Origin of the sequence: Sphingobium vermicomposti, assembly GCF_011762025.1 — a bacterium.
GTDB classification, from domain to species: domain Bacteria; phylum Pseudomonadota; class Alphaproteobacteria; order Sphingomonadales; family Sphingomonadaceae; genus Sphingobium; species Sphingobium vermicomposti.
Map to the genome: position 1 here is coordinate 508246 of NZ_JAASQR010000001.1, position 227780 is coordinate 736025.

Below are 227780 nucleotides of genomic sequence, written 5' to 3' on the forward strand. Positions count from 1 at the left end.
CCTGCTGTTCGCCGTTCGACCGTCGCTACGGAGGATAGTAGGCGAGAGATACCCGCCTTTCCGCGATGCGGAACAGACACTGCGGCGGGCGGCGTGCCGTTCCATATCGCGGAACGGCGTCGGCGGCATCATTGCCCATCCAAACGCGCCGGTGCAGATTGAACGTCCCAATCTAGAAATTCGGGAGTATGAGGAGGATGGACTTGAAAGCGAACGGCGGGATCACGCGCCGCGACCTCGTGCGCGCCCTGCCAGCAACGGCTATGATCGGCGCAATTCCCAGCCCGGCCTGGTCCGCCACCCTCAACAGCGGCGGCTTTGACCGGCGCGAATGGTGGAAGCATGAATATCGCATCCTCCAAACCAACCTGCGCGAAATCGACGCGCAGGAAGATCCCCGGACGATCGCACGCGAAACGCGCGCTTTTGGGGCGAATGTCATCGTGTCGAATATTGGCGGGATCGTCGCCTTCTACCCCACCCAATTGTCACTCCACTATCGCAACCCTTTCCTGAAGAATGATTTCGCGGGCGAGATGGTCGCCGCCGCCCATGCCGAGGGCCTGGCCTACATCGGCCGCTTTGATCTCTCCAAGGCGATGAGGCCCGCCTATGACGCACATCCCGAATGGTTCATGCGCAATCGCGACGGCAGTCCGCGCGAATATGCCGGGACCTACCAGGCCTGCCCCAATGGCGGCTGGGCGCAGGATTACAGCCTTCAGATACTGAAGGAAGGCGTCGAGCGCCACGACATTGACGGCTTGTTCTTCAACATGACCGGCTTCGTCCGCACCGACTATTCCGACGTCGATCATGGCATCTGCGTCTGCGACAATTGCAGGCGGCGTTTCTGGGAACTCTACAAGCTGGACCTGCCCAAGACCGAAGACGGCACCGACCCCAATTGGGATGCTTATCAACAATTCCAGACGCGCATCATGACCGAGCTTTCGGCAAAAGCGCGCAACGTCATTGAGGCAGCTCGCCCGCATGTGCCGTTGATGGATTTTTTCGGCGGTGTCGTTGCCCGCGGAGAGGTGCAGCGCCGGGTCTCACGCAAGGCGCCCGAATGGCCCCATGCCATGGGCGAGCAGACACGGGCGCTGATGGCGCTTGCCCCAGGCAAAGCGTTTTCCGCAACCTCCGCTGCGCATATCGACTATCCTTGGCGGCAAGTGACGGAAAGCACCGAAAATCATATGCTGCGCTTTGCCCAGGCGCTTGGCACCGGCGCAAAGCTCGACCTCTATCTCATGGGGACGCTTGCAGATCAGGACGATCCGCGCTTCCTGCCGCCCATCTCGCGCCTCTACCATTGGCATGCCGCCAATGAGCAGCATTATGCCGGGCTGACACCAGCGGCCCGCGTCGCAATTTACAACACCGGATCGATTTTCCAGTCGCCCGGCGCGGGACTGGCGAGATATAGCGGCAATGCACAGCGGGGTGCCTATCAGGCGTTGGTCGATGCGCGCCTTCCCTTCTGGATGACAAACGGCATGCAAGTCCGTCAGGCAACGCGCGACAGGGTTTACGACGTCATCATAATGCCCCACATCATGACTCTGGATGATGGCGATGCGGAGGCGCTTGACGCCTTTGTCGAGGCCGGAGGCCTGCTCATCGCAACCGGCTATACCGGCGCACAGGGGCAAGGCGGCAAGCCCCGATCCGGCCCGGCGATGAAGTCCAGCCCGGTGGCCAACTTCGGTCAGCCGCGCGATGGTCATGGCTGGTCGCTCGACATGAGCAAGGCCGCCATTCCCATGGGACCCGGCCGCATGCCGATCGACGCGGACTTCTTCCCAGTCACGCCTCGCAGCGGTGCGGCGAGCCTGATCCCTTTCGCGCCCGACCAGCGTTTCGGCCCCCCCGAATTTTCCTATGCGCGGCCGGGTGAAGCGGCGCGCGCCGACGCTGGCGCGCTGGTGATAGCCTATGGCAAGGGGCACCATGTGCACATCCCCTGGCTGCCCGACTATCTCTATTATCGCGACGGTCTGAATGCGCATCGGGTGCTTTTCGAAAGCCTCATCGCCCGTTATGCGCCGCCACCGCCATTGGTGCTGGAAGGGCCGGGACCGATGGAGATGATGGCGATGCGGCAGGCCGATACAGGCAAGATACTGGTGCACGTCATCAACTATTCGGGCCAGCGCAACACCCATTATGGCGACCCGGTCATCGCCCACGGCCTGAAGTTGGGCGTGCGCGGATCAGTGGGCAGCACAGCGCAGATGCTGGTGGCGGGCAAGCCGGTCAGCGGAAAACGGCGGAATGGCGATGGCGACCATCTGTGGTTCGACCTGCCGCCAGTCGACACGTTTGAAGCGGTGCAGCTAACACTCGGCTGATCGCCGCACCGGAGGATGAGGTCTGCACTCCTCCTCCCCCGGCTGCAGAAGCTGCGACTGGCGTCCGCCCGAGCAACCGAAGACGACTATCCTAACCCGGAACAGACGCTGGAGCACATTCGAGCGCCGCCACGTGAAGTCCGCTGGCAGGTTGCAGCCAACGCTAGGGACGAGCCACGGCTTCGCTCAGAGCGAACGGGTTTTAACTATTCACAATTGAAACGCATGACGCTCTAACCGTCTATAAGGATCGCGCGGAAGTCATTGACATTGGTCCGCGTCGGCCCGGTAAATACCAAGTCACCGAGCGCATTGAAGAAGCTAAAGCTGTTATTTTCCCGCAACATTCCACTTGCCGACATGCCCGCGGCGCGGGCGCGCGCGAGCGTGCTTTCATCGACGATCGCTCCTGCATGGCCGCCCACACCGTCGATCCCATCTGTGTCGCACGCAAGTGCCGATATGCCCGGTGCCGCATCAAGCGACATGGCAAGGCTCAACATATATTCGCTGTTTCGACCGCCACTGCCGGACGGATTACCGACCAGCACCGTGGTTTCGCCGCCTGACAAAAGCGCCCAGCGTCCACCTTTGCCCTGATGATGCAGGGCGAGCGCTGCATGGACGATGCCGAGTTCCGTCGCATCACCCTCCAAATCATCGCCTAGATAGACCGGCTTGTATCCCGCAGCCGCCGCTGCTTCTCCAGCGGCTTCCAGCGCCATGCGGTTGCGGGCGACGATGCGCGTATCTGCCCGCGCAAGTTCGGGGGCCCCCGGGCGCGGCGTTGCGTGCCGGTCATCGTTCAGCACCGCCAACACATTGTCAGGAACGGTGATGCGATAGCGTTCGATCACCCGGCGGGCGTCGGCCAAAGTCGTACGATCAGCAACAGTAGGGCCCGAAGCAATCAGTGCCGGGTCGTCCCCTGGCACATCGGAAAAGGCCAATGTGACGACCTCCGCAGGATGCGCCAGCGCGGCGAGGCGTCCGCCCTTGACCTGCGACAAGTGCGTCCGCACGCAATTGATTTGCGAAATGGTCGCGCCGCAAAACAATAGCTCGCGCGTCAAACGGCGCTTGTCGTCCAACGACACACCCTCGACCGGCAGCGCCAGCAGAGCAGATCCCCCGCCGGAAATCAAAGCCAGCAGTTGATCCCTGTCGCCAAGGTCACACACCGCTTCCCGGATCGTCTGCGCAGCGCTCAGGCCGTGTTGATCGGGCAAGGGGTGCCCCGCCTCGATCAACAACGCGTCGGCGGAAAAAGTCCCGTGCGGCAGGCCATGGCCATAGGGAGTAAGGATGATCGCCTGCGTGCCCGGCGGCGAATGGCGCAACGCGACCTCCGCCATCGCCGCGCCCGCTTTGCCCACTGCCAGAACCAGCCGACGTCCTTCTGGCGGCGGCGGTAGATGCGAGGGTAAGCACCGCGCTGCCGATACCGCTGACAGGGCAACATCGAACATCTCTCGCGCCAGCGCGATCCGCGCCTCTTTCAGCCCCTCGCTGTCTTTCAACGCATGCTCCTTGCCCACCACTCACATGGGCTTACAAAGCGGCAATGGAAGCTGCAATTTCCAACTTACGGAACATCGACAATTCCGCCTGTCGGAACACGATAGATGGCAAAACCCTATTTGCCGGGCTTGCCCCAGTTGCCGACGAATAGGCCTCCACCCTGTCACCGTTGGCATAGCCCTTCGCCATGCTCCAACTGCTCGCCACCGTCGCGGCGGGCATGACCGAAGCGGTGACGTCAGTGAACCGGTCTCGATGGCTAGCGCGTCTTCGTCTCGTCGCGGAACTTGCCGCGTCCTCGTTGATCAGCAGCCGTGCTGCGGGTTTTTATCCCGCTTTTTGTTGTATTGGTGAGGTTCAGGAATAGGGTGCTTCCAGCGGAATGAGGAACGGGCGCATAACTTCCTTCCTGTGCCTACTTCTTTTCCGCTTTTACATAGATCGGCGTCAGCGCCATCTGTATGTCTACTGTTTCAATAATGCCTGCCGCTTTCTGAGAGGTCCCGGGATCAACAAATTCGATCTTTAGTCGGGTGCTATGCCCTGCAACTGTTGTTGGCCCCACCTCGACCCCATACATTGTCATCGTCGAAGTCTGGACGAAGTCATTATTGCTGACGATCCTGAAGGCGGTCTTACCTTGGGATGCAGCAAGATCAGCGGCTCTCAAGAGTGCCATTTCGCCAATCGCGAAAGGATGGGATTTGTTACCGAAAAATCCAACATCCGCAGTCTTTCCGTCTTTGGCGACTTTGACTGAAAACCCGTTTGCACGAAGAAATTTAACAGCGGTCTGGTAGGGGTTGGCGAGCATTACATCTTCATGGTCAGGCACCTCATCCAAGAGCTTGGCCGGGTCGAACTGCGAAACATATTGCTCATTGCTGTCGAGTTGGAACTGCTCTTCCACCTGCGCCAAGAGCGATTTCAGATTGGGATGGCTTTCAGGGGGCAGCTTACTGATAACAGTCCAAAAGAGCGCCAGGGTTGTTTGGCTGAATGGCATCCTGGTCATCGTTTCCAGCTTTTGCGCTGCGCCTTCGGCGTCGCCTTTGCCGACGAACGCGGCCGCCTCAATCAGGCCTGTCCACTTATCAAGTTCGGCAATCTGTTCGCTCGGCTGCGTCGCGATATTGAAGTCCCGCTCGAACCGCGTGGCTTCGTGAGGCGTGTTGATGCCTTCCCGCGCCTTCGTCAGCCACATTTCAGCAAGGTCTGGCCGTCCCGCGACCTGCGCGGCTATTACCGCTTGCGCGGTCCGAGCGATATTTACACCCTTAATCGGAATGCCCGGAGCACCGGTCACCCGAACATTCGGAACATTGACAAAGGTTTGGCCGATCTCTCCCGGAGCGGGGGTCGCGTTCTGCCAATCAACCAACGCCTCCTGCCAATCCCCAGCACGAGCAAGGCTGACTGCACGCTTCTCAACGTAAGTGGGGTCCAGCCTCACCAGATTGTTCCAGCGTGACCCTTCGCCTGATGCAATTTTTGTTCGCAGAGAGGATAAGCCGAACGCGAATTCGGCCACTCGGAGGCTCCAGGGCCGAGCCTGCATGGCCAAAAATGCCTCGCTGGCGGCCTCATCTCGTCGCCCGGCCTCCAGACGTCCAATCGCTCGAAGCATATTCAAGGAAACACCAAAGCTGCGAGAATATGGCAGGTCGGGCCGCTCGATGGCGGCAATCGCCTCAAGGTCGGCCAGAGCTTCTTTATGCTGCTTGGCGGTCAGGTAAAATTTTGCCCTTGATCGCAACAGGGCAGCGCTCCGCTCCCATCCTGCTTCCGGCCCCAGAGCGTCAAGTGCCGCCGTGCACCGCTCTACACCCTCCGCGGGCTTGGCCTTGGAAGTAAGATATCGGGCGGCAGTCGGCCCCACCATGAACTTCGTGGTGCCGGAAACCGGATTATCGCCGCAACCAGTCCAGACGCTTAGTTGTGCTTCTGGCTCCTTCGCTTGTGACGTCACCGACAGCATTAAAATAGCCGCCGCTACGGCGGCGCTGCCCCGATATTGGATCATCAATATTTTCCCCCATTCTATTGCTCATAGATTTGAGGGTTCGATGGGTGTCAAGCCAGAACATGAACAATGTGAGGGGGATACGCTCCCCGGAAGCCTGGTCTATTATTGTGAATGCTAATCGCAGCGCCGTTTTCGCAATTTGTCAAAGAATGCGTGAAGAGTTCGTTGACGAAAGATTGAGCAATGACGAAGCCCGGCGCAACCTGCTTCTGGTTTGAATAGCGCAAGAAAGACCGCTCGATGCGGTCGAAGCGAAATCAATCAAGAAATGCTGGTGCGCTTGCATACATGCGCTAGGCATCCACGCAAACCTTCCAGCACGGCGGGGTGGATGCCGCGCTTCGACAATACGTAAGTCGGTAATCTTCCTGCCGGGCCTTGAAGCTGTCGAGGGGGTGCTCAAATGTCCTTGGCTCGCCGGTAGGCGGCTGTCCGTTTTGGGATATGGCATTTGGTGATAACTGCCGTTCGCGCGCGTCGCCTATTCGACCAATATCGGCCATTCGATAGTTGCCGCGCCCAGACAATGCACACGTAACTAGCTGCATGCACAAGGATGCGGTAGTCAGCGTTCGGCAACGGAGTAATGTTGATGAGGGATACTGAGCATTCAGGCGGGAAGCGATCAGCGCGGTGGCGTGCTGATGAAAACGAGGATTTTCGCTGCAACAACCTGACTGCCGTCATCGAGGAGGCGAAGGTCGCGGTAGATGGCGGCATGATGACTGGGCAATATCATGAGGGCTATTCCGGCGCTTCGGGGGTGTCCGCATGACTGGGTCGCTCGCTGGCAAGCGCGCCCTCGTCACCGGCTCCAGTTCTGGCATCGGCGCGGAAAGCGCGCGGTGGTTGGCGAGGGCTGGCGCATCGATCATCGTCCACGGCCGCGACCCCGCCAAGATCGCGGGCATTGAGGCGGAATTGCGTTCAGCCGGAATCGACGTGGCAAGCGTATGCGGCGCGCTCGACCGGCCGGACGATGCGCGCGCCGTCGCGGCGGCGGCGATGGAGATCGGTCCTATCGACATATTGGTCAACAATGCGGGCGGCGCGGCGTCCGGCAACGGATCGGCACAATGGTTCGAGGCGACGCCGGAAGAGTGGGAGAGCGGTTATCGCGCCAATGTCGTGTCCATGGTGACGATGACGCAGGCGATCACGCCGGGCATGATCGAGCGCGGCTGGGGTCGGGTGATCCAGACAGCGAGCGCCATAGCGGACAACAACATCTCGACCATCCCCGACTATAAGGCGGCGAAATCGGCTGTCGTGTCCTTCACCGTCAGCCTCGCCATTGCCTTACGCGGAACGGGGGTAACGTCCAATGCGGTCAGCCCGGGATTCACGGTGACGGAGGGGCTGCGGCAATGGATCGAGGGCGAGGCGGCGAAGAACGGCTGGGGCACGGATTGGCCGGAGATCGAGCGAAATGCGGCCGCCGCGATCTGGCCGGCGCTCGTCCCGCGCCTAGGCCGCACGGAGGATATTGCCCGCGCCGTGCTGTTCCTGGCCGAGCCGGGCGCTGATTTCGTGACCGGCCAGCATCTGCGGGTGGATGGAGGACTGGCGCTCGCCTGAGGATGCGGCGGAAGGGGGCCGGGCATGGCGACGATGCAATCCGCAGGGCTCTTCTCCGGGCGAACGCTGGCTTTATCCGAACCTTCATAGCGGCGGAATGGTCTTCGGCGTGGCGCGCGTTCTGCCGGGTCGGAGCAGTCCGGGAGGCGGCACTGCACGGTTTGGAAGCGCTCGCAATCGACTGTCGGATGCCGCCCGATCTCCCGTATCCGGTCGCCTGCTAGTGCTTGGCACCTACATATTTGATTGCCAGTTGCGGAAGGGCCGCGTTTCGATCTTGGGCACCCGGGATTGGCCGATAGGGGAATGTCCGCTTCAGTGTCAGGATGCCGCAACCTAGTTCGGCATCTGGTGCCACAAAGGCAGTCCCCTCTTTGCCGGAGGTGAGCCACAGAGCCGCGAGGCGGCCACGTTTGCGGCGGATGCCTACCATGGGCGCTCGCGCCCTAGCGCCGTACCCCTTCCTTATCCGGCCCCTCTAATGGCGGTGGCATACGGCTTGCCGGAAATATGCCCGCCGTCAGCCGTTTAGCAGAAAATCTCTTGAGGTTTCGAAACCCCATCATTTAAGGTCGAGACGGTCTTGTCTCGACCTCGGTCCAGCGGCCCCGACGATCTAGGCATCATTGCACTTTCATCGCTGCCATCCCCGCAGCGAGAAATGCCGCTCAGCCAGCGCGGCAAGGTGAAGCGTGTAAGTTCAACGCTAAACCTGAAAGCCAGCCCCCCCCCTGTCGCCTTCCCGGAATACGAACTTTGGTGTGACCGTTGTGACCTCAGCAGCCCCAATTTCTCTCCCAAACCGGCTCAACCATTCGTGACCCAGGAATGAATGTTCAATCTTCCGTGTGCTGACGAACGTGTCGTGTGCCCAACGTCAGAAAACAAAAGACACAAAAAGTAACTTGACGATATAACATATCAAAATCAATTGCCCCCCTTCAATCGCGGGGTAATGACATGAGGATCAATCAATTTGGGAAAGCGGTGATGCTACTTGCCGCAGCATCAGTCACAACCGAGGTTTGGGCAGACGAGCGATCGGCCGAGGCGAAAGGTGAGCAGCGCGACCGGCGACAAGGTGACATCGTCGTTACGGGCCGTTCGCTCGCCACCGACGAAATTGCATCGCCTCTTCCGGTGAGGGTACTGGCCGGTGATCAGCTGGCCCATCGCCGGCAAGGCGGGTTAGGGGAGACGTTGGCTGGGCTTCCAGGCGTCCATCTCGACAATTTCGGCGGCGGGGCGTCGCGTCCTGTAATCCGTGGCCAAACGCTGCCGCGCATCGAGGTTCTGACCGACGGTGCTAACCTGTTCGACGTATCATCGATTTCACCCGATCACGCTATCACCACTGATCCGCTGCTGCTCGATGCAATCGAGATCCAGCGAGGCCCTGCTGCGATCCGTAATGGCGGGAATGCCACAAACGGTGCGATCAACCTGATCGACAGCAAAGTGCCAAAGGCAGTGCCCGCCAACGGTGTCACCGGCGCTACCGAAGTGCGGTTCGGCACCGGCGACGAAGAAAAGACGGTGGTGGGCCGGGTGACTGCTGGCGTTGGCCAGTTCGCCGTCCATGCCGAGGCTGCACGCCGCGCAGCAGAGGACTATGACATTCCGGGCAGCTATGGCTCGGACAAGCTGCGTGACTCCTTTGCCCGAAGCACGAGCTATTCGGTTGGCGCGTCCTGGATCACATCCAAGGGATATATCGGCGCTGCCTACTCGCGGGTGGAAAGCAAATATGGCCTGCCCGGTCACAGCCATATCAACGGCGTCTGCCACGCGCATGGCCTGGACTTGCATTGCGCGACCCAGGGTGGCTTCGATGATCCATTTGGCGGACCTGACAGTCATACGGCTTATATCAAGCTGAAGAGCGACCGGACTGATGTCCGAGCCGACTATGACGATCTGCTGCCAGGTTTCAGCCATGTTCGGCTTCGCGGGTCCTATACCGATTATGCGCATGACGAGGTTGATGGAGAGCTGCTGTTTTCCCGCTTCACCAACGAAGTTTGGGATGGGCGCCTGGAACTGACGCATAAGCCTGTCCTGGGTTTTAGCGGGACGCTGGGCCTGCAATACACCAACGGCGCATTCGGCGGTATCAACGTCAACAACCGGCATAAGCCCTTTCCTAACGGGGCCTATGGTTTTGATGGAAGTCCTGATTATCGGACCGATAATATCGGTGTGTTCCTTACCGAGCGGCGTTCGTTCGGTGCCGTCGATATAGAGGCGGCTGTACGCAAGGACTGGCGCCGGATTGATGTGGGCGCTCCGCCGTGGCGCTCCACCGTTGGCCCCGAACTGGAAGGCCTTCTCGGCGAGTGGTACGGTGCAGATTGGAAACAGGTTCTCGAAAGCCAGGACGTGGCTCGTTTCCGTACCCGCAATCCTACCGTGCGCCACAATCCGTTCTCTGCGTCTATCGGCGGCACCTGGAATGTCGGGCAAGGCTATGCGCTGGCGCTGTCCTACGGACACACTGAGCGGGGCCCAGGGGTTCGGGAACTCTACGCGCGCGGAAACAACCTCGCGACCAACAGCTACGAACTGGGGTTAGCCGTTGGCAATCCAATCCTCAACGAAGCGGGCCGAGCCGCTGAAGACGTGATGGAAACGACCGACGCGGTCAATCTGACGCTGCGCCGGGTCGGCGGACCGCTCGAGTTCGAGGTCGGGCTCTTCTACCAGAATGTTGACGACTATCTGTTTGCTCGCCTGATCGAGACGGAGACCGAGACCGGCATCCCGCATAACTTCCTGATTTATACAGCGGCTGAAGCCCGCTTCATGGGGATTGACGGACAAGTCAGCTACCGGTTCACGCCACAATCGCAGGTGACAGTGTTCGGCGATTATGTCGACGCCAAGCTCAAAAAGGAACACGATAATCTGCCCCGCATCCCGCCGGGTCGGCTTGGCGCCCGCTATGAGCACAGTGCTGGTCCGCTTACCGGCGATCTGGAATATTTTCATACCTTTGGACAAAGCAAGGTCGCGTCATACGAAACACGCACTGGTGGTTATGACATGCTCAATGCCACACTCAGCTACCGACTCAACGTCGGTCAGGACAGGGCTGTCGAGTTCTATGTTCGCGGCACGAACCTGCTCAACGAACTGGCTTTTGCGCATACCTCGTTTGTGAAAGATCAGTCGCCCCTGCGTGGCCGCAGCGTTGCATTCGGCATGCGGCACGTCTTCTAACCCAGCGGGCATAGCTTCATGGCGGCGGGCAGAACGCCCATTCCACTTCCCGCCATGAGTGCCTGCAAGGCGATGCGAACCCTATCACGCACTGTACGACAAACAGGAATAGCCATTATCGCGGAATTCACCTGTCTTGCTCCTGGCGTCGCCGAAAACCGGCCATTGCCGCTCATGCTCGCGAACGGCAGAATTGTCCCAAACCCAGTCCTGACCTGAATGTCCGCTGCAGGGCGCAGCAATATCGCTGTCAAACGCATTTGATGGCGCATTCGTCGATGCCGACCGCAGCCGCGCCGAGGTTCATGCGCCCTTCGTTGAGCCCTTCTGGCGCAAACCGGTCAGCCCACTCAGTGCCGCAGATGAATATCCGCCCAACAGCTTTCCATCGTCTGATGGTGTCAGGAATGTCTGGCGTGATCGATCGGTATTCCAACGCCCGCAACGCCGAAATGAAGCTGAAGAAACCCGCGCCGACGATCCACCGAAGCTACAAGGAAATCATCGACAAGCTGGCGCGGGCGAAGGCCGACGGATGGACCACTATGGGCATTTTCATCCTCAGTTCCGCAAGCTCCGAGGAGCAGCCAAAGGTCGAGCGCGGACTGAAAAGGCTCAGGCAATCGGTCACGCAAGAACGCGCAACCCGGCCATGAATGCTTCATGAAAATCGTGCCGCCGCTCAATCGCAAAGCGACGGTCGGATTTTACGAAACAGCGTTGCATGTACAGAGGAGAAAGCGGACCGACGGACCTGGGAACCAAAGATTCAGGTCTGAACGGTCGGGATGGGTCGATTCTGGATCCGTGGTAAATTCTTGATCATTACGCGTCCCCGGCCGCACACACCAGGCTGCCTACACAAGGACAAGCCGACGCATCATGGCTGCTCGGGAATGCCTGTAATGCGGATCCCTGCGCCTTCCGCTACCTTATAGCGTTTGTTGATGGCGATAAGGACCGAGGTCAGCGCCTCCGCTGCCGCTGAATTTGCGAGCGGTCCGGCGTGCCAAGCGGTGATGCCGATCGCCTTTGCCAGTTGACACACGGTCTCGCGCGCTTCGATATCGTCCCCCGTGACCAGCACATCGCAGTTGACGGGGCTGTCGAGCGCGGAGAGCTGATGTGCCGCTACGTTCTGAAAAGCGGAAACGACGCGCACTCCCTCGCCCAGCTCTTGCTGAAGCGCTTCGACTGCCGATCCGCCTCCGGGCAGCTGCACACGTGCAACCTTCGGCGGGATCAGGGGCACGGTGACGTCGATCAGGATCTTGCCTTCAAGTTCAGCGCGGACCTCGCGCGCGAGGGTGCGTTGAGCCGCATAGGGCACCGCGAGCACGACGATCTCCCCCATAGCCGCCGCCTCCACATTGCCGGCACCGACCACCTCGCCGCCCGCTGCGCGCGAAAGCTCGTTCGCGGCGTCGACTGCGCGGGCCACGTCGCGCGAACCGATCGCGACCTTGTATCCCGCGCGCGCCCACCGCGCTGCGAGACCCGCGCCTTCATGCCCGGTGCCGCCCAGAACCGCGATGCTTGGCCTTATTTGCGTCATGCTTGTCCGATTACCTCCAAAGCTGGTCGGGGCCGCCGGCGCGGCACCGTTTGTTCTGCGACTGCGACCGGCGCCGCGCCGCGTGCTGCTTCCGTGCGTTCGGCCGGGGCTGGCCGGTACAGCGTGTCGCGCTGAAGCGGTATGCGCCCGGCGGCGGCAATCACACGCTCCATCATCTGCGGCGACCATTCCTGGCCATGCGCAGCACCCGCAGCGCGCGAAATGCTCTCATTCATCAGCGTCCCGCCCAGATCGTTGACCCCTGCGTCAAGGACGGCGCGCACACCTGCTTCGCCCATCTTCACCCAGGACACCTGGATGTTGGGGATGAGAGGATGGAGCACCAGCCGCGCCACGGCGTGCATCAGGACAGCTTCCCGGAAGGTCGGACCGGGACGCGCGCGTCCTTTGAGGTAAATCGGCGCTTCCATCGCGACGAAGGGCAGCGGCACGAACTCGGTGAAACCGCCGGTGCGCGCTTGTAGGGCGCGGATCGCCAGCAGGTGGCGGGCTTGATGCTCCACATGTTCGATATGGCCATACATGATCGTCGCCGTCGAACGCAGGCCTGCTTCATGCGCCGCCTCGATCGTCTCCAACCACTCCCCGGTCGATAGCTTTTCGGGGCACAATGTGTCGCGCACATCGTCACACAAAATCTCAGCGGCGGTGCCTGGCAGACTGCCTAGACCCGCCTCGCGCAGCAACGATAGGAAGTCGGGCACATCGATCCCCAGGGAGGCCGCGCCATGACGCACTTCGAGCGGAGAGAAGGCATGGACATGGATGTCAGGCGCGCCCGCCTTCGCTGCCGCGAGCAGGTCAAGATAGGTCTGCCCGGTATAGCGCGGATGGATGCCCCCTTGCATGCAGACCTCCGTCGCGCCGCGCGCCCAGGCCTCAGCAGTGCGGCGCGTTACCTCGGCAAGGTCCAGATCATAGGCGGGACCGCGCAGTTCAGCCGCTGTCTTCCCCTTGGAAAAAGCGCAGAAGGCGCATTTGTGAAAGCAGATGTTGGTATAGTTGATGTTGCGATTGACGGCGAAACTGACGATCTCGCCCACCGTTTGCGCGCGCAATGCATTGGCGGCGGCGCAGACGGCGCCCACATCCTCACCCCGCGCGCCCAGCAGCGCGGTCACCATGGGTTCCTGCGGCGGCTCACCACGGCTGAGTGCCGTCAACGCTTCGCCGACGCTTGGATCGCGAGCGGGACCGGCATGACCCAGATGCAAGGCTGGAGTTGGCATCGCAGCGCCCACGCGCCACTCGTCCGTTCGCGGCAGGCCGTGCGTGTCGATCGCCCGACGCAGGCGGCCATGGAGGCCCGGCGCCTGCCATCGATCGCAGTCGAGCACATAGGGCGGATGCGCCGCGAGCCGTTCGGCAAGAATGCCGCCATGCGCCTGCGTCTCGTCATGCAGGCGGGCGAGCGCCGGCCAGGGAGCCTCGGGATTGACATGATCGGGCGTCACCGGTGACACGCCGCCCCAATCATTGATCCCTGCCTCGATCAGCGCGCCGAACCCACTGCCCGCGAGGTTGGGCGGCGCCTGGATTGCCATCTCTGCACCAAATACAATCCTTGCCATCGCGATCGTCCAGAGCAGCTCTTCGCGATCCGGCTCCTGAACAAAGGCCATGCGCGTGTCCGCCTTCGCACGAAAATTCTGGACGATGATTTCCTGGATGTGCCCGAACTGCTGGTGCAGGTCGCGCAGCGCCAGCAGAGCGTCGATCCGCTCGGCGCGGGTTTCCCCCAAGCCAATCAATATGCCACTGGTGAAGGGCACGCGTGCCTCGCCCGCCAGCCGGATCGTCTCCAGCCGCACCGCTGGGGCCTTGTCGGGAGAACCGAAATGCGGTCCCCCTTTGGCGCTGAGGCTCTCTGACGTGCCTTCCAGCATCAAACCTTGCGAAATGGTGACTTCCCGCAGCGCGGCTATGTCGGCCGCACCCATCACACCGGGGTTCGCGTGGGGAAAAAGCGCCGTTTCCTCCAGCACGAGCCGGCACATCGCCACAAGATAGTCCAGAGTGCTGCCATAGCCCAGGCGCGCCAGTTCGTCGCGCGCGGCCCGGTAGCGAAGCTCCGGCTTGTCACCAAGGGTGAAAAGCGCCTCTTTGCACCCCGCCGCCTCACCCGCGCGGGCGATCGCGATGACCTCGTCCGGGGTCAGGTAGCAATTTTCCCCCTGACGAGGCGGATGCGCGAACGTGCAGTAGGAGCAGACATCGCGGCACAGGCGCGTGAGGGGGATGAACACTTTGCGAGAATAGGTGACGAGCGCGCCGAACCCTTCGTCGCGCAGCGCAGCCGCTCGCGCCATCAGCGCGTCGAGCGGCTCACTGGCGGCCATCTGTCGCAGTTCCGCTTCGCTGGGACCAAGCTGGCTCTTCATCCTACAGCCCGTGCCCACAAGGTCGCTTAACGCCATGCGAAACATGCGGCTGAACGTCGGGTTCGCATGGACGCAGCACCTGCCACCCTATTGGACGCGCACAGGTCAAAGATCGGCACCGTTTCCATCGCAGCCTGATATCCTAGATCTTGGCAATGACGTCGTCAGCGAAGCGCTTGAGATCGTCCATCTTGTCCGCCAATGGTTGCCTGTCCTCTTCTACGGCATAGAGGTTCCTGAATGCGATCGGCATATCGGTGACGCCCAAATCCTCATGTCGCTTGACCGCATCGACGTCGATCTCGCCCATGGCCGTCGCGAACAGGCGGAATGGCTTGTTTTGCGTTCCCGCTTCAGCACGATAACCGTCGATCTTATCGATCATGGCTGAAAGCTGGTCGGTCCCGCCATTGCCGCCAGCATACATGAAGCCGTCATTATGAGCCGCGCGCTTGAGCGCTGCGTCGGAAAAACCCCCGATCAGAATAGGCAGCGGCTTGCCCGGAACCGGGTTGAGCTTGACGGACGGCAGATCGTAAAACTCGCCGTGAAACTCGAAATAACCGCCTGCGCAAAGACCCCTGACGATCGCAATGCACTCATCGAAACGCTTGCCGCGCTTCGCAAAGGGCACCCCCATGGCGGCATAGTCTTCGGGCCATACCGACAAGCCCACGCCGAGGTTGAAGCGATCGCCGGTAAGCGCTGCGATCGACGAGGCAAGCTTGGCCGAATATAGCGGCGGCCGGACCGGCAACTTCACGACATTGGTGGTCAACTCCAGCGTCTTCGTGGCCACGCCGATCGCGGTCGCCAGGATGAAGCTTTCGATAAACGGCTTATTCTCCAGAAACTCGCGCCCGCCATCTTCGGTATAGCTATATTCGGTATCGGATCCCTGCGGATAGATGAGGCTGTCGGGGATCGTGAAACCGGCATAGCCATTGGCCTCGGCTGCCTGTGCCAATGGAATGTAGTTGGATATGGGGGTCATGCTCTCGGCATAGTGAAACCGCATTCCGCTCTCCCGTTATCTATCGCTTTATGAAACCACCGCCTGGCAGCAGCTTCGTGCTGTTGGAGGCACACTCTATCCGCATTTCCACGGTCACACCAGCCGTTTCAGGCATATTTGCGTAGAAAGAGGGGAAGTTCTTCGCCAAATGGAGTGCATTCGTTAGCCGACGAGGAAGTCTGCTGTCAGATCCTCTACCTCATCGATGTCGAACTGGAGACCTGGACGAACGACCTCGACAAAGGGCAGCCTGTGACGGGCTGCTTCATCCCGATGTGCCGCAAGGCTGCCTTCGCCATAATGGAAGCGGAACGCTGCTGCCGCCGGGAGCGGTAGGGATAAAGCATTCGTACCCCGACCGGCCCGATCGGGCGCAGCAGCCAGCGCATCTGATTGGACATTGATCAGCGCCGCAACATCATCCGCCGTTATCAGTGGCAGATCCGCCGACAAGGGGATCAGCCGGTCGACCCCAGCCCTCGCCGCTGCACATTTTGCACTGGCAAGCGCAGCATTAAGGCCATGCCCTGCGTCGGGGAGCAGAGGAACATTTTCCGGGAGCCCATGGCGCGACGGGCCAAGGATCAGCACCTTGCCTCCAACCGCGCTCGCCGCTGTGAAAGTGCGCTGCAGCATGCTCGCTACCAGCGCGCGTCGTCCGGCTTCATCGAGCGCAGAAGCCAGCCTTGTCTTGCAATCCGCGGGCGCCTTGATCGGGATGACGATCCAGCAGCTCATCGTCCGGCAGCGATCCGGTCCGCCAAAGCGAGCGCCGCACGCGCCACCCGAGCCCGATCGTCAAGCGACACCATAAGCGTGTCCGTCAACTCATGCGGGATGTCGATCCCCTCGCCCCCATCTCGCCCATCCACAATCAGACCATCGATGATGCCAGCATAGTGAGCGGCTATCGTGCGATTATTTATCTGGAGGCCAAGCTCATTCATCAATTTCGCCGTGGGTCCCTTGACCGCCTTACCGCCTACGATTGGGGAGACGGCCACGACTGGCGCGCTCGCGGCGGCCAGCGCTTCCCTGACGCCTGGCACAGCCAAAATAGGATCGACGCTCAACCAGGGATTGGATGGCGCTATCACGATAGCCCGGGCGCTGGGACTGGCGATCGCCTCGATCACGCCCGGAGCCGGTTTCGCCTGCTCCGCGCCATCGAACCGGATCGCCCGCACCGCAGGGGCACAACGCTGCTCAACGAAGTAGCTTTGGAAGGCGAGTTCACCGCTGTCGGTAATCACATGCGTTCCAACCGGATCGTCACTCATCGGCAGGACGGAAAGACCCAGTCCCCATGCGGCAGCGAAACGGCCGGTGACGGCACTTAAGGTCTCTCCCCTCGCCAGCAGGTGGGTGCGCAGGACATGAAGCGCCATGTCGCCATCGCCGAGCAGGAACCAATCCTCTCCTCCCAACGACTTCAGCGCATCCATGAAGCTCCAGCTTTCGCCTTCGCGCCCCCAACCCTGCGCGGCGTTCGCCTTACCCGACAAGGTGTAGAGCAGCGTGTCGATGTCCGGGGAGATGGCAAGGCCCAGATGGCGAAAATCATCGCCCGTATTGACGATCGCACTGATATCATCAGGCGCGGCCACTTGCATCAGGCCCAGCACAAGCTTGGCCCCGCCAACCCCGCCAGTCAGGACCGTAATACCCTCGCTCACCGGAAGAGGTCCTCTTCCAGTGGACGGACGAGGGCTGAAGCGCCGACGTCGCCGAGCGGTAAGGACAGGCCTCGGATGAGGACGGCGGGGACCCCTTCGGCTCCTTCGCCCATGGCCAGCGTGGCTGCAGTGGCGATTTGGTCGGCGAGCGCGATCTGGGTGACTTCCAGGCGGCGACCGTCCCGATCTAGCTCCCCCCTGCGATCTACGAGCGAAGGCAGGCCCGATGCGCCAAGAGCTACACCCACGACCCCATGGCGCCAGGGCCGTCCAAAGCTGTCGGAGATCACCACCGCGAGCGCGCCGCCCAACGCGGAGCGGAGCGCTTGCGCCGAAGCGTCGGAATCTTCAGGGAGCAGCAGCACATGCTCCTCGCCTGAACCGGTATTCGACCGATCGATGCCGCTGTTCGCCATGACATGGCCAAGGCGATGGCGCGTGATCAGCACATTGGGCGCGGCACGGACCACGCTGGCGCTCTCGCGGAGGACCAACTCTACAAGGCGGGCATCCTTACGCACATCTTGTGAAAGCCGTATCGCTTCGGGACTTGCTTCCACCGTTTCAAGGTCCACCAAGCGGCCTTCTGCCTTCGACACAATCTTCTGAGTGACGACCAGGACATCCCCGCTCGCGGGGGGCCAAAGTCCGGCGCGCTCCAAAGCGTCGTGGAGAAGGACGGAAAGTTCGTCCCCCGGGCCTATCTCCGGCAGATCAGACAAGGGATAAATTGCGATCATGCCTGCTCTGTAGCTGGAGTGAGTTCCAGAGGATATACCCCTGCGGATGCTTCTAAAGCGCAGGAATAGCCGCCGACTTGATGAGGATGGCCGGCGCCGCACAACGACGCCAACTCAACCCCTTCGCGAGATTGTGAACGCGCTCAAATTCCCAGGGCTTCGCGCGCCCGTGCAATCTCATTGGGGTCCGCCGTGGTCGGAAGAAGCATAAGATCATCGACACCTGCGGCGCGGGCACCGGCTACGGCTGCGCGTAGATTATCGACGCCATGGCTTGTCGATGTTTCGAGGAACGCCGAGTCAACTCCGTAGGGCTTGAGAAAGTCAGCGAGAAATTCGGTGAGCTGCGACTGTGGATCATCGCCCAGCGCGAAGAAAACGCTGGATGAAAAATGCGGCGTGTCCGTTCTGCCGGCGTCCTTCCATCCCTGGACGACCCGCTGCCGCTGCTCGCCGACGCGTTCAGGATCGAAATGCATCGCATGGCTGCCCTCCATCACTCCCGTCGCCCATTTAGCGGCGCGGGCGATCGCCTTCGGCCCTTCGACACCGGCAATGATCGGTATGCCACCGGTTTGCACCGGCGCTGGGCCGATAGGGTAATGCCCTTCGACAGGTGGCACTTGCGCCCATATCTTCTGCATCGTTTCGACCTGTGCGTCCATGCGCTGGCGCCGTTGTTCAAGCACTCCTCCCGTGGCTGTATATTCCACGTCGTGAGCGCCGATGCCCACGCCAAGCGTGAGCCGACCACCACTTAGGACATCGATCGTCGCCACCTCTTTGGCGAAAAGCGCGGCATTCCGGACGGGAAGAATGGCGATGCCCGACCACAGCCGGACACGCTCAGTCATGGCCGCTGCCGCTGCAAGTTGCACGGTGAGCGCCCAGCTCGATGGATAGACTGCGCGATCGAAGGTTGCCAGGCCATCCCATGGACCTTCATCAATGTTGCGGTACCAGGCAATCTCCACATCGCGGCTGCGTGGCGAGCAAGTGGGCAGCGACATGGTTATATGCATTGACATTACCTCCAGACAGTACGCGACTTCCAAGAGGCCGCCGGCTCAGCTTGGCGAGTTTTATTGAAGATGTAAAAGTGGAAATCTACAACAATTTGTCAGGACCTTGATCGCTGTCAGATACAGAGTTGAGCAGTTCTACAGGTGAAGGTCTCCTTGTAATTGGGCGCGGCAAAATCCAGTAAGGGCGCGCCGTCATTAACCGGAGTGACGAAGTAAGATAGGGCGCTCCAAGCGGTCTGGCATGCCCCAGTTCAAAAATCACGTTCGCTGGGCATTTGTTTATAATATTGCAACTCATTCGCAATTCATTGTATGCCCCGATCGCCTGTCGGGTTTGAGGCAGGAAATGGGGGTATAATGATCGGTTCTTTTCATCCGGCCTTCCGGCTGGCTCTGCTGGCGGCTAGTTTTCTTTCTGCTCCAGCGATCGCCCAGGATGCTGAAGAAAATGCATCAGGCAATGAGACCATCGTTGTGTATGGTAGTGGTATCGGCAGCAATGCGGCTGCCACCGGACTCGACCTGACTCCGCGCGAAACACCACAATCACTCACTATAATAACCCGCGAGCAGATTGATGACCAGGCCGCATCGACCATCGCTGACGTGCTGGAGTACACGACCGGCCTGTCCGTAAAGCGCGTGGATCGTGGCCGGAATCTTCTGTCGGCACGCGGTTTCGATATCACCAATTTCCAGATCGACGGTTTGCCATTCGCTACCGGCAATGTCGGTCTGGAAGAAAGCAGCACGGTCATTTACGACCGCGTTGAGGTCGTCCGTGGGTCGGTCGGTTTGTTGCAGGGCGCGGGCGAACCCTCAGCATCCATCAACATGGTGCGTCGACAGGCAGATGCGCGCGAATTCACCGGCACGGTGACGCTGGAAGCGGCATCGTGGGACCATGTCTCGGCCACCGTAGACGTCAGCACGCCTCTGACCAGCGACGGGTCGGTGCGCGCCCGTTTCGCGGCGGAAGTCTATCGACAGGATGCCTTCGTCGATCTGGAAAGCAGCAAGGGTTTTACCCTGTACGGCACGATCAGCGCGGACGTAGGACCCAGCACGCGGCTGCGCGTAGGTGGCAGTTATCAGAAGGATGAGCGTAACGGCGTGATGTGGGCGCAGTTGCCCTATTGGTATGCTGACGGCACCGTTGCAGACTGGTCCCGATCCAAAACCACGGGTGCCGACTGGAACGCCTGGGATACGGCCGAAACATCAGCGTTTCTGACCATCGAACAGGATGTTGCCTTAGGCTGGATGCTGAAGGGCGATGTCTCCTATTTCCAGCAGACTGAAGATTCCAAGCTCATCTGGCTGTGGGGTAGCCCGGACAAGGCAAGCGGGATTGGCATGGACGTCTGGCCCTATTGGTATCTGGCCAAGCCCAAACAGTGGAACCTGAACCTCCAGTTGAAGGGCAACTATCAGCTGTTCGGCCGGAGCCACGAACTGGTTGTGGGCGCGATGTACAATCATCTGAAGACGGGCTGGACCAACCGTGACCCCGATGCCGCTACGGTCGCGCCGGTCGGTGACTTCAACGCATGGGACGGCAGCTATCCAGAGCCCACATGGGGACTACGCTACCGCATGAGTGGCTTCGGCACGACGAAGCAGACCGCTTTTTACGGCGTGACCCGGTTCCGGTTGCTTGATCCGGTGAAGCTGATCCTTGGCGGCAGGCTCAGCAGTTGGGTGCGGGATGAGGAAGAGGCGCTGTATACGGCGGAACCGTATCGCCTGAAGAAGAACGTCTTCACGCCCTATGCGGGACTGGTGGTCGATCTGAACAAGTTTCTGTCCGCCTATGCAAGCTATACCAGCATCTTCAACCCTCAGACGGTCCGCGATCGCGAGGGGCGCTATCTCGACCCGTTGGAGGGCGCCAATTATGAGGCAGGCCTGAAAGCGGATCTTTTGGACGGCCGTTTGCGCCTGTCGGGCGCGGTCTTCCGCATCGAACAGGATAATTTTGCCGTCCCCGACATTGGCTATTTCGTGCCCGGCACCACAGACGTGGCGTCAAAGCCTGCTATGGGAACGGTGTCTAAAGGGTATGAATTCGAGATGCAGGGCGAAGTGTTGCCCGGGTGGGATATCAGCGCGGGCTGGAGCCACTTCAAGGCGACGGATGCTGATGGCATCGACGTGCAGGCGCATCAGCCACGCAAGGTCTTCCGCATGGCCACGAAATATGAATTTGGCGGAACGCTGGACGGATTCAGCTTCGGCGGTTCTGCGCGTTGGGAAAGCCGTCCGCCCCAGACGGCGGCGAATCCCGCTACCGGCGAGACGGAAAAAGTAGGGCAGAAGGCCTATTGGCTGGCCAATTTGATGGGGGCTTACGACATTGATGATCGGCTGTCGCTTCAGATCAATGTCAACAACGTCTTCGACAAGCGCTACTATAACACCAACAGCTGGTTCGGCGGCTACATCTATGGTGAACCGCGCAATGTCCGCGCGACTTTAAGTTACGGCTTCTAAAAGCCAGACATACGATCCGGGCAGGATCAACCTGCCCGGGTCATTCCATTCTATCAGGTTCGACCTGGAAGCGGACGATTATGAAGAACCGGGCAGTCTAAAGTTGGGGCCGCATGATTGACGCTAAGCATCTGCGTAGGGTCGATTTCACATTTCTTACGACCCACCACGCATCCTAAACGTTTGGCATCTCTTCCCTTTTTTCCCTCATTGACCAAACGCCGGACGCAACACATGCCGCCCCTTCTTCTCGATCGGCCGCAGGGCCAGCGGTACCTCCATCGGCTGGATTTCAGAAATGGGCCGCTTCCCCAGCACAGGAAAGACGAGCTGATAAACCAGCGTCTCTTCTTGAACCGTCCTTGGGCATCAAGTCCGTCAATCCGAAATTTCAATCTCCATAGCCGGCTGCCATTGGGCTGGAACGGACAGGCGTGGACGGCGACAAACGCACCTAGCAGAAAGAGTGAATTTTTAGGAGATTTCCGCCGTTTTTTCAACCTGAAGTGGATGCTGGCGGAGGGGGTAATGGTGCCGCTTACAGGACTCGAACCTGTGACCCCCGCATTACGAATGCGATGCTCTACCAACTGAGCTAAAGCGGCGTTGGTCGGGCAGATAACAGCGGATGATGCGTAGGACAAGCGGGCAATGCATTCGCCTGGACCATCTTTCCGCCCGACCGACTGGCCGCTGATAGGGGCGGCGCGCCGTCTTCACGGCATGTTTACCATCCCATGGCAGTGTCGAGTCTCAGGAAAAGCTTATTCTGGGCTAAGGATCGACCCAATGGACACTCTGCGAGGGCATGACATCGTCAGCGAGGCGGACGATTTCGATCATGTCGGCGACGCAGCCATCGAAACCCCTGCGGCCATCGGATCGGATGAGCGGCGGATGCAGGTGCGTGCCTATAATTATTGGGCATCGCTGCTGGGGGACAGGGCACTGCCCTCGATCGAGGATTTGTCGCCCGCCGACCTGGAGGATTTCGGTCCGAACAGCGTGTTGCTGGATTTCAGCGCAGGGATTGAAAATCCCGCCATCGTATATCTGGGTACGGCGTTGCGTCGGGAATGCGCGATTACGGGGTCAATTCAGTACATCAAGGACGTGCCGCCCCGTTCTCTCGTCTCCCGCCTGACCGACCATTATCTCCAGATCATCGCGAACGCCGCGCCGATCGGATTTGAAGCCGGATTCGTCAACCAGCGCGGAGCGGACATATTATATCGGGGCATATTGATGCCCTTTTCATCGGACGACGAAACGATCGATTTCGTCTTCGGCGTGATCAGTTGGAAGGAATTGGCCAGCGACGAAGTCGCCGACGAGATCGGACGTGAAGTGGACGCTGCCCTGCGCTGTTCCGCTGCTCCCGGCACGGTGACGCCGATCTGGGCGGATGGACCAGCCGCCGATGAGGATGACATTAGCACGCTGGACCTTACGGGCATGGAAAGCCCCGCCATCGACGCGCCTCTGGCCGACTGGCTGGCGCTGGCTCGCGACGGCGTGGAGCAGGCCCGTACCAGTGAAACTCGCAGTCACACCGCGCTCTATCGCGCCATCGGGTTCGCCTATGATTTCGCGCTGGCGGCTGAGGCAGCGCCGGACGATTATGCCGAAATGTTGAGTGACGCCGGGATCAAGGTCCAGGCGCGCACGCCACTGACGGCGGTGGTAAAGCTCGTCTTTGGCGCGACCTATGACAAGACCCGGCTTACGGAATATGCGGCTGCGCTGGACCATGCGAAAGCTGCGGGACTGGCTGTCGGCACCTTCGCCGACTATCTGGCAAGCTATGATGGCGGCCTGAAAGCCCTCATCCGCGACGAACGCAACCAGCGCCGCAGCAATGCTCCCGCTCGCCCCGACCGCAAAACAACGGCTCGTGCCGCGATGAAGGCCGCGGCGGCGATTGACCCAGTCGCCATCGCCACGGACGATGATGGGCTGGCAGTCGTCGTCACTCGCCGCGAGGCGGACGGCACGCTCGCCATCGTGGCAGTTCTGCCAGACGGTTCCGACCTTGGCCAGCGGGTGATCATGGCGGCGGCGGCCTGAACAGGCCGGGCAAGCTCGCATCTTTATTCTAGCCGTAAGTAATTTTATTACCATGCTGGGTTGAGACTCCGGCTTGGGTGACGCATATTGCCCTCCGCCGGAGGAGGGAGTGCGGCCAAACCGCAACCTTCCCCGTGCCAGCGCAAGCGGGCCAGTCTCGTTGGGAAGAGGTTGCGAATGACGGCATTGAACGAATCCAGGTCCGGGCAGGTTAACCGGTCGATCCTTGAGGCGCTGGAGATTGCTCTGGCGAAGGGGACAATCCCCGGCGAGGGAGAGGATTTCAGCCCCCAGGTCGCAGCAGCCGCAGCGGATTTCCTGGCGCGCGCGGCACAGCTTCGCAAGCCCGGTCAGCTGGGCTTGGCGGTCGAAACCCTGGGAGAAGGCGCGACCGGGCGCTATATGCGCATCGCCATCATCAACGATGATATGCCGTTCCTGGTGGATTCCATCGCCAACGCACTCGCGGCGCTGGACGTCACCATTTACCGGCTGCTGCACCCCGTCCTGTCGGTCGACCGGGACGACAAGGGCCAGCTGAACGCCGTCCTTGACGATGATGAGCCGGGCGCGCGCCGGGAGTCGATGATCTATATCGAAGCCGACCGCGTCGATGCGAAAGGCCGCCGCAAGCTGGAAAAGCAGTTGCGTGAGACTTTGACCGATGTCCGCGCAGCGGTTACCGACTGGCCACGGATGCGTGAGGCGATGGCGCATGACGCCGACACCGTCGCCGATAGCGAAGGCGCGGCCCTGCTGCGCTGGTTCCTTGCGCGTCACTTCACTCAAATCGGGCATGAGCTGCGGCTGCGCGACGGCACCGCCCAGGCGCCTTTGGGCATATGCGCGCGGCAGGACATGCCTTTGTTGGCGGCGGCTTCGCGCGACGCCGCCTTCACCTGGTTCGAAGAGGGCAAGCGCAGCCCGCTCGTCATAAAGTCCAACCATGTGTCGCGGGTTCACCGACCCGTCCTGCTGGACCTGGTCATCGTCCCTGTGCGGGAAGGCAAGCAGGTGGTGGCGCTATCCATCCACGCGGGCATGTGGACCAGCGCCGCACTGGCCGCGACGCCCGACAAGGTGCCGCTGTTGCGATCCGCCCTGTCGGAACTGATGGACAAATTCGGTTTCGATCCTGCGGGACATGCGGGCAAGGTGCTGGCCCATGCGCTGACCGCCCTGCCCCACGATATATTGATCGGCTTTGACCATGACACGCTGGAGCGGCTGGCGCTGACCTTCATGTCGCTGACCGACCGCCCGCGCCCCAAGCTGGCGCTGGGGACGAGTGCGTTGGCCCGGCATCTCTACGCCTTCGCCTGGCTCCCGCGCGAAGAATTGACGACGGCGCGGCGGCTGGCGGTGCAGGACATGCTGTCGCAGGCTGCAAAAGGGCCGGTGCTCAGCTGGTCGATCGCGCTGGAAGAAAGCGGCCTCGCGCTGTTGCGCATCACACTTGACCTGCGCAACGGCGGGGTGGTGCCGGACGAACAGCCGCTGGACCGGCAGCTAAAACAAATGGTGCGCGGCTGGCTGCCCGCTGTGGAAGAGGCGCTCGCCGAGATCGAGGACCCCGGCCGCGCCGCCGCCCTGGCGCAGCGTTTCGCGCCGGGATTCCCGCTGGCCTATCGCAACGGCGCAGGCCCCGCCGAAGCAGCGATCGACATCCGCCTGCTGCACGGCCTGTCAGGTCCGGGCGACAAATCGATCCGCATCTATCGCAATGGTGAGGATGAAGCGGAAAGGCTCCGCCTCAAACTCTACAGCCATGATGTCATTGCCCTGTCCGAAGTCGTACCCGCCTTTGAAAATTTCGGGTTCCGCGTGATCGACGAGATGACGACCGCCGTGGATGGCGGGGCACTGGGCCATGTCCAGCGTTTCGTCCTGGAACTGCCTGCGGGCAGCGATGCGGAACTGGTGATCGCGCGCGCATCGGTCGTCACCGAAGCCATCGCCCAGGTACTGGAAGGGCGGGCGGAAAACGACCGGTTCAACGAGCTGATCGTAACCGCCGGGCTGGCACCGCGCGCGGTCGTGCTGTTCCGCGCGCTATTTCGGTATCTGCGCCAAACCGGCATGGCCTACAGCATGGCGACCTTCGCCGAAACATTGCGTCGGGAACAAGCGGTTGCGCATGATCTGGTGACGTTGTTCGATGCGCTACACGACCCTGCCGTCAAGGACGGAGCCGACCGGGCAGTCAAGGCGCAGGCCGCGATCGACGCGGGCCTGGAGAAGGTGAAGGCCATTGACGAGGATCGCGTGCTCCGCCTGCTCCGCGCGGCCATCACGGCGACGTTGCGCACCAATTTCTTCAGCGACGCCGCCCAGGAAGCATTGGCGTTCAAGCTGGACAGCGCACAGGTGCCGGGACTGCCCGCTCCGCTGCCCTGGCGCGAAATCTGGGTCTATTCTCCGCGTGTCGAAGGCATCCACCTGCGCGCTGGCCCGGTTGCGCGCGGGGGGCTGCGCTGGTCCGACCGACGCGACGATTTCCGCACCGAAATATTGGGCCTCATGAAGGCGCAGCGGGTCAAAAATGCCGTCATCGTGCCAACGGGGGCTAAGGGCGGATTTTATCCCAAGCAACTACCCGATCCACAGCGCGACCGCGAAGGATGGATGGCGGAAGGCACGGAAAGCTACCGCATCTTCATCCGCGCATTGCTGTCGGTAACCGACAATATCGTCGCTCAAAAAGTCACCCCCCCACCCCATGTCCGCATCCACGATGGCAATGATCCCTATTTCGTCGTCGCAGCCGACAAGGGGACGGCGACGTTCAGCGATGTCGCGAACAGTATCGCGCTGGAACGCAATTTCTGGCTGGGCGACGCCTTCGCCAGCGGCGGTTCCCATGGCTATGACCATAAGGCGATGGGCATCACGGCGCGCGGTGCGTGGATCAGCGTCCGGCGGCATTTCGCCGAACTGGGCGTGGACGTGCAGAGCGAGCCGGTGACCGTTGTCGGATGCGGCGACATGTCGGGCGACGTGTTTGGCAACGGCATGTTGCTGTCAAAGGCGATCAAGCTAGTCGCCGCCTTCGACCACCGTCACATCTTCCTGGACCCCGATCCTGACCCGGCACAGTCGTGGGAAGAGCGCGCACGTCTGTTCAAATTGCCCCGGTCAAGCTGGGACGACTATGACAAATCGCTCATCTCCAAAGGCGGTGGCGTTTATCCCCGTACGCTCAAGCGCATAGCTCTGAGCGCGCAGGCGCAAGCGATGCTGGGCGTGACAGAGGCGGAGATGGAGCCGACGGCACTGATCGCCGCCATCCTGAAAAGTCCCAATGACCTGCTGTGGTTCGGCGGCATCGGCACCTATGTAAAATCGGCCTCGCAAAGCCATGTCGATGTGGGCGATCCGGCCAATGACCGGCTGCGCATCGATGCGGAGGAACTACGGATCAAGGTGATCGGCGAAGGCGCAAACCTGGGCATCACCCAGGCAGCCCGCATCGCCTTTTCGCTGCGTGGCGGTCGGATCAACACCGACTTCATCGACAATAGCGCAGGCGTCGATTGTTCGGATAATGAGGTCAATATCAAGATCGCACTGAACAAGGAAATGGCCGAGGGCCGCCTTTCCTTCGACGCCCGCAACAAGTTGCTGGAAAGCATGACCGATGCCGTGGCGGACATCGTTCTGGAAGATAACCGCCTGCAGGCGCTGGGCCTGTCCATCGCCGAGGTGGGCGGCGCTGCCGAACTGGCAAGCTATGTGCGCCTGATCGAAACGTTCGAGGAAGACGGGCGGCTCGACCGACGGGTGGAGGGGCTGGCCGCCAACGACCAGTTGTTACGGCGCGGACAGGACGGGCTGGGGATGACCAGGCCCGAACTCGCGGTGCTGCTGTCCACGGCCAAGCTGACCCTGCAGGACGCGATTGAACAGGGCGGGCTGGCCGCTGACCCCGGCATGGCAGGTGAACTGGCGGCTGCCTTTCCGACCGCGATGCAAAAGAAGGAAGCCGATGCGATCGCCGTCCATGCCTTGCGCAAGGAAATCATCGCGACAAAGGTCGCCAATCGCGTCATCAACCGGCTGGGCCTGATCCACCCGTTCGAACTGGCGGAGGAAGAAGGCTGTTCGCTGGCGGACCTGGGTAACGCATTTCTGATCGCTGAGCGGCTGTACGACATCGGCAGCCTGTGGGCGGACATAGACGCGGCAGACATGGCCGAAGGCGCGCGCCTTGGGCTGTTCGGCGACGTCGCCAACGGCATGCGCGCACAGATTGCCGACATATTGCGCAGCCTGCCGTCAGGCACCCTGCCCAGCGAAGGTCACGCGGTCCTGGCCGATGGCGTGGGCAAGCTGGCCAGCAAGGTCGATGAACTGCTGACCAGCGAAGCCGTGCGCCGCGCCAGCGCGGTGGCCGATCATCTGCTGAGCCGTGGCGCGCCCGATGCGCTGGTGCGGCGGACCGTCGGCCTCTTCAAACTGGATGGCGCAGTCGGCATTGCAGCATTGGCGCGCCGCATGGAAGTCGATGAAGTCGACCTTACCCGCGCCTTCACCCATCTGGGCGAAGCGCTCGGCATCGACTGGGTGCAATCGACCGCGGCCCGGATGGCGCCTTCCGACCCATGGGAACGGCTGCTGATTTCGGGCGTCGCGCGCGATATGCAGCAGGTGCGGCTGGATTTCCTGGCACAGGCAAGCACGAAGGACATTGCAGCCCATGTGGAACGCTGGCTGACCAAAAAGGCGGCGCGCGTTGCACAGTTTCGCGGGCTTGTTCAGCGCGCCCGGTCCGCTCCGCTCGCCAATGTCGCGATGCTGGCGGAAGTTGCCGGTCAGGCACGCGGTCTGTTAGGGCGCTGACGCGGGGCGCCCCTTCCGGCCCTACGGCCTACATTTTGATACAAATTTCGGCGTTGGTGTGTTTGCAATTGCGAGTCGTTCGCGTTATTAGGCCGCACTTCTCATCAGGACCGCATCCATCTCCATGCACGCTCCCGTCCGCGCCCAGCCAAAGAAAAAGAAGAGCCACAAGACCTTTTGGCTCAAACAATTGCACAGTTGGCACTGGATCAGTTCGGCGGTCAGCCTGATCGGGCTGCTGCTCTTTGCCTTCACCGGCATTACGCTCAACCACGCCGCCGATGTCGAAGGCTCTCCCCAGACGGTCGAAAGGACGGCAACCCTGCCGCCCGCATTGTTGAACCGAATCGCCGCAGACGATGCGCCGGACAGCAAGAAGCCGCTGCCGGCAGAGGTCGCCGCATGGGTCGAAAAGGAGATCGGGCTGAGCGGTCAGGGCGACGCGGAATGGTCGGGCGATGAAATCTACCTGCCGCTTCCCCGCCCCGGCGGTGACGGCTGGGTATCCATCGACCGGCACAGCGGCGCGGTATCCAGCGAGGCGACAAGCCGGGGATGGATCAGTTACCTCAACGACCTTCACAAGGGGCGCAACACCGGCACGGCGTGGAAATGGTTCATCGACATTTTCGCCGTCGCCTGCTTCCTGTTCGCACTAACCGGACTGTTGCTGCTCCAACTCCATGCGGCCAAGCGGCGCAGCACCTGGCCTTTGGTGGCTGCGGGGCTGGCTATTCCGGCGGTGCTCGCCATCATCTTCATCCATTAAGGGAACGACGTCATGCAGAGGGGCTATAAACTCATCCTGGGGAGCAGCGTCGTGATTGGCGCAGCGACGGGCGCGGGCGCGGCGCAGGCCGAAACGATGAACGTCACCGTCACCATCCCCCGCCTGTCGGTCGCCGAATATCATCGGCCCTATGTCGCCATCTGGCTGGAAAAGGAAGGCGCGGCCCCGCGCACCCTGTCCGTCTGGTATGATGTGGACAAGGCAAAGGGCGAAGGCACGAAGTGGCTGCGCGACATGCGCCAGTGGTGGCGCGTGTCGGGCCGGACGATGAGCTTTCCGGCGGATGGCGTAACGGGTGCGACCCGCGCACCGGGCGAACAGAAGATCGGCTTTACCAACGGCAAGGGTCCTCTGGGACGGCTTGGCGCGGGCAACTACACGCTGGTCGTGGAAGCAGCCCGTGAAGTGGGCGGGCGCGAATTGCTGCGCCTGCCGTTCAACTGGCCGCCCAAGCCGGGCGCGACGGTGCGAGTCAAAGGCAAAAGCGAATTGGGCGCGGTCAGCGTCTCCTTCGGCAAATAAGGGGAAATGTCATGAAGGCCAGACATGTTATCGCAGGCGCGGTCGGCGCGCTCCTTCTTTCCGGCGCGGCGCAGGCGCATCGCCAGTGGATGCTGCCGTCGTCCACCACCCTGTCGGGCAATGAAAGCTGGGTGACGGTGGATGCGGCTGTTTCCAACGACCTGTTCTATTTCGAACATAATCCGATGCGCACTGACAATATCAGGGTGACGCAGCCCGACGGGTCAGAAGGCAAGATCGAAAACAGCGCCACCGGCAAGTACCGGTCGACCTTTGACGTCCACCTGACGCAGCCCGGCACCTACCGGATCGCCAGCGTTTCGACCGGCATCATGGGCAGCTACATGGTGAATGGCGAACAGAAGCGCCTGCCGCGCGGCACCACGAAGGACAATCTGGCCGGGGCCATCCCCGCAGGCGCGACCAATGTGCAGACGACGGAAGCCTCCAACCGGAACGAAATCTTCGTGACGCTGGGCGCGCCGACGGCCACCATCTTCAAGCCCACGGGCGCAGGCATCGAATTGGTGCCCGTGACCCATCCCAATGACCTGGTGTCGGGCGAGGCCGCCACTTTCCAGTTCCTGCTGGACGGCAAGCCTGCCGCTGGTTTGAAGGTCACGGCGATTCCGGGCGGGATCCGTTATCGTGACTCGCTGGGTCAGATGGACCTCATCACCGACAAGGACGGCAAGCTGACAATCACCTGGCCACAGCCGGGCATGTATTGGCTCAATGCCAGCACCGGAGGCGGCCGTGAAGGCGGTGAAGCCATGGGCGCGCCTGGTTCGACGGCCCAGAAGCCCCAGCGCCCTGCCGGTCCGCCGCAGCGCCGGGCGTCCTATGTCACGACGCTGGAAGTCCTTGCGCCCTGACCGGCGTCCGCGTCGCCATACCCACCGATCTGTCGCCCGATGACTTTACCGGGCGGCAGCGGCAGGCAGCTGTCACCGACCTGTCCGGGCCGACCATGGGCACAAGCTGGTCGGCCCGCATCGCCGATGCACCTGCGGGTTGCGAAGCCGCGATTGTGGACGTGCTTGCCCGCATCATCGCCCAGATGAGCAATTGGGAAGCCGGGTCCGACATCTGCCGGTTCAACCTGTCCCCCATCGGCCAGTGGACCCCTCTGCCCGCAGACATGATGACAGTCCTTCGTGCAGGCCTCGACATGGCGAGGCTGTCCGGCGGCGCGTTCGATCCCGCTGTGGGCAGGCTGGTCGATAGTTGGGGCTTTGGGCCGTCAGGTGCCCATGCTCCTGCGGCACGGCCCAAACCTGCATCGCCCTGGACGGCCATAGAGGTTGGAGAGCAGCAGGCGCGCCGCACGGCGGACGTTACGCTGGACTTTTCCGGCATCGCGAAAGGTTTCTCTGTAGATGCCGTTGCGCAGCGCCTGCGCGATCTGGGCGCGCGCCATTTCCTTGTCGAGATAGGCGGCGAACTGCGCGGGGACGGCGTCCGGCCCGATGGCCAACCCTGGTGGGTCGATGTGGAATCGCCGACCGGCCTTGGCCTGCCTACGCTCAGGATCGCGCTTTGCGGCCTGTCTGTCGCCACGTCGGGCGATTATCGACGGTTCCGGGTCGAAGATGGCAGGCTGCTGTCCCACAGCATCGATCCCGCCACCGGCAGGCCGATCGCGAACCAGGTCGCATCCGTGTCGGTCCTGCACGAAAGCGCGATGATGGCCGACGCCTGGGCGACCGCTATCACGGTGCTGGGCCATGAAAACGGCATGGCACTCGCGACCCGGAATGGCATTGCCGCGCGACTGATCCGCAGGGAAAATGACGGAGGTCGGGAATATATGACGCCTGCCTTGGCGGCTATGCTGGACTGAATAGGCGTAGGAGACGGCAAGCGCCCTACCCGGTTTACGCAGATGCGGATTGAAGAACGAACGGGATCTCGACGACACCCTTCACCTTGACGGCCCGACCCTGCTGGATCATCGGACGCCAGCGCCATTTGCGAACAGCGTCTCGCGCAGCATCATCCAGACGGGGAAAGCCGCTGCTGCGCGCAATCGATACCGCCTCTACCGCGCCGTCGGTTCCCAGCGTCAGCGCCAGGACCACGGTTCCCTGTTCATGCTTGCGGCGGCTTTCAATGGGGTATCGGGGTGGCTTACCGGAAACCATCTGGGTGCTGAGATCGCCGCCCTGCACCGTGCTGGGGGGCGACGGGGCAGCGAGCGCAACCGTTGGCGCTGGCGCCATCACCGACGGCGCGCTGATAGCGACCGGCTGAGGAAGGGGCGTGGTGGCGATTTGCGGCGACGGCGCGACGAGTCGAACGACCGGGGCGGGCGCCACGACCTGTGGCTTTGAAGGCGGCGGCGGAGGCGCTTCCTGAGGCGGCGGCGGCGCAGGCGGCGTCAGGTTGACGACCGACAAGCGCAGCTCTTCACGCCTCTGGACCTGATGGCGCACATGCATGATCGCCGTGATCAGGACTGCGTGAACGGCTAGAATCAGGGCAATAACGACCCAGTTGGGGGATTTCGACTGTCCATAGCGCGATGGCGGGGGGGCGCTTGCCGTCTGGATCGACGTCGGTCGGGACATGGGCGACACGGGTGCAGAAAGGAGGACATCCTCTTCTTCCTGTTCCACCAGCCTGTCCGCTACACGTAACATGTACCGATCCCCTTTCTGGCCACAGCCATCGCCGGACTCATGGCGCAAGTCATAATGCGATACAATTGCATTTTTGATCCAGCCACGTTCCAGCCAGAAAAAGGTTGGGCGAGCGGCAGCCCGAGGAGGAGGGAAACTGCCGCTCGCCCGTCACCCCGGCATGGGACGAATGCCGGGGATCAGGTCTTTTTAGAAGATGTAGTTCAGGCTCAGCACCGCCGAACGGGTCGGTGCGGGCTGCGCCCAGCTGTTGTTCACATTGTTGCGCACCGTCGTCACATATTTTTCATTGGTGAAATTCTGGACGTTGAGCTGTGCCTTCAGATTCTCGGTAATGGGGTAGTTCGCCATGAACCGATGGATCGTATAGCTGGGCACATTATAGCCCTCATAGGTTCCAGCTTCGAGTTGGGCCGCATTGGGCTGGTTCAGCAGGAACTTGCCCTGGTAAGTGATGCCATATCCCAGTTCCAACCCAAAGCCGAAGCGATAGGTGGTGAACAGGCTGCCCGAATGTTTGGGCGTGTTGGTGAGCGCATAACCACGCGTCGGGTCAGGGAAGGCGGTGCTGTTGGCGCAATCGCCCGCTGCCGGGTCGGTCGATCCAGGATTTTCAAGGCAATAATCCGACACGCCCTGTTTGATCTTGCTCTTCAGGTACATGTAGTTGGCCGAAATCGTCCAGTTGCTGGTGATATTGCCCGACGCACCGAGCGATATGCCTTCGACACGCTGGCGGCCATCGGCAGCCCGATCAGGAAGCGAGGGATCGCCGGACAAAACCTTGATCTGGTTACGATCATTGCGGAACATCGCCGCAGTAAGCAGCAGTTTCGCGTCGAACAGATCAGCCTTGACGCCGATTTCATAGTTCTTCGTCGTTTCGGGCTTCACATTGCAGGTGCCGCTGCCACCAAATTCGTTATTTGGTGTGCAGGAACCATCGACTGATGCCTTGGAAGGCAGCTTGGAGTTGCCATAGGCAACATACAGGCTGGTGTTGGGCGTGGGCTTCACAACCAGTCCGACCCGGTATGAGAAGAGGTTGTCGTCTATCCTGGTCGGCGTGCTGACCTCCGTGGGATCGCCCAGAGTGGCGGACCCGGCAGTCGTGTCATAGCTGACAGTCTTGTTGTTGCCCTTCACCTTTTCGTAGCGGATGCCACCGTTCAGCTCCAGCCAATCGGTGAACTTCATCGCGTCGAACAGATAGGCAGCATAGCTCGTCTGCTCGCCCAGGTTCCGCGCTGACCGGATGAAGTTGATGGGGCCGACATAATTGTTGCTGCCATAAACAAAGCCAGCCGGACCCTGCACGACTTCACCAGGATTGGAGATGCTGACCAGCGGATAGGTGGTTTCAAACGGGTTGGTGCCATCGGCTTCGCGCAAGCTGTTGCCACCAAGCTGATTATATTTTTCCCACAGGGCCGACGCACCCAGAACCAGCGTATGTTCGATGCCACCGGTCGCGAAATCGGCGCTCAGATCGATCTGGTTGTAAGCAGTTTCATTCTTGATGAAGCGCGTATTGCCCCGTCCATTGCCACGGTTGGGCATGAAGAAGCCGGGCGGAACAGTGGCTGCGCATGCGGTGCCGTCAGGCTGCACCCCGGATGACAGACAGAAGTCGCCCGACGGCTGGCTGGTGATCGTGTTCTGACGGATATTTTCATAGCGCGTCAGGTTACGGATCTTCAGACTGTCGCTGAAGGCATGGCTGAAAATCGCCTGCAATGACTTGGTCTTGCTGTCCTGCTTGTCGACATTAGCAAAGCCATAATAGCCTGAACGGTCGAATTCATCGAGGATACCGCCCTGCGCCGGGTAGTAACGCATGCCATATTGCGGCATCGCGTCATCATCCAGATATTCGCCCTGCAGGGTCAGGCTGGTCGGGCCGTCAATGCCGATGGTGACGGCGGGCGCGATGCCCCAGCGCTTGAAATTTTCCACGTCGCGACCCGGCACGTCATTTTCATGATAGACGGCGTTGATGCGCACGGCGACCAGGTCGTTGATCCGCTTGTTCGCGTCCACGGTCGCGCGATAATAATTGTCGGTGCCGATGCCAGCGTTCAATATGGTCTGATCATCCGCCAGCGGACGCTTGGTCACCAGGTTGATCGTGCCAGCGACAGAGCCGCCGCCGTTCATTACGGAGTTGGCCCCGTTGGTGACTTCCACCTGTTCGATATTGTAAACTTCGTTGCGGTTCAGGAACGCGCCGGAACGCACGCCATCGACCGTGACGTCATTCTTCGCGTCCTGGCCGCGCAGGATGATGCGGTCGCCATAGCCAAAGCCGCCCTCGCCCGCGCCAAAGGTGATGCCCGGAACCGTGGATAGCACGTCACGCAGCGTCAGCAGATTCTGCTGCTGGATCGTTTCCTTGTTGATCACCGTGATGGTCTGCGGCGTGTCGAGCAGCGGGCGAACATATTTCGGCGATTCGGCCCGTTCCACCTTTACCGCCGATTCGTCGATCGCCGTATCCGTCACCGTCATGCCGCCCAGCTTGGGGCTTTGTGCCGCTTCCTGGCCATGGGCGGTCGAAGCAAAGGCCAGAGCGCCGACGCAACTGAGCGCCAGAAATGATGGCGCGGACTTGGAAATGGACATGAAACAGAAACCCCTTTCTGATGTGGCTTGAGGGGCCTGCTATTGATAGTGGATCGCAGAGTCAACGCTATTGCGAACTATTCTTATCTTCTTTTAAATCGAACAGCCAGCAACGCACCGCGCTTGCCAGGTTGGGTGGGTCGACTGCCGCAAGCCGAGCGACGTCGATCCGGGCGATCAACGCGTTGATAGGCAAGCCCTCCAGCGCCGCGCGGGCGCGGAGGGCGTCCCAGAAAACAGGCTCCAGACTGATGGCGGTCTGATGCCCCGCAATGGTGATGCTGCGCTTGACCGGCGCCGCGAAGGGTGACGCAGGCGGCACAGCCCCATCTGAGTCTCCATTCGCGGTCATGGGGTCAATACATATGCTGGCCGCCATTGATTGACATGGTGCTACCCGTCACGAACCCTGCCTCCTCGCTGCACAGGAATGCGACGCCCCTCGCAATCTCTCCCGCATGGCCCAGGCGACCCACTGGAATCTTGGCGACGATCTTTTCCAGAACCTGCGCCGGGACAGCGGCCACCATGTCGGTGTCGACATAACCGGGCGCGATGGCGTTGACGGTGATCCCGTATTTCGCGCCTTCCTGCGCCAACGCCTTGGTAAAGCCATGGATGCCGGACTTGGCCGCAGCATAGTTCACCTGACCATATTGGCCCGCCTGGCCATTGACCGACCCGATATTGACGAAGCGGCCCCAGCCGCGCTGCCGCATGCCATCGAATGTCGCCTTGGCCATGTTGAAACAGCCGCCAAGGTTGATGCGCATCACCTCGTTCCAGTCGTCAAAGCTCATCTTCGCGAGCACGCCGTCGCGGGTGATGCCCGCATTATTCACCACTATATCCACCGACCCCAGCCGGTCGGCCACCGCCGCGCAGCCGTCCAGGCAGGCTTGATGATCGCCAACATCCCATCGAAATGAGTCGATGCCCGTCCGTTCGCTGAACGCGCGCGCTTTTTCATCATTGCCGGCATAGTTGGCGGCCACGACATAGCCCATCTTTTTCAAGGCCAAACTGATCGCTTCACCAATGCCGCGTGTTCCGCCTGTGACTATGGCAACTTTGGTCATAACAGCCTCTCCTTGATAAACACGGACGGAATCTACCTCTCCAACCAGCCGGCGAGTTCGCGATCGATGAGATGGCGATACAGGACCATGGCTTCGGGCGAAGCGTTCAAACAACTTAGATGGGCGAATTGGCTACCGCCCGATGACAGGAAATCCTCTTTCCCCCGCATCGCGATTTCTTCGAGCGTTTCCAGGCAATCGGCGGAAAATCCGGGCGTCAGCACCGCCACGTTCCGCACGCCTTCGCCCGGCAGGCTGCGCAGGACGTCATCGGTCGCCGGGCCGAGCCATTTGGCAGGGCCGAAACGGGACTGGAAAGTGACCCGCACCTCGCGTCCCATGGCCTGAGCGAGCAGACCAGCCGTCGCCAGGCATTGACCATGATAGGGGTCGCCTAGCTGCCGGGTCCGCATCGGCATGCCGTGAAAGCTGGCGAGCAGGAGGTCGGGCACAAAATCCAGTTGCGCCAGTTGCCGTTCGGCAGAAGCGCGCAGCGCCTCGATATAAGAAGGATCGGCATAATAAGGCGGCAATGTGCGGATCGCGGGCTGCGATCGCAGCCCCGCCAACGTGGCGTAGGCGGCGTCGAGAGCCGTCGCGGTCGTCGCGGCGCAATATTGGGGATAGAGCGGCGCGAGCAAGATACGACCGCAGCCCGCGTCAATCATCGCTTTCAGCCGCGTCGCGACCGAAGGATTGCCATAGCGCATCGCCCAATCGACCGTCACATCCGCGCCCATCAGCTCTTGCAATTGGCGGGCGGTATCACGGGTATGAACGGCAAGCGGAGCCCCTCCCTCCATCCATACTTCCTGATAGGCGCGCGCTGATTTGCGCGGTCGGGTCAACAGGACGGGACCGCGCAATATCGGCTGCCACAACAGCTTGGGAATCTCCACGACGCGCCGGTCGGACAGGAATTCGCCCAGATAGCGCCGCACCGATGCAGCGTCGGGCGCGTCGGGCGTGCCAAGATTGATGAGGAGAAGGCCGATTTTATCCACGAACGACGTCAAGTCCTTGGCAAGAGCGGGAGCTTGCGAAAACGCTGCCCGGTGACTGTGAAGAGGGCGTTGGCGACCGCAGGCGCGATCAGCGGCGCGCCGATATCGGTAAGTTCAGCCGGCGGCGCGCTGCTGCGGACCAGTTCCACGGAAACCTCGCCGATGTCGGCAAGGCGTGGCAAGTCCATTCGGCCCATGATCGCGCGCCGGGGCATGCCCCTCGCGTAAGGAACCGATGCGCCCATGGCGATAGCCAGCCCATAAATCAGTCCACTTTCAACCTGCTGGCGAGCGATGTCGGGATTGACCTGATCCCCACCATCTACCGCTGCGATGATCCGCCCGACGCTAAGCTTGCCCCCATTGATCGCCGCTTCCACCATCACGGCAGCATAAACACCGTCCATCTGGTGCGCGGCGAGTCCCTGCCCGCTCCCTTCGATTCCACCTTGCCACCCGCCCATCGCGCCAACGGTGGTCAGGCAGTGCGCAAGGCGGGGGTTACCGCCCAGCATCTGAATGCGGAAGGATATCGGCTCAATCCCCGCCTGATGGGCCAGTTCATCGACAAAGCTTTCAGTGAAGAAAGCGCCATGCAGACGGGCGTTGCCCGGCGCAAAGCCGACGGGAAGGCCGGGGTCGGCGGGGAAATGATCGACCGCCCAGTTGGGCAGTGCATAGGGCAATTCCATGCCCGAAACGGCCAGACGGGTGGATATGCCAGCAGCGTCACGCGCAGCCTCGAAAGGCAGTTTGCGATGCGCCACCCTGTCCCAGGTCTGGGTCATGGCGCACGGGGCGGCAACCTTGGCCAGCCAGCCTTCGATCACGCCGTTGCGGCCCAGCTTCGCAGCCATACGGGCATGGGCTGGAGCGCTTGGGCGATCCTGAATGACATCTTCGAGCCGGGACCAGAGCAGTTGCACCGGTCGGCCGATATCCTTCGCAATGAGCGCCGCCTGGACGCCCACGTCCACATCCATCCGCCGTCCGAATGAGCCGCCCGCATGCAGGGAATAGAGCGTCACGGACCCGTCCGCGATGCCGAGTGCGTCGGCAACCGCCGCGCGGGCCAGGCCGGGCGCTTGCGTCGCCGTCCACACCTCCGCCGCGTCATCAGTCACACGCGCCGTCGCACACATCGGCTCCAGCGCGAGATGCAGGCCAGGATCGACGCTGAACTCACTGGCCATGATGGTGGCATTGTCGAACAAGGGTGCCAGATCGCCGCGCGAATAAAGACGCTGCCCCGACGAACCGGCGAACGCCTGCTCCAGCGCCGCCTCGATGCCTTCGCTGCTGACCGGATTGCCCATAAGTTCGAACACGGGGTCGGCAAGGTCCAGCGCCTTGTTCGCCGCCCACCAGTTGGTCGCGACCGCCGCCACCCAACGATCCGTGCGGACCAGCTTCAGAAATCCAGTGACACTGCGCGCCGCATCCTCATTGACGCTTTTCAGCAGCGCATCGCCGATCGGTCCTTGCCGGATCGAAGCGAAAACCATGTCGGGCAAGCGGATGTCCGCTGCGAAATTGTGGCTGCCGTCAATCTTGGACGGCGTGTCCAGGCGCGGCAGGTCCTGCCCGGCCAGCCGATCCGTCTGTCTCTGTCGGAAGGGCAGGATTTCCGGCACGTCCAATGCGGCGGCATCCTCCACCACATCGCCGATCTTCAGCCGCTTCTGCCCGCCATCGGAAATGATGCCATTCTGGATGTCGCAGCTTTCCCAGGGAACATCCCAGCGCGCCGCCGCCGCCTGGCACAGCAGCACGCGGGCAGCAGCGCCCGCCTCACGATAGCTTTGGTGAAACATCGGCACCGACGTGCCAGCGCCGGTCAGCATCAATGCCCGGCGCGTCGCATATTGATCGATCGCCCATTCGCCCGCTTCGCCCGCCAGCCGCGTCCAGTCGCTGGCCAGCCATTGCCGCGCCAGCAAATCGTTGGCGTACAGCGGACTGACGGGCGCGCTTTGCACCCCGACCGTTCGCCAGTCAGCGCCCAGTTCATCGGCCAATATCTGCGGCAGCAATGTCGTGATGCCCTGCCCCATTTCCGTCTGGGGAACGATGACGACGATCTGCCCTGCCCGGTCGATCTTCAGGAAAGCGTTGAATATCGTTTCGCCCGCTGCGGCATTCAGGTTCGGGCGGTAGTTGCGGGGCCATATCGCCCATGCCAGCACCAGCCCCGCCGATGCACCCGCACCTGCCAGCAGCGCGCGTCGATTGATGCCCCTGGCCTGATCTTTACGCTGTGCATGCTTCAGCGGTGCGCGCCCCATGACTATGGTGATAGACAGGGTTCGAACGGCTGAAAAGCATTAATCTGTGCTAATCGGAGCGATATTCAGACGGGCAATCTCGATTGCCGGGCAATGGTCCATCACGACCTTCAAACCGGCGGCTTCCGCGCGGGCGGCGGCGGCTTCATTGATCACGCCCAATTGCATCCACACCGCTTTCGCACCCGCTGCGATGGCTTCATCCACCGCGTCTCCAGCGGCCTCGCTACGCCGGAAGATATCGACCATGTCGATGGGCACGCCGATATCGGCCAGCCGCGCCCAGACAAATTCGCCATGCACATGCTCGCCTGCAATCTGCGGATTGACCGGCAGCACGCGATAGCCATGGTCCTGAAGCACCTTCATCACGCCATAGCTGGGGCGATCGGGCCGGTCCGACAGGCCGACCATCGCAATGGTGCGCGTTTCATTCAGAAGGTCGATGATCTGCTGAGGCTCGTTCAGCGGCATGCATTCTTTCCTTTTAACCGTTGCCGGAAAGACGCGGCACGGTGCCGATCTGTTCCCTCAACCCTCCGCCCGTCAGCTACGCAGCCAGCGCGCAACCTGATCCGCGACGGCGTGAAAAGCCTGACCCGACGCATCTTCGCCTGCGGCAGGTGGGTCGCCCGCGTCGGATTTCAGCCGAATGTCGATCGCCAGGGGAATACGGCCCAGAAAGGCCATCCCCAACTGCGCGGCGGCGGCTTCCGCGCCTCCCGTGCCGAACGGGTCGGATATTTCGCCGCAATGCGGGCAACTATAACCCGCCATATTTTCCACAAGGCCGATGATCGGCACCTGCGTCTGTTCAAACAGGCTGATGGCGCGGCGGGCGTCGATCAACGCCAGGTCCTGCGGCGTCGATACGATGACAGCCCCCGCAGGCTTGTGCTTTTGCACCATCGACAATTGAACGTCGCCGGTGCCGGGCGGCATGTCGACAATCAATATTTCCGTCTCACCCCAGTCGGCGTCGATCAATTGCGACAGGGCATTGCCCGCCATCGGCCCGCGCCACGCGAGCGCCTTCCCCGGCTCCACCAGATGCGCCATGGACAGCATGGGAATGCCAGCCGGGCTGTCCACCGGGATAAGGCGCTTGTCCTGCGCCTGCGGCTTCTTGTCCTCGCTGTTCATCAGCCTGGCCTGCGAGGGGCCGTATATATCCGCATCCACGATGCCGACGGAAAAACCCAGCCGCTTCAGGGCGACGGCAAGGTTCGCCGATAAAGTTGACTTGCCCACGCCCCCCTTGCCCGATGCGACGGCGATGATCCTGATGCTCTTGCGTTCGGTCGTCATCGCTATGCGCACATCCTGCACGCCTGGAACCAGCAGCGCGCCTTCGCGGATCGCGTCGGCCACGGCATCCCGGCGCGCGGCGGACAGGCCGCCCACGTCGAGCGCCAGGCTCATGACCCCATCCTTGACGCGCGGGGTGCTGGCGCGCCCCTCGGTCAGCGTCTTCAGGCGGGCGGCGAAACTCTCAAGATCGGTCATGACAGCGGCCTCTAGGCAATTATCGTTGCGAATGGCACTGTTTTTCAAGCGCCAGCCTTCCTATAGAGACGGTATGAAGAGAATTTTCGGGTGGATGCCCGGCATCAAAAGCGCCATGGTCCAAGGCCCCTGGGGCAATAAGGGCGACGGTCCCGACGGGGGCGACGGCCCAGGCAAGGGAAATGACGGCCCTCGCAATCCCTGGACGCAGCCGGGTCGACCTTCGGGATCGAAGGGGCCTTCCGCGATCGACGAACTGCTGCGCCGGGGTCGTGAAAGCTTTGGCCAGGGCGGCGGCGGATTTGGCAATCTTCCCCCACGCCCCAACGGCAAGGCTCTTTGGCCCGCAGCAGTCGGCATCTTCGTCCTGCTGTGGCTGGTGTTGACCTGCGTCCATCGCGTTGGCCCGCAGGAACGCGGCGTAGTGACGCTGCTGGGCAAATATAGCCGGACGATTTCGCCGGGCATCAGCCTGACGCTGCCGTCGCCGCTGGAAAATGTGACCACCGTCGATGTCGAGGAAATTCGCGCCATCGATATCGGATCGGCCAGCGCCGAGAGCGAGAATCTGGTGCTGACCGGTGATCAGAACATCATCGATCTTGCCTATTCGGTGCGCTGGAATATCCGCAGCCCGGAACTTTATCTGTTCCAGCTGTCCGACCCCGATGACACTGTCCGCGAAGTGGCGGAAAGCGCCATGCGCTCCGTCGTCGCCAGCGTCAGCCTGGACGATGCTCTGGGCGCGGGCCGGACCGAGATCGAACAACAGGTCGAACAACGTATGCAGGATATACTCGACGGCTACCGGTCGGGCATTCGCGTGCAGGGCGTCGCCATCAAGCAGGCCGACCCGCCGACCGCCGTCAACGACGCGTTCAAGGCCGTGTCCGCTGCTCAGCAGACCGCCCAGACCTATCTGAACGAAGCGCGCGCCGCCGCGCAGCAGGTGACGGCAAAGGCGCAGGGCGAAGCCGCTGCCTTTGACAAGGTCTACGAACAATATCGGTTGTCGCCGGACGTCACGCGCCGCCGCATGTATTACGAAACCATGGAGGGCGTCCTGTCCAACGTCGACAAGACGATCGTCGAAAGCGGCAATGTCACGCCGTTCCTGCCGCTGCCCGAACTCAAGCGCCGGGCGCAGGCTGCGGCGTCAGCCCCTGCTGCTCCTGCCGAGGGGAACCGGTGATGCCGAACTTGCTGCGCCATCCCGTCGCGCTCGCGCTGTCGGTTATCGCCCTGCTGCTGCTGATCGGCAGCACGATTGCCATCGTTCCTGAAACGAAACAGGGCGTGGTCGTCCGCTTCGGCGATCCCAAGAAGATCATCAACCGCTACCGCCCGAACGAGGATTTCGGCAAAACGGGTGCCGGGATCATCCTGCGCTGGCCGTTCATCGACCAGATCGTCTGGATCGACAAGCGTGTGCTGTCGGTGGAAATGGAACGGCAGCAGGTGCTGTCGACCGACCAGTTGCGATTGCAGGTCGACGCCTTCGCCCGTTATCGCATCGTCGATCCGCTGCGCATGTATATCGCGGCGGGCAACGAAGAACGCGTATCCGAAGCATTGCGCCCGATCCTTGGGTCGGCGCTGCGTAACGAATTGGGCAAGCGCCCCTTCGCCGCGCTGCTGTCGCCTGAGCGCGGGCAGGTGATGGACAATATAGAGGCGGGTCTGAACCGCGTCGCACGGCAATATGGCGCGCAGATCGTCGACGTGCGGATCAAGCGGGCCGACCTGCCCGATGGTGCGCCGCTGGAAAGCGCCTTTACCCGGATGCGCACGGCGCGTGAGCAGGAAGCGCTGACCATCCGTGCGCAAGGGGCCAAGCAGGCGCAGATCATCCGGGCGGAAGCGGACGCCAACGCGGCCCGCATCTATTCCGACAGCTTTGGCAAGGACCCGCAATTCTACGATTTCTATCGGGCCATGCAGGCCTATCGCTACACGTTCGCGACGGATCGGTCGGGATCGACCAATATGGTCCTGTCGCGCGACAATGAGTTCCTGAAACAGTTTCAGGGCCGTTAGGATCATTACGGAACCAGCGTCATTCAATGAGGGTTAAGGCAGGGCGGCGCATTCCCACTCTCGCGGAGTCCCGCCTTCCTTTCCGCAAGTTCATGAGAGGACTGTCACGAGTGCGTTACGCTTATGCCATCACCGGTGCCCTGCTGCTTGGCGGCACCGCCGTCGCCGTAACCTCCAGCCCCAATGTCGGCGCCCAGACTGCCCAGAATGAAGGCATGCAGGCCGCGGCCCCTGCGGGTGCGCCCGCCAGCCTGGCCGACATGGTGGAAAAACTGCAACCTGCCGTCGTCAACATTTCGACCAAGCAGCGTGTGCAGGTGCAAAATCCGTTCGCAGGCACGCCCTTTGGCGAATTGTTTGGCGCGCCCGGCGGACAGCCGCAGACCCGTCAGGCGCAATCGCTGGGGTCGGGCTTCCTCATTTCCGCCGACGGCTACATCGTGACCAACAATCACGTCGTTTCTGCTGGAGCAGAAAGCGCTTCGGTCGATTCCATCACGGTGACGCTCACCAATCGTGAGGAATATAGCGCCCGCCTGGTCGGCCGCGACCCCGCGACCGACATCGCCGTGCTGAAGATCGACGCAAAGAAGCCCATGCCCTTCGTCAAATTCGGCGACAGCACCAAGGCGCGCGTGGGTGACTGGGTCATTGCCATCGGCAATCCCTTTGCCCTGTCTGGCACGGTGACAGCCGGGATCATTTCCGCTGTCCATCGCGGCACGGGCGGCACCTACGACAAGTTCATCCAGACCGACGCATCGATCAACCAGGGCAATAGCGGCGGCCCGATGTTCGACATGCGCGGCAATGTGATCGGCATCAACAGCCAGATCCTGTCGCCATCGGGCGGCAATGTCGGCATCGGATTCGCCATTCCTGCCGAACAGGCGGCTCCCATCGTGGCGACCCTGCGCAAGGGACAGAGCGTCAAGCGCGGCTATCTGGGCATCCAGATCAGCCCCTTGGGTGAAGACATGGCCGATTCGCTCGGCCTTGCGAAGAACCGTGGCGAATTCGTCCAGGGCGTGGAGCCCGGCAAGGGCGCGGACCGTGCCGGGATCAAGCCGGGCGACGTGATCGTCAGCGTATCGGGCCAGGAAGTGACGCCGGACCAGAATCTGTCGTCCATCGTCGCCAACCAGCCGATTGGGACACGGGTGCCGATCGTGCTGATCCGCAATGGTCAGCGCCAGACGGTCACCGCCATCGTCGGTGAACGACCATCGGAAGATGAACTGAACAGCTTCGCCCAGCAGCAGGGCGATGATTTCAGCCAGCAGCAACCGCCTTCGTCCGGCCCGCAGGCAAGCCAGCAGTCGCTCGGCATTTCGGCGATCCCGCTGACGCCCAGCATCACGCGCCAGCTTGGCATCGCCGCCGAAACGCGCGGCATCGTGATCACGGCGGTGGACAGTTCAACCGATGCGGGTGCCAAGGGCCTGCGCCGGGGTGACGTGGTCATCACCGCCAACAACCGCCCGGTCGCCAGCCAGGCCGATCTGGATGCCCAGGTGAAGCAGGTCGCGGCGCAGGGCCGTACCGCCATCCTGCTGCAGGTGTTGCGGCGCGGCCAGCCCGCCGTGTTCCTGCCGGTGCGCCTGCGCGACAAATAAAGCGGCTCAACACAAAGCGGATCGTTACGAGCCGCGCTTGCCCGGATGATTGGCTTCCCTATAGTGTGGAAGCCGTCACCGGCAGGCGCGGCTCGAACCGTTTGAGGGAGCAAGGGGCACATGAGCGACGGCATTTTCATCGGCCTTGGCGCACCAGAAAAGGATGGCGGCATCCCGCAGATACTGAACCTGCGGCGCGCTAATCGGCACGGGTTGATCACCGGCGCGACGGGCACGGGAAAAACCGTAACCTTGCAGGGCATCGCAGAAAGCTTTTCAGCCCGCGGCGTTCCCGTATTCCTGGCCGATGTGAAGGGCGACCTGTCCGGCATCGCCATGGCAGGATCGCCGACCGCGAAAAACGCTGACAAGCTGGTGGCCCGCGCACAGGAAATCGGCGTCGATAATTACAGCTATGCCGACAATCCCGCCATATTCTGGGATTTATATGGGGAGCAGGGTCATCCGATCCGCACCACTGTCAGTGAAATGGGGCCGCTGCTGCTGTCTCGGTTGATGGGCCTTAACGAAACTCAGGAAGGCGTGTTGTCGATCGCCTTCAAATATGCCGACGATCAGGGTCTGCTCCTGCTCGACCTGGGCGATCTTCAGGCAATGCTCGTCCATTGCGCGGAAAATGCCGACACGCTGTCGGCCCGCTATGGCAATGTGACAAAGGCGAGCGTCGGTGCCATCCAACGCCAACTGCTGCAGCTGGACAGTCAGGGCGGCGACCATTTCTTTGGCGAACCGGCACTCGACATCCATGATTTCCTGAAGGTGGACGATCAGGGCCGGGGCTATGTCAATGTACTTGCCGCCGACAAGCTGATGCAGAGCCCCCGGCTCTACGCCACATTCCTGCTCTGGCTGCTGTCGGAATTGTTCGAAACGTTGCCTGAAGTCGGCGACCCGGACAAGCCGGTGCTCGTCTTCTTTTTCGATGAAGCGCATCTGCTGTTCGACGACGCGCCCAAGGCACTGACCGACAAGATCGAGCAGGTCGTGCGCCTGATCCGGTCGAAGGGTGTCGGTGTCTATTTCGTGACGCAGAACCCGATCGATATTCCCGAAGAAGTGGCCGGACAGCTGGGCAACCGCGTTCAACACGCCCTGCGCGCCTTCACCCCGCGCGACCAGAGGGCGATCAAGGCGGCAGCGGAAACATTCCGAATCAATCCCGATCTCGACGTCGAAACGGCCATCACGGAACTCCGGGTCGGCGAAGCGCTGGTTTCGTTGCTTCAGGATGATGGTTCGCCCAGCATCGTGCAGCGCACGCTGATCGCTCCGCCACGATCACGCCTGGGGCCGGTGGACGCCAAGGAACGCGCCATCATCCAATCCATCTCCCCCTGCGCCGACAAATATGACACGGCGGTCGACCGCGAATCGGCCGAGGAGATATTGGCGGCGCGCGGCGAAGCGGCAGCCGCCGCCGTCCAAGCCGCCAAGGCGCAGGCGGAAAGCGAAAAGGCCGCCGCTGCTCAGGCCAAAATGGAGGCGAAGCAGCGCGAGGCGGAACTGAAAGAACAGGCGCGGCGCGACGCCACCGCCGCGCGCGAAGCGGCCCGGCCCTCATCGATGGACCGTGCCGTTCAGTCCGCCACCCGCTCCGCCGCCTCTGCGGTGGGACGGCAGGTGGCCAATGAACTGGGGCGTGCCGTGTTCGGCGGGTCCACCCGGCGATCATCGGGCGGCCTGGCTGGCAAGCTGGTGCGCGGAATATTGGGCGGCCTGTTCAAATAGGGATATTGTCAGTCACAACGGGAGAAGATCGATGCGCATGGCAATGGTGGCCGGCTCTATAGTGGTGCTGGGCCTAGCAATTCCTGCGGCGGCCCAGTCGAACCGCGAACTGCGCCGCGCCGCGAACGCCGCGATCGTCAGCGATATCGCGAAGGACCGTCAGGCGGAACGCGACGCGAAGCGACAGCCCTATAGCTCTCCGGGCTATGGCAATATCAGCTCGGCAAGGGCAGCGAGCGCGGCCTGTGCAGCCAAGGCGCGCGAGGAAGCCGGGCCGGGCGCAGCCATCATTGGCAGGTCCAGAACCAGTTCCATGTCGACCGGGTGGGAAGTCGAGGGCGATGTCGGTCCCTATGGCGACCTTCAGTCCGTGCCATTCGTCTGTTCGGTGCGCAACGGGTCGGTCAGCGGTGTCCTGATCGACCCGGAAAGATAAGCGGAACTTGGCCGCAAGCAGGGCCTGTCCCTTGAAAAGAAAGCCTGTTCGCTTTCCCTACCGCCGTCATTGCTTATCGCGCTGAGCAAGGGGTAGAGCGATCTGCGTGAAATATGAATCACGCAGCTTGCTCTATGCCTTTGTTGCCGCATCGCTTTTTGCGGAAAACCGGTTCCCACTTTTCCGCGCGATGCTCTAAGGAAAACGGATGACGGCCCTCGCCCATTCGCGCCATCCGCTTCGCTTCGGCAATTTCCGGGCCTATCTGTGGAGCCGGTTCGCGGCCGTCCTCGCGCAATATGCCATGATGACGATATTGGGGTGGCAGGCCTACAACATCGCTCGTGGCACGATGAGCACGTCGGGGGCCGCCGCGCAGCTGGGCCTTATCGGCCTTATCCAATTCCTTCCTCTCTTCTTCCTGACCCCCCTGACCGGATGGGTCGCGGATCATTTCGACCGGCGCTACATTTCGCGCATCACCCTGTTCATTCTGATCGCCGCTTCGGGTGTATTGGCGCTGGCGACATATGAAGGGTGGATCAGCCTGCCGTTGATCTTTGGCATCGCCGCAGTGGTCGGTGTCACGCGGGCTTTCAACGGACCGGCCTATTCGGCTCTCGCGCCCAATCTGATCCCGCGCGACGTGCTGCCCAACGCCATCGCAATTTCCAGCGTGGCATGGCAGACGGGCATGATCGCAGGTCCGGCGCTGGGTGGCTATGCCTATGCGATTGAGCCATGGGGCGCTTATGCCGTTGCGTCGGGCCTTTTTGCCCTGGCTTGGGTCGGCATGATGATGATCAGCCCTGTCCCCCAACCGCCCCGTGACACGACCCGCCACCCCATTCGGCAGATGGTGGACGGCTTCACCTATGTGCGGTCCAACCGGCTGGTGCTTGCCAGCATGACGCTTGACCTGTTCGCGGTCCTGCTGGCGGGGGCGACGGCGCTGCTGCCGGTCTATGCGCGCGACATATTGCATGTGGGGTCCAGGGGGTTGGGTCATCTTGCCGCGTCGCCCGCAATCGGCGCAGGCTTGGTCGCGCTCTTCTTTTCCATCCGCCCGATGCAAAGGGATGTGGGCGTGAAGATGCTGGCGGCGGTCATCATATTCGGCCTGGCGACCATATTGTTCGGCTGCACCGCTTTCCTGCCGACGTCCATCGCGATGGAAGTGGGGATCGGCGCGCTGGTGACGCTGGGCGCGGCCGACATGGTGTCTGTCTATGTGCGCCAGTCGCTGATCCAGCTTCACACGCCCGACGCGATGCGGGGCCGCGTGTCCAGCCTGTCGCAACTCACCATATCCGCATCGAATGAATTGGGGGAAGCCGAATCAGGCTTCCTCGCCGCGCTGGTCGGTCCCGTCGTGGCCGTCATCGGCGGCGGGATCGGTGCAATCATAATCACGCTTTTCTGGGCGCGCCTCTTCCCTGAGCTGCGCCTTGCACGTACCTTCGACCCACCCGACATAAGGGAGGCCGATATCAGCCAGGAGAAGGCCACATGAAAGCTGCCAATATTCTCGAAACCATCGGCAACACGCCGCATATCCGCGTGAACCGCCTGTTCGGCGATGCGCCGGAAGGCACGGAAGTCTGGATCAAATCGGAACGATCCAATCCGGGCGGGTCGATCAAGGATCGCATCGCGCTATCGATGATCGAAGCAGCCGAAGAATCGGGCGACCTGACGCCCGGCGGCACCATCATCGAACCGACGTCCGGCAACACCGGAGTCGGGCTGGCCATGGTTGCTGCGGTCAAAGGCTACAAGCTGATCCTTGTGATGCCTGAAAGCATGTCGGTGGAACGCCGCCGACTGATGCTGGCCTATGGCGCGACCTTCGACCTGACGCCGCGGGAAAAGGGGATGAAGGGCGCTATCGAACGCGCGCTGGAACTGGTCGAACAGACGCCCGGCTCATGGATGCCGCAACAGTTTGAAAATGCGGCCAACATCGATGTGCATGTCCGCACGACCGCGCAAGAAATCGCGGCCGACTTTGCCGACAGCCCAATCGACGTGCTGATTACCGGCGTCGGCACGGGTGGCCACATCACCGGCGTCGCGGAAGTGCTGAAGAAGCTGTGGCCAGACCTCAAAGTCTATGCGGTGGAGCCGACGCTTTCGCCGGTGATCAGCGGTGGGCAGCCTGGGCCGCACCCCATTCAGGGAATCGGCGCGGGCTTCATCCCCGCCAATCTGCATACCCAGCTTCTGGACGGCGTTATCCAGGTCGATCCGGCGGATGCCAAGGAATATGCGCGCCGCGCCGCGCGGGAGGAAGGCGTGCTGGTCGGCATATCGTCGGGCGGAACACTCGCCGCGATCGCCCAGAAGCTGAAGGAACTGCCCGCCGGTAGCCGCGTTCTGGGCTTCAACTATGATACCGGCGAACGCTATTTGTCGGTGCCCGACTTCCTGCCCGAATAGCACCGCGCCAAAGCGGGCATGATCGACGCTGCACCCATGGCCCGGCCGCATCCCCTGATGTGGCTGTTCTGGTTCATGCTGTTCGTCGGCGTGCCCGCCACGGTCGCTCATTGGGAAGCAACCGGCCCCACCATCCGCGCCTTTCACACGACGCTGGTCCAGACTGCCCGCGCCCCACGGGCGGCGACGCCCCCGCCTGCGGTGCAACCCGTGGAGCTTTATGAACTGGACCGCGATCAGGCGCGGGCCTTCAATTCCGCCATCCCCTTTTCGCGCCTGCCCAGTCCAGCGGCGCGGCCCTTCGTCTTTTCGGGCACGCCGATTGATCAGGCGCGCGCGATCGACTGTCTGGCGGCAGCGCAACTATACGAAGCGGGCGACGATGCGGTGGGAGAGCGCGCGGTCGCCCAAGTCGTGTTGAACCGGGTGCGTCACCCCGCTTTCCCCAAGACCGTCTGCGGCGTGGTGTTCCAGGGGCAGGAAAGATCGACCGGATGCCAGTTCACCTTCACCTGCGACGGCGCACTGGCCCGGTCACCGACGCAGGCCGCATGGAACCGGGCGCGGGACATTGCGCGGGCAGCGCTCGCTGGCCAGGTGTTCAAGCCGGTCGGCTATGCCACCCATTATCATACCGACTGGGTGGTGCCCTATTGGAGCAGCAGCCTGGACAAGGTCGCGGCGGTCGACACGCATCTCTTCTTCCGGTGGCGGGGATGGTGGGGCACGCCCCCCGCCTTCCGCTTGAGCCGAGCGTCGACAGAGCCAGTCATCCCCCGCATCGCGCATCTGTCGGCAGCGCATCAGGGCGACGGCATCCTGATCGCTGGCCTGCCGCCGGTGCTGTTGCCGGGCGGCGGCGTGGCGACACTGGCGGCCCAGCCTCAACAAGCCATCGGCGCGGAGTCTGTCGGACGGACGATGGCAGGCGCGCGATTGATCACGATTGCGCCGGGCGCGAAAAGTTTCCTGGTGGAACTAAGCCGCGACAGCCAGCCTGACATGTGGCCAGCGATGGCGCAGACATTCTGCGCCGGGCGGCCCGAATGCCGAATCATGGCATGGCGGACGGGCAACGCTCCGTCGGGGCTGCCCCTGACCGGGGATCAGATGGAAAGCATGACTTTCGCCTATATCCACAATGCCGCTACGGGCCTGCAGCGATCCCTCTGGAACTGCACCCAATCGCCACGCGCCAATGCGGGGGAATGCATGCGTCAACGCAATCCCGCCCCCGCGCAGACCCGTGAGCCGGCGACAAAGGTCGTCGTGCCGACGCTCGGCGGCGTGCGGCGTAAGGATCGGTTCGAAACGGTGAAGATCATACCGCCCGCCCCTGTCGTGGCGCAGAAGGACATGCCAACTCAATAGGCAGCCTTGACACCCCACACGGTCACGCGCGCCACCCTGGAGCCATGCAATAAAAAAGGGGCCGCCGGGCAGGCGACCCCTTCTATCCTCTCCGCGAAAGCGGGCAGGCGCGTTTTAGTCGTTCTTCGGCTGAAGATTGACGGCCGCGTGCTTACCGCGACGATCGACTTCCAGTTCGAAGTCCAGACGGTCGCCTTCATTGAGGGCAGACATGCCTGCACGCTCTACGGCGCTGATGTGGACGAATGCGTCAGGCTGACCGTCGTCGCGCTGGATGAAGCCAAAGCCCTTCATTGCATTGAAGAACTTGACCGTGCCGCTGGCGCGCTCACCCGTCAGCTGGCGCTGCGGGCCACCGCGATCGCCGCCGCCGAAGCCGCCACGGTCACCACCGAAGCCGCCTGCGCGGGGTTCACGGGGTTCACGCGGACGATCGACGACCGGAAGGGGCTCACCCTCGATCTTGAGGTCGGTCGCAGAAATCTTGCCGCCGCGATCCACCAGGGTGAAGCCGAGCGGCTGACCTTCGGCAAGGCCGGTCAGGCCAGCCTGCTCCACAGCGCTGATGTGAACGAACACGTCTTCCGCGCCATCATCACGAACGACGAAGCCGAAGCCTTTTTGTCCGTTGAAGAATTTGACTACGCCGGTGCCTTCGCCGACGACCTGGGCAGGCATACCGCCACCGCCGCCACGACCGCCGCCGAAGCCGCCACCACCGCCGCCGCCAAAACCGCCGCCGCCGCTGCGGAAACCGCCGCCACCGCCGCCGAAGCGGTCACCGCCGCCACCGCCGAAGCGATCGCCGCCGCCAAAGCCGCCGCGATCACCGCCGAAGCCGCCACGATCACCGCCGCCGTAGAAATTGTCGTCGCCGAACCCGTCGCGCTTATCCTTGCCGCGCCCGCCGCGGCGACCTCTATCAAAACTCATGCCCTGTTGGTCACTTTCGCTTCGCCCAAGACTAAATCGGACAAACATGCCGGGCGAAATGACATGCAGAATCCACCGCAAGGATGCGGCTTTAGGGAATCACTATATCAATTTTTCAGGGCAGCGCGAATGATTTTAGCCCGATTGCTCCCGCATTGACGCCAAGGCCTGCTGGCCAGCCTTTCTAGGCACCCCGCAAAAGCGCCGATTGAGTTGCGACGGCTTTCGCCATAGAGGGGTCGGATGAGCGTATATTTTCATGAAGAGGACCTGCCCGCAGGCGTCCTCGCCCCCGGCCCCGTTGCCGTCGACACCGAAACCATGGGCCTCATCACGCCGCGCGACCGCCTGTGCGTCGTGCAGATCAGCGACGGCCAGGGTGACGAACATCTGGTACGATTCATGCCCGGCAGCGACTATGCCGCGCCCAACCTGCGCGCGGTTCTTGCCGACCCGGCACGGCTGAAACTCTATCATTTCGGGCGCTTCGACCTTGCGGCGATCAAACATTATCTGGGCGTGGTGGCAGCGCCCGTCTATTGCACCAAGATCGCGTCCCGCCTGATCCGCACCTATACCGACCGCCATGGTTTGAAAGAACTGGTGCGCGAAATGCTGGGACAAGAGATCAGCAAGCAGCAGCAGTCGAGCGACTGGGGTGCACCCACCCTGTCCGACGCGCAGAAGGAATATGCAGCGTCAGACGTGCGCTATCTGCACGCCTTGAAGCTGGAAATGGACAAGCGGTTGATACGCGAAGGCCGGATGGAACTGGCGCAGGCCTGTTTCGATTTCCTCCCCCACCGGGCCGACCTGGACCTGGCAGGCTGGCCGGAGATCGACATCTTCGCCCATATGTAAAGGGCGGGAGGCAGGCGCTCCATGTCAATCCAGGCGGAACAGCAACGCAGCGCACGACGGCAATGGGCACGGCCGAGGGGAAGTCATGACCGGGTGGTCGGGATGCTCCGAAACTGGCTTCCAGTTGCGGCGGGCGTGTTGGCCGCACTGTTGGCGACCGCCCCCTTTGTGGGCGGTGACAAGGTGAGCTTCGTGCTCGACAAGAACAAGGTGGAAGTGGCGCAGGAACGTATGCGCGTCACCGAAGCGCTCTATCGCGGTGAAGACAGCAAGGGGCAGCCCTTTTCGCTGCGCGCGGGGTCGGCGGTGCAGAAAAGCTCGCGCGAACCTGTGGTCGACCTTAATGACATGTCCGCGCGCGTCCTGCTGTCCGAAGGCCCTGCTTTGCTGAACGCCCGCAAGGGTCGGTACGACATGGACAGCGAACGGGTGGCGGTGGACGGCCCCGTGCAGTTCCAGGCCGCAGGCGGATACCGGCTGACGACGCGGGACGTGGGCATCGACCTCAAGACGCGAACGATGCGCAGCAACGGGCGCGTGGATGGCCGCATCCCCATCGGGACATTCAGCGGCGATCATCTGGAAGCCGACCTCAATGCCCGCACCGTGACGCTGCAGGGCAGGGCAAGCTTGCGCATCGAACAAAATGGCCTCAAAGGGCGGTAGTGATGAAGATATCGCTGATCCTGCTGTCGGCTGGCGCACTCGGCGCGGCTGCATTCCATCCCAGCGTCCAGGCGCAGGTGCTGAAAAATCATGACAGCAACGCGCCCGTCAACTTCAACGCCGACCGCATCGAAGTGCAGGATCGCGCCGATCGCGTCGTGGTATCCGGCAATGTAGAGGTGACCCAGGCGGGCATGCGGCTCAACGCGGCGCGCATGACGGTCGCCTACCGCAATGGCGGATCGAACGGCGGCGGGGTGGAAGTCGACCGGATCGACGCGACCGGCAACGTCGTCGTCACCAAGGGCAGCGAAACCGCACGCGGCAATGTAGCCATCTACGACCTCAACAAACGGCTGATCACCATGATCGGCAATGTCAGCCTGACCCAGGGCGCAAGCCGACTGACGGGCGGGCGACTGGTTATCGACCTGACCAGTGGCCGGTCGACCGTGGACGGGCGCTCATCCGGCGGCGCTCCGGGCGTATCGGGTGGATCAGGTGGACGCGTGTCGGGGACGTTTTCGGTTCCGCAGCGGAATAACTGACCCTTTTCCAGCACTGCCTCGCCGGCAGCACAGCGACGAAATCGCTGCGCCCGAAATGTCACTGTCAAGTTAATAATAATGGCATTTTTTGGGCAAAATGCTATCATGAAAATCTGCGGGGTCACCTTCGATTCTGCGAGGTCCACCATGTCACGCTTGCGAATAGCGGCTAGTGCCGCCTGTTGCTTTTTTGCGCTTTTTTCTGGCCAGGCCATGGCCGCAGAAGAAGCCAGTTGTTGGCAACCCTATGAAGTAGAGGCCGCCAAAGTCCGCGATCTGCACGTCATGCTGATGCTTGGTTCCCTAAAGTGCAAGTCACTCAATGTGGGGCTGGCCGACAAATATAGCGCCTTCACCGACCGTCACATCGGGCTGCTTTCCAGCTATAATAATGTACTCAAGGCCCGCTTCATGCGCACAAGCGGTATCAGCGATGGCCTGCGCGCCTATGAAGAGTTCAATACGAAATTGGGCAATACGCATTCCGGCAATCCCCAGACGGCCAGCTACTGCCAGATGATGGACACGCTGCTGACCGTGGCAACAGACGCACGGGATACGGAATTGCCCAAGCTGGCGCAGAATTTTTCCGAAAGCCGGATGGGCATAGAAACGGTCTGCGCGGCAGTGGCGGCCCCGGTCACAATTGCAGCAACAGCGGCGTCTGCGCCTGCCCCGGCACCGACGGCAACACCGCCCGCCTCGCCTGTCCCCGCGTCGGTGGCCATAGCTGACCCACCAGCCTCATCCACGTCGGCCGTGGCCGCGCTGGAAGCGGCGGCGGTGGCGCTCCAGACCGCTGCGGCCAGCCTGAAGGCGCAACCGGCGGCTCCGACGGCCACGCCTTCAGCGGATGTTCCAACAGCACTTCCGACGGCCCAACCCGCTTCGGCGACAATCATCACACCTGCGGGATGATGATCGCCGCGCTATCGGGAACGAGAGGTGCAGCGACGGGGGGATATCTCGTCCCTCCGCATGACCAAAGCCCGTGCCTTCTGGCAGGGATGCGCTAGGGGCGCTCGTCCCAGCGGATCAGTCGCACCTCGCCATCGCTCTCCACGGCGAGTTCGCCCAATGCGCCGGTGCGCAGCTTGAGCGACGTGGAGGGCAGCCCTGATGCGAGCAGCGCGAATCGGGCCGCGCCATTGCTGGTCACCAGCAGCTCCGCCCCCTCCCCCTCAACTTCTCTCGCGAACCATTTTCTCCAGGCGGCAAGGCGTGCCGGGGCGTCCACGATCCAGCCGTCGGGCGCGATGCCTTGTTCGTCCCAGTCCGCCAATGCCCGCGCTCCGATCCGGTCCAACACTTCGGTTTCGGGACGACCTTCGTCGGGGCCATGATCGATTTCACTGAGCCAGGGCAACGGGCCGGTGAACGCATGACCGGTCGCGGCGGCGATCCGCATCGCCGTCTCCCTCGCGCGCTGTAGCGGGCTGCTGTGAATGCAACGGATTGGCAAGCTGCGCTCGGCGAACCAGCTGCCCAGACGATCGGCCTGGACGCGACCGCTTTCGACCAGCGGAATGTCGGTCGCCGCGCCGATGCGACGGGCGTCGGCACTGCTGTCGAACGTGTTACCATGACGAATGATGAAGATGCGCCGGGTCATGGCAGAGCGGGCGTCGGGTCACCATGGATGGCGATGAGAGCCTCCACCCGATCGATGTCGGCGAGCGTATCGATGCCGGAACTGTCGAACAGCGGCGGTTCGACGGGCACGGTCATGACGGGGATGCCCAGCTCCAACAGGCGTAACTGCTCCAGCCCCTCGATCGTCTCCAACGCCGTTGGCGGGGCATTTTCAAAGCGCGTGAGTGCTTCAAGCGTGTAGCCATAAAGCCCGACATGCCGCCAAACCGGCGATGTCGGCTCACTCGCGCGCAGAGCCTCCTCTCCCCGAATAGCTGGAATGATAGTCTTGGAGAACCAGAGCGCTCGGCCATCGGCAGCGCGGGCGCACGTGGTCCCGCTAAAGGGTGATCGGATCTTATGGTCGCGCAACGCATCCAGCGCCGCCCAATCCAGCGCTATCACCGGAGTGACGACTTGCGCGCCGGATTGCAGCGCCCCGATGACGGATCGCAGCGCGCCTTTCGGCTGAAAGGGAGAATCGCCCTGAAGATTGACGACGAAACGCGGCGGCACGGGCCTCTGCAGCGCCGCGACCAGCGCTCGGCCCGATCCGGTGGCAATGCCGCTGTCGGTCATCGCCGCATCGCATCCTGCGGCCAATGCGTGGTCGGCAATCTCGCGGTCGTCGGTCGCAACGACCAGTTCCGCGTCGGCCAGGTCACCAATCGCGGCGCGGGCCATGGCGATTGTACGATGCAGCAACGTCCGCCCCGCGATCAGGTGCAGGGGCTTGCGCGGCAGGCGGGACGATCCCGCGCGTGCCGGGATGACGACGATGATGCTCAGGCGACCCCGGCGTTCAGCAGGTCATGCATGTGGACCGCGCCAACCAGCTGACCACCGTCGCACACAAACAGCAGGGTGACATTATGCAGATGCATCAGCCGCAATGCTTCGGACGCAAGGTCATCCGATCCCACCGTCAGCGGCGTCGGCGTCATATACCGGCCGACCGGCTCTGTCAGATGCTGTGTGTCGGTGACAGTGCGGCGCAAATCGCCATCTGTAAAGGCACCCACCAGTTCCCCGTCCTGATTGAGCACAGCGGTGCCGCCAAGCCGCCCCCGCGTCATTTCCATGGTCGCGTCCAGCAATGATGCATCTTCGCGCACGCGGGGGACGCCGTCGCCCTTCGCCATCAGTTCGCGAATCTTGAGCAGCTGCGCGCCAAGGCTGCCATTGGGATGAAATTTGTGGAAATCGTCAGCCGAAAAGCCCCTCATTTCCATAAGCGCGATGGCTAATGCGTCGCCAAAGGCCATCTGCACCGTGGTCGATGTGGTCGGCGCCAGCTCATTGGGGCAGGCTTCGCGCACGGCGGGAAGCAACACGCAGACATCGGAAGCCGCCGCCACCGTGCTTTCGGAGCGAGCCGTCAGGCCCAGCAAGGGTATGCCGAACCGCTTGCAATAATGAATGATCGGACCAAGTTCGTTCGATTCGCCCGAATAGGACAGCATCAACACGACGTCGTCAGGCGTCACCATGCCCAGGTCACCATGACCGGCATCGGCAGGGTGCATGAAAATGGCGGGCGTGCCAGTCGACGTCAGGGTGGCCGTCAACTTGCGGGCGACGATGCCGCTCTTGCCCATGCCCGTCACGATCAGGCGGCCTCGGACATCCATGATCACGCCGACCAGACGAAGGAATATCGCCGCAAAGTCGCGATCGGAAAACTGCACCTCCAGCGCGTCGATCCCCTGTGACGCGGTCGATAGGGTCCGGCGGGCGGTTTCAACGATCCGACTGCCGGAGCCGAAAGGCACGATCTTTGATACTGTAGACACGTAAAGGCCCTTTTCCCCCGGCTTCGCCGCCGGTTATCCCCTGGCTGGCGAGCGTGGCGGCGGTCGCATGGAAGCGCACCGCCATCATCTGATTTGCCGCAACCGTCCCGGCATTAAGCCGGCACCCGATGCGGGAATAGGACCGTTCGGACAGGGATGGCAATTCAATTTGTTAACGGCGTGCGAAAATTGCGCGACTCCACTGTCACACTAAGGATAAATCAGCAGCGCAAGGAAAGTCGCCGGAACTTTTCCGCCACAAGCGCGTCATGGGCGATTTTTATCGGCTATTCGCCATGATAGGATCGATACCAGGACACGAACTGCGGCACCCCGACCTCAATCGCCGTCTGTGGCGAGAAGCCGATATCACGGACAATGGCGCTGATGTCGGCAAAGGTAGCAGGCACGTCGCCCGGCTGCATCGGCTGGAAATCGACCTTCGCCTTGCGGCCACAGGCAACCTCCAGCACCGAAATGAGGTGCATCAACTCTTCGGGACGATTGTTGCCGATATTATAGAGTCGATGGGGTGAACGGCTGCCGCCCGCCTTGGCCGCGCCGTCATCGGCCGGCGCATGGTCAAGGCAGCCGATCACGCCGCTGACAATGTCGTCGATATAGGTGAAGTCGCGCTGCATCCGGCCATGGTTGAACACCGGAATGGGCTGACCCGCGAGAATCTTTTTCGTGAAGATCCACATCGCCATGTCCGGGCGTCCCCATGGTCCATAGACGGTAAAGAAGCGCAGGCCGGTCATGGGAATGCGGAAAAGATGAGCATAGGTCTCGCTCATCAGTTCATCGGCCCGCTTGGTCGCTGCATAGAGCGACACCGGATGGTCGGCACGATCCTCCACCCGGAAAGGCAGGCTGTCATTGCCACCATAAACCGACGAAGATGAGGCGTAGACCAGATGGCGCACCCGCCGTTCCCGCGCCAATTCCAGCATGTTGACATGGCCCGCCAGGTTGGAACGGACATAGGCATGGGGATTGATCAACGAATAGCGCACGCCCGCCTGCGCGCCCAGGTGGATGATGGCCTCCACCGTATGCCCGGCAAGCACCGCGTGCAGCGCGTCCATGTCGGCAAAATCGACCTCGGCGAAGGTGAACAGCTTGCCATGGCGATCCTGCAACGCGGTGATCCGGTCGCGTTTGAGCGAAACCGGATAATAATCATTCATATTGTCGATGCCGATCACCGCCCGCCCCGACGCAAGCAGCCGATCTGCGACGGCCATGCCGATGAACCCGGCAGCCCCGGTAACAAGGATGGTCATGCGGCAGGCAACATGCGGGCCAGATCGGAACTCTTCACCGTCAAAATCCCCTTTTTCATCAGGTGTTATGGCCGTTCACAGACAATCCCGCGCCCGATGTAAAGGGCTTTCCCCAAAAGCGCCGTCCAACTGACCGATTTAGACTATTTAGTCTTTCCCTAAGCATTGTTGCCTAAGGACAGGAGCCATGGATATGGCTTCGCACCCGGCCTCAATCAACAGCCGCGCCCATGGACCGGCGCAACGCGCGCGCTGGGCGGCGCTGGCGCAGGACGCGGTGGAGGCAAACGCCTTCTACGCGCCCGACATGCTGTGCGCGGCGCTGGACCATCTGACTGGCCAGCCGGACATACGCCTGATCGAATCCTTTGATAGCGGCGAACTGATCGGCCTGCTCCCGGTGGTGGTGACGCCCCGGCATGGTCGCCTGCCAATCCCCTGCGTTGGCAACTGGATGCACGAACATTGTTTTTTCGGCGCGCCGCTGATCCGTAAAGGTCAGGAAATATCAGCCTGGCGGGGCTTTCTGGCTCAGCTGGATGCCGCGCACTGGGCACCGGGCTTCCTGCATTTGCAAGGGCTGGACGCCGCCGGGGCCAATGCCGCTGCCTTGGAAGCGCTGTGCGTCGAGCAACGGCGCGGTCGGCGCGAAGTGCATCGCTACGAACGCGCCATGCTGCGATCGGGGCTGGACGCCGACCAATATTGGGAAACCCACGTCCGCGCAAAAAAGCGCAAGGAAATCCGCCGCCTGCAAAAGCGGTTGGCGGAAATGGGCATGGTGGAACAGCGCCTGCTGACCAGCCGTGCCGACCTGCCCCATTGGTGCGCCGATTTCCTGGCGCTGGAAGCATCGGGGTGGAAGGGGCGCGAAGGAACCGCACTCGTTTGCCGGGTCGGCGACGCCGCCTTCTTCCGGTCGGCCTGCGCCGCCGCCTTCGACGGAGGGCGACTCCATATGCTGCGCATCGACCTGGACGGGCGCGCCATCGCCATGCTCGCCAATTTCCGCCATGCCAGCGGTGCCTTTTCCTTCAAGATCGCCTTTGATGAGGCGATGGGGCGCTTCTCGCCGGGGGTCCTCATAGAACTGGCCAATCTGCACGCGGTGCAGAAGGACCCGGCTATCGGCTGGATGGACAGCTGCGCCGCCGCCGACCATCCGATGATCGACAGCCTGTGGGCCGAACGGCGGACGATCGTTCAATATCGCATAGCGCTGCATGGACGCGGCCTTGCGCGCGTCGGTCGCACCGTCGCCTTCGCGCTGGCCAATAGCGCCGAAGCCCTGGCTGCGCGCCTGAAGGGACAATCATGACCGCCTACAAACCCGTCACCGCCGCCCAGATATTCCCCGACCCTGCGCGAGACGCTTTTGCCCGTGCCTACCCGAACCAGCCGGTAAAGCTTCGCCACGAACTGACCGGACACGAGTTGCTGACGATAGACGCGCTCGCTCATCTGGCGGAACGGATGCCCGCTTCCAGCGTCGAATATAATCTGGGCAAGCTGCCGCTGGGCGTTCGTCCCGAAGACACGCCCGCCAATGGCCTGACGCTGGGCGAAACGATCCGCTCGATTGAAACCAACGGCAGCTGGGCCGTGCTGAAAAATGTCGAGCGCGACCCGGCCTATGGCGCGCTGCTGGACGGAGCGCTGGCGGAGCTGGCCCCACTGGTCGCGCGGGAAACCGGGCCGATGTTGAACCGGGAGGCTTTCCTCTTCCTGTCGTCGCCGGGCAGCATCACTCCATTTCACATGGACCCGGAGCATAATATCCTGCTTCAGATCATGGGTGAAAAGGTCATGACCGTTTTCCCCGCCGGGGACCAGGAACTGGTGCCCGCGATGAAAAGCGAATCCTTCCACGACGGCGGACATCGCAATCTGGACTGGCGCGACCATTTCCGGGACCGGGGAACACCGTTCCGCCTGCTGCCGGGCGACGCCATTCATGTTCCGGTGAAAGCGCCGCACTTTGTCGAAAATGGCCCGGCGGTCTCCATCAGCCTGTCCGTGACCTGGCGTTCCGAACGGAGCGTGGCGGAGGGTGAGCTGCATGGCCTTAACGCGCTGCTGCGGCGGCGGGGTCTGCCCACAACGCGGGTCGGCGCGCGGCCAGAGAAACAGAGAGCCGGGCGGATCGCCTACCGGCTCATGAGGAAGCTGGGCGCCTGAGCAGGCGGCGTAACACCGCTTCCGCTTCCAGCCGGGGCGAAAAACGTTCGACCACCCACCATTCCAGAGCCTCTTCGCGCGTGGCGAGGCTTTGTTTGTAACGATCCTTGCCCGCCAACAGGGAATAGAGCGACAGGCCGCGCCCGGCATAAAGCGCGACCGCCGCAGCGTGACACAGCAGGCCCGGCTTGTCCTTGGACGATCGCGGCGCGGCGAAGGCGGATTGGTAGTTCATCGCCTGTCCGCGATAGACGAAATTGACCAGCAGCCCGACTACCCCATTCCCATCGGCGAAACGCAGCAATTCAACCTCGCCGCTGTCCCGGCCCCGGTCCGCGAGCAATGCAACGAATCGGCGAAAGCCTGGGTCGGCCCAGGCATTGTCTGCATGTCGCCCTTCATTAAGGGCACGCATCTCCTCAATCCAGGCAGCGGCTTCGTCAGCGGTCGATGCGATCATAACCGACGGCAACGAACCGCCATGATCCTTGATCGCGCGGCGGATCTGGCTGCGCGTATTGGCGCTCAACAGCGACAGATAGTCGCCCGACGCATCGCGCACCGCCTCCAGATCGACCTGATAGACCGGCGAACGATCCAGCCGGACAGAGCGGCGCGCTTTGACATCGATCAGAGGCGAAGCAGGGGCGACGCCACTGAGCCGCAACGCCCGCCAGTCGGTCCGCCTGGCAATCGCCGCATGGAAAGCCTTTGCCGCCGCCTCCTCGCACCCAGCAGCGGCCAGCAAGCCATTATATTCCACAAAGGGCCGGTCCGCGACAGCATCGCCCGACTGGTTGAGCGACAGCGTCGCGCATCGGCCCAGCAGGCGGGGCAGCATGGCATGGCCCACCAGCCCAAGGGCGACGTCCTGGCCCTGCGGGTCCGTCACCGTCAGCAGCTCCGGGCGGATGCCATAGCTTTCCAGCCAACTGCCGGTCCATGTCCAGCCCAGGAAGAAGGATGCGCCCGACGACGCCGCCAGCGCGCGCCAGCGGTTCGCGAGGTCGGGCATGTCCGGCAAGGATGAAAATCGGGCAGTCAGGGCCATCGCGCTCTTGTGGGCAGAGCCGCGCAGGCGGTCAAGCCGATGATCGGTATGGAATTACTGCGGAACGCCCGAAAGCTCGCAGCCCCGATCTACAACCGCCGCCGCTTGGCAGGGTCGACCGACCCGTCGGGGCGCACGCCCGCGCTGGCAAGTTCCCGCCCCATGCGACAGGTGACGAACCGATACCACATGCGGAAATCCGCGCGCAGCGACCAGATCGGATGACGGAAGGTCGCGGGCCGGTTACGCTCGATCAGGCTGTGACTCAACCAGGCGAAGCCATATCCCGCCAACGGCACGGCGGGGATCATCCACCAGCGACCGGCCAGCGGAAGCGCGCCCGCCAGACCGACGGCGATGCTGGTCCCCACATAATGCAGCGCCCTGGTGCCGGGCTGGGCATGTTCCTGCAGATAATAGGGCCAGAAGTCGCTGAAATCCTCCGCGTGCATCTTTCCTCACCTCCGGTGCGAAGGTCAGGTTAGTGGCAATCCCGCAGGCGTATAGGCCAGATGCGTCAGGCCGTGCGGCTTTCGGGAGCGAAAAGGAAATAGTCATAGGCCGCGCGCGCCACCTCCGCCATGATCCGGTCGCGCAACACATGCCCCCGCCGATCTTTCATCACGAAAACCGAAATGGCGAATATCCGCCCGTCGGGCAGGGATATGATGCCCGTATCATTGCCCAGACCGTTAAGCGTGCCCGTCTTGTGCGCGATCATCGTGCCGGGGGGCAGCATCCCGGCCAGCCGCGCCTTGCCCGTCTTGCACCGGGCCATGATGGCGATCAGCGCCGCGCTGCTGCTGGCCTTGAGCGCCCTGCCATGGTGGATCGCGGACAGCAGGTCATTCATCGCGCGCGGCGTGGAAGTGTCGCGCGGGTCCGCGGCAAAGGCCAGGTTGGGCAGGTCGCGAGCGTCGCGCTGACGGGCGGAAAGCGCCGCTTCCATGGCAGCTTCATCGCCCCCATTCGCCGCAACGACCTTGGCCCGTGCCAGCAATTGGGCGGTATTGCTATCGACCCGCTGGCCACGAATGCCGATAGACTGCAGCCAGCTGTTCACCGCCTGCGGCCCGCCCGCCCGCGCCACCAGCACGTCGGTCGCTTCATTGTCGCTACGGGTGAGCATGAGTTCCAGCAGCGTCGTCACCGACAGCGGAGTGCCCAGGCGCGGCAGCCGCTCGTCAAGGCTGAGTGCGCCCGCGTCGGCGAGCGCAAAAATCTTGCCCGCCACCGCAACCTTGTAGGTGCTGGCCATGGGGAAAAGCGTGTCGTTGTTGATGCCGATCGACTGGCCGCTGTGCAGATCGCGCACCGCAATGCCGACCGTACCGTCGGTCAATGTCGCGAAACGCGCAAATTCCGCCAACAGGCGCGATTCGGCCGTGCGCTGGACGACATTGGACGTCGGCCCAAAGGCGTCGGCAGTCGGCAAGGGCGCAAGAAACAGGCCCAAGCCTGCCAGCAGGGCAGTGAAGGAAGAAAGGCGTCGCATGGAAATATCCTTCTCCGATTCGCGGAGCCGGGGCAAGGCCCAACCGCTGTTGACAGGGCTTTGCCGCGCGGTTCATCAGCACCGCCATGACCACCTTGAACATGCTCGACGAAAGCTGGCGCGCGCCGCTGAGCCAGGAGTTTCAGCAACCCTATATGGCGGCGCTCCAGCGCTTTCTTGAAGGCGAAAAGGCGCAGGGCAAGCGCATCTTTCCCGATGATGCCGCCTATTTCCGGGCGCTCGATCTGACGCCGCTCGACGCGGTAAAGGTCGTCATTCTGGGGCAGGACCCCTATCATGGCGAAGGTCAGGCGCATGGGCTTTGCTTCAGCGTGCAGCCGGGCGTGCGGACGCCGCCTTCGCTGGGCAACATCTACAAGGAATTGAAGAGCGACCTGGGGATCGCGCCTTCGCGCCACGGCTTTCTGGAACATTGGGCGCGACAGGGAGTGCTGCTGCTCAACAGCGTGCTGACGGTAGAGATGGGCCGCGCCGCGTCACACCAGAAACAGGGGTGGGAGCAATTTACCGACGCCATCGTGCGGCTGGTCAACCAGAAGGAAGAGCCGGTCGTGTTCCTGCTCTGGGGCGCACATGCCCAGCGCAAGGCGGCGTTTGTCGATCCGTCTCGGCATCTGGTGCTAAAGGCCGCGCACCCGTCCCCGCTCTCCGCGCATAACGGCTTTCTGGGCTGCCGTCATTTTTCCCAGGCCAATGCGTTTCTGGAGGCCAAGGGGCGCGGCGCGGTCGATTGGGCGCTGCCCGAAAGCCCGGCCTAACGCTTCGTCGCGAACCAGATGACGTGGCGCGGTCCCTTGCCATTGTCGCGCGCCTTGACCGCGACCTCTTCGACCAGGAAGCCCGCATCGCGCAAGCGGCGGGTAAAGGCGACGTCCGGCGCGGCTGACCATATCGCCAGGATTCCGCCCGATTTCAGCGCAGCCTTGGCGGCGGCCAGCCCCGCCGCAGAATAAAGCCGGTCGTTGCTGGGCGTGGTAAGCCCGTCGGGGCCGTTGTCGACATCCAGCAGGATCGCGTCATAGCTGCCGGACGCCGACGCAATGGCTGCGGCGACATCGCCTTCCACCAGTCGCACGCGGGGATCGTCCAGGCATCCCGCCGCCAGATCCACCATCGGGCCGCGCGCCCAGGCGATGATCTGCGGCACCAGTTCGGCCAGCGTAACCCGCCCGCCCGGCCCCATCTGCGCGAGCGCCGCGCGCAGGGTGAAGCCCATGCCATAACCACCAATCAGCAGATGGGGATCGCTGACCTGTTTCAGTCTGTCCAGCGTGAAAACCGCCAGCGCCTTTTCCGAACCGCTCATGCGGCTGCTCATCAACTCATTGCGGTCCAGCACGATCATATAGTCGCCACCGCGCCGGTAGAGCTTCAATTCCTGGCCGCCGGGGATGGGCGCCGTGTCGATCAATTCGCGAGGCTGCATGAATTTCCTTCCTGTCAGGGCGCGCATGACAGCTTGGCCCGCGCGGTGCAAATTTTCGCGGCACTGGCGCTCGCGGCAATCGCCCCCTATCTGCCGGACCACACCCGCCATCCTACTCCCTGCAGGCAGATTGTCCCGATGCGTTATTTCCTCGACACCGAATTCAACGGATTTGCGGGCGCGCTGATCAGCGTCGCGCTCGTCCCGGAATTTGGCGACGATGAATTCTACGTTTCGCTCCCGCTGCAGGAACAGGCCCATGGCTGGGTCGAACGCAACGTCATTCCTTATCTGCGCCATGTCCCGCCCGGCATCGACATGGAACTGGACCGAGTAGAGGCGGCGCATCATCTGGCCGACTATCTGGCGGGCGACGCCGAACCGGTGATCGTCGCCGACTGGCCGGAAGATCTGGCGCATTTCTGCGCCCTGTTGGTGACCGGGCCGGGGCAGATGGTCGACCTGAACGGATTGAAGTTGCAACTCGTCAACGCGGCAGGTTTCAGCGCGGCAGCCAACAGCCGGATACCGCACAACGCCCTGCATGACGCGCGGGCGCTGCGGGATTTCTGCCTGAACAATTAAGGCGTGGTAACCGCGCGAGGGCGAGCAGCACGACGCTCTAGTGGATTGATTTTGACATTTGCATCCCGCTGGCCGGATAGGAAGGTCGCAAATGCCAAAATCGTAAAATCCACTAGATTCATATAATTGCTAGTGGTCCGAAAAGATTCTGACATTTGCGCACCACCTAGCCGATAGGGATGCAAATGTCAGAATCGGACCACTAGCCGAAAGTCTCATTCGGTCCGAGGGTTCGCGCTTGCCGGACATGGCCGAACTCGCCTTCGCCCGACCAGGCCCGTCCATCAGGATAGCGCAGTTCCATGCCCGCAAGGTCGGCTTCATCCGCCAGCCACATGTTGACGCCCATCAGGCTGTTGCCAAACCTCGATATGGCGCTGGCGGTCAAGCTGAAGTGGGTGGTCGAACCGCAACTGGGACAAAAGTGAATTTCCGCGCCCGGATCATCCTTGTCCTGCCGACAATATCCAGTCGTCGCGCCATCAATGCCTACGTCCGAGGGATGGAAATAAGACCAGCGAGCGCCAGTCTTGCTGCAAAGCGTGCAGTTGCACTCATTGATATGGTCCGGCTGCCTGAAGATTCGCACTTCAACTTGGCCGCAATGGCAGGTCATTTTCATCATGCCCGCCCCCTTAGTGCATTTTCGAAAAAGAGGGCACCATCAGCTGGCGCGCAAAATGCGTCAATAAAGGCCAAACGGGACGGCCAGGTCCAACTTCGGTCGGACCACGCCTGCCCTCAACAGCCCCTAAAAAGGTCGAGGCCCGGTCCTGCTTGCGCAGGCCGGGCCTCTTTCCCTCTCCAAACCGTCAGGCGATCAGCCGTCGTAGTCGCCACCGATATTCTGGTTACGCGGCGGCGCAGCGGCGGTCAGGCGCAATGCCTCCGCCGACTGGGCGATCGATCCGATTTCGTCCGGTGTATCATCGTCATCAATCTGCACCTTTTGCAGCGACGCGACGAGCGAATCATTCAGATCCACCGGCAGGATGGTTTCTTCAGCAATCTCTCGCAGGGCGACGACCGGATTCTTGTCGCGGTCGCGGTCCAGTGTCAGCTCGGCACCGCCAGAAATCTCCCGCGCGCGCTGGGCGGCGAGTAGGACGAGATCAAAGCGGTTGGTAACCTTATCGACGCAATCTTCGACGGTAACGCGGGCCAAAAGTGCCCTCCTGAAACATGGAAATTGTGAAAACTGCGCCTAACAGGGGCGATCCCCTGAGTCAACGAAAAGGCCATAAAGCTTTGGCATGCCGCGCCGAATGAGGGCATGAATAGGGCATGTCGACGAACAGACGGATCGAAAACGGGCGTGGGGAAGCCGCCATCAGCCTGTCGGTCCACGGCAATCGGCTGACCATCATCGAAACCGGCCCCGCCCTTCGCCAGGCGTTGATCGACCTGATCGACGGGGCCGCGCACAACCTGAAACTTTACTATTATATCTTCGCCAGTGACGAAAGCGGGCGGATGGTGCTTGATCGGCTGGTCGCGGCACGGCAGCGCGGGGTCGCCGTGACGCTGATGATCGACGCCTTCGGATCAGCCGACACGCCCCTGTCCTTCTTCGACCCCCTGCTCGCGGCGGGTGGCCATTTCGGTCGCTTCGGCGCGCGCCGCTCCACCCGCTACCTGATCCGCAACCATCAGAAGATGGCGATTGCCGACGACCGGCGGCTGATGCTGGGCGGCTTCAATGTCGAGGACGCATATTTCGGCCTACCCGCCGATGATGCCTGGGCCGACCTTGGCCTCCTGATCGACGGGCCGCAGGTTGAAGCGATGGTGCGCTGGTACGGACAGCTGTGGCGCTGGGTATCGACCAAAAGGCAGCGATTCCGCACCCTGCGGCGGATGGTCCGGCACTGGCACCCATCGCCACATCATGATCCGGGCGACCCGATCCGCTGGCTGGTGGGCGGACCCACGCGACGGCTCAGCCCTTGGGCGCAAGTGGTGAAGCATGACCTTGAACATGCCCGGCGGCTGGACATGGTGGAGGCCTATTTCTCGCCGGGCCGGGGCATGTTGAAACGCATCGCCAGGGCGGCACGGCGCGAAGGTGCCAGGCTCATCCTCCCCTCCCGATCCGACAATGGCGCGACGGTCGCGGCCTCCCGACTGCTATATGGCCCCCTGCTAAGGCGCGGGGTCGATATTTGGGAATATCAATCGTGCAAGCTGCATATGAAGCTGATCGTCATCGACGACGCCGTCTATATTGGGTCAGCCAATTTCGACATGCGCAGCCTGTTCCTGAATCTGGAGATCATGCTGCGGATCGAAGACAAGGCGTTTGCAACGGCGATGCGGGCCTTCATCGACTGCCGCGCTGCGGAAAGTCGGCAGGTCACGCTGGAAAGCCACAAGGCCCAACGCGGCCCGCTTACCCTGATCAAGCAGTGGATCAGCTATTTTCTGGTCGGCGTCCTCGACTATACCGTAACGCGCCGCCTGAATTTTCGCGATCCCGACGCGGATTGACGGTCAGCGGGCTGGCCGCCTCACGCGATCGACTCTTCCGCCGGCGTGTAGGCCAGACCCAGCGCTTCGGCCACGGCGCGATAGGTGATCTGCCCGTTCCACACATTCAGCCCGTTGAGCAGATGCGGGTCCAAACGCAGCGCCTCCTTCCATCCAAGGTCAGCGATGCGCAAAGCATGGGGCAAGGTCACGTTATTGAGCGCGTAGGTGCTGGTGCGTGCCACCGCGCCGGGCATGTTGGCGACGCAATAATGGACGATGCCATCCACGACATAAGTGGGATCGGCGTGGGTTGTAGGATGGCTGGTTTCGAAACAGCCGCCCTGATCAATCGCCACATCGACCAATACCGCCCCCTTCTTCATCGTCTTTAGCATTTCGGCGGTAACCAGCTGGGGCGCGGCGGCTCCGGGGATCAGTACCGCGCCGATAACCAGATCCGCGTCGGCAACGCATTCCGCCAGGTTCGCACGATTGGAAAAGCGGGTCTTGGCCCGTGCCTCGAAATAAATGCCCAGCCGTTCCAGCACTTCCGGGCTGCGATCCAATATGGTGACGTCCGCCCCCAGCCCCGCCGCCATCTGAGCCGCATTGAAACCAACCACGCCGCCACCAATCACACACACTTTCGCCGGCAATACGCCCGGCACGCCGCCCAACAGAACGCCGCGACCGCCATTCGCCTTTTCCAGCGCGGTTGCGCCCGCCTGGATCGCCATGCGCCCCGCGACCTGGCTCATCGGCTTCAACAGCGGCAGGCCGCCATTGCCGTCGGTCACCGTTTCATAGGCAATGCAGACCGCGCCTGATGCAATCAGGTCGCGTGTCTGGTCCGGGTCGGGTGCCAGATGCAAATAGGTATAGAGGATTTGCCCAGGCCGCAGCATCGCGCGCTCCTCGGCCTGGGGTTCCTTCACCTTGACGATCATCTCCGCTGTAGCGAACACGTCCCGCGCCGTCGGAACGATCTCACCCCCGGCGTCGGCATAAAGGGCGTCACGCGCGTCAATCCCTTCGCCAGCACCGCTTTCCACCAACACGCGATGGCCGTGGGCCGTCAGCTCAAAAACGCTCTCAGGCGTCAGGCCCACGCGATATTCGTGATTTTTGATCTCTTTGACGGTCCCTACGATCATGGCGATCCTCTCCATATTTGCAGGCAAGATCGCCTCGCCCGCCCCCCGTCGTCAACCAGCGATGATGACCCGTCGGCTTTCGTGACAAAACCGCAATCAAAGAAACACAAGCATCCCCTTGCCTACCGTCCCGGCACAGGATAGGGAGCCGCCTTCCAGCGAATGCGGAGCGGTGGCCGAGTGGTCGAAGGCGCTCGCCTGGAAAGTGAGTATACGTCAAAAGCGTATCGAGGGTTCGAATCCCTCCCGCTCCGCCACCTTTTCCATCTCATTTATTCGTATTTGGCCTGAAACCCAAGGATTTCGGCCATTTCTGCGCGCGCCATTTGTTCGCAATTGTCCCCGTTTGTTCTCATGCAGCCGGTCTGGCATATGGCAAGATCTATGGTATCCGATTCGGGGAATATGGTATGGGCGCGCTGACCGACGCGAAGCTGCGGGCCGCCAAGGCGAGCGAGAAAGCCTACAAGCTGTCCGATGGCGAACAGCTATATCTGCATGTCTCGAAAGCCGGTGGCCGCGTATGGCGCATGAACTACCAGTTCGGGCGCAATGACAAGGGCAAGCCGATCCAGAAAACGCTGACGATCGGCACCTATCCGGCGATCTCGTTGAAGGATGCGCGCGACGCACGCGACGCGGCGAAGGCCCTCCTGGCTAAAGGTGTCGAGCCCAAGCCGGTGGATCTGTTCGAGCGTGCCCCCGTCCCCATCGACACGCGGCCCACCTTCAAGACGGTCGGACTAGCTTGGCACGCGCTGCAGCAGCGTCGCTGGTCGAAGATCCACGCCAAGGACGTCATGGAAAATTTGGAAAGCGACGTCTTCCCGCTGCTGGGGCATTTGCCGATAGACGACATTCAAGCCCCGGCGGTGTTCACGCTGTTGCAGGGCATCGTGGATCGCGGGGCTGTAGAGACCGCGCACCGGACGCGCCAGCGCATCAGTGCCATATTCGTCTATGGTATCGCCACGGAACAGGCGACGCGGGATCCTGCCGCCAGCCTCGCCATCGCACTGCCGAAGAAGCCGAAGGCGAAGCCGCAGGCGGCGGTGACGACGATCGGCGAACTCAGGCAGCTGATTATCGATTGCGAGGCCGAGCGGTGCCGTGCGCCCACTAAATTGGCGCTGCGGCTGCTCGCGCTGACGGCGGTGCGCCCGAACGAATTGCACGGCGCGCGCTGGGCTGAGTTCGAAGATCTGGATGGGCCGGATCCGCTGTGGCGTATCCCGGCGCACCGGATGAAGGGCGATGCGGACCGCAAGAGCGAGATCGAGGGCTGTCATCTTGTGCCGCTGGCACCGCAAGCGGTGGCGATCTTGAAAGTGATGCATTCATTGACAGGGGATCTGGCTATCATCTTTCCCAGCGATCGGCATGTGCATCGGCAGATGAGCGAAAACACGTTGCGCGCGCTGCTGATCAGAGCCGGATATTATCAGCGGCACGTGCCGCATGGGTTCCGATCGGCTTTCTCAACCATCATGAATGAGCGATGCGAAAGATCGTGGCGAGCAACTGGGCACACCGGGGCATCGCCGGATCGGGCGATCATAGATCTGATGTTGGCCCATGTCCCCAAGGATAAGGTCGAGGGCGCATATAACAGGGCGGCCTATATGGAGCGTCGCCGCGAACTCGCCGTCGAATGGGCAGATCTGCTGATCGCGGATATGTGGCCGCCGGAAATGCACATCGGCGCGCCGATCAGATGGGCCGCGACCGGGCCGGGAAAGCCCGGTCGCTGACCGTCAGGCAGCAAGTTTGCCGACCCATGCGTCAATTTCACTTTCGACCCATCGGGAACACTTGTATCCCATCTTCCGCTGGGCCGGGAATTCGCCGCGCTTGATGAGGGCATATAGGTGCGTCCGCGATAGGGACGTGCGGCGCATGACCTCATCGATCCTCAATAGACGTTCGGGTTGATGCGGGATCATGCCGCCAGTTTCCTTTCCGCTGTGCCCGTGATCTTCTCGCGGGGTGGTATCCAGAAGGTCGGAGCGAATGGCCGACCTTGGAAGTCAGTCATGGGGGCGTGGCGCTTGTCCCATACCACCCACATATAGTCGATCTTGCCGTGATCGTACGCGTCATCCCCCAGCTGCTGGATGATGTTGCCGGGGGGCATGGATGGCCGTTCGCACAGGATCCATACGCCGATCGGCGTCTCGTCCGTGAAGAGTCGGTAACGTCCAGCACTGGCGAGCCATTTAAGGGGCAAGAGGGCGCAGACCTTGTGCGTCGCGATCGACAAGGCGCGGCGGATGCACTTTTCCGCCAGCCCGCGCACCAGGCGGCCATTCTGGAAAGAGAATGGCGGGTTGAAGATGATCGACAGACCGCCCGATGCCTCCAGCAGATGGCGCTGGTCGCCGAGCAGGTCATGTTCGCCCATGAATAGCCGATGCTCGATAGTGCGGTCGAACAGATCCGTGCCATAGGCATTGAAGCCCCGTTCCGTCAGCGCCTCCGGGATATGCAGCTGGCCGCAGCAGGGATCCAGATAGGTAACGTCCGATTCCAGGGCGACCATGTCGATCAGGCGGTGCGTCACCCACCTTTCCTCGACATACCAATCCCAAGGATGGCGGGTGCTGCCCTTCGGGCGCGAAGTCAGTTCGCCGCTCATGCTGCCAGCCTTTCGTGCTGAAATGCTTCTACGCCGGAAATTCGTCGTCCGATCCAATGCATCATGGGCACGGGCATGCTGTTCCCAAGCATTTTGTATCGGGGACCATCGGCCAGCATCCTGCCCCGGAAGGGCACTAGGGTGAAGTCGTCAGCGAAGCCTTGGAGCCGTTCGCATTCGTTCACCGTCAGCCGTCGAACGCGTGTCCGGCTTGCCACGAACAATCCTGCGCCGCCGTCGATATGCTGGTTGTCCTGTCCGTAAAGACGCCCGAAACTGGCGTCCAAGCATGGCGCGACATCAGCGACGAATTCCATCTCGTTGGGATCAAGCCTGTCCGTCGCTGTGCTGCAGGCCGTGAGGGCACGGCTAAAATCGCTGACATGGACTATACGGCTGTCTCTCGCTAGATCCCCGTGCGAGCGACGCGGATCAGCGCCACATGCAGCGCGCGCGGCAACCGGCGGCGGCGTTTCCGGGCGCGGCGGAGGATGCCCTTGCAAGCTCTGGCGCTCAAATAAAACCGCTGCGGCAGGTCGCCAGTCTCCAAGATAGCCGACAACAATGACACGGTGGCGCTGCTGGGGAACGCCGAAGTATTTAGCGTCAAGAACTCGGTAGGCGGTCCCATACCCGAGTTCTGCCATGCCCCCGAGGATGGCACCAAAATCCCGTCCTTCATTTGATGACAGAACGCCGGTGACGTTCTCCCATACCAACCATCGGGACCGTGATCGATCAGCAAGGCGAAGATATTCGAGGGCCAGGTTGCCACGATCGTCTGCCAGTCCCCCTCTAAGCCCGGCGATGCTGAACGATTGGCAGGGGGTTCCTCCGACAAGAAGGTCAACTGGTCCATATTCGGTCCCTTTGATTTGCGTGAAGTCCCCAACCAGCGGGACGTTCGGATAATGGTGAGCCAGCACGGCGCGCGGTGCCGCTTCGATCTCGGCATAACAAAGCGCCTGCCACCCCAGCGGCTTCCATGCCGCTGTCGGGGCACTAATCCCGGAACAAATGTCGATGTATCTCATGCGGCATTCCTTTGCTCGGTGACTGTGGCGCGGAGATCAAGGCCGGGGAGCGCCCACACATGGACATAAAGGTGCGCCCAGCGCCAAACGGTGTAGAGGTTGCGGTAGAGAGGCAGGTGATCGCGATCGGCGGCCTTATCGAGCGCACGGCGCGCGGTGGCGACGATTGCGAGCCAGCCCTCCCGGTCGGTGGGGAACGGCGGTCGGCCGACGCCGGTCAGATCCTCACGGATCAGCGTCGGGATATCCAGCTTGTGGGCGATAAGCACGGCCATGATGTGCCACTGCGCCATGTCGGCGTTGCGCGCCTCTGTCAGCCGCCAGCGCTTGTCGCCATTGCCTGCCTTGCGGATCTCTTCTGTCCAGGCAGCGTCGCGCTGTTCGCACACCGCAACGATCGCCGACCAGTGGTCATCGGTGGTGATGGCCCATGGTGCGGCGGTCATGGCTGCACCGCCATTCGGCCCAGATCCGTGATTTGCCACCAACAGACGCGGCTCTTGCCTGGAGCAGAAACGCCGCACGCAAATCCGCGCTTCTCAAGGCGCTTCATCATGTCGCGCGCGGTGGCGGTATGGTGTTGGCGGCACAGCCCGGCAATGTGATGGGTGGCCACCGGCCCGCCTTCGGACAGGAAGGCCAGCGTGGTGTGTTCAGCTAGTGACAGGGCGGGGCTAGGCATCGGCGCGCCGATGCGGCGCAGGGCGGTGGCGATGGGCACGAACGCGACGGCTTCGGCAGCGCGAGGCCCGCGAAGCGAGTTCGCGCGCCAGCGGCGCACCTCGTCGGGCGACCGGGTGGTCAGGACGATCGCTTTCCGCTGCGGGAAGGGTTGATGGCTGCACACGCCATCATCAACGATGGTGTCGATGCCGAAGAACTCGGCGAAAGCCCGCGCGTTGATCGTTTTGCCGGTTCCCGGCGGTCCATGGATGACGATGATGCTCAACGGTTTTCTCCCTTGGCGCTGGCCAGTGCGTGGGCGATGATGAAGGGGATGGTGAACAGGGCCGCGATCAGGAAAAGCGCGCGGATTGCGCCCTTGATCGCCAGTCCGGTGCGGCGGTTGCTGGGTCCACCTGCGGCGCAGGAATCGCATCTGCAGCCTATGGGATGGATGGATGGGTGAGACCGACGGCGCATGGTCATTCCATCCCCAGCGCGGTCAGGTAGGTGTCGAGGATCGCCTGTTCTTCCTGAAGCGCGTTCGGGTCTTTTTTCCGGCGGGCGATGATGTCGCGCATCGCCTTCTTGCTGTAGCCGGTGGCCTTCGCCTCCTGATAAACGTCGTTCCGGTCATCCAGCAGGCCAAGGATCTCGCCGTCGATGCCCTCGATCCGCTCGATCAGCAGGCGCAGCTGCTGGGCGGCAGCGTCGGGATTGGCCTTGATTGGATCGGGGACGATCCGCTTCCTCTTGCCCTTGCGGACCGGCTCGACGGTCGCCGGAACAAGTTTGTGGACGGTGCCGCCCTTGCCATCTGGCACGGCGGCCATACGCATCGGACGCGCGGGATCTGTTACAGATTGAGCCTGCATGGTTGCCTTCCTGTTCATGCGGTGGGGGGAGTGCCGGGGCGTTGGAAAACCCAGCAGTTGACGGTCTTGTCGAGCTTCGAATTGACCGGCTTGTGAGCGACGAACTTCCGGGCCTTGCTGTTTTTGAGCAGGCGTTTGAGTTCGTTCATCGGTGGGAGCGATAGGCGTAGGTCGCCGCATTTCTGCTCGAACTGGACAAGGTTGACCGCGATCAGATCGCTGCCGCGTGCATGGTTGATCGGCTTGTCGGTAAATTCCGGCTCGTTGGCCTCGATCCAGTCGAACCGCTCCCAGAATAGCTCAACATGGGGGTGATCATGTTCGACCAGGCGCTGCCTGTCGGTCAGCATGTCCCGGATGAAATCATGCGTGGCATCAGCCGCGGCTTTGGGGATCTTGTTGACGACGATCTGCATGGCGTCGAACATCGCGGCCAGCTGGGCATGGTTGAGCGCCAAACGGTTGTTGCGGATCCCGCGCTGTTTCAACATCGCGTCGCGGTGCTGAGCGAAGCGTTCCCGATAGCATTTCAGGATTTCCGCCTCTTTGCAGACGATGTGCACGATGAAGCCCGACACGTCGTCGCGGTCGATGCGGGCAACCTTTTCCGCCGCCTCGCGGGTATGTTCGCCCCAGCCTGCCTTATCGATGGTCAGGCCCATGATGCGCTCGCGCATCGCCGGGGAAGCCTCGACCGGGTCGTTCTGCACGATGGCGATAGCGCCCCGGAACGGCGGTTCGAATGTCTCCATGCCGCCGTTGGCGATGGCGCGGGTGCGGACGGCGCGCCCGTTATAGGCGGTTTTAAGTTCGTCCCACTCAAAGCGGCGGCTGTGTGGCGTGTCCTGATTGCGGTCACCCTCGATCAGCACCACCGGCAGGTTGCCGACCTGTCCCAAGGTGCGGGAGATACCGGCATTGGTGGCCTTGGTCGGGTCAAAGCCTTCATAGTTGCCGACGCGGCCCATCAGCTTCCACAGGAACGCGATCAGCGTGGACTTGCCGGTGCCGGGAGGGCCGGTCACTTCCAGAAAGCCAAGGGAATCCTGCGCCGCGCGGACCTGTTCGGCAAAGAGCGACAGCACCCAGAAGGTCAGGACGACATAGCCCTTCGGACCCCAGGCCTCATAGACCGGCTGCAACCAGTCGAGATCCAGGCGGTCCGCGTCATAGTTGATCTTGAGCAGGCGGTCTGCCGTGCGCAGCTTCACCGCTTTGCGCGAGAAGACGAAATAGTCGTCCTTGTTGACCTTCTCGACCTTGCCCTGACTAACGCCGACGTCGCCGAGCAGATAGGCTTCATGGTCGATCGAATAGCCGGTGAACTGGATCGCCTCGACCATGCGGATGCTGGCCCACTGGCGCTGCATCAGCTTGTCCAGATGGCCGGTGGTGCCGGTCCACTGCGCGCCGGGGGCGACCGATGACAGCCGTTTCTTGAACTCTGCACCGGCGGACAGGTTAGCGCCGGAAAAGGTCGCCTTCACGGCATCGCGGCGCGGTTGTCCCTTGATCCGGGGGAAGTCCACGCGGAGGAAATATGCGCCCTCCTCAATGTGGGCATCCTTCTGGAAATAGAGGGTGCGGAAGGTGCAGTTCGCCAGTTCGGTGATGTCGGCGGCCTGTCGCGCCGCCTGTTCCCACTGATCCTGATAGGGCAGCGCCGCGATGGTCGGATCGGTTTCGCGCAGCCCTTCAAGGATGCTTTCGATCCGCTCCAGCGAGAAGGACGCCCACAGCTGGCGCTGGTTGAAGACCAGGGGGAAAGACGCGGTCTTGAACCGCTTGTAGATCAGGAACGCCTTTTCATCCGCGCTGCCCGCGATCGTGACGTCGCCCGCCCACAGATATTGCTCGATATTCTGCGGCTGCAGGCGATCGGCCTGGTGCAGATCGTTCCAGTCCCGCTTTTCGCCCTCGCCGTCCATCTGGACCTGCGCCGCGCCCGCGCTCCAGCCTGCCTTGCGAGCCTCGGCGACATGCGAGATCGTATAATCGACACCGGCGGCACCCTGGTCATAGGCGAAGATCAGGCGCGGACCGGCCCCGGCTTCGGGATCATCGCCGATGGCCTTGCGCAGATCGGCCAGGAACTGCTTGGGGTAATTGTTGCAGGACATGGCCGACACGGCGACGATGTCGTTCTGGCGGAGGGCGATGGCGTCGAATACGCCCTCTGCGATCCAGATTTCCTTCGCGCGGGCCAGCGTCTCGATCGTATCGCCGGGGTAGGTCCAGACCTTCCCGCGATAGCCGCCGCCATAGGAAAAGGTGGCCTTCTTGTCGCCGAAGCGGTGGGCCTGATCTATCAGCCGCTGCCAATAGCCGCCGCCGGGCATCGGGAATCGCACGGTCGCGGACCCGATGTTCAATTCGGGATCCTGATACCATTCTTGGGTGTAAGCGCCCTTGAGCGGCGCGATGTCGAGGCCGCGCGCAGCGATCAGATAGGCGTCGGCGGCGGCGTTCGGGTTCTGCTTGGTGGCCTTGTAGCGCTTCGACCAGTCGTCGAAGATTTCCGGGTAGAGCGACTTGGTTTCGCCTTCCCATCCGCATTTTTCGACGCGGCCACAGCGCAACACCCATGGATGGCCGGCGGGCGTCCACAGTGCCTTTTTGTCATTGCATTGGGGGCATTTCCCCTCGCGCAGGAAGCCGCCACGCTCGCGCAGATTATAGTCTTTTGTCAGGCGGGCTGTGACTTCACGCAGGATATCTTCACGCATGGGGCAAGCTTCTCAGGCAATAAGGGGCCTATCCCGGCGGCGGGGTGCGCCGGGCTGGTCTTTGTTCGTCGGGAGGATCTCGGCTGAGCCGAGCGGCTAGGTCTGGGTCGCTAAGGCATCGGCAGGCTCGCTGGGCGGACCGTTGTCGTTGTCGGCGCGGTCATTGGCGGCGGCGTGCCATGTGGTCATGGGCAGGACGTGCAGCGGGCTGGGAAAGCGGCTCGCCTTCGTGCTGCGCACAGCTGCCATCTCGACAACAAATTCGTGCCCGCAGGTGTCTGGATTCCGGCAGCGATAATATAGCTCGCGATACAGCGTACTATTCTTGCCAACAGCCCGAGAATGGGCACGGCCCCCGCAGGCCGGACAAGTGACATGTGGCAGACCCGACATTCAGCTTTCCCCCGTTTTTCCAGCCCCAGCACCATTGCCGGGCAGAAAGGATTTGAGACGGGTCAGCAGGCGGCTGTAAGCACCGCTGGCTTCCTCTGTCTCTTTGATGGCGTGATAGATCTCTGTCGGGGACGAACCGTGCTGCATCGCATGAATGCTGCTGCTGATCGCGCCCGCTGATTCCAGCGATGCCTGGGCGATGTCGTCGGCCAGCGCGGCCCGACATGCCATTGTGTTCGATAGTTGAACGTCCAGCTGGCGGGCATAGCTTTCGAGGATCGGCGGATAGCCCCCGCCTGCCTCCATGAACGCACGGTCAAGGGCCATGGCCTGACCCAGCGTCGGCATGCTGGCTTTATCGCTCTCGCTCCAGTAGCGGACAGCGCGCTTGGACCGGCGCGTGATCTTGGCAGCAGCATCCCAGCCAATGAGGCCGACCGCCGTCGTGATGGCGAGGGAGAAGGTGAGAGGGGCGCGGACCTTCGTCACTCCATTGCCCCCTGTAGGCTGGAGATCACGCTTTCGACGTCGAAGGATTCCAGATCATCATAGGCGCTGGTTAATGCGTCGGCAGCGGCTTCCGCTTTGTAATAGCGGTCGCTGCTCTGCATGTTTTCGGGAATACCGTCCCGATATTCTTCCTCGTCGCTCTTGATCATGTCGATCCGCTCGCTGACCGCCGAAATTTGCATCGCCAGATCCTGAAGCTGGGCGATCACGCGCTGAATTTCTTTGCGGCGATCCCGGTTCATGCTCCCGGCCTCCCAATGGCGCACAGGGCAAAGATCGAAGCGCTGCTGATGATGACGAAGGTGACGAGACTGTACCATCGCGGCAGCTGCGGCATGGGGGCCGGTTCGTCGCGGAAGGTCAGTTCCTCCGGCACCGCGAAAGTGTGCCGCGCGGCAAAGCGGCCCCGCAATCTATAGGTCACCGCGACCCTGCCGGGGAATATGGATGATGATCCTTTTGCCGAATGTTCGGCGCAGGCTGCGTCGGCTATCGCATTTTCGGGGCGGTCTGCGTGATCAGACGGCGATGGCGCATTGCGCTCGATCGCCTGTGTCTCGAAGGAAAGCATTCCGTTTGGTCCTTTCAAGCGGATCGGTTGGGCGGGGGGTGCGATCCCCGCCCAACCAATTTCAGGTCAGGCGGCGACTGCCGCCGGATGCGCGGCCCGGCCTGCCGCTATGGCGGCGCGGGCTGCTGCGGTGAGTTGAAGAGGCTGGCCCTTCCGCACATTGCCAAGCACTGCCTGGGCGCGGACTGCGGACCAAAGATCGCGGCGCGTGACGCGCAGCTGTGTTTCCAGTTCGGTGACGCTCATCGGGTGAGCCGCGTCGAAGAGGGCGTTCAGCAGGCGGGCCTGCACATCGTTGGCGAAGGACATCAGGCGACGTCCTTCCGTTGCGTTTTGGCCATCCGATCGCAAGCGACACCCTTCTTTATTCCCGATAGAATAGGCCCACATTCCTCGCCGGGCTCTGGGGCACCGGCACCATCGTGGACAGGGTAGAGGTCGGGGCGAAGAAGATGGCGAGACACATGGGTGGCGGCCTCGACTGCGAGAACATAGTCGGCAGGGAGCCTTTTACCTGATTGAAGCCACTTAGAGACGGCAGGTTGCCGAACTCCGCAAATCAGCGCGAACTTGGTCTGTGACCCGGCGTTTTCGAGCGCCATTTGCAGCGCTTCGTAAGGGGTTAGTGCGTTTGCCATGCCCCTGCCTATTCCAAATGGAATAACATCGTCAATAGCAAATCGAAGGTATCGGAATATTCCTGATGGAATATCTAAGCGGCATGCGCACAGGTGAACGTATCGCGGCAAGGCGGGCGGAATTGGGGCTATCTCAATCCGAACTCGCGCGGCAGGCGGGAATATCGCAAGCAACGATCGGTAAGCTGGAATCCGGGATTAGCTCGGGATCCTCACAGATGCACAAGATCGCCCGCGCGCTTCAGACCACGTCGGACTTTCTGACCGGAGAGACCGACGATCCTTCCCTCGGCGCAGCGCCGGTGCCAACGCCGCAAATGATTGCCGAGCAGCTGGGGATGACGCTGATCCCTGAGGTTGATCTGCACTTCGCACTTGGGGGCGGAAACTATGTCGATGGGCCTGTATCGACGACATTGGTTCCTTATCGCACTGACTGGCTGAAGCGCATAACCAGAGGGGCCCAGGCGGATGTGATCCTGACACGGGGCGACGGTGATTCCATGGTGCCGACCATCTTGGACGATGACGATGTGATCGTGAACCGGTCCGATCGCATCATCACCAAGCAGGATCGGATCTGGGCGCTAGGCTATGGAGATTTGGTGGCCATCAAGCGCGTTCGCCGCCTCGCTAATGGAATGTTTCATTTGCTGAGCGACAATCCAAATGTGACGCCGATCGAAGCCTATGAAGACGAACTGCGCGTCATCGGGCGTGTGATTTGGATTGGCAGGAGAATGTAGGCGTGGCGCTACCGTCCATGTCGCTAGCTGTCGTCGGCGTCGCGCATAAGAATTCCGATGGAACCGACCGGCGCTTAGAAATTGATGAGTGCATGCCGGGCGAGCCGGTGGATTTGGTGCCGGAGCCTGAGAACGAATTCGACGTTCACGCGGTCGCGGTCTATTCCTGCCGCAAGGTGCAGATCGGGTATGTGAAGGCAGACAGATCCCCAAGAATCCGCGCGCTTCTATCAAGCACAGAGGTTCGCGCCGTTTTCCAACGACCCGCGCAGTTCGGTGCCTGGGTACGGGTGGCATTCGATGGCGAGGATCCGGTGCTGACCGACGCAATGCTTGAAGATCATGACGAAAATGTCGATCGCGGTAGTCCGTCAGAACCGGATTTCTATCCTGATGAGATCTGGCTTGATGATTGAGAACAAGGCATCGGAACCTTATGTCCACATCCGGTCACAGACGGATTGGACCATTACACGATCGTCGTGGAGCTAAGAACCTTCTTCGAAGGGGTGCTGATCGGATGAGCACTTGATTTTTTTGCTAAATCAGCAATCAGCTTGACCTCATTTGGATTCTGCGGGTCGAACGCCCTGGCCTTTTCTAGCGCAAGCGCGCGCAGCGAGGCGTGACGTTCCGCGATTCCCAACCAATAATGTAGGAGCGTGGAACGCACTTTACGGAAGTCGCGGCGGATAGAGGCAAGATCGCCTTCGCCTGTCAGCATGTCGATCAACGCCTTGGGCATAAGCTGCGCTTCACGGAGACGAATTCCGACATGGTGTCGGCCAAAGGGAAGAATGAGCTTGTTGATTGGAAGTCGCTTCTCCAGTTCGGCTGCGTGATTGCGGTCTACGGGCAGTCGGGGGTCGTAAACCGCGATGTACGTAGCGCCCTTCTTGACGTTCCGTTCGAAGTCATCGCGAACAAAGTCAATTTTGGCAGCAGTATTGCCCCAGCCCGGGTTGTAGTTAACCTTCTTTGGATCAACAGTGAACTGCGGAGCGAGGGCAACCACCCTATCCGCGTTCAGGGCAGCAGATGTGTGAACGGCAGCGTATCCACCCATCGACGCGCCAGTAGATACTACATTGTCATAGCCAGACAGAATGGAGCGGGCCTTTTCAGCCGCACCATCGATCTCGGCATATTGATACCATTGATTCCCGCGCGGGAGGAAGTGGACTGCGTCGAGACCATTCATGCTCAAACTGGCTTGCGCAGTCGGAAAACGAGGAGCGCTTTCGTCCAGCAGCGCGCAGAAGGTGCAGACCACCGTTCCTTCACGCGAAGCCACTTTCTTGGCTGCACGTGTAAAAACCACCGACAGATTGTCCGTCTCAAAAATCAACTCGTCGGTGTCTAGAATCTTCTTTGATGGGAACGCCATTCCTACCCCCAAAGCACACACAAGCGGGTAGTGCCGATTGATTGCTTTTCCTCCAGCAGGCGATTATCAATGTTGTGTAGCATCCGCAACGTTAGATTGAATATGCGAAGCTGCTGGGACCGGCGGCAAGGTCCGCGTCATCAGCCTGCCCCGCACCCATGAAAGGAGATAAAGCGCCACGTCTGACGAACGCCCTGTCATTTTCGATGATGACAATCCCGAATGGACCGATGCCGATTTCGCCCGTGCCAAGCGGGGCGACGACATTCCGGCCCATATCCGCGCCGCCTTTCCCAAATTAAAGGGAGGGCGTCCGCGCGGGTCGAACAAAGAGAAGGTGTCGCTGCGCCTGGACAAGGATGTGCTGGAGCGGTTCCGCGCTGCCGGGCCGGGGTGGCAATCGCGCATCAATTAGGTGCTGCGCAAGGCGGAGGCATGAAATCCACGTCGTTTCGACACCAATCATTGAGACCAGGCGTGAAAATGGCCGCCCTCAGTTAGAGGGCGGCCACGCTGCACTGTGAAGACTGTGAAACTTCAGTGCAGATCAGTTGCTCAGAAGCGGTAAGAAATGCCGAGCGACAGCTTGTTGTTATCGACGCGGATGCCGTTCAGGCCCAGATCACGGTTCAAACCGGCGCTGCCGAAATCTTCGATCAGATATTCGACGCGGATAGACGTCTGCGCGCCAACGCGGGTTTCGAGGCCAGCACCGTAAACCAGCGCATCCTGCGTGGTCTTGGTGGTGAAGGTATCGACGCCGTCGGACAGGCTCGACTTGAACTTGGTCGACTGCCAGCCACCGCGAGCATAAACGCCGGTATTGTCCGCCAGCATATAACCCAGGCGAGCGCTCAGGCCGAACGATTCACGCGCGCGAATCTTGGCGTCTGCAAGGCCGCCGAGGTCAGCCGACAGGCTGGCGCTGGACAGATTGGCGTTCGCTTCCACACCGAAGAACACAGCGTTCGACAGCGCGTAATCATAACCGACATAGAGCCCGCCACCGACGCCATTTGCGCTAAGGCCATCGAAGGAAAGGGTTGCGCCGCCGCCCAGATCGACGTCTTCGGCCTTGATTTCATATGCGTCGCGGCTGATCTGCGCGCCGACATATGGGCCAGAAAAGACGTCAGCGAAAGCAGGCGTCGAAACCGCAGTGGCAGCCATGATAGCTGCAACGAAAATCTTCTTCATTTTGTCAATTCCTCATTGAACATCGCAAATATTAGATGCGACCGCGCTATCTGTTCTTGTGCGCGGGGCGCGGTTACCCAATTGCGAACTTGGTACGCAACTATCTAATCGTCCGTGTCGAGAAATATCGTTTCGGTGTCACAATTATATCACAGGCGCATCAAGGCGCAGTCTCCATCTTCACATCGGTTGTGAAGCCGCCCGCCTTGTCGAGCCGGTGCGTCACTTCAGAAATCAGCCATGTGGCCGCGTCGATCTCATCCTTATAGCCGCTGACCTTCACGCGGGCTTCGGGGATGGCGTCGGCGCGGCCCAGCGCCAGCTTCATGTCAAAGGTCGCCGGTGCCCGCTTGAGCCGGTCCCGCTCCGCAATGGCCGCGCGCTTCGCCGACGCCTCATCGGGATAGACCTTGCGCAGCTTCTTCGCCCCATCCGCCTTGCCCACGGTAAACGTCTCGCGCTTCGCCCCCTTTTTATCGTGCCAGCTGGCCGTGACTCCTTCCTGACCGTCTCGCTTCTGCCGCTGCCATGAGTGGCTTCCTCCGTCGCTGCGGCGGATGGTGAGCGTCGGCAGCGCCTTGCCGCTGGTGGTGGTGCCTGCGCCCTTCTTGGCGAAGATCAGATGCTTGTCCTTGATGGTCGCGACAGCGTCATGCTCCCGACCGAGACGTTTCAGGAAGGCGATGTCGCTTTCCCGGCTCTGGCTGATCGAATTGAGCGCGATCGAGGACAGGGCAGGGGCGATCTTCAGCGCCAGGCCATTGCGGCCCGCCACGTCCTTCAGCACTGCGCCCAGCGTCGTATTCTTCCAGCTCTGTTCGCGCCGGTTGCGGATCTTGCTGGTGAAGTCGGCAGCGCGGGCTTTGATCGTGATCTGGTCGGGTGGGCCGATGTGCGACACATCGTCCACCTTGAAGCTGCCTTTGTCGACCAGGCCGACTGTAACGTCGCGCCCCTGTTTCCAGCCCAGATGCACCTTCAACACCGCGCCTTCCTTAGGGATAGCCAGCATCCCGTCCGTATCGCTGAGAACGATATCCAACTGGTCGGCTTCGTCGCCGCGCTTTTCCGACAGGCTGAGCGAGACCAGGCGCGGGCGCAGCCGGTCGGACAGATCCTTGCCGTCGAGCGTCACACGCCAGTCTGCGATATTGTTGACCTTGTCCGTCACTGTGTCGCGCCTGCATTGCTCGCTGGTGCCGGATCATCCACGCGCAGCAGGTCAATTCCGAAGTCGATGCGGCGCGGGCGGCCATCCGCCATGAGGAAAGCACGGCGCTCATCGATCGCGGTGACGACGAAGGTGCCGTAGACCGTGCCGCGTCCATCGACCAGCGGCAAGGCCTCGCCCTGGTCCGCCATCGAGCGCAGGTCATCGATCGACACCTGCCCGTCCGTGATTTCCGCATAGACGGATCCCGAAAGGCTGATCCTTTCATCGCCCACGCCGGTGAACTGCGTGGCATCGCGCGCGCCGACGCGCTGAGATCGGGCATGCTGAAAGCTGGCCGGTCCAGCCACCGCCAAGCGCCGTCGACACATAGGCCCCCAGGCCGCCACGCTTATAGGTGGGATCGCCTTGCAACGTCGCTTCCACGCCCAGCCGTGTATCGCTCTGTCGACGGACAGCGTGGGTGAACCGAAGTTGCGCCATGTAGCTTTCATTGCGCACCCCCCAGCTTCCGAACCAGCCCAGGCGCCACCGGTCGCCTAAAACGCCGTCTGTCTGGACGCCGACATCCCATCGGGAACCCTGAAGCTTGTTGCCCGGATCGTTCGGGTCCAGATCTGTCTTCGTGAAGCGCGGCCCCGCGCCAATATTCGCCCAGCCCCAGGACCCTGATGTCTGATAGACCAGCGCGGCTTCCGCGCCGATATAGGTGGCGTCGATCCGCTCCGTGGTGCGGTAGCGATATGTGCCGCCATTTACCCCTGCGCGCAGCGCAAGGCCATGGCCCAGAGAGTTGCCGGGGAGCGAGATCAAACCACCACCATACCCTCCCGCTCCGTCGCCGACTGAACCGCCAGCGTAGATCACGCCCCGATCCTGCGCCAACGCCCCCTGTCCCGAAAACGCTAAAACGGCGAGTAGAGCCAGAAAGCGAAGCGAAATCATTGGATTGTTTCCCGATGACGGATTGTTGCAGCTGCATAACGTGCGATGGGGTGGCAGGGACAGACAAAAAATAATGCTAAGGCACGGTTTACCGCATTTCTGGAAAATCTTTCGCATTCAATGCCTTCCGGTCGGGCAACTTGGCCGCTAGATATTGAGGGCAAGCCAGGCTTGTTTTGGAGAGACAAGGGAATCTCATGACGGCGGAGCCGCTCCCTATCACCAGCCTCAACATACTCATCGTCGATGACGATGACCTGTTTCTTGAGATGCTGGCGCTGGAAATGGAGGCGCTCGGCTGTTCGGTTCAAGTCGCGGTCGACGGCGCGGCCGCTCTTGAGCAAGTGCAATTGGCGCCGGTCGATGTCCTCATCACCGATTGGCAGATGCCGGGCATGGACGGCCTTGAACTGGTGCGGCAGGTGAGGGCTGCGGCATTACAGAACCGCTTCCTGCATATCGTCATGATGACTGCGCGTGGCGACAATGACACGATCAGGGCGGCCACCTCTGCGGGCATCGACGACTTCCTGTTCAAACCGCTCGACCCGCTGCAGCTGGAACTGACGGTTGCATCGGCCCGTCGCAATGTAAGGCTGCATCGCAGCCTGGAACGGCGGAACCGTCACCTGGCGAAGGCGCATGATCGTATCCGCGCGGCATATCGCCATGTGCGCGCCGACCTGGACGCGGCGGCGGCTCTGCATCACAAGCTGCTGCCCAATGACAAGGAAATGAATGGCGTGCGCATCGCCTGGGCCCACCGGCCAGCGATGAACATGAGCGGCGACACGCTGGGCGTGTCCCAGCAGGAGGATAAGATTCTTTTCTTCCTCGCGGATGTTCAGGGGCATGGCGTTCCTGCGGCGCTCGCCTCGTTCCACCTGCATCACCGGCTGGTGCAACTGGCACCGGGTGACCCCGCCGCTTTGGCATCCGCGATCGAACAGCTCAATCATGAGATAGAATCGCAGCCCAATGAAAATTATGCGACCCTGATTTGCGGCCTGCTGTCGCCCACGGAAAGGCGTGCCTGGATCATCCGCGCGGGTCATCCAGATCCGCTGATCGTTGCAGCGGCAGGGGTATCCAGCTTGCATCTGCACGGCAGCTTTCCTCTCGGCTGGTTCGGCGACGCTGAATTCATGCCGGAGGAGGTCATCCTGGAGGCCGGGACGCGGCTGGTGCTCTTTTCGGATGGCGTCACCGAATGCGCCGATCGCGAAGGCGCGCAGTTGGAGGTCACAGGTCTCAGCGAGTTGCTGCGCAAGGGGGCTGACGAGCCGCTGGAACTTATGGTCGAACGGGTCAAGGCAGCCGTTGCGATGCGCCGGGGCACGCGCGGCTTCGATGATGATATCTCGCTTCTCGCGATCGAAATGGCATAGTGAAACAAGGGTGCAGACATGACGGCGATCATCAGTATGGACGGGGATGTTGCCCTGGTGGAAGTGCAGGCGACCCGGTTCGACGCCGCCGAAGCACCAGCATTCAAGGCGGATCTCGCCAAAGGTATTGCAGGCGGCCCGCGCAAGGTCGTGCTGGACCTGACACGCGTCGCCTTCATGGACAGCACCGCGCTCGGGGCGTTGGTGTCGCTCCTCAAGATGCTGGGCAAGGACGGCTCGCTCGCGATCGCAGGCGCGCAGCCTGCGGTTCGCCGCTTGTTCGAACTGACGCGCCTCGACGCGGTTTTCCGGCTGGCGGAGACGGTGCCCGATGCAAGAGCACTGGTGCGTGGCTGACATCGTGCCAATCCACCTGTACCCCGCCCGGCTGGAAGAAGTGAGCCGATTGAGTGCGCATGTCCGCGCGCTCTGCGAAGCAGCCGCAGTTCCACCCGAAGCGATGATGGATATCGAACTGGCGCTGGCGGAGGCCGCCAACAATATCATCATCCATGGCTATCACGGTCGGACCGACGGCATGATCGCCGTGGGCGTGCGGATTGCGGCTGACTCTGTATCGCTGGAACTTCAGGACGAAGGCAAAGCGGTTCCCGAAGGCCTGTTTTCCAAATGCCGTGCCATCTCCGCTGATGCAGAGAGCGGTCGTGGCATCGGCATCATCCAGTCTTGCATCGACCGGATCGATTATAGGAGCGAGGGTGGCAGGAACCGGCTGCTTCTCACAAAGCGCCTGAACCACTGATGGGGGCGGGTTGGGCTGGCGCTGCTTGCGGGCAATCACCTCAACCTGGCAGGCAATTTCTCTCCCACGGACTGAGGCGACACTTTCCCCGTCTCCCGCTGAAGCGCATCATCCTCCATCCCCACAATGATGCTCCCGGCGATGACGAGAATGGCGACCATCAGCAAATGGCTCCGGCCTTTCCTCAGCCCCTCTTTCCAGTTCATCCCGACGCTCCTTCAGTGGGTCGCCATAAGGCCGCACGAACCATGATCGACATCCCCACTATGTTGTTGAGACCCCACAGGCCGTTGGCGATCAAGCCACCCACTGTATAGCTTCCCACCCCCAGCCACAGCGCCACCGACGCCCAGCAGAAGGCGGCCAACGTTCCGATCATCAACGCCAGCTGCGGCCAGACGAGGTGCAGATAATGGCCATCCTGCCGATCCTTGGGCGTGACGGGGAATTTGATCTTCTGCTTTCGGACCACCGCCCAGAGCGCCTGGAGCGATATGGGGAAGGACGCCATATAGCTGACCTTGCCCTTATAGCCTGAAATCCCCCAGGTGCCGAACATGATGGCCAGCTCGGTAACAATCAGGAAAGGCAGCGCCCGGGCGAAAAAATCGCCGGTGTAGGCGGAAACCGGCGCGATGGAGGTCATCAGGTAGACGATCGGCGCCAACAGGAAGACAAGGTTCCAGAGCGCGCCCATATAGGACCAGAAGGTCGCGAGGTACATGAGGCGCTGGCCGACCGACAAGCCCTTGGCTGTCACCGGATTGTCGTGGAAGAAGATGTCGAGGCTTCCTCCCGCATATTTGAACCGCTGGATGCTCCAGCTCAGCAGATCCTGCGGCGATAGCATCTTCGATTCCACATGCGGGTGGAGCACCGATTTCCACCGCCGCTCACGGTCCTGATGCAGCACGATCGTGGTATAGATGTCTTCGGAGACATGGAATTTGTAAGGCGTCAGTTCCTCCGCCTGCGCGGCTTGCCATCGGGCAAGCGCTTGCGCCGCTGGATCGGGGCGGCGGCGGACCAGGTTGGCGATGCGCGATTTCGCGTCACCCGACGCATGGGCAATGGCATCGGCATAGGCGCGCAGCGCGACGAACATCACGGCTTCACGCCGGTGGATCGACCCCGCCCCACAGCAAAAGGCCGCGTTATAAACGTTGCGGCGGCGCTGGATGACGTCGAAGAAAAGCTGCGGGTCGTTGACGAACGGGTCCTCGCCAACGCGTATCTCACCAAATATCCGTTCCACCGCACCGCCGATCGCGCCGCCCAGCCAGCCAAATCTGCGCACCATCCAATCGCTCAGCCGCTCCCCTTCCGGCACGTCATAAAACCAGTGCGGCGTCTGGACGAAAGCCACGTCCGGGTCGCGAAAATAGCCAAGCGTGCGTTCCAGCATCGTGGGGAAGGGGCGCGTGTCAGCGTCGCAGATCACGATGAAGTCGCCGCTCGTCTGCTCCATGGCGTTGCGCAGATTGCCCGCCTTGAAACCGGCATTATTGTCGCGGCTGATGTAGTTGACGCCTTCCTCGTCCGCTACCTTGCGCATCGTGTCGCGGCGGCCATCGTCGAGTATGTGCACCTTCAAGTCGATGGGATGAGGATAGCGCACGGCCTTGGCGTCGCGGATGCTCAGCCGTACCAATTCCTCATCCTCATTATAGGTCGCGATGAAGATATCCACCGAAATGGCCCGATCATCATCGCTGGCCGCCAAACCTATGCATTCGCGCATCCGTGCGGGCGGCGCGCGCAGCGGATAATCCTTCACCTTCCACAAATTCAAGGTGAACAGAATAAGCCCGAAAAATGCGCACGTCTCCGCAATCAACAGGGGAATGGCGAACCACAGAGCGTCCCAGTTCAGCGAGGATGTCCAGCGCCAGGACAGATAGCGCGCGCCCAGCAACAGCATCAACAGCGCCAGTGCCTGCCAAATCAGCTCGATCAAGCGCGAATGAGGCAGTGGCCCTGGCGGTCGTCGATCCTCAAAGCGGTTGAAATAGAATTCCACGGGCTTCCTTATGGCTTCTCGGGTCAACTCCAACGCGTCCGGCGATGTGACAGCAGAACAAAGGCTAGGTGTTCAGGCGGGGGCATGCAACATAAGACATTGTAAAGCCCAATTGTTTTGGCGGGCATCCGTCCGATCGACCTCAGCGTCGTTCATCACCACCTGCCGTTCACGGTCGAGCTTGCGCGCGGAAAATGGGCGGATCACGCACGGGGCATTCAATCGTGCGTGGGACCATAGATGCGGTCGTAAAGCGCCCTACCGCGCTCATCGCGTGGAAAAATGGTTCCTGACCGCCGCATAGGCTGCCCGCGCCTTGATCAGGGCGTCGAAGCGGAAACGGTGCCATGGGGAACCGATCGCGACGGCCCCGTCGATGATCCTTCGGCTGCTTCGCCACAACCGATGACTGCTATTCGCGTCTCGCGGGACGCAGGTGTCGAAAGACATATCGGGCCTGCGTCCGATCCTCTCGCTGATGTCGTGCATCAACAGCTGGCCGGGCGCATAGGCGCGATAGTCTTCGTCAAAGGCCATTTTGAAGCCATGGCCCCAACTTGTGGATTCAAACCAGCTCGACATGGCGATCGCACGGCCACCGACGGACAAGGTGGCCAGCCGCGCGCTGCCATTCGCGTGGCCGCGCTCAATGACGGTGCGAAACAGGGTCTCGGTGGCCGACTGGCTGCCCAGCGCGCTGCCGATGCGGCCCTTCCAGCCGGACGCCTCCATCTTTAAAAAGGCGTCGATCCAGGGCGCGCAGGGCTGATCTGGATCGAGCAGTGTGACCACGACAGAGCCATGATCGCGCTCCAGCCGCCTCGACAGGCTGCGCAATCGCCCCCGCATTTTGGAATCGCAGCGGCCCGCGGCATCGTCGCCCGCGCGATATGCCGGGCGGTCAAGGCACTGGATGATGTGCAACCCACGCCCTTCCTGCCCGCAGCGGTCGAACAAGGCTGTGCTGACCGGATCATCTGCATCAAATCCCTGGAAATGCAGCAATATCTCGGTGCCTGCGCGCCTATCGAGGAAAGCGAGCAAAGCGTCCCAGAAAATATCGGCGGTTTGCGCCGCCACCAATGGCGTGCCCAGAAACTGGTTGGTCGCCGACCAATTGCGCCAGATGCGCGCGGGCCAGCGTCCAAAACGCAATTCGGCAACCAACGGCATCACGCCCAACCACGGCCCATGCCCAAGGCTGACGACAGCCAACAGCGTGTCGCGGCCATCGGTGGCATGGCTAAGCGCGGCGTCCATGAACCAGTCTTGCGCAAAGACGTTGGCGGCCCCGGCCTGGGCCGACAACCCCGCCCAACATGCCCGGTCGTCGGCTGTCAAATCGGCGTGGCGCAGCATGCGCACAATGGGCCGTTCGGCATCGACCATGGGCCATTCATGGCTGGGCTGGAATGCGCTGGCGGCGGGCAACATGCTCATAACAGACCCACCTTGCGAGCGACCCGGCAACCGAGCGCCCGCCATTTCGGGGACTTGGGCCATGTCGGCAGGTCGCCAGCGGGCAATCGGCATCGGCGCAGCACCGGGTTGATCTGCATCGCCGCGCCCACCGACTGGCTCCATTCACTCTGCCAGGTGATCGACAGCGAAATGGACGGCTGCGCGCCTGCTTTTACCCAGTGCGGCGACGCATAGGGGATGAAGAGCGCATCGCCGGGGCGCATCTGGTGAACATTCGCCTCCGCCTCATAACTGTCGTTCCAGGGCAGCATATTGTCGCCCGCGCCATAATAGGCTTCGTGCCGGTCCAACGGCAGCCAGGGCGCTGTGGGTTGATAGGTCGCGAAATGCTTGTCGCCCGCGATCTGGAACAGGATGTTATATTCGCAGTCGAAATGAAACGGCGTCAATGTGCCGGGTGAGGAAATGAAGATGAACCCCCTGACCGTCAGGCCCGGCCCGGTCGATGGAGTGATGGCCGGTCCGATCTCATCCATCACCCTGTCCAGCAGGTCGCGATAGGCGGGCAGTTGCTCGACAAAGCGGAGCATGACCCAGTTGCCGCTGCTATTGATGGCGCGAATGACGCTTGCTGGATCGGCATCGTCCGACCGATCCATCGCGAATTCGCCGCCGTTGACAGCGTTGGATATCCGACGCTCCACATATTCCGGCGGCAGTTCGAGGGCGGCTTTCGCCAGCGCCTCGAACGACAATAATGGCTGGTCCATCAGGCTGTGCCGCAGCATGGTCGGCGACAAGGGATAGGCGCTGGCGAAGGAGCCGAGACTGGACGGAGAGAGGAAGGACATGGAAAAGCTTCTTCAGCACGGCGGGACGATTACGCCAGCATTGCCGTCGAAGGTTGAAAAACCAGTTAAATGTCCAGAGCGGCGTGTGGATTTGGAATCGCCCGTTCGGGCTGAGCCTGTCGACCCGAAGAGCGCTGGGCGAACGGGAGACAGTGATTTCGGTGTAACGCTCGTCGCTCTAGCCTTTGCCCCGACGCCAGCCTCCACCTTCGATCAGATCGTCCCAGCGCAGCGGCTCGCTCAATCTGCCTCTTGCGCTCGACGGTTGAACCATATTGCCAATGACCAGCCCATGACACCGCAGCCGCCCAGCCAGATGAGGAAGGCTGCCGCGTCCCCGGTCAGCGCGCATATCAGGCCGGGAAGGCCGGTGGCGAAGGCCAGCAGCTGCCGCTTTCGCCTTGTCTGGCCCCCTGCCCGGCTCCCGGTCGCGCGGTTGCGCTTGGGATCGCCGATGCACAGGGCGCACAGGGCCAATGTTGATAGGCCAGTCGCGATCAAGGCCAGCAATATTGTCATGCGGCTGCAACCGGGCGAGCCGCAAGCGGCAGCCGCCCTTTCCTCAAATCCGCCGCCCGCCAGATCATCCATACCCCTGCCAACAGGAACGCCAGGTCCAGGGCGGCGATGACCGGCTGCCCTGCGTCAATGGCGCTGCTCCAGCCAGGGCCTCCCGTCATCAAGCGAAGCGGGGGCAAGCCAGCCATGACCAAGCCCGTGGCAATTTGCAGGCCCCGTCCCAGCGTGTCCACAGAGCGCGCGAACCCGCCACCCAAAATGGCCACGGCGGACGCGATCAGGAAAGCGGCAGGGGTCCAATATACCGCCGACCCCATCGGCATGGCGATGAGAAAGGTCGCGGCAGCAACCACCAGGGCGAAGGGCAGGCCAAAACCCACCACCATGACGGTGCGATCCAGCCATTCAAGCGACCGCATATCCTCCCGCCGCCGCGCGAGCCAGAGCCGCAGCCCCGTGAACGTGACATAGCACATGGCAAAGCCCAGCGCGAACCAGACCGCCTTGGACAGGATGCCCGCGAAATTACCGAAATGCATCGGTGCCATGATGGCGGCCAGCGTGCCGCCCGCCGACGGCTGCGTGCCGATCGACGGCTTGGTGCGCAGGAACGTCGCCTGCGCCCCGTCGTACAACAGCGTGACAGGCTCGATGTCACCAGCTGCTGGGGGGTGGAAGCTCGTCACCTTCGCATCGGCCCGACCGAAATTTTCGATGGCGATAAAGGTTGGGACCTCGCCCGTCCGGCCAATGGCATCGGCAGCGATCCGGTCGATATTGCCCATGGCGGCAGGACGGGGATCGGGCCGGCCCGGATTCCCAAAGACGGCGTCGTTAAGCGCCTGCACATCGCCGCCAAAGGCCGCCATTGCCACGATCGGCACGCCAATCGTCCCGAAAAAGGAGAAGAAGCTGCCCGTAAACGCCAGGATGAAGGCGAAAGGCAGGCTCCATGTGCCCGCGACGCTGTGCCGGTCCCGATCGACCAGCACCGGATTGGCGCGTCGCCGCAGGGTGAAGATGTCCTTGAACAAATGCCTGTGGATCAGCAGGCCGGAAATGGCCGCGACCAGCATCGCCAGCCCCACTATGCCGGTCAGCAACAGGCCCCACGGATTGGGCACGTGCAGCCGGACATGGGTGTCGACCAGAAAGCTGCTCAATGCATCATCGTTACGCGGCCCGAACACTTCCTCGCCGGTCCCGTGCTGCGCCTTGGCAACATTGCCCTTCTTATCCAGCTGATAATAGATGCCGCGACTGACCAAAGTCCCGTCGGGATCGATTTCGTGCCGGTGAAAAAAGGCGCCCAGATTGTGGTCGCCAATCTCGAAAATATCGACGCCTTCATGATATTTGGCCGGCGTTTGCGCGGCCAGGCGGCGGACGCTGCTGTCCATCGGTCGCTCGAAAGCCGACCTGGTTTCCACATGCCCGGCCGACCATATCCCGATTTCCTCGGCGAAAACCGCCGCCATGCCGGTAAAGATCACCGCATATAGCAGCAGCCCCAGCGCGATCCCCGACCAGCCATGGACGGCGACCATCAGCTTCGTCTCATCCTTTTTGAGGTGGATCATGAGCGGTGCTCCCCGGCGGCTGGGCTTTGGGCCAGGAATTTGTACGAGACCAGGCCTGCATGCAGAATGAAAAGCGCGCCAGCGATGGCGGCTACTCGCGAAAGCCTGCGATCAAGGCAGGCATGGAAGAACAGCGCAGCCCATATCAGCGGCGCGAGAACCAGCGGCAAAACCAGATTGTCGACGCCCGCCGCCCCTCCCGGCAGCCACAGCGGCATTCCCGCCATGACCACCAGCGCAACCAGCACCGCCCCCGGCCCGGCCAACAATATGCGGGTCCACTTTCGCCAGATTTGCGGCACTGAATTCTCCGACGGCCTGTTCAACACGCCCTCCAATAGGGGGCCATGGATCGTTAGCAACCACTCATGGCGCAGGCAAGAAGAATGCTATTGAGAGTCTCTTTCAATATGTCTAAGGGCCGCCTCATCAGGAAAAGGGATGAGATGATGAGAAAATTTGCCATCGCCGGTGTCGCCGGTCTGCTGTCGATCCAATCGGCCTTGGCGAATGAAGAGGCTATGTCCGCGGACAAGGCGGGCGACTTTGGCGAGCAGATCATCGTCACCGCCAATGCAGGCGCAAAGACGGAAACGCCGCTGGTCGAATTGCCCCAGCCGGTCACCCTCATCACGTCGGAACAATATCTCTCGCAGGGCGCGATCAGCATCAGCGACACGGTCAAATATGCCGCTGGCGTGCTTGCCAGCCCTTATGGCCGCGATACCCGCGTCGACGGTTTCAGCGTGCGCGGCATCGACGCGCTCCAGTTCCGCGACGGCATGCGGGACATCTTCAGCTATTATGCCAGCATCACGGCCGACCCCTACAACTTCTCCCGCGTGGAAATCGTGCGCGGCCCGGCATCGGTGCTGTTCGGCCAGGGTTCGATCGGCGGCCTCGTCAACCTCGTCTCCAAAACGCCGGCGTTCAAGACGGGTGGCGAACTGAACATCGTCTATGGCAGCTATGACCGCAAGGAAGTGATGGGCGACGTCAACCTTGCGCTGGCCGACAATCTGGCGATCCGCGCCGTGGGCCGGGTGCGCGATGCGAACACCTATGTCGACCATGTTCCCGACGACCGCGTCATGTTCGCTCCTTCGATCCGCTGGCAGCCCACGCCCGATACCGATATCGTGCTGACCGGCCTTTATCAGGAGGATGATACCGGTTCGACGGCTCAGTTCCTGCCGATCGTCGGCAATTTCCGACCGAACCCGGCCAATCCCGCCGGCCGGCTGGATCCCTACACCTTCGTCGGCAAGCCGGGGTGGGACCGTTATGCGGGCCGTTCGCTCCAGGGCGGCGGCTCTGTCACCCATAAATTCTCGGACAATATCCGCCTCAGCCTGAAGGCCCGCTACATCGACAGCGACCTTGAATATAAAACCCACTATCCTGACAGCTACACCTATCCGAGCGATCCGTTCCTGCCCTATGCGCCCTACGGCACCTACGGGCGCACCATCGGCCTCTATGCAGAAGCCAGCGACGCGCGAATGAATGTCTTCTCGACCGACAACAACCTCCAGTTCAATTTCAACACCGGCGCGAATATCGAACATAAGCTGCTGGTGGGTCTGGATTACAGCTGGAACAAGGTCGGCAAGCGCTACGCCGCCATATCCAGTACGCTGGACGACATAGAAAAGATCGACCTCTACGACATCGACTATGACGCGTTGCTGACCTACGAGCCGACCGGCCCCTTCGCCTATGACTCGCAAAAGCAGCTGGGCGTCTATGTCCAGGACCAGATCCGCTTCTTCGACCGTGTCTCCGTCGTTCTGGGCGCCCGCCGCGACCATGTCACCAACTCGTCCGGGCAGAAGGACAACGCCACGACCTTCCGCGCGGGCATCATTGGGGAAATCGGCGCGGGCTTCTCGCCCTTCTTCAGCTATACCGAAAGCTTCCTGCCGATTGCCGGAGTCCTGACTGGCCCCGGCGGCATTCCCGGCGACCCGTACAAGCCCCAGACCGGCACGCAATATGAAGCAGGCGTGAAGTGGCAACCGACGCCCGCGACGCTCGTCACGGTCACGGCCTTCCACATCAAGGAAAAGAACCGGGTCCTTTATCTGCCGAACAGTGTCACGGCCCAGTCCGGCGAACTGACAACCAAGGGCATTGAGGTCGAAGCGAGCCACCGCCTGCCCGGCGACTTCGAACTGCTGGTCAATTACGGCTATAACAAGCTCAAGTCAGAGGTGAACAGCAGCCTCGAATATATGCCGCGCCACATCGCGTCGATCTGGTCGACCAAGAGCTTCGGCGTCACGGACGGCGCGCAGTTGCGCCTTGGCGCTGGCGTCGTCTACAGCGGCAAGAGCAAGTCGACCGGCGCCATCGATCCCTATGGCCTCAATCCTGCCATTCCGGCGGGCACCCTCTATACGGTCGTCACCCCGTCGCGGACCACTGTCGACGCCCTGGCAGAGATCAACTGGCAGAACTGGCGCTTTGCGCTCAACGCGACGAACCTGCTCAACAACAAATTCTTCGCGTCCTGCCTTGCGCGTGGTGACTGCTTCATGGGTGCCCCGCGCAATGTCATGGGCACGGTCAGCTATCGGTTCTGATCAGCCCATAAGCTGGGAACGCGCCCGGCTCGACATTTGGCACACACTGTCTCGCCGCCACGCCTGATTTTGACATTTGCTTCCCGCTGGCCGGACAGGAAGGTCGCAAATGTCAGAATCGGACCACTAGTGAGTTTCTGCGCGCAGTCGGGCCACCAACTGCTCGATCTCGAAAGGTTCAAGAATCCAGGTGCGCGTCTTCCGGCCTGCCCGATGTATCGGCTGGGTCAGGAGGACGCGTGCCTGATCACGCGCATGCGGCTTGAAGATCGCGAAGTGCCGGGCGCAATCGCCTATCGTGCCGATCAGCGGCGCCCTTCCCTCAAGGTCGATCAAAGTGGCGGGCTGATCCCAGGGAATGGCGGATGTGGGATGATAGGTCATAGAACAACTCCAGGCTGAACAACGCCGCCTATCAGGGCCGAACAGAATAGAAAGGCCAGACTTCAACCCGCCGGGACAGGCCGGACCCTCAAATCCTCATTGAAGATAGGTTGAACGCAGCGACCTTATGTCCTCGTCGCTCAGGCCCAACCCGTGGCGCACATAGGCGTCAAAACTGCCATAGCGCTTCTCCACCTCGTCAAACGCCGCCTCCAGATAGCTTGCCCGAACCGTCAGGACATCCTCCAGATAGGACGGGTTCATCGGACTATTCGATTTCGCCAGCATCTCCTGCACCAACGCATTCTTGGCCCGCAGGAAAGCATTGCTCGCCATATAATCCGCCATCACCGTGTCGCGCGGCACGCCCAGCAGCGTCAGGATCACCGCGCTCGCCCATCCCGTCCGGTCCTTGCCCGCGGTGCAGTGATAAAGGATAGGCGACCCATTCATTTGATCCAGCAGCGTGGCATAGGCCCGCCGCGCGCTTCCCAGCGATACGAAATCCCGGTTCGCCGCCGTCAACAACTCCACGCCCTTGCCCGCCTCGATGGCCGCCGTCGCCTTGCGCATGTCCCCGCCCAGCGACCCGTCGCTGTCTGCCGCGACATCCAGGATCAGGGGCTGGCTTCCGCTGGGCAGCCGATCCGGCTCCAGCGCCCTTTCACTCTCCGTCCGCAAATCGGCCACCAGCCGCAGCCTCAGCTGCTCCATCGCCTTCAGGTCGGCATCGCTCACCCGGTCGAGTTGATCCGAGCGAAACAGCAGGCCCATCTTCACCCATCGGCCATCGACGGTACGATAGCCGCCAATGTCGCGCAGATTGGCGATGCTGGGCAAATGCAGCGCCCGGTCGGCAATGACCAGCGGCGCGCCACGGTCGGGAACCAGCGTGAAATAGGGACGACTGCCGGGCGCGGGGTTGCGAATTGTGACGCTGCCCGTCCCGCCGCCCTTGGCCATCGGCGTGCCGCTCAGGACCGGGGACGGCGATCCTCCAACATGGACGGCGACATGCTCCGCCCCCATGGCCTGCCATGCGACTTGATAGTCGTCGACGCCCCCGACCTTCGTGACGCTCGCCGCCAGGAACGGACTGGCCGCGCCTCCACCTCTTGCAACAGGCGTGGTGCAACCGGCCAGACCTGAAAGGGAGGCGACCAGAGCAGCCGCGACGAATGCGCGGCGATCGAACAGAATGGCAGTCATATGTCGGCCTACCCTCGTTGAGACGAGATATTGCCGCCATCGACGACAATCTCGGACGCGGTGATATAGCTTGCCTCGTCCGACAAAAGGAAGCGCACAACCCGCCCCACTTCGTCCGGGTCGCCCAGGCGATTGAGCAGGATACGCTTTTCGAAATAGCCTTGCGGCAGCGCCTCTACCGTCGGACGCAACAGGGGGGTCATGATCTGGCCGGGCGACACCGAATTGATGCGAATGCCGTCCATCGCCAGCCGGTCGGCCAGTGACCGGACCAGCGACAATATCCCGCCCTTGGCGGCGCTGTAGATCGGATTGACGGCATTGCCGAGCGTGGCGTTGATCGATGCAATCGCCACGATCGCGGAACCGGGCCGGGCGGCCAGATCGGCCCGGATCGCCTGAACGATGAAGGCAAGCGATCGCAGGTGGATCGCAATGCCGCTGTCCCAGCTTTCCGGCGTCATGCCGTCCAGCGATCCGGTATCGACGATCCCTGCCGCATGAACCAGGCCGCCGGGCGCGCCAATGGCTTCCCGCGTCGTCGCCAGCGCGGCTTCGATGCCGCCAATTTCGCGCAGGTCGATGGCGACGCTCGTCACCGCCGCGCCATGCGCCTCCGCAATGGCGCGGGATGCTGCGGCGGCCTTTTCCCCATCAATGTCCCACAGGGCGACCGGACGTCCAATGGCGGCCAGCGCGTGCGCGGACGCAAGGCCGATGCCCGACGCGCCTCCCGTAATGATGACGGGCGACGAAGGGGAGGCAAGAGCGGGGGCGAGCGACATGCGGAAATATTCCTTCACCTGGCCAACGGGCCTTGCTTATCGAAAAAACCATCAAGGCGGATCGGCTTCACCGTTTCGCCCTTCAAAATTCGACGTTCAGGTCGATGCCATAGGTGCGCGGCTCACCGAACAAAGCGCCGGGCCGACCGACATTGAACTGCATGATATAATAATTCTTGTCGGTCAGGTTGCGGCCCCACAGGCTCGCGCGCACGCCCTTGACGCCGGGAATGTCGGCCAGTGTCAGCCGGGCGTTCACCAGGCCATAATCGCCGATGATATATTTGCCGCTGCTGATCGTGCTGTTGGTGAACTTGTCGCTCTGCGCCGTATAATTGACGTTGGCGCTCAGCTGGCCGACCGGCAGTCGCGGCAGGTCATAGGTCAGGTCCACCGCAATCGCATGTTTCGGCGCGTTGGTAAAACGGTAGTTGGCGGCGATATTGGTGCCGGTTACGCCGATAATTTCGTCATAGCGCGCGACCAGATAGCCATAGTTGACCGACATGCGCAGGTTGCGCACGGGTGCCATCGTCAGGTCGACCTCGACCCCCTTCACCGTGGCCTTCCCCGCATTCAGCACATCGGTCAGGCGGATGTTGGTCGGGTCGGATTGGACATTGACCTGAATGTCCGAATATTTTGAGATAAAGCCCGCCGCGTTGAAGCGCAGCCGGTTGTCGAGCCACTGGCTCTTGATGCCCGCTTCATAGGACCATAGCGTTTCCGGCCCGAAACCTTGGTTGAACCGTCCGATAGAACTGGCGCGGATATTGAACCCGCCGCTCTTATAGCCCTTCACCGCCTTGGCATAGATGTTGACGTCCTGCGACGCGTCAAAGGCGACGACGACGCTCGGGCTGAAATCCTTGAACGTCTGGTTGCCATCGCCAAAACCCGGCACGGTGGTGATCGGGCCGCCATTGACCTGCATCTGCCGCGCCAGCGTCGCCTCTCGCTTGTCCCAGCTTTGCCGGACGCCGACCGTCAGGTGCAACCGCCGGTCCAGCCATTGCGGCGTATAGGTCGCCTGGCCGAACAGCGCATAGGACCGATTGTCGATGGTCGCCGTGGTGAAGCTGCGCGTCAACGTTGGCGGGCTATAGCTGTTGCTGAAATTGCTGCCGCTTTCGGAGAAATAATAGAAGCCCGCGACATATTGCAGCCCGCCGTCCAGCGCGTCGCCGATCAGCTGCACTTCCTGGCTCCACTGGTCCTGCTTCGCGCGGCTGCTATTCTTCTGGAGCGGGTCGGGGCCGAGCGCGCCGGTCAGATAATCCTGGTTCTGGAAATTATCCAATTTGCGATAGCCGGTGATCGACCGCACCGTCAGCGCGTCGCTCGCCTCCCACTCGGCGGTCAGGCTATGCCCCTCCGCCGTGATGTCGTTGGGCACGACATCGCGCACCAGCGGGCTGCCCGCTTCTGGCCGGTCCAGCACCAACGGGTGCAACGGCGAAACCGCGACATAGGTGGGCGTGTCGCCGATTTCCGTGCGGTCATAGCTGTAACGCAGGCTGAACCGGTCGGAAGGCTGCCAAAGCACGTCGGCGCGCATCGCTTCCCGGTCCTTGTCGCCCCAGCGGTCGATGCCGGTGCCGGGGTTGCGGATAAAGCCGTCCTGCCGCTGCTTCACATAAGACAGCCGGGCCGCAATCGTCTGGCCCAGCGGCAGGTTGACCGCCGCCTTGAAGCGCCGGTTATCATAATTGCCGATCGTCACCTGCCCCTTGAAGCCGAATTCGCCAAGGTCGGGCTTGCGGGTGATGAAGTTGATCGCGCCGCCGGTCGCGTTGCGGCCATATAGCGTGCCCTGCGGGCCGCGCAGCACTTCGATCCGCTCCAGGTCGGCGACTTCCATCGCCAGACCCTGGCTGCGCGCGACATAGACGCCGTCCATATAGACCGCGACGCCGCCATCCTGCGTGATCTGGTCGTCGGCCAGCCCCACGCCGCGCATGAATATCTGCGTCGTCGCGGCATTATTGGGAAAGGGGGTGAGCTGAAGGTTGGGCACCTGCGCGCGCAGGTCGGTAAGCCCGCTTATCCCCTTATTCTCCAGGTCGCGGGCGTTGAACGCCGCAATCGAAATCGGCGTATCCTGCAGCGATTCCTCACGCTTCTGCGCGGTGACGACAATCTCCTCGATCGCGCCTCCCGCTTGGTCCTGCGCCACCACAGGCGCAGCGGTCGAACTCATCAGCACCATGACCAGCGAACGAGAAATCAGGCGATTCGGCATATATCCTCCCCGGAAAAACAGGTGCTTGGGGGCCGGTTTCACCCGCTCCTCTCCAAGCAATTGCAAATCTACCTACTAGTCTGTAGATATTGGTGCAACCCTTTTTCTATCCACTGGATCATTCATGCAATCCGTTGCCACACCCCAATCACAACGCATAAGAACATGATCATGATCGCAACCAGACCAACCGTCCGCCAGCCCCGCGGCGACGCCACCCGCAGCCAGATACTCGACGTTGCCGAACGCATCTTCGCCGACATCGGCTATGCCGCAGCACGGCTCGATCATGTTGCAGAGACGGTGGGCATTCGCCGCCCATCGATCCTCTATTATTTTCCGGGAAAGCAGCAGCTTTATGATGAGGTCGAAGCAGATATTTTCGCCTCGATGCACAGCTTCGTCCTCAACCGGACGGACGGCGTCACCGATCCGATGGCACGGTTGCTGGCTCTGCTCGACGCCTGGCTGGATTTCCTCGTCAGCCGCCCAACCGCCGCACGGATCATCCAACGCCTCATCGCGGACTCAGCCGCCTACGGCAACAATCCAGTGCGCTTCTCCGAATCCGCGCTTCAGGACCTGGAGGATGTCGTGACAACCGGTGTCGCCAGCGGTCAGTTCCAGCCGGTCTCCGCAATGGTTCTGCTCAACACCGTGGCAGGCGGCGCGCTACATTATGTCTGCAACGCGCATCAGCTTGGCCCAACGCGCTCCTATGATCCGGCAGCTCCCGCCCAACTTACCGAATTCCGCGCGATGATGCACCGACTGGCAAAAGCAGCGGTTGCCCCACAAGGCTGACGCTCCTGCCCTGCCAAAGCTACGCCTTGTGGCAATTCGCCCCTAGCTGGCAGGACCGAGGTCAGGCACCCATCCCGCGCCGTTGATATGCGCGCCCCCATCGGCGAACAGCGTATTGCCCGTCAGGTAACGCGCATCCTCGCTGGCCAGGAACAGGGCAACGCCGCCAATATCGGCCTCCGGATCGCCCATGCGGCCCATCGGATTGGCTGCGGTGGTGGCGGCGGCAACCTCCGGCTCCGTTTTCTCAAACTCGCGGTAGCCAGCGGACACGGCCGCAGGGCAGATAATGTTGGCGCAGATGCCGTAGCCTGCCCATTCCCGCGCGGCGCTGCGGGTGTAGGCGCGCAGTGCTTCCTTGCCGACATTATATTCGGCCGTCCCCATATGCGCATTGACGCCGTTGAGCGAACCGATGTTGATGATGCGGCCCCAATGTCGGCTGCGCATGTGCGGAAACGCTGCTTCCATCGACCATTTCGCGGCATAGAGGCACATGTTCATGCAGGAGTCGAATTGCGCATCGGACAATGTTTCGATGCGCTGCACGCCGCCGCCGCTAAAAGCATTGTTGACCAGGACATCAATGGAGCCGAAGCGATCCACGCAGGCCTGAACGGCACCGACCACATCGTCACGCACCGTGACATCACATTTGCGGAAATCAGCCTCCACGCCAAGGCCGCGCAATTCCTCCACAACCTCCACGCCCTTGTCCGCGTTGAAGTCCGCGACCAGGATAGACCCGCCTTCCTCGGCAAATCGCAATGCGATGCCGCGGCCAATGCCATCCGCCGCCCCAGTGATCAGCGCCGCACGCCCAGCAAGTCTTTTCTCCACGCTCATACGTCCTACTCCTGCACCTCTGGTGTCGTTTCGAGCGAAAGGTTAAGGGAACGATGACGGTTGTCAACAATTTAGGGATGTGTTTGTATTGCCTATCCCGTGACAGTCACAAACGAGTGACGAACATGGCTGGAAGAGGCGGAAGGATCGTTACCCGATGATAAGTGAGAGTGAAGTTCAACGGCCAGTGGCGCTGGTCACGGGGGCGACGCGCGGCATCGGTCGGACAATAGCTGTCGCCCTGGCCCGCGCGGGCTTCGCCGTCGCCGTGACCGGACGCACCATGACGGAAGGCGCAGGCCGCATGGACAGTATGGGCGGAGCCCCTGTTCCGGGCAGCGTCGCATCGACCGTCGCAGAGATAGAGGCGGCAGGGGGTCAGGCGATGGGCGCGCGGATCGACCTGCTCGACCGTGCATCCATCGATGCGGGCGTCGCAGCAGTTCTCGACCGCTGGGGTCGGATCGACGTGCTGGTCAACAACGGCATTTATCAGGGGCCGGTCATCCTGCAACCGGTGATGGACGTCGCGCTGGAGGATGCCGAGCGCGCGATCACTGGCAATTTCATCAACCAGTTTCACTTGAGCCGCATTGTGCTGAAGACGATGGTGGCGCAGGGATCGGGGCGAATGATCTTCATGACCACCTTGTCATCGGCGGAGCCCGCAGCCAACGCCGCTGGGGTAGGGTTATTCTACCTTGCACCCAAAGCGGCGTTTAATCGCATTCCAGACCACATCAACCTGGAGCATGGCAAGGACGGGATCAGTGCTTTTTTGATCGAACCACGCTTTACCATGACGGACACGTTGCGCGCGGCGATGGGCGATGCTGCAGAATCGATCGGACAGGGCGAAGCTGCGCGCGACCCAGAGGAAACCGCACGGACCGTCGTCTGGCTGGCGAGCCATGTGGACGCTCCGAACCATGCCGCGCCGGAAATGATCAATGCGCCGGACTTCTTTTCAGAACGGGGAATTGCGCCGCCGAACTAATTCGGGGCGCGAATTCGCGCGTTTGTGACTGAAGCAAAGGCAGGTTGGAGCGGCGCGGTCTTATAAGACCGCACCGCTGCTCACTTATGCGCCTCCAGCCGGGCCGGTCCCACCCAACCGGCGGGGACAGGAGTCAGCTTCTTGTACACCATGTCGCTGGGATTGATCATCCCATTTTGCAGCACATTGGCGATCACCACGGTCAGGGCATTGGCACCGGGCTTGAGGGCTTGGGTCAGATCGACCCGGAAGGGCGCGGCTATCACCGGTTGCAGAGTGCGTCCGTTGACCGTCACCGTCGCCATGTCGTGCACTTGCCCCAGGTCAAGCGTGACCTTGGTCCCCGCCGCCAGCCAGGCCGGGTCGATGGCGAAGGAGCGGCTATAGCTCGCCTCACCTGCAAAGCGGGCCAGTTCCGGCACCTCGCGCCAATCCTTCAGCGATACCGACCCGAAGTCGCGGGCAAAGGGTTTGCGCATGACATGCCCCTTCACCGATAGCGACCATCCCGACGTCGGTAGGTCCACCGAACCCACGACAACGGGCGCGGCAACCGTTTGAGGCTGTGTCTTGGGATCAAGGATAAGGAGCGCGCTTTCTCCCGCTGTCAGCGTCAGCGGCACCCGCGTCTCACCCCCGACAGCGTCGGCGGATTGAGCCGAAATGCTGCCGTCCATCGCATTCCAGCGAGTGACACCGCCGACACCCGGCAGCGAGATGCTGACGTTCCGGGCTGCGTCTGCGCGGTTATGGAGGAATGTGGCGGTACGTCCGCCTACCAGACGCTGCACGAAGACAAGGTCGCTCGCGTCGCCTTCAAAGGCGATGTTCGCGGGGACAGACGCCGCGCGGATCGCTTTCGGCACATCGATGGCTGGCACGACCTTTGCCCCCGCCTTGATGGCTGCGGCAACGGCCTTGCGGACGCGGGCATCCCGGGCCTTCGCGCCTGCAAGTCCTTCATCCCGGCTGGGCGCGCGGTCGGTGAAGATGACGGGCAGGCCGGATTTTGCAAAGACGGCAATCGCCTCCGCCGTATTCGCGCGAATGCCGTCTATGGGTGGCAAGACAAGGACGCTGTAGCGCTGGCCGCCCTTGGACACGAGTTGTCGTCCCTCCACCTTGGCCTGCGCGATGGAGTCGGGATTGATGCGGTCGAAGTCATAGCCGTTGGCAAGGAACGCCTTTTCGGCTGCCTGCTTGCCCGCACCGTCATCTTCGATGCCGACATAATAGCCGTAGCGGCCGTAGAAATAGGCAACAGGCACCACCGCCTCGCCCGCCTGCAACACCGACTGGAGACGTCCGATATAGCCAGCCAGCGTCTTCATCCCGGGCCAGACGGGATTGGTCTCATTAATCGGCCCGCTGAAACCCAGCGCGAATGGGCTAGGCTGAAAAGCATGCCAGCCGGGCCAGTCGTCGGCATGAAAACGATAATTCATACCGTGCATGATGATGCTGTTGACGCCGCCCGACAGGATGGTGTCGGCGCGGCGGCGCATTTCCTCGGGCGTCACATCATAGGGACGGTCTTTCCAGGCAAAGCTCTCCGCCGATATAATGGGCCGACCATAAAGATGAGCGGCAGAACGGGCGAAGCGCATGAACAGGGGATCGCCGCCATGAGGCAAATCCTCCGTTTCTGGAATGTCTGCCAGGCCATAGCCGCGGATGATGTCGAACGCGCCGCCATGCGCCTGGAACTTCGCCTTCAATCCGTGCGCGTGATTCCACGCCACGAATGGTTCGATGAACCCCGCGAACATCATGTCGGACACGGTGCGGCGGTAATCGGCCCGCACCCGCTCCGCCAGATCGCTGCCGGATGTATCGAAATAGGGTGGCGAATAATGTTCGTCCCACGCCTGCATCCAGCCGGGCTGTACGACGAAGGGGAGGTAGGGCGTAAGGTCATATCCCCGGCGCTTGCGAAATTCTTCCAGAAGTTGCGGACCCCATTGAATGTCCTGCATCAGTTCCAGGCTGTCGACGAAGGTCGAGCGCAGGCCTGTCGGCTTCTTGCCCAGCGGGTTGCCGACGCGCGCGGCGTGCGCGGCGAAGGCGGTCGGATCCATATGGTCCAGGATCAGCTGCGGCCCACGCCCCGCCCCGCCCAGCACGCCGACATCAGACGCATATTGGCGGAAAACGAAGACCTGCCAGTCGCCCGTCGGCGGAGTCCAGTCGAGCGTGCCGTCTTCCCGCAGCCGATCGGTCAGGACAATGCGGCTGGCCGGATCGAGCGTTCCGGACGTCACTACGTCGCTCCACGGAGAAATGGTGAGGCCCATGGTCCCGGCCCGCTTTACAAGGTCGGGCGCGCTGCCCTTCATCGCGACGACCGCGACTGTCCGCGCACGGGCGTCAAGCCGCTTGCGCCAGTCGGCGACCTTTGGGTCCTTGACGCGGGAATCGAGGAAGTTGAGCGCACCCAGCCGCCTCGTACGCTTGGGCACCGTCACCTTGACAGGACCGGGTTGCCCGCCCTTTACCTCGGTGCGCGCCATGCTGAGTTCGGTGAAGGCCTTTTCGGGGGGAATGGCAAAGCCGCCGCCCGATGGCCAAGAAGACCCCAGCGTATAGTCGAGGGTAAGCCCGGCTGCCTTTGCTGCCTCGCCCGCCGTCCGCAAATGGGCGAAGAAGGTTGGTTCGCCATAATTATTCACGGCGACCCTTTCCTCCGGGGTCAGGGTCAGGAAATTGGGGGTGAAAGAGGCCACCTCTGCGCCGCCAAAGCCATGGTCCGCCATCAACCGGACCTCACGCGTCAGTTCCTCATCCGTAACCGCGTCGCCCGGCCACCACCAGCGCAGGCGAGGTCGCGCCTCGACGGCCGGAGCCTTGAATCCGTCTTCAAGATTCTGTGCCCAGCCTGTCGTCACCGCGGTAGCCAACATCGCCGTGGCGGCGAGCAAACCGCCGATTACCCTGCTGTTCAAGATTTCGCCTCCAAATTTCGCTTAGCTTTCAATAGAGCATAAGGTGCAGGCGAGCGCCAGAGCAGGCCTGCGCGATGCACGGAACGAGCCTGCGCGGGATTGACCAGCGAAAAGGATCGCGAGCATCTGAAGCGTGTCCACTATCGGTCCTGGCCTAGCGGCATGGATGCGGCAGGTCCTGTCCCCTGTTGAATAGACGACCCACTTACACCGTGACGCGCCGCGTCAGCGCACCAGCAGCACCGGAACATGAAGGGTGCGGATCAGGGCCGTGGTCGTGCTGCCCACGATCAGCGTGCGAAGGGGCGAATGACCATAGGCACCCATCACGAGGAGGGAACGGGGCGCTCGTTCGACCACGGCAGCGATTGCCTCCTCCGCTTTACCCTGCGTGATCGTCAGTTCGACGGCCCTATCCCCAACCAGGGCGTCGCGTGCGGTTTCCAACAGCTTGCGATGCCGCTCGTCATCAGGGCCAACCGTGACGACATGGACCGGCAAAGCAGCGAACAGCGGCGAGCTGGCCACGCGCTCCAGGGCACGATCAGACGCTTTGCTGCCATCATAAGCCAGCACGACCGACTCCGGCTCTTCAACCGCATGGGGTGCGATCAGCACCGGTTTGGCACTCGCCCGCACGACCCGTTCAATCTTCGATCCGATATGATCCGACGCGAATTCATGGCTAGCGCCGCGCTTGCCGATTACCACCACCCGCGCGTCCGCTTCGCGTTCGATGATGGTTTCGACGATTCCACCATGGCGATGCAGTGGCGCGACCGCTTTCGCGCCGCCTGCCTGAAGCCTTTCACCCATCGTCGCCAGGAGGATACGGCCCCGTTCAACCTGCAGCCGAGCGTCCGCTTCTTCCAGCCGGGTGAGTTCTTCCAGAAGGTCGGTCTTGGCCCCCAGGCCGATGGCACCGCTCAAATCGTGGCGCTGGGCCACGGCATCCTTGCGCTGGACCACATGGAGCATTTCCACCGGCAGATTGAGGCGCTTCGACGCCCAGGCAGCGAGGTCACAGACGCTGGCCGCATAGGCAGAGGCGTCGACACAGGCGAGTATCTTGGTCATGCTGTCTCTCCTCAATGTGCGCCCAGTTGCGCTTCCGCGCCCGGCTTGTCGTGAGTGGCGAAGCGTTCGACCATAGACGCGCTGGCGTCATTCAGCCCCACGACGTCGACCGCCGTGCCCTCTCGCCGGAATTTCAGGATGGCCTTGTCGAGCGTGCCCACTGCTGAAATATCCCAGAAATGCGCGGCGCTGACGTCGAGGATGACGCGATCGAGCACTTCCTTGTAATCGAAGGACGACGTGAAGCTATCCGCCGAGGCAAAGAATACCTGACCGGCGATGCGGTAAGTCCGCACCTTGCCATCGGCGGACATTTCCGAACTGACCGTGAAAAGCCGCTTCACCTTACTGGCGAAGAACAGGCCCGACAGGATGACACCCGCAAGGACGCCCTGGGCAAGGTCGTGGGTCCATACGACGATCACGACCGTCGCGATCATCACCACCGAAGACTGCCAGGGGTGATGGCGAATGTCGCGGACCGAACGCCAGCTGAACGTGCCGATGGACACCATGACCATGACAGCGACGAGAGCGGGCATGGGAATCTGGGCAACCAGCTGGCCGAGAACTACGATCAGGAAGAGCAGAAACGCACCGGCGACAAAAGTTGACAGGCGGGTCGATCCGCCCGACTTCACGTTGATGACCGACTGGCCAATCATCGCGCAACCGCCCATGCCCCCCAGGAAGCCGGTCACGAAATTGGCAATGCCCTGCCCTTTCATTTCCCGCCGCTTGTTCGACCCGGTGTCGGTCAGGTCGTCAACGATCTGCGCCGTCAGCATGGATTCCAGCAGGCCCACAGCCGCCATTGTCAGCGAAAAGGGAAGGACGATCTGCAACGTTTCCAGAGTGAGGGGTACGTTGGGGATGAGGAAGACCGGCAGGGATGAGGGCAGTTCGCCCATGTCGCCGACCGTGTTGACGTTAAGCCCGCCATAGATGGAGATGATCGTCAGGACGACGATTGCCACCAGTGGCGAAGGCACCGCCTTGGTCAGCCGGGGAAACAAGTAGATGATGGCAAGGCCACCGGCGACCATCACATAGGTGACCCAGGTCACGCCTGTCAGCTGGGGAAGCTGGGCGACAAAGATCAGGATCGCGAGCGCGTTGACGAACCCGGTAATGACCGACCGCGACACATATTGCATCAACAGGTCAAGCCGCAGGAAACCGGCTGCTACCTGGATCACCCCCATCAGGACCGTCGCGGCGAACAGATATTCAAGGCCATGGTCGCGGACAAGCGGCACGACAAGGACGGCGACGGCAGCTGTAGCGGCTGAGATCATCCCGGGGCGACCACCGACGAGGGCCGTGATGACCGCGATGGAGAAAGAAGCGTAAAGGCCGACGCGCGGATCGACCCCGGCGATGATCGAAAAGCCGATGGCTTCGGGAATCAGCGCCAGGGCGACGACGATCCCGGCAAGGATGTCCGCGCGCGGATTTACGAACCATTCGCGTTTCAGCGAAGCGATGGATGTCATTCAAGAACCTACAGATTGGCTAGCGGGGCATCGCGCTGATGGCGCGGGAACGCTCAAAACTCGGAGAAGCGAAGCCCTATTTCGCTAATGGTTATCCCGGGGATAGGCGCCGGGCCGAGCCACCCGACGGTGTCGGGTCCAATGGATGGCGGTCCCTACCCCGCCGGCGCATTGCTAACAAGTGCGAAAATGCGCATGCGCATCCACATCGCTGCATAAATTCGATGTTTCGCAATTTGTCGAAATATCATTGACGGTCATCGCCTCCACCCATATTTCGACATTCATCGAAATCAAAGGCGGACGATGGATCAGGACAAAGCTGTAGCGGCCCTCGCCGCACTCGCCCAGGACACGCGGCTGTCGGTATTCCGACTGCTGGTCAAGGCTGGTCCCGATGGCATGATCGCAGGATCGGTGGCAGAGGCGATGGACGTTCCTCCATCGACCATGTCGCACCATCTGGCAAAGCTGGAGCAGGCGGGACTTGTCACGTCATGGCGGACCAGTCGGCTCATCCATTATGCGGCGGACTATGCCGGAATGCAGGCCCTGCTCACCTTTCTGATGGCCGATTGCTGTCAGGGCGATCCCCGCGCCTGTTCGGATCTTTTGTCGGCCATCGCCTGCGCACCCATTGCCGAAGGAGCCTGATCATGACCCCGGACATCATCATCTACCACAACCCCGAATGCGGCACGTCGCGCAACGCGCTGGCCATGATCCGCAATGCGGGTATCGAGCCGCATGTCGTCGAATATCTCAAAACCCCGCCGTCGCGCGCCATGCTGGAAAGCCTGATCGCCCGCGCCGGGATAAGCCCTCGCGCCCTGCTGCGCGAAAAGGGCACCCCTTATGCCGAACTGGGCTTGAACGATGAAAGCCTTTCGGAAGACGCGCTGATCGACGCAATGATGGCCCACCCTATCCTCATCAACCGCCCGCTGGTTGTGTCGCCCCTGGGCGTGAAGCTGTGCCGCCCATCGGAAGAAGTGCTGGACCTGATCCCCGCAGCCCAGCGCGGCGCATTTGCGAAAGAGGATGGGGAATTGGTGATCGACGACGCCGGCCAACGCCTGGGCGACGGTAACACCGCCCCGCCGTTGAAGAACCGCTAATGACCGACATCAGCCGTCCGCGACTGTCCTTCCTGGACAGATTTCTCACCTTGTGGATTTTCCTCGCCATGGCGCTTGGCGTCGTGCTGGGCACGATGATCGACGGGCTGCCCGACGCCATCAACGGCTTGTCATGGGGCACCACCAATATCCCGATCGCCATCGGCCTGATCCTGATGATGTACCCACCGCTGGCCAGGGTGCGTTACGAGGAATTACCGCGCGTGTTCGAGGATAAGCGTGTGCTGGCCATATCGCTGATCCAGAACTGGATCATCGGTCCGGTGTTGATGTTCGCCCTAGCCATTATCTTCCTTCGCGACGAGCCGGAGTATATGACCGGCCTCATCCTCATCGGCCTGGCCCGCTGCATCGCCATGGTCATCGTCTGGAACCAACTGGCCAAGGGCGACAATCAATATGTGGCGGCGTTGGTCGCGTTCAACTCCATCTTTCAAATCCTGTTTTTCAGCGTTTACGCCTGGTTTTTCCTGTCCGTCCTTCCCCCGCTTTTCGGCCTGGAAGGCAGCGTCATCGACGTGAGCTTCTGGACCATCGCCGAAGCGGTTGGCATCTATTTGGGCATTCCGTTTCTCGCCGGCTATCTGACCCGCAAATGGCTCGCCGCCGCCAAGGGACGCGAATGGTATGAAGGCGTGTTCCTGCCCAGGATCGGCCCAGTTACGCTCATCGCCCTGCTGTTCACCATCGTCGCCATGTTCAGCCTCAAGGGCAACGAAATCGTGACGTTGCCGGGCGACGCCATTCGCATCGCCATCCCCCTCAGTATCTATTTCGTGGTCCAGTTCACGATCAGTTTTGCCATGGGCAAGTTGATTGCCAGCGACTATCCGCGAACCGCGGCGGTCGCGTTCACTGCGGCAGGCAATAATTTCGAACTGGCCATCGCCGTGGCCATCGCCGCGTTCGGGCTGGCATCGCCGGTCGCCTTCGCCGCTGTCATCGGCCCGCTGGTCGAGGTGCCAGTGCTGATCCTGCTGGTAAACGTCGCCTTCTGGTTCGGGCGGCGCTGGTTCCCGGATACGACCCCGGCGGGGAAACAGATATGAACTTGATAGCCGCGATCCGCCTGACGGAGTTCTCCTGGACATGACCGAGTTCCGCTATCTGCGCACCTTGTCCGCAGCCGACCATTTGCCCGCCCTGACGCGGGAATATGCGCAGCTCCGACCGACGCTGGGGCTAGGCGCACTCGATCCTCCGCCACGCATATTGCTGCTCTACGGTTCCTTGAGGGAGCGTTCCTATTCCCGGCTCGTCGTAGAGGAAGCCGCGCGCCTGTTGCAGTTTTTCGGATGCGAGACGCGCATTTTCGATCCTTCGCAATTGCCCCTGCCCGACCAGATCGAAGGCGACGACCATCCCGCCGTGCATGAGTTGCGCGCGCATTCGCTTTGGTCGGAAGGACAAATCTGGTGCAGCCCGGAACGCCATGGTCAGATCACCGGCATCATGAAGGCTCAGGTCGATCATCTGCCGCTTGCCTATAAGGGGCTTCGACCGACGCAAGGGCGGACGCTGGCGGTGATGCAGGTATCCGCCGGATCGCAATCCTTCAACAGCGTCAATACGCTGCGCATCCTGGGGCGCTGGATGCGCATGTTCACCATCCCCAACCAGTCCTCGGTGGCGAAGGCCTATGAGGAATTTGACGAAGCGGGGCGCATGAAACCGTCCAGCTATTATGATCGTATTGTCGATGTCGTGGAGGAACTGGTCCGTTTCACCGTCCTGCTGCGTCCCCACGCCGGGACGTTGGTCGATCGCTATTCGGAGCGGAAGGCCAGGAACGAGTCAGTGGCGACGGATGTTGAAAAGGCAAAACTCGTGAGGACATAGAACTTCGCATGACGGGTGCAATTTCATCGATCAAGAAGCCGTTATGCAAGATGCGCCACTCACGTGTATGAAAGCAAATCCTTCCGATCCTTTGGTGCCACAATGCCTGAAACCGTTACTCCAACCCACGAAGATCGCTCTGGAGACGATCTGGACTTTTTGAGCGGCGGTGGAGAGATGGGCGCTCGCATCCGGGCGTATGACTGGGCGAACACGCCGCTCGGTCCGCCGGAAACATGGCCGCAATCGCTCCGCTCCGCCCTGTCCATCTGCCTCCATTCCAGCTTTCCGACGGCCATTTACTGGGGGTCGGATCTGCATATTCTCTATAATGACGCCTGGGCGCCCATTCCTGCGGAGCGCCATCCGGCTGCTCTGGGTCGACCTGCCAGGGACGTGTGGTCCGACATATGGGACGTTATCGGCCATCAGTTCGATCAAGTGCGCCGGACGGGCGAGGGCTACGCCACATATGACCAGATGTTGCCGATGGTGCGGGCAGGCACGGCACAGGAAACATACTGGAATTACAGCTTCACGCCGATCCGCGGCGAGGATGGCACCGTCGCCGGTGTACTCAACCAGGGGCATGAGACCACCGCGCGCATCATGAGCGAGCGGCAAGTGCTTGCTGAGCGCGAGCGGCTGCGGCAGATGTTCGACCAGGCTCCCGGTTTCATGGCCATGCTGCAAGGCGACCAGCATGTGTTCGAGCTCGCAAACGCCGCCTACATCAAGTTGATCGGACGCTCCGACATACTGGGCAAGACGGTGTGCGAAGCACTACCCGAGGTGGAGGGGCAAGGCTATTTCGAACTGCTGGACAAAGTATATAAAACCGGGGAGCCTTATGTGGGCATCGCGGTCCCGGTCGAGCTACAGCGCCAGGGCAGCGCTCCCCCGGAACGCCGTTTTGTCGACATGGTCTACCAACCGGTCATCGACGCGCAAGGGCAAGTTACTGGCCTTTTCGTCGAAGGATCTGACGTTACCGAACGGGTCCAAGCAGAAGAAGGCCTTCGCAGAAGCGAAAGCAGGCTGCGCGACCTTAATGAAACACTGGAACAACGCATCGCAGCGGTGCTTGCCGAACGCAAGGTCTTCGCCGACCTGTTCGAGACCACCAGCGCCCTCGTCCAGATACTGGATCGCGACTATAATTTCCTGGCCATCAACGCCGCCTCCGCCGACGAATATCAACGGATCTTCGGTTTCAGGCCTGCCGCTGGCGACAAGCTGCTGAGGCTGCTTAAAAACACGCCTTATCACGGCGGAATCAAGGCACTCTGGTCACGGGTATTGGCTGGGGAGGCTTTTAGCCAAGTGTCGGAGTTCACCGATCAGCAAGGCGAGCGGCACTGGTACGACATGAAGTTCGCGCCCGTGCGGTCACCGGATGGGGAGATTATTGGCGCAAGTCTGTTCGGGTATGACGTCACCACGCGGATCCATGAACAGCAGCAACTGGCCAACGCCGAAACCGCCCGCCGGGAAGCAGACGCCCTGTACCGCGCCTATTTTGAAAATACGGCCGAAGCTCTGTTTGTGATTGGCGTAGGAGAAGATGGCAGCTTCTCGATCGAAGAGCTCAATCCCGCGCATGAGGCGCTGACAGGTCTTTGCACAGCGGATCTGCGCGGCAAGCCGCTTGACCAACAGCTTCCTCCCGATGTCGCTGCGCAGGTCGCGGTGAATTATCGGCGGGCAGCCTCTTCGGCGGAGTCCATCAGCTATCGCGAGATCGTGGACTTGCCCGGAGGCAGGCGACATTGGGACACGGTATTGATGCCAGTCACAGGCGCGAATGGTCGGGTCGGCAGGATCATCGGCAGTTCCCGCGATGTGACGGCGCGCGTCCAGGCGGAAGAACAGTTGCGGCAGAGCCAGAAGCTGGAGGCGATGGGCAGTCTGACAGGTGGGGTGAGCCATGATTTCAACAATCTGCTCGCCCCGATCATCGGCGCGCTCGACCTGCTTCAGCGCCGGGGCGTGGGTGGCGAACGAGAACAGCGCCTGATCGACGGCGCGCTGCAATCGGCCGAACGCGCCCGCCTGCTTGTGCAGCGCCTGCTCGCTTTCGCCAGACGACAGCCGCTGCAGACTATATCCGTTGATGTAAGAGAACTTGTGCACGGGATGGCAGACCTGATCGCATCAACCGCCGGGCCACAGATCAAGGTGGTGGTCGATGTCGCAAAGGAGCTTCCCGGCGCGGTCGCCGATCCCAATCAGCTGGAAATGGCGCTGCTCAATCTTGCAGTGAATGCGCGCGACGCGATGCCGGAAGGCGGAACGCTACGCATTTCTGCGATCCACGCGGAGGTCGAACCAGGCCACGCCGCGAACCTGTCGCCGGGGTCCTATGTGCGGCTATCAGTGGCCGACACGGGGATTGGCATGGACGCGGAAACGCTCAAACGCGCGATTGAACCATTTTATTCAACGAAGGGTGTAGGCAAGGGGACCGGGCTGGGATTGAGCATGGCCCACGGGCTGGCTGCCCAACTTGGCGGAGGGCTGACGATCGCGAGCGAGCCTGGGATCGGCACCAATATAGAATTGTGGCTGCCCGCTGGCGGCACGCCTGATACTATTCAGCAGGATAATGGAGGATCGGCGCCAGGCCAGCGGCGCAAAGGCACCGTCCTCCTGGTCGAGGACGAAGCCCTAGTCCGGGCGAGCACGGCCGACATGCTTACCGAACTGGGGTTTGGCGTGGTGGAGGCGAGTTCGGCGGAGGATGCGCTCGATCGCCTTTCGGCGGGACTGTCTCCCGACCTGATCGTGACGGATCATCTGATGCCGGGCCGGTCGGGTAGCGACCTGGCCATGGAGGTTCGGGGCCGGTGGCCGCATGTGCCGGTGCTCCTTGTATCGGGCTATGCTGAAAGCGATGGCGTCGCTCCCGATCTGGCACGGTTGGTCAAGCCGTTCCGTCAGGTCGATCTGGCGGCGCATGTCGCTGCACTGACGGGAGGTGATTGACGGCGTGTCTCCGGGCCCGGAAGGTTCCACTTCTTGCAATCGAACGGCATCGGTCGAATATTGACCTTGTAAGATGGCCAGCGTACAGCGGAGAAATATCGCCGGCATGCGGGCTGGGGTCATGAGAGGAAGATCGTTTGATGAAAAGGCTTCGCAGCATCCTGTTGACGGCGGTCATCGGCACCGCGGTTACCCCCGCAGTCACTTTGGCACGCGAGCCTGCTTCCAAGGCGGAACGCCGCGCCGCCGAAACGCTTTCAAAAATGACACTGGAGGAAAAAATCCAGCTGCTCCACGGGCCGATGCCGGGCCTCCTTCCCGCTGCCAAGCGACCGGCGGGCATGGCTGTGGGCGCGGGCTATATTGAAGGCGTGCCGCGCCTTGGCATTCCCCGGCTGGTCGAGACGGACGCGAGCCTGGGCGTTTCGAACCTGATGGACTTGCGAAAAGGCGATGTCGCGACGGCTTTGCCGTCCGGCCTGTCGCTCGCGTCGAGTTGGGATCCCGACATCGCACGCGCAGGTGGCACAATGATCGGATCGGAAGCGCGCGCCAAGGGCTTCAACGTGATGCTGGTGGGCGGCGTCAACCTGGCCCGCGATCCGCGCGGCGGTCGCAATTTTGAATATCTGGGCGAAGACCCGCTACTGGGCGGTGAGTTGGTGGGTGCACAGATTGCGGGCGTGCAGTCGAACAACATCATCGGCACGATCAAGCATTTCGCTTTAAATCCGCTGGAAACCGGGCGCAACATCCATTCCGTCAACATGGACGAGGGTGCGATGCGCGAAAGCGACCTGCTCGCATTCCAAATCGGCATTGAAAAGGGCGCTCCAGGGTCGATCATGTGCGGCTACAACCGCGTCGAGGGGGAGTATGCGTGCGAAAACGCCTTCCTGCTCACTGACGTGCTGCGCCGCGACTGGGGCTATAAGGGCTATGTCATGTCCGACTGGGGCGCGGTCCATTCGACCGAAGCCTTGATCAAGGGTCTCGACCAGCAGTCTGGCGAACAACTGGACAAGAAGCGCTATTTTTCGACGGAGCTGACCAAGGCGCTAGACGAAAAGCGCATCCCGGTATCGGCAGTAGATACTGCCGTGCGCCGCATTCTCTATTCCGTCTATGCCTATGGCGTTGCCGACAACCCGCTGCAACCGGGTCAGCCAATTGACTATGACGCCAATGCCGACGTCGCGCAAAGGGCCGCTGAAGCCGGGATCGTGCTGCTGCGTAACGAAGGCGGCATCCTGCCACTCGGGTCCAGCGTGCGCACCATAGTGGTGGTGGGCGGCAATGCCGACGCAGGTGTCCCCAGTGGCGGCGGATCGAGCCAGGTCACGCCGGTGGGCGGGCTGAAACGCACAAGCCCCGGCGCACCGCGTGGTCCGGCAGCCGGCTTTGCCCGTCGCGGCTATGGCGGCACCGCTCCCCTGGACGCGCTGCGTGCCGAGTTCCCCAACGCCCAGATCAGCTTCATCGACGGCAAGGACCCTGTCGCGGCAGCCGCTGCAGCGAAGGCAGCGGACATGGCCATAGTCTTCACCGAGAAATATTCGACCGAAGCCGTCGACCATGCCGACCTGTCGCTGGGCGAAGGGCAAGACGCGTTGATCGATGCCGTGGCCGACGCCAATGCGAAAACCGTCGTGGTCCTTCAGACCGGTAATGCGGTGCTGATGCCCTGGCAGGCAAAGGTGCCCGCCATCCTGTCGGCATGGTATGGCGGGCAGCGGGGCGGCAACGCAATCGCGCGCGTCCTTTCGGGCAAGGTCAATCCGTCAGGCCATTTGCCCGTGACATTCCCGGCTTCGGTAGACCAGCTACCCAATCCGAAGCTACCGGGGTCGGACATTCCCCCCGCTGACAAGGAAACGCGCGCGGTTTACGGTCTGATGGCGGGGTTGCAGCCCTATGACGTGTCGTTCCCGGAAGGGTCGGACGTGGGCTATCGCTGGTTCGATAAAAAGGGCCTGAAGCCGCTCTACCCATTCGGTCATGGGATTAGCTACACCGCTTTCCGCTATGATGGGCTGAAGGTCACGGGCGGCAAGACGCTGACTGTGCGTTTCACTGTGACCAACACGGGCGACCGACAGGGGGCCGATGTCCCGCAGGTCTATGTCACCCGCCCCGGCAAGGCCAAGCGGCTGATCGGTTGGGGCAAGCCCGACCTCAAGCCCGGCGAAAGCCGCGAAGTGACCGTTACGGCTGACCCGCGCGTGCTGGCCGATTTCGATGCCAAGGCACAACGCTGGGTCGTGCCTGCAGGCACGGTGAAGGTCGAGGTCGGAACCTCCGCCAAAGATCCGGTGCTGACGGGCACGGCGCGCCTGTCGCGGACCACGCGGAAGCCCTGAACCTGACCGGCGCGCCTCACGCCTTCATGGAGCGTGGGGCGCGCCACTCAGCGTGGCGGTTCAACCCGCGACCTGTCCGCCGTCCACCGACAAAGTGATGCCCGTCACGTTGCAGGCGTCGGTCGATGCGAGATAGGCGACAGCGCCCGCAATCTCCTCCGGGGCGGAAACCTTGCCCGTCTTGGGGGCAAGGCGCGCAATCTTGTTGAAATCCAGCCATTCAGGCATCGGTGTGACGGATGTAGTGAGCGGCGTGTCCACGCCCCCGGGGCAGATAGCGTTTACCCGCAATCCCTGGTCGGCATATTCGACCGCCATGGAACGGGTCAGCCCATTCACTCCGGCTTTGGCAGCGCAATAGGCAGCCGCAAATGGCACACCCGCCAAGGAGGAAGCCGAAGACATATTGACGATATTACCCTTGGTCGTCAGCAGATGGGGTATTGCATATTTGCTGACGAAGAAGACCGCGTTGAGGTTGATTTTAATGACGCGTTCCCATCGATCGACAGGATATTCATCCGCGCGTGACCATTCCATCACGCCCGCGTTGTTAACCAATATATCAAGCTTGCCGAGCTTTTCGACGGCCTGGGCGACGAGGCTTTCGCAATCCGTCGGATCGGCGGCATCGAACCGAACCGGATAAGCCCGCACCCCGTGCGCTGCGGCGATCGCCTTCGAGACGGCGGTAGCCCCGTCCAGGTTGATGTCCGCCACCACAATGTCCGCGCCTTCAGACGCCAGCCGTTCAGCCGTTGCCTTGCCAATGCCGGAAGCAGCCCCAGTCACCAGTGCGCTTTTGCCCTCAAAACGTTTCATTCCTGCTTACCTCTCCCATTACTGTCCGATGGCCGCTGTCGCCGCACCGACCATGCGTAGCATTTCACTGAGCCGATTGCGCATATCCGCGACCCCGCGTCAGTCAGACATCATAATATGCCAGACACCACCCTGGATAGATGCGCTTAGTTAGCTGAGTGAAACAATGTCCACCTCTGGCAGCAAGCATTTCATCCGGCACGTGTCGGCGCAAACCGCCCAACGGCCAGCTGTAGGGCATTAACCCTTTCACAGTGGGCCAAAAATCCCTACAACAGCGGCCAAGATATAATGAGGTCGAAATGGCGGATAAGTCCCATGAGCGGAAGTTCTTCGCAACGTTTACATGATCGTCAGCGGCGGCTGCTCAAGGCGAAGATGCGTCATCCCCGCCTGGGCATGGTCGAAATCCTGGTGCGCGATGTGTCTGAACAAGGGATTGGAGGGAAATGCACCTCTGATATCGGGACAGGCGACCAGGTTGTGATCTATCTGGCCGACTGCCCCCCTGCAGTCGGCACAATAGTCTGGCGGAACGGGCAAGCTTTTGGCGTTCAGCTGGATGGCGCAATCGACCCAGCCATTGTCAAGAGTCCTCCCCAGCAGGACGCACCCGTCGTCGCGCATGAGGTTCCCAAGCCCTTTCGCCCCACGGTCAGCACAAAAAGACCCGGCTTTGATCGGCGGCGCACCGGCCCCAAAACAGGTTCCGATTGGATCTGACGCGACCAACTGCCGCGCAGATGGATCACGTTATTTATCAGCTAACGGCCTGATCGCTTTTTTCGATCAATATGACCTAATCTAACCGTTTCCGACATGGGATGGCAGGGTCTAGCCTCTTGCTCATCATGCAAGAGGAGAACCGTGCCATGGACGCAAAATCAGGCGGAAGCCCGCTTTCCTGCCCGATGAAGGAGCCGGGGGCGCTGCGCTCGCTGCTGGGGCGTACGAGTCGCGATTGGTGGCCCAATCAACTGTCGCTGGAAATACTTCATCAGAACGGAGCGCACGCCAACCCGATGGGCGAGTCATTCGACTATGCTGCGGAGTTTCAGTCGCTCGACTATGAGGCGGTGAAGCGCGACCTGCGCGCGCTGATGACGGACAGCCAACCCTGGTGGCCCGCTGACTACGGGCATTATGGTCCATTCTTCATTCGCATGGCGTGGCACAGCGCCGGCACTTACCGCACGGGCGATGGCCGTGGCGGATCATCTTCGGGTGGGCAGCGTTTCGCCCCGCTCAATAGCTGGCCCGACAATGCCAATCTGGACAAGGCCCGCCGCCTCCTGTGGCCGATCAAGCAGAAATATGGCCGCAAGCTATCCTGGGCGGACCTGATGATCCTGACCGGAAACGTCGCCATCGAATCCATGGGCGGGCCGATTTTCGGCTTCGGCGGCGGACGCGAGGATGTCTGGGAACCGGAAAAGGACATTTACTGGGGCACGGAAGAACAATGGGTCGGCCATCCCGAAAATCAAACCCGCATCCAGCCGGACAAGGACATGGCGCTGGAAGATCCGCTGGCCGCGATCCAGATGGGCCTTATCTACGTCAACCCGGAAGGCCCCGGCGGCAATCCTGATCCGTTGCAGTCGGCCCGCGACATCCGCGAAACCTTCGCCCGCATGGGCATGAACGACGAAGAGACGCTGGCACTGACCGCTGGCGGCCATACATTCGGCAAAGCGCATGGCGCGGGCGACGCTTCCAAAATTGGTGCCGAGCCTGAGGGCGCTGACATCGCGCAGCAGGGCCTTGGCTGGCAGAGCGGTCATGAAAGCGGCATAGGCGACCACACCATCACCAGCGGCATCGAAGGCGCGTGGACCCCCACCCCGATCCAATGGGACATGAGCTTCTTCCACATGCTGCTCGACTATGAATATGAGCTGGTGAAAAGCCCGGCGGGCGCGAAGCAATGGCAGCCGGTCAACCAGAAGCCGGAAGACATGGCACCCGGTGCGCGCAGTCCCGAAAAGCGGCTGCCCACGATGATGACCACCGCCGACATGGCTTTCAAGGCCGACCCGGAATATCGCAAGATCGCCGAGCGGTTCCGCGCCGACCCTGACGCCTTCGCCGATGCGTTCGCCCGGGCCTGGTTCAAGCTGACCCATCGCGACATGGGGCCCAAGGTCCGTTACCTCGGCCCGGACGTCCCTGCCGAAGACCTGATCTGGCAGGACCCGATCCCGGCGGCCAATCATCCGCTGATCGAGGAAAGCGACATCCAGTCGTTGAAGCAAAAGATTCTGGCGTCGGGCCTCACCGTTGCTGAATTGGTGCAGACCGCCTGGGCTTCGGCTTCGACCTTCCGGGGATCGGACAAGCGCGGCGGGGCCAATGGCGCGCGCATTCGCCTGGCCCCGCAAAAGGATTGGGACGTGAACCAGCCGGACCAGCTCGCCCGTGTTCTAAGCGTACTGGAAGGCATCAAGGCGGATTTCGATCGTAGCGCTGCCAATGGCAAGAAGATCAGCATCGCCGACCTAATCGTACTGGGCGGGTCGGCCGCGGTTGAGAAAGCGGCGCAGGATGCGGGGCATGACGTGGTCGTGCCCTTCACGCCGGGCCGTACCGATGCCTCGCAGGAACAGACCGACGCCGAAGGGTTTGCCGTGCTGGAGCCGAAGGTCGATGGGTTTCGGAACTACCTACCGGTCAGCTTTCGCGTGCCGGTCGAGGAACTGCTGATCGACCGCGCCAGCCTGCTGCGCCTGAGCGCGCCGCAGATGACGGTGCTGGTGGGCGGCTTACGCGTTCTGGGAGCCAACCATGGCGGGTCGCCGCATGGTGTCTTCACGGACCGCCCTGGACAGCTGACCAACGACTTCTTCGTCAACCTGCTCGACATGGGGACGGCGTGGAAGGCGCAGAGCGAGAAGGGCGACCTGTTCATCGGCACCTGCCGCAAGACTGACGAGCAGAAATGGACAGCCACCCGCGTCGACCTGGTGTTCGGATCGAACTCCCAGCTGCGCGCCCTGTCGGAAGTCTATGCCGCGACCGACGCCAAGCGGAAATTCGTGGATGATTTCATCCACGCATGGGTGAAGGTGATGGACGCCGACCGTTTTGATCTGCGCCGTTCCGGCCTGACCACCACGGCGTAAAGGCAAGACACCGCCACGAAGTCCAGCCGGGCTTCGTGGCGGTGATTGTCAGGCCGGTGCGGCCTTAGTGCAGGTCGCGCCTGCGATACTCCGCCTCGCTGACATGGCCGGGGCGAGGCATGTGCGCCGCGCCGTTGGCGTCGCCAGTTTCGTGGACCAGTTCTTCGAACAAGGCGCGATAATGGATCATCGCCTGCCGCAAATCCTCCGTGTCCGCCTCTCCCGCGCATGGCGGATGCTGATGTCGTGGGCTGAACGGTAATTCTGAACCACCTGGGGATGATCGACCGACAGGTCCGCAGACCGGCGTTCAAAGTCGGCGATGGGATAACCCCTTACTTCCATGACTTCGGTCAGCAGCACATCGGCGCGGGAAACCGCGCCCTGTGGGTCATCTACGAACTGCGTCTGTACCCGCATCCATCCGTCGGTGAACATGTCCACCTGCTGCGGAGAAAGCGGGCGGATGGAAAAGCTGGCCACCCGCTTTTCCCGCTCCTGCAATTCCGCTTCCGCACGGCGGGGGCTGCCGACGGCTTCCACGGTCCGTGAATATTCCGGCCCGAATTTGGAGCGAAGGTTGGCGCGGTGGCGGCCCTGCACCACCAGCATGACGATGCCGGCCAATAAGACGAGGACCAGCAGTCCAAGACCGATTTCAAGCGGACTAAGCGTCACGATGACATTCTCCCGAGGACCAACAATGGCCCCTGATGCGCCCGCCGCGGCTATGATGTTCAACCGGGACTGTGCCGCTTTGTTCCGACCGTCGGCCTGTGCTTCACGCCTCGACTGCCCGCAATGATGTCATTGCTTGATCGTGGTTAGGAAGTTTTTCGGGAACGTCCGGGGGTCGCTCTGAATTGAACGACAGTATATTTAGGAGACCAAGTTCGTGGCTACCCGCTTTATCGCTCAATCGGGCGAATCCCAATTTCTACGCCAGGATTTTCAGCAAAAGCTGAGTCATTGGAACAGGCAAAAGCTGGCACCCGGCTTTCCCGACGACTGGGACATGCAGTTCCGGGATGATCAGGCAATGGCACGCCTGGAACATGCTTTCATGGAAGAACTTCGCGCTCAGGTGCGTGACCGCGCCGCGCAAGCGCCGACGGACCCGGATGACTTTATCGCATGGTTCGAAGCATTGAAGGAAAACGGTCCGGGCCAGAACGACGCGCTTTTCCCATGGCTCGCCGAACAGGCATCGCGGGATGAGGTTCGATGGTTCCTGACGCAAGAAGCGGCAGGGGAAGCCGGGTTTGATGACCTCGTCGCCCTGACGCAGGTCAAATTGCCGACATCCGCCAAGCTGGAACTGGCTCGCAACTATTGGGACGAAATGGGTCGCGGCAACGAACGCGGCATGCACGGGCCGATGCTATCCCAGTTGGTGGAAATATTGGATCTGTCACCGACGATCGAAACGACCGTCTGGGAAAGCCTGTCGCTGGCGAATGCGATGACGGCCATGGCCACGCAGCGCGTTTACGCCTGGCACAGCGTTGGCGCGCTGGGGGTCATCGAACTCACCGCGCCATGGCGGTCCGCCCATACGGCCGCTGCCCTGAAACGCATTGGCCTTAGCCAGTCGGAACGACGCTATTTCGACCTGCACGCCGTTCTGGACGTCAAGCATAGCCGCGACTGGAACGAACTGGCGATCAAGCCGGTCGTAGCGGAAGACCCGCGACGGGCGACCGCGATTGCGGAGGGCGCGCTTATCCGCCTGAGCTGCGGGGAAAGGTGTTTCAACCGTTACCGCGCGCATTTGGGACTGGAGGCTTAGGCATGGTCAGCCATCATCCGCGCATCCTGCTGGTTGAAGATGATCCGGCCACGGCCCGCCTGGTAGTAGAAATGCTGCACGCCGCGGATTATGAAGTTGATGGCCCCTACGCCGATGCGAGCGACGGCATAGCCGCCCTCGCGGCCCGCTTTCCCGATGGTGCAGTGCTCGATCTTCACCGCGCAGCCGATGATGCCAGCCTGCTGAAGGACGATTTGAAGGCCTATGACATTCCCTTTTTCGATTGTGCCGGAACATCGCAGACCGGCGCGCGTCGGCCCACACAGGGCCGATTGCAATTGGAAAAGCGGCTACTTCCCTGGTTAAGGCATATGCGACATTGACCCGCCGCGCCCTTGCTCCGCGCGTGAGGGACGCTATGTCCCTTCTTCAGGATCAACGCGGGAGATGGGATGAGCCGCATCATCGGGACAATCATAAAGGGCGCGGCTGTCACGTTGCTTTTTCTGGTCATCGCCCTGTGTCTGGCGATTACCATCGTCCCACCCTTCCTTGACCGTATCTATTATGAAGGACCGGTGACCCGTCATTTCGACGGCGCGCACTTCTTCAATCCTGACGGAGAGATTGAATTTTCGCCGCCGCCGGGCAGTAACCGCCGTGGCTTTTTCGCCCGCTGGTTGCTGGGGGCGGACGATCGCCCTGACTGGCCGGATGCGGTAGCCGTCAAGCCTTCCCGCCCCGCAGCCTTCGCCGCGCCAAGGGGCATGATGGCAACCTGGGTCGGCCATGCGACGGTGCTGGTGCAAGCGGCGGGCATCAACATCCTGACCGATCCGATCTGGTCGGATTATGCCAGCCCCTTGCCCCCGCTTGGTCCCCAGCGCGTCGCGCAGCCCGGTGTGCGTTTCGAGGACCTGCCCAAGATCGACTTGGTGGTCATCAGCCACAATCATTACGATCATATGGACATCCCCACGCTGAAAAAGCTGTGGGCGCGTGACCGGCCAAAGATCATCACCAGCCTTGGCAACGACACCATTCTCAAAAGTCACGGCATCCCGTCCGTCGCGCTGGACTGGGGGCAGTCAGTCAGCGGCGCGGCGCTGAACGGCCTGGGTTCGGACACCGTCATCCAGTGCGAAAATTACGAACATTGCCCCGATTATCGCGTCCATGTGCTGCGCAACCATCATTGGGGCAGCCGATGGGGCACGGATCGCAACCGGGCGCTCTGGTCCAGCTTTGTAATAGCAACCCGCGCCGGCAATATCTTTTTCGCGGGCGATACCGGCGCTGGCGACATGGCCTGGCCGGAAGAAGCCGCACGGCTCGGCCCGATCCGGCTGGCGATGATTCCGATCGGCGCGTTCCGTTTCTGGCCCGGCCAGATGGAATCGGATAGCCATATCGGACCCCGGCGCGCCGTCAGCGTGTTCGAAAAGCTCCAAGCCTCCACCGCCATCCCCATCCATTGGGGCACGTTCCGCCTGTCCTATGAAGAATGGAGCACACCGCCGCGCATGTTGGAACTTTACCTGCGCTGCGCAGGGATAGAGCGGAAGCGTTTCGGACCGCTGCGAGTCGGCCAGTCTATCCAGGTGCCGCGCTATTCCCCGGTAGCGCGGGGCAAGGGGCGTTGCAATCATCGCGCAATCGCCGCGCTGCGATAGGGGCTGGCTGGTTCCCGACATGCCGAAAATCCACGCCGCATGACGGACCACAGGCCCTCGCGCGGCGGACGGCTTTCTGATCATGTCATGGGGCAATCCCCTGTCCGCTTGCCGGTTACGTCATGGGTGGTGCGCAATATGGGGCTGCCGCCGACCGTCTTTGTCATGGTGCTACCCAGCGTCAGCGAGTCCTCAGTGAAATTGCCTTCCAGAACGATTTCCGACGTGCCTTCGCCCGCTTTGCAGGACAGGGTCGCGATCAGACGGCCTTTGCGGACCAGCTTGTCCTTGTAGATGCAATCCTGGCCTTCCGTGCCCGCCAGCACGTCGGCGTCAGGCACGCCGGCGGCATCAACGGTCAGGCACGACTTGTCATCCCGCGTCTGCTTCAGCGCAGCCTGATATTCGGCGGGCGTGACGGTTGGCGTATTATAACCCGTGGTCTTGCGAGTCAGGACCCAGTTGCCCGGCTTCATCATGACAGGCGCTTCCTCCGCCTCCGGCGCGGGTACTTCCTTTTCGCCGCAAGCCCCCAGGGCGAGCGCCAGCATGAGCGGCAATGCCGCCAATTCGATCCTGTTCATGTCCCTCTCCCCTGTTCTCTTGACGGAACCGGCGAAGGCTCGCCCGCCCTTGAGCAAAGCGCAAGGGGAAATCCGGCCCGCACCGGCATTTCAGCCAAGGACGCATGGAAAATCAGGCGCTTCGGCTGGCTACCCTTTAAGTGGCGGCGCAGTCAGCTGCGACCCATTTGCCCGTCGTCTTCGCCTTCATATGCATGTCCGCACCATTGGCGGCTCCACTGGTCTTCATGTCCATGTGCATTTCATAACTTTCTGGCGCGTATTTGCCCGACATGACTGCGGTCATCGCGCCGCCTTGGGACTTGCACGATATTTCGCCCTTCACCGATCCGCCGCCGACATTGAAACCTTTATAAACGCAGTCCTTATTCTCCTGGCCCGAAAACATCTTGCCGCCGGGATTGGTCGCTTCCTCAGGCGTGACGCAGTATCGGATGGCGGAGCGCGTCATCATTTTCTTCATCTGCTCTTCCATCTGCGCGCCGCCGCCGGGCATGTTGGGCATGTCGATGTCTTCCAGCGTAAAGCTGCTTTCCCACTGGCCGGGCTTGAGCTGAACCTTCTCCACTTCCGCCTTGACCTCGTCCTTGCTCATCGGCGTGCCTGTCGGCTTGTCACCGCATCCCGCCAGCAGCGCCGTCGCGCCCGCCATCGCCAGAACCGTTTTGCGCATCGCACATCCTCCCTGTTGCACCCCTTGATCGGGCGGACCATATCAAGCGGCGATGACAATTCAAATCCGCACCACTTTGGACGAGCCGGAGACCGGCGAAGGCTTCGTCCCGCATCGTCCCGCGCGCCCTGAAAAGAGCGAGGGCGGCAAGCCGTTCACGCTGGTTTCCGAATATGAGCCATCGGGCGACCAGCCCACCGCGATTGCCGAACTGGTGGACCAGGCGCTGGCGGGCGAAAAGGATCAGGTGCTGCTGGGTGTCACCGGCTCCGGCAAGACCTTCACCATGGCCAAGGTGATCGAGGCGCTGCAGCGCCCTGCCCTGGTACTCGCGCCGAACAAGATCCTTGCGGCGCAGCTTTACGGTGAATTCAAAAGCTTCTTTCCCGAAAATGCCGTCGAATATTTCGTCAGCTATTACGACTATTACCAACCCGAAGCCTATGTGGCGCGATCCGACACCTATATTGAAAAGGAAAGTTCGGTAAACGAGAGCATCGACCGGATGCGCCATTCGGCCACCCGCGCGCTGCTGGAACGGGACGACGTCATCATCGTCGCGTCCGTGTCCTGCCTTTATGGCATCGGGTCGGTCGAAACCTATTCGGCCATGACCTTTTCCATGAAGAAGGGCCAGGTCGAGGATCAGCGCGAAATCATCCGCAAGCTCGTGGCGCTCCAGTATAAGCGCAACGACGCCGGCTTTGCCCGCGGCAATTTCCGGGTGAAGGGCGACAATCTGGAGATATTCCCGTCCCATTATGAGGACACGGCCTGGCGCGTCAGCTTCTTTGGCAATGAGATTGAGGAAATTGTCGAATTCGATCCGCTGACCGGCAAGAAGATCGCCAGTCTCGACTATGTGAAGGTGTTTCCCAACAGCCACCATGTCACGCCCGGCCCGACGCTGAAGCAGGCGATGGAGGCGATCCGCTTTGAACTGACGGAACGACTCAAGGAACTGGTCGCCGAGGGCAAGCTGCTGGAAGCGCAGCGGCTGGAGCAGCGGACGAATTTCGACCTGGAGATGATCGCCGCCACCGGGTCCTGCGCGGGCATCGAAAATTACAGCCGTTTCCTGACGGGCCGCCTGCCGGGTGAGCCGCCGCCAACGCTGTTCGAATATCTGCCCGAAAACGCCCTGCTGTTCGTGGACGAAAGCCATCAGACCGTCCCGCAGATCGGCGCGATGGCGCGTGGCGACCATCGGCGCAAGATCACGCTGGCCGAATATGGCTTTCGCCTGCCCAGCTGTATCGACAACCGGCCCTTGCGCTTCAACGAATGGGACGCGATGCGGCCGCAGACGGTCAGCGTATCGGCGACGCCCGGACCATGGGAAATGGATCAGACCGGCGGCGCCTTTTCCGAACAGGTCATTCGCCCCACTGGGCTGATCGACCCGCCTGTCGAAATCAAGCCGGTCGAGGATCAGGTGGACGACCTGATCAACGAATGCCGCAAGGTCGCCGCGCAGGGCTATCGCACATTAGTGACGACGCTCACCAAACGCATGGCGGAGGATCTGACCGAATTCATGCATGAGGCGGGAATCAAGGTCCGCTACATGCATAGCGACGTCGAGACTCTGGAGCGGATCGAGCTGATCCGCGACCTGCGGCTGGGCGTCTATGACGTGCTGATCGGCATCAACCTGCTGCGCGAAGGCTTGGATATTCCCGAATGCGGGCTGGTCGCGATATTGGATGCGGACAAGGAAGGTTTTCTGCGATCGGAAACGTCACTGATCCAGACCATCGGGCGCGCAGCGCGCAATGTGGATGGGCGGGTGATCCTCTATGCCGACCGTATCACCGGCAGCATGGAACGGGCGCTGAATGAAACCGGCCGCCGCCGTGAAAAACAGCAGGCCTATAATCTGGAACATGGCATCACGCCTACAACGATCAAGCGCAATATCGGCGACATTATCGCCCATGTGGCGAGCAAGGATCAGGTCACAGTCGACACCGGCATCGATGATCGCCCGCATCTGGTCGGCCACAATCTGCGCGCCTATATCGAAGATCTGGAAAAGAAGATGCGCGCCGCCGCGGCAGACCTGGAGTTCGAGGAAGCCGGGCGCATCCGCGACGAAATCCGCAAGCTGGAAGCAGAAGAGCTTGGCCTGCCTGCCGACCAGCAGGTCGCCGCGCCGAGGGGCCGGGCAACGGAAGGCAAGCCCGGAACCCGCAAGCTGCGATATGGTAAAACCCAGCGCAAGTTCGGGCGCTAGGCTGGCTTAGGCGGTTCCCTCCTATCGATCGGGCGCGGGCGCATTACATTTTGCGACAAAACTGTCTTGGACTTGCCAGATTTTTGCGACAACTCGCCCCTAACGGTCAATCCATCAAGGTTGATTGGTCAAAGGGGTAATTTGTGAGCCGTCCCACGTCGATTCTGCTGCTATCGTTGATGATAAGCTGTGCCCCCACGGCGCTGCTCGCGCAGACCGAGGATGGCAAGGGTCCACCCGTGGAGATGGACGAGAGCGAAGAGATAATCGTCACCGGGCAACCGCAGCGTGGCGCGGTGATCGGCAATATCAAACCCGAACAACAGCTTTCATCCGCAGATGTGCGCGCGCTGGGCGTGACATCCATCGCGGAGATGATCACCGAATTATCGCCACAGACCAACGGCGATCCGGTGGTCCTGCTGAACGGCAAACGCATATCCAGCTTTTCTGAAATTCAGGACATACCGTCGGAAGCCGTGGCGCGGGTCGATATCCTACCCGAACAGGTGGCCCTGTCCTACGGCTATGCGCCGACCCAGAAAGTGGTGAACATCGTTCTGCGTCAGCGTTTTCGCGCGGAGACCGCCGACCTGCGCGCCGGAACCACGACGGATGGCGGGCGTGAAAACGGGATTGTCGAAGGCGGGCTACTGCGTATCAGCGGCGACAACCGGCTCACGCTCAATGTGAAATACAACACTGCCGCTTCACTGCTGGAAAGTCAGCGCGGGATCGATCCTGTCCCGGTCAGCCCAGCTTTTGTCGACCCCACCCGCTTTCGGACGCTCAGCCCGGCGACGGAAAGTGTTTCGGCCAACGCAACGCTGGCCCGCGCGCTGGGCGGGGTGTCGATGACGGTGAACGGGCGGGTAGAATTGTCGGAGAGCGACTCCCTTCAAGGCATTTCCTCCACCGCGCTGGCGCAACTTGCGGGCATGCCGATGTGGCCCTTTGTCGACGATGGCCTGTACCGCGACGTCATAGAGGCGGGCAGGCTGGACCAGCAGATACGTGGTACGACCGGCCATCTGGGCCTGACCCTGAACGGGTTGCTGGGCGGCGGATGGCAATGGTCGCTGACCGGCAATGGCGACATTTCCGATACGCGGACGCGGACGGAGCGGTCGTCAAGCACCGACCGGGCCAGCGCGAAGTCGCAGGCGGTGACGGGCGACCTGCTGCTGTCAGGCCCGCTGGCGGAACTGCCCGCAGGCACCGTGACCAGCACGGTTCGGCTGGGCGCGTCAGCCAACGGCTTTGACGGATGGTCGATCCGCAACGGCACCGAACGGCAAACCAGCTATGACCGACAGATCGGCAGTGGGCAGATCAGCCTGGACGTACCGCTGACCAGCAAGGCGCGCGCTGTGCTGGGCGCGGCGGGCGACATCGGCGTCAATCTGAATGCGGGCGTTCAGCAGCTTTCCGACTTCGGCACGCTTTCCACCCTGGGATATGGCATGCGCTGGCGGCCCATCGCGGCGGTGCAGTTGCTAGTATCGGCCAATCAGGACCGCGCCGCACCGACCGGGAACCAGATCAACGATCCCGAAGTCTCGACCCCCAATATCTCAATCTTTGACTATCAAACGGGCGAAACCGTGTTCGTGACCCGGATCACGGGGGGCAATGCCGCGCTGAAGGAAAGCGTGCGCGACCAGTTCCGCCTGAGCGCCACCATCAAGCCGTTCGAAAAGCCCGACCTGACGCTGACCGCGACCTATCTCAACAGCCGGACGGCCAACCCGATTGCCGCCTTCCCCGAACCCACGCCTGCGATCGAGGATGCCTTCCCGGATCGCTTCATGCGCGATGCAGACGACCGGCTGACCCAGATCAACGCCCGCCCCATCAATTTCCTGCGGTCGCAGAGCGAGCAACTGCGCTGGGGTTTCAACCTGTCGATCCCCTTGAAGTCGCGCATCCAGAAACTGGCTGAAGCCTGGCGAGCGGCAGGTGCAAAGCCGGAGGACCGACCCAAGGAGCTTCAGGACATGCGCGCGCTGTTCGGCAACCGCGGACAGGGCGGCGGACGGGGTGAGCAGGCCAGTAGATCGGAGGGCGGCCCGCCTCCCGGACAGGAGGGTGGCGAGCGGCCCCATGGTGAAGGCGGCTTTGATAGTTCGCGCGGACCTGGCGGCGGGGGCAGGCCCGGCGGCGGCAGACGTTTTAGCGGCGGCGGCGGTCGTGGCGGCGGTGGGCGCCTCAGCTTCAACCTCTATCATACCTGGCATTTTACCGAGAGCGTCCTGATCGCGCCCGGCGTGCCGGAACTCGACCTGTTGAACGGCGACGCGACCGGATCATCGGGTGGCCAGCCCCGGCATGAGATCGAGGCGCGCGTGGGCTACACCAATAATGGCCTTGGCGCGCGGCTGGGTATCGACTGGGAAAGCGGCACGCATGTCGACGGCGCGCTGGGGGGCGCTTCGCGGTTGGACTTCGGCAGTCTGGCGACCGCAAACCTGCGCCTGTTCGCCAATCTGGGGCAGATGCCCAGCCTGGTGCGCAAGCATCCCTTCCTGCGCGGCGCGCGGGTTTCGATCGGCATCGACAATATATTCAACACGCGCCGTGAAGTGACAAACGCCACCGGCGGCACACCTCTGCGCTATCAGCCAGGCTATCTCGATCCGCTGGGACGGAGCGTCAGCATATCCTTCCGCAAACTGTTCTTTTGAACAGGTTGGTGTTCCTGCTGTCCATTTAGGGGGTTGAGCCGGTCCCCGGTGCGGGGTCAGCTCAGGATGCGAGCGCACGCGGTTGTGCGCGCAGCGCTGACAGGTCGAGCGTGCCGGTGAATTCCACACCCGTTCGATCATCCTGCGCCCATTGCGCGATGGCGTTCACGGTCAATGTGTCGCTGAATTCAATCGCAAACAGGGTGCCTTCAGGCACATTCCACAGCCCTTCCAACAACGCCCCCGTCGCAGAAATGTTGCGGATTCGGCCCGTATAGACATGACCGTCATGATGCACATTCACGGTGCGCAACATCGTTTTGCGTTCCGGGCGGCTGGACTGAAATCCTTCAGTCAGCGCCACTGTGCCATGAATGCGTTGTCGTTCCAGCACTTCCTGCATCTCAAGCGGGCGGCCATAGACATAGCCCTGGATATGACTGCAACCCAAATTCCGAATCAGCGCCAGTTCATCCTGCGTTTCCGCGCCTTCTGCCGTAGTATCCATGCCCAATGCTTCGGCCAGGTTGACGATTGCTTTAATGATCGCGCCGTTGCGGCTGCTTTCGACCACCGCGCCGCGCACAAAGCTCTGGTCGATCTTGATCTTGTCGAATGGCGACTTCTTCAGATAACCGAGCGAGGAATAGCCAGTGCCGAAGTCGTCGAGCGCCAGCCGCACGCCCAGTGACTTCAGCCGGGCAAAGGTGGCATCCGTCCCGTCATCGTCGTTCAGGAACACGCTTTCGGTGATTTCCAGTTCCAGCCGTTCGGGCGCGAGCTGCGACGCGGCCAGCGCGCTCATGACCAGTGACGGCAGACCGGGGCTGGCGAACTGAATCGGCGAAACATTCACCGCCACCCGAATATCTTCGATCCACTGCGCGGCGTCGCGGCAGGCGGTACGCAGCACCCATTCGCCCAACGGCCCGATCAGGCCGCTTTCTTCCGCGATGGGTATGAACACTGCCGGGGAAATCGCGCCGCGAACCGGATGATTCCAGCGCAGCAGCGCCTCATATCCGGTGATCCTTTCGGTCGTGGACGACACGACCGGCTGATAGACGAGGTACAAGGCATCCGATGCGAGTGCGTGGCGCAAATCTTCTTCCAGCTGGCGTCGGTCTTCCGCGTTGGCATGCATTTCGCTGGAATAGAAACGATGGATGCCGCGCCCGTCCCCTTTTGCCGCGTACAGCGCCAGGTCGGCGTTGCGGATAAGCGCGTCGGCGGTCACGCCATCTTGCGGGCAGGCCGAAATGCCGATCGACGCGCCGATCACGACCACGGTGCCTTCGATGGAATAGGGTCGCGACAGTGACACAATGATGGTCCGCGCCATCTGTTCGATTGCCTGTCGGTCGTGATGGCCGGGCAACAATATCTTGAACTCGTCGCCACCCTGTCGCCCGACAAGTCCGCGACTACCCACCACATCCAGCAGCCGCTGGCTGACCTGTCGCAGCAATGCATCGCCAGCAGGATGGCCCAAAGTGTCATTGACCGATTTGAACCGGTCAAGGTCCAGCATCATCAACGTGCATTCACTAGCGCGTTCACCCCGTGATCCAGCAGCCGCCTCCTCCAGCGATCGCAGCATCTGCACGCGATTGGCAAGGCCGGTCAGCGAGTCAAACTGGGCGAGCTGTTGCACCTCTGCCTGGCTGCGACGCATCGCGGTAAGGTCGGCACCGCTGCCGCGAAAGCCATGAAACTGACCAAATTCGTTGAACACGGGCTGGCCCGAAATGGACCACCAGCGATCATCCTGCGTCATCGCCGCCCGGACCGTGATTTCTGAAAAGCCGGTCCTTGCCGACAGGTGAAATCCTACCGTTCGTTCACCCGTATCATGTTGGTGATCGCCGTTGCCGATCAGGTCAGTCAACCGCCGTCCGATCATCCCGCCCTGCGGCACGCCATCCAACGTCCTCACCAGCGTTTCGGAGATATAGCTGAGGCAACCCTGCCGGTCCGTTTCCCAGAACCAACCCTGGCCGGATTGTTCATATTCCTGAAGCAGCCGATCCGAACGCTGCGCCCGCAGGTCCTGCTGATGCAGGGCGATAGCACGGTCGCGGTCCGCTTTCGCCTGGCGAAGCGCCGCGATCAGCATGATCGCGATGCAACTGATCAGCAAGCCGACCTGGGCAAAGGGGGCCTGTTGGATCAACGATACGACCAGCGTTCCGACGAAATAGCTGACACTCAGCAGGCGGCGGTCGCCGAACATGCATACGGCCAGAAGGGCAATGGCTATTTCCCCCGCCAGACTGGTTGACAGCGCACCCGTGAACATGGGGGGACCCAGGAGAAGGCTGAATGTCAGGCTGGACAGAAATACCAGCGCCAGCATCATCCATTTCTGCACGTGCGGACGCTGCTGCTGGAACCGAGCGCCTCTGGGTGCGACCATCGTCACGCCGTCGATCAGCAGCATGGCCGCCAGGATCGCGGCGTGGGCTACATCGTCCGACCGGTAGAAGGGGATATGAAGCAGGCCGAACGTACAAAGCTTGGCCAGCAGGATGAGCGGCCATAGACGCGCAATATGGCTGAAGGCACCCGACACCCAGAAGGGCGAAACTTCGGTCCCGCCTTCCGCGAGTCCGAGCGCGGCCGCAAGGTCGATCGGCCACGATTGAACATCTGCCAGCTTTGTGCGCGAAGGAGCCATGTCTTCCGCGTAACGCGCACAAGTTGAAAGAGAATTACCGTCTGGCGATCATCTATATGATCGAGATCAAACCCGCATCGGCATCAGGACATAGAGCGCCGGGCTGCGGTCATTTTCGCGGATCAGCGTGGGCGCGGCAGCATCGGCAAGATGCAGTTCGACAAGATCGCTGTCAATCTGGCCAAGAATGTCCAGAAGATAGCGGGCATTGAACCCGATTTCGAACCCTTCACCCTGGAAAGCGCCCGGCACTTCTTCGGCTGCCGTGCCATTTTCCGGGCTGGTGACCGACAGGGTGATCTTGTCGCGATCCAGCGTCATCTTGACGGCACGAGTCTTTTCAGTGGCGATGGTCGCGACACGATCCACGCCTTCCTCGAAGCTGCGTGGATCGATCTTGAGCAGCTTGTCATTCCCGGTCGGGATGACGCGGCTGTAATCGGGGAAAGTGCCGTCGATCAGCTTGCTGGTCAGGATAGCGCTGCCCAGACCGAAGCGGATCTTGCTGGCGGAAAGCGAAATTGCCACCGACCCGTCAACCTCATCCAGCAGCTTGCGCAGTTCGGCGATGCACTTGCGGGGTATGATGATGCCGGGCATGCCGTCCGCGCCGTCGGGACGAGGCACGGTAACGCGCGCCAAGCGGTGGCCGTCGGTCGCCGCAGCCTTCAACACAGGCTGGCCGTCATCGGAAACATGGAAATAGATGCCGTTCAGATAATAGCGCGTCTCTTCAGTCGAAATCGCGAAGCGCGTCTTGTCGATGATCTGCTTGAGCGTTTCGGCTGGCAGTTCAAAGCAGGTCGGCAGGTCGCCTTCCGCGATCACCGGAAAATCGTCGCGCGGCAGGGTCGACAGGTTGAAACGCGCGCGGCCCGCCTGGATCAGCATCTTGCCCTCGGCCGCATGGAGCGACACCTGCGATCCTTCAGGCAGCTTGCGGGCGATATCGAACAGCGTGTGCGCCGATATGGTCGTCGCGCCGGGCTGTTCCACCTGCGCGGACACGCTTTCCACGATCTGGAGGTCGAGGTCGGTCGCCATCAGCTTGATCGCGCCGTCCGCCAACGCCTCTATCAGCACGTTGGACAGGATCGGAATCGTATTGCGCCGCTCGACCACCGACTGGACGTGGCTGAGGCTCTTGAGCAGCGTTGCGCGTTCGATAGTGGCCTTCATGTCCCTGTTTGTCCGTTTCTTTTTCTGCGCAAAGCCCGGAGACGGTCGAATCCGGGCGACAATGATGGATGGTCCTTCATAGCTGCTATGACGGCGGCGGCAAGCGCTCGCTGGTCATTTCGGGTGAGGAAGGGTTGCAAAAGGGCACAGCATCGGCTTTGCCAGGCTGATGGTGCGCATTTCCCTCCTCTTCCCGGCCATGTTGGCCATCGCCGCACCGGCCTTTGCCAAGGACTCACTTGGCATATTCGAATATTGGGGCGCCTTTCGCGATCCGGCTGCGCCTCGCTGCTACGCCATTGCTTTGCCGGTGGGGCGGCGGGGGGAAGCATTCGCTGCAGTGGGCACTTGGCCGCGGCAGCGAATGCGCGGGCAGGTGCATTTTCGCCTGAGCCGCACCCGCGCAGAGGGGGCGCCCGTGACCCTCAACGTGGGCGAGCGTCGCTTCACATTGGTGGCGGGCCAGGGCGACGCCTGGGCACAAGACCCGCGTGCCGATGCGGCCATCATCGCCGCGATGCGATCGGCCAGCAGTATGAGCGTCCAGACGCGCGGTGCGAACGGGCGGGGCTTTGCCGACACCTACAGGTTGCGCGGGGCCGCCACAGCCATCGATGCCGCAGCATTGGGCTGCGCGCGACTGCGATAACGCCAAAGGTCGCTGTTTGCGCGGGGGCACGGCTTCGCTTTAAAAGATGGCCAAAATCGGCTATGGGGCCGACCCATGCAAACAGCCGCCACTCCATTGATGCCGATTCCCGGCGCTATCGACCCTGTGCCCGTGCCGCGCGCGGTGACGCCTCGCGAGGATGGGCGCGTCGATCTGATGGGGCTTTCGCGGCCGCAGATAAAGGCTGTGCTGGAGGAAGCGGGCCTCGACACGAAGCAGGCGAAGCTGCGGTCGAAGCAGCTGTTCCACTGGCTTTATCATCGCGGCGAAACCGACTTTGACGCCATGACCGACCTCGCCAAACCGATGCGGGGATGGATGGCGGAGCGGTTGATCGTGGGCCGTCCGCAGGTGGTGGAAGCGCAGGTGTCTAGCGACGGCACCCGCAAATGGCTGCTGCGGTCGGACGACGGCCAGGACTATGAAATGGTCTTCATCCCCGATGCCGATCGGGGAACGCTGTGCGTATCCAGCCAAGTCGGCTGCACCCTGAACTGCCGTTTCTGCCACACCGGCACTATGCGGCTGGTGCGCAACCTGACACCGGGCGAGATTGTGGGGCAGGTCATGCTGGCGCGCGACGCGTTGGGGGAATGGCCCAGGGGCAGCATGGCATCGGCCAATGACGACGAAGCCGATGACACGCCCCAATATACCACCGACGGGCGCATGCTGACGAACATCGTCATGATGGGCATGGGCGAGCCGCTCTATAATTTCGATCATGTTCGCGATGCGTTGAAAATCGTGATGGACGGCGACGGCCTCGCTCTGTCCAGACGGCGCATCACCCTGTCGACTTCCGGCGTCGTGCCGATGATGGCGCGCGCGGGCGAAGAGATCGGCGTCAACCTGGCCGTGTCACTTCACGCGGTAACCAAGGATGTGCGCGACGAATTGGTGCCGCTCAACAAAAAATATGGGATCGAAGAGCTGTTGCAGGCGTGCGCCGATTATCCCGGCGCCACCAATGCGCGGCGCATCACCTTTGAATATGTGATGATCAAGGACAAGAATGACAGCGACGATGATGCGCGTGAGCTGGTCCGCCTAATCCGCCAGTTCAAACTGTCGGCGAAGGTCAATTTGATCCCATTCAATCCCTGGCCCGGCACGGATTATGAATGTTCTGCACCTGACAGGATCAGGCGCTTTTCCGAGATTGTGTTCCAGGGCGGCATCTCCGCCCCCGTGCGCACGCCGCGAGGCCGCGATATCATGGCGGCCTGTGGGCAGCTGAAGTCCGCGTCGGAAAAGAAGAGCCGGGCAGAGCTTGATCGGCTGGCGGCGGAAAAGCAGGCCGCGCTGGGCTGACGCTACTCGGCTTGCGCCCGCTTTCTCGTCTGAACGAAGCTACTCATGCAAAAAAGGCGGCCCCGAATGGGACCGCCCTTCCTGTCAGTTTCGATCGACAGAGATCAGAAACGGAAGCCAACGCCGACGACGCCAGCGTCACGGCCACCGGCATTGTTCTCATATTCGGTGCGCTGATATTCAGCCGAGATGTAGGTGTTACCGGTCACGGCGAATTCCAGGCCGCCACCGAAGCGGACGCCTTCCAGATTGTTAGAACCGCCCAGCACGGTGTCTTCGAAGCGCGTGGTCGCGTATCCGACCTTGGCAAACGCGAGGAACTGCGGGTTTACGATGTAGCCCAGACGAACCGAAGCGGCCAGATCGCGGCTGGCGTCAATGCCGGCACCGTCGGTGGTCGCATCGCCGAACGACACTTCCGGGCCGAACGTGATGTTGGGGGTAACCGCCAGGTCGTAACCAGCGGTGACGCCGTAGCTCACGCCTTCTTCATCGCCCAGGCTGTCATAGCCAGCGGTCACGCCAGCGCGGGGGCCGGTGAAGGGAGCAGCGTCCTGCGCGAAGGCGGGAGCCGAGACGGCAGCGGCAGCAACAACGGCTGCGAAAATCACAGTCTTCATAATAACCTCTTTTAATAAAAGTGTGATCGTCAAGGAAAAGACGTACACCTTGTCATATATCCGGGGTCTTCTCTTGAAGGTATAAGATCACTTCAAGAATGCCGCATATAACGGCCTTCCCCCTTCCATCCTGCTTGCCGCGATTATCATCGTCGGCGCAGCGCATATGCTAATTTTCCTACGACGTTGCAATATCGACATGAATATAAACAAAGGTTGATGCTTTTTAGCAACAGTCATTACACAACCCTCGAAAAACCAAGGCGACCCGGCCAGCTAGGCCGATCACGATGGACGGGAGATGAACGGCTTAGGGGTGGTCCAAGCAAGCGACGTTTTTGACCCCGCCGGTGCAAAAGGGTAACAGTGCGCCATGGAGAGCGCGGTGCCCCCCGGACAAACGCCTACGGTTCCATCCGTGGTCATCCGCCACACATGGCCAGTCCGTGCCTGGCACTGGTTCAACGCCGTGCTGCTCTACATTCTGCTCACTAGCGGGCTGGGCATATTCAACGCTCATCCCCGGCTTTACTGGGGCCAATATGGGGCCAATTTCGACAGCGCATGGTTGGAACTCGAACGCTTTGGACCGTTGCTGACCCTGCCCGCTCGGTATGACCTTGCGATGTCGCGCCATTGGCATCTGACCGCCGCACCGCTGTTCGCTTTCGGCCTGCTCGCCTACATGCTGTGGAGCTTAGTCAGCGGCCATATCAGCCGGGATCTCGCCTTCCGGCGCGGAGAGCTTGAGGCACGTCATGTCTGGCAGGACATTCGCAACCATGCGCGGCTGCGCTTCCCGACCGGAACGGCGGCGCTGCGCTACAATGTTCTGCAGAAGGCCAGCTACATCGCGATCATCTTCATCGTCCTGCCGGTCATCATCCTCACCGGATTGACGATGTCCCCCGGCATGAACGCGGCATGGCCCTGGCTGCTGGACCTGTTCGGCGGACGCCAGTCAGCGCGCTCCATTCATTTCATCGCCGCCTTCGCCTTGGTCGCCTTCTTCCTTATCCACATACTGATGGTCGTGCTGGCAGGGCCGATAAACGAACTGCGGTCAATGATCACCGGGCGCTACCGGGTGCCGGAGGATAGGCCATGAGCCTGATCTTCACCCGGCGCGCGATCATGCTGGGCGCTGGAGCCATGCTGACCGGCTGCGACCGGATCGCGCGCAATGACATGGTCCGCGATGCGCTGTTCAACGCCGAGAATTTTCACAAATGGGCGCAACGCACCCTGATGGCGCGGGATGCCCTGGCGCGGGAGTTTAGTCCCGACCATATTTCGCCGATCTTCCGTTCCAACGGTACGAACAATCCGAACACAGCGGAATATAAGGCGCTGTGGCGATCGGGCTTTGTCGATTGGCGGCTGGAAGTGACCGGGCTGGTCGACCGCCCGCTGTCGCTTTCGCTGGCTCAACTGCGCGGCCTGCCGCATCGCGAACAGATCACCCGTCACGATTGCGTGGAGGGATGGAGCGCGATCGGCAAATGGCGTGGAGTGCCGCTCAAACTGCTGCTGGATGCCGCTCGCATGAAGGACCGGGCCCGCTACATCGTCTTTCATTGTGCCGACACCATGGGCGACGGGCACCCCTATTATGAAAGCATCGACTTGGTGGATGCCTTTCACCCGCAGTCGATCCTGGCCTTCGCGCTGAACGATCAGCCGTTGCGCGTCGCCAATGGCGCACCCCTGCGGCTGCGCGTCGAACGGCAGTTGGGCTATAAACATGCCAAATATCTGATGAAGATCGAGGCGGTGGACAATCTCGCAGGCATAGGCAGCGGCAAGGGCGGCTATTGGGAAGACCGCGCCGGATATGATTGGTATGCAGGCATTTGACGCGACCGGAATGACCTGACAGTCTGGCCCGCATGAAAATATTTGATCGCGTCATCAATCGGTTGGTCACACGCGGCCAGTTGACCATCATCTATCATAACGGTCGCAAGGTGACGGTCGGCACGCCAGACCCGGCCTTTCCTTCGCTTGCGTTGAAGTTCCGGGACGCGCGGGTGCCCTTCGACATTGTGCGCGATCCACGCCTAGGCATGGCGGAGGCCTATATTGACGGACGGGTCGCCATAGAGGGCGGCGGCATCATGGAACTCATCTCCCTCATTCGCGCCAACAATGCCTGGGAAAGCGGTCGGTCGATCAGTGACAAAGGTCCAATGAAGCGCGCCTTCCGGGCGGTGCGCCAATCGCTTTGGCGCGCCAATCATCGGGCGCGCTCGAAAAGCAATGTCGCGCATCATTACGACCTGTCCGGCGCGCTCTATGCCTTGTTTCTGGATCGCGACCGCCAATATAGTTGCGCCTACTGGCCCGACGCCGACAATGATGCAGGCATCAGCCTGGAACAGGCGCAGGAGGACAAGAAGGCGCATATCGCCGCCAAGCTGCTGCTGAAGCCAGGCATGAAGGTGCTGGACATAGGATGCGGCTGGGGCGGCATGGCGCTGTATCTTCACCGCACCTGCGGCGTGGATGTCACCGGCATCACCCTGTCTGAAGAACAGCTGAAGGTCGCCCGCCAGCGCGCCGAGGAAGCTGGGGTGGCGGACCATGTGCGTTTCGAGCTGATCGACTATCGCGACATGACTGGCCCGTTCGACCGCATCGTGTCGGTCGGCATGTTCGAACATGTCGGCACGGCGCATTACCGTGCCTTCTTCAACAAGTGCCGACAGCTTTTGACCCCGGATGGCGTGATGCTGATCCATACGATCGGTCGGGTCGATGGTCCCGGCATCACCGACGCCTTCACCCAGAAATATATATTCCCTGGCGGCTATATCCCCGCTTTGTCGGAGATGATCCGGGGTAGCGAGGGCACGCGGTTGATGGTCACCGATGTCGAGGTGCTACGCCTGCACTATGGCCTCACCATCCGTGAATGGTATCAGCGCACCATGGCGCACCGGGATGACATTATCGCCCTCTATGATGAACGCTTCTTCCGCCTCTGGACCTTCTATCTGGCCGGGGCGGCGACGGTATTTGAGCATGGCAGCATGGTGAATTATCAGGTTCAATATGTCCGCGACCGCCGCACCTTGCCGATCACCCGCGACTATATGAACGACGCGGAAAGCACGCTTCGGGCGACCTGATTTCCCTGAACAGCCGCTGACAGGATCGTTCCCGGACGGTTCAGTCGGGCGGATGCATCTTCAATCCCGTGGCCCCGCTCGCGAGCGGCGGATAGATGCGAGGAGAGAAATGATGAAACTGTTCTGGAAAGGCGCGGTGGCGGTAGGGCTGGCGATCACGACCCTGGGCGCTACGGCGGCCCCCGTGCAGGCGCAACATTACCGCGGTGGCTATGATCACCGGGATTACCGGGACTGGCGCGGTGACCGCTATGGCGACCGTCGGTGGGACAATCGCCGCGACTGGCGGGATAATCGGCGCCACTGGCGTGACGACCGGCGCGGCTATTACCGGCATTATCGCCAGCGTTGCTGGACGGAATGGCGTTACAATCCCTATCGCGACCGCAACGTGCGCGTGCGGATCTGCCGGTAATTGGCATTCCTTTTGAGGACCCGTTGGAGCGCGCATCGTGGCAAGTCTCACGATGCGCGCCTCCCTCATCAGTGCCCATTTGGGACGAGACGATCCCGCGGTGATTGAACCTGATGGCGGGTTGCGGCATTTTGCCTTGCATGACAGATCCGATGCCCGTTGTTCAAAGCCTGCTCTCCGGGCTCCCCATCTTCCTGCTGCACCTGGCATCCGCCACCGTCGCATGGCTCGCCGCCCTGGCACTCTATATGTGGATTACGCCGCACGATGAGTTCGCCCTGATCCGCGCGGGCAACCAGGCAGCCGCGATCTCTCTTGGAGGGGCGGCAATCGGCCTGGCTCTTCCGCTCGCTCTGTGCCTGGCGGGGTCGATCAACGTCTGGGACATATTGATCTGGGGCAGCGTGACGCTCATTCTTCAACTGATCTCCTTTCGCTTCGTCGATTTCCTGTTGGGGTCGCTGTCCGCCCGGATCGAAGCCGATGAACGGTCCGCCGCCATCTTTCTGGCGATGATGAAGATCGCCATCGCCTGCCTGACCGCTGCGGCGGTTGCGGGCTGAATCGTGGCGGGGCGTGGCATTGGCTGCCTACCGCTCATTCTGGGGGGCATTTTGGCGCTCGCCTGGATAGGCGAAGTCACGCATGCCCCGCCGCTTCAGGTGGAAACATTCGATCCCCGGTCGCCCCGACGCCCAATGCCGCAATGGAGCGACGAGGCGTTCGTCATCGAAGATTCGCCCGACGCGCCGGGCGACAGCATGGGCACGGCGTTCGCAATCGACCGGGACGGCACCTGGCTGACCGCCGAACATGTCACCCGCGATTGTTCGCGCATCGGCCTGCAGGAAGGCGAGGTCGCCCGCCCCGTGTCCCGTATTGTCCAAAGCCGGGAGGCCGACGCCGCTCTGGTGCGGGACGGTCTTCCCAGCGACGATGCGCTGCCTTTGTCGGATCGGGTGCCCGCCGCTGGATCAGCCGGCTTCCACATGGGCTTTCCTGCCGGACGACCGACGCTGGTCGTATCGGAACTGATAGGCGCGGCCTCCGCGCGGCGCGGGCGGAGTGAAGAGACGGAGCCGGTATTGGCATGGGCAGAAGTGGGGCGCTTTCCGGCGGGCGATCATATGCTGTCAGGCATCAGCGGCGGACCAGTATTTGCGGAGGACGGTCATGTCGTGGGCGTCAACAGCGCGGCCACCGGCCGACGCGGTCGGATATTGACGACGGCCCCCGACGCGATGATCAGGCTGGTCGTGGCTAGCCAAGCTGTCGACGATCGACCGGTCGCTTATCCCTTCGCTGGCCTCGCCGATGCGGAGGCGCGCTTTGCCGCCTGGCTGGAACAGGGCGTGATCCGTCGCATCTTCTGCGATGTCGATGAAGGGGCTCGACGGTTGACGACAGCCGTGCCGAACGGCTAGGCCGCGCGAAACACAGGATTGACACGATCATGAGCGACACGCCTCCCGACCGCCTCTCCACCAACCCGCGCAGCCCCCATTTCGACATGGAACAGCTGCAGCGCGGCGTTGGCATCCGTTTCAAAGACCGGGTGCGCACCGATGTGGAGGAATATTGCATTTCCGAAGGCTGGGTCCGTGTCGCCGCCGGAAAAACCCGTGACCGCCATGGCCAACCGCTGACGATCAAGCTGTCGGGACCTGTTGAAGCCTGGTTCGAACAGCCTGCAGATGACGGCGAGGACAAGCCCGCGGAATAAGCGGCGGCGCTGCCTGTGGAAAAAGGGCATGCTCCCGTCCAGGAGCATGCCGGGCCGGATCTGCGTCAGCGCAGCCGGGCGTCCCGCTTCACGTCAGCAATAATATCCGCCAGCGACCTGGCCGAAGGCGTAGCTTCGGCAAAACGCATTGCGCGCATATCTAGGTTTAGCCGGGGCGCGGGCCTGGCGGCCCTTTGCAATGTCGCGACTTGCTGCGTCGCTGCGTCGGTCGTCTTTTCCATCATGTCGGCATCAGCGGTGGCCAGGCGCACACTGGTTCCCAGCGCCGGGTCCGGCTCAAAGGGCCGCAGCCGGGATGTTGCCGAGTAGATGAAGCCGAAGGTCGGGTTCGTACGCGCGCCCATCGTCTGCGTCGGACTGTGCCAGACCCGCACCTGGCTCCAGTCGCCTTCTTCCGACACATCGATCACGGGAACATCTTCCTCGATCGCGCCGGGGACAGACCAGTTGGCATGACGGATGAGCAGGCGGCGATCGTCCAGCACCTTGCTGACTACCGCGACATGACCCAGCGTCATCGGTCCCATCGGACGGAATGTCAGCACCGCCCCGCGTCGCGGCGCATGACCGCGCTGGTAACGACTGGCTGCCTGATCCCACCAGGTCAGGGCATCGCCGCGAATATTCACCCCCGACACGATACGGGCGTAAGGCACGCATTGCAGAGCAGATGCACCAAGCGCAGGCGTGGTGATCCAGCCAGCCAGCAGCATGGCTGCCCCGCGAGCAATTCGAAACATAAATGCGACCTCGATAAATCGAAGAATCGCCCCACCGCGAATGAAACTATCCGGCGGTCCTTAGAAAATGATTAATGGGTCAGAAAGCACGCCCAGCGGCGGCCCCGTCAGAGGCGGAGGCCATGGCAATCTGCACCTTGTCCGATGCAGGGGCCTGATGCGGGTAGATGAAACCCTTGGCCGGATTGGAGCGTGTGCCCAGGCCACCGATGGGACCATACCAGACGCGCACGTCGGTCCAGTCATTGTTCGGCGAAACGTCGACGGCGCGAACATCGCGTTCAATACCGCCGCGATAGGACCAATTGGCGTGGGTCAGCAGCACTTCGCGGTCGCTGACCACCTGGCTGACCATGGCAACATGACCGACCGGCATGGCCCGGCTTGCTGAAAAGGCCAGCACGGCACCGACACGGGGCTCATTGCCGCGATCATAGCGCCCTGCGGCCTGGCCCCACCAGGTCTGCGCATTGCCGTAAAGTTCGATGCCGGAAATCTGACGGGCATACGGCACGCACTGCAGCACACCGGCGGCAGCGGGGGTGGCGATCAGCGCGCCCAGAACAAGCGTCCACGCTGCAACGAGCGCCCGAAAACCGCTGACCATGGAAGAAATGCCCCCGAATTCTTGATCTTATCGACCCCGGCTTCTTTGTGCAGATGAACGGCGAGTTGAGAAGTGCCGCGCGACGAACGGTTACGAGCGCGGGTTAACCTGCGGAACCCCGACGCGACCTGCACATACGCTGAACCGCGTCGCAGAAGACAAGTCACTGAAAAGGCTGTCTTCTGTTCCAGTCATCCAGACCTGCCCTCCGGTCATCGCCAGCCGGTCGAACAATGCAGTTCGTCTCATCGGGTCGAGATGGGCCGCCACTTCGTCGAGCAACAGCACTGGCGGCTGTCCCCGCCGCGCAGCAACCAGGGCAGCATGGGCAAGCAGGATCGACAGGAGCAGAGCCTTCTGCTCGCCAGTCGAACATAGAGCCGCCGCCTGCCCCTTTGCCGCGTGAACCACGGCCAGGTCGTTCCGGTGCGGGCCTGACAATGTTCGCCCGGCAGCGGCGTCGCGCCGCCGCTCCCGCGCTAGTCGGGATGCGAGCGGCTCTTCTGCGCGATCCTCTTGCGCGATCTCCAGCACCGGGCGGGCAAAGGGTTGATCCGGTTGGGCCGCCAGTTCGGCGCTTAGCCGATCGACCAGGTCCGCCCGCGCGCCGCCCAGCGCCGCGCCATGTTCGTCCATCTGCGCTTCCAACGCCGCCAGCCAGGCGGGGTCCGCCGCCGGGAGATTGGTCAGCAACCGATTGCGCGCGCGCATCGCGGCTTCATACCGGGCGCTGTGGACGGCATGGCCCGGATGCAACGCTAGCGTCAGCCGGTCCAGAAAGCGCCGTCGCCCGCCCGGACTATCCATGAACAGCCGGTCCATCGCCGGGGTCAGCCATACTATGGCAAGGTGATCGGCCAAGGCGTTGGCGGATGATGCCACCCCCCCGATCCGCACCTGTCGCCGGTCCGGCGCGCCGGGCGCAACGCCGGTTCCCAACATCACGCCGTCGACTTCAGCGGCGATGCCGAAGCTGCCGGGGCCACCCTGCCGCGTCATGTCCCGCAACGCCGCGCCGCGCAGGCCACGTCCGGGGGCCAGCATGGAAACGGCTTCCAATATATTGGTCTTGCCCGCGCCATTTTCGCCGGTGAGGACGATGAAGGCGTGATCGGGCACGATCAGCGCATCCGCATGGTTGCGGAAATCGCTCAAGGTCAAACGGCCGATCATCGGCCCGCTCTAGCCGTCGCGGGACGAAACGGAAAGCGGTTCAGCAACGCTTGCGCGTCACCGCTGCTCCATCATTGATGACAGTGAGCTCGCGACCGCTGGCGGAGGGCCGCAGTTCGACCCTTTTGGTCCAACTGTCGCCTTCGCCCGTGAAGGCGGCATCGACCCGGATGCGACCGCCCGGCCCGGTTGTCACCCCCGTGACCGCGCCGACACTTTCGTGAAAGATCAGGCTCTTGGGCGTCACCGTCAGCTCCATATCGGACGATCGGTCGCCGCAGACATCATTAAGCCCCGTCCAACGCCCCTGCAAAGCCACCGGGATCGTGCCCGCGACCGAAGCGCCATTTGGCGGGCCCGTCTGCGCACTGGCGCTTGCATTGCGTGCCGGGTCGGCGGCATCGTCCGGCTCCAGGCTTTCATCATCGACAGGCGACAGGTTGCGGACATCATAGGTCGATTGCTCTTCCACGATATTGGTCGACATGCGGGGCTTGCCGTCGTCCTCTTGATCGCAGGCAGCGAGCAGCAGCAGCGGCAGGGCAATGAACAGGCGCATCCGTAATGAACCTGCGATGGGGCGGACGGTTCCGGCGGCGGGGCGGACCCTATGCGCCCCTCGCCCGTTGGGCGCTTGCATGGGATGCCGCTTGCGGTCATCAACGGTGCGATAAGATGGTTCCACGGCCTGTGGCATAGCTGGAGAAAGCCGATGAGCAAATGGATGATGATGGCCCTGGGGCTGGCCGTAGCGACAATCGGGTCGAGTGGAGCCATGGCAGCGCTCGCCGTGGGGGCCAAGGCACCCGATTTCACCACGCGCGGCGCGCTGGCGGGCAAACCCTTTACGCTGACACTGTCGCATCAGCTGAAGCGTGGGCCGGTCGTGCTCTATTTCTTTCCCAAGGCATTCACCCCCGGATGTTCGGCCGAAGCGCGGGAATTCGCCCAGCATATCGACGATTTCAAAAAGGCTGGCGCAACGGTGATCGGCATGTCAACCGACACGGTTGATGACCTTGTCGCCTTTTCTACCAAGGAATGCGCGGGCAAGTTCGCAGTCGCATCCGCCGGACCAGCCATCGTGTCGGGCTATGACGTGGCGCTGAAGATGCGGCCCAGCATCACCGACCGCACCTCCTACGTCATTGCGCCCACCGGTCGCATCGCCTTCGTTCACAGCGAAATGAACTATAGCGGCCATGTAAAAGCCATGCTGGCTGCCGTGCAGGCGATGCAGGCAAAATAGGCTGGCCGTGTGGGCCGCGGGTCAGCGGCCTCAGGCCGGTTGGCCACGCTTCACATAACGCCCAAACCAGTCGAGGGTCGCGCTCCACGCAGCTTTGGCCGCCGCCTCATTATAACTGGGCCGGTAATCCGCCATGAAGCCATGATCGGCTTGCGGGTAAAGGGTGATTTCATCTGGCGGCGATTTGCCGGCAGCCTGAAGCGCCGCCCTCATCGCTTCGACATCGGCCACCGGAATACCCTTGTCGAGTGCGCCATATTGGCCAAGCACCGGCGCTTTGAGCGCAGCCGCCTGGTCGATCACGCGCAGCGGCTGCAGCGCCGTCTGATCACTGACCAGCCGCCCGTAAAAGGCGACCCCCGCGTCCAGTGCGACGCTATGCGCCGCATAGAGCCACACGATCCGCCCGCCCCAGCAGAAGCCCGTAATGCCCCGGCGGCTCGCGTCGCCGCCATGCAATCCCGCCCAATCATAGGTGGCGTCGATGTCGGACAGCACCTGTTCGTCGGGTGCCTTGGCAACGATCATGTCGATCAACTGCTTGAAATCAGCAATCTTCGTCGCGTCGCCGTGACGGGCGAACAAGTCCGGGGCGACCGCATGATAGCCCTGCGTCGCAAAGCGGCGGCATATGTCGCGAATCCATTCGTGCACGCCGAAAATTTCATGCACGACGCAGATCACCGGCGCGTTTTTCGCCGCTGCGGGGCGCGCGCAGAAGGCGGGCATCGCAAAGCCGTCACGGGTCGGGATCGACACCTGCTCTTCCTTCAGCCCTTCGCCCGATGTCTGCACCGCGCTGCTCGACACGGGACGGCAGGCGGCGGCGAAACCTGCTGCAAAAGCACCGGAGGCGAGCAGCTTGCGGCGATCAAGGCCGGTGGACCCGATCCAGTTGCGGTCGTCGGGTAGGCGTTCGGGAATGGGCTGATCCTTGGTCTCGATCGTCATCGCGCTGCCTCCAAAGACATGCCCCTGCCCGCAGCCTACCCATTCAAATCGCAAGCGCAAGCCGCGTCAGCGCAGGAAATCGCCGCTCTCGATCAACTCCAGCCCGCTGACATCCCAGCTATAGACATAAATCCACGCATCGACAGGGCCGCTTTCGGAGAGCACTGTCAGCCGTTCACGGCAATATTCGTGGGGCGCGGGAAAATGGGCCGCGCATTCTTCATGCTCGTCCAGCCGGTCCAGAACAGCCGGGTCGTCGGGCAACAGAAACAGGTCACCCACGACAAGCCCCGACGGGCAGTGCACGAATCCGGGGTAATCCTCAACATGGTAGAGCCTGCCCTGGGCCGTCGCGGGGCCCACATGGGACGCCACAGATGCCAGCCATTTCGCCATCGGACCGTCAAAGCCCGCACGCAAGGTTCCGTAGACGAAAAGCAGTTGATGGGACATGGATTTTCCCATTGATCAAGATCAGCAGGCAATAAAAAAGCCGCCCTGGCATGATCCCGGGCGGCCTTTTTTAGCTCCCTTATGACAAGGGAGAGAGATTGAGCGATAATCGCTTAGGCAAAGAGAACCGAGTAGAAGGTCAGCATCTGCGCGCCGACTGCAACCATCAGCGCAACGCCCTGAACAGTATGTCGCATGTGTTTGTTTCCTGCATTCCATTTTGTTTTTTTGCCTCTCGGCGAGCGGGCCTATGCGCCAGACGTCGATTCGTAACAATCGCAAAGACCGCGTTCGCAGTTGCAGCAAATGCAACAGCCCCTGTTACCTCAATGCAACGATCAGCGCCTCGGCAGCGGCGGGCGCGCGCACCTTCGCGCCGCTAATGAAGAAGGCGAACACATCTCCCTTGGCCGACTGTTCGCGCGCCATGCTGGCCCAGGCCGCGATCTCTTCGGCTGTATAGCCGGTCGGCTCGTCGTCGCGCGTGCGCATCAACCGATGGTAGCTAAACCCGACATCATGCCCCTTGATCGCCGGATAATCATCATGATCGGCAAACACGACCGCCGCGCCTACATTCTGCGCTAGCGCTAGGAAAGCCGGATCGTCGAAGCTTTCATGCCGCACTTCCAGCGCATGTCGCAGCGCTACGCCCCCCACATGCGTGGGAAGCAGCTTCAGAAATGCGGCAAAATCGTCCACGTCGAATTGCTTCGTGGGCATGAATTGCCAGAGGATCGGACCCAATCGATCACCCAATTCAACAATGCCCTGGTTGACGAATTTGGCGATCGATTCGCCCGCCTCACCCAGCACCCGGCGATTGGTGCAGAACCGCGACGCCTTGATCGCGAACTGAAATCCGTCCGGCACCGCCTTTGCCCAATTGGCGAAAGTGGCGGGCTTTTGCGTGCCGTAATAGGTCGCATTGACTTCTGTCGCTGTCAGATGCTGGCCAACATAGGCAAGTTCATCCTTCTGTCGCAGCCCATCGGGATAAAAGACGCCGCGCCATGGTTCGAACGTCCATCCGCCGATGCCGACTCTTATCCGTCCCGCCATATCCGCGCCTTCCTGTCATTCATTCCTGGCTGGCAACGATGATCGGCGTCAGAGAAAAGCGTCCATCGCCATGATGCCGCTGTCACGCCCCGCCCTATGATGAGAGCGCCTTGATCTCTTCGGGCGTGATGGTTTTGGCCAGGTTGACCAGTTGCTTGATTGCCATGGCCTTGACCTGCGGCATCATACCGGCCCAGGGCCTGCCATATCCCGCTATCACTGTTGATCCCTCAATTGTCGCGCTGATGTAGACGGAGACCATCTCCACGTCGGTAGGCGACAGGGCTGGATTGATTTCCGCGACATAGGAAGCGATCAGACGGTGTGTAAAATGGTACACCATCTCGACCCGCTCCGCGACAAATTCATTGTGATTGGCCATGGCCCACAATTCTGTGAACAGATGGGTCATTTTCTTTGTCTGGATTTCATCAAGGCTGCCCCCGATGACAATCGCGAGCGATTCATCGGCCGCCATCCCCGTGTCGCGGAGATAATTTCTGACCTCTCCCTCACTTGGGCTCAGTAGTTCATCCAGAAGAACCTGGACCAGCATTTCCTTACGTGGGAAATGACGGCTGACATTACCGACCTTCAATCCACATTCCGAAGCGATCCGGCGAAGGGTGAAGGCCGATGCGCCTTCTTCTATAAGAACGTGCAACGCAGCCCGCAGGATGGCATCGACCGTGTCGGAGCCGCGAGAATATATGCCGGGTCGGGACGGAGCGGCGAGCTTCGCCTTATGCGCCTGTTGATTGATCATAATTCTCCGTAGCGGTGATTTGAACCGTTGAATAGTTCTGCACGCCGTCCGCGTCGGCATCAGACATGATCATTCACGGTTCAAATTTCCAAACTGCCGATGAAGTAATTGCAGGCAACAGCGTGATGGTTGCAGGAACAGAGTTTTTCGGGACTGTTCCGCGACCACGACCGCCATAGACCGGACAGGCGCTGACCTGACCCCGGTCGACCATGGCCAGGCCCCGACGACTATGACGTCGTCGGGGCCATGACGCCGTTAAAACTCGCGCAGGATTTCGCGGAATGTGGTGCCGGTATATTCTGTCCGAACCGCGCCGGCCTTTTGCAAAGCGGGAATAACGCCGTTGACCAGCTCGGGCAGCTGGCGATTATAGCCCGATCCTTCAATCAGGAAGCCGTCGCCGCCGACTTCATCCATGACCGCCATCATCTTTTCAGCGACCTGCTCGACCGTGCCGCTGAAGTCCATTCCGCTGGCGCCCTGGCCCATGGAAAACAGGTCACGGATGGATTTGCCTTCTTCCCGACCCGCCTTTTTCATGTGATCGAGAGCGCTGGTATGACCCCCTGCGACGATGTCCTGCGGCACCGGGGCGTCGAGATCATAGAGCGAAAAGTCCACGTCCAGCGAAGATGAAGCCATGACGATATTATGTTCGAAAGACGCCTGCTTTTCAGCTTCGGTCATTTCCTGCTTCTCAACTCCTTCGGGAAGGATGTTGACCGGCGTCAGAAAGAAGACCTTGATATCGTCTGGGTTGCGGCCCTGCGCTTCGGCGCGCCGCCGGATATCCTCGCGATAGGCTTTCATCCCGGGTACGCCGCCGGTCATCATGCCCAGAACGACTTCCGCATTTTTGGACGAGAATTCGCGACCGCGTTCGGACGCACCAGCCTGACACAGAACAGGGTAGCCCTGCGGCGACCGCACGGTGTTCAACGGGCCGCGCGAGCGGAAATGCTTACCTTCAAAATTGATGGTGTGAACCTTGGTATGGTCGACATACACACCAGTTTCAGGGTTAGCGACCAGCGCGCCTTCTTCCCATGAATCCCACAGCCTCTTGGCCAGTTCGACATATTCATCCGCTATGTCATAGCGGACCGTGGGAGGCAGCAGCTTGTCCATGCCGAAATTCAGAGCCGCGTTCTTCTCACTGGACGTGACCATGTTCCAGCCAACGCGCCCGCCGGTCAGGGAATCGACCGTAGAAAGCAAACGGGCCAGCAGATAGGGCGGGTAGAATGTGGTGGAGGCGGTGGCGACCAATCCGATGTGCGACGTCTCCTGCGCCATGACTGGCAGCAACGGAATGGGGTCCAGCTTGGGGGCCAGCGTCGCGTTCTTCAGATCGAGCTCCATGGAGCCGGCATATCTGTCACCGACGATCAACGTGTCTTCGAAAAAGACGAAATCGAACTTTGCCGCTTCCAGCATCTTGGCAAGTTCCTTGTGGTAGGAACCGTCGATCCAGTCCGACCCGAATTCCTTGCCGTCACCCGGCCATGACGTGGCCCCGAACTTCGTGAAATAGCCGAGGTGGAATTTCGTGCGCGCCATGTCATGAACCTCTCTTACTGAAATAGTCAATTTTCGTCGTTGGAACCAAATCGCTGCCTGAATGGCGAGGAAACAGCCTGATCCCTACACCTCGCCAACATGCCCCCGGCGGCTCTTCCCGCCCCACACCAATACTTGACAATCATCAAAAATTGTCAAGTGCGGGATGGCAGGCCAGACCCAAAATCATCCGTCGCACACGGTCGATGCCTCAGGCGGACCTTGCCGATGACAAAAGGGCGTCGGACATCTCCAGATCGGGCTCTCCCTTTCGCGCCAGATGCCAACTGATGCCGAAAAACGTTACGGCGGCGATCAGACAGGCTGATACGAGTCCAGCAAATACGGGTTCAAAGCTACCAAAGGCATCATGAAGCCATCCTGCAGCAGGGGACATGGAAAATGAAAACGGCAATGTCATGACCCCCAACAGGCCCAGGACCTTGGGCAGTGCATCTACGCCATATACCTGGACGACCAACGCGCTGATCGGCGGAAAAACGGACGCGCCGCAAAGCCCGATGAGGAAGGCTGAAACCGTCAAGGCGGGTAACCATCCTGTAAACGCCATGATTATCCAGGCAGCCGCGAATCCCACGCCCGCAAGTCCAAGCGTCTTCGCTGAGCCCACGCGGTCGCAGGCATAGCCCGCCAGCAAAGAACCCAATATGCTGGACACGCCTGAAACGGAAAGCAGCACCGCGCCTGTCTCCAACGAAACGCCATATCCTTCTACCACAGGCAGCATATGGGCCGAACCGGTAATAGCCGTTCCGTTTAGAATGCCGTCGCCCAGGACAATCAGCCAGAAAAGCGCTCCGCCCATGATGACGATGTGCGGGCCGCCCAAGGCCACGCCATCGACCGGGCCTTGCTCATCCACGGCTTCCGGGGGGGGCTCCATCACACCCAGCATCAGCGGTAGCAACAGGAGATGCAGGGCAGCGAGCAGCAGGAAAAAGACCGTCAAACCATAATTCTGGATAACGCTTACCCCCACCAGCGGGATAACGGTGACCAATATGGGAAGATAGGCGATCCCCATCACCCGCCCGCGCGCGTGGGGATACCAGGCACCTGCCAGAACCGCGGGCGGCAAGGCTGCGAACAAGGCGGCGCCCGGCCCGATCAAAAGGCCGCATACCGCCAGCGCGATGGGCATGTTAGGCGCAAAGGCCAGCGCGGCATATCCAATCAGGGAGGTCAGGACGCCGGTGGACATCACGCGCCGAAGTCCCCACCGCGCAATCAGGCCGGCGATCAACGGGCCAAGCGCCGTCATGGTCAAGACGATAAGGGACAATGCCATCGCGGCCGATCCCAAAGACGCATCATAACGATCCTGCAGAGCCAGGACACTGACACCCAACCCGCCGAACGCACATCCCGTCCCGACATTCTGCGCTAGCGTCGCCCGAAGAAGCATGCCACCACCGCGGCCTCCCAAACCAATGCCACGTGTTTCCATGCTCACATCTTCTGTCATGCACTCACCGTCTTTTCGACCGGCGGAGTATATACCCCACCCCGTCCAATTGCGTCCAGGAAAACGGAAAGCGCGTTACCTTTGTGAGCACGCCGCTTCCCCCGAAGTCGACGACAACTGTTGACAGCAGACAACCTTTAGTCAAGCCCCTCATCTCAGCGGGGCCAAAGCAGCCCCTATCGTCAATTTTTTTCATGGAAGGACCGATCAGTGACGACCAACAGGCAGACCGACACCGCTCTCAATCCCCTTTTTCTCCATCGTTGGTCGCCGCGCGCATTTGATGGGTCCGTCATGTCGGCTGAGGATCTGCGCACCATATTCGACGCAGCACGTTGGGCGCCATCATCCTTCAATTATCAGCCGTGGCGCTTTTTGTACGCGACCCGCGACGATGCTGCGAACTGGTCCCGCTTCGTCGACCTTCTGATGCCTTTCAACGCCCTTTGGGCCAAGGAAGCATCCGTCCTTGTCTTTATCGTGAGCGAAACGACAATGGGCGCGCCGGACAAGCCGAGCCACTCGCACAGTTTCGACACAGGAGCCGCCTGGGCAGGCATGGCGCTTCAGGCGCACCTGCTCGGCTATCACACTCACGGTATGGCTGGGATTGAGATGGACAAGACCCGGACCGAACTTGGCGTTCCCGACGGGTTCCGCATCGAAGCGGCGATCGCGATCGGCCGCATGGGCGACCCCGCCGCCTTGCCTGAAAAGTTGCAGGAACGCGAAGTGCCAAGCGGACGCAAATCTTTGGACGAGATCGCCTATCCCGGTAATTTCCGGGGCTGATCCCCAATCCGTGACACGATAAACGATGAGGGGCGGCGCTCTCCGCGCCGCCCTCATTCCCCCTGGCATCGCGCAACGTCGGCGGCTTAGACGTCGCGGACAAGCGCTTTTTCTAGAACGTCTGCCTCACTTAAACCGATTAGCATCTGGTACACCGGCGCGGTTCAGCGAATCAGCAGTCACATTTGCTTTGCGGGTATCTGCTGCTTGCACTCGGCGTTGGTCTCGCCGGACCCGTTCCTCGAAAAAAAAGGGGACCCAGCCATGGCTGAGCCCCCTGTTCGATCAAGCTATGTTCGAACCATATCCGCCTTTAGAAGGTGTAGCGGGCGCGAACGCCGTACATCCTCGGCTCACCATAGATGGTCGAATGATAGAGATAGGTGTTGTACAAGTTCGGATTGCCGATCCGGTAAAGATTATTGGTCAGGTTTGTCGCGTAAAGACCCAGATCCAGGTTGCTGTTCGCGACCTTGCGCCAATCAATCGACAGGCTAAGCGTGCCGAAAGCTTCCAGCTTCTCGCCCGGCTCTGTTCCAGGTAGCGCCGTCGCCGCCGTATGCTGCGAAGATGTGTGGGAATAGCTCACGAACATCGCGAGCGTCCCCAGATCATTGGCGAGCGGCTGTTCAGCCGATACATGGAAGCTGTATGTGTAGGGTGCGACGCCGGTGAAGGGCACGCAACCCAGATCGACCGTCCCACCCGGCGCAACGAGGCCGCCACTGCAATCCGCCGCCGGCAGATTGGTCGTATATTCATAGCTCTTATATTTGGCGTCGGTGTAGCTGAAGTTGCCGCCAATCTCGACGCCGCGGAACGGTCGTATCGACGCCTCGACCTCGACACCCTGAACGCGCGCCACGGCTCCCAGAATTTGAGCGCCCAGCAACGCACCGTTTACGTCGGGTGCGGCGCGCTGGATGTTCTTATAGTCGAGATAATAGTAGCTGACGTTCAGGAGGCTGCCCATTCCGGCAAGGTTGAAGTCGGACTTGAAGCCACCTTCATAAGAAGTGACCTTTTCCGGCTGGAACGTCCGCGTGTTTTCAAAGACTGCGTTGGTATTGATGCCACCTGCCTTATAGCCACGGCTGATCTTGCCGTAGAGCAGAAGGTCGGGAGACACCCGGTAATCGATACCCGCGGTCCAGGTCGGCGCGCCGGTCTTGAGTCGGGCGTTGAACTGACACTGGGTGGCGTCGGTCACCACCGTGCCATCCGAACAGGCGAAACTGCCGGGCGTTGCGGTGAGAGGTGTAAAGTAGGCGGCGTTTCCGCTGATAGTGTCCCACGTATAGCGATATCCGCCGGTGATCTTCAGGCCATCGAGGCTGGGTGCGAACGCGCCGAAATCCAATGTGGCCTGACCATAGAGCGCCTTCGACTTGGTCGTGATCGCATAGGTCAAACGCTGCGAGTCACAAAAGCCGGTGAACGCGGCGGGGCAGAAGCCATAGACCGATGCCCCCTGCGAACCGGTGGGTCGCTGATCAAACAGGAAACCGCCAACCGTAAAGTTCAGCTTGTCGTCAAGCAGTTTGCCCTGAAGCTGCAGTTCCTCGGTTATCGTGCGGAAACGATCGCGCGGGATCGTCGGCGCGGGCGGGAGATATTCGACCGGCGTTCCGTCGCCCGGCAGCGTCACCTGTCCCGAAGCCGGGAACCGGCGCGCGTCATACTCGTCCTGCTGGAAGATCGACGCATCATTGTCCACCGCGAAGCGCGTCTGGAAACGCTGATAGCTGATGATGTTGCGCAGCGTCAGGCTGTCGTTCAGATCCAGCGCGGACGTGTTGGTGATGCCCCACGTCTTCGTCTTCTGGTAGGTGTCGGTGCTGTAGGCCGTCTTGCGGGGGCCGCGTGCGTCCGCCTCTGCTGCGGCGGCACGGTAGACGTCGCAGGACACGATCGCGCCCGGAATGGTCGGCCCTTCTTGGCAGAAAGGAAATGGGTTCCCACTGGCATCTACGACCGCCTTCAACCCCTCGATATTGAAACCGCGATTGACCTGACCAGTGCCGTTGTTGCTGGAATAGGCGCCATAGGCCATCGTATAGTTTTCGAACGTCTCGGTGGGCCGAAGCGTCAAGCCGACACGCCCGGAATACCAGTGAAGGTCATCCCGGTCCTTGTTCCAGACGACATCGTGGGTAAAGCCGTCCCGATCCTGATACGCACCGGTGACGCGCAGCAGAACTTTATCATCTACGATGGGCACGTTCACCGCCCCCTCGAACTCGCGATTGTCATAGGCACCGATCTTGGCCTGGACATAGCCGCCAAAATCCGCCGTCGGCTTTTGCGGTACGAGCAGCACCGCACCGCCCGTGGTGTTACGACCAAACAGCGTTCCCTGCGGGCCGTTCAGAATCTGCATGCTCTGAAGATCGACGAAATTGCCGGGGCCGCCCTGCTGGTTCACCGAGATCGGAGACGGAAGCGGAACTTCGTTCAGATAGACCACGACACCCGGCGACGCCTGCAAGGTAGCGCCCTGGCCGCGGATCGTGAAGGACTGCGCCTCGCGCGAACCCTGGCCGCTCGTCCCGACGGTGAGCGAGGGCACGGCACCTTGGAGATCCTGGGACTGTGTAATCCCCTGCTGCTGCAGACGGTCGGAGGAAAAGGCGGTGATCGAAATCGGAACGTCCTGGGCGCGCTCCTCCCGGCGCTGCGCGGTGACCACGATGTCGGAGGAACTATTGGCAGCCGCTGCGGGTGGCACGCTGGGTTCTGCTGACGTTTGCGCAATCGCCCCGCTTGCCAACATCAAAGCTGACGATGCTGTTGCACAGAAAAGCCCTGTTCGAACGGCCGTAGCCTGCAAATGCACCATAGTTTTCCCCTCTAGGTTACAGGAATGCGTGTCCTTCTACGGACACCCTGATCTTGATCATGTTGCGACCGACTTCTTGGCAATTATACGGATGTGCAGCAGCATTATCGCACCACATTACATTAGCGCAGCGAGGATTATCGCAAACCGATCGGCCCTCGCCGTTCCCGTATTAGAGCTTCTGACCCTAATAGTTGACGTTCTTCAATCATTGTCAAGGCCTTTCCAGTTGGCAATGAATGATCCAGGTTCGTCATCCTGCCCGACGCGCACATCCCAGCCCCGTCGATTGCTGCCCGCCCTTCCATAAACGCGGCTCCAAAAGCCAGGGACATGGCGCGCTTCCGACCCACAAAAAAGGGGGCGCGCCCGCTGGCCCGCCCCCTTTTAAGTTTGATCTGCTCTACGGCTTAGAACTCCCGAAGCACCTCGCGGAACGTGGTGCCTTCATAATCGGTACGCACCGCACCTGCACGCTGGAGCGCAGGAACCAAACCATCGACGAGATCGGGCAACTGGTGGTTGAAGCCGACACCCTCCAGCAGGAAGCCGTCACCGCCAATCTCATCCATCATTTCCATCAGCTTGTCGGCAACCTCTTCGGCAGTGCCGCTGATGTCCATGCCGCTGCTGCCCTTACCAGCGGAGAACATTTGCCGCAGCGTCGTTCCATGCTCGCGGCCCGCTTTCTTCATATGCTCGAGCGCGCTGGTATGCCCGCCGGCGGTGATATCCTGCGGCACCGGCGAATCGAGATCGTAAAGCGAGAAATCGACGTCGAGCGATGACGATGCCATCACGATGTTATGCTCAAATGCCGCCTGCTTCTGCGCTTCCGTCATCTCCGGCTTCTTGCCGCCTTCGGGCAGGATGGTCACAGGCGTGAGGAACATGACCTTCACATCATCGGGATTGCGGCCAAAGCCTTCTGCGCGGCGGCGAATATCTTCGCGATACGCCTTCATCCCGGCGACGCCGCCCGTCATCAGCCCCAACACCACTTCGGCGTTCTTCGCCGAGAAGTCACGCCCGCGCTCGGACGCACCCGCCTGACACATGACCGGACGCCCCTGCGGCGAACGCAGGCTGTTCAGCGGCCCACGCGAGCGGAAATGTTCGCCAACGAAGTCGATCTTGTGAACCTTCGTATGATCGACATAGACCCCAGTCTCGGTATTGGCGACGAGTGCGCCCTCCTCCCACGAGTCCCAAAGCTGGTTGGTCAATTCGACATATTCTTCGGCCACATCATAACGCTCCGCAGGCGACAGCAATTTCTCCAGGCCGAAATTGGCGGCGGCATTCTGTTCACTCGAAGTCACCATGTTCCACCCGGCCCGGCCGCGAGTCAGCGAGTCCACCGTCGAGAACAAGCGCGCGAGGAGATAGGGTGGGTAGAAAGTGGTCGAGGCGGTGGCGATCAGCCCGATATGCGACGTCCCATGCGCCATCAGCGGCAGTAGTGGAATCGGATCGTTCTTGGGAGCCAGCGTGGCATTTTTGAGGTCCAGTTCCATCGAGCCGCCATAGCGATCCCCAACGATCAGCGTGTCCTCGAACAGGACGAAGTCGAACTTCGCCCGCTCCAGCATCTTCGCCAACTCGATATGATAGGTGCCGTCAGCCCATTCCGAACCGAATTCCTTGCCATCACCGGGCCATGCTGTTGCGCCGAACTTGGTAAAATAGCCGAGATGAAACTTGACGTGCGCCATAAATCTACCCTTCCTGTTACCGAAGCACTCGATCCTCGCGCCCCAGCGCGCCCGTTGATCGATGCCATTCCGCTTTGCCCTGATTGAACCCGGCCAATCGTTTGAGATTAAGCCAGCTCAGGAGCGCCCTCCGTATCGGCGAGCATCTCCCGATAGACTCGTGGCATGCGTTTCAGGCCCGCCATTTCCGGCCAGACGACGTCTACTGCTCACTTGGCCATTCTGGATCACTGCAGAAGCGCAATGTTGACATTCCTCAACCTTTGTCAAGCCCGGTTTGATGGCGATCCGGATAATATGGGATTCATGCTTACATGGCTGAACACTCAGCATATCGCCCGTCGGAAAAGGGTTCGCAGCTCCCTCCCTCGAGATTACACTTGACAATAGTTGAAAATAATCAACTATCGGGAAGTGCCGATCCTACGGCAATCAGAGAGCCCCGCCGCAGGGAAGATTTGGTCGGCGGAAGGCTCAATATCGCAGCGCCGGCATCGGCAGACACGAAACGGAGATATTGATATGGCAGTTGGCGACTCCCTGTCTATGGACGAATATAAACTGACTCTGGCGTCTCCGGCGAAGGTCGTGCCGCTTGATCCGAATCTGGTCCTGCCGAAGCCCACGCCCGACATTGAAACCGCTAAGGCCGACCTGAAGAGAGCTGGTTACGCGATCCTTACCGATGTGTTCCCGGAGGAACTGGTGCGCACGGCGCGTCAGGTTCTCGCCGACGAGATCAAGCGCGAAGAGGCGATCGACGAAAGCCGCGTAGCCAAGTTCTTCGTCGATCCTGACGCCAAGAACCGCCGGCTGAATCGCTTGCCCGATCGCCACGAAGTCTTCCGGCAGGTCCTGGAACATCCCGTAGTTCTGGAACTGACGAAGCATATCCTGGGCCCGACGGTCCTTGACGAAAGCTATCTGGTGCACAGCGTCGATGCCAACGTCACGCGGCCGGGAAGCGGCGCGCAATTCATCCATCTCGACGCCAGCAATGGCGTGGGTCATGCAACCCCGAACCAGTCGCGGTTCATCTGGTGCCTGGACGAGTTCGCAGAAGAAAATGGCGCAACGCGCGTCGTGCCAGGCAGCCACCTGTGGAACCCCGAAATCGACCCCACGGGCGCCACGACTTACGAGTCTGTTCCGGCCGAAGCACCCGCTGGCTCCCTCATCATCTACACGGACATGCTGTTGCATGGCACGGGCGCGAACATCTCCGAAAACCGCGAGCGCGCGTCGATCAACTTCGGCATCACCACGCCCTGGTGCCGTCCTTCGATCAACTTCCCGCTCGTCCTCGATCCGGAAGTGATGAAGAACACTTCGCAAACGCTGCGCCAGTTGCTTGGGTACAGTTCGGTGATGAACGGTGGCGACTATCCTTGGGAAAGTGCGCCGGAATCGATCCGCTCGCTCTGCGTGCCGGCGAAGATGGCCTATTGAACCAGGTAAGAATCAACTGTGTATGAACCCCCGACGCGGCGATGAGCCGCGTCGGGGGCCTATATTACAGTAGCGATTTTATTCTAATATGGTCTCGCCATGCAGCGGCTTGACGCGTGCACCGCGAACATGACCCAGCGATGGGCTTGATACGTCGCTGAGCAGGTTCATTGCGACGCGCCTGACGTCCTGAATGGATCAACGGGTCAGCCCTGGGTGAAAGTTAGCCGCGGCCTTTTGGATGGCGTCAGTTAGCTTGCAAGTCGGGCCGCATCTCGTTGCACATCCACGTCACCCTCAGCGGCAAGCCATAGGCAAGCCTTGATCGATTGAACCTATGGGGTTTAAGGCAGTGCCATGATTAAATCCCGTGACAGCGACCTTTCGATGGACCTGGGCATTGTGCGCCCGGGAAAGTCATCTCATGGCTCAAAGACCGTTGACAGAATACTCCAAGCTGCCGTCAATGTTCTGATTGAAGAAGGATCCGCTGCCTTTACCCTGAAAAGGGTCGCAGCGGAATGCAACATGCAGATCGGCAACGTTAGTCGTCATTTTCCTCGGAAAGAGATGCTCGTCCAACTGCTTTTACATGAGATTCTAACCTCAGCCGATGATCTGCTGAAAAAGCATGTGTACCAGTCTGCAATGTCAGCAGAAGAGGCGCTGACTCTTATCATTACAGGAACCATGGAAGGTGCCAAAACAAAGGGCACGACCCATTTAATGACTGAACTTTGGGCGATGAGTAATCATAATGAATTCGTGGCAGAGCGCATAGAATCATTATACCGCCATGTTCATACCTTGATTGGCTCATTCGTAAAGCAGCTGAATCCTTCCCTTAACGCAGATGAAGTGGAAGCTGTGGCGCTGTTCATCAATACCACCATGGAAGGTGCTACGGTGCTTGCGGGATATCATAAGCCCTGGGAACCGAAGATGCCTCTCATGAAAGCTATCGCCGCACATTCGCTGATCACAATGGTGAAAACCATCACCTCCGACGATATACAGCGGCTTATTAAGCCCTCTTTGCACCCTGCAGAATCCGACATTGGTTCCGATGCCCAACTCATGCCGGAGTAATTAAGTTAGAGCATAATCCGATCATACCGAACCGGACATGCTCTATGCAGCGTCGTTGCCGTCGGGCGACCGCTCCCAGCCACAGCTCACGCTAGCATTAAGCCATGTTGCCTGTCCTTCGGGACTCAGCCTTGCACAGGCTTGACATAAAGTTGATCTTGTTCAACATCTCACATTCGTTGAGTCGTTTTGACATTGCAGGCAATCAGGAAGCGCTGGCTCATTCTTGTCTGAGCAGCCGTCCAAGGCAACCAAGGGACCAAGAGTGTGAAAACTCAGCGCACGCCGACCCCAGGCACGAGGTTGTCGATATCAGCTTTTCGTCAAGCGCCAAAAACCATTCACCGCGCGTGAAGCGAACATGTGGTCTTTTCGGTCAGCATCAACTGGCCATGAAAGCGCGCCAACATCGCTGCGGTGCCATCCACTTTGCGACCGGCGCAGATGATTTCTTCAATTTCAGAATGCAAAAATGACATGAACCGAGGAGAATTTGTGATGAAGCTACAACATTTACCTAATACAGCCACGGTTGAAGAAGCTGCGGCGGTAATCCGCGAGCATGGTCATGTCATTATAGATGAACTGGTTCCGGGCTCCGTTATAGATCAAGTCCTGGCGGACATGCAGCCCTATATGGAATCCACCCCATATAGCGAGAATGAATGGTTTGGTAACGGCTCCCAGCGTATCGGAAATTTGATCGCTCGGTCGGAGACTGGCCGCGATCTCGTCATGAATCCGCTGGTAGTCGGGGCGGTGAAAGAAATTCTTAGCCATGCGCCCCTCGTCCAGCTCGGCGCAACTGAAATGATCTCATTGAAGCCGGGTTGCCCAGCTCAATATATTCACCAGGATGAATTGACTTTCGACAGCTTCCCCTTCCCGGATGACTACGTCGTTTCCTGCAATACCTTGTGGGCATTGACGGAATTCACGGAAGAAAATGGTGCCACGCGCGTCGTTCCGGGTAGCCACGCTCGCCCCCGTGCCGAATATACGATGGAAGACACATTGCCGGCAGAAATGGCTCGTGGATCCGTGATGATTTTCACGAGCAAGCTTTTTCACGCCGGGGGCAGCAATCAATCGGACAAGGTTCGGCGCGCCCAGGCGATCAACTATTGCGTGGGTTGGGTCCGGCAGGAGGAAAATCAGTTCCTCGCCTGTCCCCAGGATATTGCACGAACCCTTCCAGACGATCTTCTGAAGCTGATGGGGTATCAGATTGGCTTTGGCTATGGACACGCCGGTGCGCAAGCGGACCCGCTTGAGGCGCTTCGACAGGGCTAAATTACCCAGGTTCTGACATTGTCGGCTTTTCAGCTGTCGTTGTGAGAGTCGATATAAGCATGCGTTTCTTGGAAGCCGCAGCCCAGCTGACGATCACCTCTGAGTAGCTTTGCAAACTAGTGGTTCAACCGGAACGGAAGAGTTCGGCTTCAGCCGGGTCTTCGTTCCGCCAGGTTGAACCGTGGCAAGGATATGGCTGGTGGATCGGCTCGACATTCCGGGATCGGAAATGCCGAAGTCGATCCACTAGTAGTCCAATTTTGAAATATGCGGCCGCCCTATCCGGTCAGCAGGATGCAAATGCGTTTCCGATGTGAAGCGGAATGGAATGAACTGGCGGCCCTGTCGCTCCACTCCAGCAGGGAATGCCTTGATCATAGCGGCGATCGCCTCTTTAGCGGAAAAGCTATCGAAATCGCTTGACAGAAAGTTGATAGAATTCAACATATGTAAATGTTGATAGGAATCAACTATAGAGAGCTAAAGCTGGATGGACAGCGCCGATCGAGCAAGCCATCTGAGGGGATGATAATGAGCTGCCAGACTAAGAACTCAGTGCGCTCCAAGCTCGTCTGTGCAACCCCCATTTTGGCGTCGGCAAGCAGCACCACCACGAATTCAATCGACATGCGACTTGGCTAGAGCATTTTCGAAGCAGACGGATTCATATGATAACGCGGAAGATGCTGAAAAAATAAAAGAAGAATTTGGCATGATCCGATTACACTCTAGTAGAATAGGCTTTGAAGATGAAAATCGGGATTAGTGGAGCCGGTGGGCATTTAGGTACGGCCGTTTTGAAGCGGTTGCGCGAATTGTCCGGCGAACATGAGGTGGTCGGAATTTCTCGCTCGCCGCAAAGCGTGCAATATGCGGATGAAGCGCGATTTGGCGACTATGACGCTCAGGGCAGTCTGCGGGAAGCCTATCTCGGCTTGGACAGGTTGCTGATCATACCGACGCTGGATCTTAGATATGGCGCTCGGGCCCGGCAACTGGTTCATGCTGTAGACGCGGCGCTGAGCGCTGGCGTGGGGCATATCATTCTCATTTCCGACATCGGCACGCGTGAAGAGCCTGAACCCCATATCGGGGCGGCCAGTTGGGTAGGTGAGCAGCGTCTCATCAAATCTGCGCCTCGATGGACGATACTTCGCGCCAATTATTTCATGGAATCATTTGCTCGGGAGGTCGCGCTGTCGACCGTAACGGGGCGGATGGCCGAACTTGGTGACGGGCGCGTCGCATTTGTAAGCAGAGATGACGTGGCGGCAGCAGCGGCAGCTATCCTCGTCGGAACCGGGCACTCTGGAGCGATCTACAATGCCACGGGGACCGAAGCGCTGTCCATCGCCGACCGGGCGCACCTTATAGAACAGGTCGCAGGCAAGCCCATTAATGTCATCCAGACGTCTATGGAGGAACTTCGGCAGGAACTGGAGCTTGCGCAAATTCCTGAGGAATATCTTGCCCTTGCTTTGGAGATCAAACGAAAGACGTCCGAAGGTGTTTATGACCTCGTGACGGGTGATGTCGAGAGACTGTCGGGTCGTCGTCCGATTTCCCTCGGTGATGTTCTTAAAAACTATCTTGTCGAAAGCGCCTTATGAGGTCGCTTATCGCAACATTCTATGTTCCGCGCACGTTCGAAGGCGCGTCGCGCACCCTGCGCCAACTGCTTGGATATGGGTCTGTAGTGAATGGATTTGACTCGCCTGGGAACTCGGCACCGGGAGTGCTTCGTTCCCTGACGACGACACCCACCATAGAATATTGAAAGCTAAGCAATGCCGGTAAGAGGGCACTATTGAAATAATCGTCTGGCGAAGTCCCGTTAGGGGGAGTGACATGAGCGATAGAGCCCGGTTCCGCGCAAATGAGGAAGGCAGCATATGCATACCGCTTTTTCATTAAAGGGCTCGATGTTCCAGATCGAGTTGAATGGCCAGCCGGCGAACAGTGAGGGACTGCTCGACTGGCGACCCGACGATCGGCTGGGTGTTGTTCTTCGCTCGCCCCTGAGCGCCTTGGGCGCCAGCATGCTGATGCAGTTGGTAACTACCGCTTATTATGACGTACGCCCCAGCCGGAGGAAGGCACCGCATTACGCAGAGATATATCTATTCCACGCTGGTGAAAGCTATGGCGACTTCTCAAGCTTCGATGTGACGCCTCACCGCGAACTCTTTCTCCCTGCAGACCCGGCAGCGCTGATCGAAGCCATCAATGATCGCGCGATCACCCATTTGGCCGTCCCAGACGGTGCACCCACCAATTCGACTTTCCCCTGGAGTGAACCGGAAACAGCGCGCGATCGCATTCGGCACTGCTTCGCCTACGCCGCCGATGGGCGCGTCCGCGATGCCGATGTCGCTATCATGTCGTCAGAACCCTCCGTGCGTCACGATGTCGACCTTGCACTCAACCCGATGGCGCTTGTCGACAATATCGAGCGCTACATCGACCAAGGCGACGAAGACATTCAGCTCTTCTCAAGAAAACTGGCCCAGCGCGTGCGCAGTCGGATAAACGAAATCAGCGAAGACGACAAAGCGACCGCAAAAGCACATCATGAGGACAGCTGGCAGGATGGCGTAATACGCCAGACCTTCCGAAAGATCAGCGTCGATGATGCGCTGTCCCTGCTTTAACCACGGCGGTCTTGTGATCAGTCAAGATCAGAAAAGGCACATGGTGCTGAAACACTGAACCACAATGCCGGGACCATCGGCGATCGTATATTTTATCCCTATCCCTTCAAAGTGAAATTATCGGAACAATCAGGAGATTAATTATGGGGCACGTAAAGTTTCACCTTGGATATTTCACGAAGTTCGGTGCGACGTCATGGCCGGGCGACGGCAAGGAATTCGGCTCGAACTGGATCGACGGTTCCTACCACAAGGAACTGGCCAAGATGCTGGAGGCAGCCAAGTTCGACTTCGTCTTTTTTGAAGATACATTGATCGTTGGTGACAGATATGGCGGCTCCATGGAGCTCGATCTGAAGAACGCGACGCTGGCCCCTAAGCTTGATCCGATCCCGCTGCTGCCGGTGATGGCACAGGATACGTCGCATATCGGCCTGATCGCGACCGCTTCGACGACTTTCTATCCGCCCTATCTGCTGGCCCGGCTGCTCTCGACCGTGGACTCCCTGACGGGGGGACGTGCGGGTTGGAACATGGTCACGTCCAGCGAGAAGAATGCCGCACTGAATTTCGGCATGGACAAGCTGCTGCCGCCGACCGTCCGTTATGACATCGCGGACGAATATGTCGATCTGGTCAAGCAGCTATGGGATTCCTGGGAAGAGGGCGCGCTGGTCGCCGACCCTGAGACTGGCGTGTATGTCGACCACACCAAGGTCCACACTGTCGACTTCGTGGGTGAGCATTTCCGCTCGCGGGGGCCGCTCAACACCGTCCGCTCGCCGCAGGGCTATCCCGTGCTTGCACAGGCGGGCGCATCGGAACGGGGCCGTGAATTCTCGTCCAAAAATGCGGAAGTCGTTCTGGGCATGATGACCGGCGGCGTTCCGGGAATGAAGGCCTATCGCCAGGATATCCGCGACCGCGCCGAGGCGCAGGGCCGTAATCCCGACGATATCAAGGTCATATTCCTGACACCAGTCAACATCCTTCCCGAAGGCGTAGAAAAGCCGGAGATGACCGAGGCCGAAAAGCAGGTTTCGTTCGAACATAATATCGTGATGGCGTCGTCGTCGCTGGACGTGGATTTCTCGCAGTACGACCTCGACGTGCCGGTTCCGCAGGACATCGTGGCGGGCGGACATACCAGCGCGCTCGATTACATGAAGAAGGCCGGGCGAGAGGAAGGCAAATCCATCAGGGACCTGTTTTCCGTCGGCAAGGGCGCGAGCGGTATGGACTTCAGCGGCACCGCGCAGCAAGTCGCCGACAAGATGATGGCAGTCATGGACGAGGTGGGCGGCGATGGCTTCCTGATCGAAGGGTCGGGCTATAATCGTCAGCTTCCCCAACTGGTCGATGAACTAGTACCGGCACTGCAACAGGCTGGAGCCGTCCGCACCGAGTATACCGGCAAGACGCTGCGCGAAATTTTGCGCGAATTCTAGGACGTCGCGACAGGCAGAGACCGGCTGCCCGTGTGCCGCCCAGAGCATGGTTCGACCTGATTGAGTCGGATCATGCTCTAGCCACAGCGCAACCACGGTCCTTGCGCTGCCGCTAATTCGCGCACCTGCACCTCAATCGCAAAGCAGCCACTATCGGATGTTTACTATCCGATGGCCAAATTACGAATATATTCCCAAGCTTACTTGACCTGATGAACGTCAGGTCCCTCTCGTCACTTGCACCGGCGTGCCAATATCCATCCGGCATGCCTTGATCCGATCCAGGGCCGCTGACTGGATTCGCAACAGATCGTTCGTTCTCCGGGAACAAGCAAGCAGAAGCGACCAAACCACATTGTTGTAACCCGCATTGTAGCAGGACAGCTAAAAAGAGACGGTGGATCAGATTGTTACGAGAAAACGGCGAATCGGAAATTTATGGCGGAGAGGGAGGGATTCGAACCCTCGGTACCGTTTCCGGCACGCCGCATTTCGAGTGCGGTGCATTCGACCACTCTGCCACCTCTCCGCAGAAGGTCTGGCGAATGCCATCCCGGTCGAGCGGCGGCCATTAGCGAATGAATACCGGATTGCCAAGCGGCCTGGACCGTATTTTTCTTGTAACGCCGCAAGAGCGTCTTAAATTGATAGGCATGACCGACCTCACCCGCATTATCGGAGCCGATGTTACCGCGCCGCCTGTTGTCCACGCGCGTTTCAGCATTGGCGACATCGTGAAGCACCGGCATTTCGGTTTTCGCGGCGTCATATTCGACATCGACCCCGTGTTCGCCAACAGCGAGGAATGGTATCAGGCGATCCCGGAAGAATCGCGGCCTGACAAGCATCAGCCATTTTATCACCTGCTCGCCGAAAATGGTGAAGCCAGCTATGTCGCTTATGTCAGCCAGCAGAATCTGGTCGTCGATGACAGCGACGAACCGGTCGACCACCCGGCGATAGGCGGGATGTTCGGCACCTACGCCAATGGCAAATATCAACTGCGCCCGCTGCATCGCCACTAAAGCCCGTCCGGCGCATAGGCGCAGTTTGGCGGCACTGGTGGCGCTGCTGGTGCTGGCTTGTCCGGTCGGCGTTATGGGCAAAGCGGCTGAAGCGGCCAGTCCGGCCCGCGTCAACGCTGATCCGACGTTCCCCTTTTCCAACGAAATCGCCGCCTTCGCCAGGGCCGATGCGGCGGAACCCGCCCTCTCCAACGCCGTGCTGTTCCTGGGCAGCTCCAGCATTCGCCTCTGGGACACGCGCGCGAGCTTCCCAGACTGGAACGTCGTTAATCGCGGCTTTGGCGGGGCCACGACCGACGATGTGCTGCATCATTATCCCCGGCTACTCCCCCGCACGAAGCCCCGTTCCGTGCTGATCTATGTCGGGGAAAATGACTTGGCGGCGGGTGCCAGCACGGACGCGGTCGCGCGCGATGTACTGACCTTAGTCAAACAGCTGCGGGCCAGCTATCCGACAGCGCGGATCGCCTATCTGTCGCTCAAACCCAGCCCCATAAGGTGGACACTCTGGCCCAAGATGGCGGCAGTCAACATGACCGTCGCCGCGCGCAGCCGGGTTGCCGGTTTCGACTATCTGGATGTCGCCGGATCCCTGCTGGCCAGTGACGGCCTGCCCGATGCGTCGCTGTTCCGGCGCGACGGCCTGCACATGAACATGCGGGGCTATCAGCGCTGGACCCAAGTGGTGCAAGGCTGGCTGCGAGAGGCCCCGGCCCCCGCCCCGCCACCTGCCCCCGACAATGCCCTGCGCGGGCATCTGGACCGGATTTCTTCACTTTCCAATTGATCCACGGCCAAGTAACATTATTACCATGTCGTTGATAAGGCGTGGACGAGGGGAAGAGCCGTGACGACCGATGAGACCAAAGCCGCGCCGATGGCGGAATTGACGCTACGCGGCGTGGTGCTGGGCGCGATCATTACCGTGCTCTTCACCGCCGCGAACGTTTATCTCGGCCTCAAGATCGGCCTGACCTTCGCCACGTCGATTCCAGCCGCCGTCATTTCCATGGCGGTGCTCCGCCTGTTCGCCACCGGCAATATCCTGGAAAATAACATCGTCCAGACGATAGCATCGGCCGCGGGCACATTATCCGCCATCATCTTCGTCCTGCCAGGGTTGGTCATCATCGGCTGGTGGCAGGGCTTTCCCTATTGGCTGTCAGCCTTCACCATCGCGCTGGGCGGCATATTGGGCGTCATGTATTCGGTGCCGCTGCGCCGCGCGCTGGTGACAGGGTCGGACCTTCCTTATCCCGAAGGCGTAGCCGCCGCCGAAGTGCTCAAGGTCGGCGCGGGATCGCGTGAGGGGCTGGAGGAAAACCGGCGCGGTCTGGCCGCCATTGTCATGAGCGCGCTGGCTGCCGCCGCCTTTTCAATTGCCGCCAAGACGAAGCTGATCGCGGAAGAAGCGGCCACTTTTTTCAAGCTGGGGGCCGGAGCGACATCCGTCTCCACCAGTTTTTCCATGGCGCTGATCGGCGTCGGTCATCTTGTGGGCCTGTCGGTCGGGGTCGCGATGTTCGTGGGGCTATTGATCAGCTGGCTGGGGCTGGTGCCCTGGCTGACCGCGCCCCTGCCAGCCGGTGCGGATCTTGCCGACGTGGTCGGGACCACCTTTCGCACGAAAGCGCGCTTCATCGGCGCGGGTACAATCGGCGTGGCCGCCATCTGGACCTTGCTCAAAATTTTGGGGCCAATCGTCAGCGGCATCCGGTCCGCCATCGCCGCTGCAAAAGCGCGCAAGGCGGGCGGCAACGGCCTGCTCGACCTGACGGAACGTGACCTGCCCATCGGCATCGTCGGCGGCACGATCATCGCGTCGCTCGCACCGATCGCGGTGCTGCTCTGGTATTTTGCGCAAGGGGGGCCGATCGCCCTCAATCCCATCCCGATCGTCATACTGACGCTGGCATATATCATGGTCGCTGGCATCGTCATCGCGGCGGTCTGCGGCTACATGGCGGGCCTGATCGGCGCGTCGAACAGCCCGATCTCTGGCGTCGGCATCCTTGCCGTGCTGGGTGCGTCGCTGATCCTCGCCGCCATTTACGGGTCGGGCGGAGACCCTGCGGAAACGCAAGCGCTGATCGCTTATGCGCTGTTCGTCACGGCCATCATTTTTGGCATCGCCACCATTTCCAACGACAATCTTCAGGATCTGAAGACGGGTCAGCTTGTGGGCGCGACCCCGTGGAAGCAGCAGGTGGCGCTGGTGCTGGGCGTGATTTTCGGCGCGCTGGTGATCCCGCCCGTGCTCGACCTGCTCAACAGCGCATTCGGCTTTGCCGGTGCTCCAGGGGCGAAAGCCACCGCCCTGCCCGCGCCCCAGGCGGCGCTGATCTCCGCACTGGCGAAGGGCGTCTTGGGCGGTGATCTGGATTGGTATCTGATCGGCGCGGGCGCTCTGATCGGGGTTGTCGTTGTGGTGGTGGATGAGCTTCTGGGCCGCGCGGGCAAGCTGCGCCTTCCGCCGCTCGCGGTAGGCATGGGCATTTATCTGCCGATGGCGCTGACCCTGCTGATCCCCATTGGCGCGACGATCGGCCATTTCTACAATCGATGGGCACGGCGCCAGTCCGACCCTGACTTTGCCGAGCGGATGGGCGTGCTGATGGCCACCGGCTTCATCGTCGGGGAAAGCCTGTTCGGGATCGCCTTTGCGGGCATGGTCGCCGCGACCGACAGCGACGCGCCGTTGGCTCTGCTCACGGAAAACCGCTGGGCAGTGCCGCTGTCGCTGCTGATCTTTGCCGCCGCCGTCGGCGCGCTTTACACGCGCCTCAGGCGTCAGGCGTCACGTCCCTTCTAAAGTTGTTCGCTCATTTACGAGCGAACCAGCCGATCAAAGCAGGCTTCAGCCGCGCCCGCGTTTCGATCCGCGTTTTGATCGCAGAGATGGAGCGATCCACCACCTTGCGCGATTCCGGCGTCAGATGCTGGCTGGCATAAGCGTCCAGCTTCGTCGCCATCGCCGGGTCAGCCGATCCGCCGCCCAGTCGCGCAATCGCCTGCGACCGGGCCGACACGTCGATCAACGCTTCATATTGCTGGCGGTGCGCCAACACATAATCGACCGCCAGCATCGGGTGCGCGCCACCCACCTGAGAGATGATCGCCGCGCTGGTCGTCTTGCCCGGCTCATCGGTCAGCGCCAGGTCTAGCGCCTTGCGCGACAGCGCCTCATCCTTGGCCGCGCCCAGCAATGCGAACAGCGTGCTCTTTTCCAGATCCGACTTCGCGCCATTAGCCATGGTCCGCAGCCGGTCCCAGGTCGCCCCATCACCGTTTTCCGCGATGATCCGCAGCCATATGTTGCGCAGCGGCCCGTCCAGCGCGGTGGGATCGCTGGCAAGCGCCGCGAAGCGCCGGTTCGCCTCACCCACCACCGCCGTGTCACCCATGCTGCCAAGCGCCCCGACCAGCGCGGATCGAAGCACGGGAACCTGCGGCCCTTCACCCCCCTTGGCATCATAGCCAATGTTGGAAAGCATCGGCGTCAGCTTCTTTGACGCATAGGACGCGACCTTCGCCTGCGCTGGCTTGTCGCCTTCCAACATGGTGTAGGCACTGCTGAGATAGCCCGGCACCTCCGCCAGCACCGCGGGACTCGCCACCGCAGGAACGGCATCGATCAGGTCCAGCGCCAGGCCGATGGGCTGATAGCCGCCCAGCCCAAGCTGAAAATTGTCGGCGAGAAGACCGGTCTGGTCGATGCTGGCAAGCCGGGTGAAATCCTTGGCCAGCGCCTTCACATTCGCCTGCGGATAGAGCGAGCGATAATAGCCCGTCTGCCCCGCATTGATCACATAAGCGCCGCATCCGGGCAGCGTCATCTGCCCCTGCCCTTTCAGGATCAGCCGCTGTTCCTGCCCGCCCAGCACCTGCGCCTTGATCGGCACGTTCCAACTGAGCGGCACCTTGTCCTTGCGATCGCGGCTGAACTCGCTTTGGCTCAACCGCAGCAACGTGTTGCCACCGCTGCACTGGGCGCTATCCACCTTCACCAGCGGAATGCCGGGCTTGGATGTGAAGTCGTGGGCGATGGCAACCAGTCCGGTCGCTCCGGCACCCTCGACCGCTTTCCACAGGTCATCCGTCACCGTGTTCCCATAGGCATGGGCCTTCATGTAGCTGCGGATGCCGCTGCGCCACACATCTTCGCCCGCATAGCCTTCCAGCATGGTGATCACCGCCTCACCCTTTTGATAGGTGATCGCGTCGAACGCCTGATTCACTTCCTCTACCGTGGCGATTTTCTGCACGACGGGGTGAGTGGTCGCCAGCGCGTCCAGACCCATGGCTCGCTCCCGTCCCTCAACCCGCGTCAACAGCATTTCCCAGTCGGGGTTCAGCTTGTCCGTGACCTTGGTCGCCATCCAGCTGGCGAACCCTTCATTCAACCACAGATCGTCCCACCAGGCCATGGTGACAAGGTCGCCGAACCATTGATGCGCCATTTCATGCGCGACGATCTCATAGATAGTCCGCTTCGTTTCTTCGGAGGTGAAACGCGGATCGACCAGCAACGCCCGCTCGAAAGTAAAGATCGCGCCCCAATTTTCCATCGCGGAGAAAAACTGGCTCTGTCCCGGCCCGGCGACATTGTCGAGCTTGGGCAGCGGGAAGGGCACGCCGAAATAATCGTTAAACCACGGCAGGATCGCCGCCGAAGCGTCGAGCGCCAGTTGCGCCTTGCCGCTATTACCCTTGCCGGTGATCACGCCGACTTCGGTCGCGCCAGCCATCTTGGTCGCGCGTTCCAATTCGCCCAGGCCAAAGAACAGCAGATAGGACGACATTTTAGGGCTGGTGCCAAACGTCACCTGCGTCTTGCCGCTGCCCAGATCCTTCGACGCCCGCACCGGCATGTTGCTGACCGCCAACTCCCCGGTGGGAATGATCGCCGTCAGGTCGAATGTCGCCTTGTAGCTCGGCTCGTCAAAGCTGGGGACGAAACGGCGCGCATCAGGCGCTTCGAACTGGGTGAAAAGGGCGCGCTTCGCCTTGCCAGCATTGTCGGTATAATCAAGCGCGAACAGCCCGTTCGCCTGCGTGTTGATCACGCCCGCATACACGATGTCGAGCTTGTAGCTGCCGGGCTGCAATGGCTTGCCAAAATCGAAGGTCGCTGTCTGCGCATCCGCGTTCAGCCGGACGCTTCCCTTGACCGCCTTGCCCTTTGCGGGGGTCAGCTGGACGTCGCTGATGGTCAGGTCCGCTGCATTCAGCACCAGCGCGGGCAGCGGCTGAGTGACGGCCAGGTCAATCGTCACCTTGCCGCTGAACTTCAGGTTCGACACATCAGGGGTGACGGTGATCGCATAATGGCTGGGCGCGGCACCGCGCGGCAGTTGGGTCGTGATATTGGGCGCGGGGCCTGCGGAGGCCTGCGCAAGTGCAGGCTGCACAAAAGCCATCGGCGCAGCGGCCAGCATCAGCGGGAGAATTTTCGCAAAAGACATCAGGTTCGCAACTCCGACACGTTGGAACGGCGCAGCCACAACGGCACAGCGCCATGATAGTTGCGGGATCGAACCTTTCGCCGCGCCGGTCAAGCGCGGTCGTCCGCCCGCAATCTCGTTGGTCGAACGTAATTATTCATTTGTCAAACAGTGCGGTAGAATGTCAGCCGCGCCCACGATAACCCGGCACGTCCTGCGGTGGCAGCCACAGCCCGGCGGGCGGTTCGTCGGATTGCCAGAAAACGTCGATGGGAATGCCGCCGCGCGGATACCAGTAACCGCCGATGCGCAGCCAGATGGGCCGCATTTCGGCGAACAGCCGCTCGCCAATGCCGACCGTGCAATCTTCATGGAAGGCGGCATGGTTGCGGAATGAACCCAGGAACAGCTTTAGCGATTTCGATTCGACGATCGTTTCACCCGGCGCATAGTCGATGACGATATGGGCAAAGTCGGGTTGTCCGGTGACGGGGCAAAGCGACGTGAACTCCGGCGCGGTGAAGCGCACCAGATAAGGTTTCCCGGGGCGGGGGTTTGGCACATAGTCCAGCACCGCGTCCTGCGGATGCGCGGGCAGCGCGCTGCTCTGGCCAAGATGGATCGGTTTCGATAGGCTGGGCTTGTCGGTCATGTCCGGCCATCTACGTCATTGCACGCATAATGTCATCGTCTCGCCACATTGCCCGATTGTTCACATCCCGTTCAGCGGGCTGCCGCCTTGGCTGCGGCTCATGATGTCGCATCCCGCCTTGATAGTCATCCTGCCGCTGCTGCTGGCCACGCCCGCGCTGGCGCAGCAGCAGGACGCCGCCGATCCGGTGTTCACCCTCCCCCGCACCGGCCAACCGCAGGCGGACCCCAATCGGCAGGGGCCGGAACTCGACGTCTATCGCGGCGCGCCGGTTCAGCTTCCGCCGCCGCCCGTGACCGTACCCACGATCACGCCGCCGCCGCCAGTGGTCCAACCGCCCCAACCGCCCCAACCTTCGACCGACACTCCCCCCGCCGGTGAACGGCAGCGCCCCGCCGCGCGTCCCGCGCCCCCAGCTACCGCGCCCAGCCAGCCTACACCGGAACAGGACACCGCGCCGAACGAACCGCCGCCCATCGTTCAACCGCCGCTTCCCACCCCGCAAGCGGAACCGGCAGCGCCCGCGCCGCCGGTCGATGCTTCGCCCCAGCAGCCGAACGACGGCTTTCCATGGATTTGGGCCGTAGGGGCGCTCGCGCTGCTGGCCGGGGCGATCGGTGCAGCCCGGCTGCTTCGCCGGAAAGGTTCTGACGACGCTGGCACGCTGGATGCAAATGCGGAAGAAGAGACAAGCGCACTGCCCATAGCTGAACCCCAGCCCGCGCCTCCGCCAAAGGCTCCACCGCAACCGCCAGCGCCTGCACCACCCACGGGTCCGCGTCCGTGGATCGACCTGACGATGGAGGTGCGCGGCGCCCGCCTGTCCTTGATGGGGGCGACCATCGATTATGTGCTGACCCTGCACAATCGCGGCGACCGCCCGGCCGAAGACATTCTGATCCGCAGCCTCATCGCCAATGCCGACAATGATCAGCAGGCGTCGCTCCAGCAATTTTTTGCCGGTTCTACCGGCCTGCCGACTCATTCCGTCGTTTCCGTGATGGCGGGCGAAAGCCACAGCGTGAAAGGCGAGCTGCGGCTACTGCCGGACCAGATCGCCCCCCTGCGGATGGAAGGCCGCACTTTGCTGATCCCGTTGGCGGCGTTCGACGTGCAATATCGCTGGACAGGGGAACAGGGTGCTCCGGGTTCGGGTCGAACGGGCCGGGCATTCATCATCGGCCAGGAAAAATCGCCGCCCGCCGACCGGTTGGCGCCGTTCAGGGCCGACCTTGGCCCGCGCCAGTTCCCGACGCCGGGAAGCCGCGCGACCGCTCTCACTCTCTCCAGCTGAACGGGGCGGGCGGGATAATCCCCTTCCCACTGACCCCGCCCGCTCCTAGAACGATCAGAACGGCACTCAAAGAGGGGCGGCATGGACATATTGGTTTCCACCAGTTGGTTGGCGGGACAGCTTGGCGAAAGCGATTTGCGCATCGTCGACGCCAGCCTGTTCCTGCCGGGCGATCCGCGCGATCCCCGCGCCGAATTTGAACAAGCCCATATCCCCGGATCGGGCTTTCTGGACCTGCCCAGCCTTTGCGATGCAGATGACCCCCGGCCCGGCATGCTGCCCAGTGACGAATATATGACCGAACGCTGCCGCGCGCTTGGCATCGACAACAACAGCCGCATCGTCGTCTATGACAATAGCCCGACGCACAGCGCGGCGCGTGGCTGGTGGATGATGCGCCTTTATGGCGTGGGCGCGTCAGCCTCCATTCTGGACGGCGGCATGCCCAAATGGCTGGCCGAAGGAAGACCGGTGGAGAGCGGCTGGCCCGTCGTCCCGCGCGGAAACGCCGTCGCGCGCCGCGCCGAAGGGCAGGTGCGAACCAAGGAAGATCTGCTCGCCAACCTGCAGGGCGGACCGGCGCAAATCGTCGATGCCCGCAGCGCCGCCCGCTTTTCCGGGGAGGATAAGGAACCACGTCCGGGCATGGCGTCGGGCCATATTCCCGGCTCGCGCAACATTCCGTCATCCACTCTGTTCAAATCCGACAACAGCATGAAGACAGGGGATGAATTGCGCCGCCTGTTTGCGGATGCGGGCGTCGATTTCGACCGGCCCGTGATCACCAGCTGCGGCAGCGGGGTAACAGCCGCTATCCTGCTCGCGGGACTGGAGATTCTGGGTAAGACCGACGTCACCCTTTATGACGGCAGCTGGTCTGAATGGGGTCTGGACCCGGCCACGCCCAAGGCGGTGGGACTGGCATGACCAGCAGGGGTAGCGGCAAGGACGGGCGGCGACCGCTCACCAAGCTGGCGCAAGCCGGGCGGAAACCCGAATGGACCAGCATGCCCGACCAGCCCGGCGGCATCGTCAACCCGCCGATCTGGCGCGCATCGACAATCCTTTACGAAGACGTCGCCCATCTGCGCAAGGCAGCGGGGGCAAGCACGCATGAGCGGCTCTTTTACGGGCGGAAGGGCACGCCCACGGCATGGAGCCTGGCCGATGCCCTGACGGAGATGGAGCCGGGCGCGGAGGGCACCATGCTTTTCCCGTCGGGCGTGGCGGCGATTGCCTGCGCGCTGATGGCCGTGCTGAAACCGGGCGACCAGCTGCTGATGGTCGACAGCGCCTATGATCCCACGCGCAATTTCTGCGAACAGATGCTGCGGCCACTCGGCATAGAAACCGTCTATTACGACCCGACAATCGGTGCTGACATCGCCGACCTTGTCACCAGCGATACCCGCGCCATCTTTCTGGAAAGCCCCGGCAGCCTCACCTTCGAAGTGCAGGACATTCCCGCCATCACCGCCCTCGCCAGGGAAAGGGGCATCGTCACCCTGCTGGACAATACATGGGCGACGCCGCTCTTCTTCCCGGCCCTTTCGCACGGCGTCGATGTGTCGATCCTGGCCTGCACCAAATATATTGTCGGCCATAGCGACGTGATGATGGGGTCCATCACCGCGACGCCCGCGCTCCTGCCGGCCATCCGCCGGTCGGCCTATCTGTTCGGACAGATGACCAGCCCCGACGACGCATGGCTGGCCTCACGCGGATTGCGGACATTGGGCGTCCGCCTCCTGCAACATCAGGACAGCGCGCTGACGGTCGCCAACTGGCTGGCGGACCAGGCCGACGTGGCGCGTGTGCTCCACCCCGCTTTGCCATCCTGCCCCGGCCACGATCTGTGGCGGCGCGATTTTACCGGCTCCAGCGGCCTTTTCAGCTTCGTTCTGAAGGGCGGCGACGAACAGGCCCGTGCGGCGCTGATCGATGGCCTTACCCATTTCGGCATCGGCTATAGCTGGGGCGGCTTCGAAAGCCTTGCCCTGCCAGTCGATCCCGCGCGCCACCGCACAGCGACCCAATGGGCAGCAGAAGGCCCCGTCGTTCGCCTCAATATCGGGCTGGAAGACCCAGCCGACCTCATCGCCGACCTGGATCAGGGCCTGGCCCGGTTTCGCGCGGTGCGTGGATGATGACGGGGCTGCCCGACCTGCTGGCGCTGTTGCCCGGTGACCGGGCGATCGTGCATCCGCTGGTGGCGCTGGCGCTCGCGACCCTCGTCTATCTGGCCGCCGATGGCCTGGCCCATATCGCCGCCGCACGCCTCCGCCGCCGCTTCACCTCGCTGGGCGAAGCGCTGGACGGGCATCTTCGCCCCATATTGCGCCATGCTTTGGCTGGCGGACTGCTCGCGATCTGCGTGGCCCTATGGCCTGCGGACGGGCTGGCCCATCTGATCCTGGGTGGAGCGCTGGCGCTGGCCATGGCGCTGCTGGCCTGGCACATCCTGCGCAGCCTCGCCATTCCGCAACCGGCGGCCGTCCCGCTCGTCCTGCTGCTGTTCGTCATGGTCCTGTCGGGCAGCAGCGGCGGCTTCGCCCCCGTTGCGGACATGCTGGACGAAATCGGCATCGACCTTGGCAAGCGCCGCATCACCCTGCTCGGCATTTTCAGCATGGCGGCGATCTGCGTCGCCCTGTTCGCGGCGGTGCGCCTGGCCAACCGGCTGGTGGCGCGCAGCATCGCCCATACCCAGGGGCTGGACCCCACGCAAAAGCTGCTCGCGCAAAAGCTGGGCGCCATCGGTGCCATAGTCGTCGCCTTTTTCGTGGGCATCGACCTTCTGGGCATCGATCTGACCGCCTTCACCGTTTTTTCAGGCGCGCTGGGCCTAGCGGTCGGCTTCGGCCTGCAAAAGACTTTCGGCAACCTGATCGCAGGCATCATCCTGCTGATGGACCGCTCCATCAAACCGGGGGACATCATCGTCGTCGGCGAAAGCTTTGGCTGGGTGAACAAGATCGGCGTGCGCGCCGTGTCAGTGATCACGCGCGACGGCAAGGAACATCTGATCCCAAACGAAAATCTGATGACGCAGGAGGTTGAGAACTGGTCCTATTCGGACCGCAACGTCCGCGTGCGGATTCCCGTGGGCGTCGGTTTTGACAGCGATCTTCAGCTTGCCCAGCAACTCATGTTGCGCGCGGCACAGGAAAGCCCCCGCGTGCTGCGCAATCCCAAGCCCAATGTCTGGCTGACCGCCTTTGGCGAAAACCGCGTCGAACATGACATATTGGTGTGGATCAGCGACCCTGAAAGCGGCGTCGGCAACGTCAGGTCGGACGTCCTCAACCGGCTGTGGCTGCTGTTCAAGGAAAATGACATCACCATCCCCTATCCACAGCGCGTCCTGCACCAGGCCGATGGCACGGTACCCTCTGCTGAGCGGGCCTGACCAAGACCCTATCGACCCGCGCCTCTTTTCTCCGCCGCTTTACGGGTCGCCGAACCCGGCTTGCCGCTCTATATATAGCCCATGTCGCCCATGCTTTTGCTGCTCATCTTTCTCGCCACGCTCGCCGCGATGGAAGGCTTCGCCTACGTCATGCACCGATGGGTGATGCACGGCCCCGGCTGGTTCCTGCATGCCAGCCATCATCGGCCACGTCCCGGAATGTGGGAGGCGAACGACCTTTATTTCGTGATCTTTGCCCTGCCCTCCATCCTGCTGTTGCTGGGTGGGGTGCAATGGGACTGGGGTTCATGGGCAACCGCCTGTGGCGCAGGGATCGCAGCCTATGGCATGATCTATCTTGGCTTCCACGACATCATTGTCCATCGCCGCATGACGCACCGCTATGTCCCCCGCTCCCGCTATATGAAGCGGATCGTGCAGGCCCATCGGCTGCATCACGCGGTCGGCACCCGGCTGGGATGTGTCAGCTTCGGCTTCCTCGTCGCGCCGCGCCCGGAACAGCTGAAACGCGAACTCGCCCGCAGCGGAGCCGCGATCCGAAAAGCCCCTGATTACGAAAAAACCGAAGCCTAACGCTTCCAGCGCGCCCAAATCGCCGTGGGCAGCAACAGCCCCCGCGCCTCTTCCCGCACAGCCAGTTCACCCGCCTCGACCGTGCCTGGCAGGTCGGCAAAGGCCTGCCGCACAAGCTCCCCGATCGCGAGCGCGGACATGCGCACGGCATAGACCGTCAGGAACAGAAAACGGCTGTCGGCGTCCAGAAGCTGGCGGCAATTGGAAATAAGCCCCGGCAAATCCTCTTCCAGCCGCCAGACCTCCCCATCGGGGCCACGGCCATATTTTGGCGGGTCGAGCAAAATGCCGTCATAACGCCGCCCGCGCCGCACTTCGCGGCTCACAAATTTCGCCGCATCATCGACGATCCAGCGGACCGGCTTGTCCTCCAGCCCTGATGCAGCCGCATTGTCCCGCGCCTGCGCCACCGATTTCTTGGACGCATCAACATGCACCATCTGCGCGCCCGCCGCAGCCATCGCCAGCGTGCCGACGCCCGTATAGCCAAACAGGTTCATGACCTGCGGATCGGGCTTGTCCGAAACCTGATCGCGCATCCAGTTCCAGACCGGCGCCATGTCGGGAAAGAAGCCGAGGTGGCGAAACGGCGTGCAACTGGCCTGAAAGCTCACTTCGTTCCAGCGCAGCGGCCAACCACGCGGCGGCACCGGCTGGTTATGCACCCAGCGGCCACCGCCATCCTCATCGGCCCCCGGAACAAACTCGCCATCCGCGCGCCAGTCCGACCCCGCCGGAGCCCACATCGCCTGCGGCTCAGGCCGGATGAAGCGAAAGCGGCCATAGCGCTCCAGCTTGCGGCCATGCCCCGAATCGATCAGCCCATAGTCTGGCCATGGCTCGCCAATGAGTGTCTGCAGGTTCATGCCCGCGGCGTGGCGCGCTCCGCGACATAGGCGGTCACGGCCTCAAATGTTCCGGGCAGCTTGGCGCAGGCCTCCTCACGCGAAAACAGGTCGCCCATGCGCGGCGGCAGCGGCGGGCGGATGCCCATCGCCCGCTCGACCGCATCCCGGAACTTGGCCGGGTGCGCCGTCGCCAGCGTCACCACCGGAATGCTGGGGTCCAGCTCCATCGTGCGCGCGGCGGCCAGGCCGATCGCCGTATGCGGATCGATCACCTGGCCCGCGGCGTCGAACGCCCAGCGGATGGCCATGTTCATGCCATCGCCATCGACGCGCGCCGATGCGAACAACTCACCAGCCCCGGCGCGCTGGGCATTGGTCAGGCGCATCGCGCGACTGGTTTCAAACCCCTTCATCTGCTCCGCCAGCGCAACGCCGTCGCGCCCCCCCGCTGTGAACAAAAGGCGTTCGAAATTGGAGCTGATCTGGATATCCATGCTGGGCGTCGCGGTCTGCACGACCTGACCCTGGCTATAGTCGCCCTCTGTCAGAGCGCGATGTAGGATGTCGTTGACGTTGGTGGCCACCATCAGCTTGGCGACAGGCAGGCCCATGCGCGCCGCGACATAGCCAGCGAACACGTCGCCGAAATTACCGGTCGGCACGGAAAAGGCCACGGGCCGCTCTGGCGCGCCCAGACGGACAGCCGCGTAGAAATAATAAACGACCTGCGCCATCAACCGCGCCCAGTTGATGCTGTTCACCGCCGACAGGTTGAATCGCTTGGAAAAGGCGGCGTCGTTGAACATCGCCTTCACCAGCGACTGCGCATCGTCGAAACTGCCTTCGATGGCGATATTGTGCACATTGGGCGCGCGCACCGTCGTCATCTGTCGGCGCTGAACGTCGGATACCCGACCTTCAGGATGCAACATGAATATGTCGATCTTCTCGCGCCCGGCGACGGCGTCGATTGCGGCGGACCCCGTGTCGCCAGAGGTTGCGCCGACGATCGTCAAGTGATCATCGCGGCGGGACAGGAAACGTTCGAACAGCTGGCCCAGCAGCTGCAGCGCGACATCCTTGAACGCCAGCGTCGGGCCGTGAAACAGTTCGAGCAGCCAGTTGCGGTGGTCGAGTTGGACCAGAGGCGTCACGGCCTGATGGCTGAACCGTCCGTAAGCGGCGGTGCACAGTTCCCGCAGCTCGTCCTCGCTCAGCGATCCGGCGACATAGGGGGCCATGACGCGCACGGCGGTTTCGACATAGGACAGGCCCGCGAGCGCGCGGATATCGTCGGCTGAAAAGCTCGGCCAGCTTTCAGGGACGTACAGCCCGCCGTCGGGCGCCAGCCCAGCCAGCGTCACATCTTCGAAACCCCGCGCAGGCGCGCTTCCCCTGGTGCTCACATATTGCATGATGGGAAAGCGCGGTAGCGGCGCAGCGGCCATGGAGCAAGTATTTACGACGGGCGGGGCGGCGGGACGCGCTTACGCACCGCCAGCAGGTAGATGATGGCGGCCACGGCGGCGAAGAAGAACCATTGCACCGCATAGGCCAGATGATTGTTCGGAACGTCCGCCGCGCTGGGCGGCGCGACCGCCTTCAGGCCAACGGGCGGCTGCTCTGCGATCAGCATCGGCCTCAGCGGTAAGGCATTTCCTGCCGTCCGTGACAGCAGCGATCGATGGTCTGGCTCCTGCGAAATCCAGCCGCGTACCTGGCCGCCGGTCCAATCCGGCTTCAGGTCCGGCTTCTGCCCGACGCCGATCGCCACCAATGCGCCGGGACCTTCGGCTCCGGTCGCGCACTCTGCCAGATAGCGGTAGCCCGTCGATCCGTCAGCGGCCCGGCCTGCCTCCGTGCGCCACCCGGTCACGCGAATACATTGCACCGAAGACCGGCGAAACAACAGATCGGGCGGAACCGGCGCCATGACCGGATAGCTGATGGACGGTTTCGCTGGATTCGCGGCTGCCAGGGCGAGCATCGCTTCCTTTTCGCCGCGCCGCTCCAACTGCCATACGCCCAGGGCAATCATCACCGCGATGGCTACCACCACGATCAGGGTCGGAATGAGGGGAAGCCGCATCCGCGTCATGAGCGCTTTTCCTTCACGATCCGCCCTTCACGCGCCTTGTTACGATATTCCAGAGTGAGGAGCGCGCCCTTCGCCACCCGAAGGCTTCCAACCACCGCCGCCACCGTCAGCGGCGTCCAAAGCAGCATATGGACCCAGAGCGGCGGATGAAATTTCAGTTCCACCGACAGCGCCAGCCCCACCATCACCGCCCCGACGATCAGGGTCAGGAAGGCCGCCGGTCCATCGCCCACGTTAAACTGGCCATAGTCCAGGTCGCATTGGCGACAATGGGGCGAAAATCCTATCGGCCCGGCGAACATCGTCGCCGCTCCGCATCGGGGGCAGCTTCCCCGCGCTGCCGCGACGATCAACGGGATTGGAGGATGCGCGACCGGTTCTGACGATGTCATGGCGCAGCCATAGCCTTGCGCGCCTTAAAAGAAAACGGCCGGTATGACCCGGCCGTTCGCTCTATCAATTTCCGCCGGGATCAACCGCCGTGAAGGGGCGCGCCCCAGCCGCCCCACACATAGATGGCGACGAACAGGAACAACCAGACCACATCAACGAAGTGCCAGTACCAGGCGGCAGCTTCGAACCCGAAATGCTGGCGCGGCGTGAAGTCGCCCTGATAGACGCGGATCAGGTTGACGATCAGGAAGATGGTGCCCACCAGCACGTGGAAACCGTGGAAGCCGGTCGCCATGTAGAAGGCCGAGCTATACGGGCTGCCGCCGAACGGGAACGGCGCATGCGCATATTCATAGGCCTGGATCGAGGAGAAAAGCAGACCCAGGATGACGGTCAGCCACAAGCCCTTCTTCAGCCCTTCGCGGTCGCCATGGATCAGCGCGTGGTGCGCCCAGGTCACGGTCGTGCCCGAACACAGCAGGATCAGCGTGTTGAGCAGCGGCAGCTCGAACGCGTTCATGACCTCGATGCCCTTTGACGGGAACATGCCTTCGATCGGTGCAAGCTGGCTCGGGAAAAGCGCGAAGTCGAAGAAGGACCAGAACCAGCCGACGAAGAACATGACTTCCGAAGCGATGAACAGGATCATGCCATAACGCAGGTGCAGCTGGACCACAGGCGTATGGTCGCCCGCATGCGCTTCGGCGATCACATTCGCCCACCAGCTATACATGGTGAACAGCACGCCTGCGACGCCGATGAAAAACACCCAGCCACCACCAGCGGGCATGGCATCGGGATGCATCCACATGATCGCGCCAAGGGCCATTACCAGCGCCGACATGGACCCGAAAAACGGCCAGATGCTGGGCGGGAGAATGTGATAATCGTGGTTCTTGGCGCCTGCCATGACGTGCTCTTCCCTGTTCGCAGTTCGCGTTATCGTGGTTGCCTTAGCTTGGCTTCTTGTCCTGCTCAACAGGATAGAAGGTGTAGCTCAGCGTAATTTCCTGGGTGTCCCGATTGTCCGGGTCCGCCAGAATCTTTGGATCGACATAATAGAGGACGGGCATCCTCACCTCTTCACCCGGCTTCAACGTCTGCTGGGTGAAGCAGAAACACTGAATTTTCGTGAAATAGGCACCGGCCTGCGTCGGCGTCACGTTGAAGCTCGCCGTACCGGTCACCGGCTTGTCCGACATGTTCTTCGCGACAAAAATGGCCATGTCGCGCGCGCCCACGGTGACGGTGTCGGTGCGATGCTCCGGGTAGAATTGCCACGGCATGCCGGGCTGGACGTTGGAATCGAAACGAATCGACATATTATGGCCGACCGCCGCGCGGACATTGACGTCGCCCGACGCCCGTTGGGTCGTGCCGCCAAAGCCGGTCTGCTGGCAGAATATGCGGTAAAGCGGCACCGATGCGAAGCCCAGTCCCAGCATGGCCGCGCCCACCGCCGCCATCGTGATCAACGTGCGCCGATTGCGGCGATCGCGATCAAATGGTGAGGGTGGCAGTGCGACAGCCATCACTCCGCCCCGCCAATCTTGGCGATGGTGATCGCATAGAACAATATCACCAGCGCCCCCAGCAGCAGACCGGTCAGGATGGCACGGGATTTCTGGCGGCTACGCACCTGTTCGTCCTCCTCCGGCGTCATGCCAGCACCCAGCGATCGGCAACGACCGCTCCGAACAGGACAAACAGATAAATGATCGAATATTTGAACAGCCGCCGTTCGGGCTTCATCCGGCTGGGATCGGTTTCACGGTGGCGCAGCACCTGAAAGGCGAACAAGACGAACAGCGCCGTGCCCACCAACGCCGTCACGCCATAGATCAGGCCGGTAAGCTGCATCAGCACAGGCGCCATGGCCGCCGCCGCCATGATCGCGGTGTAGAACCAGATCTGCCGCCGGGTCGCAACCTCTCCCGCTACGACAGGCAGCATCGGAATATTCGCCGCCGCATAGTCTGTCTTCACGAACAGCGCCAGCGCCCAGAAATGCGGTGGCGTCCAAAAGAAGATCAGCATGAAAAGCGCAATCGGCAGCGCCGTGATGTCGCCCGTAACGGCAGCCCAGCCAATGACCGGCGGAAACGCCCCAGCCGCACCACCAATAACAATATTCTGCGTCGTACGTGGTTTCAGCCAGATCGTGTAGACAAAAACGTAGAAAAGGATCGACACCGCCAGCACGGCAGCGGCCAGCCAGTTGGTTGCCACGCCCATCAGCAGCACGGAAAAGAAGGAGAGACCTACACCAAAATGGAGCGCAGATTGCCTGTCCATGCGCCCGGCAGGGAGCGGCCTGCCAGCCGTCCGCTTCATCTTCGCATCGATATCCGCCTCATACCATTGGTTGAGCGCGGCAGCAGCGCCTGCCCCGATCGCGATGCACAGGATCGCGGTGAAGGCCAGGACCGGATGCAGATGTCCCGGCGCCGCCAACAGACCGCACAGGCCGGTGAAGACCACGAGCGTCATCACTCGCGGCTTCGTCAATGCGACGAAATCCCGCCAATGTGCGGGAATCGCGGGAGTGCTGCTCCTGTCCATGAACGGCGAACTTGCCATATGCTCCTCATGCGGCAGCCCGGCGCGATACGATGCGCCGGGTCTGCCCATTAGGGTAGGCGACCAAGCCTCCCCACGCCCTCCCGAAGGATGGCTCTGGTCCTGACGGTCAGTCGACGACCGGCAACGTTTCGAACTGGTGGAACGGCGGCGGACTGGACAGTGTCCATTCCAGCGTCGTTGCGCCTTCACCCCAGGGATTCCCCTCCGCCTTCCGTCCGGCAGCGAGCGACCAGATCAGATTGACGAAGAAGATCAGCATGCCAGCAGCCATGATTTCATAGCCGTGGCTGGCGATCTTGTTCCAATAGGCAAAGGCTTCTGGATAGTCGGGATAACGGCGCGGCATGCCCGACAGACCCAGGAAGTGCATCGGGAAGAACAGCAGATTCACGCCGATGAAGAACACCCAGAAGTGCAGCTGGCCGAGAAACTCGTTATACATCCGGCCCGACATTTTCGGGAACCAATAATAGAACCCCGCAAATAGGCCGAACACCGCACCCAGCGAAAGCACATAATGGAAATGCGCCACGACATAATAAGTATCGTGCAGCACGTCGTCCACGCCGCCATTGGCCAGCACGACGCCGGTCACGCCGCCAACGGTGAAAAGGAAGATGAAGCCGAGCGCCCATACCATGGGGGTCTTGAAGCTGATCGAACCGCCCCAGATGGTCGCGATCCATGAGAAGATCTTGATACCCGTCGGAACGGCGATGACCATCGTTGCAGCGGTGAAATACATCTTCACATTCACCGACATGCCGGTGGTGAACATGTGGTGCGCCCATACAACGAAGCCGACGACACCGATCGCGACCATGGCATAGGCCATGCCCAGATAACCGAACACCGGCTTGCGGCTGAAGGTCGAGATGATCTGGCTGACGATGCCGAAGCCCGGCAGGATCATGATGTAGACTTCGGGATGGCCGAAGAACCAGAACAAATGCTGGTAAAGCTCGGGGTCGCCACCGCCTGCGGCATCATAGAAGGTGGTGCCGAAATTGCGGTCGGTCAGCAGCATCGTGATCGCGGCGGCCAGGACCGGGAGAGCGAGCAGCAGCAGGAAGGCAGTAACCAGCACCGACCAGACGAACAGCGGCATCTTGTGCAGGGTCATGCCAGGCGCGCGCATGTTGAGGATGGTCGTGATGAAGTTGATCGCGCCCAGGATCGACGAAGCGCCCGCGATGTGGAGCGACAGGATCGCCATATCGACGGCTGGCCCTGCCGAACCGCTGGTCGACAGCGGCGCATAGACCGTCCATCCGGTGCCCGCGCCATTACCGGTGCCGCCGGGAACGAAGGTCGAGCCGAGCAACAGCGCAAAAGCGGGAATCAGCAGCCAGAAGCTGATATTGTTCATGCGCGGAAACGCCATGTCCGGCGCGCCGATCATGATGGGCACGAACCAGTTGCCGAAGCCGCCGATCATCGCGGGCATAACCATGAAGAAAACCATGATTAGGCCGTGGGCGGTGATTAGCACGTTCCAGAGGTGATAGGCCTGGTCCAGCGTGGCCGACGGGCCGTCGCTATACTGCGCCCAGATCTGGAGATACTGAATCCCCGGCTGCGCGAGTTCGGCGCGCATCAGGCCGGAAATCGCGCCGCCGATGATGCCGGCGATGATCGCGAAGATCAGGTAGAGGGTGCCGATATCCTTGTGGTTCGTGGACATGAACCAGCGCTGGAAGAAGGCGGGCTTGTGATCGGCATCATGATGATCATGAGCATGATCGCCGTGATGATCTGCGGTAATGGTGGTCATGGCGTCTATGCCCTTACATCAAAGCTTTTCAGCGGGAGCGGCGGCAGGCGCTGCGGCAGCGGCGGTGACCGCCGCGTCAGCGCCACGCAGCTTGCCACCCTGCGAGAGAACCCACTGGTCGAACTGAGCGGGAGGCAGAGCCTCGATCGCAATCGGCATGAAAGCATGGCGCGCGCCGCAAAGTTCAGAGCACTGTCCGTAGTAGACGCCCGGCTTTTCAATGGTGAAGGTCTTTTCGTTAAGGCGACCGGGCACCGCATCCATCTTCACCCAGAGCGAGGGGATCGCAAAGGCGTGGATCACGTCGGCGCCGGTGATGATCAGCTTGATCGGACGGCCCGCGGGCAGGATCATGCGGTTGTCGGGGGCGAGAAGATAAGGCTCGCCATTCGCCTCTGCCTGTTCCTTGGTGAGCATGTTGGAGACATATTCCCCAATGCCATTGTCAGGATATTCATAGCCCCAATACCACTGATAGCCCGTGACCTTGACGGTCACCGCATCCTTGGGCGCGGGCTTGTACTGGTCCGCCAGCAGGCCGATCGACGGCACGGCGATCACCAGCAGGATCACGACCGGAACCACGGTCCAGATCACTTCGATCAAGGTGTTGTGCGAGGTTTTCGACGGGATCGGATTGGCGCTGCGGCGGAACCGCACCATGACATAGAGCATCAGCGCCAGGACGAGGACCGAGATGATCGTGATCAGGGGCAGCAGCAGCACGTCATGCAGCCAGCGGGCAGTGTGGCCGGTCGGGCTGAACTGTTCCTGCAGCGAAATTTCACCGGGGCTTGGCATGCCGACACCAGGGGTCGGTTTCATCCGGGGCGGCGCGGCCACAGTGACCGCTGGCGCGGCGTCGGCTGCCGGAGCCGCCGCGTTCACGGCCGATTCGGCCGGAGCGGCAGCGCCGTCTGCAGGCGCAGCCGCAACGGCTGCATTGTCCTGCGCGAACGCCTGACTGTTCATCGCCGTAGCCGGCGCAAAGGCCAGCAACCCGGCGAGAACGAGCGATTTCACCTTTTTCATAAGCGTCTTCTTACCCCGTAACCCCTTGGAGCCGCTGCAACGAAGGCGCGCGCATACACGTATCCCCCGCCCGGTCGGTCTGCCGCGGCTTATAGGCATGGTTTTTTCATGCCTCAAGCGGGGACGCACAGATTTTCTTCGCTGTTGCAACGCCCCCCTCGTCCGCCTATCTCGCACCTCGCGCGCAGGGGCGCGATCATGGGGCTGTCCCATGGGTGATTACGGACGTGTCGATCGCCTGTTCAAGGTGGAGCGGCATCCGCGAATGGATCCAAGATTCAAATGACTGACGAGGAAGTTTTAGCGGAGTTCAGGGCAGCCGGGGCGCTGTTGGAAGGACATTTCATCCTGTCCTCTGGCCGCCGCAGCGCGAATTATCTGCAATGCGCGCGCGTGCTGATGAACGCCGAACGGGCGGGCAAGCTGGCCCGCGCCATGGTGCAAAAACTGTCCCGCGAATTGCGGCAGGAGATCGACCTCGTCGTCTCCCCGGCAATGGGCGGCCTGATCATCGGCCATGAAGTCGGGCGCGCGCTGGACAAGGATGCCGTGTTCCTGGAACGGCCCGAAGGCACGTTCGAACTGCGCCGTGGCTTCAGCATCACGCCGGGGCAGAAGGTGCTGATGGTCGAAGATGTCGTGACGACCGGACTGTCGTCGCGCCAGGCGATCGACGCGGTGGCGCAGGCCGGCGGAATCGTCGTGGCGGAAGCCGCGCTGGTCGACCGGACCGCCGGTGAAGTCGACCTGGGCGTCCCTTTCTATCCCCTCGTCAGCATCAATTTCCCGGTGTATGAGGAGAATGAAGTGCCGCCCGAACTCGCAGCCATTCCCGCGATCAAGCCTGGAAGCCGGAAGCAGTAATCCCGATGCCGCAGCCCGCCGCTCCCCTGCGCCTAGGGGTCAACATCGATCATGTGGCGACCATCCGCAACGCGCGCGGCGGCATGCACCCTGATCCGGTCAAGGCGGCCCTGTTGGCGGTCGATGCGGGCGCCGATGGCATTACCGCCCATCTGCGCGAAGATCGCCGACATATTCGCGACGAAGATATTGTCGCGCTGATGACCGCCCTGACGGTTCCGCTGAACCTGGAAATGGCGGCAACCGAAGAAATGCTGCGGATCGCGGTCAGGCATCGGCCCCATGCCGCATGCATCGTCCCGGAAAAACGGGAAGAGCGCACGACCGAGGGAGGATTGGACGCTGCCGGGCAGATGGAGCCGCTCCGGCCAATCGTCGCGGCGCTGGGCGAAGCGGGCATCCGTGTAAGCCTGTTCATCGAACCTGACGCGGCGCAGGTGGATGCGGCCATCCGCCTGGGCGCTCCCGTGGTGGAATTCCATACCGGCCGTTACGCGCATCTGTCAGGCGCAGCCCGCGCCGAGGAACTGCGCCGGATCAGCGACGCTGCCGCCCTCGCCGCGAAGAACGGGATCGAACCACATGCCGGGCATGGCCTCACCTTCGACAATGTCGGCGCGATTGCAGCTATCCCGCAGGTGACCGAGTTGAACATCGGCCATTTCCTGATTGGCGAAGCGATCTTTGGCGGGCTGAAAGACAGTATCGGGGAAATGCGCCGCCAGATGGACCTGGCGCGTTGATCATCGGCCTGGGCTCCGACCTTTGCAATATCGAGCGGATACAGAATTCGCTCGACCGTTATGGCGAACGGTTCGAACGCCGTGTCTTCACCGATGTCGAGCGGGCCAAGGCGGATCGGCGCCCCTTCACCAAGGCGGGAACGCTGGCCAAGCGCTTCGCCGCCAAGGAAGCCTTTTCCAAGGCAGTAGGCACCGGCTTCAACCATGGTGTGTTCATGAAGGATATCGGGGTCGTCAATCGTCCGGGAGGCGCGCCCACGCTGGAACTGACCGGTGGCGCGCTGACGCGGCTTCACGCCATGGTCCCGGCAGGCCACGACCCCATGATCCACCTGACGCTGACCGATGACCATCCCTGGGCTCAAGCCTTTGTCATCATCGAAGCGCTGCCCCGATAATGCCGCCCCCCGCATCTGAGAAGCCATCCATGACGGCAACAGACATGAACGAAAACACCCCGGTTTCCGCCGAAGAACAGGCCGCCGAACATCAGGCGGCCAGTTCGTCCAGAGCGGATAAACAGGCCGTCAATTGGTGGCAGGAGGTGAAGAGCATCGCGCTCCTGATCCTGGCGGTGCTGGCATTTCACAGCTTCGTCGCCAAGCCATTCTATATCCCCAGCGAATCCATGATGCCCGTGCTGCTGAAAGGCGACCGGCTGGTGGTGAGCAAATTCCCCTATGGCTGGTCCTATGTATCGCCCAGCTTCCATCCGCTTCCCTTTATCAGCGGGCGCATCTTTGGACGCCTGCCCGAACGGGGCGACATCGTCATCGTTTCGCCGCGTCACCGGCGCGAGGATTATATCAAGCGCGTGATTGGCCTGCCGGGCGATGTCCTGGAAGTGCGCGGCGGCCAGGTCATCCTGAACGGCGTGCCGGTGCCGCGAAAGGCGCTGAAGCCGATCCGTATTCCGATTGACGGCAACGCGCCCTGCCCGCCGATGCAATTTCCCGGCGCTGCCGTGGAAGGGCGTGACGGCAAAGGCTATTGCCAGCTTCCCGTGCGGCAGGAGACCCTGCCCAATGGCCGCACTTATGTCACCATCGACATGGGGCCAAGTTCGCTCGACTGGTATGGCCCGATCCGCATTCCGCCCCACCATGTCTTTTTGATGGGCGACAATCGCGACAACAGCGCCGACAGCCGCGCGCCGCTGGAGGAAAATGGCCTGGGCGGCCCCGTACCCTGGGAAGCGATCGGCGGACGGGCCGAGTTCATCACTTTTTCGCTGGACGGCGATTCAAGCTGGAACCCACGGACCTGGCTTCATGCTCTGCGCAGCGACCGCGCGGGGAACAGCCTGCGCCCAAGGAGCGTTACAGCCCCGAAATAAATGCACGATAGGGAGCGCGGGTTGAGCGGCAAACAAAAGGTCCATCTGGAACAACCCGGCCCCAGCGAGCTGCGCAGTCCGCTCGTCCAACATGAATTCATCCGCGCGGGCACCTGGATCGCCCTGGCAGTCGCGGTGGCGCTGGTCGCATTGCTGGCCCAGCCGATCATGCTGATTCTGGGCGCGCTGGTCCTGGCGACCATGATGGATGGAGGCGCGCGACTGCTGGGCCGCATCCTGCCGATCAAGCGGGGATGGCGGCTTGCCATCGTCCTGATCGCCGCCGTCGCCTTCCTGGTTTACACATTCTACCTGACCGGAGCGAGCCTGACCGCGCAGGCGCAGGCCATGCGACAGATCGTCGAAGCGCAGGTCAGCCGCGTCGGCGGATGGCTGCAACAGCTCGGCGTCTCGACCACGCCGAACGACCTCAAGGGGTTGGCCAGCCAGGCGCTGAGTTCACTGGGCCGGGTCACGGCGGCGGTAGGAACGGTGTTCGGGGCGGTGACCAGCGCCGTCATGATGCTGGTGCTGGCAATCTTCATCGCGATCGAGCCAAAGCTATATGAACGCGGCGTTGCATGGATGCTGCCAATGGACAAGCGGGCAAGCTTTTATTCGGTCGCGGACAAGATGGGATGGACATTGCGCCGACTCATGTTCGGGCGCCTGATCGGTATGACGGTGGAAGGCGTAGGGACCTGGCTCCTATTGTGGGCGGGCGGCGTTCCCATGGCGGGACTGCTTGGCATTCTGACCGGACTTTTTGCGTTCCTGCCCAATATCGGCGCGATCATATCGGGCGTGCTGATCATCATCGTCGGCTTTTCTGCGGGCACGGATGTCGGCCTCTACGCATTTTTTGTCTATGCGGTGGTGCAGCTGATCGACGGCTATCTGATCGTGCCGATGGTGGCGAAGCGCGCGACCGACCTTGCCCCGGCCCTGGTGCTGGCAATGCAAATCCTGTTCGGCACCTTGTTCGGCATATTGGGCCTTTTCCTGGCCGATCCGATCCTGGCCATGATCAAGGTCTATCTGGAAGAACGGTCCAAGTCGCTGGAGAAGGATGATGCTCCCAGCATGGACGTGCCGCTTCCCCAATAAAAAAGGGCCCGGAGAACGGGCCCTTTGATCTTCATCGTTGCGGCATCAGCGGCCCGGCATGGGCGGTGGAGTCGCGCCCTGCTGCATCATCTGCTGCATCTGCATGATTTCCGCCTTCGACTTGAAATCGTGCAGCTGAACATCGAACACCAGCACCGAATTGGCCGGGATGGGGCCTGCTGCCTGCTCGCCATAGCCCAGCTGCGGCGGGATCCAGAGGCGATATTTACCGCCCTTCTTCATCTTTTGCAGGCCTTCGGAAAAGCCCGGCACGACGCCATCGACCGGCATCGCGGTCTGGGGATTTTCATCGAAGACGGTGCCGTCGAGCAGCGTGCCCTTGTAGCCGACCAGCGCGACATCGGTCGTCGCCGGGCTTGGCCCCGTGCCTTCTTCCACCACCTTGAACTGGAGACCCGATTCGGTGGTGACCACGCCATCGCTGTCTGCATTGCGGGCAAGATAGCTGGCAGGCGAAGGCTCAAGCCCGCGCTGCCCCGCCCATGCCAGCCCGCCGGCGGCGACCGCTACGGCCGCGACACCGATCCAAAGCCGCGTCAACGACCCCTTGGCGATGGGACGAAGGGGAACAGCCGTCGTGGACATGAGCGAACGCCTCGCAGTTGGTGCGGGTAATCAGCAGAAGAAACCATCCGGGCGTCATGCCCGGACAGGCAACTTAACGAACGCCGTCGCGCTCGGCGCGCTTGCGATCCATCTTGCGCGCGCGGCGGACCGCTGCAGCCTTTTCACGGGCGCGCTTTTCCGACGGCTTCTCGTAGTGACGGCGCAGCTTCATCTCGCGATACACGCCCTCACGCTGCAGCTTCTTCTTGAGCGCGCGCAGGGCCTGGTCGACATTATTGTCGCGAACGATGATTTGCATAAGCCAGTCAAACTCCAGTCGAAAGCGGGCGGTTCGCCAGGACAGAAAACCCTTCCCGACGGGCCCACCGAATGTAAAAGCCGTGAGTCGCCGCAGGTCACCCTACGCCGTTGTGGGGCGCGCCCTATCAGCAGAGTCGCCCCAGTTCAACCCCAAAGCCTTTGCCGTCGGGCCGTGAACTGGCAGCAAGTGATCGGGGCCGTCCGCGCCGCGGGACAATATCGGCCATTTTAGCGCAAAAGTCGATCCAGATCATAGACAGGGATGGGTAAGGAACATATCATGAACTAATGTCCGCCCTGTCCGTCACCGAAAAGCTCGAAATACTAGCCGACGCAGCCAAATATGATGCGTCCTGCGCATCGTCGGGCACGAAGAAGCGCGATAGTGCGACGGGCCGCAAGGGCGGGCTGGGGTCGACCGAGGGAATGGGCATCTGCCATGCCTATGCGCCAGATGGCCGCTGCATTTCGCTGCTGAAGATTCTGCTGACCAACAGCTGCATTTTCGACTGCCATTATTGCATCAACCGGCGGTCCAGCGACGTGCGGCGGGCGCGCTTTACCGTGAAGGAGGTCGTGGACCTGACCATCAGTTTCTACCGTCGCAATTATATTGAGGGGCTGTTCCTGTCGTCCGGGATCATCCGGTCGTCCGACTATACGATGGAACAGATGGTCGGCGTCGCCCGAAGCCTGCGTGATGATCATGATTTTCGGGGCTATATCCACCTCAAGACCATTCCCGACGCGGACCCGGAACTGACCCACCAGGCGGGGCTCTATGCGGATCGCCTGTCGATCAATGTCGAGCTGCCGACCACCCAGGGCCTGCAACAACTCGCCCCGGAAAAGGACGCCCGCCGAATCGAAGGCGCCATGGCGGGGATGCGGAGCGCCATGGAGGATATGGGCGAGGCACGGCGGAAATACCGACACGCGCCACGCTTCGCGCCTGCGGGACAGTCGACGCAGATGATCGTCGGGGCGGATGGCGCCGATGATCGGGCAATCATCCGGCGGGCGCGATCCCTCTATGATCGGCACGCCTTGCGCCGGGTCTATTACAGCGCCTTCTCCCCCATCCCCTCGCCCAGCAGCGTCTTGCCGCTCAAGCGTCCGCCGCTGTTGCGCGAACATCGGCTTTATCAGTCGGACTGGATGATGCGTTTCTATGGCTATTCGGCGGATGATCTGGACGCGGCGACCGACCCGGAGAGCGGATGCCTTCCGCTCGACATCGATCCCAAGCTGGCCTGGGCGCTGCGGCATAGAGGCATATTCCCGGTGGACGTGAACCAGGCCCCGCGCGAAATGCTGCTGCGCGTTCCGGGGCTGGGGGTGAAGGCTGTGGACCGGATCCTGATGAGCCGACGGCACCGGCGCTTGCGGCTTGACGATGTCGCCCGGCTCACCAGTTCGATCGTGAAACTGCGCCCCTTCCTTGTCGCCTGCGACTGGCAGCCCGTGCACCTGGCCGACAGCGCCGATCTCAAATCCAGTCTTGGCCCCATGCCGGCGCAATTGGAGCTTTTCGCCTGAAAGCCCGATTTTGCCGTTGATCGGAGCGGAATTCCATGGTTTCCTGATCGTGGAGCAGGGGAAAGGCGATATTAGTGGCAACAGTGTTTAAAGGACATTCGGCGGAAGCGGGGACGGCAGGATATGCAAAGCGGATGAGTACGCATCTGGCGGCTGCACTGGTCTCATTCTGCCTGCTTCAGATTTTCATCGTTGCCAAAATGGGCGGATCCCTCGTCCTGCACCTGGGCATCATTGTCGCCATTGGAGCTTTCGCCATCGCGGCTCGCGGGCTGGAACGACGGTGGGAGATGCTGGATGTCAGCGGATTGTCCCCACGCGGCCTTGACGTGCGGTTTCGCCGTGACGTGGCGCAAATCTGGGTGGTCAGCATCGCCAGCGGCTTTCTGTGGATACCCATAGCCGTGATCTACCGGTTCCTGTTCGGCTGATCGAGCGGACACAAAGCCCGCGCCGCATCGTTATGCCCTCTGCAAGACAGAGGAGCATGCCATGGCGAATGCCAATATTTTCGACCGGTTGAAGGAAGATCACGACGCCCACCGCCAGCTGTTCGACAAGATGGCCGATGCGAAGGACGATCATGATCGCCTGCAAAAACTGTTCGACCAGTTCAAGGTCGAAGTGACAGCCCATGCCGCCGCCGAGGAGGAGACGCTGTACGCCACCATGCTGGCGCGGCCCGACCTGCGGGAAGATGCGCAGCACAGCGTTTCGGAACATAAGGAAATAGACGATTATCTCGAAGAGCTGGATGATCTGGAGTTTAACGGCGAAGAGTGGCGGCAGACCTTCGACCAGCTGAAAAAGCGCTACCTCCACCATATCGAGGAAGAGGAGGAGGAGATGTTTCCCGGTGCCGCCGAAGAATTGACGGCGGAAGAGGAAACAAGGCTCGCGGAGACTTTCGCCAGGCGCAAACCCGCCGAACTGAAGCGGGCAGAAGCCGCAGACTAAATGCCCATGTATCGCGCGCTGCTGACTGGCCCCGACGATTTCGACGGGTGGCGGGAAGCGGCGCGGCGCTTTGTCATGGGCGGCGTCCCTGCGTCCCAGATCGATTGGCAGGTTGAAGGGGAGGATGCGTCCCTCCTGTCCTTCGACGCCCTACCGCCGCCGCGGAAGGGCGACGCCTTTTCCGTGCCGCGATCTTTCATTGATCTGGCGGAAAGCGCGATATTGCATCGCGACCGGGAACGGTTCGCGCTGCTTTACGCCTTGCTGGTGCGCGTCCGCGACAATCCGGCGATGATGGAGGATCGCGCCGATCCCCTTTTGCGCCGGGTCGAAATGCTGGCCAAGGCGGTCAGGCGCGACATGCACAAGATGCGCGCCTTCGTCCGTTTCCGCGAGGTGGAGGATGATGGGACTTCGCGCTTCGTTGCCTGGTTCGAACCGGATCATCATATCATCCGGGCCAATGCCGGATTCTTCGTCCGCCGGTTCGCATCGATGCGCTGGTCGATCCTGACGCCCGATCTGTGCATCCATTGGGATGGCGAAGTCCTGACAGAAGGCCCCGGCGCGACCCGGTCAGACGCGCCGGAGGGCGACCCGATGGAGGATGCGTGGAAACGCTATTATGCCGCCATCTTCAACCCTGCGCGGCTGAAACAGCGCGCCATGCTGTCGGAAATGCCACGCAAATATTGGCGCAACCTGCCCGAAGCCGCACTAATCCCCGAACTGGTGGCCGGGGCGCAGGCAAGAGAGGCAGCTATGATCGCGACATCGCCCAAAGCCCCCGCCCGCCCGAGCGGCGCGCCGCCTGCGGTTGCCAGCCGTCCCAGCAATATTGCAATTTCATGGTCGGCGCTGCGGGATCAGGCGATGGCATGCACCCGGTGCCCGCTTTATCACGACGCTACCCAAACCATATTTGGCGAAGGTCCACTGGATGCGCCCTTGGTGCTGATCGGTGAGCAACCGGGCGATCAGGAGGATTTGGCCGGACGTCCGTTCGTGGGGCCAGCCGGACAGTTGCTGGACCGCGCGCTGGACGAAGCAGGGATCGACCGCGCGCGGCTTTATGTCACCAATGCCGTCAAGCATTTCAAGCATGAGCGCCGGGGCAAGCGCCGTATTCACCAGACGCCTGAAACGTCGGAAATCCAGGCCTGCCGTTGGTGGCTGGATCAGGAGCTGGACATTCTGCGCCCCCGGATCATCGTCGCCCTGGGCGTGACAGCCGCGCGCGCCCTGTTGGGAAAGGCGGTGACGATCAGCCGTACGCGCGGCGCGCCGATAGCCCTGGAAAGCGGAGCGGAAGGCTGGGTGACCATCCACCCCAGTTTCCTGCTGCGCGTCCCCGACGAAGCGCGCAAAGCGCAGGAACGCGCGCGATTTGTCGAGGAACTACGCGAGATCGGCACAAGGGTGAAGGCGATCAGCTGACCATCGCAAAGGCAAGGATGTAGCGATCCTGCTTGACCCGGCGCGTCCGCCCGGCGAAATCCCCCACCTTGTTATCGCGCCTTCGGGGGAAAGCCGCTCGCTTATGTCCATCGCTTATCTCAATGGTCGGTTCCTGCCGCTGGCCGATGCACGCATATCCGTCCTCGACAGGGGCTTCCTGTTCGCTGAGGGTATCTATGAAGTGACAGCCGTGATTGAGGGACGGCTGATCGACAGCGCATCGCACCTCGACCGCCTGACGCGGTCGGCTGGCGCGATCGGCATAGCCGTCCCCCTTCCCCCCGAAGAGATAGAGGCGGCACAGCGGCAACTGGTGGCGCTCAACAGCATGAACGAAGGGCTGATCTACCTGCAGTTCACGCGCGGGGCCGACGAAGGCCGCGACTTCCTGCCCGCGCCTGACCTGCAGCCGACGTTGGTCATGTTCGTTCAGCCCAAGCTGTTCCTGAACGTGGCAGCGGCGAAGACGGGCATAGCGGTGGTCACCACCCCGGACCTTCGCTGGGCGCGTCGCGACATCAAGAGCACGGGCCTGCTCGCCCAAGCGATGGCAAAACGGATCGCGACCGATGCGGGCGCGCAGGAAGCGTGGATGGTCGAGGACGGCCATGTCACCGAAGGCGCATCCTCCACCGCCTTCATCGTTACGGACGACGCCATCGTCACCCGCCCCTATTCGCAGGCGGTACTGGCCGGATGCACCGGCGCGGCGCTGACCGCGCTGGCCCAGGAAGCAGGCATGACGGTGGTCAATCGCCCCTTCACCGTGGCAGAGGCGTTGGCCGCGAATGAAGCCTTTATCACCAGCGCATCGACGCTGTGCCAATCGGTGGTCCGTATCGACGGCCAACCCATCGGCGATGGCACGCCCGGCCCCGTGGCGACCCGTCTGCGCGAGATTTACGTCGATTTCGCGCGCCGCACGGCTGTTTGAGCTGCGTCCGGCAAAGAAACATCTCCATTTCGGATAGAATGGCGGCGGCAGATTATCTCACCGTTTCGGCAGGAAACGCCGCCATTTTGACGACAGCACAGATCAGCATCAAAGGCCGGGTCCGGCACGCGCGGGAATGAGGCGGGGGAGCGGAGCGGGCGAGGGTCCGAAACGGAGAAAAGAGCTGCGGTGAAATCATCGCGTTCCGGTAAGGTCGGAACAAACAGGGGGTTTTTATGGTGGAAATGGATCGAACCCGGACGGACTTCAACATTCCGGCAGGCGAACTTTACGGAATGAAGGATCGGAGGTCGGGCCTGCTGATCCTGGCGAACGACATCTTCCTTGACGATGTGAAGGGGCTGGCGGAAGCAGCCGATTTCCGGCTGCTCGATATCGTGCCGATAGACCAGGCGTCCGCCCGGCTGGACATGCAGGTCGGGTGCGATGTCATCCTGCTATTCTGCCCGCAACCTACGCCCGGCCTCGAACGCCTGCTGGTGCAGACGGAAACGCTGGCGGTGCAGAACGACCTTTCCGTCATCCTTGTCAGCGGCATGGACAGCCTGGACCTGGCCTATGCCTGCATGCGCAGCGACCGGACACAATTGCTCTGCTCGCCCGATCATGCCGACCTTGCCGCCGCGCTCCTGACGGCGGGCAGAGCCACGCCCCAGCGAACCGTGCATGAGGTCAATCAGGAAAGCGAAGGCGTGCGGCTTCAGCAGTTGAGCGAGGAGGTCAGCCGCCTGGCCCGCACGCTGGAGGCGTTGACCTCTCGTCCACGCCACGCCGCCCCTTCCTTCGCGCTTGGATCTCGCATTTCCGACCGGGACAGCGATTATATCGGCATGCCTGCGCTGACGCCGATGGGGGGGCATCAGGAACCGGCGGACCAGCCAGTGCTCAGCGCCACCCAGGTGCGCGACCTGCTGCGCGCTCGCCGTCTGCGGGAAGATTTCCTGCCCAGTGACCTGTTCGCCGATCCTGCATGGGACATGCTGCTCGACCTGCTGGCCGCCCGGCTGGAGCAGGAACGGGTGTCGGTATCCAGCCTGTGCATCGCGTCGGCGGTGCCGCCCACCACGGCGCTGCGCTGGATTCGCACCCTTACCGAACAGGGGTTCGTGCAGCGCCAGGCGGACCCGCATGATGGCCGACGCGTCTTCATCGCTTTGGCCGACGATACGTTCGAAGCGCTCAGCCGCTGGTTCACGGCCAGCCGGCGTTTCCTGTGCGCCTGAGCAGGTTGGCGTAACGAGGCTTGACCGGCGCGTCGATTGCCCTAGATAGGCGCCCTCGGGCCGCGCCGTTCCAGGCTGTGGCTCCGGGCGATTAGCTCAGTTGGTAGAGCGTCTCGTTTACACCGAGAATGTCGGCGGTTCGAGCCCGTCATCGCCCACCATTTCCCTTGTCTCTCATCGGGCCGTGCGTTCGCGTCGCATATTGCGGCGTGCGGCCACCGCTGCTAATCGCCTGATCCATGATCCAGCCGCCTGAAATCCTTCGAGTCACCAAGCCCCGCGTTTCCTGCGACGGTTCGGGGGACATTCCCGCCGCCCTTGGCCATCCGCGCGTGTTCCTGGAAATTGACGAACATGGCTATGTCGATTGCGGCTATTGCGATCGGCGCTTCGTCCTGATCGGCGGGCCAGCCGACACGCCGGAGGTTGCCGGGTTGCCCGACATCGCATCCGGGGCCAGCATCTGATCGGGCGACGCCTGTAATTTTGATTGGGCTTGCGCGCCGCCGCCCCTATATCGGGCGGCATGAACGACATTGCCTCTCAATTCACCGATGCGCGCGGCCTGCTCTATCGACCGGGGCTGCTTGATCCCGATGGCGCGCGCCGCCTGACTGCCGACGCGCTGCGCCAGTGCGACGATGGCGAACTCTATTTGCAGTATAGAGCCAGTGAGAGCTTTGGCTTTGACGACGGTAGGTTGAAGACCGCAGATTATTCCACCGATGCCGGTTTTGGCCTGCGCGGCGTGTCGGGCGAAATGACCGGCTTTGCGCACGCGAACGACATTAGTGAAGCGGCGATACGCCGTGCTGCCGAAACGTTGACCCTGCTCGATCCGGCAAAGGGCCAGCCCGCCCCGCCGCCGCAGGGGACGAACCGCCACCTCTATACCGACGTCAATCCGCTCGAAATCGTGCCCTTCGCTGAAAAGGTGACGTTGTGCGCCGCCATCGACGCCGCCGCGCGGGCGCGCGATCCGCGCGTCGCCCAGGTGTCGGTCAGCCTGTCGGGCAGCTGGTCCGTGGTCGAAATCGTGCGCGCGGACGGGTTCACGGCAACCGACATCCGCCCGCTGGTGCGGCTCAACGTGTCGGTCATATTGGAAGACAATGGCCGCCGGGAAACCGGCACCTTCGGCATTGGCGGGCGCTATCTCTACGATCAGGTCATGGACCCGGCTGTCTGGGATCGCGCCATTGACGAAGCGCTGGCGCAGGCGCGGGTCAATCTTGGCTCCGTTGCCGCGCCTGCGGGCGAAATGACGGTTCTGCTGGGCCCGGGGTGGCCCGGCGTGATGGTCCATGAAGCGATCGGACACGGGCTGGAGGGCGACTTCAACCGCAAGGGCACCAGTGCCTTTTCAGGACGGATCGGCGAACGCGTCGCCGCGCCGGGCGTGACCGTTGTCGATGACGGATCGATCATGGACCGGCGCGGGTCGCTGTCGATTGATGACGAAGGCACGCCGACCAGGGAAAATGTCCTGATCGAGGACGGTATCCTCAAAGGCTATATGCAGGACCGGCTGAACGCCCGGCTGATGGGGGTCGAAGCCACCGGCAACGGTCGCCGCGAAAGCTATGCTCACGCCCCCATGCCGCGCATGACCAATACGTTCATCAAGGGTGGAAAGGACGACCCGGAAGAGCTGCTGTCGCGCATGAAGTCGGGCATCTTCGCCCGAAGCTTTGGCGGGGGGCAGGTCGACATCGTGTCGGGCAAGTTCGTCTTTTCCTGCACCGAGGCTTATAAGGTCGAAAATGGCAAGATCGGCGATCCCATCAAGGGCGCGACGCTGATCGGCGACGGTCCCACTGCGCTGACCAAGGTTGTCGGCATCGGCAATGACTGGGCGCTCGACCATGGCGTCGGCATGTGCGGCAAGGGCGGGCAGAGCGTTCCGGCAGGCGTGGGCCAGCCGACCCTGCTGATCGAGGGGCTGACGATCGGCGGCACGGCGACCTGAGGCCGCAACGCCACGGATGGTGGAACCGATAGGCTTGTTCGTCTTTCTTTCATGATGAACATGCTGACCGATAGCCATGATGCCGTGACCGCCGATTGGGCGGCGTCGCTGCTGGATTTCTGGTTCAACCGCGTCGGTGAACAGCGGTGGTGGCAGCATGATCCTGCCTTGGACCGGACCTGCGCAGAACGGTACGGGTCGTTGTGGGAAGAAAAACAGCATCTGCCGCCGGAGGAATTTCTGGATCGCGCCGATGACGCCCTGGCCGCGGTCATTCTGTTCGACCAGCTCCCACGCAATATGTTTCGTGGCACCGCAAGGGCGTTTGCTACCGATCCGCTGGCCAGAGAAGTAGCGCGCGGGGCAATCGCGCATGGTTATGACATTCAGATCGGCGGGGCGGGACGCACATTCTTTTACATGCCTTTCCAGCATAGCGAGGATTTGGATGACCAGATACTCTCGCTCAGCCTGTTCGAGGCTGCGGGCGATCCTAAATCCCTCGACTTCGCCCGGCAGCATCATGCGCTGATCGAACGTTTCGGACGTTTTCCGCATCGTAATGCGGCACTGGGCCGCCAGACTTTGCCCGAGGAAGAGGAAGCGGTGCGCGAAGGCAGCGACTGGTAGCCAACCTGCCCAATTTTTAGGCAGCGCGTAGCATCTGCCCATTTTTTCAGCGGCTCTACTCCGGCGGGCTTGGGAAAAGCCCGCGTTAAACCGTTTCTAAGAAATTGGCACGGCTCTTGCTAGAATGTCCCCGCACACCATTAACAGGGGGCGACATGAAACTTGTCATGGCAATCATCAAGCCGTTCAAGCTTGACGATGTCCGCGAGGCACTCTCCTCGCTAGGCATCGCCGGCATGACGGTGTCCGAGGTAAAGGGCTTCGGCCGCCAAAAGGGGCAAACCGAAATCTACCGGGGCGCCGAATATTCAACGAACATGGTTCCGAAAATCAAGATCGAGGTCGTTTGCGACGACGATCTCGCACCGCGCGTCGTGGAAGCCACGCAGGCCGCGGCCAATTCCGGCGCGATCGGCGACGGCAAGATCTTCGTCCTGGATGTCGGTCAGGCCGTGCGTATCCGCACCGGCGAAACCGGCGAAACCGCGCTGTAAGAAGGGGGGAATAATGACCTTTTCCAAGAAGTTTTGCGGCGCGATGGGGGCGGCTGGCCTGTCCCTGTTCGCCGCGCTGCCCGCCTGGGCGCAGGACGCGGCAGCCGCCGTGCCGACGCCCGACAAGGGCGACACCGCCTGGATGATGGTATCGACCGTCCTGGTCCTGGCCATGATCCTTCCGGGCCTGGCCCTGTTCTACGGCGGCCTGGTTCGCACCAAGAACATGCTGTCCGTCATGACGCAGATTGGCGCGGTCGCCTGCCTGGCGATGCTGATCTGGGTGAGCTACGGCTACAGCCTGGCCTTCGCTGGTCCCAGCAACGGCTTCATTTCCGACCTGTCGAAGGTTTTCCTGAAGGGCATCACGCCGGATTCAACGGCGGCAACCTTCACCGACGGCGTCGTCATTCCCGAATATGTGTTCGTCAGCTTCCAGATGACTTTCGCCGCCATCACGGTCGCGCTGGTGCTGGGTTCGGTGGTCGAACGCATCAAATTTTCGGCTGTCATGGTGTTTGCCGCCGTGTGGCTGACCATCGTTTACTTCCCGATCGCGCACATGGTTTGGGCGGCTGGCGGTCTGTTCTTCGAAATGGGCGCGCTGGACTTCGCTGGCGGCACGGTCGTGCACATCAACGCCGGTGTGTCCGCACTGGTGGCTTGCCTCATCCTGGGCAAGCGCGTGGGCTTCCCCAAGGAACCCATGCCTCCGCACTCGCTGACGCTGACCGGCGTCGGCACCGGCCTTCTGTGGGTCGGCTGGTTCGGGTTCAACGCCGGTTCGGCGCTGGAGGCCAATGGTTCGGCAGCACTGGCCATGATGAACACCTTCGTCGCCACGGCAGCCGGTGGCCTGTTCTGGATGATCGCAGAGCGTGTCAGCGGTCACAAGGGTTCGGCTCTGGGCTTCTGTTCGGGCATCATCGCCGGTCTGGTCGCCGTTACTCCGGCAGCAGGCAATGCGGGTCCGTTCGGCGCGATCGTGCTGGGCGCAGTGGCTTCGATCATCTGCTTCTACGCCGTCACCGTCCTCAAGCCCAAGCTGGGCTATGACGACTCGCTCGACGCCTTCGGCATCCACGGCGTCGGCGGCATGATCGGCGCGATCGGCACCGGCATCGTCTACTCGCCCTCGCTGGGCGGGCCCGGCGGCGCTGACTTCGACATGGGCAGCCAGATCGTGACGCAGTTGCTGGCCACAGGCACCACCATCGTCTGGGCGGCAATCGGCACGGCAATCGCGATCTTCATCGCCAAGGCCATCACCGGCCTGCGTGTTAGCCGCGAAGTCGAACAAGAAGGTCTCGACCTCGGCGAACATGGCGAGCGCGCCTACAACGTCTGATCATATTCGGCAGGGCGGGCCGCCCCATCACAAACGGGGCACGGCCCGCCCGCCACACGATGTTCCTCCTGCGAACACGCCTTGGACCGGTACGAAAGTATCGGTCCTTTTTTTGTTCCGGCCTTCATTATTCAGAGTGGCGTGTGACCCTTCTCTACTTCCTCTGACGCGTGGTGCCGGACGAGGTAGAAGGCCCCTTCGACAAGCTCAGGGCGAACGGGAAAGTGGCGAACAGACGGCTACCTGCTTCGAAACCGCCCTATTCTCTGGGCCGGGTCCAGAGATGCGCCGGGCGGGGCGATGTCGCGGGCCAGCGCAGGGATCTACCCGCGACCTGCGACGCCGCGCGCAACACCCAGCCGACCTTTGCGCTCTTCGCCGTGATGACGCGATGATCCCAGGCGTGCTCGCCACGGCGCGCCACTTCCCGCGCTATGCCCCCGTAAATGCCCGCAGCGGCCAGTACCGCCCAAGCTGCGCGCGGCGGCAACGCGCCGGTGCCGTGCCGCGCGCTCGCTTCATAATCCGCCGCCATGCGCGCGAGGCGGCGCGCCAAGATGGTCAGTTGGGGCCGCGCCCATGGCTTCATATGTTCACCCGGCGGAATATCCATTTCCACCAGCCACTCAACTGGCAGATAGCAGCGGCCAGCGGCTTCATCCTCGCTGATGTCGCGGGCGATATTGGCGAGCTGAAAAGCAAGGCCAAGGTCGCAGGCGCGGTCCAGCGTGGCGTCGTCCTGGGGGTCGACCCCCATCAGGACCGCCATCATGCATCCGACCGCTCCGGCGACATGGTAGCAATAGCGCAGCATGTCCGCTTCGCTGCGCGGGCGCCAATCCTGGGCGTCCAGCGCGAACCCTTCGATCAGGTCATGTGCGTAACGGGCGGGGATGGCGCATTCGCGCATTACCAGGCCAAAGCCGTCAAATGCGGGATCGCCGGTCGGATCGCCGCGCAGGGCAGCATCGGTCAGGACCCGCATGGACGAAAGCCGTGCCTGTCCGTCGGTCACGCCCTGCATCAGGCCGCCATGATCCTGTCCATCGGCGATGTCGTCGCACTTGCGGCACCAGCCATAGAGGAGCCAGGCCCGCTCACGGGTCTGCCGGTCGAACAGCTTCGAGGCCAGGGCGAAGGATTTTGATCCACGGGCAATGCTGTCCCGCGCAAAGGCGACGAGCGCGGCGCGGTCAAGCGCATAGGGCGAATGGCTATCAGTCACCCGCAGAGCCATGCCCGCACCAGCGCCTGTCCGCAAGCGGGCCGGATGTCGAAGGAAAGGCTAAAGGCTGTCCGCTTTCATCGCCAGGATCGGTTGATGCGGGCGATAGGCCGCCAAGCGGTCGAGCAGCAGTTCAAGGCTGTCGGCGTGAAGCAGGATGCCCGCATGCTGGGGCCGGATAAAGCCCGCATCGATCATCTGCCGATCGAACGCGATCAACTGGTCGTAAAAGCCCGCAACGTTCAGCAATCCCACGGGTTTGGCATGATAGCCAAGCTGCGCCCAGCTGATCGCTTCCCACAATTCATCCATCGTGCCGACGCCGCCGGGCAGGGTCAGGAACCCGTCGGACAGGTCGGTGAAAAGCTGTTTGCGCTGGTGCATCGTCTGGACGACATGCAATTGCGTGCAGCCGCGATGCGCGACCTCCGCCCCGACCAGTGCTTCGGGGATGACGCCGATCACTTCGCCCCCGGCGGCGAGAGCCGCGTCCGCGACCGCGCCCATCAGGCCCAGCCGTCCGCCACCATAGACAATACCGATGCCGCGTTCCGCCAATGTGCGCCCGACATGCCGCGCGGCATCAGCATAAACGGGGTCAGCGGGTGAAGCCGAACCGCAATATACAGCCAGTCTTTTCATCGCGCCCCTTTCAGGCGAGGTCTTCCAGCATCAGGGCGGCAGTCGCCTTGGCACTGCCGACGACGCCGGGAATCCCGGCACCTGGATGCGTGCCCGCTCCCACCAGATAGAGGTTGGGAATTACGTCGTCCCGATTATGGGCGCGGAACCAGGCGCTCTGCGTCAACAGCGGCTCCAGGCTGAACGCGCTGCCCAGATGCGCCGCCAGGTCGGTGCGGAAATCGGGCGGCGCATAATGGAACTGGGTGACGATGCGCGACCGGATGTCCGGTATCAAGCGATGCTCGATCTCGTCCAGAATCCGTTCGGCAAAGACGGGCCCAAACTGTTCCCAATCGATCGGCAGCTTGCCCATGTGCGGCACGGGCGCGAGCGCATAGAAGGTCGAATGCCCGTCCGGCGCCATTGACGGGTCGGTGACGGTGGGATGGTGCAGATAGAGCGAAAAGTCCTGCGGCAGCACGCCATGCTGATAAATGTCGGTCAACAGCCCTTCATAGCGCGGCCCGAACAGGATCATGTGATGGGGAATGCCCGGCCAGCTGCCCTTGATACCGAAATGCAGCACGAACAGGCTGGGTGACCAGCGCTTGCGGCTGAGCTTGTCCGCCTCTTTCTGTCCGCGCGGATGATGGCCGATCAGGTCGCGATAGCTGTGCATCAGGTCGGCATTGGATGCGACGGCATCCGCCTCCCCCCGCCATCCCGATGCCGTGGTGACGCCCACTGCCCGGTCGCCATGAGTTTCGACGCGGACGACCGGATCGGCAAGGCGCATGGTGCCGCCCAGCCGTTCGAAATGGGTCGCCATCGCCTGCACCAGCTTATTGGTCCCGCCCTTGGCGAACCACACCCCGCCATCCTTTTCCAGCTTGTGAATAAGGGCGTAGATGGCGCTGGTATTCATCGGGTTGCCCCCGACCAACAGCGTGTGGAAGGACAGCGCCTCGCGCAGCTTTTCATTCTTCACATAGGAAGAAACAATCGAATAAACCGACCGCCAGGCCTGATTTTTCGCCAGTGCGGGGGCGGCGCGGATCATGGACACGAAGTCGAGAAAGGCGACCGAACCGAGCTTGCGATAGCCCTCTTCATATACTTCGCCCGCATAGTCGAGGAAGCGTTGATAACCCGCCACATCCTCCGGGTTCAGCTTGGCGATCTGTGCGCGCAATGCGTTTTCGTCGTTGGAATAGTCAAAATTGGTGCCGTCGGGCCAGTTCAGCCGGTAAAAAGGTGAAACCGGGACGAGCGTCACATCCTCCGCCATGTCGTGGCCGGACAGCCGCCACAGTTCGGCAAGGCAATCGGGGTCGGTGATGACGGTCGGCCCGGCATCGAACACGAACCCGTCCTTTTCCCACATATAGGCCCGACCGCCCGGCCGGTCCCGCGCTTCCACCAAAGTGGTGTCGACACCGGCCGACTGCAGCCGGATGGCAAGCGCCAGCCCGCCAAAGCCCGCCCCAATGACAATAGCTTTCCGATTCATCAGGCGGGGGGATTCAAAACTGCGCGCATGGCGCTCCTTATGGGCACCGGAGGCTTTCCGCACAAGATGCGGATGCGATCCATCCATATGGAGCGACCGCCGTAGAAACGGTCGATGAGGCGCGGATCGAGGCGGTAGAAACGTTGAAATATGCGCCAGCGCTGATCCGGCGCGGCGGCGCGAAAGAGCATGCGGGCCAGCAGGCGGTAAAATCCGCCAGAGCGCCAATGGGCCGCTGCCCTTGCGCGGGTAGCGGTTGCCAACCCTTCCAGCGGTTGTTCCACCGCCCATAAGGCGAAAGCCACCGCGTCGGGCAGGGAATAGCCGGTCATCGGGTGAAACAGCCCGGCGCGAACGCCCGCACGCGCGACCGGCTCCTGCCGGGGCCAGAAGCGATCAAAGTCGCCACCCTGAACCACTGGCAGCACGCCGCTTTCGCGATGCACCACCGCCTCCACCTGCCACCCAGCAGCATGGACATAGGCGGCGATGCGGGCGTCCACGACCGGACAATCCAGTTGGGGCATATCGCTATAATAGGTGTCCTCGACGAACAGCGTGCATTCGTCCCACGGCAGCAGATAGATGAATCGATAGCCGTCCAGCTGCTCGACCGTGGCGTCCATGATCACCGGGCGATCCAGCCCATGGGGCGCGCTCAACCGCAGCGCATGGCCGACAAATTTCTGCCACCCGCATTGGAGCCCCTCCAGGTCGCCACCGCCACGCGCATCGAGCACCGCGCGCGCGCGAAAGGTGCGACCATCGGCCAGCGTCACGCGATCCGCCGCAATGCTGGTCACATCGGCATTCATCAGCACGCGGTCGCCCAGCAGTTGGCGCCCATGCGCGTCGAGCTGGGTCGATGCGATGCTGTTATAGGGGGTGTCGAGGCGGCGATCATAAGCGGGGAAGCGCACTTCATGCCCCTGCGCCCACCGATGCGTGATCAGCGGATCGACCAGCCAGCGATCCCGTGCCGGAACATCACCGTCGAAAAAGGACCAGAGATGGTTGCCACCCAGCGCGCCGTCCCGCTCGATCAGCAGCAACCGCACCTCAGGACGCAACTGCGCGAAAGCGAGCGCCACGAGGCTGCCAGCAAGCCCACCGCCCACGATCGCGAGATCATAATCCAGCCCATCCGTCATCCTGCCCTGTTAGAGGGAGGGGCAGCCGACGGAAAGGGCTGAAACTTGCGATGGCCCCCAATATAGGGTAGGGGGGTATCCTATGCATGTCGTTGTGGACAGAGACAAGTTGTTGGCGCGCGTTCGCCGCATCGCCGGTCAGGTCGGCGCTATCGAGCGTCAGCTGGTGGGGGAGGCCGACTGTTCCGAAACGCTCCAGCTGGTGGCGTCGGTGCGCGGCGCGGTCGGCAGTTTGATGGAAGAATTGATCGAGCAGCATATGCGCGATCATGTCGCCCGGCCCGGCCTTACGGACGCGCAGCGGCAGGCGGCGGCGGAAGAAATGCTGGCGCTGATCCGGCGGTACGGGAAATGAATATGCATAAGGATCATGGTGGCCATCACCATTCGCATGACGGGCCGGATCATCACGACCGCCAGCATTCCAGCCCGTTTGCGGAAGAGAATGGCGAGGAAAGTCATTATTTCGACCATATCTACCTGACCGCCGGTCATGACCGCAACGCACGGCGGACGCTGCTGGTGGTTGGATTGACCGCCGTGACCATGGTGGTGGAAATCGTCTTTGGCTGGCTGACAGGGTCGATGGCGCTGCTGGCCGACGGTTTCCACATGGCGACCCATGCAGGCGCATTAGCGGTGGCGGCGGTGGCCTATAGCTACGCCCGCCGCCATGCGCGCAATCCGCGGTACACATTCGGCACGGGCAAGGTGGGCGACCTTTCAGGCTTCGCATCGGCGCTGCTGCTGGGTGTGACCGCCCTGTTCATCGCGGTGGAATCGATCCTGCGCTTTTTCGATCCGGTGGCGGTGAAATTTGGTGAGGCCACTTTGGTTGCTGTCATCGGGCTGGTCGTCAATCTGGCGAGCGCCCTGCTGCTGGGGCATGATCACAGCCATGACCACACACATGACGATCATGCAGCATCGGGCCACAGTCACGCCGACAATAATCTGCGCGCGGCCTATGTCCATGTGCTGACCGACGCGCTGACGTCCGTGCTGGCCATCGTCGCGCTGCTGGCCGGGCGCTATATGGGCTGGTGGTGGATGGACCCGGCGGTCGGCATATTGGGCGCGGTGGTCATCGCGCGCTGGGCGTGGGGCCTGATGAAGGATACCGCCGCCATCCTGCTGGACACGGCAGAGCCTGCCCTGATGGCGCGGGTCCGGGCGCTGACGGAGGCGGAGGGCGCCATCATCCGCGACCTGCACGTGTGGCGCATCGGACCCCATGCCCACGCCGCAATCATCAGCCTTGCCCCCGGTGCCGATGCGGATGCGGTGCGCCACCGCGTGGGTGCCCTACCCCGGATGGAGCATGTGACGGTGGAATGCGGCTGAACGCCGACCTTCGGAGCAAAAATCAGAGCGCTTGCCCTGCCGCCCATCCGCTCGCCCAGGCCCATTGGAAATTATAGCCGCCCAGCCAGCCGGTCACGTCCACCGCTTCGCCAATCGCATGGAGGCCGGGAACCCGGCGCGCCTCCATGGTCTGGGAGGACAGGTCCGCCGTCGCTATGCCGCCGATGGTGACTTCGGCCTTGGCGAACCCTTCGGTGCCGTTGGGGGTAAAGGTCCAGCCGCGCAGCCTCTGTTCGGCCTCCTGCAGCTTGCGGTCGGGAATATTGCCAAGATCGCCCACCAGCCCCAGCCGGTCGGCCAGCACATCGGCCAGTCGATCCGGCAAAAGGCCGCGCAGCGCCGTCATGATCGTGATCCGCGCCCTTGTCCGCTTGGCCTCCGTCAGCCAGCCCGCCGGCTGATCCGGCAGGAAATCCAGGCTGATCGATTCGCCATGACGCCAGTAAGAGGAAATTTGCAGGATTGCCGGGCCGGACAGCCCGCGATGGGTCAGCAGCGCCGCTTCCCGAAAGGCGGTCTTGCGATGACGCGCGATCACTTCGGCTGAAACGCCCGACAAGGCGCGGAACAACAGGTCTTCGCCGCCCAGCGTCAAAGGCACGAGCGCAGGGCGCGGCTCTACGACCTTCAGCCCGAACTGCCGGGCAAGGTCATAGGCAAAGCCGGTGGCACCCATCTTGGGAATGGAAGGCCCGCCCGTGGCGATGACGAGCGCCGGGGCGATCGCCAGGCGATCCCCATGAGCGACGCGATAATGTCCATCGGCATGGCTGATGGACGTGATGGCGTGATTGAGGTGGATCGTCACCCCTCCCGCATCGCATTCGTTCAATAGCATGGCCACGATCTGGCGGGCGCTGCCGTCGCAGAACAGCTGACCCAGCGTCTTTTCATGCCAGGCGATGCCGTGGCGTTCGACCAGAGCCAGGAAGTCGGCGGCGGTGTAGCGGCCCAGCGCCGATTTGGCGAAGTGCGGATTGGCCGACAGATAGCGGTCGGGCGCGGTGTGGATGTTGGTGAAGTTGCACCGGCCACCGCCGGAAATCAGGATTTTCTTACCCGCCTGATCCGCATGATCGATGACCAGGACGCGCTTGCCCCGCTGCCCGGCGGTCGCCGCGCACATGAGGCCCGCGCCGCCAGCGCCCAGCACGATGGCGTCGAAACTGTCCTGTCCGGCAGGCATCATTTGGGGGCGAGCGCGTCCATGATCTGGCGCACGGGGGCGACATCATATCCTGCCGCCGCCGCCTGTTCGCTCAATGCCGCCGGGTGATCGCCGGCGCGCGCGCGGGTCAGCGCCCATAGCAGGGTGCTGCGCGTGCCCGACCGGCAATAGGCGAGGACTTTTCCCTCCCCCGCCTGATCCAGCGCAGCCGCCATGCCGTCCAGCTGCCAGGGGGCAAAACCGCCATGCGCGACCGGGACAGCGGCATAGCCGATGCCCGCAGCCTGCGCCGCCGCTTCGATGGCGGCACCGTTGACCTGGCCCGGCTCTTCGTCATCGGGACGGTTGTTCACGATCATCGTGACGCCCAGCGCCTTGGCCTCTTCCACTTGATCGACGCTGATCTGCGGGGACACGTAAAGGCTTTTGGTTAGCTGGCGAAACATCGGTTTACTCCTTGCATTGCGGCCTGCCATGCGCCTGTGCGGCGCGGCTTTCAAGGGGGAAGGGCATAGGCTGCCTGCCCCGCCGCCTTCAAAGATGGAGGCGGATCGCCGCGAGGAAGGCGTCGCCATATGCCTCCAGCTTGCGGTGGCCGACGCCGCTCACATGGCTGAGTTCAGCCAGGGTGGACGGGCGCTGCTCCGCCATTTCCCGCAAGGTCGAATCGTGGAAGATGACATAGGGCGGCACCCCCACCTCCTGCGCCAATTCGCGGCGGCAGGCGCGCAGCGCGTCGAACAGGGGATCGCCGACGGGATTGGCGTCGCTGCCGTTGCGGGCGTTCTTGCGGCGGCGTTCCTTGCGTGGAGGCACCACCAGGCTGACATCTTCCTCCCCCCGCAGGATCGGGCGGGCGCTGGGACCAAGTTCCAGCCCGCCATGCTCGTTCGTCTGCAACGCGTCCCTGACCAGCAAAGCGCGGGACACAGGACGAAGCAGCGCCATTTCCTCCCCCTCCACAATGCCATAGACCGAAATCCTGTCATGTCCCCGTTCGCGGATCTTGTCCGTCACCGCGCCCGTCAGGACGGATTCGATATGCCCCACGCCAAAGCTTTGCCCCGTACGATAGACGGCGGACAGGAATTTGCGGGCGGTCTGCGTCGCGTCGATGCTGGGCGGCGGGTTCAGGCAATTGTCGCAATTGCCGCAGCCCGGCGGGGGATTTTCGCCGAAGTGGCGCAGCAATATGGCGCGGCGGCACGTCCCCGTTTCGACCAGCGCCCCCAGCGCAGCGATCCGCGTTCGTTCGCCCTGCTGTCGTGCCGACTCCAGTTCGGCGATCCGCATGCGGGCGCGGGCGAAATCTTCAGCGCCCCAGAAAAGATGCGCTTGCGCAGGCTCGCCATCGCGCCCGGCACGGCCCGATTCCTGATAATAGCCCTCTATCGACTTGGGCAGGCCCGCATGAGCGACGAAGCGCACGTCCGGCTTGTCGATGCCCATGCCGAACGCGACGGTGGCGACCATCACCATGTCTTCGCTGGCGATGAAAGCGGTCTGGTTGGCGGCGCGCACCTTCGGGTCCAATCCGGCATGATAGGCCCGCGTCGGACGCCCGGCCCGGCCCAATGCCTCCGCCAGCTTTTCCGTCGCCGCTCGCGTCGGAGCATAGATGATGCCGGGACCCGGATTGCCCGCGATCAGGTCGGCGAGCTGCCGGTTAAGTCCATCGCGGGGATGCACGGCATAGCGGATGTTCGGCCTGTCGAAGCCCGCAATGACCAGCCCTTCGCGCGGAATGCCGAGCTGGACGAGAATATCCTCCCGCGTGTGCGCGTCGGCGGTCGCGGTCAGCGCCAGTCGCGGCACATCGGGGAATTCGTCGAGAAGCGGTCGAAGGAGCCGGTAATCGGGCCTGAAATCATGACCCCATTCCGACACGCAATGCGCCTCGTCTATCGCGAAGAGCGCGATGCGGGTGGAGCGCAGCAGGTTGCGAAACCCCTCCCCGCTCGCACGTTCGGGCGCGACATAGAGAAGGTCGAGGTCGCCGTTGCGCAGTCGATCCTGCGTTTCGCGCCAATCAGCGTCGACACTGGTCAGGCTCGCCGCCTTGATACCGACCGCCTGTGCAGCGCGAAGCTGGTCATGCATCAACGCAATCAGCGGCGAAATGACGACGCAGCACCCGTCCAGCGCGACGGCGGGAAGCTGGTAGCAGAGCGACTTTCCCGCTCCCGTCGGCATGATGGCCAGGGTCGGCCGCCCCGCCATGACGCGCCCGACGACCTGATCCTGCACGCCGCGAAAGCCGGAAAAGCCGAAAACGTCGTGGAGAAGGGTGAGAATGTCGGGCTGCATGCGCCGGTCCCTAACGGCTATGCGCCCCCGCGCAAAGGCTCATGGCAGAGGTTCGAGCAAACATCCCCAGCCGGGCCGGTAATGCGCCGTGCGCGACGCCAGCAGCGGCACGCTGGCGCGGACGGATCGCGATTCGGGCTGATCGGAGAGGGTCACGAGTGCCATGCCCGGCTCCTTGTCGCTGCGGCAGCTGTCCATTGGCCGTCCCTCGACGTAGCGGCATGAACAGGCGATGCGCGCGCCATAGCCAGCTCCCACCTCCGCCCGAGCGCGGAAATCACCCCATTTCCAGGCCAGCAGCGCCGTCAACACCAGCACCGTGATGGCAAGGACAAATATCCATTTCGGGCGGTCGGCCATGCTCCCCATTTCTGCATTCCGGTGACTGTGGACGCATTTCGTGACCGCTGGCTTTCCACCCGGCGCAAAAATGCTTTAGGGCGCGGCTTATGAAGCTCGAGGGGAAAAGCGTAAAGCGTCTTGGCGCGGCCATTGGTCTTTTGTCGCTGCTGGCGATGGCGGGCGTGTGGACGGCGCAGGCTTCCGGCGCCGATCCGGCCTATCATGTCGCGAATGACGGAGCCGTTGACGAAGCGATGCTTCGGTCGGCCATCGACCCGCTGTTCGATGGCGAAGATGACGTGGGAGAGACGCGCGCACTGTTGATCATGCACCGGGGTGAGATCGTCGCGGAACGCTATACGCCGGGCTATGGCCCCGAAACGAAGCTGCTGTCCTGGTCGATGGCCAAGAGCGTGACGGCGGTGCTGGTGGGCCTGATGGTGGCGGACGGGCGGCTCGCGCTCGATTCGCCGGTGCCGGTCGCCGCCTGGGGCCAGCCGGGCGACCCGCGCGGCAGGATCACCTTGCGACAATTGCTGTCCATGTCGTCGGGCCTTGATCATGTCGAGGATGACGAGCCGATTGCCACCGCTGATACCGTGCGCATGCTGTTCACCGACGGCGCGCAGGATATGAGCGCCTTTGCCGAAGCCCAGCCGTTGGCCCATGCGCCCGGATCGACCTTTTCCTACAGCACGGGCAGCACGCTGATCCTGGCCGATCTGATGACGCGAATGCTGACCAGCAGCGCCGACCCCGACGTACGGCGGCGGGCGATGCAGACGTTCATCGACGGGCGGCTGAAGATTCCCGGTCGCCTGGACAGTCTGACGGCGGAATATGATGCGGCGGGCACCATGATCGGCGGCAGCTTCCTGCACATGACGGTGCGGGATTATGGACGCTTCGGCGAATTGCTGCGCAACCATGGGCGGGGACCGGGCGGGCATCAGATCGTGCCGGAAAAATGGGTCGACTTCATGCGCACCCCTTCTCCGCGCAATCCCGCATATGGCGCGCATCTGTGGCTGAACCGGGAAAGCGATGAAAGCGCCCTGATGCCCGGTCAGGCACCCGCCAGCCTGTTTGGCTGCGTTGGCCATGGCGGGCAATATATACTGGTTTCCCCTTCGCAGGGACTGACCATCGTGCGGATCGGCCTGTCGCCGGAGAAGGAACAGCGCCAGGCCTTGAAGTCAGGTCTGGCCAAGCTGATCGCGCTTTTCCCTCGCTGAACTGCGTATGCGCGCCAACAACAAAGGGCCAGCCATGAAAACATGGCTGGCCCGTGTTGCGGCTGAAGGGGACGTTTTGACCGTCAAGCCATGCTCAGCATGATGACGCTCCCCAGGCTTACGCGCTGCCGCTCGCCCTCCCGCGGGCGATCGATGACGGGGATATTAACGTAGATTCGCCGAGTCGTCTCGCCGGAAACGCCTATTTGCCGGATGACCGGCTCAGTTCACCGCGTCAGCGGCCCTTGCCGTCGTCACCGCATTGCGCACGATCCAGCAATTTCTGGTCGGCAAGGACCAGCGCCATCATCGCTTCGACCACGGGAACGCCCCTTATGCCGACGCAGGGGTCATGCCGTCCCTTGGTGATGATGTCCGACGCTTCCCCTTCGCGGGTCACGGTTTCGACCGGGATCAGGATCGAACTGGTCGGCTTGAAGGCGATGCGGACCTTGATCGGCTGGCCCGTGGAAATCCCGCCAGCGATGCCGCCCGCATGATTGGCCAGAAATTCCGGCCCATCCTGCCCCGGACGCATCGGATCGGCATTTTGTTCGCCGCGCAGCCGGGCGGCGGCGAAACCGTCGCCAATCTCCACCCCCTTGACCGCGTTGATACTCATCATCGCCGCGGCAAGTTCGCTATCGAGCTTGGCATAGAGCGGTGCGCCCCAGCCCGCTGGAACGCCGCTGGCGATGCATTCCACCACCGCGCCGAGCGACGACCCGTCCCGGCGCGCGTCATCGACCAGCTTTTCCCAGCGCAGCGCCGCCTGCGGGTCAGGACAAAAGAAGGGGTTATTGTCGATCTCGCTCGCGTCGAAGCGCGCGGGATCGATCGCATCGCCGCCAATTTCGCTCACGAAGGCAAAAATATCGACGTCGGGGATGACGAGGCGGGCGACCGCCCCCGCCGCGACCCTGCTCGCCGTTTCGCGCGCGGAGGATCGTCCGCCGCCCCGATAGTCGCGAAAGCCATATTTGGCGTCATAGGCATAGTCGGCGTGGCCAGGGCGATAGGCTTTGGCGACCTCGGAATAATCCTTGGACCGCTGATCGGTATTTTCGATCATCAGGCTGATCGGCGTGCCGGTGGTCTTTCCTTCGAACACGCCCGACAGGATACGCACCTCGTCCGGCTCGCGACGCTGGGTCGTGAACTTGGACGTGCCCGGCTTGCGCTTGTCGAGAAAGGGCTGAATGTCCGCTTCGGTCAGCGCCAGTCCCGGAGGACAGCCATCCACGACCGCACCGATGGCGGGTCCATGGCTTTCCCCCCAGGTTGTGAAGCGAAAGACGCGGCCGAATGTGTTGAAGCTCATGCCCTGACCTTTGGCGTTCCGATCAGCCCTTGTCGAGAGCGATGTCCGGGGCGTCCTCCGCCTTCATGCCGACGACGTTGTAACCGGCATCGACATGGTGGATTTCGCCGGTGACGCCAGCCGCCAGGTCGGACAGCAGATAGAGACCAGCGCCGCCCACATCCTCAATCGTCACATTGCGGCGAAGCGGCGAATTCAGTTCATTCCACTTCATGATATAGCGGAAATCACCAATGCCGCTCGCCGCCAAAGTCTTGATCGGACCGGCGGAAATGGCGTTTACGCGGATATTTTCCGGCCCCAGGTCCATCGCCAGATATTTGACGCTGGTTTCCAGCGCCGCCTTGGCCACGCCCATGACATTATAGTGGGGAATGACCTTTTCCGCGCCATAATAGCTGAGCGTCAGCAGGCTGCCGCCCTCCGCCATCAAGGCGCGCGCGCGCTTGGCGACCGCGACAAAGCTGTAGGCGGAAATATTCATCGTCAGCAGGAAGTTTTCCAGGCTGGTGTCGACATATTTGCCGCGAAGCTCATTCTTGTCGGAAAAGCCGATGGCGTGGACGACGAAGTCCAGCTTGCCCCAGCGCGCCTTCACTTCGTCAAAGGCGGCGTCCAGCTTGGCCATGTCGGCGACGTCGCAATCGATCAGGAAATCCGAGCCAAGTTCCTGCGCCAGCGGTCGCACACGCTTGGCCAGGGCATCGCCCTGATAGGAAAAGGCCAATTCCGCACCCTGCGCCCGAAGCGCCTTGGAAATGCCCCATGCAAGCGACTTGTCATTCGCCAGCCCCATGATGAGGCCGCGTTTTCCCGCCATCAAACCCGTCATTTTGATGTCCGTTCCCTTTACTTTCGGCGACGACCGCCTGCCATTCCTCTTCGGGAAATTCAGCAAGCGCCGCATTGAGTTCCGCGCCAATTACCACGCCAAGCCCAACGAGAAAGAAAAAAATGAGCGTGATCATCACACCCGCCAGGCTGCCATAGGTCGCATCATAGCCGCCCAGCAGGGACAAGGTGGGGGGCAGCAGGGTCGTGACGCCATACCACCATAGGGCCGTGGCCACCGCGCCGGGCCATTTGGGGAAGCGTTTGTCCTTGTACGCGCTGGGGGTGAGGGAGACGTAGAGATAGTAAAGCGCAACACAAAGGATGGCGATCGGCACGAACCGCGTGACCGACACGATGCGGATCGCATCATCGGCAAAGGGCAGCAACCGCTGCAAAAATTGTTCGACGCCCGCCATGACCACCTGCAGGGAAAAGGCGAACATGACCGCCAGGACGCTGATCAGGGTGATGCCGATCGCGGTCAGGCGATAATGCCAGAATGGACGCGTGCTCTTGGTCCCATAGGCCCGGCGCAATATGTCGCGGACCGTTTCGATAAGGCTGCCAACCGTCCACAGACCCACAAGGCCGCCCAGCCAAAGCAGCGGTCCGGTGCGCGCGTTCAGCACATCGTAGATAGGCTTGCGCACGACATCGGCGACGCCCTGCGGCACGGACTGAAGGAACGTGCCGACCGCCGCCAGCCCGTCCGCGGACCGCCCGAAGATGCTCGCCACCGCAGCCGCGACGATGAAGAAGGGGAAAAGCGTCATCAGCGACAGATAGGCAAGGTTGCCCGCGTGGATGAACCCGTCATTATAGGTGCCCACCGCCACCCGTTTCAGTATCTCCAGCATGTAGGAGCCGGGTGGAACGCGCCCGATCTGGCGCTGCCAATGGGCGCGCGCCTGTTCAGCGACCCTGCGCCGTCGGATTTCGGGCGAATAAGGCGAAGGCTCCATCCGCCCTAAACGCCCTAGACGCCCAGATGGGCCCGGACAGCCCGGCTGTCCTGCCATCTTTCGACCAGTTCGCGGATCGCGGGGTCATCGGCGGACACGTCGATCTGCAGCCGGACCAGCTGATCGCCGCGTTCGCCATTCTTGGTCGTAAAGCCCTTGTTCCGCAGACGCAGCGTCTTGCCGGACGTGGAACCGGCGGGGACGCCCAGCATGACGGGACCGTCAACCGTGGGCACCTTGACCTTGCCGCCCTTGACCGCTTCATCCAGCGTGATCGGCAGATCCAGCAGCACATTGTCGCCTTCGCGAGTGAAGAAAGGGTGCGGCTTCACCTCGATCGTGACGATCGCGTCGCCCGCGCCGCCACTGCCCTGCTGCCCCTTGCCCGACAAGCGCATCTGCGTGCCGGTTTCGACGCCCGCCGGTAGCTTGAGGTCGATATTCTTGCCGTCCTGCAACGTGACGCGCTGCGGGGCGAGCGTGGCCGCATCCACGAAGCTGACGGCGAGCCGATAGGAGACATTGGCCCCGCGCTGGGGTGGTGCCTGTCGGCCAAAGCCGCCGAATCCGCCGCCGCCCCGGCGCGCGCCAGCGCCGCCCCCGCCACCGAACAGCCCGTCGAAAATATCGCCAAAGTCCGCGCCCTCGTTAAATTCGAAGCCGCCGCCCTGGCCCTGCCGTCCGCGGAAACCGCCGCCGCCTGCCCCGCCATAGCCGAAGGGGGACGTCGGATTACCCTCCCCATCAATCTCGCCACGGTCGAAACGGGCGCGTTTGTCCTTATCGGACAGCAGGTCATAGGCACCCGTCACTGCGGAAAATTTATCCGCCGCCTTGGGATTGTCCTTGTTCCGGTCGGGGTGCAGCTCCTTGGCGAGCTTGCGATAGGCCGACTTGATCTCCGCCTCGCTCGCGCCGCGCGCGACGCCCAGTGTTGCGTAGGGATCCGCCATGGCCGGTTAGTCATCCTTCTGTTCGTGAAACGCCAATTAAACCCTATGTGGCAAAAAGGTCACGGTCCTTCAAGCGGCGGGGGCCATCGACATAGCCGCTGGCGCCGCCTAAATCGAGAGCATGACAAATCCTTTCCTCCTTTTCGACCAATGGTATGCCGAGGCGCGTTCGAGCGAGATCAACGACAGTAATGCCATGGCGCTCGCCACGGCGGATGCGCGCGGGCGTCCTTCTGTGCGAATGGTGCTGCTGAAAGGGCATGGGCCGGACGGTTTCATCTTTTACACCAATTTCGAAGGGCGCAAGGCAGCCGAGCTTCTGGAAAATCCCCACGCCGCCCTCCTCTTTCACTGGAAGTCGCTGCGCCGCCAGATCCGGGTCGAAGGCGCGGTGGACACGACGGACGACGCCACCGCCGACGCCTATTTCGCCAGCCGCAGCCGCGACAGTCAGCTGGGCGCATGGGCTTCCGATCAATCGCGGCCGCTCGCGTCGCGAGAGGAGTTCATGGCGCGATATGACGATGCGGTCGCGCGATTCGATGGCGGACCTGTCCCCCGTCCGCCGCATTGGGGCGGTTTCCGCGTCACACCCACCCGGATCGAGTTCTGGCAGGATCGGGAACACCGACTACACGAACGGCGGCTGTTCGTGCGCGACGGCAAAGGCTGGTCCGAAGGGCTGCTTTATCCTTGAAGCATTCCTCTCAGGCTTTTGCGCGCGAAAGCCCAGGCCCCATCGTTCAAGAGGATAGGCGACCAGGTGATCGCCTGTTAGACGTGCCAGGCTTGGCGAGGGTTAGAGGGGTTGCATGCGGAATCGACTGACGGCCTTCATCCTTGCGGGCATGATCCTGGGCGTGATCACCGGCTTTGCCGCCAATCTGTGGGTTGGCGGGGACAAGCAACTGGCCAAGGATGTGGCGGGATATTTCCACCTGCTGGCCGACATCTTCCTGCACCTCATCAAAATGATCATCGCGCCGCTGGTCTTTTCCACGCTGGTCGCGGGCATTGCGCATATGGGCGACAGCGCGGCGCTGGGGCGGATCGGCGGGCGGGCGCTGGCCTGGTTCATCGTCGCCAGCCTCTTCTCGCTGACGCTGGGCCTGATCTTCGTCAATTTCTTCGCGCCGGGCGAAGGACTGAACCTCGTCCGATCAGGCGCGGCGTCGGGCGTGAATACCGACGCACTCAATTTCAGGGATTTCATCCTGCACGTCTTCCCCACCTCCATGGTCGGGGCGATGGCGGACAATTCCATCCTGCAGATCGTCGTCTTCTCCCTGTTCGTAGGCGTCGCGCTGACCGCCATCGGCGACAAGGGCAAGCCGATCGTCAGCTTGATCGAATCGATGGTCGAACTGATGCTGCAGGTGACCGGCTATGTGATGCGGGTCGCCCCCTTCGCCGTGTTCGGCGCGCTGGCGGCGACGATCACGACCGAAGGGCCGGGCGTGCTTGTGACCTTTGGCGAACTGGTAGGCGAATTCTACCTGTCGCTTCTGGCGCTCTGGCTGCTGCTGTGCGCTGCGGGTGCCGTCTTCCTGGGGCGGCGCATGGTAAAGCTCATCCAATATGTGCGCGAACCGCTGCTGATAGCCTTTTCCACCGCCTCGTCGGAAGCTGCCTATCCCAAGATGCTGGAGCAGCTCGACCGGTTCGGCGTGCCCCGGCGCATCTACAGTTTCGTACTGCCGCTGGGCTATAGTTTCAATCTGGACGGGTCGATGATGTATTCGACCTTTGCCACCATCTTCATCGCCCAAGCCTATGGCATCGACCTGCCGATCGCCACCCAGATCACCATCCTGCTGGTCCTGATGGTGACCAGCAAGGGCATCGCCGCGGTCCCGCGCGCTTCCCTGGTCGTCGTCGCCGCGACACTGGGCCAGTTCGACCTGCCGGTCGAAGGCATCGCCTTCATCCTGGCGGTCGATCATTTCATGGACATGGGCCGGACAGCCACCAACGTGCTGGGCAATGCCATCGCAACGTCGGTCATCACCAAATGGGAAGGCATGCTGGAAGTCGAAGAACCGGAATATGTGCCGCATCCCAAGGCACCATCCCGCACCCCTGCTCATGGCCGTGCGGGACTGGAGCTGGCGGCGGACATGGTGGACGACGACCACCGGCGCTGACCGCTACCACAGCACGCCCCTGACCGGCTGATCCGGCGCGGGCGCATCATCGCCGATGGCTTGCAGCAGATCGATCTCGATCGTGCGGCACATGGCGGACAGTGGCACATCATGCACGCTGTTGGCGAACGGATCGACCAGGTCATCGCCGATCCGCAGCACCGCGAGGAACATAAGTCCCGCCACCGTCGATCCCAGCGGCGTTGCAAGGCCAAGGGTTTCGACCAGCCCGATCGGTAGCAACACGCAGAAAAGATGGGTGAACAAGGTCGGCAGGAAGCGATACTGGATCGGCAGCGGCGTATTCTTGAGCCGCTCCATGCCCCCTTGGGCGTTGGAGATATCGACAAGCATCCGCTCCATCTGCGTCTGCTGAATGGTGTCGATCCATCCTTCCCGCCGGGCGATGTCGACCCGCCGCCCGGTGCCGTCCAGCAGTCCGTTAGCGGCATTGGCGCGGGCAAGGGCCAACCCCTTGTCCCGCTCCTCGATAAAGCCGGTGACGCGTTCATCGAAGGATTGGCGGCGCAGCTGGCACCGCAGGGCGTTCACATAGGCGATCTGCCGCTTGATGATCTCTCGCTTGATGCCCCGCGCTGCAGGGTCAGGCAGGAAATTGCGCGTGGCGCGCGCCAAGCTGCGCGAGGCGTTGATCATCGCGCCCCAGAGGATGCGTCCTTCCCACCAGCGCTGATAGGATGAGTTGCTGCGAAAGCCGAGGAAGAGCGCCAGCGCCGAACCAAAGAGGGTGAGCGGCAGCGATGGCGCACGGAAAGGCAGGATAAAATAGGTAATTGTGACCGCGCAGTCCCAGACGAACAACAGGGCGAGCGGCTTCCAAACTTCGGTCGCAATCTGGCGCAGGCTGGGCGCGGCGTTGACGATCATATAGTCTCCGAAAAATTCAGGACAGGAGGGCATCGACAAAGCTGCCGTCCCTTAGGATGCGAGGCGGGCGAGAATTTACATGCAGCGCGATACACCGTCATTGCGATCGAAAATATCCCCGGTTGCAACATTACGCACGCTTAACGGTTCATCGAAGATGCGCAGTTCGGCAACCCCATCATGACCCGAGCGAGCAAGACCGCCTTGTCGCTGCAATGGCAGATGCTGGCGGGGTTTCTGGTCGGACTGATCGCGGGACTGATCGTCCATGCAACCGCGCGCGATGCCGCGTGGGTCGATGCCGCTACCCGCTATGTAACTGGGCCAATCGGGCAGGTTTTCCTGCGACTGCTCTTCATGCTGGTGATCCCCCTGCTGGTATCGGCGCTGATCGTTGGCATCGCGGAAATGGGCGAGATTCGTTCGCTCAGGCGGGTGGGGCTCAAGACATTGGTCTACACGCTGGTCGTGTCGAGCATTGCCGTCGCAATCAGCCTTATCGTCGTCAATCTGCTGCGTCCGGGCGACGGCGTCGATCCCATCCAGGCGCGGGCGATGCTGGACAATGCCGGCGAGGGCGCGCGCGCGATACTGGCGCGGGGCGGTGACGCACCAAAGGGGGTGGACGCCCTGCTGGCGATGGTGCCCGACAATATCATCAGGGCCATGGCCAATAATGACATATTGGCCGTCATGGTCTTTGCCCTATTTTTCGGCATCGGGCTGGTGCTGGTGCGCACCGAGCAGACAAAGCTGCTGCTGTCCGCCATGGAAGGGCTGTTCGAAGTCACGATGCGGCTGATGGGGCTGGTCATTCGCCTCGCGCCCATCGCCATCGCCTGTTTCATGTTCAACCTGGCCGCGCAGTTCGGATGGGAATTGCTGGAACGGCTGTCGGCCTATGTCGGCGTGGTGCTGCTGGCGCTGGGATTGCAGATGGTGGGCGTCTATTCGCTGCTGCTGGCCGTGGTAGCCCGGCGTTCGCCGCTGGCCTTTTTCGCAGGCGTGCAGGACGCGATGGTGATGGCATTCGCCACCGCATCATCCAACGCAACGCTGCCGACCGCCATTCGCGTGGCCGAGGAACGGCTGCACTTGCCGCGCCGCATATCGCGCTTTGTGCTGACCATCGGCGCGACCGCCAATCAGAATGGCACCGCGATGTTCGAAGGCATAACCGTGCTGTTCCTAGCGCAGTTTTTTGGCATCGAACTGGATTGGGCACAGCAGTTGATGGTGATGCTGGTCTGCATATTGGGCGGGGTCGGCACGGCGGGGGTCCCGGCGGGATCGCTGCCGGTGGTCGCGATGATCCTGGGCATGGTCGGCGTGCCGCCCGAAGGCATCGGGCTGGTGCTGGGCGTCGACAGGTTCCTCGACATGTGTCGGACGACGCTGAACGTCACCGGCGACCTGGTGGCGGCGGCGGTGATCTCGGTAGGAGAGGATGAGGAGGAAGAAGCACCGGCCTGACGGGTCAGCGTGCTGCCTTGCCCGCTTCCGCCCACCAGATGAGGTCGCGCGCGAAACCGGAAAAGCCGCGTTCCAGCGCCGCGCCGCCATCGCCCTGTGGCTGGCCCTGATCGTCAAGCGTCTGACCGATCTGGCCAACGCTCAGGCGCTCGGGAATCACGGCCATGCCCATGGCAGACAGCGTCACCGTCCAGGCTGCATGGCTGTTGACCCCGGCGTAACGGCCCGCCGAATAGCTGGCGATGCCTGCGGGGCGGCGGTCGAATTCCTTGAGATAATGATCGACGAGGTTTTTGAGGCCGGGCTGGACGCCCCGATTATATTCACCCGTCACGAAGACAAAGGCGTCGGCCGCCGTGAGACGGTCGGCCAGCACGCCCATGGCTTCAGGCGCTTGCCCGGGGGCATAGTCGCTATAGCGCTGGTCCAGCATGGGAAGTCCGACCTCCATCGCATCGACCAGTTCGGCTTTATGACCGAGCTTCTGGAAACCGCCGATCAGATAGTCGGCGAGGCGGATGCCCATGCGGTTGCGGCGGTAGGAGCCATAGAGGATGAGGATGTTGAGAGACATGCGCGGCATCTTGGCATCAGGTGCCGCACAGGTCCAGCGCCCTCACCCCGTTCAGCGCAGCTTGGCGATGGAAAGCCCGTCCTGCTTGGCCCGGACTTTCACCGATTCCTCGCTGCGGGTCAGCGCCTTGGCGATCGCTTTCAGCGCCATGCCCTTCTTGGCCAGCGTGTGAAGCTTTTGCAGCTCATCCGCTGTCCAGGGTTGCTTGTGCCGTTCAAAGCGATCGCCTGCCATCGCCTTAATCCGCGAAGGGGTCGCGCACGAGGATGGTGTCCTCACGCTCAGGGCTGGTCGATACGAGCGTGACGGGGCAACCGATCAGCTCTTCGATCCGGCGGATATATTTGATCGCTTGCGCGGGCAGTTCGGCCCAGCTGCGAGCGCCAGCCGTCGTATCCTGCCAGCCTTCGATATCCTCATAGATCGGCTCTGCCTTCGCCTGGTCCTGCGCATGGGCGGGCAGGTAGTCGTAGGTTTGGTCGCCAATCCGGTAACCGGTGCAAATTTTCAGCGTGTCGAACCCGTCCAGCACGTCCAGCTTGGTGAGCGCGATGCCGGTGACGCCGGAAACGGCGACCGACTGGCGCACCAGCACGGCGTCGAACCAGCCGCAGCGGCGCTTGCGCCCGGTGACGGTGCCGAATTCATGGCCCCGCTCGCCCAGGCGCTGCCCGGTGGCGTCTTCCAATTCGGTCGGGAAGGGACCGGACCCGACGCGGGTGGTGTATGCCTTGACGATGCCCAGCACGAAGCCAGCAGCCGAGGGGCCAAGGCCCGTGCCGCTCGCCGCCGTGCCCGCGACCGTGTTGGACGATGTGACGAAGGGATAGGTGCCGTGATCGATGTCGAGCAACGTGCCCTGCGCGCCTTCGAACAGGATGCGCTTGCCTTCGGCCTTCGCCTTGTTGAGCGTCAGCCAGACGGGCTTGACGAAGGGCAGGATGAAGCTGGCGATTTCGCGCAGTTCCGCCATCAGGCGATCACGATCGATCGGCGCTTCGTTGAAACCGGCGCGCAAGGCGTCATGGTGCGCGGTCAGGCGGTCGAGCTGAGGCCCCAGGTCATCGAGATGCGCCAGGTCGCAGACGCGGATGGCGCGACGACCGACCTTGTCCTCATAGGCCGGGCCGATGCCCCGGCGCGTCGTCCCGATCTTGCCAGCGCCCGATGCGTCCTCGCGCAGACCGTCCAGGTCGCGGTGAAAGGGCAGGATCAGGGGGCAGGTTTCCGCGATCTGGAGGTTGTCGGGCGTGATGTCGACGCCCTGCCCCTTCAGCTTCGCAACCTCATCGCGAAAGTGCCACGGGTCCAGCACCACGCCATTGCCGATGACGGACAGCGTGCCGCGCACGATGCCCGAAGGCAGCAGCGACAGCTTGTAGACCTTATCGCCAACGACCAGCGTGTGGCCCGCATTGTGACCGCCCTGGAAGCGGGCGACGACATCGGCGCGCTCCGACAGCCAGTCGACGATCTTGCCCTTGCCTTCGTCGCCCCACTGGGCGCCGATCACGGTAACATTTGCCATGGATACAGATCTCCGCCCGCCGCGCGGACCGGCCATGCCCTTCGACGGGACTCGGCATACCGGTAGGATCGATTGGGCGCTTGTTCGCCCTGTGCGGGGCGCGCGTTAGCCGCGCTGCCCCTTGGTCGTCAAGTCAGTAAGGACGCGGTTCGTCGCCGTCCAGCCAATGCGTGCAGCGCAGAGCCTCGCCATTTTCCTGCGGTGTCAGCGCGGCGACAGTCTGCCACCCCTCTCCGCGAAGTTGCGCGGCGCAACTTTGGTCATGGTGAAGGGGCAGGAACAGACGATTGGGCTGCTCCGCCCCGAAACCTGCATCGATCAGCGGGTCGGGATAGAGCGAAAAGCCCATGGCCGGTTCTTCCGATCCATCGGCGCGGATGATGGCATAGCTGCCGCCCCGGCCGATCTCGCCCGTAAAGCCCTCTGCAAAGATCGAGAAGCCGAACCAGTTCTGATATTCAAAGCCATGGCGCTCGGTAGGGTCGAGCGTCAGCGTGATGTCCCAGCCAATCGGCTTGGCGATGGCGCGCAGCCCCGCGATTCGGCTGTCGATCGCGCCGCCCAGTTGTGCGTTGAGCGCTTCCAGCTTTTCCATGGCGGGGTGGAAGGGACCAGTCGCTTCCATGAGCGGGAGATAGGCCGCCGCCGCCGGGCTGATGGCGGCCAGCGCGCCAGCATCCTTGCCATCCAGCTCGGCGCGAACCAACTCGATCTCGTCCGACGCCAGCGGGAGCGGACCGGCGGCCAGGCTGTCGATCAGGTCCGGCAGGGTGAAGTCGATGGTGATGCCGGTGACGCCTGCGGCCTGCAACGCCTCGATCGCGACATTCACGATCTCCACGGCGGCGGCCAGGCTGTCGCTACCGATCAGTTCGGCCCCGACCTGCAACCGCTCGCGTTCCGGGCGAAGCTGGTTGGCGCGCAGGCGGATCACCGGACCGCCATAGGACAGGCGCAGCGGGCGCGGCGCGCTGGCCAGGCGGGTGGTGGCGATGCGGCCGATCTGCGCGGTCATGTCGGGACGAAGCGCCAGGCTGCGCTGCGACACCGGATCGACGGCGCGGACCAGGTCCTGCGCACGCATGGATTTAAGGCGACCGGCCAGCGTCTCTTCAAATTCGGCGAGCGGCGGCATGACCCGTTCATAGCCATGCGACGCCACCGTATCGAGCACCCGGCGCACAAGACGCGCGGACGCTTCCGCTTGCGGCGGCAGACGGTCGGAAAGACCCTCGGGAAGGAGGCCGGATGGGATGGTCATGGCTGGCCCTTTAGCAAGATCGGCCAGATTATCCAGCCTCCGTTCGGTTGAGCTTGTCAGAACCGAACGGAGGACAGGAGGTCAGGCGAAGCGCAGCAGCTTGACCGTCTTCACGCCGGTCAGGTTGCAAATGGCCTTGAGCACATCGTCATTCACAGCGCCATCGACCGACAGCAACAGCACGGCTTCGCCGCCCTGGGTGCGGCGGCCCAGGTGGAACGTGCCGATGTTGACGCCAGCCTCTCCCAGGGTCGAGCCAAGGCGACCGATGAAGCCGGGCGCGTCCTGGTTGACGATGTAGAGCATGTGGCCTTCGAGATCGGCTTCGACCTTGATGCCGAACAGTTCGACCAGACGCGGGCTGCTATGGCCGAACAGCGTCCCCGCAACCGACTTGTCGCCACTTTCCGTCTTGACCGTGACGCGGACGAGAGTCTGATAGTCGCCCTCGCGGTCATGGCGCACTTCGCGCACGTCCAGGCCGCGTTCCTTCGCCAGGAAGGGCGCGTTGACCATGTTCACCGTGTCCGAATAGACGCGCATCAGGCCAGCGAGCACCGCAGCGGTGATCGGCTTTTGATTGAGTTCGGCGGCATGGCCTTCGACCTCGACCGAAACGCCCTGGATGCGATCGCCTTCAAGCTGGCCGACCAGGCTGCCCAATTCTTCGGCAAGCGCCATATAGGGGCGCAGCTTAGGCGCTTCCTCCGCAGACAGGCTGGGGACGTTCAGGGCATTGGTGATGCCACCGTCGAGCAGATAGTCCGACAGCTGTTCAGCCACCTGCAGCGCGACATTGACCTGCGCTTCGTCGGTCGATGCGCCCAGATGCGGGGTGCAGATGAAGTTGGGCGTACCGAACAGCGGCGATGCCTTCGCCGGTTCCTGCACGAACACGTCGAGCGCTGCGCCCGCGACATGGCCCGAGTCCATCGCTTCCTTGAGCGCGGCTTCATCGACCAGGCCGCCGCGCGCGCAGTTGACGATGCGCACGCCCTTCTTGGTCTTGGCGAGGTTTTCCTTGCTCAGAATGTTGCGGGTCTGGTCGGTCAGCGGCGTGTGCAGCGTGATGAAGTCCGCCTTTGCCAGCAACGTGTCGAGATCGGCCTTTTCCACGCCCATTTCGACGGCGCGTTCCGGGGTCAGGAAGGGATCGAAGGCAACGACCTTCATCTTGAGGCCGAGCGCGCGGCTGGCGACGATCGAACCGATATTGCCAGCGCCGATCAGGCCCAGCGTCTTGCCGGTGACTTCAACGCCCATGAAGCCGTTCTTCGGCCACAGGCCCTGCTGGGTCTGGGCGTTGGCTTCGGGCAGCTGGCGGGCCAGCGCGAACATCAGCGCGATGGCGTGTTCGGCGGTGGTGATCGAATTGCCGAACGGGGTGTTCATGACGATCACGCCCTTGGCCGAAGCCGCCGGAATATCGACATTGTCTACGCCGATGCCGGCGCGACCGATGACCTTCAGGTTGGGTGCGGCGTCCAGGATTTCCTTGGTAACCTTGGTCGCGCTGCGGATGGCGAGGCCGTCATACTGGCCGATGATCGCCTTTAGCTCTTCCGGGGTCTTGCCGGTGATTTCGTCGACTTCAATGCCACGTTCGCGGAAGATCGCGGCGGCGCGGGGGTCCATCTTGTCGGAAATAAGTACTTTGGGCATGACGAATTGCCTTTCTTGCAATTCGTCATCCTGGCGAAGGTCAGGATCTCAGGCGGCTAGGTTCAACCTAGGGGCCCGAGATCCCAGCTTTCGCTGGGATGACGGGGATATGGGGGAGATGTTTTAAGCGGCCTTGGCCGTTGCGTAGGCCCAGTCGAGCCACGGGCCGAGCGCCTCGATATCGGCGGTCTCTACCGTTGCGCCGCACCAGATGCGCAGGCCAGCCGGGGCATCGCGATACCCTGCCACGTCATAGGCCGCGCCCTCCTTTTCGAGCAGGCCAGCCATGCTCTTGATCAAGGCTTCGTCGGCACCCTCGACCGTCAGGCAGACGCTGGTGGTCGAGCGAGTTGCCGGGTCGGCGGCGAGATGGCCGAGCCAATCGCGTTCCTCGACGATCTTGTTCAGCGCCGCCGCATTGGCGTTGCTGCGGGCCATCAGGCCATTGAGGCCGCCAAGCGACTTGCCCCATTCCAGCGCGAAGATCGCGTCCTCGACCGCCAGCATGGAGGGGGTGTTGATCGTCTCGCCCTTGAAGATGCCCTCGGCCAGCTTGCCCTTCGCCATCAGGCGGAAGACCTTGGGCAGCGGCCAGGACGGCGTGTGGTTTTCCAGACGCTCGACCGCGCGGGGGCCGAGGATCAGCACGCCATGGCCGCCCTCGCCGCCCAGCACCTTCTGCCAGGAGAAGGTAGCGACGTCGATCTTGGTCCAGTCGATCTCATACGCGAACACGCCGCTGGTGGCGTCGGCGAAGGTCAGGCCTTCACGATCCGCCGGAATCCAGTCTGCGTTCGGGACGCGCACGCCCGACGTGGTGCCGTTCCAGGTGAACAGCACGTCGTGGGCGAAGTTCACAGTGTTCAGGTCAGGCAGCTGACCATAGTCAGCGCGGACGATCGTGGGGTCGAGCTTCAGCTGCTTGGCAGCGTCCGTCACCCAGCCTTCGCCAAAGCTTTCCCAAGCGAGCGTCGTCACCGGGCGGGCGCCGAGCATCGTCCACATCGCCATTTCGAAGGCGCCAGTGTCGGAACCAGGCACGATGCCGATGCGGTGGGTGTCGGGCAGGTTGAGCAGCTCGCGCATCAGGTCGATGCAATAGCCAAGGCGTGTCTTGCCGATCTTCGCGCGGTGCGAGCGACCAAGGGATTCAGCGCTCAGCTTGTCGGCGCTCCAGCCCGGAGGCTTGGCGCAGGGACCGGAAGAGAAATAGGGGCGAGCCGGTTTAGTCGTCGGCTTGGCCGCGGGCGCAATGGTGGCGTCGGCGGCGGTAACATCAGTCATGTACGCTTCTCCTTGCAGAGAGCTCGCGCGGCGTTGGGACCGCGTGGCCCGCCGGTCGCCCTAAAGAGTGACGCGTAAGAGTCAAGCCGAATGTCGGAATGCGATGAACCGTTCGCGTTGTTAACCAACAGCCGGGCAAGCCGTGATAAATGACGGTCATGACAGAGCGGCCTTGGGGGAAAGCGAAGATGCGCGGCGCGGGTCAGGCGGCCTTGATCGGGCTGTGCCTGACAGTGGGCCTGACACTGGCATCCTGTAG

General features: G+C 62.0%; 218 protein-coding genes, 4 tRNA genes, 1 pseudogene and 1 other annotated feature (1 of these 224 running past the window's edge). Of the genes and pseudogenes, 102 read left to right on the forward strand and 121 right to left on the reverse strand.

Annotated features, from left to right (window positions below):
• The first annotated feature begins 203 nt into the window (after positions 1-203).
• Entirely contained in the window at positions 204-2357 is a 2154-nt protein-coding gene (locus tag FHS54_RS02520; protein WP_167302207.1) for an alpha-amylase family protein, read from the forward strand.
• A gap of 233 nt (positions 2358-2590) precedes the next feature.
• Here the strand turns inward: FHS54_RS02520 and FHS54_RS02525 are convergent, their stop codons facing one another.
• The 3 genes from FHS54_RS02525 to FHS54_RS02535 form a co-directional block, all read right to left on the reverse strand.
• Positions 2591-3877, reverse strand: coding sequence for a glycerate kinase type-2 family protein (locus FHS54_RS02525; protein ID WP_208404722.1), 1287 nt, complete (start codon positions 3875-3877; stop codon positions 2591-2593).
• 31 nt (positions 3878-3908) lie between these two features.
• Complete coding sequence (locus FHS54_RS02530; protein WP_167302208.1) at positions 3909-4067, reverse strand: hypothetical protein; 159 nt, start codon at positions 4065-4067, stop codon at positions 3909-3911.
• Positions 4068-4293: 226 nt separating this feature from the next.
• On the reverse strand, positions 4294-5904 hold the full coding sequence (locus FHS54_RS02535; RefSeq protein WP_167302209.1) for a tetratricopeptide repeat protein: 1611 nt from the start codon (positions 5902-5904) through the stop codon (positions 4294-4296).
• 592 nt (positions 5905-6496) lie between these two features.
• On the opposite strand from FHS54_RS02535, the gene FHS54_RS02540 reads away from it, so the two are divergent.
• The 4 genes from FHS54_RS02540 to FHS54_RS02555 all read left to right on the forward strand — a co-directional run bounded on the left by FHS54_RS02540 (position 6497) and on the right by FHS54_RS02555 (position 11357).
• Entirely contained in the window at positions 6497-6679 is a 183-nt protein-coding gene (locus tag FHS54_RS02540) for a hypothetical protein (RefSeq protein WP_167302210.1), read from the forward strand.
• Complete coding sequence (locus FHS54_RS02545) at positions 6676-7482, forward strand: SDR family NAD(P)-dependent oxidoreductase (RefSeq protein ID WP_167302211.1); 807 nt, start codon at positions 6676-6678, stop codon at positions 7480-7482. The genes FHS54_RS02540 and FHS54_RS02545 overlap by 4 nt, the downstream gene beginning before the upstream one ends.
• 960 nt (positions 7483-8442) lie before the next feature.
• Complete coding sequence (locus FHS54_RS02550) at positions 8443-10701, forward strand: TonB-dependent receptor domain-containing protein (protein WP_167302212.1); 2259 nt, start codon at positions 8443-8445, stop codon at positions 10699-10701.
• A 278-nt stretch (positions 10702-10979) separates the two neighbouring features.
• On the forward strand, positions 10980-11357 hold the full coding sequence (locus FHS54_RS02555) for a hypothetical protein (protein ID WP_167302213.1): 378 nt from the start codon (positions 10980-10982) through the stop codon (positions 11355-11357).
• Positions 11358-11581: 224 nt separating this feature from the next.
• Here the strand turns inward: FHS54_RS02555 and npdG are convergent, their stop codons facing one another.
• The 7 genes from npdG to FHS54_RS02590 form a co-directional block, all read right to left on the reverse strand.
• Positions 11582-12256 (reverse strand): NADPH-dependent F420 reductase, encoded by a 675-nt coding sequence (npdG, locus tag FHS54_RS02560; protein WP_167302214.1) that lies wholly within the window; start codon positions 12254-12256, stop codon positions 11582-11584.
• Positions 12253-14658: a 5-amino-6-(D-ribitylamino)uracil--L-tyrosine 4-hydroxyphenyl transferase CofH gene (gene cofH / locus FHS54_RS02565; RefSeq protein WP_243855579.1), complete on the reverse strand. Its 2406-nt coding sequence runs from the start codon at positions 14656-14658 to the stop codon at positions 12253-12255. Before cofH ends, npdG begins: the two co-directional genes overlap by 4 nt.
• A gap of 142 nt (positions 14659-14800) precedes the next feature.
• A complete protein-coding gene (locus tag FHS54_RS02570) occupies positions 14801-15676 on the reverse strand; it encodes an LLM class flavin-dependent oxidoreductase (RefSeq protein WP_167302216.1) in 876 nt (291 codons plus the stop codon).
• A gap of 159 nt (positions 15677-15835) precedes the next feature.
• Positions 15836-16411, reverse strand: a complete 576-nt coding sequence (gene cofC / locus FHS54_RS02575) for a 2-phospho-L-lactate guanylyltransferase (protein WP_167302217.1) — start codon at positions 16409-16411, stop codon at positions 15836-15838.
• Positions 16408-17349, reverse strand: a complete 942-nt coding sequence (cofD, locus tag FHS54_RS02580) for a 2-phospho-L-lactate transferase (RefSeq protein WP_167302218.1) — start codon at positions 17347-17349, stop codon at positions 16408-16410. Before cofD ends, cofC begins: the two co-directional genes overlap by 4 nt.
• Entirely contained in the window at positions 17346-18089 is a 744-nt protein-coding gene (gene cofE / locus FHS54_RS02585) for a coenzyme F420-0:L-glutamate ligase (RefSeq protein ID WP_167302219.1), read from the reverse strand. The genes cofD and cofE overlap by 4 nt, the downstream gene beginning before the upstream one ends.
• A 143-nt stretch (positions 18090-18232) precedes the next feature.
• The gene (locus tag FHS54_RS02590) at positions 18233-19144 is read right to left on the reverse strand and encodes an LLM class flavin-dependent oxidoreductase (RefSeq protein ID WP_167302220.1); all 912 of its coding nucleotides are present in this window, start codon (positions 19142-19144) and stop codon (positions 18233-18235) included.
• Between the two features lie 327 nt (positions 19145-19471).
• Between FHS54_RS02590 and FHS54_RS02595 the strand changes: the two genes are divergently transcribed.
• Entirely contained in the window at positions 19472-21607 is a 2136-nt protein-coding gene (locus FHS54_RS02595) for a TonB-dependent siderophore receptor (RefSeq protein WP_167302221.1), read from the forward strand.
• 207 nt (positions 21608-21814) lie between these two features.
• Here the strand turns inward: FHS54_RS02595 and FHS54_RS16625 are convergent, their stop codons facing one another.
• Entirely contained in the window at positions 21815-21925 is a 111-nt protein-coding gene (locus tag FHS54_RS16625; RefSeq protein WP_425057291.1) for a hypothetical protein, read from the reverse strand.
• A 211-nt stretch (positions 21926-22136) separates the two neighbouring features.
• Positions 22137-22212: transfer RNA gene (locus FHS54_RS02600), tRNA-Thr, on the reverse strand.
• Between the two features lie 184 nt (positions 22213-22396).
• On the opposite strand from FHS54_RS02600, the gene FHS54_RS02605 reads away from it, so the two are divergent.
• The 6 genes from FHS54_RS02605 to FHS54_RS02630 all read left to right on the forward strand — a co-directional run bounded on the left by FHS54_RS02605 (position 22397) and on the right by FHS54_RS02630 (position 31668).
• The gene (locus tag FHS54_RS02605; protein WP_167302222.1) at positions 22397-23674 is read left to right on the forward strand and encodes a PAS domain-containing protein; all 1278 of its coding nucleotides are present in this window, start codon (positions 22397-22399) and stop codon (positions 23672-23674) included.
• Between the two features lie 177 nt (positions 23675-23851).
• The gene (locus tag FHS54_RS02610) at positions 23852-28513 is read left to right on the forward strand and encodes an NAD-glutamate dehydrogenase (protein ID WP_167302223.1); all 4662 of its coding nucleotides are present in this window, start codon (positions 23852-23854) and stop codon (positions 28511-28513) included.
• 124 nt (positions 28514-28637) lie between these two features.
• The gene (locus FHS54_RS02615) at positions 28638-29282 is read left to right on the forward strand and encodes a PepSY-associated TM helix domain-containing protein (RefSeq protein WP_167302224.1); all 645 of its coding nucleotides are present in this window, start codon (positions 28638-28640) and stop codon (positions 29280-29282) included.
• A 12-nt stretch (positions 29283-29294) separates the two neighbouring features.
• A complete protein-coding gene (locus FHS54_RS02620) occupies positions 29295-29825 on the forward strand; it encodes a DUF2271 domain-containing protein (protein WP_167302225.1) in 531 nt (176 codons plus the stop codon).
• 11 nt (positions 29826-29836) lie between these two features.
• Entirely contained in the window at positions 29837-30700 is an 864-nt protein-coding gene (locus FHS54_RS02625; RefSeq protein ID WP_167302226.1) for a DUF4198 domain-containing protein, read from the forward strand.
• A gap of 95 nt (positions 30701-30795) precedes the next feature.
• Positions 30796-31668 carry an FAD:protein FMN transferase gene (locus tag FHS54_RS02630; RefSeq protein ID WP_167302227.1) on the forward strand — a complete coding sequence of 291 codons (873 nt, stop codon included), beginning with the start codon at positions 30796-30798 and terminating at the stop codon, positions 31666-31668.
• Between the two features lie 34 nt (positions 31669-31702).
• Here the strand turns inward: FHS54_RS02630 and FHS54_RS02635 are convergent, their stop codons facing one another.
• From FHS54_RS02635 to FHS54_RS02670, 8 genes are all read right to left on the reverse strand, one after another.
• Complete coding sequence (locus FHS54_RS02635; protein WP_167302228.1) at positions 31703-32467, reverse strand: energy transducer TonB; 765 nt, start codon at positions 32465-32467, stop codon at positions 31703-31705.
• A 189-nt stretch (positions 32468-32656) separates the two neighbouring features.
• Positions 32657-35089, reverse strand: a complete 2433-nt coding sequence (locus FHS54_RS02640; protein WP_167302229.1) for a TonB-dependent receptor — start codon at positions 35087-35089, stop codon at positions 32657-32659.
• A 67-nt stretch (positions 35090-35156) separates the two neighbouring features.
• On the reverse strand, positions 35157-35441 hold the full coding sequence (locus FHS54_RS02645; RefSeq protein ID WP_167302230.1) for a ribbon-helix-helix domain-containing protein: 285 nt from the start codon (positions 35439-35441) through the stop codon (positions 35157-35159).
• A 4-nt stretch (positions 35442-35445) separates the two neighbouring features.
• Positions 35446-36168 carry an acetoacetyl-CoA reductase gene (gene phbB / locus FHS54_RS02650; protein ID WP_167302231.1) on the reverse strand — a complete coding sequence of 241 codons (723 nt, stop codon included), beginning with the start codon at positions 36166-36168 and terminating at the stop codon, positions 35446-35448.
• A gap of 32 nt (positions 36169-36200) precedes the next feature.
• On the reverse strand, positions 36201-37172 hold the full coding sequence (gene hemH, locus FHS54_RS02655; protein WP_167302232.1) for a ferrochelatase: 972 nt from the start codon (positions 37170-37172) through the stop codon (positions 36201-36203).
• Positions 37173-37180: 8 nt separating this feature from the next.
• A complete protein-coding gene (locus FHS54_RS02660; RefSeq protein WP_208404724.1) occupies positions 37181-39457 on the reverse strand; it encodes a xanthine dehydrogenase family protein molybdopterin-binding subunit in 2277 nt (758 codons plus the stop codon).
• 39 nt (positions 39458-39496) lie between these two features.
• Positions 39497-39931: a CoA-binding protein gene (locus tag FHS54_RS02665; protein WP_167302233.1), complete on the reverse strand. Its 435-nt coding sequence runs from the start codon at positions 39929-39931 to the stop codon at positions 39497-39499.
• A 72-nt stretch (positions 39932-40003) separates the two neighbouring features.
• Positions 40004-40963, reverse strand: coding sequence for an Mrp/NBP35 family ATP-binding protein (locus FHS54_RS02670; RefSeq protein WP_167302234.1), 960 nt, complete (start codon positions 40961-40963; stop codon positions 40004-40006).
• A 73-nt stretch (positions 40964-41036) separates the two neighbouring features.
• Between FHS54_RS02670 and hflK the strand changes: the two genes are divergently transcribed.
• The 8 genes from hflK (at position 41037) to FHS54_RS02710 (ending at position 50611) form a co-directional block, all read left to right on the forward strand.
• Complete coding sequence (gene hflK, locus FHS54_RS02675) at positions 41037-42155, forward strand: FtsH protease activity modulator HflK (protein ID WP_208404725.1); 1119 nt, start codon at positions 41037-41039, stop codon at positions 42153-42155.
• Positions 42155-43000, forward strand: coding sequence for a protease modulator HflC (hflC, locus tag FHS54_RS02680; RefSeq protein ID WP_167302673.1), 846 nt, complete (start codon positions 42155-42157; stop codon positions 42998-43000). Before hflK ends, hflC begins: the two co-directional genes overlap by 1 nt.
• Positions 43001-43110: 110 nt before the next feature.
• The gene (locus FHS54_RS02685; RefSeq protein ID WP_167302235.1) at positions 43111-44616 is read left to right on the forward strand and encodes a Do family serine endopeptidase; all 1506 of its coding nucleotides are present in this window, start codon (positions 43111-43113) and stop codon (positions 44614-44616) included.
• A gap of 120 nt (positions 44617-44736) precedes the next feature.
• The gene (locus tag FHS54_RS02690) at positions 44737-46365 is read left to right on the forward strand and encodes a helicase HerA-like domain-containing protein (protein WP_167302236.1); all 1629 of its coding nucleotides are present in this window, start codon (positions 44737-44739) and stop codon (positions 46363-46365) included.
• Between the two features lie 37 nt (positions 46366-46402).
• Complete coding sequence (locus FHS54_RS02695; protein ID WP_243855581.1) at positions 46403-46801, forward strand: hypothetical protein; 399 nt, start codon at positions 46403-46405, stop codon at positions 46799-46801.
• A 208-nt stretch (positions 46802-47009) separates the two neighbouring features.
• On the forward strand, positions 47010-48314 hold the full coding sequence (locus FHS54_RS02700) for an MFS transporter (RefSeq protein ID WP_167302238.1): 1305 nt from the start codon (positions 47010-47012) through the stop codon (positions 48312-48314).
• Positions 48311-49240 carry a cysteine synthase A gene (cysK, locus tag FHS54_RS02705; protein ID WP_167302239.1) on the forward strand — a complete coding sequence of 310 codons (930 nt, stop codon included), beginning with the start codon at positions 48311-48313 and terminating at the stop codon, positions 49238-49240. Before FHS54_RS02700 ends, cysK begins: the two co-directional genes overlap by 4 nt.
• A gap of 18 nt (positions 49241-49258) precedes the next feature.
• Complete coding sequence (locus FHS54_RS02710; protein WP_167302240.1) at positions 49259-50611, forward strand: cell wall hydrolase; 1353 nt, start codon at positions 49259-49261, stop codon at positions 50609-50611.
• Between the two features lie 114 nt (positions 50612-50725).
• Here the strand turns inward: FHS54_RS02710 and FHS54_RS16515 are convergent, their stop codons facing one another.
• On the reverse strand, positions 50726-51544 hold the full coding sequence (locus tag FHS54_RS16515) for a cold-shock protein (RefSeq protein ID WP_167302241.1): 819 nt from the start codon (positions 51542-51544) through the stop codon (positions 50726-50728).
• Positions 51545-51787: 243 nt separating this feature from the next.
• On the opposite strand from FHS54_RS16515, the gene FHS54_RS02720 reads away from it, so the two are divergent.
• The 4 genes from FHS54_RS02720 (at position 51788) to FHS54_RS02735 (ending at position 54537) form a co-directional block, all read left to right on the forward strand.
• On the forward strand, positions 51788-52405 hold the full coding sequence (locus FHS54_RS02720) for a ribonuclease D (protein WP_167302242.1): 618 nt from the start codon (positions 51788-51790) through the stop codon (positions 52403-52405).
• A 21-nt stretch (positions 52406-52426) separates the two neighbouring features.
• A complete protein-coding gene (locus FHS54_RS02725) occupies positions 52427-53071 on the forward strand; it encodes an LPS export ABC transporter periplasmic protein LptC (RefSeq protein WP_167302243.1) in 645 nt (214 codons plus the stop codon).
• 2 nt (positions 53072-53073) lie between these two features.
• A complete protein-coding gene (locus tag FHS54_RS02730) occupies positions 53074-53619 on the forward strand; it encodes an LptA/OstA family protein (protein WP_167302244.1) in 546 nt (181 codons plus the stop codon).
• Positions 53620-53832: 213 nt separating this feature from the next.
• Entirely contained in the window at positions 53833-54537 is a 705-nt protein-coding gene (locus tag FHS54_RS02735) for a hypothetical protein (RefSeq protein ID WP_243855583.1), read from the forward strand.
• A gap of 94 nt (positions 54538-54631) precedes the next feature.
• On the opposite strand, the gene FHS54_RS02740 is transcribed toward FHS54_RS02735, so the two are convergent.
• The 4 genes from FHS54_RS02740 to FHS54_RS02755 all read right to left on the reverse strand — a co-directional run bounded on the left by FHS54_RS02740 (position 54632) and on the right by FHS54_RS02755 (position 58330).
• A complete protein-coding gene (locus FHS54_RS02740; RefSeq protein ID WP_167302245.1) occupies positions 54632-55231 on the reverse strand; it encodes a histidine phosphatase family protein in 600 nt (199 codons plus the stop codon).
• Positions 55228-56031, reverse strand: coding sequence for a 3-deoxy-manno-octulosonate cytidylyltransferase (locus FHS54_RS02745; protein WP_167302675.1), 804 nt, complete (start codon positions 56029-56031; stop codon positions 55228-55230). Before FHS54_RS02745 ends, FHS54_RS02740 begins: the two co-directional genes overlap by 4 nt.
• Positions 56032-56036: 5 nt before the next feature.
• Positions 56037-57044, reverse strand: a complete 1008-nt coding sequence (locus FHS54_RS02750; RefSeq protein ID WP_167302246.1) for a KpsF/GutQ family sugar-phosphate isomerase — start codon at positions 57042-57044, stop codon at positions 56037-56039.
• Between the two features lie 287 nt (positions 57045-57331).
• Positions 57332-58330 (reverse strand): NAD-dependent epimerase/dehydratase family protein, encoded by a 999-nt coding sequence (locus FHS54_RS02755; protein ID WP_167302247.1) that lies wholly within the window; start codon positions 58328-58330, stop codon positions 57332-57334.
• A 187-nt stretch (positions 58331-58517) separates the two neighbouring features.
• Between FHS54_RS02755 and FHS54_RS02760 the strand changes: the two genes are divergently transcribed.
• Both FHS54_RS02760 and FHS54_RS02765 read left to right on the forward strand, forming a co-directional pair.
• Complete coding sequence (locus tag FHS54_RS02760; RefSeq protein ID WP_167302248.1) at positions 58518-59648, forward strand: GNAT family N-acetyltransferase; 1131 nt, start codon at positions 58518-58520, stop codon at positions 59646-59648.
• The gene (locus FHS54_RS02765; RefSeq protein WP_167302249.1) at positions 59645-60508 is read left to right on the forward strand and encodes a cupin domain-containing protein; all 864 of its coding nucleotides are present in this window, start codon (positions 59645-59647) and stop codon (positions 60506-60508) included. Before FHS54_RS02760 ends, FHS54_RS02765 begins: the two co-directional genes overlap by 4 nt.
• Here the strand turns inward: FHS54_RS02765 and FHS54_RS02770 are convergent.
• The 3 genes from FHS54_RS02770 to FHS54_RS02780 form a co-directional block, all read right to left on the reverse strand.
• Positions 60486-61559 (reverse strand): GNAT family N-acetyltransferase, encoded by a 1074-nt coding sequence (locus FHS54_RS02770; RefSeq protein WP_167302250.1) that lies wholly within the window; start codon positions 61557-61559, stop codon positions 60486-60488. The genes FHS54_RS02765 and FHS54_RS02770 overlap by 23 nt on opposite strands.
• 89 nt (positions 61560-61648) lie before the next feature.
• Positions 61649-62011: an Mpo1-like protein gene (locus tag FHS54_RS02775; RefSeq protein ID WP_167302251.1), complete on the reverse strand. Its 363-nt coding sequence runs from the start codon at positions 62009-62011 to the stop codon at positions 61649-61651.
• A gap of 65 nt (positions 62012-62076) precedes the next feature.
• Positions 62077-63054, reverse strand: a complete 978-nt coding sequence (locus FHS54_RS02780; protein ID WP_167302252.1) for a serine hydrolase — start codon at positions 63052-63054, stop codon at positions 62077-62079.
• A gap of 86 nt (positions 63055-63140) precedes the next feature.
• Here FHS54_RS02780 and ung point away from each other — a divergent pair, with 86 nt between their 5' ends.
• The gene (gene ung, locus FHS54_RS02785) at positions 63141-63833 is read left to right on the forward strand and encodes a uracil-DNA glycosylase (RefSeq protein WP_167302253.1); all 693 of its coding nucleotides are present in this window, start codon (positions 63141-63143) and stop codon (positions 63831-63833) included.
• On the opposite strand, the gene FHS54_RS02790 is transcribed toward ung, so the two are convergent.
• Positions 63830-64501: a spermine/spermidine synthase domain-containing protein gene (locus FHS54_RS02790; protein ID WP_167302254.1), complete on the reverse strand. Its 672-nt coding sequence runs from the start codon at positions 64499-64501 to the stop codon at positions 63830-63832. The genes ung and FHS54_RS02790 overlap by 4 nt on opposite strands.
• A 138-nt stretch (positions 64502-64639) precedes the next feature.
• Here FHS54_RS02790 and FHS54_RS02795 point away from each other — a divergent pair, with 138 nt between their 5' ends.
• Entirely contained in the window at positions 64640-65086 is a 447-nt protein-coding gene (locus tag FHS54_RS02795) for a hypothetical protein (RefSeq protein WP_167302676.1), read from the forward strand.
• Positions 65087-65288: 202 nt separating this feature from the next.
• Here the strand turns inward: FHS54_RS02795 and FHS54_RS02800 are convergent, their stop codons facing one another.
• On the reverse strand, positions 65289-65711 hold the full coding sequence (locus FHS54_RS02800; RefSeq protein ID WP_167302255.1) for a GFA family protein: 423 nt from the start codon (positions 65709-65711) through the stop codon (positions 65289-65291).
• Positions 65712-65906: 195 nt separating this feature from the next.
• Positions 65907-66251: a DNA-directed RNA polymerase subunit omega gene (gene rpoZ, locus FHS54_RS02805; RefSeq protein WP_167302256.1), complete on the reverse strand. Its 345-nt coding sequence runs from the start codon at positions 66249-66251 to the stop codon at positions 65907-65909.
• A gap of 119 nt (positions 66252-66370) precedes the next feature.
• Between rpoZ and FHS54_RS02810 the strand changes: the two genes are divergently transcribed.
• Entirely contained in the window at positions 66371-67573 is a 1203-nt protein-coding gene (locus tag FHS54_RS02810) for a phospholipase D-like domain-containing protein (RefSeq protein WP_167302257.1), read from the forward strand.
• Between the two features lie 20 nt (positions 67574-67593).
• Here FHS54_RS02810 and ald read toward each other — a convergent pair whose 3' ends face one another.
• Positions 67594-68709 (reverse strand): alanine dehydrogenase, encoded by a 1116-nt coding sequence (gene ald, locus FHS54_RS02815; RefSeq protein ID WP_167302258.1) that lies wholly within the window; start codon positions 68707-68709, stop codon positions 67594-67596.
• 166 nt (positions 68710-68875) lie between these two features.
• Between ald and FHS54_RS02820 the strand changes: the two genes are divergently transcribed.
• Positions 68876-68966 (forward strand) — tRNA-Ser (locus FHS54_RS02820).
• Between the two features lie 153 nt (positions 68967-69119).
• On the forward strand, positions 69120-70460 hold the full coding sequence (locus FHS54_RS02825) for a tyrosine-type recombinase/integrase (protein WP_167302259.1): 1341 nt from the start codon (positions 69120-69122) through the stop codon (positions 70458-70460).
• Between the two features lie 3 nt (positions 70461-70463).
• On the opposite strand, the gene FHS54_RS16630 is transcribed toward FHS54_RS02825, so the two are convergent.
• From FHS54_RS16630 to FHS54_RS02895, 15 genes and pseudogenes are all read right to left on the reverse strand, one after another.
• The gene (locus FHS54_RS16630) at positions 70464-70652 is read right to left on the reverse strand and encodes a helix-turn-helix transcriptional regulator (RefSeq protein ID WP_167302260.1); all 189 of its coding nucleotides are present in this window, start codon (positions 70650-70652) and stop codon (positions 70464-70466) included.
• Entirely contained in the window at positions 70649-71344 is a 696-nt protein-coding gene (locus FHS54_RS02835; RefSeq protein ID WP_167302261.1) for a hypothetical protein, read from the reverse strand. The genes FHS54_RS16630 and FHS54_RS02835 overlap by 4 nt, the downstream gene beginning before the upstream one ends.
• Positions 71341-72378, reverse strand: coding sequence for a DNA cytosine methyltransferase (locus FHS54_RS16635; RefSeq protein ID WP_167302262.1), 1038 nt, complete (start codon positions 72376-72378; stop codon positions 71341-71343). Before FHS54_RS16635 ends, FHS54_RS02835 begins: the two co-directional genes overlap by 4 nt.
• Complete coding sequence (locus FHS54_RS02845) at positions 72375-72824, reverse strand: hypothetical protein (protein WP_167302263.1); 450 nt, start codon at positions 72822-72824, stop codon at positions 72375-72377. The genes FHS54_RS16635 and FHS54_RS02845 overlap by 4 nt, the downstream gene beginning before the upstream one ends.
• Positions 72821-73327, reverse strand: a complete 507-nt coding sequence (locus FHS54_RS02850; protein ID WP_167302264.1) for an ATP-binding protein — start codon at positions 73325-73327, stop codon at positions 72821-72823. The genes FHS54_RS02845 and FHS54_RS02850 overlap by 4 nt, the downstream gene beginning before the upstream one ends.
• Positions 73324-73527, reverse strand: a complete 204-nt coding sequence (locus FHS54_RS02855; protein ID WP_167302265.1) for a hypothetical protein — start codon at positions 73525-73527, stop codon at positions 73324-73326. The genes FHS54_RS02850 and FHS54_RS02855 overlap by 4 nt, the downstream gene beginning before the upstream one ends.
• Positions 73524-73769: a DUF2312 domain-containing protein gene (locus FHS54_RS16640; protein ID WP_425057295.1), complete on the reverse strand. Its 246-nt coding sequence runs from the start codon at positions 73767-73769 to the stop codon at positions 73524-73526. The genes FHS54_RS02855 and FHS54_RS16640 overlap by 4 nt, the downstream gene beginning before the upstream one ends.
• Positions 73770-73930: 161 nt before the next feature.
• On the reverse strand, positions 73931-76642 hold the full coding sequence (locus tag FHS54_RS02865; protein ID WP_167302266.1) for a toprim domain-containing protein: 2712 nt from the start codon (positions 76640-76642) through the stop codon (positions 73931-73933).
• A gap of 96 nt (positions 76643-76738) precedes the next feature.
• Positions 76739-76882: a hypothetical protein gene (locus FHS54_RS16415; RefSeq protein WP_243855585.1), complete on the reverse strand. Its 144-nt coding sequence runs from the start codon at positions 76880-76882 to the stop codon at positions 76739-76741.
• Between the two features lie 12 nt (positions 76883-76894).
• Positions 76895-77035 (reverse strand): annotated as a pseudogene (locus FHS54_RS16645) (ogr/Delta-like zinc finger family protein); the annotation flags it as partial.
• The gene (locus tag FHS54_RS02875) at positions 77036-77524 is read right to left on the reverse strand and encodes a hypothetical protein (protein ID WP_167302268.1); all 489 of its coding nucleotides are present in this window, start codon (positions 77522-77524) and stop codon (positions 77036-77038) included.
• Positions 77521-77787: a hypothetical protein gene (locus tag FHS54_RS02880; protein ID WP_167302269.1), complete on the reverse strand. Its 267-nt coding sequence runs from the start codon at positions 77785-77787 to the stop codon at positions 77521-77523. Before FHS54_RS02880 ends, FHS54_RS02875 begins: the two co-directional genes overlap by 4 nt.
• Positions 77784-78116: a hypothetical protein gene (locus tag FHS54_RS02885; RefSeq protein ID WP_167302270.1), complete on the reverse strand. Its 333-nt coding sequence runs from the start codon at positions 78114-78116 to the stop codon at positions 77784-77786. The genes FHS54_RS02880 and FHS54_RS02885 overlap by 4 nt, the downstream gene beginning before the upstream one ends.
• A gap of 66 nt (positions 78117-78182) precedes the next feature.
• Positions 78183-78425, reverse strand: a complete 243-nt coding sequence (locus FHS54_RS02890; RefSeq protein WP_167302271.1) for a hypothetical protein — start codon at positions 78423-78425, stop codon at positions 78183-78185.
• The gene (locus FHS54_RS02895) at positions 78425-78754 is read right to left on the reverse strand and encodes a YdaS family helix-turn-helix protein (RefSeq protein WP_167302272.1); all 330 of its coding nucleotides are present in this window, start codon (positions 78752-78754) and stop codon (positions 78425-78427) included. The genes FHS54_RS02890 and FHS54_RS02895 overlap by 1 nt, the downstream gene beginning before the upstream one ends.
• 65 nt (positions 78755-78819) lie before the next feature.
• Between FHS54_RS02895 and FHS54_RS02900 the strand changes: the two genes are divergently transcribed.
• Positions 78820-79500, forward strand: a complete 681-nt coding sequence (locus FHS54_RS02900; protein ID WP_167302273.1) for an XRE family transcriptional regulator — start codon at positions 78820-78822, stop codon at positions 79498-79500.
• Positions 79501-79502: 2 nt separating this feature from the next.
• A complete protein-coding gene (locus FHS54_RS02905) occupies positions 79503-79916 on the forward strand; it encodes an HIRAN domain-containing protein (protein ID WP_167302274.1) in 414 nt (137 codons plus the stop codon).
• A 53-nt stretch (positions 79917-79969) separates the two neighbouring features.
• On the opposite strand, the gene FHS54_RS02910 is transcribed toward FHS54_RS02905, so the two are convergent.
• Together FHS54_RS02910 and FHS54_RS02915 are read right to left on the reverse strand one after the other, a co-directional pair.
• A complete protein-coding gene (locus FHS54_RS02910) occupies positions 79970-80887 on the reverse strand; it encodes a hypothetical protein (RefSeq protein ID WP_167302275.1) in 918 nt (305 codons plus the stop codon).
• A 91-nt stretch (positions 80888-80978) separates the two neighbouring features.
• Entirely contained in the window at positions 80979-81164 is a 186-nt protein-coding gene (locus FHS54_RS02915) for a hypothetical protein (protein WP_167302276.1), read from the reverse strand.
• Between FHS54_RS02915 and FHS54_RS02920 the strand changes: the two genes are divergently transcribed.
• Entirely contained in the window at positions 81153-81302 is a 150-nt protein-coding gene (locus FHS54_RS02920; protein WP_425057296.1) for a BrnA antitoxin family protein, read from the forward strand. The two genes, FHS54_RS02915 and FHS54_RS02920, sit on opposite strands and share 12 nt — an antisense overlap.
• 140 nt (positions 81303-81442) lie before the next feature.
• On the opposite strand, the gene FHS54_RS02925 is transcribed toward FHS54_RS02920, so the two are convergent.
• From FHS54_RS02925 to bcsS, 4 genes are all read right to left on the reverse strand, one after another.
• Complete coding sequence (locus FHS54_RS02925) at positions 81443-82084, reverse strand: outer membrane protein (RefSeq protein ID WP_167302277.1); 642 nt, start codon at positions 82082-82084, stop codon at positions 81443-81445.
• Positions 82085-82244: 160 nt separating this feature from the next.
• Positions 82245-83255: a contractile injection system protein, VgrG/Pvc8 family gene (locus FHS54_RS02930; protein WP_167302278.1), complete on the reverse strand. Its 1011-nt coding sequence runs from the start codon at positions 83253-83255 to the stop codon at positions 82245-82247.
• Positions 83252-83530, reverse strand: a complete 279-nt coding sequence (locus FHS54_RS02935; protein WP_341785924.1) for a phage tail protein — start codon at positions 83528-83530, stop codon at positions 83252-83254. Before FHS54_RS02935 ends, FHS54_RS02930 begins: the two co-directional genes overlap by 4 nt.
• Positions 83520-84200: a cellulose biosynthesis protein BcsS gene (gene bcsS / locus FHS54_RS02940; RefSeq protein WP_167302280.1), complete on the reverse strand. Its 681-nt coding sequence runs from the start codon at positions 84198-84200 to the stop codon at positions 83520-83522. Before bcsS ends, FHS54_RS02935 begins: the two co-directional genes overlap by 11 nt.
• 197 nt (positions 84201-84397) lie before the next feature.
• On the opposite strand from bcsS, the gene FHS54_RS02945 reads away from it, so the two are divergent.
• The 3 genes from FHS54_RS02945 to FHS54_RS02955 are packed head-to-tail and all read left to right on the forward strand — an operon-like array spanning position 84398 to position 86351.
• A complete protein-coding gene (locus FHS54_RS02945) occupies positions 84398-85588 on the forward strand; it encodes a PP2C family protein-serine/threonine phosphatase (RefSeq protein ID WP_167302281.1) in 1191 nt (396 codons plus the stop codon).
• 18 nt (positions 85589-85606) lie between these two features.
• Entirely contained in the window at positions 85607-85945 is a 339-nt protein-coding gene (locus FHS54_RS02950; protein ID WP_167302282.1) for an STAS domain-containing protein, read from the forward strand.
• Positions 85938-86351 carry an ATP-binding protein gene (locus FHS54_RS02955; protein ID WP_167302283.1) on the forward strand — a complete coding sequence of 138 codons (414 nt, stop codon included), beginning with the start codon at positions 85938-85940 and terminating at the stop codon, positions 86349-86351. The genes FHS54_RS02950 and FHS54_RS02955 overlap by 8 nt, the downstream gene beginning before the upstream one ends.
• Positions 86352-86553: 202 nt before the next feature.
• On the opposite strand, the gene FHS54_RS02960 is transcribed toward FHS54_RS02955, so the two are convergent.
• From FHS54_RS02960 to FHS54_RS02985, 6 genes are all read right to left on the reverse strand, one after another.
• On the reverse strand, positions 86554-88371 hold the full coding sequence (locus tag FHS54_RS02960; RefSeq protein ID WP_167302284.1) for a glycosyltransferase: 1818 nt from the start codon (positions 88369-88371) through the stop codon (positions 86554-86556).
• Positions 88372-88638: 267 nt separating this feature from the next.
• Positions 88639-89811 (reverse strand): GNAT family N-acetyltransferase, encoded by a 1173-nt coding sequence (locus FHS54_RS02965; protein ID WP_167302285.1) that lies wholly within the window; start codon positions 89809-89811, stop codon positions 88639-88641.
• Positions 89808-90644, reverse strand: a complete 837-nt coding sequence (locus FHS54_RS02970; protein WP_167302286.1) for a cupin domain-containing protein — start codon at positions 90642-90644, stop codon at positions 89808-89810. Before FHS54_RS02970 ends, FHS54_RS02965 begins: the two co-directional genes overlap by 4 nt.
• 240 nt (positions 90645-90884) lie before the next feature.
• Positions 90885-91163, reverse strand: coding sequence for a hypothetical protein (locus FHS54_RS02975; RefSeq protein WP_167302287.1), 279 nt, complete (start codon positions 91161-91163; stop codon positions 90885-90887).
• Positions 91160-92743: a PepSY-associated TM helix domain-containing protein gene (locus FHS54_RS02980; RefSeq protein ID WP_167302288.1), complete on the reverse strand. Its 1584-nt coding sequence runs from the start codon at positions 92741-92743 to the stop codon at positions 91160-91162. Before FHS54_RS02980 ends, FHS54_RS02975 begins: the two co-directional genes overlap by 4 nt.
• Positions 92740-93069 carry a hypothetical protein gene (locus FHS54_RS02985; RefSeq protein WP_243855589.1) on the reverse strand — a complete coding sequence of 110 codons (330 nt, stop codon included), beginning with the start codon at positions 93067-93069 and terminating at the stop codon, positions 92740-92742. Before FHS54_RS02985 ends, FHS54_RS02980 begins: the two co-directional genes overlap by 4 nt.
• A 195-nt stretch (positions 93070-93264) precedes the next feature.
• Here FHS54_RS02985 and FHS54_RS02990 point away from each other — a divergent pair, with 195 nt between their 5' ends.
• Positions 93265-95328 carry a TonB-dependent siderophore receptor gene (locus FHS54_RS02990; protein WP_425057297.1) on the forward strand — a complete coding sequence of 688 codons (2064 nt, stop codon included), beginning with the start codon at positions 93265-93267 and terminating at the stop codon, positions 95326-95328.
• 126 nt (positions 95329-95454) lie between these two features.
• Here FHS54_RS02990 and FHS54_RS02995 read toward each other — a convergent pair whose 3' ends face one another.
• The 4 genes from FHS54_RS02995 to FHS54_RS03010 form a co-directional block, all read right to left on the reverse strand.
• Positions 95455-95712 (reverse strand): hypothetical protein, encoded by a 258-nt coding sequence (locus FHS54_RS02995; RefSeq protein ID WP_167302289.1) that lies wholly within the window; start codon positions 95710-95712, stop codon positions 95455-95457.
• A 96-nt stretch (positions 95713-95808) separates the two neighbouring features.
• Entirely contained in the window at positions 95809-96921 is a 1113-nt protein-coding gene (locus FHS54_RS03000; protein WP_167302290.1) for a tyrosine-protein phosphatase, read from the reverse strand.
• Between the two features lie 8 nt (positions 96922-96929).
• A complete protein-coding gene (locus tag FHS54_RS03005) occupies positions 96930-97706 on the reverse strand; it encodes an SDR family NAD(P)-dependent oxidoreductase (protein ID WP_167302291.1) in 777 nt (258 codons plus the stop codon).
• Between the two features lie 82 nt (positions 97707-97788).
• On the reverse strand, positions 97789-99948 hold the full coding sequence (locus tag FHS54_RS03010) for a TonB-dependent receptor (RefSeq protein ID WP_167302292.1): 2160 nt from the start codon (positions 99946-99948) through the stop codon (positions 97789-97791).
• 171 nt (positions 99949-100119) lie between these two features.
• On the opposite strand from FHS54_RS03010, the gene FHS54_RS03015 reads away from it, so the two are divergent.
• Positions 100120-100752: a TetR/AcrR family transcriptional regulator gene (locus FHS54_RS03015; RefSeq protein ID WP_167302293.1), complete on the forward strand. Its 633-nt coding sequence runs from the start codon at positions 100120-100122 to the stop codon at positions 100750-100752.
• Positions 100753-100794: 42 nt separating this feature from the next.
• Here FHS54_RS03015 and FHS54_RS03020 read toward each other — a convergent pair whose 3' ends face one another.
• Positions 100795-101598, reverse strand: a complete 804-nt coding sequence (locus FHS54_RS03020) for an SDR family NAD(P)-dependent oxidoreductase (protein WP_167302294.1) — start codon at positions 101596-101598, stop codon at positions 100795-100797.
• A gap of 157 nt (positions 101599-101755) precedes the next feature.
• Between FHS54_RS03020 and FHS54_RS03025 the strand changes: the two genes are divergently transcribed.
• Positions 101756-102595: an SDR family NAD(P)-dependent oxidoreductase gene (locus FHS54_RS03025; RefSeq protein ID WP_167302295.1), complete on the forward strand. Its 840-nt coding sequence runs from the start codon at positions 101756-101758 to the stop codon at positions 102593-102595.
• Between the two features lie 80 nt (positions 102596-102675).
• Here FHS54_RS03025 and FHS54_RS03030 read toward each other — a convergent pair whose 3' ends face one another.
• From FHS54_RS03030 to FHS54_RS03040, 3 genes are all read right to left on the reverse strand, one after another.
• A complete protein-coding gene (locus FHS54_RS03030; protein WP_167302296.1) occupies positions 102676-105537 on the reverse strand; it encodes a glycosyl hydrolase in 2862 nt (953 codons plus the stop codon).
• Positions 105538-105762: 225 nt separating this feature from the next.
• A complete protein-coding gene (locus tag FHS54_RS03035) occupies positions 105763-106614 on the reverse strand; it encodes a universal stress protein (protein WP_167302297.1) in 852 nt (283 codons plus the stop codon).
• Between the two features lie 11 nt (positions 106615-106625).
• The gene (locus FHS54_RS03040) at positions 106626-108110 is read right to left on the reverse strand and encodes a SulP family inorganic anion transporter (protein WP_167302298.1); all 1485 of its coding nucleotides are present in this window, start codon (positions 108108-108110) and stop codon (positions 106626-106628) included.
• Positions 108111-108199: 89 nt separating this feature from the next.
• Positions 108200-108253, reverse strand: a sequence feature (sul1 is cis-regulatory element that is thought to sense ions involved in sulfur or methionine metabolism; They are found in Alphaproteobacteria).
• Positions 108254-108416: 163 nt separating this feature from the next.
• Here FHS54_RS03040 and FHS54_RS03045 point away from each other — a divergent pair.
• The 6 genes from FHS54_RS03045 to FHS54_RS03070 all read left to right on the forward strand — a co-directional run bounded on the left by FHS54_RS03045 (position 108417) and on the right by FHS54_RS03070 (position 116433).
• Positions 108417-108764 carry an ArsR/SmtB family transcription factor gene (locus tag FHS54_RS03045; protein WP_167302299.1) on the forward strand — a complete coding sequence of 116 codons (348 nt, stop codon included), beginning with the start codon at positions 108417-108419 and terminating at the stop codon, positions 108762-108764.
• 2 nt (positions 108765-108766) lie between these two features.
• Positions 108767-109228 carry an arsenate reductase (glutaredoxin) gene (gene arsC / locus FHS54_RS03050; RefSeq protein ID WP_167302300.1) on the forward strand — a complete coding sequence of 154 codons (462 nt, stop codon included), beginning with the start codon at positions 108767-108769 and terminating at the stop codon, positions 109226-109228.
• On the forward strand, positions 109228-110298 hold the full coding sequence (arsB, locus tag FHS54_RS03055; protein ID WP_167302301.1) for an ACR3 family arsenite efflux transporter: 1071 nt from the start codon (positions 109228-109230) through the stop codon (positions 110296-110298). The genes arsC and arsB overlap by 1 nt, the downstream gene beginning before the upstream one ends.
• 40 nt (positions 110299-110338) lie before the next feature.
• Positions 110339-111088: an arsenical resistance protein ArsH gene (arsH, locus tag FHS54_RS03060; RefSeq protein ID WP_167302302.1), complete on the forward strand. Its 750-nt coding sequence runs from the start codon at positions 110339-110341 to the stop codon at positions 111086-111088.
• 102 nt (positions 111089-111190) lie between these two features.
• A complete protein-coding gene (locus FHS54_RS03065; RefSeq protein WP_167302303.1) occupies positions 111191-114073 on the forward strand; it encodes a PAS domain-containing protein in 2883 nt (960 codons plus the stop codon).
• Between the two features lie 140 nt (positions 114074-114213).
• The gene (locus FHS54_RS03070) at positions 114214-116433 is read left to right on the forward strand and encodes a beta-glucosidase family protein (RefSeq protein ID WP_167302304.1); all 2220 of its coding nucleotides are present in this window, start codon (positions 114214-114216) and stop codon (positions 116431-116433) included.
• A gap of 60 nt (positions 116434-116493) precedes the next feature.
• Here FHS54_RS03070 and FHS54_RS03075 read toward each other — a convergent pair whose 3' ends face one another.
• Positions 116494-117255 carry an SDR family NAD(P)-dependent oxidoreductase gene (locus tag FHS54_RS03075; protein ID WP_167302305.1) on the reverse strand — a complete coding sequence of 254 codons (762 nt, stop codon included), beginning with the start codon at positions 117253-117255 and terminating at the stop codon, positions 116494-116496.
• 318 nt (positions 117256-117573) lie between these two features.
• On the opposite strand from FHS54_RS03075, the gene FHS54_RS03080 reads away from it, so the two are divergent.
• Positions 117574-117978 (forward strand): hypothetical protein, encoded by a 405-nt coding sequence (locus FHS54_RS03080; protein ID WP_167302306.1) that lies wholly within the window; start codon positions 117574-117576, stop codon positions 117976-117978.
• Positions 117979-118127: 149 nt separating this feature from the next.
• Positions 118128-120377 (forward strand): catalase/peroxidase HPI, encoded by a 2250-nt coding sequence (gene katG, locus FHS54_RS03085; RefSeq protein ID WP_167302307.1) that lies wholly within the window; start codon positions 118128-118130, stop codon positions 120375-120377.
• Between the two features lie 64 nt (positions 120378-120441).
• On the opposite strand, the gene FHS54_RS16520 is transcribed toward katG, so the two are convergent.
• Together FHS54_RS16520 and FHS54_RS03090 are read right to left on the reverse strand one after the other, a co-directional pair.
• Entirely contained in the window at positions 120442-120567 is a 126-nt protein-coding gene (locus FHS54_RS16520; RefSeq protein WP_279589123.1) for a hypothetical protein, read from the reverse strand.
• Entirely contained in the window at positions 120564-121118 is a 555-nt protein-coding gene (locus tag FHS54_RS03090) for a hypothetical protein (RefSeq protein ID WP_208404728.1), read from the reverse strand. Before FHS54_RS03090 ends, FHS54_RS16520 begins: the two co-directional genes overlap by 4 nt.
• Positions 121119-121272: 154 nt before the next feature.
• Here FHS54_RS03090 and FHS54_RS03095 point away from each other — a divergent pair, with 154 nt between their 5' ends.
• The 3 genes from FHS54_RS03095 (at position 121273) to FHS54_RS03105 (ending at position 123800) form a co-directional block, all read left to right on the forward strand.
• The gene (locus tag FHS54_RS03095; RefSeq protein WP_341785925.1) at positions 121273-122166 is read left to right on the forward strand and encodes an iron-containing redox enzyme family protein; all 894 of its coding nucleotides are present in this window, start codon (positions 121273-121275) and stop codon (positions 122164-122166) included.
• Positions 122167-122168: 2 nt separating this feature from the next.
• Complete coding sequence (locus FHS54_RS03100; RefSeq protein ID WP_167302308.1) at positions 122169-122510, forward strand: response regulator transcription factor; 342 nt, start codon at positions 122169-122171, stop codon at positions 122508-122510.
• A 69-nt stretch (positions 122511-122579) separates the two neighbouring features.
• Positions 122580-123800 carry an MBL fold metallo-hydrolase gene (locus tag FHS54_RS03105; RefSeq protein WP_167302309.1) on the forward strand — a complete coding sequence of 407 codons (1221 nt, stop codon included), beginning with the start codon at positions 122580-122582 and terminating at the stop codon, positions 123798-123800.
• A gap of 80 nt (positions 123801-123880) precedes the next feature.
• Here the strand turns inward: FHS54_RS03105 and FHS54_RS03110 are convergent, their stop codons facing one another.
• Both FHS54_RS03110 and FHS54_RS03115 read right to left on the reverse strand, forming a co-directional pair.
• On the reverse strand, positions 123881-124384 hold the full coding sequence (locus FHS54_RS03110; RefSeq protein WP_167302310.1) for a DUF3617 domain-containing protein: 504 nt from the start codon (positions 124382-124384) through the stop codon (positions 123881-123883).
• Positions 124385-124520: 136 nt separating this feature from the next.
• Positions 124521-125057: a DUF3617 domain-containing protein gene (locus FHS54_RS03115; RefSeq protein ID WP_167302311.1), complete on the reverse strand. Its 537-nt coding sequence runs from the start codon at positions 125055-125057 to the stop codon at positions 124521-124523.
• A gap of 52 nt (positions 125058-125109) precedes the next feature.
• On the opposite strand from FHS54_RS03115, the gene uvrB reads away from it, so the two are divergent.
• Positions 125110-127293: an excinuclease ABC subunit UvrB gene (uvrB, locus tag FHS54_RS03120; protein WP_167302312.1), complete on the forward strand. Its 2184-nt coding sequence runs from the start codon at positions 125110-125112 to the stop codon at positions 127291-127293.
• Between the two features lie 143 nt (positions 127294-127436).
• Complete coding sequence (locus FHS54_RS03125) at positions 127437-129977, forward strand: TonB-dependent receptor (RefSeq protein ID WP_167302313.1); 2541 nt, start codon at positions 127437-127439, stop codon at positions 129975-129977.
• Between the two features lie 61 nt (positions 129978-130038).
• Here the strand turns inward: FHS54_RS03125 and FHS54_RS03130 are convergent, their stop codons facing one another.
• Positions 130039-132654 (reverse strand): putative bifunctional diguanylate cyclase/phosphodiesterase, encoded by a 2616-nt coding sequence (locus FHS54_RS03130; RefSeq protein WP_167302314.1) that lies wholly within the window; start codon positions 132652-132654, stop codon positions 130039-130041.
• Between the two features lie 66 nt (positions 132655-132720).
• A complete protein-coding gene (gene dnaN / locus FHS54_RS03135) occupies positions 132721-133833 on the reverse strand; it encodes a DNA polymerase III subunit beta (RefSeq protein WP_167302315.1) in 1113 nt (370 codons plus the stop codon).
• Positions 133834-134002: 169 nt separating this feature from the next.
• Here dnaN and FHS54_RS03140 point away from each other — a divergent pair, with 169 nt between their 5' ends.
• Positions 134003-134482, forward strand: coding sequence for an invasion associated locus B family protein (locus tag FHS54_RS03140; RefSeq protein WP_167302316.1), 480 nt, complete (start codon positions 134003-134005; stop codon positions 134480-134482).
• A gap of 75 nt (positions 134483-134557) precedes the next feature.
• Positions 134558-135817: a dual-specificity RNA methyltransferase RlmN gene (gene rlmN, locus FHS54_RS03145; protein ID WP_167302317.1), complete on the forward strand. Its 1260-nt coding sequence runs from the start codon at positions 134558-134560 to the stop codon at positions 135815-135817.
• 104 nt (positions 135818-135921) lie between these two features.
• Here the strand turns inward: rlmN and FHS54_RS03150 are convergent, their stop codons facing one another.
• Complete coding sequence (locus tag FHS54_RS03150; protein ID WP_167302318.1) at positions 135922-136437, reverse strand: outer membrane protein; 516 nt, start codon at positions 136435-136437, stop codon at positions 135922-135924.
• A gap of 373 nt (positions 136438-136810) precedes the next feature.
• Between FHS54_RS03150 and FHS54_RS03155 the strand changes: the two genes are divergently transcribed.
• From FHS54_RS03155 to FHS54_RS03185, 7 genes are all read left to right on the forward strand, one after another.
• The gene (locus tag FHS54_RS03155) at positions 136811-137545 is read left to right on the forward strand and encodes a cytochrome b/b6 domain-containing protein (protein WP_167302319.1); all 735 of its coding nucleotides are present in this window, start codon (positions 136811-136813) and stop codon (positions 137543-137545) included.
• Positions 137542-138294, forward strand: a complete 753-nt coding sequence (locus FHS54_RS03160; RefSeq protein ID WP_167302320.1) for a molybdopterin-binding protein — start codon at positions 137542-137544, stop codon at positions 138292-138294. Before FHS54_RS03155 ends, FHS54_RS03160 begins: the two co-directional genes overlap by 4 nt.
• Positions 138295-138326: 32 nt before the next feature.
• Positions 138327-139568: an SAM-dependent methyltransferase gene (locus FHS54_RS03165; protein ID WP_167302321.1), complete on the forward strand. Its 1242-nt coding sequence runs from the start codon at positions 138327-138329 to the stop codon at positions 139566-139568.
• 112 nt (positions 139569-139680) lie between these two features.
• Positions 139681-139983 carry a hypothetical protein gene (locus FHS54_RS03170; protein ID WP_167302682.1) on the forward strand — a complete coding sequence of 101 codons (303 nt, stop codon included), beginning with the start codon at positions 139681-139683 and terminating at the stop codon, positions 139981-139983.
• Positions 139984-140123: 140 nt separating this feature from the next.
• Positions 140124-140546 (forward strand): DUF350 domain-containing protein, encoded by a 423-nt coding sequence (locus tag FHS54_RS03175; RefSeq protein ID WP_167302322.1) that lies wholly within the window; start codon positions 140124-140126, stop codon positions 140544-140546.
• 3 nt (positions 140547-140549) lie between these two features.
• Positions 140550-141407, forward strand: coding sequence for a trypsin-like peptidase domain-containing protein (locus tag FHS54_RS03180; protein WP_167302323.1), 858 nt, complete (start codon positions 140550-140552; stop codon positions 141405-141407).
• Positions 141408-141436: 29 nt separating this feature from the next.
• Positions 141437-141706 carry a DUF3297 family protein gene (locus FHS54_RS03185; RefSeq protein ID WP_167302324.1) on the forward strand — a complete coding sequence of 90 codons (270 nt, stop codon included), beginning with the start codon at positions 141437-141439 and terminating at the stop codon, positions 141704-141706.
• A 65-nt stretch (positions 141707-141771) separates the two neighbouring features.
• Here the strand turns inward: FHS54_RS03185 and FHS54_RS03190 are convergent, their stop codons facing one another.
• The 4 genes from FHS54_RS03190 to FHS54_RS03205 form a co-directional block, all read right to left on the reverse strand.
• A complete protein-coding gene (locus FHS54_RS03190) occupies positions 141772-142467 on the reverse strand; it encodes a CHAP domain-containing protein (RefSeq protein WP_167302325.1) in 696 nt (231 codons plus the stop codon).
• Positions 142468-142546: 79 nt separating this feature from the next.
• Positions 142547-143074, reverse strand: a complete 528-nt coding sequence (locus FHS54_RS03195; RefSeq protein ID WP_167302326.1) for a CHAP domain-containing protein — start codon at positions 143072-143074, stop codon at positions 142547-142549.
• Positions 143075-143164: 90 nt separating this feature from the next.
• Positions 143165-144247 (reverse strand): DNA replication/repair protein RecF, encoded by a 1083-nt coding sequence (gene recF, locus FHS54_RS03200; protein WP_167302327.1) that lies wholly within the window; start codon positions 144245-144247, stop codon positions 143165-143167.
• Between the two features lie 40 nt (positions 144248-144287).
• Entirely contained in the window at positions 144288-144806 is a 519-nt protein-coding gene (locus FHS54_RS03205) for a hypothetical protein (protein ID WP_167302328.1), read from the reverse strand.
• 153 nt (positions 144807-144959) lie between these two features.
• Here FHS54_RS03205 and FHS54_RS03210 point away from each other — a divergent pair, with 153 nt between their 5' ends.
• Positions 144960-145496, forward strand: a complete 537-nt coding sequence (locus FHS54_RS03210; protein WP_167302329.1) for a peroxiredoxin — start codon at positions 144960-144962, stop codon at positions 145494-145496.
• 30 nt (positions 145497-145526) lie between these two features.
• On the opposite strand, the gene FHS54_RS03215 is transcribed toward FHS54_RS03210, so the two are convergent.
• From FHS54_RS03215 to FHS54_RS03240, 6 genes are all read right to left on the reverse strand, one after another.
• Positions 145527-146447 carry a dienelactone hydrolase family protein gene (locus tag FHS54_RS03215; protein WP_167302330.1) on the reverse strand — a complete coding sequence of 307 codons (921 nt, stop codon included), beginning with the start codon at positions 146445-146447 and terminating at the stop codon, positions 145527-145529.
• Positions 146448-146513: 66 nt separating this feature from the next.
• Complete coding sequence (locus FHS54_RS03220) at positions 146514-146900, reverse strand: gamma-glutamylcyclotransferase family protein (protein ID WP_167302331.1); 387 nt, start codon at positions 146898-146900, stop codon at positions 146514-146516.
• A 321-nt stretch (positions 146901-147221) separates the two neighbouring features.
• A complete protein-coding gene (locus FHS54_RS03225) occupies positions 147222-147962 on the reverse strand; it encodes a DUF72 domain-containing protein (RefSeq protein WP_167302332.1) in 741 nt (246 codons plus the stop codon).
• 94 nt (positions 147963-148056) lie between these two features.
• A complete protein-coding gene (locus FHS54_RS03230) occupies positions 148057-148728 on the reverse strand; it encodes a TetR/AcrR family transcriptional regulator (protein WP_167302333.1) in 672 nt (223 codons plus the stop codon).
• 258 nt (positions 148729-148986) lie between these two features.
• Positions 148987-150291, reverse strand: a complete 1305-nt coding sequence (locus tag FHS54_RS03235; RefSeq protein ID WP_167302334.1) for an NtaA/DmoA family FMN-dependent monooxygenase — start codon at positions 150289-150291, stop codon at positions 148987-148989.
• A gap of 211 nt (positions 150292-150502) precedes the next feature.
• Positions 150503-151777: an MFS transporter gene (locus FHS54_RS03240; RefSeq protein ID WP_167302335.1), complete on the reverse strand. Its 1275-nt coding sequence runs from the start codon at positions 151775-151777 to the stop codon at positions 150503-150505.
• Positions 151778-151987: 210 nt separating this feature from the next.
• Between FHS54_RS03240 and FHS54_RS03245 the strand changes: the two genes are divergently transcribed.
• Positions 151988-152569: a nitroreductase family protein gene (locus FHS54_RS03245; protein ID WP_341785926.1), complete on the forward strand. Its 582-nt coding sequence runs from the start codon at positions 151988-151990 to the stop codon at positions 152567-152569.
• Between the two features lie 313 nt (positions 152570-152882).
• On the opposite strand, the gene FHS54_RS03250 is transcribed toward FHS54_RS03245, so the two are convergent.
• Positions 152883-155297, reverse strand: coding sequence for a TonB-dependent receptor domain-containing protein (locus FHS54_RS03250; protein ID WP_167302336.1), 2415 nt, complete (start codon positions 155295-155297; stop codon positions 152883-152885).
• 521 nt (positions 155298-155818) lie between these two features.
• Entirely contained in the window at positions 155819-157123 is a 1305-nt protein-coding gene (locus FHS54_RS03255) for an NtaA/DmoA family FMN-dependent monooxygenase (protein ID WP_167302337.1), read from the reverse strand.
• A gap of 390 nt (positions 157124-157513) precedes the next feature.
• On the opposite strand from FHS54_RS03255, the gene FHS54_RS03260 reads away from it, so the two are divergent.
• The 6 genes from FHS54_RS03260 to FHS54_RS03285 all read left to right on the forward strand — a co-directional run bounded on the left by FHS54_RS03260 (position 157514) and on the right by FHS54_RS03285 (position 165053).
• Positions 157514-158572, forward strand: a complete 1059-nt coding sequence (locus tag FHS54_RS03260) for a phytanoyl-CoA dioxygenase family protein (protein ID WP_167302338.1) — start codon at positions 157514-157516, stop codon at positions 158570-158572.
• 357 nt (positions 158573-158929) lie between these two features.
• On the forward strand, positions 158930-159661 hold the full coding sequence (locus tag FHS54_RS03265) for a TetR/AcrR family transcriptional regulator (RefSeq protein ID WP_243855591.1): 732 nt from the start codon (positions 158930-158932) through the stop codon (positions 159659-159661).
• A gap of 498 nt (positions 159662-160159) precedes the next feature.
• Positions 160160-160954 (forward strand): phytanoyl-CoA dioxygenase family protein, encoded by a 795-nt coding sequence (locus FHS54_RS03270; RefSeq protein ID WP_167302339.1) that lies wholly within the window; start codon positions 160160-160162, stop codon positions 160952-160954.
• Between the two features lie 749 nt (positions 160955-161703).
• Positions 161704-162564 carry an NAD(P)H-binding protein gene (locus FHS54_RS03275; RefSeq protein ID WP_167302340.1) on the forward strand — a complete coding sequence of 287 codons (861 nt, stop codon included), beginning with the start codon at positions 161704-161706 and terminating at the stop codon, positions 162562-162564.
• Positions 162565-162846: 282 nt separating this feature from the next.
• Positions 162847-163605 carry a hypothetical protein gene (locus FHS54_RS03280; RefSeq protein WP_167302341.1) on the forward strand — a complete coding sequence of 253 codons (759 nt, stop codon included), beginning with the start codon at positions 162847-162849 and terminating at the stop codon, positions 163603-163605.
• Between the two features lie 143 nt (positions 163606-163748).
• Positions 163749-165053: an NtaA/DmoA family FMN-dependent monooxygenase gene (locus FHS54_RS03285; protein ID WP_167302342.1), complete on the forward strand. Its 1305-nt coding sequence runs from the start codon at positions 163749-163751 to the stop codon at positions 165051-165053.
• A 439-nt stretch (positions 165054-165492) separates the two neighbouring features.
• On the opposite strand, the gene FHS54_RS03290 is transcribed toward FHS54_RS03285, so the two are convergent.
• Positions 165493-165582, reverse strand: a tRNA-Ser gene (locus FHS54_RS03290).
• A gap of 124 nt (positions 165583-165706) precedes the next feature.
• Between FHS54_RS03290 and hspQ the strand changes: the two genes are divergently transcribed.
• From hspQ to FHS54_RS03305, 3 genes are all read left to right on the forward strand, one after another.
• A complete protein-coding gene (hspQ, locus tag FHS54_RS03295; protein WP_167302343.1) occupies positions 165707-166078 on the forward strand; it encodes a heat shock protein HspQ in 372 nt (123 codons plus the stop codon).
• Positions 166041-166865: a GDSL-type esterase/lipase family protein gene (locus FHS54_RS03300; RefSeq protein WP_167302344.1), complete on the forward strand. Its 825-nt coding sequence runs from the start codon at positions 166041-166043 to the stop codon at positions 166863-166865. The genes hspQ and FHS54_RS03300 overlap by 38 nt, the downstream gene beginning before the upstream one ends.
• A gap of 90 nt (positions 166866-166955) precedes the next feature.
• Positions 166956-168890 carry an OPT family oligopeptide transporter gene (locus FHS54_RS03305; protein ID WP_208404772.1) on the forward strand — a complete coding sequence of 645 codons (1935 nt, stop codon included), beginning with the start codon at positions 166956-166958 and terminating at the stop codon, positions 168888-168890.
• Between the two features lie 10 nt (positions 168891-168900).
• Here FHS54_RS03305 and FHS54_RS03310 read toward each other — a convergent pair whose 3' ends face one another.
• Positions 168901-171543 (reverse strand): M1 family metallopeptidase, encoded by a 2643-nt coding sequence (locus tag FHS54_RS03310; RefSeq protein WP_167302346.1) that lies wholly within the window; start codon positions 171541-171543, stop codon positions 168901-168903.
• A gap of 163 nt (positions 171544-171706) precedes the next feature.
• A complete protein-coding gene (queF, locus tag FHS54_RS03315; protein ID WP_167302347.1) occupies positions 171707-172174 on the reverse strand; it encodes a preQ(1) synthase in 468 nt (155 codons plus the stop codon).
• A gap of 100 nt (positions 172175-172274) precedes the next feature.
• On the opposite strand from queF, the gene FHS54_RS03320 reads away from it, so the two are divergent.
• The 5 genes from FHS54_RS03320 (at position 172275) to FHS54_RS03340 (ending at position 177471) form a co-directional block, all read left to right on the forward strand.
• A complete protein-coding gene (locus tag FHS54_RS03320) occupies positions 172275-173468 on the forward strand; it encodes a hypothetical protein (RefSeq protein WP_167302348.1) in 1194 nt (397 codons plus the stop codon).
• 81 nt (positions 173469-173549) lie between these two features.
• Positions 173550-174395 carry a 3-mercaptopyruvate sulfurtransferase gene (sseA, locus tag FHS54_RS03325; protein WP_167302349.1) on the forward strand — a complete coding sequence of 282 codons (846 nt, stop codon included), beginning with the start codon at positions 173550-173552 and terminating at the stop codon, positions 174393-174395.
• Complete coding sequence (metC, locus tag FHS54_RS03330; RefSeq protein WP_243855593.1) at positions 174392-175615, forward strand: cystathionine beta-lyase; 1224 nt, start codon at positions 174392-174394, stop codon at positions 175613-175615. Before sseA ends, metC begins: the two co-directional genes overlap by 4 nt.
• Positions 175612-176877: a mechanosensitive ion channel family protein gene (locus FHS54_RS03335; RefSeq protein ID WP_167302351.1), complete on the forward strand. Its 1266-nt coding sequence runs from the start codon at positions 175612-175614 to the stop codon at positions 176875-176877. Before metC ends, FHS54_RS03335 begins: the two co-directional genes overlap by 4 nt.
• 81 nt (positions 176878-176958) lie before the next feature.
• Positions 176959-177471, forward strand: a complete 513-nt coding sequence (locus FHS54_RS03340; RefSeq protein ID WP_167302352.1) for a sterol desaturase family protein — start codon at positions 176959-176961, stop codon at positions 177469-177471.
• On the opposite strand, the gene FHS54_RS03345 is transcribed toward FHS54_RS03340, so the two are convergent.
• From FHS54_RS03345 to coxB, 10 genes are all read right to left on the reverse strand, one after another.
• Positions 177468-178337 carry a class I SAM-dependent methyltransferase gene (locus FHS54_RS03345; RefSeq protein WP_167302353.1) on the reverse strand — a complete coding sequence of 290 codons (870 nt, stop codon included), beginning with the start codon at positions 178335-178337 and terminating at the stop codon, positions 177468-177470. The two genes, FHS54_RS03340 and FHS54_RS03345, sit on opposite strands and share 4 nt — an antisense overlap.
• Complete coding sequence (gene thrC / locus FHS54_RS03350; RefSeq protein ID WP_167302685.1) at positions 178334-179734, reverse strand: threonine synthase; 1401 nt, start codon at positions 179732-179734, stop codon at positions 178334-178336. The genes FHS54_RS03345 and thrC overlap by 4 nt, the downstream gene beginning before the upstream one ends.
• A gap of 44 nt (positions 179735-179778) precedes the next feature.
• Positions 179779-180417, reverse strand: coding sequence for an SURF1 family protein (locus tag FHS54_RS03355; RefSeq protein WP_167302354.1), 639 nt, complete (start codon positions 180415-180417; stop codon positions 179779-179781).
• The gene (locus FHS54_RS03360) at positions 180414-180809 is read right to left on the reverse strand and encodes a DUF983 domain-containing protein (protein ID WP_167302355.1); all 396 of its coding nucleotides are present in this window, start codon (positions 180807-180809) and stop codon (positions 180414-180416) included. Before FHS54_RS03360 ends, FHS54_RS03355 begins: the two co-directional genes overlap by 4 nt.
• An 80-nt stretch (positions 180810-180889) precedes the next feature.
• The gene (locus tag FHS54_RS03365) at positions 180890-181720 is read right to left on the reverse strand and encodes a cytochrome c oxidase subunit 3 (protein ID WP_167302356.1); all 831 of its coding nucleotides are present in this window, start codon (positions 181718-181720) and stop codon (positions 180890-180892) included.
• A 43-nt stretch (positions 181721-181763) separates the two neighbouring features.
• On the reverse strand, positions 181764-182342 hold the full coding sequence (locus tag FHS54_RS03370; RefSeq protein WP_167302357.1) for a cytochrome c oxidase assembly protein: 579 nt from the start codon (positions 182340-182342) through the stop codon (positions 181764-181766).
• Positions 182342-182473, reverse strand: coding sequence for a hypothetical protein (locus tag FHS54_RS16525; protein WP_279589124.1), 132 nt, complete (start codon positions 182471-182473; stop codon positions 182342-182344). The genes FHS54_RS03370 and FHS54_RS16525 overlap by 1 nt, the downstream gene beginning before the upstream one ends.
• The gene (locus tag FHS54_RS03375; protein ID WP_167302358.1) at positions 182470-183390 is read right to left on the reverse strand and encodes a heme o synthase; all 921 of its coding nucleotides are present in this window, start codon (positions 183388-183390) and stop codon (positions 182470-182472) included. Before FHS54_RS03375 ends, FHS54_RS16525 begins: the two co-directional genes overlap by 4 nt.
• Before the next feature lie 109 nt (positions 183391-183499).
• On the reverse strand, positions 183500-185167 hold the full coding sequence (ctaD, locus tag FHS54_RS03380) for a cytochrome c oxidase subunit I (protein WP_167302359.1): 1668 nt from the start codon (positions 185165-185167) through the stop codon (positions 183500-183502).
• Between the two features lie 18 nt (positions 185168-185185).
• Positions 185186-186199 (reverse strand): cytochrome c oxidase subunit II, encoded by a 1014-nt coding sequence (coxB, locus tag FHS54_RS03385; protein WP_167302360.1) that lies wholly within the window; start codon positions 186197-186199, stop codon positions 185186-185188.
• Between the two features lie 282 nt (positions 186200-186481).
• On the opposite strand from coxB, the gene pyrE reads away from it, so the two are divergent.
• The 5 genes from pyrE to FHS54_RS03410 are packed head-to-tail and all read left to right on the forward strand — an operon-like array spanning position 186482 to position 190249.
• Entirely contained in the window at positions 186482-187063 is a 582-nt protein-coding gene (gene pyrE, locus FHS54_RS03390; protein ID WP_167302361.1) for an orotate phosphoribosyltransferase, read from the forward strand.
• Positions 187064-187068: 5 nt separating this feature from the next.
• Positions 187069-187806, forward strand: a complete 738-nt coding sequence (locus FHS54_RS03395; protein WP_167302362.1) for a pyridoxine 5'-phosphate synthase — start codon at positions 187069-187071, stop codon at positions 187804-187806.
• On the forward strand, positions 187803-188204 hold the full coding sequence (acpS, locus tag FHS54_RS03400; protein ID WP_167302363.1) for a holo-ACP synthase: 402 nt from the start codon (positions 187803-187805) through the stop codon (positions 188202-188204). The genes FHS54_RS03395 and acpS overlap by 4 nt, the downstream gene beginning before the upstream one ends.
• A 29-nt stretch (positions 188205-188233) precedes the next feature.
• A complete protein-coding gene (gene lepB / locus FHS54_RS03405; RefSeq protein WP_167302364.1) occupies positions 188234-189142 on the forward strand; it encodes a signal peptidase I in 909 nt (302 codons plus the stop codon).
• Entirely contained in the window at positions 189143-190249 is a 1107-nt protein-coding gene (locus FHS54_RS03410) for an AI-2E family transporter (protein ID WP_167302365.1), read from the forward strand.
• A 45-nt stretch (positions 190250-190294) separates the two neighbouring features.
• Here FHS54_RS03410 and FHS54_RS03415 read toward each other — a convergent pair whose 3' ends face one another.
• Positions 190295-190855 (reverse strand): FKBP-type peptidyl-prolyl cis-trans isomerase, encoded by a 561-nt coding sequence (locus FHS54_RS03415; protein ID WP_167302366.1) that lies wholly within the window; start codon positions 190853-190855, stop codon positions 190295-190297.
• A 73-nt stretch (positions 190856-190928) separates the two neighbouring features.
• On the reverse strand, positions 190929-191135 hold the full coding sequence (gene rpsU / locus FHS54_RS03420) for a 30S ribosomal protein S21 (protein ID WP_104954164.1): 207 nt from the start codon (positions 191133-191135) through the stop codon (positions 190929-190931).
• 290 nt (positions 191136-191425) lie between these two features.
• Between rpsU and FHS54_RS03425 the strand changes: the two genes are divergently transcribed.
• The 12 genes from FHS54_RS03425 to FHS54_RS03480 all read left to right on the forward strand — a co-directional run bounded on the left by FHS54_RS03425 (position 191426) and on the right by FHS54_RS03480 (position 201710).
• Positions 191426-192676, forward strand: a complete 1251-nt coding sequence (locus FHS54_RS03425) for a putative DNA modification/repair radical SAM protein (RefSeq protein ID WP_167302367.1) — start codon at positions 191426-191428, stop codon at positions 192674-192676.
• A 134-nt stretch (positions 192677-192810) separates the two neighbouring features.
• Positions 192811-193107 (forward strand): hypothetical protein, encoded by a 297-nt coding sequence (locus FHS54_RS03430; protein ID WP_167302368.1) that lies wholly within the window; start codon positions 192811-192813, stop codon positions 193105-193107.
• Between the two features lie 61 nt (positions 193108-193168).
• Positions 193169-193633 (forward strand): hemerythrin domain-containing protein, encoded by a 465-nt coding sequence (locus FHS54_RS03435; RefSeq protein WP_167302369.1) that lies wholly within the window; start codon positions 193169-193171, stop codon positions 193631-193633.
• Between the two features lie 6 nt (positions 193634-193639).
• Entirely contained in the window at positions 193640-195070 is a 1431-nt protein-coding gene (locus FHS54_RS03440) for a UdgX family uracil-DNA binding protein (protein ID WP_167302686.1), read from the forward strand.
• A gap of 103 nt (positions 195071-195173) precedes the next feature.
• Entirely contained in the window at positions 195174-196025 is an 852-nt protein-coding gene (locus tag FHS54_RS03445; protein WP_167302370.1) for a D-amino-acid transaminase, read from the forward strand.
• A 245-nt stretch (positions 196026-196270) separates the two neighbouring features.
• Positions 196271-197269 carry a MarR family transcriptional regulator gene (locus FHS54_RS03450; protein ID WP_208404773.1) on the forward strand — a complete coding sequence of 333 codons (999 nt, stop codon included), beginning with the start codon at positions 196271-196273 and terminating at the stop codon, positions 197267-197269.
• Positions 197270-197354: 85 nt separating this feature from the next.
• Positions 197355-197430 (forward strand) — tRNA-Val (locus FHS54_RS03455).
• 78 nt (positions 197431-197508) lie between these two features.
• The gene (locus FHS54_RS03460; RefSeq protein WP_167302371.1) at positions 197509-197736 is read left to right on the forward strand and encodes a zinc-finger domain-containing protein; all 228 of its coding nucleotides are present in this window, start codon (positions 197509-197511) and stop codon (positions 197734-197736) included.
• 59 nt (positions 197737-197795) lie between these two features.
• On the forward strand, positions 197796-199238 hold the full coding sequence (tldD, locus tag FHS54_RS03465) for a metalloprotease TldD (protein ID WP_167302372.1): 1443 nt from the start codon (positions 197796-197798) through the stop codon (positions 199236-199238).
• Positions 199239-199292: 54 nt separating this feature from the next.
• Positions 199293-199868, forward strand: coding sequence for a DUF924 family protein (locus FHS54_RS03470; RefSeq protein WP_167302688.1), 576 nt, complete (start codon positions 199293-199295; stop codon positions 199866-199868).
• 155 nt (positions 199869-200023) lie between these two features.
• The gene (locus FHS54_RS03475) at positions 200024-200362 is read left to right on the forward strand and encodes a P-II family nitrogen regulator (RefSeq protein ID WP_004209785.1); all 339 of its coding nucleotides are present in this window, start codon (positions 200024-200026) and stop codon (positions 200360-200362) included.
• 13 nt (positions 200363-200375) lie between these two features.
• Positions 200376-201710 carry an ammonium transporter gene (locus FHS54_RS03480; RefSeq protein WP_167302373.1) on the forward strand — a complete coding sequence of 445 codons (1335 nt, stop codon included), beginning with the start codon at positions 200376-200378 and terminating at the stop codon, positions 201708-201710.
• A gap of 259 nt (positions 201711-201969) precedes the next feature.
• Here FHS54_RS03480 and FHS54_RS03485 read toward each other — a convergent pair whose 3' ends face one another.
• The 4 genes from FHS54_RS03485 to crtY all read right to left on the reverse strand — a co-directional run bounded on the left by FHS54_RS03485 (position 201970) and on the right by crtY (position 206220).
• Positions 201970-202869 carry a phytoene/squalene synthase family protein gene (locus FHS54_RS03485; protein WP_341785937.1) on the reverse strand — a complete coding sequence of 300 codons (900 nt, stop codon included), beginning with the start codon at positions 202867-202869 and terminating at the stop codon, positions 201970-201972.
• 126 nt (positions 202870-202995) lie between these two features.
• Positions 202996-203577 carry an LOG family protein gene (locus FHS54_RS03490; RefSeq protein ID WP_167302375.1) on the reverse strand — a complete coding sequence of 194 codons (582 nt, stop codon included), beginning with the start codon at positions 203575-203577 and terminating at the stop codon, positions 202996-202998.
• A 10-nt stretch (positions 203578-203587) separates the two neighbouring features.
• The gene (locus tag FHS54_RS03495) at positions 203588-205069 is read right to left on the reverse strand and encodes a phytoene desaturase (protein WP_167302376.1); all 1482 of its coding nucleotides are present in this window, start codon (positions 205067-205069) and stop codon (positions 203588-203590) included.
• Positions 205069-206220, reverse strand: coding sequence for a lycopene beta-cyclase CrtY (gene crtY, locus FHS54_RS03500; RefSeq protein WP_167302377.1), 1152 nt, complete (start codon positions 206218-206220; stop codon positions 205069-205071). The genes FHS54_RS03495 and crtY overlap by 1 nt, the downstream gene beginning before the upstream one ends.
• An 82-nt stretch (positions 206221-206302) precedes the next feature.
• On the opposite strand from crtY, the gene FHS54_RS03505 reads away from it, so the two are divergent.
• Positions 206303-206575, forward strand: coding sequence for a metal/formaldehyde-sensitive transcriptional repressor (locus tag FHS54_RS03505; RefSeq protein WP_167302378.1), 273 nt, complete (start codon positions 206303-206305; stop codon positions 206573-206575).
• Positions 206572-207564, forward strand: coding sequence for a CDF family Co(II)/Ni(II) efflux transporter DmeF (gene dmeF / locus FHS54_RS03510; protein WP_167302379.1), 993 nt, complete (start codon positions 206572-206574; stop codon positions 207562-207564). The genes FHS54_RS03505 and dmeF overlap by 4 nt, the downstream gene beginning before the upstream one ends.
• Before the next feature lie 22 nt (positions 207565-207586).
• Here the strand turns inward: dmeF and FHS54_RS03515 are convergent, their stop codons facing one another.
• From FHS54_RS03515 to FHS54_RS03530, 4 genes are all read right to left on the reverse strand, one after another.
• Complete coding sequence (locus FHS54_RS03515; protein WP_167302689.1) at positions 207587-208771, reverse strand: BaiN/RdsA family NAD(P)/FAD-dependent oxidoreductase; 1185 nt, start codon at positions 208769-208771, stop codon at positions 207587-207589.
• The gene (locus tag FHS54_RS03520; protein WP_167302380.1) at positions 208771-209199 is read right to left on the reverse strand and encodes a protein tyrosine phosphatase family protein; all 429 of its coding nucleotides are present in this window, start codon (positions 209197-209199) and stop codon (positions 208771-208773) included. Before FHS54_RS03520 ends, FHS54_RS03515 begins: the two co-directional genes overlap by 1 nt.
• A gap of 88 nt (positions 209200-209287) precedes the next feature.
• Positions 209288-211060, reverse strand: a complete 1773-nt coding sequence (recQ, locus tag FHS54_RS03525; protein ID WP_167302381.1) for a DNA helicase RecQ — start codon at positions 211058-211060, stop codon at positions 209288-209290.
• A 39-nt stretch (positions 211061-211099) separates the two neighbouring features.
• Entirely contained in the window at positions 211100-211420 is a 321-nt protein-coding gene (locus tag FHS54_RS03530; protein ID WP_167302382.1) for a hypothetical protein, read from the reverse strand.
• 89 nt (positions 211421-211509) lie between these two features.
• On the opposite strand from FHS54_RS03530, the gene FHS54_RS03535 reads away from it, so the two are divergent.
• Positions 211510-212637, forward strand: a complete 1128-nt coding sequence (locus tag FHS54_RS03535) for a serine hydrolase domain-containing protein (protein WP_167302383.1) — start codon at positions 211510-211512, stop codon at positions 212635-212637.
• 235 nt (positions 212638-212872) lie between these two features.
• Here FHS54_RS03535 and aroC read toward each other — a convergent pair whose 3' ends face one another.
• From aroC to FHS54_RS03555, 4 genes are read right to left on the reverse strand one after another with little or no spacing between them, the layout of a single operon-like run.
• Positions 212873-213958 carry a chorismate synthase gene (gene aroC / locus FHS54_RS03540; protein ID WP_167302384.1) on the reverse strand — a complete coding sequence of 362 codons (1086 nt, stop codon included), beginning with the start codon at positions 213956-213958 and terminating at the stop codon, positions 212873-212875.
• Between the two features lie 22 nt (positions 213959-213980).
• Complete coding sequence (gene fabI / locus FHS54_RS03545) at positions 213981-214790, reverse strand: enoyl-ACP reductase FabI (RefSeq protein WP_167302385.1); 810 nt, start codon at positions 214788-214790, stop codon at positions 213981-213983.
• Positions 214738-215754, reverse strand: coding sequence for a YihY/virulence factor BrkB family protein (locus tag FHS54_RS03550; RefSeq protein ID WP_167302386.1), 1017 nt, complete (start codon positions 215752-215754; stop codon positions 214738-214740). The genes fabI and FHS54_RS03550 overlap by 53 nt, the downstream gene beginning before the upstream one ends.
• 14 nt (positions 215755-215768) lie before the next feature.
• Entirely contained in the window at positions 215769-216707 is a 939-nt protein-coding gene (locus tag FHS54_RS03555; RefSeq protein ID WP_167302387.1) for a DnaJ C-terminal domain-containing protein, read from the reverse strand.
• 121 nt (positions 216708-216828) lie between these two features.
• Between FHS54_RS03555 and pdxH the strand changes: the two genes are divergently transcribed.
• Both pdxH and FHS54_RS03565 read left to right on the forward strand, forming a co-directional pair.
• Positions 216829-217404 (forward strand): pyridoxamine 5'-phosphate oxidase, encoded by a 576-nt coding sequence (gene pdxH, locus FHS54_RS03560; protein ID WP_167302388.1) that lies wholly within the window; start codon positions 216829-216831, stop codon positions 217402-217404.
• Between the two features lie 115 nt (positions 217405-217519).
• A complete protein-coding gene (locus FHS54_RS03565; RefSeq protein WP_167302389.1) occupies positions 217520-218851 on the forward strand; it encodes a dicarboxylate/amino acid:cation symporter in 1332 nt (443 codons plus the stop codon).
• Positions 218852-218854: 3 nt separating this feature from the next.
• Here FHS54_RS03565 and FHS54_RS03570 read toward each other — a convergent pair whose 3' ends face one another.
• Positions 218855-219739, reverse strand: a complete 885-nt coding sequence (locus FHS54_RS03570) for a bestrophin family protein (protein WP_167302390.1) — start codon at positions 219737-219739, stop codon at positions 218855-218857.
• Positions 219740-219919: 180 nt separating this feature from the next.
• Here FHS54_RS03570 and FHS54_RS03575 point away from each other — a divergent pair, with 180 nt between their 5' ends.
• The gene (locus FHS54_RS03575; RefSeq protein WP_167302391.1) at positions 219920-221212 is read left to right on the forward strand and encodes a dicarboxylate/amino acid:cation symporter; all 1293 of its coding nucleotides are present in this window, start codon (positions 219920-219922) and stop codon (positions 221210-221212) included.
• 4 nt (positions 221213-221216) lie between these two features.
• On the opposite strand, the gene FHS54_RS03580 is transcribed toward FHS54_RS03575, so the two are convergent.
• The 6 genes from FHS54_RS03580 to FHS54_RS03605 all read right to left on the reverse strand — a co-directional run bounded on the left by FHS54_RS03580 (position 221217) and on the right by FHS54_RS03605 (position 227521).
• Positions 221217-221786 (reverse strand): NADPH-dependent FMN reductase, encoded by a 570-nt coding sequence (locus FHS54_RS03580; protein ID WP_167302392.1) that lies wholly within the window; start codon positions 221784-221786, stop codon positions 221217-221219.
• Between the two features lie 51 nt (positions 221787-221837).
• Entirely contained in the window at positions 221838-222020 is a 183-nt protein-coding gene (locus FHS54_RS03585) for a hypothetical protein (RefSeq protein ID WP_167302393.1), read from the reverse strand.
• Between the two features lie 4 nt (positions 222021-222024).
• Positions 222025-223314, reverse strand: a complete 1290-nt coding sequence (locus FHS54_RS03590; RefSeq protein WP_167302394.1) for an adenylosuccinate synthase — start codon at positions 223312-223314, stop codon at positions 222025-222027.
• Between the two features lie 133 nt (positions 223315-223447).
• Positions 223448-224575 carry an ATP phosphoribosyltransferase regulatory subunit gene (locus FHS54_RS03595; RefSeq protein WP_167302395.1) on the reverse strand — a complete coding sequence of 376 codons (1128 nt, stop codon included), beginning with the start codon at positions 224573-224575 and terminating at the stop codon, positions 223448-223450.
• An 81-nt stretch (positions 224576-224656) separates the two neighbouring features.
• The gene (gene serA / locus FHS54_RS03600) at positions 224657-226237 is read right to left on the reverse strand and encodes a phosphoglycerate dehydrogenase (RefSeq protein WP_167302396.1); all 1581 of its coding nucleotides are present in this window, start codon (positions 226235-226237) and stop codon (positions 224657-224659) included.
• Between the two features lie 123 nt (positions 226238-226360).
• On the reverse strand, positions 226361-227521 hold the full coding sequence (locus FHS54_RS03605; RefSeq protein ID WP_167302397.1) for a phosphoserine transaminase: 1161 nt from the start codon (positions 227519-227521) through the stop codon (positions 226361-226363).
• Between the two features lie 158 nt (positions 227522-227679).
• On the opposite strand from FHS54_RS03605, the gene FHS54_RS03610 reads away from it, so the two are divergent.
• Positions 227680-227780: the 5' end (the start) of an extensin family protein gene (locus FHS54_RS03610; RefSeq protein WP_208404774.1), read on the forward strand. Its footprint extends 607 nt past the window's final position; the window shows 101 of its 708 coding nt (coding positions 1-101); it begins with the start codon at positions 227680-227682; its stop codon lies off the right edge, out of view.

Excerpts from the sequence above, each read along its gene's own strand:
- FHS54_RS03165 (WP_167302321.1), top strand. The coding sequence starts at position 138,327 with ATGAAAATATTTGATCGCGTCATCAATCGGTTGGTCACACGCGGCCAG.
- FHS54_RS03415 (WP_167302366.1), bottom strand. The coding sequence starts at position 190,855 with ATGTCCACGACGGCTGTTCCCCTTCGTCCCATCGCCAAGGGGTCGTTG.
- lepB (WP_167302364.1), top strand. The coding sequence starts at position 188,234 with ATGACGGCAACAGACATGAACGAAAACACCCCGGTTTCCGCCGAAGAA.
- FHS54_RS02915 (WP_167302276.1), bottom strand. The coding sequence starts at position 81,164 with ATGGGCCGGAATGTCGTCGCCCCGCTTGGCACGGGCGAAATCGGCATC.
- FHS54_RS02550 (WP_167302212.1), top strand. The coding sequence starts at position 8,443 with ATGAGGATCAATCAATTTGGGAAAGCGGTGATGCTACTTGCCGCAGCA.
- FHS54_RS02630 (WP_167302227.1), top strand. The coding sequence starts at position 30,796 with ATGGGCACAAGCTGGTCGGCCCGCATCGCCGATGCACCTGCGGGTTGC.
- FHS54_RS03020 (WP_167302294.1), bottom strand. The coding sequence starts at position 101,598 with ATGAGCGTGGAGAAAAGACTTGCTGGGCGTGCGGCGCTGATCACTGGG.
- FHS54_RS03320 (WP_167302348.1), top strand. The coding sequence starts at position 172,275 with ATGATGTCGCATCCCGCCTTGATAGTCATCCTGCCGCTGCTGCTGGCC.
- FHS54_RS16630 (WP_167302260.1), bottom strand. The coding sequence starts at position 70,652 with ATGATCCCGCATCAACCCGAACGTCTATTGAGGATCGATGAGGTCATG.
- FHS54_RS03195 (WP_167302326.1), bottom strand. The coding sequence starts at position 143,074 with ATGGTCAGCGGTTTTCGGGCGCTCGTTGCAGCGTGGACGCTTGTTCTG.
- npdG (WP_167302214.1), bottom strand. The coding sequence starts at position 12,256 with ATGACGCAAATAAGGCCAAGCATCGCGGTTCTGGGCGGCACCGGGCAT.
- FHS54_RS16525 (WP_279589124.1), bottom strand. The coding sequence starts at position 182,473 with ATGACGCCGGAGGAGGACGAACAGGTGCGTAGCCGCCAGAAATCCCGT.
- FHS54_RS02895 (WP_167302272.1), bottom strand. The coding sequence starts at position 78,754 with ATGGCAAACGCACTAACCCCTTACGAAGCGCTGCAAATGGCGCTCGAA.
- FHS54_RS03010 (WP_167302292.1), bottom strand. The coding sequence starts at position 99,948 with ATGCCGAATCGCCTGATTTCTCGTTCGCTGGTCATGGTGCTGATGAGT.
- FHS54_RS03155 (WP_167302319.1), top strand. The coding sequence starts at position 136,811 with ATGGAGAGCGCGGTGCCCCCCGGACAAACGCCTACGGTTCCATCCGTG.
- FHS54_RS02660 (WP_208404724.1), bottom strand. The coding sequence starts at position 39,457 with ATGGGGCGCGCACCGCTGAAGCATGCACAGCGTAAAGATCAGGCCAGG.
- FHS54_RS03100 (WP_167302308.1), top strand. The coding sequence starts at position 122,169 with ATGGTCAGCCATCATCCGCGCATCCTGCTGGTTGAAGATGATCCGGCC.
- FHS54_RS03430 (WP_167302368.1), top strand. The coding sequence starts at position 192,811 with ATGAGTACGCATCTGGCGGCTGCACTGGTCTCATTCTGCCTGCTTCAG.
- FHS54_RS02640 (WP_167302229.1), bottom strand. The coding sequence starts at position 35,089 with ATGTCCATTTCCAAGTCCGCGCCATCATTTCTGGCGCTCAGTTGCGTC.
- FHS54_RS03435 (WP_167302369.1), top strand. The coding sequence starts at position 193,169 with ATGGCGAATGCCAATATTTTCGACCGGTTGAAGGAAGATCACGACGCC.
- FHS54_RS03555 (WP_167302387.1), bottom strand. The coding sequence starts at position 216,707 with ATGGCGGATCCCTACGCAACACTGGGCGTCGCGCGCGGCGCGAGCGAG.
- serA (WP_167302396.1), bottom strand. The coding sequence starts at position 226,237 with ATGCCCAAAGTACTTATTTCCGACAAGATGGACCCCCGCGCCGCCGCG.
- hflC (WP_167302673.1), top strand. The coding sequence starts at position 42,155 with ATGCCGAACTTGCTGCGCCATCCCGTCGCGCTCGCGCTGTCGGTTATC.
- FHS54_RS03040 (WP_167302298.1), bottom strand. The coding sequence starts at position 108,110 with ATGACATCCATCGCTTCGCTGAAACGCGAATGGTTCGTAAATCCGCGC.
- FHS54_RS03595 (WP_167302395.1), bottom strand. The coding sequence starts at position 224,575 with ATGACCATCCCATCCGGCCTCCTTCCCGAGGGTCTTTCCGACCGTCTG.
- FHS54_RS03240 (WP_167302335.1), bottom strand. The coding sequence starts at position 151,777 with ATGACAGAAGATGTGAGCATGGAAACACGTGGCATTGGTTTGGGAGGC.
- FHS54_RS02540 (WP_167302210.1), top strand. The coding sequence starts at position 6,497 with ATGAGGGATACTGAGCATTCAGGCGGGAAGCGATCAGCGCGGTGGCGT.
- FHS54_RS02755 (WP_167302247.1), bottom strand. The coding sequence starts at position 58,330 with ATGACCATCCTTGTTACCGGGGCTGCCGGGTTCATCGGCATGGCCGTC.
- FHS54_RS16635 (WP_167302262.1), bottom strand. The coding sequence starts at position 72,378 with ATGAGATACATCGACATTTGTTCCGGGATTAGTGCCCCGACAGCGGCA.
- FHS54_RS02965 (WP_167302285.1), bottom strand. The coding sequence starts at position 89,811 with ATGAGCATGTTGCCCGCCGCCAGCGCATTCCAGCCCAGCCATGAATGG.
- FHS54_RS02945 (WP_167302281.1), top strand. The coding sequence starts at position 84,398 with ATGACGGCGGAGCCGCTCCCTATCACCAGCCTCAACATACTCATCGTC.
- FHS54_RS03490 (WP_167302375.1), bottom strand. The coding sequence starts at position 203,577 with ATGAAAAGACTGGCTGTATATTGCGGTTCGGCTTCACCCGCTGACCCC.
- FHS54_RS02700 (WP_167302238.1), top strand. The coding sequence starts at position 47,010 with ATGACGGCCCTCGCCCATTCGCGCCATCCGCTTCGCTTCGGCAATTTC.
- FHS54_RS03495 (WP_167302376.1), bottom strand. The coding sequence starts at position 205,069 with ATGAATCGGAAAGCTATTGTCATTGGGGCGGGCTTTGGCGGGCTGGCG.
- FHS54_RS02780 (WP_167302252.1), bottom strand. The coding sequence starts at position 63,054 with ATGCGACGCCTTTCTTCCTTCACTGCCCTGCTGGCAGGCTTGGGCCTG.
- crtY (WP_167302377.1), bottom strand. The coding sequence starts at position 206,220 with ATGACGGATGGGCTGGATTATGATCTCGCGATCGTGGGCGGTGGGCTT.
- thrC (WP_167302685.1), bottom strand. The coding sequence starts at position 179,734 with ATGCAATATGTGAGCACCAGGGGAAGCGCGCCTGCGCGGGGTTTCGAA.
- FHS54_RS02865 (WP_167302266.1), bottom strand. The coding sequence starts at position 76,642 with ATGCGTGAAGATATCCTGCGTGAAGTCACAGCCCGCCTGACAAAAGAC.
- rpsU (WP_104954164.1), bottom strand. The coding sequence starts at position 191,135 with ATGCAAATCATCGTTCGCGACAATAATGTCGACCAGGCCCTGCGCGCG.
- FHS54_RS16515 (WP_167302241.1), bottom strand. The coding sequence starts at position 51,544 with ATGAGTTTTGATAGAGGTCGCCGCGGCGGGCGCGGCAAGGATAAGCGC.
- FHS54_RS03265 (WP_243855591.1), top strand. The coding sequence starts at position 158,930 with ATGATTAAATCCCGTGACAGCGACCTTTCGATGGACCTGGGCATTGTG.
- FHS54_RS02740 (WP_167302245.1), bottom strand. The coding sequence starts at position 55,231 with ATGACCCGGCGCATCTTCATCATTCGTCATGGTAACACGTTCGACAGC.
- FHS54_RS02800 (WP_167302255.1), bottom strand. The coding sequence starts at position 65,711 with ATGATGAAAATGACCTGCCATTGCGGCCAAGTTGAAGTGCGAATCTTC.
- coxB (WP_167302360.1), bottom strand. The coding sequence starts at position 186,199 with ATGAAAAAGGTGAAATCGCTCGTTCTCGCCGGGTTGCTGGCCTTTGCG.
- FHS54_RS03065 (WP_167302303.1), top strand. The coding sequence starts at position 111,191 with ATGCCTGAAACCGTTACTCCAACCCACGAAGATCGCTCTGGAGACGAT.
- FHS54_RS02615 (WP_167302224.1), top strand. The coding sequence starts at position 28,638 with ATGCACGCTCCCGTCCGCGCCCAGCCAAAGAAAAAGAAGAGCCACAAG.
- FHS54_RS02545 (WP_167302211.1), top strand. The coding sequence starts at position 6,676 with ATGACTGGGTCGCTCGCTGGCAAGCGCGCCCTCGTCACCGGCTCCAGT.
- FHS54_RS02570 (WP_167302216.1), bottom strand. The coding sequence starts at position 15,676 with ATGCGGTTTCACTATGCCGAGAGCATGACCCCCATATCCAACTACATT.
- FHS54_RS03190 (WP_167302325.1), bottom strand. The coding sequence starts at position 142,467 with ATGTTTCGAATTGCTCGCGGGGCAGCCATGCTGCTGGCTGGCTGGATC.
- arsB (WP_167302301.1), top strand. The coding sequence starts at position 109,228 with ATGACCGACATCAGCCGTCCGCGACTGTCCTTCCTGGACAGATTTCTC.
- FHS54_RS16520 (WP_279589123.1), bottom strand. The coding sequence starts at position 120,567 with ATGATCCATTATCGCGCCTTGTTCGAAGAACTGGTCCACGAAACTGGC.
- fabI (WP_167302385.1), bottom strand. The coding sequence starts at position 214,790 with ATGACGGGTTTGATGGCGGGAAAACGCGGCCTCATCATGGGGCTGGCG.
- FHS54_RS03590 (WP_167302394.1), bottom strand. The coding sequence starts at position 223,314 with ATGGCAAATGTTACCGTGATCGGCGCCCAGTGGGGCGACGAAGGCAAG.
- FHS54_RS03185 (WP_167302324.1), top strand. The coding sequence starts at position 141,437 with ATGAGCGACACGCCTCCCGACCGCCTCTCCACCAACCCGCGCAGCCCC.
- FHS54_RS02825 (WP_167302259.1), top strand. The coding sequence starts at position 69,120 with ATGGGCGCGCTGACCGACGCGAAGCTGCGGGCCGCCAAGGCGAGCGAG.
- FHS54_RS02980 (WP_167302288.1), bottom strand. The coding sequence starts at position 92,743 with ATGATCCACCTCAAAAAGGATGAGACGAAGCTGATGGTCGCCGTCCAT.
- FHS54_RS03225 (WP_167302332.1), bottom strand. The coding sequence starts at position 147,962 with ATGGCGGGACGGATAAGAGTCGGCATCGGCGGATGGACGTTCGAACCA.
- katG (WP_167302307.1), top strand. The coding sequence starts at position 118,128 with ATGGACGCAAAATCAGGCGGAAGCCCGCTTTCCTGCCCGATGAAGGAG.
- FHS54_RS03450 (WP_208404773.1), top strand. The coding sequence starts at position 196,271 with ATGGATCGAACCCGGACGGACTTCAACATTCCGGCAGGCGAACTTTAC.
- FHS54_RS02730 (WP_167302244.1), top strand. The coding sequence starts at position 53,074 with ATGAAGATATCGCTGATCCTGCTGTCGGCTGGCGCACTCGGCGCGGCT.
- FHS54_RS03460 (WP_167302371.1), top strand. The coding sequence starts at position 197,509 with ATGATCCAGCCGCCTGAAATCCTTCGAGTCACCAAGCCCCGCGTTTCC.
- aroC (WP_167302384.1), bottom strand. The coding sequence starts at position 213,958 with ATGAGCTTCAACACATTCGGCCGCGTCTTTCGCTTCACAACCTGGGGG.
- FHS54_RS03365 (WP_167302356.1), bottom strand. The coding sequence starts at position 181,720 with ATGGCAGGCGCCAAGAACCACGATTATCACATTCTCCCGCCCAGCATC.
- FHS54_RS02665 (WP_167302233.1), bottom strand. The coding sequence starts at position 39,931 with ATGCCGCTGAACGAGCCTCAGCAGATCATCGACCTTCTGAATGAAACG.
- FHS54_RS03160 (WP_167302320.1), top strand. The coding sequence starts at position 137,542 with ATGAGCCTGATCTTCACCCGGCGCGCGATCATGCTGGGCGCTGGAGCC.
- sseA (WP_167302349.1), top strand. The coding sequence starts at position 173,550 with ATGGACATATTGGTTTCCACCAGTTGGTTGGCGGGACAGCTTGGCGAA.
- FHS54_RS03580 (WP_167302392.1), bottom strand. The coding sequence starts at position 221,786 with ATGTCTCTCAACATCCTCATCCTCTATGGCTCCTACCGCCGCAACCGC.
- FHS54_RS03305 (WP_208404772.1), top strand. The coding sequence starts at position 166,956 with ATGGCGGAATTGACGCTACGCGGCGTGGTGCTGGGCGCGATCATTACC.
- FHS54_RS02995 (WP_167302289.1), bottom strand. The coding sequence starts at position 95,712 with ATGACCTATCATCCCACATCCGCCATTCCCTGGGATCAGCCCGCCACT.
- FHS54_RS02885 (WP_167302270.1), bottom strand. The coding sequence starts at position 78,116 with ATGCTTTCCTTCGAGACACAGGCGATCGAGCGCAATGCGCCATCGCCG.
- FHS54_RS02635 (WP_167302228.1), bottom strand. The coding sequence starts at position 32,467 with ATGTTACGTGTAGCGGACAGGCTGGTGGAACAGGAAGAAGAGGATGTC.
- FHS54_RS03440 (WP_167302686.1), top strand. The coding sequence starts at position 193,640 with ATGTATCGCGCGCTGCTGACTGGCCCCGACGATTTCGACGGGTGGCGG.
- FHS54_RS03175 (WP_167302322.1), top strand. The coding sequence starts at position 140,124 with ATGACAGATCCGATGCCCGTTGTTCAAAGCCTGCTCTCCGGGCTCCCC.
- dnaN (WP_167302315.1), bottom strand. The coding sequence starts at position 133,833 with ATGAAGGCCACTATCGAACGCGCAACGCTGCTCAAGAGCCTCAGCCAC.
- FHS54_RS03395 (WP_167302362.1), top strand. The coding sequence starts at position 187,069 with ATGCCGCAGCCCGCCGCTCCCCTGCGCCTAGGGGTCAACATCGATCAT.
- FHS54_RS03345 (WP_167302353.1), bottom strand. The coding sequence starts at position 178,337 with ATGAACCTGCAGACACTCATTGGCGAGCCATGGCCAGACTATGGGCTG.
- FHS54_RS02910 (WP_167302275.1), bottom strand. The coding sequence starts at position 80,887 with ATGGCGTTCCCATCAAAGAAGATTCTAGACACCGACGAGTTGATTTTT.
- pdxH (WP_167302388.1), top strand. The coding sequence starts at position 216,829 with ATGACAAATCCTTTCCTCCTTTTCGACCAATGGTATGCCGAGGCGCGT.
- cofH (WP_243855579.1), bottom strand. The coding sequence starts at position 14,658 with ATGAAGAGCCAGCTTGGTCCCAGCGAAGCGGAACTGCGACAGATGGCC.
- FHS54_RS03335 (WP_167302351.1), top strand. The coding sequence starts at position 175,612 with ATGATGACGGGGCTGCCCGACCTGCTGGCGCTGTTGCCCGGTGACCGG.
- FHS54_RS02975 (WP_167302287.1), bottom strand. The coding sequence starts at position 91,163 with ATGACAATATTGCTGGCCTTGATCGCGACTGGCCTATCAACATTGGCC.
- FHS54_RS03080 (WP_167302306.1), top strand. The coding sequence starts at position 117,574 with ATGAGCGGAAGTTCTTCGCAACGTTTACATGATCGTCAGCGGCGGCTG.
- FHS54_RS03300 (WP_167302344.1), top strand. The coding sequence starts at position 166,041 with ATGGCAAATATCAACTGCGCCCGCTGCATCGCCACTAAAGCCCGTCCG.
- FHS54_RS03130 (WP_167302314.1), bottom strand. The coding sequence starts at position 132,654 with ATGGCTCCTTCGCGCACAAAGCTGGCAGATGTTCAATCGTGGCCGATC.
- FHS54_RS03110 (WP_167302310.1), bottom strand. The coding sequence starts at position 124,384 with ATGAACAGGATCGAATTGGCGGCATTGCCGCTCATGCTGGCGCTCGCC.
- FHS54_RS03045 (WP_167302299.1), top strand. The coding sequence starts at position 108,417 with ATGGATCAGGACAAAGCTGTAGCGGCCCTCGCCGCACTCGCCCAGGAC.
- FHS54_RS02690 (WP_167302236.1), top strand. The coding sequence starts at position 44,737 with ATGAGCGACGGCATTTTCATCGGCCTTGGCGCACCAGAAAAGGATGGC.
- cofC (WP_167302217.1), bottom strand. The coding sequence starts at position 16,411 with ATGAGCTGCTGGATCGTCATCCCGATCAAGGCGCCCGCGGATTGCAAG.
- FHS54_RS03150 (WP_167302318.1), bottom strand. The coding sequence starts at position 136,437 with ATGAAGACTGTGATTTTCGCAGCCGTTGTTGCTGCCGCTGCCGTCTCG.
- FHS54_RS02720 (WP_167302242.1), top strand. The coding sequence starts at position 51,788 with ATGAGCGTATATTTTCATGAAGAGGACCTGCCCGCAGGCGTCCTCGCC.
- FHS54_RS03520 (WP_167302380.1), bottom strand. The coding sequence starts at position 209,199 with ATGTTTCGCCAGCTAACCAAAAGCCTTTACGTGTCCCCGCAGATCAGC.
- FHS54_RS02760 (WP_167302248.1), top strand. The coding sequence starts at position 58,518 with ATGGATATGGCTTCGCACCCGGCCTCAATCAACAGCCGCGCCCATGGA.
- cysK (WP_167302239.1), top strand. The coding sequence starts at position 48,311 with ATGAAAGCTGCCAATATTCTCGAAACCATCGGCAACACGCCGCATATC.
- FHS54_RS02670 (WP_167302234.1), bottom strand. The coding sequence starts at position 40,963 with ATGACCGATCTTGAGAGTTTCGCCGCCCGCCTGAAGACGCTGACCGAG.
- FHS54_RS03570 (WP_167302390.1), bottom strand. The coding sequence starts at position 219,739 with ATGATCGTCAACGCCGCGCCCAGCCTGCGCCAGATTGCGACCGAAGTT.
- FHS54_RS02880 (WP_167302269.1), bottom strand. The coding sequence starts at position 77,787 with ATGAACCGGGATCGCCGCAAAGAAATTCAGCGCGTGATCGCCCAGCTT.
- FHS54_RS02645 (WP_167302230.1), bottom strand. The coding sequence starts at position 35,441 with ATGACCGCGAATGGAGACTCAGATGGGGCTGTGCCGCCTGCGTCACCC.
- FHS54_RS03310 (WP_167302346.1), bottom strand. The coding sequence starts at position 171,543 with ATGTCTTTTGCGAAAATTCTCCCGCTGATGCTGGCCGCTGCGCCGATG.
- FHS54_RS02790 (WP_167302254.1), bottom strand. The coding sequence starts at position 64,501 with ATGCAGCCTCGCGAATTGATCGACACGGCGCCCATCCCCGGCGGCCAG.
- FHS54_RS02970 (WP_167302286.1), bottom strand. The coding sequence starts at position 90,644 with ATGTCCTTCCTCTCTCCGTCCAGTCTCGGCTCCTTCGCCAGCGCCTAT.
- FHS54_RS03115 (WP_167302311.1), bottom strand. The coding sequence starts at position 125,057 with ATGCGCAAAACGGTTCTGGCGATGGCGGGCGCGACGGCGCTGCTGGCG.
- FHS54_RS02845 (WP_167302263.1), bottom strand. The coding sequence starts at position 72,824 with ATGACCGCCGCACCATGGGCCATCACCACCGATGACCACTGGTCGGCG.
- FHS54_RS03255 (WP_167302337.1), bottom strand. The coding sequence starts at position 157,123 with ATGGCGCACGTCAAGTTTCATCTCGGCTATTTTACCAAGTTCGGCGCA.
- hspQ (WP_167302343.1), top strand. The coding sequence starts at position 165,707 with ATGACCGACCTCACCCGCATTATCGGAGCCGATGTTACCGCGCCGCCT.
- FHS54_RS03575 (WP_167302391.1), top strand. The coding sequence starts at position 219,920 with ATGACCCGAGCGAGCAAGACCGCCTTGTCGCTGCAATGGCAGATGCTG.
- phbB (WP_167302231.1), bottom strand. The coding sequence starts at position 36,168 with ATGACCAAAGTTGCCATAGTCACAGGCGGAACACGCGGCATTGGTGAA.
- tldD (WP_167302372.1), top strand. The coding sequence starts at position 197,796 with ATGAACGACATTGCCTCTCAATTCACCGATGCGCGCGGCCTGCTCTAT.
- FHS54_RS03075 (WP_167302305.1), bottom strand. The coding sequence starts at position 117,255 with ATGAAACGTTTTGAGGGCAAAAGCGCACTGGTGACTGGGGCTGCTTCC.
- FHS54_RS03605 (WP_167302397.1), bottom strand. The coding sequence starts at position 227,521 with ATGACTGATGTTACCGCCGCCGACGCCACCATTGCGCCCGCGGCCAAG.
- FHS54_RS02950 (WP_167302282.1), top strand. The coding sequence starts at position 85,607 with ATGACGGCGATCATCAGTATGGACGGGGATGTTGCCCTGGTGGAAGTG.
- FHS54_RS02770 (WP_167302250.1), bottom strand. The coding sequence starts at position 61,559 with ATGGCCCTGACTGCCCGATTTTCATCCTTGCCGGACATGCCCGACCTC.
- queF (WP_167302347.1), bottom strand. The coding sequence starts at position 172,174 with ATGACCGACAAGCCCAGCCTATCGAAACCGATCCATCTTGGCCAGAGC.
- FHS54_RS03140 (WP_167302316.1), top strand. The coding sequence starts at position 134,003 with ATGGTGCGCATTTCCCTCCTCTTCCCGGCCATGTTGGCCATCGCCGCA.
- FHS54_RS03285 (WP_167302342.1), top strand. The coding sequence starts at position 163,749 with ATGGGGCACGTAAAGTTTCACCTTGGATATTTCACGAAGTTCGGTGCG.
- FHS54_RS02725 (WP_167302243.1), top strand. The coding sequence starts at position 52,427 with ATGTCAATCCAGGCGGAACAGCAACGCAGCGCACGACGGCAATGGGCA.
- FHS54_RS03220 (WP_167302331.1), bottom strand. The coding sequence starts at position 146,900 with ATGTCCCATCAACTGCTTTTCGTCTACGGAACCTTGCGTGCGGGCTTT.
- FHS54_RS02765 (WP_167302249.1), top strand. The coding sequence starts at position 59,645 with ATGACCGCCTACAAACCCGTCACCGCCGCCCAGATATTCCCCGACCCT.
- FHS54_RS03370 (WP_167302357.1), bottom strand. The coding sequence starts at position 182,342 with ATGGCTGTCGCACTGCCACCCTCACCATTTGATCGCGATCGCCGCAAT.
- FHS54_RS02695 (WP_243855581.1), top strand. The coding sequence starts at position 46,403 with ATGGCAATGGTGGCCGGCTCTATAGTGGTGCTGGGCCTAGCAATTCCT.
- dmeF (WP_167302379.1), top strand. The coding sequence starts at position 206,572 with ATGAATATGCATAAGGATCATGGTGGCCATCACCATTCGCATGACGGG.
- FHS54_RS02810 (WP_167302257.1), top strand. The coding sequence starts at position 66,371 with ATGTCGACGAACAGACGGATCGAAAACGGGCGTGGGGAAGCCGCCATC.
- FHS54_RS03340 (WP_167302352.1), top strand. The coding sequence starts at position 176,959 with ATGTCGCCCATGCTTTTGCTGCTCATCTTTCTCGCCACGCTCGCCGCG.
- uvrB (WP_167302312.1), top strand. The coding sequence starts at position 125,110 with ATGACAATTCAAATCCGCACCACTTTGGACGAGCCGGAGACCGGCGAA.
- FHS54_RS03445 (WP_167302370.1), top strand. The coding sequence starts at position 195,174 with ATGTCCATCGCTTATCTCAATGGTCGGTTCCTGCCGCTGGCCGATGCA.
- arsC (WP_167302300.1), top strand. The coding sequence starts at position 108,767 with ATGACCCCGGACATCATCATCTACCACAACCCCGAATGCGGCACGTCG.
- FHS54_RS03565 (WP_167302389.1), top strand. The coding sequence starts at position 217,520 with ATGCGGAATCGACTGACGGCCTTCATCCTTGCGGGCATGATCCTGGGC.
- hflK (WP_208404725.1), top strand. The coding sequence starts at position 41,037 with ATGAAGAGAATTTTCGGGTGGATGCCCGGCATCAAAAGCGCCATGGTC.
- FHS54_RS03005 (WP_167302291.1), bottom strand. The coding sequence starts at position 97,706 with ATGTCGCTCGCCCCCGCTCTTGCCTCCCCTTCGTCGCCCGTCATCATT.
- FHS54_RS03280 (WP_167302341.1), top strand. The coding sequence starts at position 162,847 with ATGCATACCGCTTTTTCATTAAAGGGCTCGATGTTCCAGATCGAGTTG.
- FHS54_RS03410 (WP_167302365.1), top strand. The coding sequence starts at position 189,143 with ATGCACGATAGGGAGCGCGGGTTGAGCGGCAAACAAAAGGTCCATCTG.
- FHS54_RS03585 (WP_167302393.1), bottom strand. The coding sequence starts at position 222,020 with ATGGCAGGCGATCGCTTTGAACGGCACAAGCAACCCTGGACAGCGGAT.
- FHS54_RS02795 (WP_167302676.1), top strand. The coding sequence starts at position 64,640 with ATGCGTTATTTCCTCGACACCGAATTCAACGGATTTGCGGGCGCGCTG.
- FHS54_RS03375 (WP_167302358.1), bottom strand. The coding sequence starts at position 183,390 with ATGGCAAGTTCGCCGTTCATGGACAGGAGCAGCACTCCCGCGATTCCC.
- FHS54_RS03530 (WP_167302382.1), bottom strand. The coding sequence starts at position 211,420 with ATGGCCGACCGCCCGAAATGGATATTTGTCCTTGCCATCACGGTGCTG.
- FHS54_RS02855 (WP_167302265.1), bottom strand. The coding sequence starts at position 73,527 with ATGACCATGCGCCGTCGGTCTCACCCATCCATCCATCCCATAGGCTGC.
- FHS54_RS02530 (WP_167302208.1), bottom strand. The coding sequence starts at position 4,067 with ATGGCGAAGGGCTATGCCAACGGTGACAGGGTGGAGGCCTATTCGTCG.
- FHS54_RS03470 (WP_167302688.1), top strand. The coding sequence starts at position 199,293 with ATGAACATGCTGACCGATAGCCATGATGCCGTGACCGCCGATTGGGCG.
- metC (WP_243855593.1), top strand. The coding sequence starts at position 174,392 with ATGACCAGCAGGGGTAGCGGCAAGGACGGGCGGCGACCGCTCACCAAG.
- FHS54_RS02595 (WP_167302221.1), top strand. The coding sequence starts at position 19,472 with ATGATCGGTTCTTTTCATCCGGCCTTCCGGCTGGCTCTGCTGGCGGCT.
- FHS54_RS02610 (WP_167302223.1), top strand. The coding sequence starts at position 23,852 with ATGACGGCATTGAACGAATCCAGGTCCGGGCAGGTTAACCGGTCGATC.
- recF (WP_167302327.1), bottom strand. The coding sequence starts at position 144,247 with ATGATCGGCCGTTTGACCTTGAGCGATTTCCGCAACCATGCGGATGCG.
- FHS54_RS03515 (WP_167302689.1), bottom strand. The coding sequence starts at position 208,771 with ATGCCTGCCGGACAGGACAGTTTCGACGCCATCGTGCTGGGCGCTGGC.
- FHS54_RS03275 (WP_167302340.1), top strand. The coding sequence starts at position 161,704 with ATGAAAATCGGGATTAGTGGAGCCGGTGGGCATTTAGGTACGGCCGTT.
- FHS54_RS03535 (WP_167302383.1), top strand. The coding sequence starts at position 211,510 with ATGAAGCTCGAGGGGAAAAGCGTAAAGCGTCTTGGCGCGGCCATTGGT.
- FHS54_RS03035 (WP_167302297.1), bottom strand. The coding sequence starts at position 106,614 with ATGACCAAGATACTCGCCTGTGTCGACGCCTCTGCCTATGCGGCCAGC.
- FHS54_RS03475 (WP_004209785.1), top strand. The coding sequence starts at position 200,024 with ATGAAACTTGTCATGGCAATCATCAAGCCGTTCAAGCTTGACGATGTC.
- FHS54_RS02605 (WP_167302222.1), top strand. The coding sequence starts at position 22,397 with ATGGACACTCTGCGAGGGCATGACATCGTCAGCGAGGCGGACGATTTC.
- FHS54_RS03505 (WP_167302378.1), top strand. The coding sequence starts at position 206,303 with ATGCATGTCGTTGTGGACAGAGACAAGTTGTTGGCGCGCGTTCGCCGC.
- FHS54_RS03015 (WP_167302293.1), top strand. The coding sequence starts at position 100,120 with ATGATCGCAACCAGACCAACCGTCCGCCAGCCCCGCGGCGACGCCACC.
- recQ (WP_167302381.1), bottom strand. The coding sequence starts at position 211,060 with ATGCAGCCCGACATTCTCACCCTTCTCCACGACGTTTTCGGCTTTTCC.
- FHS54_RS02925 (WP_167302277.1), bottom strand. The coding sequence starts at position 82,084 with ATGAAGAAGATTTTCGTTGCAGCTATCATGGCTGCCACTGCGGTTTCG.
- FHS54_RS03480 (WP_167302373.1), top strand. The coding sequence starts at position 200,376 with ATGACCTTTTCCAAGAAGTTTTGCGGCGCGATGGGGGCGGCTGGCCTG.
- bcsS (WP_167302280.1), bottom strand. The coding sequence starts at position 84,200 with ATGATTTCGCTTCGCTTTCTGGCTCTACTCGCCGTTTTAGCGTTTTCG.
- FHS54_RS03270 (WP_167302339.1), top strand. The coding sequence starts at position 160,160 with ATGAAGCTACAACATTTACCTAATACAGCCACGGTTGAAGAAGCTGCG.
- FHS54_RS03360 (WP_167302355.1), bottom strand. The coding sequence starts at position 180,809 with ATGACATCGTCAGAACCGGTCGCGCATCCTCCAATCCCGTTGATCGTC.
- FHS54_RS03425 (WP_167302367.1), top strand. The coding sequence starts at position 191,426 with ATGTCCGCCCTGTCCGTCACCGAAAAGCTCGAAATACTAGCCGACGCA.
- rlmN (WP_167302317.1), top strand. The coding sequence starts at position 134,558 with ATGCAAACAGCCGCCACTCCATTGATGCCGATTCCCGGCGCTATCGAC.
- FHS54_RS02890 (WP_167302271.1), bottom strand. The coding sequence starts at position 78,425 with ATGTCCTTCGCCAACGATGTGCAGGCCCGCCTGCTGAACGCCCTCTTC.
- FHS54_RS03230 (WP_167302333.1), bottom strand. The coding sequence starts at position 148,728 with ATGATCAATCAACAGGCGCATAAGGCGAAGCTCGCCGCTCCGTCCCGA.
- ung (WP_167302253.1), top strand. The coding sequence starts at position 63,141 with ATGACCACCTTGAACATGCTCGACGAAAGCTGGCGCGCGCCGCTGAGC.
- FHS54_RS02710 (WP_167302240.1), top strand. The coding sequence starts at position 49,259 with ATGATCGACGCTGCACCCATGGCCCGGCCGCATCCCCTGATGTGGCTG.
- FHS54_RS02990 (WP_425057297.1), top strand. The coding sequence starts at position 93,265 with ATGTCCGCGGACAAGGCGGGCGACTTTGGCGAGCAGATCATCGTCACC.
- ald (WP_167302258.1), bottom strand. The coding sequence starts at position 68,709 with ATGATCGTAGGGACCGTCAAAGAGATCAAAAATCACGAATATCGCGTG.
- FHS54_RS03000 (WP_167302290.1), bottom strand. The coding sequence starts at position 96,921 with ATGACTGCCATTCTGTTCGATCGCCGCGCATTCGTCGCGGCTGCTCTG.
- FHS54_RS03025 (WP_167302295.1), top strand. The coding sequence starts at position 101,756 with ATGATAAGTGAGAGTGAAGTTCAACGGCCAGTGGCGCTGGTCACGGGG.
- FHS54_RS02625 (WP_167302226.1), top strand. The coding sequence starts at position 29,837 with ATGAAGGCCAGACATGTTATCGCAGGCGCGGTCGGCGCGCTCCTTCTT.
- FHS54_RS03070 (WP_167302304.1), top strand. The coding sequence starts at position 114,214 with ATGAAAAGGCTTCGCAGCATCCTGTTGACGGCGGTCATCGGCACCGCG.
- FHS54_RS03355 (WP_167302354.1), bottom strand. The coding sequence starts at position 180,417 with ATGACGCGGATGCGGCTTCCCCTCATTCCGACCCTGATCGTGGTGGTA.
- FHS54_RS03215 (WP_167302330.1), bottom strand. The coding sequence starts at position 146,447 with ATGACGATCGAGACCAAGGATCAGCCCATTCCCGAACGCCTACCCGAC.
- FHS54_RS02555 (WP_167302213.1), top strand. The coding sequence starts at position 10,980 with ATGCCGACCGCAGCCGCGCCGAGGTTCATGCGCCCTTCGTTGAGCCCT.
- FHS54_RS02835 (WP_167302261.1), bottom strand. The coding sequence starts at position 71,344 with ATGAGCGGCGAACTGACTTCGCGCCCGAAGGGCAGCACCCGCCATCCT.
- ctaD (WP_167302359.1), bottom strand. The coding sequence starts at position 185,167 with ATGACCACCATTACCGCAGATCATCACGGCGATCATGCTCATGATCAT.
- FHS54_RS03105 (WP_167302309.1), top strand. The coding sequence starts at position 122,580 with ATGAGCCGCATCATCGGGACAATCATAAAGGGCGCGGCTGTCACGTTG.
- FHS54_RS03550 (WP_167302386.1), bottom strand. The coding sequence starts at position 215,754 with ATGGAGCCTTCGCCTTATTCGCCCGAAATCCGACGGCGCAGGGTCGCT.
- FHS54_RS03205 (WP_167302328.1), bottom strand. The coding sequence starts at position 144,806 with ATGCGCCTGTTCATTGCCCTGCCGCTGCTGCTGCTCGCTGCCTGCGAT.
- FHS54_RS03210 (WP_167302329.1), top strand. The coding sequence starts at position 144,960 with ATGAGCAAATGGATGATGATGGCCCTGGGGCTGGCCGTAGCGACAATC.
- cofE (WP_167302219.1), bottom strand. The coding sequence starts at position 18,089 with ATGATCGCAATTTATCCCTTGTCTGATCTGCCGGAGATAGGCCCGGGG.
- FHS54_RS02620 (WP_167302225.1), top strand. The coding sequence starts at position 29,295 with ATGCAGAGGGGCTATAAACTCATCCTGGGGAGCAGCGTCGTGATTGGC.
- pyrE (WP_167302361.1), top strand. The coding sequence starts at position 186,482 with ATGACTGACGAGGAAGTTTTAGCGGAGTTCAGGGCAGCCGGGGCGCTG.
- arsH (WP_167302302.1), top strand. The coding sequence starts at position 110,339 with ATGACCGAGTTCCGCTATCTGCGCACCTTGTCCGCAGCCGACCATTTG.
- FHS54_RS02775 (WP_167302251.1), bottom strand. The coding sequence starts at position 62,011 with ATGCACGCGGAGGATTTCAGCGACTTCTGGCCCTATTATCTGCAGGAA.
- FHS54_RS02900 (WP_167302273.1), top strand. The coding sequence starts at position 78,820 with ATGGAATATCTAAGCGGCATGCGCACAGGTGAACGTATCGCGGCAAGG.
- FHS54_RS03170 (WP_167302682.1), top strand. The coding sequence starts at position 139,681 with ATGAAACTGTTCTGGAAAGGCGCGGTGGCGGTAGGGCTGGCGATCACG.
- FHS54_RS02735 (WP_243855583.1), top strand. The coding sequence starts at position 53,833 with ATGGCCGCAGAAGAAGCCAGTTGTTGGCAACCCTATGAAGTAGAGGCC.
- FHS54_RS03235 (WP_167302334.1), bottom strand. The coding sequence starts at position 150,291 with ATGGCGCGCACGAAATTCCACCTCGGCTATTTCACGAAGTTCGGGGCC.